The organism is uncultured Roseobacter sp. (genome assembly GCF_947488185.1).
GTDB lineage: Bacteria > Pseudomonadota > Alphaproteobacteria > Rhodobacterales > Rhodobacteraceae > Roseobacter.
The window spans coordinates 1-223,629 of sequence record NZ_CANKYM010000005.1 but is presented as its reverse complement, the minus strand read 5'-3'; the positions used below and the strand labels follow the sequence as shown (position 1 = coordinate 223,629).

The window sequence follows — 223,629 nt, the reverse complement described above, 5'->3', positions numbered from 1 at the left end:
AGATGGTTGCCGAGATGCGCATGCACGGGATTGTCGACGCACCCGGTCTCATCGGCTCGCCGGAGCAGACGGGCTCGGACCGGGTGTTTCAGGACGGGCGGACCAATTCCTATCTGGTGCATGACGGCACCGCCTCGGGTGGACCGCTGATCACCATCACCAACCGCGATATCCGCGAGATTCAGATGGCCAAGGCCGCGCTCTATTCCGGCGCGCGTCTGCTGATGGACAAATTCGGCGTCGACAAGGTGGACCGGGTGGTGCTGGCCGGGGCCTTTGGGGCGCATATCTCCACCAAACACGCCATGGTGCTGGGCATGATCCCGGATGCGCCGCTGGACAAGGTCACATCCGCGGGCAATGCAGCTGGCACCGGTGCACGGATTGCGCTGCTGAACACCGGGGCGCGGGCGGAGATCGAGGCGACGGTACGTGCGATCCACAAGGTCGAAACCGCCATCGAGCCGCGCTTTCAGGAGCATTTCGTGAATGCCTCGGCGATCCCCAATGCGGTGGAGCCCTTCCCCATTCTCAATTCCATCGTCACCCTGCCCACGGCGACTTTCAACACAGGCGGTGGATCGGATGATGCCAGTGGTGGCGGGCGGCGCAGAAGGAGACGCGGATGAGTCAAGACAACAGCGATCAGGCGGCGTTCTGGACCACGAGCGCGGGGCAGAAATGGGTCGAGCAGCAGGAGATGCTGGATGCCTTCATGCAGCCGGTGCTGGATGGGTTGTTTGAGCGCGCGCCTCTGCGTCCGGGGGACCGGGTGCTGGACATCGGCTGCGGCACGGGGGCAAGCACCCTTCAGGCCGCTGAGCGCGTTGGCGCGGACGGTTTTGTCTTTGGCGCCGACATTTCGCCCACCATGCTGGCGCATGCCTCGGCGCGGGCGGGTGCAGCCAATAACGTCACCTTCGAGGTCGCAGATGCGTCAGACTACACCTTTAACGCAGAGAGCTACGATCACCTGATTTCCCGATTTGGCGTGATGTTCTTTGCCGACCCTGTTGCGGCTTTCAGGAATATCCTCAAGGGGTTGAAGCCCGGTGCTGATGTCACTTTTGCCGCTTGGGGGCAAATTCAGCAGAACCCGTGGTTCACCATTGCCGCACAGGCGGCAAAGGAGGAATTGGGCGCGCCACCGTCGGTCGATCCCGATGCGCCCGGCCCCTTTGCCTTTCGCGACATGGCGCGGGTGACTGACATTCTGACGGATGCGGGCTTCACCGATGTTTCTGCTGACGTGGTTGCACTCCACCTGTCTCCACCGGGCCGTTTGCCCGACGTGGCCCGCATGGCGACAAGCGTCGGTCCGGCGGCGCGCACCGTCGAGTATTTCCAGGGGTCTGCCGCCGATGCAGAAGCCATTGCGGTCCGCGTTGAGAAAGCGTTTGAGGCCTTTCAGACGGATCAGGGCGTGCGTGTTCCAGCAGAGATCAATTTCTTCAAAGCGCGCCGCGCAGATCGCTGACGGCCCTTGACCGCATCAGGTGAAAACAATAGGTCACCGGCAGGGCGCGGGTATGGTGAAAAGGTATCACGCGAGCTTCCCAAGCTTAAGTTACGAGTTCGATTCTCGTTACCCGCTCCACATCAGAAACATGAAAATTCCATTTTTTTCAATTTCTTGCGTTCTGCAAGTCGCATTGCAGCGCGCGCTGTAGACGGCGACGTAAAAATGGGGTGCGCGGGAGCATGCCCATCGTGGCAATGCCCCTCTGCGATCTCGACCCAGCTTCGAGCCTGCAAGGGGTGACCATTGGCGCAAATGGTCAAATAGAATGGGTTGTTCGGCTGCAACCTCAAGAATGAGCCGTAGGACGGTGGATGTATTCACCCTGGGCTTTCCAAGCAGGCAGGCGCACCGGCCTGCCGCAATTGATCCCTGCGAAGAGTGGTTTCAGGCCGATAGGATGGTGACCACAGGGCAAGTCTTATGTACCACGCAGCCCCATGTCCCAGAATCCGGCCTCAAGTTCTGTTGCTACGGTGAACCGCGTTTGCAGCCGTGCCCAACGAGGGCTTTGCCTGTAGTCCGGTCCAAGCCTTCGGATGACGGCGGCATCCAACATCTGACCCACAGCAATCATCACCTGCTGGTAGTCGTCGTTCGCATAGGTCGCGATCCAATCGGCATAGGGTGTGTCCGGTGTGGCATTCACCGCCAGTGTCAATCCGATTTCGCCATATCCAAAGCAGCAAGGCGCGAGGGCAGCGATCAGATCGAGAAAATCTCCCTGTAGCCCGCTATCCATGACAAATCGGGTATAGGCGAGGTTCGCCACTTCCTCTTTTGCTCCAAAAATCTTTTCCTCATCAATGCCTTCGGCTGCACAGGTTTTCACGTGCAACGCCATTTCGTGGTTCACAAGTGCATTCACGGTGCTGGCGCAGATCTTCATCTCGTCAAGGGTCTCCGCCTTGACCACGCCAAGCGACCAAGCGCGGGCGAAGTGAACAAGAAACACATAATCCTGAACCAGATAGTGTAAAAATGCGGCGCGCGGCAGCGTCCCGTCACCCAAACCGGTTACAAAGGGATGCTGTGTGTAGGTGACCCATGCTGACGGGCATCCATCCTTTAACGCCGCAAAGACGTGGCCATAGCGCGATGCAGTCATGATGCAGTCACATCAATTGCGATGGCGAAGACCGGATTGATGCCAGTGATCGGATCAGCCACGCAGAAAGAGGCGCAAAACCGGATATTGCGCCCAATATCCAGCGCAATGAGGTGCAGCGAAAAAAGGGGCGCCGTGTCGATCCAGGCGCGTTCATTTGGCTTGTGAAGTTCTAGGGAGAGTGCCGCAGGATTCCGGCGGCCCACTTGCAGATGATTTTCGATAAACTGCATCGCGTCCAGAACGACCTCTTCAACGTCATCCAAAAACAAGTTGACCTTTTGACCCGCTAGATCAGCGGGCGTCCAGATCGGACCGCCGTCCAACTCCGGTAAGCCGTCGTCGAGTGTCACCTCCAGGGTTTCAACGCATTCCAAGGGCTGGCCTTCGTGGATTTGCAGACGGAGCTGAACGGGGCTGGAGATCATGATACTAGCCTGATCCGTCGCAACGATTTTGGGTGGACCAAACGGGTCAGCAGACGCGACAGCCTCCACGCCAAGATCAGTTTTCGCGGAATAGCCGGGGTCGTGAGTAATAACGAATGGCTGGTGATTGGGATCAATGAACCCGTCAAACATGGCCTTTGCCGGGTGCTCTGCCATTGCCGGAAAAGTGATTAGCGTCAAAAGGGGCGCAAGGGACGTCAGTTTCATGGGTCAGACCTCAATCGTAGAATTCGGCAAAGTGGTGGGTCGGGCCGTGGCCTTTGCCAACCGACAGGGAATCTGCGCCTGAAATGGCTGCGGAGACATAGGCTTTGGCAGCCGTCACAGCCTCACGCAAGGCCGCACCTTTACCTATGTGTGCTGCAAGAGCAGAGGACAGGGTGCACCCAGTGCCATGGGTGTTTTGCGTTAACGTACGCGATGCTTCGAACCACTGCGCACTCTCTGACGTGACCAGTACATCGGGGCTGTGGGTGCCATCGAGATGCCCTCCCTTCATCAAGACGGCCTTTGGGCCGAGTGCGCAGAGCGCCCTGCCCTGTGCCTCCATTTCCGCTCGCTTTGCGGCGGGTGCGCGACCGAGCAGATGAGCTGCCTCTGGCAGGTTTGGCGTAAGCACCGTCGCCAGTGGCAGCAGTTTCTCGCGCAGTATTGCGATTGCATCCGGCGCCAACAGGGGAGCCCGCCCCTTGGCGATCATCACGGGGTCGAGGATCACCGGCACCTCTGGGTGCGCGCTGATGGATCTTGCTACCGCGCTGGCAATCTGCGCATTCGCGATCATGCCGATTTTGATTGCGGCGACATGGATATCTGCAAAAACTGCTTCGATTTGCTCTGAAACAAACTCAGGCGGCACGAGGTGCACACCGCTGACACCTTGGGTATTCTGAGCCGTCAGAGCGGTGACAGCGGCCATCGCGAACGCGCCATTTGCTGAAATTGCCTTGATATCTGCCTGAATCCCAGCACCACCGGAAGGGTCGGACCCGGCAATTGAAAGAACATTCACGATCACTTTGCGCTCCTGTTGTCTGGGTGAAGGAAGGCGGCTGCGGCCATCTGCGGATCTGTTTTCCCGCAGATGGCAGACACAACGGACAGACCATCAACGCCTGTCGCCATCACAGCGGGCACATGGTCTGCCTTCAAACCGCCAATTGCCACTGTTGGTAGATCTGTTTCCGCAACCAATGCAGCCAGGCCGTCAAAGCCTATCGGACGCTCGTGATCCCTCTTGGTTCCGGTCGCAAAGACCGGCCCCAGACCCAGATAGTCGACGGGGGCAGTTTTCGCGGCCCGCACGGCCTGCGGTGTTTCGCAGGACAGACCTAAAATGCGGTCTGGTCCCAGCCTTGCACGTGCCTGATCGGGCGACCCATCAGCTTGTCCGATATGCGCCCCGTCAGCACCAGACACGACAGCCGCCTCCAGATCGTCGTTGACGACCAGCGGGACGCCGGTCCCTTTGAGAGCCAGCATCAAAGCGCGCGCCAAGGCAATGCGCTCGGCCGTGGTGGCAGGTTTGTCGCGCAGCTGCACCATCGTGACCCCGCCAGCGACAGCCCGTAGCACCGTGTCCACCACGCCCAGGTTCTTGCACAGCAGAGGATCGGTGACGAGGTAGAGGCGCAATGCCGCACGGTTCAATGCCATTGGATCAACGCGTCCCCGGCAAAGTTGACAGGTTTGGTTTGCGATAACGCATCGAGGAAGGCGACTTGAAAACTTCCGGGGCCATTGGCGGTCTGCGCTGCGCGCTCGCCTGCATATCCGAACATCGACAGGGCCGTCAGGGCCGCCTCGAAAGGTGGCGCGACGGCCACACAGGCCCCCATCAATGCGGTCAGGGAGCAGCCCATCGCAGTCACCTTTGGCATGAGTTCAGACCCACCAGCGACATGCGCCTTTCGGGTGCCATCGGTGACAAAATCCTCCTGACCCGTTATTGCCACGACGCACCCCTGCGCCTTTGCAAACGTCGTGGCGGCACTCTCGGCATCGGCCACACTGTCTCCGCTATCGGCCCCTTTGCCTGCGGTTGCCGTGCCGCTCAGCGCCAGAATTTCAGAGGCGTTCCCCCGCACAATCGCAGGGCCCCTTGCGATCAGATCCTGCACAACCTGGCCACGATAAGGTGTCGCAAAATGGGCCACCGGATCGAGCACCCAAGCTGTGTCCGACGCTGTGGCCGTATCTACGGCCTTTTGCATCGCCCTGACCCAGGCCGGGGACAATGTGCCGATGTTAATGGTCAGGGCACCGCTGACAGGTACAAAATCCGAAACCTCTGCCTCGGCATGAACCATGGCAGGCGACGCACCTGCCGCCAGCAAGACGTTAGCGGCGGTGTTCATGGCAACATAGTTCGTGATACAATGAACAAGTGGGGATTGCCTGTGCAAGGCTGACACTACGTCTTCTGTCTTCACGGTCTCTTCTCCGACCGGCGAAACAAGGAAGACCGCGGAGAAGCGACTTTTACCCTCCCTCCGCCAGCATTATCTGGTTCAGGTTCAAAGGGTACTTCTCAGCCATCAGGCGCCCCCGGTCGTGCCTTGGTAGTCAAGCCCTGGGAGATCTGTCAACCGTTGTAAGCGTCCGCAGGTCAGGTTTTCCGTTTCTGAGATGCAATCTTTGCAAGGCTGGCATCCAGCTGCATCGATGTTATGACCACAGTATCCGCAAAACCGGGAGTGGAGGCCCACTGGGGCGTACCGCTGGACGCTGCGCCACTCCAACAGCCTCAAACGGGTTTCACAGCTTATTGTTCACAACCTGCCTGCGAAGACGGTCAACTCCGGTTAATTTCCAATAGTTATTTTACGATCGCCTGAGAGGTTTTTTACACCACGCCCCCGTAGCGGGGGAGAAAGGCGTCAATGACGTCAAGGTCGCTGGCTAAAACAGGCTACGGGCGCGATTGCCGTCGCCCATTCCACTGTGATTTTTCGAAATCGTCGGGCCTAGTCCAACTCGAACGTGATACCGAAGGTCAGCACGCCGTCCGTTGATTGCCCGTCTGCGGGCAGCAGTTGCGTAAAGAAGTTCCGGTAGCGCGCCTGGAGACCGATGAGCGGGATCACGTCGCCAATGGAATGATCGAACCGGTCGCCTTCGCCGGGGTAGACGGCGAGGCCCGCGAAGACGCCAACCTCGAATTCCGTCGCAACCTCCACGTCATAACCGACTGAAATCATTGGCGACATGTTGGAGTAGCTGTTTTGGAAAACGCCAATGGTATAGTCGAACACCTCCCGCTCCCAAGTGAGGAACACACCGGGATTGAATTCGCGAAAATCTTCAGTGGCATTGAAGTGCTCTGACCCCAGCAGGATCGACACACGGTCTGGGCCTGCAAGCGCAGTGGTCGGCAGCGCCGCGGCAAGGATCAGGGCAGGCAACTTCATAGCGTGTCTCCGGGGACGAAAGTGTAATCACAGGTAGAAACTCTTCTAAGGCACTTTGTCGGACCTTTGGGTTAAAAGAGCCTTACGTCAGTAAGATCTTTGCAAAAGTGTCCCGCAAGTCACGTTTCAGCACCTTTCCCGTGGCATTGCGCGGCAGCGCGTCGGTGAAGACGACCTTGTCAGGGATCTGCCACTTGGCGATCTTGCCCTCGAAGAAGGCCAGCAGGTCATCCGCGTCCGGCTCCACGCCTTCCGCCTTGACCGCAACCAGCACCGGCCGTTCGTCCCATTTGGGATGGGGTGCGCCGATCACCGCGGCATCGCTGAGGTGCGGGTGGGCGATCGCGATGTTTTCAAGCTCTACCGAGCTGATCCATTCGCCCCCTGATTTGATGATGTCCTTGGACCGGTCGCGGATGGTCAGATAGCCCTCCGGGTCCAGCGTGGCGATGTCACCTGTGTTGAACCAGCCGTTCTGCAGGGTTTCGTGCGATGTCGCGCGGAAATAGGCATCGAGAATGAAATGCCCGCGCACCAGCAATTCGCCCTGCGTCTTGCCGTCATGTGGCAGAGGGTGTCCGGCCTCATCGACAATCGTCAGTTCGACGCCCCAGGGCGGTCGCCCCTGATTTTCACGCAGCCGGTGCAACGCTTGGGTCTCAAGATCCAGATGTTTGGCCAGCGGCTGATTGACAGAGCCAATGGGTGACATCTCCGTCATGCCCCAGGCGTGGATGGTCTCCACCCCGAAGGTGTCGCGGAACGCTGCGATCATCGAAGGCGGACAGGCAGAGCCGCCGACAACCGTGCGTTGCAGACTGCTCAGGGCACTGCCCGCCTTTTTTGCCTCGCCCAGCAGGCCCAGCCAGATGGTGGGCACGCCCAGAGCGATGGAGACCTTATGCGTGTCGATCAGCGCCACCAGCGACGGGCCATCGAGCCCCGGACCGGGCAGCACCATCCGCGCCCCGACCATGGCACAGGCGTAGGGCGTGCCCCAGGCGTTGACATGGAACATCGGCACAACCGGCAACACCACATCCATCGCTGAAAACCCGAGGCTGTCCTTCAGGTTGCAGGCAAGGCTGTGCAGCACGGTGGACCGGTGCGAGAAAAGCACACCCTTGGGGTTCCCGGTGGTGCCGGAGGTGTAGCAGAGGCTCGACGCGGTCAATTCGTCGAACTGCGGGTATTGATACTTCGCGTCCCCCTGGGCCAGCAGATCGTCATAGGCGATGAGGTCTGGCAGTGTTTCGGCCGCTGCACCCACGGTGTCTTCCAGCAGCACGATGTGTTTCAGCGTGGTCAGCTGGTCGCGGATGGACGCCACCAGCGGGACAAAAGTGCTGTCGATGAACAGCACCTCATCCTCAGCATGGTTGATGATATACACAAGCTGATCCGGGAAGAGGCGCGGGTTGATCGTGTGACAGACAAAGCCGCCGCCGGACACACCGAAGTATATCTCCAGATGCCGCCGGTTGTTCCAGGCGATCGTGGCGCAGCGGGTCTGAGGTTTCAGCCCGAGGCTATCCAGGGCGCTGGCCAGTTGTTTTACGTTGCGGGCCACCGCGCCCCAGCTGGTCGTCTCATGCCCACCGCCGGTGTTGACGGAGACGATTGGCGTGTCGCCGTGATAGCGCGCCGCATGATCGATGAGCGAAGAAATCAGCAAAGGGGCTGTCATCATCTGGCCAAGCATTGTGATCTCCCGTCACGCGTCGGTCTGTGTATACGGAGCGCAGGTGCAGGCCCGTCCCCTACCCTGCCTTGAGGGCCGCGCGCTGGCAAGTCTTGGCAAATTCACTCCCGGTGCGTAAGGGAGCGGTATGACCCTTCAATATCACACGCCGCTTTCCCTTGAGCGCCAATTGGCGCTTGGCATTGATCCGCCGGCGCCGCTCGCAATGGCGGACCGGGTGCGATTTTCAGAGCTGGATGTTCTCAATCACGTGAACAATGCGGTCTATATGCATTGGTTTGAAAGGCTGCGCATCAAGTACACGCAGGATTGGGGCTTGTCGCGTTACATGGGCAGTGGAGATGACCCGCGGATCGTGATCCGGTCAGGCCAAATCCACTACCGGCAGGAAATGCGCATGGATGAAGACTATGTGGTGACCTGCGGCTGCATCGCGTTCCGTACCACGTCGTTTTCACTGGCGCAGACGCTTTGGGCTGGCGGTACGCTGCGCGCTACGTTTGACTGTGTGCTGGTATTGCTGAATGCGGACGGATCAGGCCGCTATCCGATCCCCGAGGACGTGCGGCAGAAAATGATCGATATCGACGGCGCACGACCGCATCGCTGAGGTTGGCCTAAAGCCCACCCTACCTGCCAATCGAAAGCGTTTCAGCCAGCAGGTAACGTGGGCTTTAGGCCACCTTTGATCAGGATTGATGGCGTCTGATAAAGGTGACCAACTGGGCAGTTGACCCATCCTTGCCCTGCGGATCGGCGGATCCCTCGACGACAGGTTGCAGGGACGTCGCCAATTCCTTGCCCAACTCAACCCCCCATTGATCATAGGAGTTGATGCCCAGGACCACTCCCTCGACAAAAACGCGATGCTCATAAAGCGCCACGATCTGACCCAGCGTGAAGGGGTCGAGCTGCGGGTAGACCAGTGTTGTCGAGGGGCGGTTCCCCGTGAAGACGCGGTGATGTGCCTGCCGCTCAAGCTCATCCCCCGTAAAACCCGCCGCCCGCATCTTTTCACGCGCCTCATCAAGACTGCGGCCCCGCATCAGGGCTTCGGATTGGGCCAGACAATTCGCAATCAGCAGCTGATGATGATGTGCCAGTTCTGCCTCGTGCCCCTCCGCCGCGATCATGAACTCGCAGGGGATCACGCGCGTGCCCTGATGGATCAGCTGATAAAACGCGTGCTGCCCGTTTGTCCCTGCCGCGCCCCAAACCACCGGACCACTTGGGACCGAGACGGGCGTGCCATCCATCTGCACACCCTTGCCGTTCGATTCCATTTCAAGTTGCTGCAAGTAATCGGGCAGCTTCGCCAACCGCTGATCGTAGGGCAAAACCGCACGGCTGGCGTGGCCACAAACCTGCGCATGCCAAAGGCCCACCAGCGCCAGCATGACCGGCAGGTTCTCTGCCCATGCGGCGGCGCGGAAGTGCCTGTCCATGTCTTGGCCACCCCGCAGGAAAGCGTCGAATCCCTTGGGCCCAATGGCGATCATTAGTGACAGGCCAATCGGCCCCCAGACCGAATAGCGCCCGCCGACCCAATCCTCGAACCCGAAGACACGTTCCGCCGGGATGCCGAAGTCCCGGGTTTTCTCGTCGGAGGTGCTCAGAGCCGCAAACTGGGCCGAGGGATCACCACCGTGATCCTGCATCCAGGCTTTCGCCGTTCGGGCATTTGTCATCGTCTCGATCGTCGTGAACGTCTTGGAGGCCACGATCACCAGCGTCGTTTTGGCATCCAGCCCGCGCAACGTATCGGCGATATGTGCGCCGTCCACATTGGAGACAAAGTGGCAGCGCGGCCCGTCGTGATAGGGCGAGAGCGCCTCGACCGCCATCGCAGGCCCCAGATCGGATCCGCCGATGCCGATGTTCACCACATCCGTGATCTCGCTGTCCCGGACGTGATTGGCGTAGATCCGCATCCGGTCCAAAGTCGCCAGCACGTCAGGCATGACATCGAAACCGTCCACCAGAACGGGCCCGCCATCGAGATTGCGCAAGGCGGTGTGCAGGACCGCGCGCCCTTCGGTGTCGTTGATGGGCGCGCCCGTGAACATGGCCTCGCGTTTCTCTGCAACACCAGCCGCTTCAACCAGGTCGATCAGCGCCGCGCGGGTCGCCGCGTCGATGTTCGTCTTGGAATAATCAAAAAGCATATCCCCGGTCTGCGCGCTGAACCGCCCCGCCCGATCCGGCGTTTCAAAGAGAGAGAGGATCGACCGCTCTTTTGTTTCGTCAAAGCGGGCGCGCAGAGCATCCCACCGTGCGGTCATGCGGCCCAATGCACCGTTCCTTCCGTAATGACAGCAGAAATAGGCGCCTCAAGCGGCGAAAGCCGTTGCGCCCTTTCAAAAGCGGCCTTCTTGTCGTCGCCAAAGATCACCAGATGTTTGTTCATCGCCCCATCCAGAGCCTGCGCGCTGAAGGTGATGCGCTCTTCCGGCTGATCCGCAGGCGTGACGGCGCAGACAAGCGGTGCGTTGCGCGCCATTGCCGCCTCCACACCCGGAGCGCCGGGAAAAAGCGAGGCCGTATGCATATCCGCCCCCATGCCCAACAGCAGCACGGAAATAGGCATGTCCGCGGCAAAGTCTTCCGATATGCCGGGGGCGGCCTCCTGTGCTGTCATGCCCTCGCGGTAGAACGACAGAAACTTCGCCGCCGCCGCATTGCCGGTCATTAGCCGTGATTTCACCAGTCCCGCGTTCGACCGGGCATGGTCTTCAGGCACCCAACGTTCATCGGTCAGCATCACATGCACCCGGTCCCAGTCGAGATCCACCGAACTCATGGCGTCAAAGATCGGCCCCGGCGTCGTCCCGCCCGGCACCGCAAAGCTCGCAAACTCGTGGTTCAACAGGCATTTGCGCAAATCGCTGGTCACCGCATGGGCCACATTCATGATCGCCATATCGCGGTCTGCATTTTCGTTGAAGTTCATGGGGTCACCTCTCGCCATTCCCGATCGTCCCGACGCATCAGCTGAGCGGAGGCATCAGGGCCTGCGCTGTGGCTGTCGTAAGGCTTGGGCACATCCCCCCGTTTTGTCCAGCCTTCGATGATCGGATCGGTCCAGGCCCAGGCCGCTTCCACCTCGTCGCCGCGCATGAAAAGGGTCTGGTTGCCGCGGATCACATCCATGATAAGCCGTTCATAGGCATCGACATTTTCCGCCCCCTCCGGCCCCAGCGCATCGGCAAAAGTCATATCGAGCGGGACATCCATGAGCCGCATTCCGCCGGGGCCCGGTTCCTTGATGGTCACGCCCAGCTTGATGCCCTCATTGGGCTGCAGCCGGATCGACAGCACGTTGCGGTGCCGCCCCGCCTCCTCGCCGAAAATGGAATGCGGCGTGTCCTTGAAGACAATCGAGATTTCCGAGGATCGCGCGACCAGCCGCTTGCCCGTCCGCAGGTAAAACGGCGTGCCTGCCCACCGCCAGTTGGCGATATGGGTCTTCATAGCGATAAAGCTTTCGGTCTTGGATTTCGGGTTTTCAACCGCGGTGCGATAGTCGGGCAGATCCTCGGGATCGTCCGGGTCTGCGTCATACTGCCCGCGCACGATATGATGCGGCTCCACGTCCTCCAGCGCCCGGATCACCTTAAGCTTTTCGTCACGCACCGCATCAGGATCGAACCGCGCCGGCGGCTCCATCGCGATCAGGCACAAAAGCTGCATCAGGTGGTTCTGCACCATGTCGCGCATCGCGCCGGATTTATCGTAATATTCGCCTCGCCCGCCCACGCCGACGGTTTCCGCCACAGTGATCTGGATGTGATCGACGAACTGGCTGTTCCAGAGCGGCTCGAACAGCATGTTGCCAAAGCGCACAGCCATCAGGTTCTGCACCGTTTCCTTGCCCAGATAGTGATCGATGCGGTAAATCTGGCCCTCGTCGAAGAAGGCGGCGAGGTCGCGGTTGAGTTGCCGGGCGGTCTCAAGATCCCGGCCAAAGGGCTTTTCAACAACGATCCGGCTGTGCTCATCGGTGAGCCCGTGATTGTTCAGCCGCTCGGCCAGATCGCCGAAGAGGCTTGGCCCCACCGAGAAATAGAACGCCCGCACCACCTTGCGGCGCATCTGGTCCGCCAGTTCCCGCCAGCCGTTCTCCCCCTTTGCGTCGATGGCGACATAGGAGAGGTTTTCCAGAAAGGAGGTCAGCTTGCCCGCGTCAATGTCACCGGTGCCGCCGAATTCCCGGATCGCCTCGCCCACCATCTCGCGGTATCCGTCATCGTCCATTTCGGCGCGTGCGGCCCCGATGATGCGGGCCTCGGAGGGCATTTGCCCGGCACAGTAGCGCCGAAACAGCCCTGGCAGGATTTTGCGCCGGGCCAGATCGCCGGTGCCGCCAAAAATCACGAGGTCGAAAGGATCGACCGGAATGACGCGCGAAACCATGAGAAATCATCCTGAAGTACGGGGCCCTCGGGCCGCGGTTGATGTTAGCGCAAACATGCCCCGAATGAACCCCGATCACAAGAGCGTGCACGCAAATGAAAACCTGTTTTCTTGCCTTTACCTATCCCCTAGCACACATTCACGGCAAATGATGACCAAAGGCACCCTCTCCCATGAAAGATCTGGCAACCGCCAATGCAGGTAAATTCATCGATCCGACATGGACTGCAAAGGGAGAGAAACGGGCCACTGTCAGCCTGACGGCCCCCAAGACGCTGTGGTTCAACACCGGTACGCTGTGCAATATCGAATGCGTCAATTGCTATATCGAGAGCAGCCCGTCCAATGATCGGCTGGTCTATATTTCCGCCGCAGAGGTGGCTGCCTATCTCGACCAGATTGAGGATCGCAACTGGCCGGTGACCGAGATTGCCTTTACCGGCGGTGAACCCTTCATGAACCCGGAGATGATCGACCTGGCGCGCAGTGCCCTGGCGCGCGGGTATGACGTTCTGATCCTGACAAATGCGATGCGCCCGATGATGCGGCGCAAGATGCAGGAAGGTCTCAAGGAGCTGAATGATGCCTATCCGGGCAAGATGACCCTGCGTGTTTCGCTGGATCACTATGGCGCCGAGTTACATGACGCTGAGCGCGGGTTGGGTGCTTTTGCCAAGACGCTCGAAGGGATGGAATGGCTGCGCGACACCGGCATCCGGATGGCCGTGGCGGGCCGGTCGACCATGGCGCACAGCGACGCGGAAAGCCGCGCGGGATATGCGGCGTTCTATGCCAGACATGACTTTGACATCGACGCGCAAGACCCGGGAATGACAGTTCTTTTTCCTGAAATGGATGAGACGGTAGAGGTGCCGGAAATCTCCACCGGGTGCTGGGGTGTTCTGAACAAATCCCCCGATGCGCTGATGTGCGCGTCGTCGCGGATGGTGGTCAAGCGCAAGGGTACCGCGCATCCGACTGTTCTGGCCTGCACCCTGTTGCCCTACACGCCCGAGTTCGAGCTAGGCGAGACGCTTGCAGAGGCAGAGCGCGACGTGGCGCTGAACCATCCGCATTGTGCGAAGTTCTGCGTGCTGGGCGGGGCCAGCTGTTCGGCCTGACGGGACCTAGTGCAGGGTGAATTCACCCGTCACATTGCGCCACTCGCCCGGGCTGATCATCTTGCGATGGGTGAATCGGACCGAATGCAGCGGCCCTTCGATTTCAGCCTGCCAGAATTCGACAAATTCAAAGAGCCTCGGGTGGTCCGGCGCAAGGTCATATTCCTGCCAGACGAAGGTGTTCAGCACATGCGTGTAGTCGGGCATGTGATAGAAAAACTCCGCCGTGGTCAGGCCGTAGCCTTTCAGCATCAGTTCGGTTTCAGATAGGGGCATTTTTGTCCTCTTGACTGCTTCTCGACCTCAGCATGACACGAACGAATTACTTTTCAATGAAAACAGCGTGTTATCACTTTACGCCACCGGCTGCCAGTCGCAGGTGCAGTGAGGGATTGCACCTTATATGTCCCCTCTGATAAGGTTAATCCACAATATATAGACCCTGCGGCAATAACGGGCAGCCTACGTGAGCGATACACCACAACCCCCTGAAAACGATGATGAAATGATGCCGGAACGCCCTGCGTACGACGGGCCCTCTGTCAGCATTGAGCATGAGATGCGCACCTCGTACCTCGATTACGCGATGTCGGTCATCGTCAGCCGCGCAATCCCCGATCTGCGCGACGGGTTGAAGCCGGTGCACCGCCGCATCCTCTTTGCCATGCATGAAACCGGCAACACGCACGACAAGGCCTATCGCAAATCCGCCCGACCGGTCGGTGATGTGATGGGTCAGTACCACCCGCACGGCGATAGCGCGATCTACGACGCTTTGGTGCGGATGGCGCAGGATTTCTCAATGTCGCTGCCGCTGCTTGATGGTCAGGGCAACTTCGGCTCCATGGACGGCGATAATCCCGCCGCGATGCGCTATACAGAAGTGCGCATGGACAAGCCCGCTGCCTATCTGCTGGCGGATATCGACAAGGATACCGTCGACTATCAGGATAACTACGATGGCAAGCAGCAGGAGCCGACCGTGCTGCCTGCCCGCTTCCCGAACATGCTGGTCAATGGCGCAGGCGGCATTGCCGTGGGCATGGCCACGAATATCCCGCCGCATAATCTGGGCGAGGTTGTGGGTGCCACATTGGCGCTGATCGAAGAGCCGGACCTGACCTCTGAACAGCTGATCGACTATATCCCCGGCCCTGATTTCCCCACCGGTGGCATCATGCTCGGGCGGACTGGCGCGCGCAAAGCCTATCTCGAAGGGCGCGGTTCGGTGATCATCCGCGCCAAGACCCGTATAGAGGAGCTGCGCAAGGATCGGTGGGCCATCGTCGTGGACGAAATCCCCTATCAGGTCAACAAATCCACGATGATCGAAAAGATTGCCGAGCAGGTGCGCGAGAAGAAGATCGAGGGCATTGCTCATGTGCAGGACGAATCCGACCGCAATGGCGTGCGGGTTGTGGTTGAGCTAAAGCGGGATGCCACGGCGGAGGTGGTCCTGAACCAGCTCTACCGCTTCACGCCGATGCAAACCTATTTCGGCTGCAACATGCTGGCGCTGAACGGCGGTCGGCCGGAACAGCTGACCCTGCGCAAATTCCTCACCTATTTCATCGACTTCCGCGAGGATGTCGTGGCGCGCCGCACGGCGTATCTGCTGCGCAAGGCACGTGAACGCAGCCACATTCTCTGTGGTCTGGCCGTGGCCGTTACCAACATCGACGAGGTTGTGGCCACAATCCGCGCCTCTGCCGATGCCGCCGAGGCGCGCGCCAAGCTGATGACCCGGCGCTGGCCGGCGCAGGACATCCTGCCCTATATCGCGCTGATTGATGACCCGACCCATACGGCCAACGACGACGGCACCTATAACTTGTCGGAAACCCAGGCCCGCGCGATCCTTGAGCTGCGGTTGCAGCGCCTGACCCAGATCGGTGTCAAGGAAGTCACGGACGAGCTCGAAGAACTGGCCGGTAAGATCAAGGAATACCTCGAAATTCTGGGCTCGCGCGACCGGATCATGGGCATCATCGCCGACGAGCTGCGCGAGGTGCGCGAGCTTTTCGCCGTGCCGCGCCGCACAGAGATTGTCGACTGGTCCGGTGACATGGACGACGAGGATCTGATCGCGCGCGAAGACATGGTCGTGACGGTCACCTCGGGCGGCTACATCAAGCGCACGCCCCTGGCCGATTTCCGCAGCCAGCGGCGCGGCGGCAAGGGGCTGGCAGGGATGCAGACCAAGGAAGAGGATGTGGTCACGACCCTCTTCGTGGCCAATACCCATACGCAGCTGTTGTTCTTCACCACCGACGGCATGGCCTATAAGCTCAAGACCTGGCGCTTGCCGCAGGGCGGGCGGACGTCCAAGGGCAAGGCGATTGTGAATATCCTGCCGATCCCGACGGGTGTGTCCATCGCTGCGATCCTGCCGATTGACCGGGATGAGAAGGACTGGTCCGAGCTGCAGATCGTCTTTGCTACCTCGGCGGGCACCGTGCGGCGCAACGCGCTCAGCGATTTCACCAATGTGAAATCCAACGGCAAGATCGCCATGAAATTCGAGGACGAACACGCCAATACCACGCTGATCAACGCGCGCATCGCTTCGCCGGATGAAGACGTGATGCTGGTGACGGCCTCGGGCCGCGCCATTCGCTTCCCCTCGACGGATGTGCGGGTCTTCAACTCGCGCAGTTCCGTGGGCGTGCGCGGCGTCCGGCTGACCGGTCAGGACAAGGTCGTGTCCATGTCGATCATCCGCCATTTCGATGCGACCTCGGACGAGCGTGCGGCCTATCTGAAAATGCGCCGCGCGATGGCGGGCCTTGCCGATGATGCGGATGGATCGACCTCGGATGAGGAAGAGACGGATGCCAACGCCACCATCAGTCCCGAACGCTATGCAGAGATGTCGGCGGCGGAAAACCTGATCCTGACATTGACCTCCAGTGGGTCGGGCAAGCTCAGTTCCAGCCATGATTACCCTGTGCGGGGTCGTGGCGGCATGGGTGTGCAGGCGATGGATAAGGCCATGCGGGGCGGCGCGCTTGTCGCCTCCTTCCCGGTGGAAATGGACGATCAGATCATGCTCGCCACCTCCAAGGGCCAGTCGATCCGCGTGCCGGTCGATGGTATTTCCTTCCGGTCCCGCTCGGCAGGCGGTGTGAAGGTCTTTGACACCGGCAAGGGCGAGGAAGTGGTCAGCGTCGCGTGGATTGCCGATCAGGGCGAAGCCGAAGAAGAAGGCGAGACATCTTAACGTCACCTCAAGCATTTGCCTGCAAAATGAGCAGACTCAAGTGCGCGAGGTGCCCTGATGAACGTATATTGCTGCATGATCACGCTCAAGGACGATGCGAAAGCATTGCTCTTTGCCAAGGCGTTGGATGACTGGATGGGTCATCTGAAATCGGCTGGCGCCATCGGGGACTGGCGCCTGATGCGGCGCAAGCTGAACCTCGCCGCCGATTGTTACCGCGATTTCATGCTGGAGATCGAGGTGGATGGGCTGTCGCAACTGGACGATGCTTTCCGCCTGACAGGTACGCATGATGATGACGTCGCCCAGATGCACCGCGCTGTGAACGACCTGATCGCCACGGCGGAGTTTGCGCTCTACCGCCCCTACCCGGATATGGAGCGCGCCGAACGGATGGCGCTGCTCTAGGGGCTACAGCCCGTAGATGCCGGTGAATTTCTCTTTGAGATAGGCCAGCAGCGGTGCCTCGGATGGCGCTGCACCACGGGCTTTTGCAATCACGTCGCGCGGCTCATAGAGTCCGCCATGGGTTTGCACATTCTCGCGCAGCCATGCCGTCGCGCCCGAGGTATCCCCCTGGGCAAGCTGGCTGTCGAGGTCTGGCAAGGCCGCACGCATCGCCTCATGCAGGCATCCGGCGTAGACATTGCCCAGCGAATAGGTCGGGAAATAGCCAAAAAGCCCGACAGACCAATGCACGTCCTGCAAGACACCGTTGGACGCTTTGTCGACGGCAAAGCCGAAATCCGCCGCGAACCTGTCATTCCACGCGGCTTCCAGATCATCCACCTGCAGATCGCCGGACATCAGGGCGCGTTCCAGATCGAACCGCATCAGCACATGCAGATTGTACTGCAGCTCATCCGCCTCTGTCCGGATGTACCCGTCCGAGACGCGGTTCACCGTGCTATAAAACGCTTCCTCATCGGCAATGCCGAAATCGCCAAAGGCATCGCGCATCTCGCCATAGAGCCAGCCGGTAAAGGCGCGGCTGCGCCCGATCTGATTTTCATAGATGCGGCTCTGGCTTTCGTGCACGCCCATGGACACGCCCTCACCCAGCGGCGTCAGCAGGTAGTCGCGGTGGATGTTTTGCTCATAGGCGGCGTGGCCCACCTCGTGGATGGTCGAATAAAAGCAGTTGAACGGGTCGGTCGCACTGGTGCGCGTGGTGATCCGCACATCAAGGCCGGAGCCGGAACTGAAAGGGTGCACCGCCTTGTCGACCCGGCCATGGGTCATGTCATAGCCAAAGGTCTTGGCCAGCTTGCGGGTCAACTTCATCTGGGCGGCTTCGTCGAAATTGCCCGAGAGCTTTGCCGGGGCCTCCGCGTCCAGCACCGCCGCGCGCAGCGCCGCCAGTTCCGGGCGCAGGGCACCGAACATCGCCTCCAGCTCGGCGCCTGTGGTGCCGGGCTCATAATCGGCCAGCAAGGCATCATAGACATCGCCGCCGTCAGCCAGCGCCTGCCCCTCTTCACGCCGCAGGGCGATGACCTCCTGCAGGGTCGGCGCAAAGGCGGCAAAATCATCCACCCCCCGTGCCTCGGCCCAGATGCCCTGCGCCTCCGAGGTTAGTCGCGCGATTTTGGCGGCCAGCGCGGCGGGCACTTTGCTGGCCCGATCATAGCTGCGGCGGATGTGGCGCAACTGGGCCGAGGCGCGGGCGTCCAGATCTTCACCCTCCAGCGCCGCCAGCCACTCGGCCACCTGCGGGTTTACCCGGCGCGCATGCAGCACGCCTGCAATGGCGGCACATTCCTCGCCGCGCTGCGGGGCCGCCCCGCGCGGCATCATGGTTTCCTGATCCCAATCCAACCGCCCGGCGATCTGCGCCAGCGCCTGCGTTTCACGCGTGTAGGTCATCAGGGCGTCATAGGCGGTCATTTGGCATTTCCTCTCAGGGACGTTGCGATGGGATAGCCACTCAGGAACCGCGCCCGCAGGATCAGCACCCAAAGGACCACGGCAACCAATTGGTGAACAAGGGCGATATGCACGGGCGCACCATAGAGCACCGTGGCAATGCCGATGGCGATCTGCACGGCAACTGCGGCGATCACCGCGTTGAAGGCAAAGCGCGTCGCCGCATGTGATGATTTTCGCCCGCGCAACCAGACGACGACGGCAAAGGCGGCTAGCAGGTAGCCGGTGATGCGGTGGATGAACTGCACCAGCCCTGGGCTTTCAAAGAAATTCCGCCACATCGGCTCCAGTGTGAAGGCCGTGGCGGGAAAGACCTGCCCGCCCATAAGCGGCCAGTCGGTATAGCTGCGCCCGGCGTCGATGCCCGCCACCAGCGCACCGATCAGGATCTGCAGGAAGGTGAAATGCAACAGGCCGGTGGCCAGCCCCCATTGCTTGCCTTCCTTGGCGCGGCGTGCCTGCATCAGATCGCGTGCGGACCGACCCAGATGCAGCACATACCAGGTGATGAACCCAAGGATCACAAAGGCCAGCCCCAGATGCGTCGCCAGGCGGTAGCTGGCCACATCCGTCGTGCTTTCCCCCTGCGTCACGCCAGAGGCAACCATCCACCAGCCAATCGCCCCCTGCGCGCCACCAAGCGCCCCCAGCAGCAGCAGTTTCGGGGTCCAACCGGCGGGGATCTGGCGACGAATAGCAAACCAACCAAAGCCAAGTGCCCAGACGAGGCCGATCACCCGGCCAAGCTGGCGATGCCCCCATTCCCACCAGTAGATGACCTTAAAATCGTCAAGTTCCATCCATTGGTTCTGGATACGGAACTCGTCAATGGCCTGATATTTCTCGAACTCGGATTGCCAGTCGGCGGCGCTCATCGGCGGCAGCGCCCCGGCGATCGGACGCCATTCAGTGATGCTGAGCCCGCTGTCGGTCAGACGCGTCAGCCCGCCCACCGCGATCATCAGAAAGACGAGGGCAAAGAGGATCATCAGCCAGATGCGGATGGCCCCGCGGGCGCCCCCCTGCCCCTGATCGATCAGCCCGGGTTGCGCCACCGGCCGGGCATCCTCGGAACTCTGAACCTCTTCGAAGAGCTTGCGTTTGCTGCTCATCTGCACGTCCTTGTTTTACTCTTGCGCTGCATACCTAATTCCTGTGTGCAGGCGCGTCCAGCGCGTCTAATCACCGCGCATCTTCCAGCGGACCAGCTGGCGCAGCATGCCGTGCATCATCTGCACATCCGCCCGGGTCAGCGGCATCCGGCTCCACATGTTGCGCAGGTTGGTGCGCATGGACTGTGCCTTGTGTTCCGGGAAGAAGAAACCGGCCTCTTCCATGCGGTCCTGATAGTGGTTTGCCAGATGCTCGATCTCGATCGCCTCGGCCCAATCGGTGCCCGCCATCTCGGTGGTTTTGGCCGTCACGTCCCCCACGGCGCGCATCCATTCATAGCCCACTAGCAGCACACATTGCGCGAGGTTAAGCGAGGCAAAGGCCGGGTTCACCGGTACAGAGATGATTGCATTGGCGCGGGCAATGTCGTCGTTCTCCAGCCCGGCACGCTCCGGCCCAAAGAGTACCGAAACCCGTTGTCCTTGCGCGATTTTCTCGGCGGCAAGGCGCATGGCGGCTTCGGGGCTGTAGATCGGTTTGGTCAGATCCCGGGACCGCGCGGTGGTGGCAAAAACAAAGGTGCTGTCGCCGATGGCTCCGGGCAGATCGTCGGTGAGGATCGCCTCGTCCAGCAGCCGCCCCGCGCCGCTGGCCATAGCCACCGCGCTCTGGTTGGGCCAGCCGTCGCGCGGGGCCACGATGCGCATGCGGTCCAGCCCGAAATTCCACATCGCCCGTGCGGCCGCCCCGATATTTTCGCCCATCTGCGGGCGCACGAGGACAAAGGCGGGGATGCTGGGGTGTTCGACAGGTAGGCTCATACCGGCCTCATACGGGGCGATGCGCCCTGCCGCAAGCGCGGGCGTTTTTCGCGGCGTCGAAATGGCCCTTATGATGGCATAAAAGTTTTCATTCACCGTCACTTGCGCTACTGCTCGGAAAAAGACTTCCAAAGGACGGCCCATGGACACGCCCGAGCAACCGCAGCTCTACCTGATAACCCCGCCAGAGGTTGAGCTGAGCAGATTTCCCGACCTTCTTGCCTCGGTTCTGGATGCCCATCCCGTGGCCTGCGTGCGGCTCGATCTGGCCACCCGCGATGAGGACCGTCTTGCCCGCACGGCGGATGCGCTGCGCGAGGTCACCCATGCCCGCGACATTGCTCTGGTGCTGACCGATCACACGCTGCTGTCGGACCGGTTGGGGCTGGATGGCGTGCATCTGACGGATGCGGCCCGCTCCGTGCGCGATACGCGCAAGGCTCTGGGCGAGGATGCAATTGTCGGCACCTTCTGCGGAACCTCACGCCACGACGGGATGAGCGCGGGCGAGGCCGGTGCGGACTACGTCAGCTTCGGCCCGGTACAGGCCTCTGCCCTGGGGGACGGCAGCTTTGCCGAACTGGATCTCTTTCAGTGGTGGTCAGAGGTGATCGAGGTGCCCATCGTGGCCGAGGGCGCGCTGGATGCGGCGATGATCGCACAGCTTGCGCCCTATACCGATTTCTTTGGCCTCGGCGAAGAAATTTGGGCCAGCGATGACCCGGTCAAGGCGCTTGGCGCGCTTGCCTCCGCCATGGCCTAGCGGGTCAGAGGAAGACGCGCTCCACGAACCAATAGGCACCAACCGCCGCGATCACGCAGGAGGCAGGCACAGCAATCCGCGCCCGGTACCACGTCTTTTTGGCGAACCAGCCGACCAGCAAGAAGGCAATGGCGATCACCGTCAGCTGCCCGATTTCCACGCCGATGTTGAAGCCGATCAGGGCAGGCAGGAACTGCCCCGGCGGCAGGCCGAAGTCCCCCAGCACCGAGGCGAACCCAAGGCCGTGCAACAGCCCGAAGGCAAAGATCACTGCCGGGCGCCAGGGGTTCAGGCCGGAGGTAAAGACATTTTCGATGGCCACATAGGCGATGGAGGCGGCAATCAGCGGTTCCACGATCTCGCCGGGGATGTTCACCCAGCCGAGCGCGCCGAGCGCCAGCGTCACCGTATGCGCCAGCGTGAAGGCGCTGACCTGCCAGATCAGGGGGCTCAACCGGGTACTGAGGAAAAAGAGCCCCAGAACAAAGAGGATGTGATCAAGGCCCTTTGGCAGAATGTGATCGAAACCCACCGGGATATAGCTCAGAAAGGCCTGCATCGACGTTTCCGCCCCGCCCCCCGCTATGGCAATCGGCGGGCTGCTCTCGCCGCCCGTAAGGTACCCGGTATAGGGTTCCTCGACGCCCTGCTGGCGCAGGACCAGCGCCCCGGAACCCGCAGGCCAGTTCACCCTCACGTCTGCCGCCCCGTCCGGCAATGGTGCGGTCAGCGTCAGCAGGGAAATGCGGGGCAGTTCGATATCGATCCCGTCCGGCACATCCAGGCCGGTCTGGCTGAACTCCAGTGCCGCGCCGGCCTCCGCCAGCGGGGCGGCGTTCCAGAGCGCGATCAGCTGGGGCACCTGTTCCGCCAGCGCCTCCGGCGTCAGGGCCCGCAGGTTCGTGTAGACATCGCCCGCGTCGTCGTCATTGGTGTTTTCCACCGCATCGAGATCAACGCCGGAAAGAAATGCCTCCAGGTTGATGCGCAGATCCAGAACCACCCGCTCCCCCTCCTCAACCGACAGATCGGCAATTGTCGGGACAAGCTCATGTGCCGTGCCGCGCGAGGGGGCGGACCACAGGCTCACGGTTGACAAAAGCGCCAAAAGAAACAGCTTGAGCAGGGTAAGTTGAATGGATGATCTCATGGGTGTCTCACGATTTTTTTTCGTTGCGTTACTGCTAACCTCTACGTCTGCCGTTGGCCATGAGTTTTGGATTGAGCCAAAAAAATATCTGATCGACCCGGGTGCGCCGGTAGTGGCGAGCCTGCGCAATGGCGAGAATTTCAAAGGCACGTCGCTGGCGTGGTTCGACAATCGCTTCACCCGCTTCGAAATGGCAATGGGCGAAAAGGTCACGGCGGTGGCTGGCCGGATGGGCGATACGCCCGCGCTGCAGGGCACGGCCCCCGATCAGGACGGGCTGCTGGTGGTCCTGCACGAAACCGTGCCCTCGCGGCTGACCTACAAGATATGGGAGAAGTTCCTGAAATTCGCCCATCACAAGGATTTCACCACCGCCGCCAGTGATCATCTGGCCGCCGGATGGCCGCAGGAGGGGTTCCGCGAAGGCTATACACGCCACGCCAAGGCGCTGATCGCCGTGGGCAGCGGGACAGGACAAGACCGGGCGTTCGGGATGGAAACCGAATTCGTGGCCCTGACAAACCCCTATGCGCCCGGGTTCGACGGGCAGATGCGGGTGCAGGTGCTCTATCAGGACGTGCCCCGTGCAGATGCGCAGGTGGAAGTCTTTGACCGTGCCCCGGATGGCGCGGTGACTGTGACCCTGACCCGGACCAATGCAGCCGGTGAGGCAAGCCTGCCGGTGACATCGGGGCACAGCTACCTGCTGGATGCGGTCGTGCTCCGCCCCAGCCCGGACGCGGGCACCTCGGAGACGGCGCCGGTGTGGGAAACGCTCTGGGCGGCGTTGACTTTTGCCGTGCCGGAGTGAGGCACCCTTGAACCTCGCCACATTCCCGGTCAGAAGACCTTTATGACTGCAACACCCGATATCCTGTGCATTGGCTCCGTCCTCTGGGACGTGATCGGACGGTCGGCAAGCGCCATGCGGCAGGGATCGGACGTGCCCGGGCGTATTACACGGCTGCCGGGGGGCGTGGCGATGAACATCGCCATGACGCTTGTGCGCTTTGGCCTGACCCCGGCGCTGTTGACCGCCATTGGCCGCGATGCGGAGGGCGATGAGCTGGTGGCGGCCTGTGCCGCGCGCGGCATGATCACCGAGACCATCTATCGCTCCGACGACTTGCCGACCGATATCTACATGGCAGTTGAGGGCGCCAACGGGCTGATCGCCGCCATTGCCGATGCGCATTCGCTGGAGGCGGCAGGCTCCAAGATACTTGCCGCGCTGACCGACGGGCGGCTGGCCACATCCGAGGCGCCCTTTGAGGGTCTTGTGGCCCTCGACGGCAATCTGAAACTGGATCTGCTGAGCGATATCGCCCGCAGCCCGGTGCTGGCCAAGGCGGATTTGCGCGTGGCCCCGGCCTCGCCCGGCAAGGCGGAACGGCTGGCGCCTTTCGTGCAGGGCGGGCGCGGTACGCTCTATGTGAACCTCGAAGAGGCCGGCCTGCTCTGCCAGCGCAAGTTCAGCGATTCCCGCAGCGCCGCAGAAGGTTTGCTGACACGGGGTGCGGCACGCGTGTTGGTCACCGACGGCGGGTCCGATGCGACCGAAGGACGGCCGGACGGGTTGCTGACCCAGACACCCCCGCAGGTGCTGGTGACCCGCGTCACCGGTGCCGGCGATACCTTCATGGCTGCCCATATTGCGGCTGATGCCGACGACGCGACAGCCGAAGACGCCCTGCGCCGTGCCCTGCACGCCGCCGCCACCTATGTTTCCGGAGAAACTGCCCTATGACCCCCCTGCCCCTGCTCCATTCCGCCGAAGTCTCCGCCGCCCTTGCCACCGGCAAGCCCGTGGTCGCGCTGGAGAGCACGATCATCACGCACGGCATGCCCTATCCGCAAAACCTCGAGGTCGCGCGGCAGGTGGAGGACGATGTCCGCGCCGCCGGTGCTACCCCGGCCACCATCGCGGTGATCGACGGCACGCTGCACATCGGCCTCGATGTCAGCCAGCTGGAAACGCTCGCGCAGGCCAAGGGAGTCGCCAAACTGTCACGCGCCGATCTGGCCGCCTGCATGGCCAGCGGCGGTACCGGCGCAACCACCGTGGCGGCGACGATGATCGCCGCGCATCTTGCAGGGATCAAGGTCTTTGGCACCGGGGGCATTGGCGGCGTGCACCGCGGTGCGGAGGATAACTTCGACATCTCCGCCGACCTGATGGAACTGGCCCAGACCCCCGTGACCGTGGTGGCCGCCGGGGCCAAGGCCATTCTGGACGTGGACAAGACACTGGAAGTGCTGGAGACCCAGGGTGTGCCGGTGATCGTCGTGGGACAGGACAGTTTCCCGGCCTTCTGGAGCGCCTCGTCGCCCCTCAAGGCCCCGCTGCGCATGGACAGTGCCGCTGAGATTGCGCGCGCCCAGCACATGCGCGGCCTTCTCGGCTTGCCGGGTGGCCAGCTGGTGGCGAACCCGATCCCGGCAGATGATGAGATCGCGGCGGCCACCCTTGCGCCGATCATCGCACAGGCGCAGGCGGATGCGGATGCCCATGGCATCCGCGGCAAAGCAGTGACCCCTTACCTGCTGCAGCGGATTTTCGAGCTTACGGAAGGTCGATCCCTGACCGCAAACATCGCGCTGGTGCGCAACAACGCCCGGTTGGCTGCCGAGATTGCATCGGAATTGGCCACGCTTTCGCGGGATACGGGAAGTTGATGCGCGGCTGTTGCAATTTCATTGTGCAGCCCGGGTATTGCCCCTACCTACGAGGGACGTCAGTTAGAGAAGCGTTATGAATACTCCGTTTGATCCAGAGCCCCCCGCGCGCGGCAGCCTCCTGAGCCGACTGCGCGCATCGTTTCTGACAGGGCTTGTCGTGATCGCTCCGGTGGGCCTGACGATCTGGCTGATCTGGTCGGTTGTGGGGTGGATCGACGGCTTCGTCCTGCCGCTGGTGCCCGGCAACTACCAGCCTGACCGATTGCTGCAGGACTGGCTAGGGCTCGACCCGGAAATCCAGATCAACATCCGCGGCATCGGCGTCGTGATTTTCCTGATTTTCACCATCGTCGTGGGGTGGATGGCCAAAGGCCTCATCGGGCGCTCCCTCATCCGCTACGGTGAAAACCTGGTGGAGCGCACGCCGGTTGTGCGCACGATCTATTCCGGCATCAAGCAGATTTCCGAAACCGTGTTTGCGCAATCTGAGCGGTCCTTTGAAAAGGCCTGCCTGATCGAATACCCGCGCAGGGGCATCTGGGCGATCGGCTTCATCTCGACCACCACCAAGGGCGAGGTGGCCATGCGCGGTAATGATGGCGCGCCGATGCTTAGCATCTTCGTACCCACCACGCCCAACCCGACGTCGGGCTTTCTGCTGTTCTTTCCGGAGACCGACGTCATTGAGTTGGACATGACCGTGGAAGATGCCGCGAAACTGGTGATCTCCGCCGGGCTGGTCTACCCCAACGGCAAGGATCCAACAAATCCGGTGCCTGAAGTCAGCGCCTGACCTACTGAAACATATCTACCAGATCGACCGAGCTGCGCTTGTTCAGATCGTTTTTATGATGGGTGATGAAGGTTTCCGCCGCCTGTTGCCCGGCGGTCTTGAGCCGTGACAGCGTAAAGGGCGTCGGCACCAGCTTGGTCGCCACAGACAGCTCGTTCATCAGCGCGTCATCCGCCACCATATGGATCAGTACACGGCTTTTCTGCTCGGTCGACAACTCGCCGCGTTCCAGCAGCCGTTGCACGAACTCGATGGCCCGCAACTCGCGCAGCAGCGACGAGTTGAAACTGATCTCGTTGATCCGATTCTGGATCGCCTGGGCCGAGCGCGGCAGTTCCGTGCGCTCCAGCGGGTTGATGTTGATGATCAGGATGTCATCCGGCAGCGACGGGTTGAACAGCGGGAATAGCGCCGGATTGCCGGTATACCCGCCGTCCCAGAATGCTTCGATCAGCCCGGTTTCGGCGTCTTCAACGTCTACCGCCTGAAATACCGTCGGCAGACAGGCAGAGGCAAGAATGGCATCGGTGCTGATCTCACTGTCCTTGAAGACCCGCACCTTGCCATTGCGCACGCGGGTGGCGCAGATAAAGAGGCACGGCCCCTTACCGCCTTCTTCATGCACCGCGTCCAGATCGAATTTCTCGACAATCCCGCGCAGCGGATTGCGGTAAAGCGGACCGTAGGCATAGGGCGAGACCGCCCGCGACCAGGCATCGGCGGCCATCACCGGCCAGGAATACTCCAGCGCTTGGCTGAAATCGCCCAGCGAAAACGGCACCATCCAGGCCGGCAGATGCAAATCCGGTCGCGCACCGACCTCTTTCCAAAGCCAGTCCAGCCGATCCCGCGCGCCCTGACGCCCGCCCTCGATCATACCCGCCTTGAGCGCCGCGCCATTGAGCGCCCCCGCCGAGGTGCCGGAAATCGCGGATATCTCGATATCCTCTTCACACAAAAGACGGTCGAGAACCCCCCAGGTAAAGGCGCCATGCGCGCCCCCGCCCTGCAACGCCAGATTGATCCGCTTTACCGCCATCGCCCGCGTCCTTCTTTGTTTCTTCTGGCTGAAAATATCCCCGCCGGAGGCAAGAAATCTTTTAAAGCGCCGTCCAACCACCATCGACGCTGATCGTCGTGCCGGTGATCTGCGCGGCGGCATCCGAACACAGGAAGGTCGCCGTGCCCCCCATCTGCTCGACGGTGGCGAACTCCTTGGACGGCTGCCGCGTCAGCATGACATTCTCGATCACTTCTTCGCGGCTCATGTCATATTCCTTCATCGTATCGGGGATCTGTTTCTCCACGATAGGTGTCAGCACGTAGCCGGGGCAGATGGCATTGGCGGTGATCGGTTCCTTGGCGGTCTCCAGCGCGGTGGTCTTGGTCAGGCCGACAACCCCGTGTTTCGCCGCGATATAGGCGGATTTGTAAGGCGAGGCCGTCAACCCGTGGGCCGAGGCGATGTTGATCACCCGCCCCCACCCGGCCTTGCGCATCATCGGCAGGGCAATGGCCGTGGTGTGAAAGGCTGAGGACATGTTGATCGCGATGATCGCGTCCCATTTCTCCACCGGGAAGTCGGGGATCGCCGCGACGTGCTGAATACCCGCATTGTTCACCAGGATATCACATTGGCCCGCATCCTCGACCAGGCGGCGGCAGTCGTCGCCCTTGGACATGTCCGCCTGAATGTAGCGCGCAGTGACACCCGTGGCCTCCGCCATTTCCTGGGCCAGCGCATGATCTTCATCATTGTCGGTAAAGGAATTGAGCACGATGTCCGCGCCCGCCTTGGCCAATTCCCACGCGATGCCCAAACCAATGCCAGAGTTCGACCCGGTGATGACGGCGGTTTTGCCAGACAGTGAAATCTCGAATGCCATAGTGGGGACCCTTCCCTGCGAAAAAAAATGCTGCGTTGCACACATCATGCCTTGCTGCGCGTGCAAAGGAAACGTCTTTCACACCTGCAGTTGTGAGCGGCGCGGAAGCGCACAACCCAGTGCAGATCATTTCCGGAACAGGAGGGGGCAAAAAAAAACGCCTGCACAAGGCAGGCGTTAAGTTATTGAGGCAGGTTTCATACAGGCAAGAAACCTATCGAGCAGTGGTTTGTTTATAAGCAATCTGACGCCGTAGGCCAAGCTAAAAGTTTGATAAGACGGAAATACCTCGGTAGGCTCAGGTCCAACAAAACAAGGGCAGCAGGGGATTGTCTCCAAAATGAGTATTGTTTTTTTCCGCCCGGTTTCTCGGTTTCTGGCGGCTTTTGCGGCGATTCTCTGGGCCGGATCGCTCACAGCGCAACCCTCTCATGGGATATCTATGTATGGGGCCCCTGCATTGCCACCTGATTTTGTGTCCCTGCCCTACGTGCGCGCAGATGCGCCGAAAGGGGGCAGTATCACGCTGGGCAACTCTGGCGGTTTTGACAGTCTCAACCCGTTTGTGCGCAAAGGCACCGTGCCCTGGCAGCTCAGATTTTTCACCCATGAGAGCCTGATGGGCAGATCCTGGGACGAACCCTTCACGCTTTACGGTCTTCTGGCCGAATCAATCGAGGTGCCGGAGGACCGCTCCTGGGTTGCTTTCACCCTGCGCGAAGAGGCAGAATTTTCCGATGGCACGCCGGTGACCGTCGACGATGTGATCTTCAGCTATGAGATCCTGGGCAGCGAAGGCCACCCCCGCTACCTTGGGCTGGCGGGCCAGATCGACAACATCACCCGGACCGGGCCGCGCTCCCTCCGGATCTATTTCAACACTGACAATCGGGAACTTGCCCTGCTTGCTGGGCTGCGCCCGATCCTCAGCCGCGCGCAGTGGGAAGGACGCGACTTCGCCAATGCACCGCTCAGCGAAGTGCCGCTTGGTTCCGGCCCTTATAGCGTCACGGATTACGAGGCCGGACGCTTTGTGCAGCTGACCCGCAATCCGGAGTATTGGGGGGCCGACCTGCCGTTTCGCCGCGGCACCTTCAATTTCGACGACATCCGCATCGATTTCTACGGAGACACGTCCGTTCTCTTTGAAGCGCTCAAGGCAGGTGAAATCTCCGCCCTGCGGGAGTTCAATGCCGAGAAATGGCAGACGCAGTATAATTTCCCCGCTGTCCGGCAGGGCAAAATGGTCAAGTCCGAAATCCCGCATCAGAAGCCCTCCGGCATGACCGGTTTTGTCATGAACACGCGCAAACCGCCCTTTGACGACTGGCGGGTGCGCGAGGCGATGATCCAGGCATTCAACTTCGAATACATCAATGACACGCTCACCGGGGGCGTTCAGCCGCGCATCACCTCCTATTTCTCCAACTCCGAACTGGCAATGGCGCCGGGGCTTGCGGATGCCGCCGTGACGACCCTGCTCGCCCCCTATCGGGATGCGCTGCTGCCCGGCACGCTGGAGGGCTATGCCTTGCCCGTCAGCGATGGCTCCGCCCGCAACCGTCGGGGTATCCGCACAGCGATGAAACTGCTGGAGGAGGCAGGATGGACGCCACAGGATGGCGTGATGCGTAATGCGCAGGGCGCGCCGCTGCAGTTCACTATTCTCGTCGAACAGAACAATAGCGAGCACATGGCGATTGCCGATCTTTATCTGACGGCGCTGAAACGGCTTGGGCTGTACGTCAAGATCGAAACCACGGACAGCGCGCAGTTCACCGAGCGGGAGAGCGCCTTTGATTTCGAGATGACCACCTTCCGGCGGGCCGTGTCCCTGTCCCCGGGCAATGAGCAGCGGTTTTACTGGGGCTCGAAGGCCGCGACACAACCGGGCTCGCGCAACCTCATGGGTGTGGCCTCTCCGGCGGTGGACGGGATGATCGACGTGATGCTGTCGGCGCGCAGCGAAGAGGAGTTCACCGCCGCCGTACGCGCGTTGGACCGGGCGCTGACCGCGGGGCGCTATGTGATCCCGTTCTGGCAGTTCACCAAGGGCCAGATCGCGCATATCAAGGAGATGAAGTTCCCCGAAACCCTGCCGATTTACGGCGACGGGCCGGAGTACATGCCGCTGGTCTGGTGGTACGACCCGTCCTGAGCCTAGGTCAGTGAGGTGACCCAGAGGATGTTGGCATCCTCTTCGCTGACTGACACTACGTTGTGGCCCATGGTCGCGTCGTAATAGGCGCTGTCGCCGCGCCGCATCTCTACCGGCTCGTAGAACTCGGTATAGAGCCGGATCACCCCGGTCAGCACATAGAGGAATTCTTCGCCATCATGGCGCACCCAGCCTTCGAATTCTTCCATCGTCCGGGCGCGCACGCGGGCGCGATAGGGCAGCATCTGCTTTTTGGTTAGCGTATCGGCCAGCAATTCATGCTCATATGTGACCGTGGCCTGGGCTGCACCCTGCCCGCTCTTGGTCACCGCCATCCGGCCATTGACCTGCCCGGCGCGCGGTGGCGTAAAAAGCTGCGGCACCGAGATTTCCAGCCCGATGGCCAGCTTTTTCAGCGCGTCGTAGGTCGGTGACATCTGGCCGTTTTCGATCTTGCTCAGCGTCGAGCGGGCAAGCCCGGCCTGGCTGGCCGCCTGTTCCAGCGTCCAGTCGCGGGCCTTGCGCAGCTCGCGGACGCGCTGGCCCAGATCGACGGGCGTGCCGTGATCGGAGCCGCCGCTTTCGCGGGCAATCTTGATAAGTGTCTTAGGGTCAGCATTGGTCATCCAAAATCTATAGGACCTCGCGCGCAGGCTTGCAACGTGCCCGGCACCGGGCTAGCACCCGCTCATGATCTCCGTTTTCGATGAAGGGCCGCCCGCGCCCTGCCCCAAGCCTTTCAACATGGCGGCCTATGTATTGTCTGCAGCAGAGCGGGTGCCCGACAAAGACGCGCTGCTGATCCTGGGCGAGACGGGTGTTGAACGGTGGCGGTACGACGCGCTGGAACGTGCGGTGCGGGGCACGACGACCGGTCTGCTGAGGCTGGGCCTGGTCCCGGGCGACCGTGTGCTGATGCGGCTCGGCAATACCGTGGATTTCCCGCTGGCCTATCTGGGCGCATTGGCCGCAGGGCTCGTGCCGGTGCCGACCTCCGCCGCGCTGACCCGGCCGGAAACGGCGCAAATCATTGCAGACATTCAGCCAAGAGCGGTGTTGCAGGACCCGGATGTCCTCTGCGCGGATCACCCCATGAAAATAGACCTTCAAAGGCTGCGGGGGTTTCGCGATTTGCCGCCCGCGCCTTACGATCTGGGCGATCCCAACCGGCTGGGCTATATCATCTACACCTCCGGCACCTCGGGCGTGCCGCGCGCTGTCGCCCATGCCCACCGCGCGATCTGGGCGCGGCGGATGATGTTCGATGGCTGGTACGGGCTGACCCCACAGGACCGCGTCCTGCACGCCGGGGCCTTCAACTGGACCTACACGTTGGGCACCGGGTTGATGGATCCCTGGACGGTCGGCGCGACGGCGCTCATTCCGGCGGCAGGCACTGCTGCATCTGCGTTGCCAGGGCTTCTGGCGGACCACGAGGTCACGATTTTTGCCGCCGCCCCGGGGGTCTACCGACAGATGCTGAAATCGGGAGATGCCATGCGCTGCCCTGCCTTGCGCCACGGTCTCAGCGCGGGAGAAAAGCTTGCGACCCGCTTGGCGGAGAGCTGGCGCGCGGCCAGCGGGACGGAGGTGTTCGAAGCCTACGGCATGTCGGAATGCTCCACCTTCATTTCTGGCGCGCCTGACAGCCCTGCCGCTGCCGGTGCGCTTGGGCGACCACAGCCGGGACGTCGCGTGGCGCTTCTGGGTCCGGACGGTCCCGTGCCGGTGGGAGAGGAAGGCACCATTGCCGTGCACCGCGACGATCCCGGCCTGATGCTGGGATATCTCGGCGCCGAGGCCGAGACCGCCGCGCGCCTGCAAGGGGAGTGGTTCCTGACCGGGGATCAGGCGGTGATGTCTCAAGATGGTCAGATCACCTATCTGGGCCGCAACGACGATATGATGAACGCGGGCGGCTACCGCGTGTCACCCATCGAGGTAGAAACGGCGCTGGCCACCCTGCCCGGGATCACCGGCGTGGCGGTCACCGATGTGGAGGTCAAGGCGGATGCGCGTGTGATCGCGGCCTTTTACACGGCACCCGCCGCACTGGACGAAACCACCTTTGAGACATATGTGAAGGCGACGCTGGCGCGCTACAAGCAACCGCGCCTATTCATTCACGTGCCAGAGCTGCCCATGGGCGCCAATGGCAAAATTCTCCGGCGGGCCCTGCGTGCCGGATTTGAGGCCCGCAATGACTGACCCCATCAAGCTCGACATCATGTCCGATCCGATCTGCCCCTGGTGCTATATCGGTAAAACCCATCTCGACAAGGCGCTGGCCGATCATCCCGACCACCCGTTCAAGATCGAATGGCACCCGTTCCAGCTCAACCCCGACATGCCCCGCGAGGGTATGGACAGGCGCGCCTATCTCGAAGGCAAGTTCGGCGGCAAGGACGGGGCGGTGCGCGCTTATGTGCCGGTGGTCGAGCATGCCGAGGCGGCTGGCCTCAAGATCGACTTCGAAGGCATGAAACGCACGCCCAACACACTGGATGCGCATCGGCTGATCCACTGGGCGGGCATTGAGGGGCGTCAGACTGCCGCCGTTTCCGCCCTCTTCACCGCTTATTTCGTCGAGGCGCGGGACATTGGCGATCACGATGTGCTGGCCGATATTGCCGATGGCATCGACATGGATGCCGCCGTGGTGCGCAAACTGCTGCTGTCGGATGCGGATGAGGAAGACATCCGTGCGCGAGATGCGCACAGCCGCTCCATGGGCTTGAATTCCGTGCCAACGTTCATCATTGCGGGCAAACACGCGGTGCCGGGCGCACAGCCGCCCGAGCTTTGGACAAAGGTCATCGGTGAGTTGACCGCCGCCGCCTGACTTGCGCGGGCGCAGACGCGACTGTGTGAAAATGTGACGTTGTCTGCCCTACAACTGTGGGTTACACCGATTCCAGGCGCAGCTGATCCCCGTCGGGGCTGCGACTGGGGAGTGAAAAGCGTGTCGACATCAGGATCGCAACCGGCCATGGGGCGGGTTGAATTCATCGCATTGATGGCAATGATGTTTGCCACCATCGCCTTTTCCATTGATGCGATGCTGCCCGCTCTGCCCGATATCGCACGCGAGCTGACGCCCGAAGAACCCACACGCGCGCCGCTGATCATGACCTCCTTCGTGCTGGGCATGGGGATTGGGACGTTTTTCACCGGGCCGCTGTCGGACGCCTTTGGACGGCGCACGGTGATGGTCTGTGGTGCGGGGCTCTACATGGCGGCTTCCGCCGTGGCCTGGGCCAGTTCCACCTTCGAGATTGTGCTGGCCGCCCGGATCATTCAGGGGCTGGGCGCTGCCGGGCCACGCGTCGTCTCCATCGCCATCATCCGGGACCTCTATGCGGGGCGCGAGATGGCCAAAATCGTCTCCATAGTCATGATCATTTTCACGCTGGTGCCAGGGTTTGCACCGACGCTGGGCTATTTCATCATTGCCACCGAAGGGTGGCGCGGGATTTTTGCGGCCTTCATCGTGTTTTCCGCCATCTCGGTGCTCTGGCTGGGCCTGCGCCTGCCCGAAACACTGGCGCGCGAAGACAGACGGCCCTTCAGGCCGCGCCTGATGCTGGCTGCGGTGCGCGAGATGTTCGCCCATCCCATCGTGCGCCTATCGATCGTGGTGCAGACGCTGTGTATGTCGATGTTGTTCACCGTGCTGATGCTGATCCAGCCAGTTTATGAACAGATTTACGACAAGCAGGACACCTTCCATTTCTGGTTCGGGGGCATTGCACTGGTCTCTGCGGGCGCGAGTTTTCTCAACGCCATGCTGGTCATGCGGCTGGGCATGCGGCACCTGATTACCATGGCGCTGGCAGTACAGATTGTGCTGTCCATCACCGTTCTGATTCACAATGAGACCCATGGAGGCACGGCCTTTGCCATTTTCGCGCTTTGGCAGGCCTATCTGTTCTTTCAGGCCGGCCTGACAATCGGCAATCTCAACGCCATCGCGATGGAACCGATGGGGCATATCGCGGGCATGGCCGCCAGCGTGATCGGGTCCGTCTCCACGGTGCTGGCCGCCGCCATTGCCTCGCCCATCGGGCTACTCTTCGACGGCACGGTGCGGCCGCTTGTAGGGGCGGTCTTCGTAATGGCCTGCTGTGCGTTTCTGGTGATGCGCTACATGGGGCGGATCGAGGCGCGGCTACCTGCCGAGTGATCAACTTGCCTTGGCGCGTTTGGCTTTCTTTTCGGCCACGACCTTTTCCGCCAGATCACGGGCAATGGCAAAGGCCCCCTTGATCTTATCCGCATCCGCTTTCCAGTCACGGCGCACGACAATCTTGTTGTCCTTGACCTTCGCCAACCCGCGCTGATCCTGAATGAACTCGACCAGCCCCTTGGGGGAGGCGAATTTATCGTTGTGAAACTGGATCGTGGCGCCCTTGGGCCCGCCATCGAGCTTGGCAATACCGGCCCTTTTGCACATCGCCTTGATCCGCACGACGAGCATCAATGTATTGACTTCCCTCGGTAATTTCCCAAAGCGATCAATGAGTTCAGCGGCGAACCCTTCCAGCTCCACCTTTGTGGTCAAGCTGCTGAGGCGACGATAGAGCCCCAGGCGCACGTCGAGATCGGGCACATAGTCTTCGGGGATCAACACGGGCACGCCGAGGTTGATCTGCGGCGCCCATTGATCGTCGGCCTCCGACAGCCCTTCCATCTCGCCCGTGCGGATCTTGGCAATCGCCTCCTCCAGCATGGACTGGTAAAGCTCAAACCCCACGTCGCGCATCTGGCCGGATTGTTCCTCGCCCAGGAGGTTGCCTGCCCCGCGAATGTCCAGATCCTGAGACGCAAGTGTGAACCCAGCCCCCAGCGTGTCGAGGCTGGAAAGCACCCGCAACCGCTTTTCCGCGGTATCCGTCAGCTTGGTGCGCGGTTTAGTGGTGAGATAGGCATAAGCGCGGGTTTTGGAGCGCCCGACCCGGCCCCGTATTTGATAAAGCTGCGCCAGACCAAACATATCCGCCCGGTGCACCACCATGGTGTTCGCCGTGGGGATGTCGAGCCCGGATTCGACAATCGTCGTGGCAAGCAGCACATCGAATTTCCCGTCGTAAAAGGCGTTCATCCGATCATCCAACTCGCCCGCGGCCATCTGCCCATGCGCCACCACATAGGTCAGTTCGGGCAGCTGATCCTTGAGGAATTCCTCGATCTCCGGCAGGTCGGAAATGCGCGGCACCACGTAAAAGGATTGCCCGCCGCGATAGTGTTCGCGCAAGAGCGCCTCGCGCAGGGTGACCGTGTCGAATTCGCTGACATAGGTGCGGATCGCCAGCCGGTCGACCGGCGGGGTGCCGATGATGCTGAGGTCGCGCACGCCGGTCAGGCTCAGCTGCAGGGTGCGCGGAATCGGGGTCGCCGTCAGGGTCAGCACGTGGATGTCGCTGCGCAGCTGCTTCAGCCGTTCCTTGTGCGTCACGCCGAAATGCTGTTCTTCGTCAATGACCAGCAGGCCGAGGTTCTGGAACCGAATGCCCTTGGCCAGCAGCGCGTGGGTGCCGATCACGATATCGACCGTGCCGCGCGACATGCCGTCCCGAGTCGCGTTCGCCTCTTTGGCAGAGACAAACCGGCTGAGTTGGTGCACGTTTATCGGGAAACCTCTGAACCGCTCCGCAAAACTCTTGTAGTGCTGCCGGGCCAGCAACGTCGTCGGCGCGATCACCGCGACCTGCACGCCGGACATCGCCGCCACGAAAGCCGCACGCATGGCCACTTCGGTCTTGCCAAAGCCCACGTCGCCGCAGACCAGACGGTCCATCGGGTTGCCGCTGGTCAGATCATCAATCACCTCGCCGATGGCGCGCAGCTGATCATCGGTTTCCTGATAAGGAAAACGCGCGGAAAAGGCATCCCACATGCCTGGTGGCGGCTCCAGCACCGGCGCCTTGCGCAACGCACGCTCGGCGGCAATGCGGATGAGTTTATCAGCGACTTCGCGGATGCGCTCCTTGAGGCGCGCTTTCTTGGCTTGCCACGCGCCCCCGCCCAACCGGTCGAGCAGGCCCTCTTCATGACCGTATTTCGACAGCAGTTCGATGTTCTCAACCGGCAGGTACAGCTTTGATCCTTCAGCATATTCCAGCAGGATGCATTCATGCGCCGCGCCTGCGGCCGTGACCACCTCCAGCCCCTTGTAGCGACCAATCCCGTGATCGACGTGCACGATCAGATCGCCCGGGCTGAGCGATTGCGTCTCAGTCAGGAAATTTTCCGCCCGGCGTTTCTTGGCCGGGCGCCGGATCAACCGATCCCCAAGCACGTCCTGTTCGGAAATCACCGTAAGCCCCGGCGCCTCGAACCCGTGCTCCAGTGCCCAGACCGCCAGATGCAGCCCGCGTTTGCCGATGCGCGTGGCATCGGGCACCGGGATCGCCTCGGCCACACCTTCATCCTCGATCAGACCGGTCAACCGCTCGCGGGCACCCTCGGAGTAGCTGGCGATCAGAACCGGCCCTTCCGCCAATTTTGCCTTAACATGTGTCGCTAGAGCCTCGAAAAGGCTCAGCGATTCCTGTTGTCGTTCTGGCGCAAAACTGCGTCCGATGCGGGCACCGGCATCGGTGACACCGAGGCCCGTCGGCTGCGGAAGGGCGGCCAGCTGCAGCATACGCCGTGCGTTGGTCGCCTGCTCCCAGGCGGCGTCATCCAGATAGAGCGCATCCGGCGGGCTCGGCTTGTAGACGCTGTCCATCTTGGAGCGGTTCGCCATGGCAAGGCGCCGGGTCTCGTATTGATCCGCGATGCTCTCCCACCGGGCCAACCGGCTGGGCGTGACCTGATCATCCAGCGTAACGACGGCGTCTGGCAGGTAGTCGAACAGTGTTTCCAGCTTGTCGTGAAAAAACGGCAGCCAGTGCTCGGCGCCCTGATGCTTGCGCCCGGCGCTGATGGCCTCGTAGAGCGGATCGTCGGTGCCTGCTGCGCCAAATTCGATGCGGTAGTTCTGCCGGAACCGGGTGATCGCCGCTTCGTCCAGAATGACCTCCGACACCGGAGCCAGCTCCACCAGACCCAGCTTTTCAGTGGTCCGCTGCGTGGCCGCATCGAAACGGCGCGCACCATCCAGCACGTCGCCAAAGAAATCCAGCCGCACCGGCCCCAGATCACCCGGCGGATAGATGTCGATGATGCCGCCCCGAATTGCGTAGTCGCCCGGTTCGGTGACCGTGGGGCTTTGCACGAACCCCATGCGCACGAGAAATTGCCGCAATGCCGCCTCGTCCACGCGGTCCCCCACACGGGCGGTAAAGGCCGCATCCTGGAGGGTCGCGCACGCCGGCACACGTTGTGTAGCGGCGTTCAGCGTGGTCAGCAGGATGAACTGCTCCGGCATGCCGTGCACGAGCCCCGCCAGCGTCGCCATGCGCTGCGCAGAGATATCGGCGTTCGGCGACACCCGGTCATAGGGCAGACAATCCCAACCGGGAAATGTGATGACCGGCATGTCGGGCGCAAAGAATCGCAGGGCCGCCCGCATCGCCGCCAACCGCTTGTCATCGCGCGCGACGTGCAGGATCGGTGCCTTCTGCCGCTCCAGCTCGGACAGCAGGAAACGCGCGTCATACCCCTCGGGCACGCCGGAAACGGTGATATGCTTTGGATCAGCCATGGCCTGCTTCAATTGGTTTTTGACCGCGTGGTGTCAACTGCTCAATGGACCAATGGACAGGTTTTGATACATGCCCCAGAGCGCGGTGATGAAAATCGAGATCATACCAATGATCTGAACATAAAGGCGATGTCGTGTCAGACGACGGCGCAACAACTCTCCGTTGGCGCTCTCCTGGTGGATGAGCCGCGCGGTGGAGAGCGATAACAGCCCCACGATGGACATTGGCAAGCCCATTAAAAACAGCGCCTGCGCGATTTCCAATGCGTAAAAGAAGCCAAGCACCCCGAACGCCGTGAGCAGGAAACAGCCAAGCCCCAGCAGCCAAAGGCCAGAGACATTGGCGATGAACAAGAGCCGGTTGGTGTTGATGCGCACCATATCCTCCAGGTCCTGTTCTGCCTGCCCACCATAGCGGCGCGCGCGCAGGACCATATCATAGGGCACGCCAAGCACCCAGTGGCTGGCGGTGGACCACAGAACTGCCAAGGCGATCCAGAACCAAAGGTTCGAGAAGGACCGCATGTCTATCAGTTCAAAAACGTTCTGGTAGAAGCTCAAGGGGGTACGCTTTTGTTATGTATTTTGACCCTCTTAGCGATAGGGCGCGGCAATTCCTACCCTTGGCTTGCGGAAAAATACATGGCAGTCATGAAGTGTCACCCAAACTGGACATCTCCCATGCGCCCTACTCAAAGCTCCTTTCCAGCGACCCGATTGCGCCGCCTCCGGCAAACGCCAGCTATACGTGCGCTGACCCGCGAAAACAGTCTGAGCGTGGATGATTTCATCTGGCCGGTTTTTGTTCGTGCAGGCACCGGAATCGAAGAGCCGATCCCCTCCATGCCGGGTGTCTTCCGCCGCTCGGTCGATAAAGTGGTTGGCGCCGCACGCGAGGCGGCAGATCTCGGGATCCCGGCAATCTGCATCTTCCCCTACACCGGAATCGAAGAGCGGACGGAAGATTGCGCCGGAGCCTGGGATCCAGACAACCACGCCAACCGGGCCATTCGTGCAATTAAAAAAGCGGTGCCGGAGATCGCGGTGATGACGGATGTGGCACTCGACACCTATAACATCAACGGTCATGACGGATTTGTCGAAAACGGCGAGATCGTGAATGACCGCACGGTTGAGGCGCTGGTCAAGATGACGCTGGCTCAGGCGGACGCGGGCGCGGATATCATCGGGCCGTCGGATATGATGGACGGGCGGGTCGGCGCGATGCGGCAGGCGTTGGAGGCGGCGGGGCATCAGCACGTGATGATCCTGAGCTATTCGGCCAAATATGCCTCAGCCTTCTATGGTCCGTTTCGCGATGCGGTGGGCGCCTCGGGCGCGCTGACCGGCGACAAGAAAACCTATCAGATGGACCCCGGCAATTCCGATGAAGCCCTGCGCCTGATCGAGCGGGATTTACGTGAAGGGGCTGATATGGTCATGGTGAAACCGGGCATGCCCTACCTCGATATCTGCCGCCGGGTGAAAGACACCTTTGGCGCCCCCACCTACGCCTATCAGGTCTCGGGTGAGTTCAGCATGATCCAGGCCGCAGCCGAACATGGGTGGATCGACGGCGAAAAGGTCATGATGGAAAGCCTGATGGCGTTCAAACGCGCAGGCTGCGACGGCATTCTGACCTATTTTGCGCCAGCGGCGGCGCGGGTGCTGAACGGGCAGCGATAAGCTGCGCAATCACAGACGTTTTCAGTGACACCGTCCCGCAATCAGCGTATGTTCGCGCACAAGTCGGAAAAACCGGCAATCGAGCAACAAATTACAGGCGGATGACATGAATACTCCAAATTTCTCTCGCAGGGGGTTTACCCTTGGCGCGTTGGCGACCGTGTCGGTCACGGCCGCTTGCGGCAATGGGATCGGGTCGCGCGGTGCGGACACGATTGATGCGCGGGTCGATGCGACCCTGGCAGAGATGTACCGAAGCTATCCGAACACCCGAAATCTTGCGGATAAGGCGAACGGCCTGCTGGTGATGCCACTGGTGACCAAGGCAGGCTTTGGCTTTGGCGGTGCCTATGGGCGCGGCGCGCTGCGGGTCAACGATGTGACAGTGGACTATTACTCCACTACGCAACTGTCAGGCGGGTTGCAGATTGGTGCACAGCAATACGCACATGTGCTGTTTTTCCTCACCGAAGAGTCGTTGACGAGCTTCCGTCAGTCACCCGGCTGGGCCGTGGGTGGCGACGTCGAATATGTGATCTCGGATCAGGGTGATGGCGTGAAAGCGGATAGCACCACGGCGCTGGCACCAGTTCAGGCTGCAGTCTTTGGGCGCGCTGGCCTGTTGATCGGGGCGACGCTGCAAGGCACGAAATACAATCGCATTATTCCCTGAAGCATAAAGCCCCGCCAGATAGCGGGGCTTTATTACTCGGATCAGAGCGCCTGCAGACGCTTGAAGAGGCTGGAGGTATCCCAGCGTCCGCCACCCATTTTCTGCACGTCCTTGTAGAACTGATCGACCAGCGCCGTGACCGGCAGGCTGGCGCCCGTCTCATTCGCGGTAGACAGGCAAATGCCGAGGTCCTTGCGCATCCAGTCGGTGGCAAACCCGTGATCAAAATGATCATCCAGCATGGTCTCGTAGCGGTTGTCCATCTGCCAGCTGCCGGCTGCGCCCTGGCTGATCACCTCGACCACGGCACGGCCATCCAGACCGGCCTTGTCGGCAAAATGCAGCGCCTCGCTCAGCCCCTGCACCAGCCCCGCGATGGCAATCTGATTGCACATCTTGGTCATCTGGCCCGCACCGCTGTCCCCGATGCGGCGGCAGATCTTGGAATAGACCTCCATCACCGGCAGCGCCCGGTCATAGGCGCCTTCGTCGCCGCCGCACATGATCGACAGCGCCGCATTCTCGGCCCCCGCCTGCCCGCCCGAGATCGGCGCATCGACAAAGCTCACCTGTTTTTCATTGGCCGCGGCATAAAGCTCACGGGTCACGGCGGCGGACACCGTTGTGTGGTCCACAAAGACCGTCCCGGAGGTCATCCCGGCAAATGCCCCGTCGTCCCCAAGGCAAACCGAGCGCAGATCATCGTCGTTCCCAACACAGGACATCACGAAATCCGCGTCCCTGACGGCCTCGCGCGGGGTTTTCGCCATGGCACCACCATAGGTGGAAACCCAGTCGTCCGCCTTGGTTGCCGTGCGGTTGTAGACGGTCACGTCGTGGCCAGCCTTCTGCAAATGCCCGGCCATCGGCCCCCCCATGACGCCCAGTCCCAAAAATGCCAGCTTGGCCATATGATTACCCTTCCCGTATTCAATGTTGCTTTACGTTCTTCTCCTACCTAACAGTCAGGGCATGAGGGTCAACAAAACGACGCATATTCGATAGGTGATGCACAGATGGGTCTGCTCTTTACTTGGTTGATGCGATTGGCGGCGGCGTCGGTGGTGCTCGTGGTGCTGGGTGTCTGCATGGTGTACTACCTCGCCTCGCGGTCGCTGCCGGACTACGATAAGGTGCTGGAGTTGCCCTATCTGACGGCGCCGGTCGAGATCGTGCGCGACAATGCCAATGTGCCGCATATCTTTGGCGAGGCCGATCCGGATGTGTTCTATGCCCTCGGCTACGCCCATGCGCAGGACCGTCTGTGGCAGATGACGATGCTGCGCCGCACCGCGCAGGGGCGCCTGTCCGAGGTGTTTGGCACGGCAACCGTGAACATCGACAAACTGGTGCGGCGGCTGGACATCTATGCGCGTGCGGTGGCCTCGGTCGATGCGCAGGATGACCGCACGATGCTGCTGTTGCGTGCCTATGCCACTGGGGTGAATGCGCGGCTGGACGAGATCAATTCAAGCGCTCTGGGCCGGGGCGCGCCGGAGATGTTCATCTTCAACGCGCCGGTGTCTGCGTGGCGTCCAGCGGATTCGCTGGCGATTATCAAGCTGATGGGGCTGCAGCTGTCGGGGCATCTGGACAAGGAAGTGCTGCGCGCGCGCATGTCGCTTGCGCTCTCTGATGCGGACCGGCTCGCCGATATCTTGCCGGATGCGCCTGGCAGCGGTATCGCCGCTCTGCCGGAATATGCGCAGCTGGTGCCGGGTGCGTCGCGGTTCGCCGAAGCAACCGAGATGCCCACGCATCCGCTGTCACCTTTCAACCGCAGCGCCTTTGCGGGGGCGTCCAATGCCTGGGCCGCTGCCCCCACGCGCTCGGCCTCGGGCGGGACCCTGCTGGCCAATGATCCGCATCTGGGCTTCACCGCCCCGGCGATCTGGTATCTCGCGCGGCTGCAGTTGCAATCAGGCGGCATCATCGGGGCCACGATCCCCGGCATGCCGCTGGTGCTGAGCGGGCGTAGCGAGGCGCTTGGCTGGGGGCTGACCTCTGCCGGGATGGATGATCAGGATGTCTATATCGAGGCTTTGAACCCGGAGAACCCGGAAGAGTATCGCACGCCCGATGGCTACAAGCGGTTCGAAACCCGTGGGTCCATCATCAACATCAAGGACGAGACCCCGATCACCATTACGCTGCGCTGGACGGATAACGGCCCGGTGTTGCCCGGCACGCATTATAATCTGGCGAGCATCACCCCGCCGGGTCACGTCGCCTCGCTCGCCTGGACGGTGCTGAGCCCGAAGGATACCTCGATGGGTGCTGCCCTGCGTCTGATGGAGGCGCAATCGGTACAGGAGGGCATAGACGCGATCGAAGGGTTTATCGCGCCTGCGCAGAACCTGATGCTGGTGGACCGCGAGAACATCGCGATGAAGATGATTGGCGCGATGCCAAGGCGGGATGTGCAGCATCAGAGCCAGGGGCGCCTGCCCAGCCCGGGCTGGATCGAGGCGAACCGCTGGCAGGGCCGCCTGCCCTATGCGTCGAACCCCTCCTTCGTTGCGCCCAATGGCGGGATCCTGGGCAATTCGAACAACAAGATCGTGGACCGACCGTTTCCGAACCACGTCTCCTTTGACTGGGGCGACACGCAGCGGGTGCAGCGCTGGCAACGGCTGATGCAGGCGCGCGAGGTGCATACCCGCGACAGTTTCATCGAGGCACAGCTGGATACCGTCAGCTTCACCGCGCGGTCGTTGCTGCCGCTCATTGGCGCAGAACTGTGGTTCACCGGGGAAGCGGCCCCGGAAGGCACGGCCCTGCGCAAGCGGCAACGCGCCCTGACCTTGCTCGCGGGCTGGTCGGGCGAGATGAACGAACATATGCCGGAGCCGCTGATCTACATGGCGTGGCTGCGCAGCCTGCAGGCGCGCATGGTGCAGGACGAGCTGGGGCCGCTGGCCAGCGAGCTGACCCATGTAGAGCCACTGTTCATCGAGCGGGCCTTCCGCGACATCGACGGCGCGTCGGTCTGGTGTGACGTGATCCAGTCGGCGCCGGTGGAGACCTGTGCAGACATGGCGCGGCTGGCACTGGATGACGCGCTGATCTGGATCGAGGAGACTTGGGGACCGGCGCTGGAGACGCTGCGTTGGGGCGATGCGCATCAGGCGACCCATGATCACCCCGTGCTGGGAGAGGTGCCGATCCTGCGGTTCTTTGTGAACATCCGGCAATCCACCAACGGGGGCGACAATACCCTGCAGCGGGGCCTCACCAGTGGCGCGGGGCCTGACCCTTTCCACAACGTACATGGGGCGGGGTATCGCGGGGTTTATGATTTCGCCGATCCGGACAGTTCGGTTTTTGTGACCTCGACGGGTCAGTCGGGTCATTTCCTGTCGCGGCATTACGATGATCTGGCCCAGCTATGGCGGCGCGGCGAGTATATTCCGATGTCTCTGGATGAAGATCTGGCGCGGGCGGCGGCCGTGGGTGTCACTGTCCTGCAGCCGCGCCCCTGAGGCCATGGCGCGCGTTATCCTGTTTCACAAGCCCTTCGGCGTGCTGTCGCAGTTCACCGACAAGGGCACGGCAGGATCGCCGCGCCCGACGTTCTCTGCCTACATCGACGAACCCGGCTTTTACCCGGCGGGGCGGCTCGATAAGGACAGCGAAGGCCTGATGGTGCTGACCGATGACGGCAAGCTGCAGGCGCGGATTGCCAATCCCAAATTCAAGATGGCCAAGACCTATCTGGTCCAAGTCGAAGGTACGCCCGAAGCCGCGGCGCTGGAGGCGTTGCGGCGCGGGGTCACGTTGAAGGACGGCGTGACCAAACCGGCGGAGGTCGATCAGATTGAAACCCCCGACCCGCTTTGGCCCCGGGACCCGCCGGTGAGGTTTCGCAAGACCGTACCCGATGCCTGGCTGCGCATGACCATTCGCGAGGGGCGCAACCGGCAGGTGCGGCGCATGACGGCACATGTGGGGTTGCCCTGTCTGCGGTTGATCCGGGTGCAGGTCGGGATATGGCAGCTGAACGCGCTGAGCCCGGGCGCGTGGCGGTTCGCGTCCGAAGGTGGCCCATAGGCCCACCCTACCTGCTGTTTGCGCGTGTCAGAGACGCTCGAACTGGGCCTCTTGTTGCACGGTCCAGCACACGGTGATGTCAAAGCCGTCCTCGGTCTGCTGTTCCGCCTCGACCAACTCGTGATCGAAGAGCCAGGCGCGTTTTTTGCCGTCGGCGTAGCTGAGATGCAGGTCGGTCTGACGTTTGGCGCCCTGTATCTGCGTCGTGATGGCATCCAGCAACGGAGTGACACCCGCGCCCGTGAGCGCGGAGATGGCAAAGACCGCGTCGTCCCGGTCTGCGCGGGCGCGCATCGCGTCTGCGGCTTCTTCTTCGAGCAGGTCCAGCTTGTTCCAGACCTCGAAGCTGGGACGCTCCTCCTCCACGCCGAGCGAACTCAGAATGTCCTGCACGTCCCTTGCCTGCTCTTCCGTTTCCGGGTGCGAGATGTCGCGCACGTGGCAGATCACGTCCGCGGCCAGCACCTCTTCGAGCGTGGCGCGGAAGGAGGCGACGAGTTCGGTCGGCAGATCGGAGATGAACCCCACCGTGTCCGAGAGGATCACCTCCGGCCCGTCGGGTAATTGCACCCGGCGCATGGTCGGGTCGAGCGTGGCAAAGAGCATGTCCTTTGCCATCACCTCCGCCCCGGTGAGGCGGTTGAAGAGAGTGGATTTGCCAGCGTTCGTGTAGCCCACCAGGGCCACAATCGGATAAGGCACCTTAGCGCGGGCGGCGCGGTGCAGGGCGCGGGTTTTCACCACCTTGTCGAGCTGACGGCGGAGACGCACGAGCTGCTCATCGATGGCGCGCCTGTCGGCCTCGATCTGCGTTTCACCGGGACCGCCGACAAAACCCAACCCGCCCCGCTGGCGCTCCAGGTGGGTCCAGGCCCGGACCAGCCGCGTGCGCTGATAGCTCAGCGCGGCCATCTCCACCTGCAAGACACCCTCGCGGGTTGCGGCACGGTCGCTGAAAATCTCCAGGATCAGCCCGGTGCGGTCGAGGAGCTTAACGCCCCAGGCCTTTTCAAGGTTGCGCTGCTGCACGGGGCTGACCGGGCCATCCACCAGCACCAGTTCGATCTCCTGATCGTGCAGGGTTTCCTTGATGTCGTCGATCTTGCCGGATCCAAAGAGCATGCCGGCACGGACGGTCTTGAGCGGCACGACTTCGCCGCCGACCACCTCGAGCTCCGGCAGGGCGCGGGCCAGCGAAATCGCCTCGGCCAATCCATGATCGGCCAGACGACGGTTCGGATTTGATTTGATGTCGGGATGCAAAACCCAGGCGCGGGTGACCCGCGCGGCCTCGTCATTCTCGACTTGAAATGGCGCTTTGCTCAAGAAGCGTCTTCGCCCTCATACAGGCTGATCGGCTGGCTCGGCATGATGGTGGAGATCGCGTGCTTGTAGACAAGCTGGGATTGACCATCGCGACGCAGCAACACACAGAAATTGTCGAACCACGTGATGACACCTTGCAGTTTCACCCCGTTGATCAGGAAAATTGTCACAGGAACTTTTGTCTTGCGCACATGATTCAGGAACGCATCCTGAAGGTTCTGTCTGTCCGACGCCATTTTAGCACTCGCCTTTTTTCTTGCCGGAGCCCGCAGATCGAGCCCGCCCCTCTGGCGCAATTATGGAACGCCAGTCAAGGAGATTCCACCCCAAAAAACAGTCCGTTACGGACCTAAAAAATGGGACCGTTCAGGCCCGCCATAAATCAGGGGTCAAAAGGGCGACAATTGCAAGGGTTTCAAGACGGCCAAGCACCATGGCTGCGCAGAAAACCGCCTTGGCCGCGGTGCTGAGTTCCGTCAGGACGATGGGTGCGTCGGCCGCCAGTGCGGTCAGCGGGCCGGTGGTGGACAGACCCGCGATGCTGAGGACCAGTGCATTTTCAAAGGACACGCCGAGCAGCGCCAGCAGGATCGTCAGCAGGGCAAGCGTCAGGGCAAAAAGCATGAAGAAAATCCATGCGATAAAGGCCCCGTTGCGCTGTAGGCGCCGGGTGTCGCTGCCCGCACCGCTGACCGAGGAGGGGTGCACCAGACGCTCCATTTCCCGCAGCCCGTTCAGGTAGAGCGCGAAGACGCGCAGCAACTTAACGCCGCCCGCCGTTGTGGCCACCCCGCCGCCGATCAAGGCCAGCCCCATCAGGATCAGCCCCGGTGTGTCGAGCCCTGACCAGGCCTGCGTCTGTGCCCAGTGTTCGCTGGCAAATCCGGTGGTGGTCAGGAAGGACATCACGGTAAAAACCGACCCCCAGAGCGCCAGAGCGGCCTGCGACAGATCGTCTTCGGCGGCGACATCAAAGGCGCCCAGCCAATGGCGAAAGAAAAGAACCAGCGGCACACCAAGGATCAGGACAAGCCCAAGGCGGAATTCAGGATCGGTGCGCAGCCCGCCTTGCGTCGCGGTGATGGTGTCGGAGGAAAAGGTCAGCCGCGACAGGGCGAAAAACATGAAAAGCAGTGCCAGCGCTTCGCCTGTGACGCCCGAGCCGCTGAATTCCACGCCGCCCACCGGTGAAATGCCGGATGTGGCCATGACCGACATCGCATGACAGAGCGCGACGAGAGAGGCGTCACCGCTGATCATCAACAAAACCCACAGCAGCAGCGTCAGGCCGATATAGATTGGCAACAAGGCGGCGGTCACCCGCACCAGCCTTTCGCGCGGGTTGGCCCGACCGTTCAGGCTGGTGGCGGCTTCGCGTTGCCCTGGCTCGGCCTGTGCCGTGACCTCGAAGCCGCCCAGATTGAGCGGGGCGAGGATTGCCGAGGCGGCGATCCACATCACGGCACCGCCCATCCAGCCGACCTGCGCGCGCCAGAGGTGCAATGTGCCGTCCAGCCGCTCGGGGTTCTGAAAGAGGGTCGCGCCGGTTGTGGTGACAGCACTGACCATTTCCATGTAGGCGTTCATGAATGTGGTGGTGCCCAGGCCTTCGTAGAAGGGAATGGCCAGGAAGGCCGGCAGAAACACGAAAGTGGCAAACAATGACAGCAGCGTGCCAAGGGCACCGTGGCGCGGCCTGCGGCCTGCATGGGCAATGGCGATCAGCACGAAAGCGGTGATGCCGAGGATGCCACTGTAGAAAAACATCCGTGCGGTATCGAGGTTGCGCACCACGCCGCCGTGCAGCGCCGGGACCAGCATCGCGACTGCGGCAGCACCGAAGATCAGCAGGAACAACGGCAGGTCCATCAGCTGATCAAAGGCGCTGCGGCGTTTCTGGATGGACCGAATGCGTCCCACGGGTCAGAAGAAGTCGATGGAGACCTGCATCAGCCGCTCCACCTCCGGCACGTCGCCCGCCAGCGCAAAGATCGCCACAACATCGCCTTCATCGATGCGGGTCGAGCCCAGCGGGCGGATCACCTCTTTGCCCTTGCGCACCGCGCCGACAAGCACGCCCTCGGGGAAATCGATCTCGGAGATGCGCCGACCCGCCAGCGGCGAGGTCGACATCACCTCCGCCTCGATCACTTCGGCCTCGGCATCGCCGATGGAATAGACCGCGCGGACCCGGCCATGACGGATGTGACGCAGGATCGAACTGACGGTTGTGGCGCGCGGATTGATGTAGGCGTCGATCCCGAGCGGGGTCATCAGCGGCACCAGTGTTGGGTCGTTGATCAGCGCAATGGTATAGGGGCAGCCCTCGGCCTTGGCGCGCACGCAGGCCAGCATGTTGGTCTTGTCGTCATCTGTGATCGCCAGCATCGCATCGGCGCGGGAAATCCCCGCCTCGGCCAGCAGCCCCGCATCGAGACCGTCCCCGTTGAGCACGATTGTGCGTTCCAGCGCCTCGGCAGCCTTTTCCGCGCAGATGCGGTTTTTCTCGATCACCTTGGCGCGTACACGTTTCGCCCGCGCCTCCAGCGTCTGCGCCACGGCCAGCCCGACATTGCCACCGCCGACCAGAACCACGCGCTCCTGTTTGGTGACCTTCTTGCCAAAGATCTCCAGCGTGCGGGGAATGTCATCCACATGGGTGAAGACGTAGCAGTCATCCCCGACAAAGAGCTGATCCTTGGCCTCCGGCGCAAAGAGCGATCCCTCGCGGCGCACACCCACAACGGTGGCGCGCAGGGTGGAGAAAAGATCGGTCAGCTGCCGCAGGGGCGTGTTCACCACCGGGCATTCTTCCTCGATGGTGATGCCCATCAGATGCGCCTGCCCGTTCATGAACACTTCGGTGTCAAAGGCCGCGGGCGCCGAGAGCCGTTGCAGCGCCGCGGCGGCAACCTCCTTTTCCGGGCTGATCACCACGTCGATGGGCATGTGATCGCGGCGGTAGAGGTCGGAATAGATCGCGTCCAGATAGGACTTGCTGCGCAACCGGGCGATCTTGCGGTTGATGCCGAAGACCGAATGGGCCACCTGGCAGGTGACCATGTTGACCTCATCCGAATAGGTCGCGGCAATCACCATCTCCGCATCGCGGGCCCCTGCCCGCTCCAGCACATCCGGATAGCTTGCGAAGCCCGCAATACCCTGTACGTCCAGCGTATCGGTTGCCCGGCGCACCAGATCAGGGTTGTTGTCGACCACGGTGACATCATTGCGTTCGCCCGACAGGTGGCGTGCAATTTGCCAGCCTACCTGCCCCGCGCCACAGATAATCACTTTCATGCGCTCTTACGTCCTTCGAGCCATTTCGCGGTCTTCTGAATGGCAGATGCCCTCTGGGCGGTCAATTCAATTGTCCTTTCCCGCGCGGCAGGGCAAACTGGGTGCATGATCTCTTTGCGTTTTCTCTTTGTGCTTGGTGTTGGTCTGCTGGTCTGGGCCGCCTGTGCCCCCCTGTCGATCTATCATCGCGAAGGCGTGCCCGTCAGCCGCATGCAATCCGATCTGCTGGCCTGCGAAATCTCGGCCTTGGCGGATGTGCCGGTCGCCAATCAGGTGCGCCGTGAGCCGCCGCGCTACATTCCCGGTCGCCGGATCTGCAATGCGGATGGATCGTGTTACACGCGGGGCGGCTATTATGTGCCCGGCGAGGTGTATACGGTCGACGTCAATCTGGGTCTGCGTAACCGTGCAGAGCAACAATGCATGGCCAACCAGGGCTACAGCCCCGCGACCATTCCGAATTGTCCGAACGGGATATCCCGCGCCGCGCCAAAAGGCGCCACGCAGGTGCTACCGCGTTTGTCCTCGCAAAGCTGTGTGATCCGCAATGATGACGGCTCGTGGCAGATTGTGACCCAGGCGGGCTGATCACGTCGCATTTGGGCTGGAAGTCGGGGCGCGGCCTTTCTACAGCTTGGCGCATGAACATGCCGAATCTCCCGAACCTCGATCTGCAAGCCACCAAATCTGTCGTCCGCGACCACTACGCGGCGCTGTCTCAGGCGACGCCGCAGGACGTGGCAAGGGTCCTGTCGCAGAGCATGACCCCTGACTGTCATTGGTACGGGATGCACCCGTTTCACGAACAGACCGGGCCGGAGGCAATTGCCAATACGTTCTGGGTCCCGTTTCTGCAGGCTTTCTCCACCGTGCAGCGCCGCGAAGACATCTTTTTCGCCGGCCTGAACGAGATGGACGGGTTCCAGGGGCAATGGACCTGTTCCATGGGGCATCTGATGGGTCTTTTCGATGCGCCCTTCCTCAATATTCCAGCCACCTGCAAGATGGGGTTTCTGCGCTACGCGGAATTCAACAGGGTGGAAAACGGCCGGATTACGCAGAGTGCGCTGTTTGTCGATTTGCTGCATCTGATGCTGCAAGCGGGCCTGAACCCGCTGCGCGCGGCACAAACCGGGCTGCACCTGATACAACCCGGCCCGATGACCCACGACGGTTTGTTGCTCAGCCCACAGAACGCGGCGGAAACTGCGCGGACCTTGTCGCGCATCAATCACATGATCGGCTCCATTGATCACGCCAATGCGAGCCCCAATCCGCTGCCGCCGGAACAGGAACTGGCGCAGGACTGGCATGACGACATGATCTGGTGGGGGCCTGCGGGCATCGGGGCCACCTATACCATCGACCGCTATATCGAACAGCATCAGGGACCGTTTCGCCGGGGCATATCGGGGCGCGCTTTCAACGGGCATCTTTGCCGGATGGCCGAAGGCACCTATGGCGGGTTCTTTGGCTGGCCTAATCTGACGCTGACCAACACCGGCGGCTTCATGGGGGTGCCGGAAAACGACACCCGCGCCGATATGCGCGTGGTCGATGTCTACCGGCGCGACGGCGACCGGCTTGCGGAAAACTGGATTTTCATCGACATGCTGCACTTTCTGAAGATGCAGGGCGTCGATGTGCTGGCCGAGATCGCCGGGTAACCTACTCCGCCGCCGTTTCCGTTTCTTCGTCCACATGCGCCACGCGCGCCCCGGATTTGGCCGAGGTGACCACGCCCAGCGATTTCAGCTTGCGGTGCAGGGCGGACCGCTCCATGCCCACAAAATTCGCGGTGCGGGAAATGTTGCCGCCAAACCGGTTGATCTGCGTCAGCAGGTATTCGCGTTCAAAGGCTTCGCGCGCTTCGCGCAGCGCCAGTGTCGCCAGGGCCCCGGAAAGCACCACGCGGTTCTCGTCACCGCTGCCTTCATCGACACCGGGCAACTCGCGCGCCTCGATCGCATCCTGGCCATCGCCGAGGATCAGCACCCGCTCCACCAGGTTTTTCAACTGACGCACGTTGCCGGGCCAGATCATCGTCTGCATCAACGCCTGTGCATCCTCGCTGATCTCGCGCAGCGGCAGCCCCTGGGACGCGTTCATCTCGGCAATGAAATGCGCCGCCAGCGCCGGAATATCCTCGCGCCGTTCTTCCAGCGACGGCACCGGGATCGGCACCACGTTCAGCCGGTGATACAATTCCTCACGGAAGGTCCCGGCCTGGATCGCCTGCTCCAGGTTACGGTTTGTGGAGGAAATCACCCGCAAATCTACCCGCACCTTGTCATTGCCGCCGACGCGCTGGAACTGCTGGTCCACCAGCACGCGCAGGATCTTGGATTGCGTGCCCACCGGCATATCGGCCACTTCGTCGAAATAGATCACCCCGCCGTGGGCTTCCTCCAGCAGGCCGGGTTCCACACCGCGCTCCGGCGTCTCGCGCCCAAAGAGCACCTCTTCCATCCGCTCCGGCGCGACACCTGCGCAATTGACCGTGACAAAGGGTGCCGAGGCCCGGTTGGAATTGGCGTGGATATAGCGCGCAGCCACCTCCTTACCGCACCCTGCGGGACCCGTCAGCATGACACGCCCGTTCGATTTGGTGACCTTGTCCAGTTGCCCAACCAGCGCCCGGAAGGCCGCCGAGGTGCCGATCATATCCGATTTGGTCACGTCCCGGCGGCGCAGGCTCTGATTCTCGCGGCGCAGGCGCGAGGTTTCCATGGCGCGGCGGATCACCACCAGCAGCTGTTCAATGTTGAAAGGCTTTTCGATGAAATCATAGGCCCCCTGTTTGATCGCGGCGACCGCAATCTCAATGTTGCCGTGCCCGGAAATGATCACCACCGGCACATCCGGGTTATCGCGTTTGACTGTCTTAAGGATATCGATGCCGTCCATGCGGCTATCCTTGAGCCAGATGTCGAGGACGATGAGCGCGGGCGCGTCGGCGTTGATCGCGGCCATGGCATCGTCAGAGTTCCCGGCCAGCCGGGTGGCGAACCCTTCGTCCTTGAGAATATCCGAAATCAGTTCCCGGATATCGCGTTCGTCATCCACAATAAGAATATCGCTCATCGGTCAGTTTCCTCCTGCTCAGGATGTGTTTCGGCGTCTATGGGGGAGCACGGCAAGGTGATCACCGCCATGGCGCCGGCATGGGTGTGGCCGTCAAAAAGCGGCGCATCTTCGAGGGACAGGCTGCCGCCGTGCTCCTCCATGATCTTCTTCACGATGGGCAGGCCCAGGCCGGTGCCTTCGCTGCGGGTCGTGACATAAGGCTCAAACAGCCGGGCCCGATCTTCGGGCAACCCGACCCCATTGTCTGCAATGGTGATCCGGGCCCGGTTCTCATCCGACGTCAGTGAAACTTCGATCCGCGGGGAATGACCTTCCGGCGCGCCCTTATTTTGAAGGGATTCAATAGCTTCCCCGGCGTTTTTGATCAAATTGGTCAGGGCCTGACTGATCATCGTGGCGTCAAGGTCCGCCGTGATCGGCGTTTCTGGTAAGGTCATCGCAATCTTCACGCCCGGCTGTCCGGTCTGTTGCAGCAGCACCGCGTCGCGCAGCAGATCCTTGAGGTTCACCGGTTTGCGTTCCGGTTCCGGCATGCGGGCGAATTTGGAGAACTCATCCACGATCCGCCGCAAATCGGTGGTTTGGCGGACAATCACATCCGTCATCTGATCCAGCGTTTCGCTTTCCTCGCCCACTTTGGGGGAAAACTTGCGTTTGATCCGTTCGGCGGAGAGCTGGATCGGGGTCAGCGGGTTTTTGATCTCATGCGCGATGCGGCGCGCGACGTCGCCCCAGGCGGCCATGCGCTGCGCACTCACCAGATCGGTCACATCGTCAAAGGACACAACGTAGCCTTCCAGCGTGCCATCCTGCGCGCGCCGCGTCGCCATGCGGACCAGAAGGTTCTCCAGTCGCCCTTGCCGCGACACCTTGACCTCTCCCTGAGCAACCTCGTTGCGCGATTGCACGATGGTCTCGAACAGCGGGCCAAATTCCGGCACAGCAACCTTCAAAGCCAGCGACTCCTGCCCAACCCGCCAGTCCAGCAGGCGCTCCGCCGCTCGGTTCACAAAGGTCACCCGCCCGCGCGGATCAAGGCCCACCACGCCGGAGGTGACGGAACTCAACACGGAATCGAACAGGCGGCGGCGGCGTTCGATCTGCTCCGTGTTCTCCACCAGCGTTTCACGCTGTGCTTTAAGTTGCCGCGTCATCTGGTTGAAATAACGACCTAACATGGCAATTTCGTCGTCACCTTCCTCCTCGCGTACCTGCACATCCAGATCACCGGCCCCGACATGCTGCGCCGCCCCGGTCAGGCGTCCAACCGGGCCGCTCAGACGTTCGGCAAACCAGAGCCCCAGCCAGATCGCCGCCAGGATGAGAATGAGGGCAAAGGCAAGATAGAGCAGCCCGAAATCAAAGAGCAGACGGCCCCTTTCATCCTCCAGCTGCTGGTAAAACAACACGGTTTCCTTGGTTTCATCCAGCAACGAGAGGATTTCGCCATCCACGTCCCGGCTTATATAGAGGAAGCGGTCCACAAAGGCCGACAGTCGGACAAGCGCGCGGAATTCGTTATTGTCCCAATCCTCGATGACGACGACATCCTGCTCATCGGCGGCCTGCAGTTCCGCAAGGCTCGGGGGTTCATAGTCAAAGAGGTAGGAGCGATCCCCCCGCGCCCGGATTTCCCGTGTGCCATCAATCAGATAGGCTTCGCGTAGCCCGCGCTGGATCTGCCGCTGACCTTCGCCAAGCATTTCGCTGTCGGAGATGTTGATGCCGGAGCGGCGCGCCTCGTCGAGGCTTTCCGCAAGGGCCAGCGCGTCCTCGGCCAGATCGCTCCGCTGTTCCGCCTCATAGGCCTGCGCTGCCGCAAGGGAGCTGCCCACCACCTCGCGGACGCGGTCGGAAAACCACCCCTCCAATCCGACATTCACCGTAAGCCCGGCGAAAATTGCGACGGTGACCGTGGGAATAAGAGCCAGCGAGGCAAAAACCCCGGTCAGCCGCAGGTGCAGCCGGGAGCCTGCGGATTTTGCCCGCCGCGCGGCGATCAGGCGGCCGACCTGGGCCAGCACCAGCGCCGCTACCACAAGGACATAAACGAGATCGGCCAGAAGAATGAGGCGCAGCCCCAGCGTGTTGCTCGCCTGACCCAAGGGACCGAGCACCAGATAGGTCGAAAGCGCCAGAACCGGCCCCAACACCACAAGGCCGAGGGTCGCGAAATTGCGCACCTTGCGAATGCGGCGCAAACGCCCCAGCCGCAGCCATAGTGACCTTTCTACACGGGGATTCACCCGATGCCCTCACTCATGATGTGGCGCTTGACGCGCCTTACCGCCTTATCTTGTAGTCCTGATCAGGGGTGTCCCCCAATGGCCACGCTTTGTGTGGCAGTTTTACATCAATTTTCGGCGGCGTGTCACCTCTATATCGAGGTCGGTGATCTTTTTTCGCAGGGTATTTCGGTTGATTCCGAGCAAATCGGCACATTTCGCCTGATTTCCGCCGGTCGCTTCGAGGGAAATCTCGATCAAAGGCGCCTCAACCTCGCGCAGAATCCGCGTGTAGAGGCCTGCCGGTGGCAGCATGTTCCCGTGCAGGTCGAAATACCGCCGCAGATGCCGCTCCACCGAAGCGCCGAGCTTCTCGGTATTGCCCGAGGCACGCATCGGTTCCAGATCGGGCTGGGCCCCCAAGACCTGCTCCACCTCGCTGGCGCTGATTTCCGCCGCCCGGCTGGTGAGGCCCAAGCGCCGGATCGCATTTTCCAGCTGGCGTACGTTGCCGGGCCAGGAGTAATTGCGGAAGATGTCCCCGGCCTCGCGTGACAGCTCGCGCGGGGCGGCCCCGGCGGCTTCGGCCTTGGCCAGAAAATGATCCGCGAGGATCGGGATATCATCCACCCGCTCGCGCAGCGCCGGGACCGTCAGCGTGGCGCCGCTCAGCCGGTAATAGAGGTCCTTGCGCATCTGGCCCGCCTCCATGGCGGCGTTCAGATCCGACTGGCTGGTGGCCAGAAACCGTGGCGCGTACTCGCCGGGTGTGTCCATCATATGGACAAGCCGCGCCTGCAGATCGGCGGGCAGATCGGCGATCTCTTCAACCAGCAAGGACCCGCCCTTGACCCGCGCCAGCAGCCGCGCCGGCCCCTCCAGATCCTGCAAGTCTTCGGAAGACGCGGTGATGAACGGCAGATTACGCCGGTCGGAGAAATCATGAATTGCCCGTGCGATCAGCGATTTGCCCGTGCCTGATTCACCCCAGATCAGCACCGGCAGATCGGTGTTCATGACCCGCGCCACGACGCGGTAGAGCGCCTGCATCACCGCCGTGCGCCCCACCAGCGGCAGATCATCGGGCCGCGCCTCCGCCTCATCCGACAGACGCCGGTTCTGCGGGCGCGTATCCAACGCGCGGGCGGTACGCTTCATCAGGTCCGGCAGATCAAAAGGTTTGGGCAGGTAGTCATAGGCCTCTGCCTCCGCCGCCTTGATCGCGGTCATGATCGTGTTCTGCGCCGATATCACGATGACAGGCAGGCCGGGACGATCCTGCGAAATCTTGGGCAACATCTCCAGCCCGTTTCCGTCGGGCATCATCACATCCGAAATCACCACATCGCCTTTCCCCTCGGACACCCAGCGCATCAGCGTTGTCAGGCTGGAGGTCGCGTGTACCTTGCAGCCCGCACGGGTCAGCGCCTGCGTCAACACGGTGCGGATCGTCCTGTCGTCGTCGGCGACCAAAATTGTACCATCCATCTGTCGGAACTCCTTTTACTGGCTGTGCTGAGCGGCCTTGGGCGCGCGAGGCAGGGAAATGCGAAAAACCGTACGACCGGGAATGGACGTCACGGAGATCCACCCCCCGTGGTCGGAAATGATCTTGCTGACGAGGGCCAGGCCCAGACCGGTGCCATTCTCCCGCCCTGAAACAAAGGGATCAAAGACATCGCCCTTGATCGCCTCCGGAAGGCCCGGGCCATCGTCGATGATCTCGATCTGCAAGGGCAGCGATTGGCCGGTGCCATCGGCGCGCCGCAGACGAAACGAGTGTTCATAGTAGCTGTGCAGCCGGATGGTGCCCTTGCTCTCGCCCGCCGCTTCCGAGGCGTTTTTCAGCAGGTTCAACACCACCTGCAGCAGCTGGTCCGGGTCGCCATGGGCGAGCGGCAGGGAGGGGTCGTAATCCTCCACGATCTTCATATGCGCGCCGAAGCCCAGCAGCGCAGAGCGCCGCGCCCGGTCCAGCACGTCATGCACGTTCACCGGCTGAAAGTCGGGCACTGAGAGGTTGCCGAACTGCTCCACCTGCCCCAGCAGCTTGACGATACGGCGGCTTTCCTCGACGATCAAATCCGTTAATTCAAGGTCTTCCGCGCCGAGATTCATGCTAAGCAGCTGCGCGGCACCGGTGATGCCCGCCAGCGGGTTCTTGATTTCATGCGCCAGCATCTCCGCCATGCCGATGGCCGACTTGGCGGCGGATTTCACGGAATGGTTCTGTGTCATCCGCCCGGCCAGCTCGCGCGGCGAAATCATCAGGATCATGTGATCGGGATGCCCAACAAGGGGCGCGACCTGCAGATCGGACTGCATCGGCGCACGTTCGCCACTGCCCACGTCCACATCGTTGACAAAGAGCGGCGTGCCACTGGCGCGGGCCCGCTCAAAGGCTGCCTCCAGCGGGTCGTTGACCGCGATCTGGTCCCAGACCGGCACGTCCCGGACAGATTTAGCCGAGACGTTCAGAAAGCCTTCGGCGGCGGAGTTGATGTCCACGATCTGGTCGTCCGGACCGATGATCAATGTCGGCACAGGCAGGCTGGCCCAGATGGCGCGATCAGAGTTCATGCGGCCACCGAGTGATCGGAATAACTGACCTCACGGAGCAGACGCATCGTTGTGTCCACGCTGTCCGCAGTCAGGATAGCCCGACGCAAGTGGTCCGCGGTGCCACAGGTGTCCATGTACCACCCCAGATGTTTGCGGGCGACGCGCAGCCCAAGATCCTCTCCGTAAAACCGGATCATCGCGTCATAGTGCCTCTGCACCATTTGCGAAAAATCGTCGCCTTGCGGGATGACAGGGGCAGCCGTGTCAAAGAGCTCATGCGCGATCTGCGCCAGCAACCAGGGTTTGCCCCGCGCGCCCCGGCCCACCATGATGCCATCCGCGCCGGAGAGCGTCAGAGCCTCGCGCGCCGATGCGGCATCTATAACATCGCCATTTGCAATCACCGGGATCTGCACCGCATCTTTGACCTGCCGGATGGCGGCCCAATCTGCGCGACCCTTGTAGAACTGGCACCGCGTACGGCCGTGAATGGTGATCATCGCGATGCCCGCATCCGCTGCGCGTTTGGCGATCTGCGGCGCGTTCAGCATCTTGTCGTCCCAGCCCAGCCGGGTCTTGAGCGTCACCGGGATATCCACCGCATTCACCACCGCCTCGATCAGCGTGAGCGCATGATCCGGGGTGCGCATCAGCGCAGAGCCGGAGTAGCCCTGCGTGACCTTCTTGGCGGGGCAGCCCATGTTGATGTCGATGACCTGTGCGCCCTGCCCTTCGACCATGCGTGCGGCCTCGGCCATGGGGGCGGCCTCGCGCCCGGCCAGCTGCACCGCCGTGCCGACGTGACCCAGACCCAGCTCTGCTTTTTCCCGGCTTCCGGGACGCGCGTTCAGCATATCGTGGCTGGCGACCATCTCAGACACCACCAGCCCGGCGCCGAAAGATGCCACCAGCGTGCGGAACGGCAGATCGGTGATTCCGGCCATGGGCGCCAGAAGCACAGGGGGTGTCAAATCGAACGGCAGAGCAACTGAGGTCAAATGCTTAATCCTTGGGCGCTGCCAACGCGTTTATCAATTGAGCCGTATTTCCTCAATATTCCAAGGGGCTCAGGCACCGGCTGTCATGTCAGTATGCACAATTTTTAAGCAAACAGCAGGATCAATTGCCTCCGTCCTCGCAAAGGCCTAGATACGGAGCATGTGGGAGCCAACAGATACATGAAAATCGCCGCCGTGATTGTTGCCGCCGGGCGTGGTCTGCGCGCGGGCGCCGGCCAGCCCAAACAGTGGCGTCCTCTGGCCGGTCGTTCCAGCGCTTATTTCGCCATGCGCGCCTTTGCCGATCACCCGCAGATCGACCGCCTTGTGCTGGTTGTGAGCTCGGATGATTTTGCCACGGGAGATTGGCCAACCGAGCCTGCCGCCGACATTGTCGCGGGCGGTGCCTCGCGCAGCGCTTCCGTGCTCGCGGGGCTTCAGGTGCTGGAAGGTACATGCGATCAAGTGCTGATCCACGATGCTGCGCGGCCCTGCGTGTCGCGCGCCGTGATCGACGGGGTGATTGAGGCGCTACGCGACCGACCGGCAGCAGCCCCTGCGGTGCCCGTCGTTGATGCCTTGTGGCGTGGTGAGGACGGCACGGTGGCCGCCGCTGTCCCGCGTGATGGTCTCTACCGGGCGCAGACCCCGCAGGGGTTTCATCTGGCCGAGATCATCGCCGCGCATCGGGCTTGCCCCGAGGGTGCTGCGGACGATGTCGAACTGGCGCGTCGCGCCGGTTTGGCGGTTGCCATTACGCCGGGCAGCGAAGACAATCTGAAAATCACCATGGCGGAAGATTTCATCCGCGCGGAACGTATCCTGAGGGCAAGAAATGGACATCAGACTGGGTAACGGATTTGACGTGCATGCCTTTGGTTCGGGCGATCACGTCACCCTTTGCGGCGTGAAAATCCCGCACGATCAGGGGCTTGTGGGGCATTCCGATGCAGATGTGGCGCTGCATACGATCACGGATGCGATTTATGGCGCACTGGCGCAGGGCGACATTGGCCAGCATTTCCCGCCCAGTGATCCCCAGTGGAAGGGGGCCGCGAGCGACATCTTTCTACGCCACGCCGTGTCGCTTGCCACGAACATGGGGTTTGGCCTTTCCAATGTCGATTGCACGCTGATTTGCGAGGCGCCCAAGATCGGCCCCCATGCCGCCGCCATGCGAGAAAATCTAGCGCGGATCATGGCGCTGGAGGTGGATTGTATCTCGGTCAAGGCGACCACCTCGGAACGGCTGGGCTTTACCGGGCGCGGCGAGGGCATCGCCTGCCTCGCCACAGCCGCCCTGGTGAAACCATGAACCGCGCGGCGACCTTGATCGCGACCATGATGGGGGTGGGCTACATCCGCCCTGCGCCGGGCACATGGGGGTCACTGGTCGCCCTGCCCTGGGGCTGGCTGCTGCATGTTCTGGGGGGCTTTCCGCTTTTGCTGCTGGGTATTTTTGCAGGGTTCGCCAAGGGGTGGTGGGCGACGGCCATCGTGACAAAAGACAGTGCGGATCATGATCCATCCGAGATCGTCGTCGATGAGGTTGTCGGTCAGTGGATTGCGCTGCTGCCGCTGTCCTACGCCGCCTGGTCAATGGGGATAAACATCCTGGTTATGTGGCCCGGCTGGATCGCTGCGTTCCTTCTGTTCCGCCTTTTCGACATCCTGAAACCGGGGCCGGTTGGCTGGGCAGACCGGCGTGGTGATGCCTTGGGCGTCATGCTGGATGACGTGATCGCAGGGGTTTTCGCTGCAATCGGGGTGCTGATCCTCGCCGGGCTTTACCACGGCGTTCTGGCATGAGCCTCGCGCGGGACGTCCTTGAAAAGGCTATGGCGGCGCAGATGATGATCACGGCGGCCGAAAGCTGCACGGGCGGTATGGTGATGGCGGCGCTGACCGATATTCCCGGCTCTTCTTCTGTGGTGGAACGGGGCTTTGTCACCTATTCCAACGATGCCAAAACCGAAATGCTGGGCGTGAAACCTGTCACCCTCGCTACTCATGGGGCCGTCTCCGAAGAGGTGGCGGCGGAGATGGCGCGCGGTGCGCTGACAGCATCGCAGGCGCAGTTGGCCGTGTCGATCACTGGCATTGCCGGGCCCGGTGGGTCGGAGCATAAACCCGAAGGTCGGGTCTGTTTCGGGCTGGCGCGTGGTAAAGCAGTGCAAACCGAAACGGTGGAATTCGGTGCGCGCGGGCGGGAAAATGTACGCGCCGCCGCACGCGACCACGCGCTACGTCTTTTGCGCGACGGGCTTTGACGTCTGCAAAAGTGTCGTAAAGCCTGCAAGATCGCCGGACTCGACGGACTGCCAGAGCACATCGGCTTGTTTCTCGCCCAGAAATCCGCGCGCCTTTTCTCTCAGTTTTTGACGCCGGACGTCAAAGGGCATGGGCGAGGCCAGATCGTAACAACCGTTGATGACCTCTCCGGACGTCAGCGTAAGCTCGATACGACATTGCATTTCTGACAGCAGTGCATCCTCCGCGACGTCGATCTTTTGCCGCAAGGCAACCAGCGCCGGATCCTGCGCCATTGCGTCGGAGAAATTTTCGGTGCGCCCCGTGTCCATGCCTGAAAGCGCCATAGCCGCCGTGTGACGATAGCTGAATTTGGCTGCAAGCCCCGTGTTTGGATCGGACTTGTTGCAAACGCTCATCCACCTGGGGTGCGTATGAACTGTCACGCGCTCAATCTGTTCGATTTCGACATCCACCTCGCGCAGCGCCTCCAGCATGGCGTGAAGCCCGTGGCAACAGGCGTGGAACTTGTGGCAGATCGTCATGATCTGCCAAGGCGCGGTGCCCAGATGCGGCAGATGCGCCGTCGATCCGGTGGCGTGATGTGTCTCTGCAAACCCCAGCGGTCCGGCCAGACCGTCCGCCGCACCGGTCAACCCCGCCTGCGCCCAAAGTGCGGCCTCGACCCCGCTGCGTGCGGCGAGCCCGGCATTCATCGGTTTGCCGCCCGTGCCGAATTGCGCCTTCAGGCCAGAAGCCAGGGACGCGCAGAGCCCAAGCGCGTGGCGGACCTCATCAGGGGACAGGTGCAGCAAACGAGCCGCAGCCAGCGTTGCCCCGAAAGCACCCGCCGTGGCGGTCTGGTGAAACCCCACCTGGTAGTGGTCCCGGCCCAACCACAGCCCCACGTGGATCGAGGCCTCGACCCCGATCAGCGCCGCCACGAGCAGATCGTCGAAAGACGCCCCCGACCGTTCCGCAACCGCCAGCGCAGCGGGGACAACGGCAACTGACGGGTGACCGATATGTGCAAAATGAGTGTCGTCAAAGTCGAGCGCGTGGCTCAACGTGCCGTTGACGAGGGCCGCCGTGGATGCCGGTGCAGCGCCGCCGCCAAAGATCGTTGCCTCTGTCGCACCGCCGGCCTGGATCACTGCGGTACGGAACCCCGCGAACTCGGCTTCCTGCGCGCCGGCAATGCCGCATGTCGCCCAGTCAAAGAGCGACAGCCGCATCATCTCCAGCGCGTCGCGGTCGGGGTCTGCCCCGGCGAAGGCGATCAGTCTGTCGGTGATCCCCATCATTGCCGGTCCTTCGCTGAGCAGATCAAACCTGCTGCGTACCGTAGAGCGCCTGAGCGCGGGTTTCAAAGGCGCGCACGATCCGCTGCATCGCTTCATTGAAGACCACCCCGATCAGACGCTGCAAAATCATGTTGCGAAAGGCAAAATCGACAAAGAAGCTGACCTCGCAGCCCTCTGGCACATCGCGAAACGCCCAGTTGGATTTCATGTAGCGAAACGGCCCGTCGAGGTATTCGGTGTCGATCTTCTTGTCGTCCGGCATCAACACCACGCGGCTGGTGAAGCGCTCGCGGAAGACCTTGAAGCTGATCACCAGGTCGGCCTCCATCACCTGCGCGTTGTCTTGCGGCGTCACCGACTTCACCCGTGCCGCGGAACACCAGGGCAGAAACTCCGGATAACTGCCCACATCGGCCACGAGATCATACATTTGCTGGGCGCTGTAGGGGAGTGTTCGGGTTTCGGCGTGCGTGGGCATTGATTTGTCAGGTTGTGAAGGTTAGCCATCCATGTGCTTCGTCCGCTTGCCAAGATCAAGGTCTAACCCATGCCCACGCGTCCTTATGTCATAGACGAAATGATCTCGGCCAAGGCGATTGCCGCGCGGATCGAGGATTTGTGCCGCGAGATTCAGGGCGAATTCAAGGACACCGACAAGCTGGTGGTTGTCGGGCTGCTGCGCGGCAGCTTTGTCTTTATCGCCGATCTGGTGCGCGAACTGGACCTGCCGATCGAGGTCGATTTCCTCGAAGCCTCAAGCTATGGCGACGGCATGGAGAGCACGCGGGAAGTCCGCATCCTCAAGGACTTACGCGGGGCCATAGAAGGTCGCGATGTGCTGGTGGTCGAGGACATCGTCGACACCGGCCACACGCTGAACCACGTGACACACCTGCTCGACAGCCGCCTGCCCGCGCGCCTGAAATCCATTGCCCTGCTCGATAAACCCAGCCGCCGCGAAGTGGATTTCAAAGCCGATTGGACCGGCTTTGAAATACCAGATGAATTTGTCGTGGGCTATGGGATCGATTTTGCCCAGCGGAACCGAAATCTGCCGTTCATCGGCAAGGTGAGGTTCACGCAGGACTAGGCGCGCCGGAGGTCAGACTTTCGCCCGGCCCTGGCCAGTTTTCCGCACAACGGAAAGAGTATCCTGCGCGTCGCGTGCCATGATGGCAAAAATCGCGTCATCAATGTGGTGGCTTGCAACGTCATAGCGTTTTCGGTCGAGTGCGCAATTAATGTCACGCAGGGCCAGAATTGCCCAATGGATATCGGTCATCTTATCTGCCTTGGAGAGTTTACAATTACCCTCCCCGACTACACAACCATCGCGATAAATGTCACGGGAATGAAACGGGGAATTTCCCCCATTAACGCAACGTCACGTTGATCAGGCGATGCCCAGCTTGCGATTCCGGGCTGCGCGGAGTTGGGCGAAGTCGTCCCCCGCGTGATAGGATGACCGTGTCAACGGCGTGGCCGAGACCATCAGAAAGCCTTTGCCGTAGGCTGCCTTTTCATAGGTCGCGAATTCGTCCGGGTGTACGAATCGGTCCACGCGGTGGTGTTTCGGCGTGGGCTGCAGATACTGCCCGATGGTCAGGAAATCGATGTCGGCGGCACGCATGTCCTCCATCACCTGCATCACGGCCTGCTTGTCCTCGCCCAGACCCACCATGATGCCCGATTTTGTAAACATTGACGGATCCAGTTCCTTCACCCGTTGCAAGAGCCGCAGGGAATGGAAGTAGCGCGCACCCGGGCGGACCTCGGGGTAGAGGCCGGGTACCGTTTCGAGATTGTGATTAAAGACATCGGGACGCGCCTCGACAACGACCTCCAGCGCTTCCGGGCCACATTTGATGAAATCGGGTGTCAGGATTTCAATCGTGGTGTCGGGGCTACGGTGACGTATGGCGCGAATCGTCTGGGCAAAGTGATCGGCACCACCGTCTTCCACATCGTCGCGGTCCACGGAGGTGATGACCACGTGATTCAACCCCAGCTTCTCAACGGCATGGGCGACACGGCCGGGTTCAAAGGCGTCCAGCGCTTCGGGCGGTTTGCCGGTGGCGATGTTGCAGAAGGTGCAGGCGCGCGTACACACCTCGCCCATGATCATCATGGTGGCGTGACCCTGGCTCCAGCATTCGCCGACGTTGGGACATCCGGCCTCTTCACAAACGGTGACGAGATTATTGTCCCGCATGATCCGCGCGGTTTCGGCATATCCCTGCCCGCCCGGTGCCTTGACGCGAATCCAATCGGGTTTCTTGGGCTGCGGATTGTCCGGGCGCCGCGCCTTTTCAGGGTGGCGCTGTTCGGGGATTTTCAGATCGCGTGGGGCCATGAAAAATGCTCCTTCACATCCGGATGTATGAGACATCCCGGGTCGATCAAGGTGTAGACGATGTCAGGGGTGAGGTTCAACCACGAGGCAATGTCGCGGGCTGCATGGCAGATGTGCGTCAGACGCCATGCAAAACGGGGCGCGCTTTTCAACGCCCCCCGTCTCAGGTCTCGATTGCCTGCCTTGTTATTCTATCCGATGAGCGGCCCGCCGGGGCCGATGGTTTCATCATAGTGCCGTTTCAGCCGCATCAGCGCGATCCGCAGCACGATCTTGCCCGACCGCGCGGACCAGCCCAGCTTTTTCTCGGCCGTTTCAAGCCCTTCGAGGTAGCAGCAGCAGCGTAACACCACATCCGAGAGGCCCGGCCCAAGGTCGGACAGCGCATCCGCCACCCGTTTGCGCGCATTGGAGGGGCCGTCACCCACGCCGCTGTCCGGCACGAAACTGCCCCGCCCGCCTGCTGTCAGGAATCGATCCCAGTTTTGAGCCACGCGCGGGCCCATTTGCGCCAGCTCAAAGTCCTCGCGCAGGCGTTCGCCGACGGTGACCAGATCGTCGTTGAGGAAGGGCTCGCCGTTCTTATCCCGCCGCCGGGCCAGGGCCGTCAGCGGGCTTTCCGCCAGATTGTACCGCATGCGGCGCGGACGTCCGGTGTCGATATCAGGCAATATTTTTTCGCCCCAGCTGCGATGCTGGCCGGCGAAATCAGTTGGTGCCTCGGCAAATCCGCTTGCCGTGGTGCCGCCTTCCTCGTCCAGCATGTCTTCGAGCGCCGCGCGCCCGGCCGGGGTGATCGAATATCGGGTGATTTTACCCGTCGTCTGGGCCGAAATCCATTCCTTCAGCGCCATGGCTTCGGCAATCTGGCGGGACACAACCCCGGTTCGCGTCGCCTGTCCGCCGGCCCCGTCCCGCACGATCACGGCTTTCTCCATCTCGGCGGCCACGGCAAGCACTGCGCCGGTCTCACATAGGCGGCGCAGAACGCGTGCGCCTTCCGCCATCAGCACGTCTTCACTGGGCGGGTTGTCCGAAGGTGACGTCGGAGCAGATATTCTGTCTTGGAAGCTCATGCGCGGAAGATCCTTTTCGTTCACTTTGGCGGCGTTGGAACGGGGAACAAAATGCGCGGCACCCAGTGATTTGAGCGCCGCATCGACCAATGGATCGTCCCGCCTCGTTTCAACCCGCCGTATCTGGCGTAGAATGGTTGAGGCGTGGCAGCCTGCCGCCCGGGCGAGGGCCCGGATTGGCAAACCGGCTTCGGTATGAGCCAGATACACCTGTGCCGCTGCGGGTACCCAGTCGGGCAGTGTTGCCTCGAGTGTGTCGCAGCCGCGTGAGGGGGTCATCTCCAGCTCTTTCATATGATCCGATCCGGCGTCATAGCATGCCTTAGTTGTGCCACAATTCAAAACACAACCTAAAGACGAATTGGTTACCCGTTCGTTAACAGTTTCTGATTTGAGGATTATTGTCTCTAAATTATAAACAGTATTTAAACCTCCGCGCGGCGCTAAACGCGCTGCCGCAACAGGCAGGCAACCGGGCAAACTCCGCATTCTGCGGGCCGGTCGGATATTTCGATCACGCTCTAAATTCCCACCCTTCTCAGAGTGTTAACAAGTTCCTAAGCCCCCCGAGCGTGGCTCTACGTGCCTGCGCAACAGGCAGGACGCCCGTGTAATATCGCAATCGTCGGGGAGAAAATCCCCTGGGGATAGACGGTACAAAGGAATGTCCAATGCAAGACCTGCTCTCAATGCTGCACGCCATTCGTCGGCCACAACTTTTGATGCGCGCTGCGCGGATCGGCGCGGAGGACTATCGACGCACGGTACATTTGCCTCGGCTGCTGGGGTATGGTGTTTTGCCGCGTCACGGTGCTGCATTGTTTCGTTTGATCGAGATTGAAGCTGACCTGAACGCGCAGAGAACTGGCGGGGATACCAGTTACAGCCTGATCCGCCACGTGGATGTGTTGATCGCCATGCTGGGTGAGGCCCGCGTACTGCGCGCCTCGCAGGCTGCATAGATCACATGAAGCTGTCGGGCTCGGCGGCCTTCTTGCGCGCGATGTAGTCCGAAAGCGCTTCGTTGATCGATGGGTCAAGCGCTGGCTGCTTATAGTCGGCCAGCATCTTCTCAACCCGGAGGCCGGCGAGCGTTTGGGTGTCCCGCGCGCCTTCGTCCTCCCAGGTCTCGAAGGGCTTGTAGTCCAGTAGATCTGATTTCCAGAAAGCGGATTTGAAGTTGCGTTGCGTGTGATCACATCCCAGGTAATGCCCGCCGGGGCCGACCTCGCGGATCGCATCCAGGGCTTGGGCGTCCTCATCCACCGAGACGCCTTGTGCAAGATGATGCAGGGTACCCAGTTGATCCGCGTCCATGACAAACTTCTCAAAAGAGGACACCAGCCCGCCTTCCAGCCAGCCGCAGGAATGCAGCATGAAGTTCACCCCTGCCAACAGCCCCATGTTCAGGCTGTTCGCGGTCTCGTAGGCGGCCTGTGCATCCGGCAGCTTGGATCCGCAGAAGGACCCGGCGGACCGGTAGGGCAGCCCCAAACGGCGGGCAAGCTGTCCTGCACCGTATGTGATATGCGCAGCCTCCGGCGTGCCGAAGGTCGGCGCGCCCGAATTCATGTCGATGGAGGTCACGAACGCCCCCATGATCACCGGCGCACCGGGGCGGATCAGCTGGCTATAGGCGATGCCCGCAAGGCACTCGGCCAGCACCTGCGTCAGCGTACCGGCCACTGAAACCGGTGCCATCGCCCCACCCACAATAAAGGGGGAAATGATGCAGGCCTGGTTGTTCTTTGCATAAATCTCCAGAGCGCCCATCATCACATCGTCGAATGTCATCGGCGAGTTGATGTTGATGAGCGAGGTCATCACGGTGTTGTCCTGCACGAACTCCTTGCCGAAGAGGATCTCGCACATCTCCACTGAATCCTGTGCGCGGCTGGGCTCTGTCACCGAGCCCATGAAGGGCTTGTCGCTTAGCGTCATATGCGCGTGCAGCATATCCAGATGGCGTTTGTTCACCGGCACATCCGTCGGTTCGCAGACCGTGCCGCCGGAGTGGTGCAGCCACTTGGACATATAGCCCAGCTTCACGAATTTACGGAAATCCTCCATCGTGGCATAGCGCCGTCCGCCCACCGCGTCGCGGACAAAGGGCGGGCCGTAGACCGGGGCCAGCACGAGATTTTTACCGCCGACAACCACGTTCCGTTCCGGGTTTCGGGCGTGTTGCGTGTAGCTTGACGGTGCCGTCGCGCACAGCTTGCGGGCCAGGCCGCGCGGGATACGCACCCGTTCGCCATCCACATCCGCCCCGGCATCGCGCCAGCGCGCCAGCGCCGCCGGGTTTTCCACGAAATTGACTCCGATTTCTTCCAGCACCGTTTCGGCATTGGTCTCGATGATCTCCAGCGCTTCTTCGGTCAGGACCTCGAAATTGGGAATGTTGCGCTCGATGAAACGTGCGGTTTCAAAGGACACCGCGCTGCGTTCCGCGCGTCGTGCTGCTCCACCGCCGCCACGTCCCCGTCTACGCTCCGCCGCCTGTGCCATGTAGATACTCCCCGATGTCTCACTTGCGCCGGTGCTACAGTATTCCACCTGACGTCCTCATCCGTATAGCGGCCTTGCAGGGAAAAAAGCGACATGTCCCCGCCTTTCGCCCTTTATTATAAGACTATGCACAGGTGTTGGGCATTCGGCCTCTTGCCACTGCGACCGCGCGCGCCTAATCAGCACCCATGAGCACATCCGAACACGACCGCCTCCTCATCATCGATTTCGGCAGCCAGGTGACGCAGTTGATTGCGCGCCGCCTGCGAGAGCTGAACGTCTATTGCGAAATCCACCCCTTCAATATGGTCACGGACGCGTTCCTGCGTGATTTCGCGCCGAAGGCGGTGATTTTCTCCGGGGGGCCGTCGTCTGTCTTTGCCGAAGGCGCGCCGATGCCGCCCAAGAGCGTCTTTGATCTGGGCGTGCCGATTCTGGGAATCTGCTACGGCCAGCAGGTGATGATGCATTGTCTGGGCGGCAAGGTGGAACGTGGCCACGGCACGGCAGAGTTCGGACGGGCCTATGTGACGCCGGAGGCGCGCAGGCTGGCGCTGCTGGAGGGATGGTTTGCCGCAGACCGCGAACAGGTCTGGATGAGCCACGGCGATCACGTCAGTGAAATCGCGCCAGGGTTTGATGTCTATGGCACCTCCCCCAATGCGCCCTTTGCGATCACCGCCGACATCGACCGGAATTTCTATGCGGTGCAGTTCCATCCGGAAGTGCACCACACACCCAACGGCGCCAAGCTTTGCGAGAACTTCGTGCGGCTGGCCGGGTTCAAGGGTGACTGGACCATGGGCGCCTACCGTGAGGAGGCCATCCAGCGCATCCGCGACCAGGTCGGCGACGGCAAGGTGATCTGCGCCCTCTCCGGTGGCGTCGACAGTTCGGTTGCCGCCGTGCTGATCCATGAGGCCATCGGCGCGCAGCTGACCTGCGTCTATGTCGATCACGGGCTGATGCGCAAAGGCGAGAGTGCGCAGGTCGTGGGCATGTTTCGCGAACACTATAACCTGCCGCTGATCCACGCCGACGAATCCGATCTCTTTCTGGGCAAGCTCGAAGGGGTCAGCGACCCTGAAACCAAGCGCAAGATCATTGGCGGTCTCTTCATCGATGTCTTCGAGAGGCACGCGCGCGAGATGGGCGGCGCCGATTTCCTGGCGCAGGGCACGCTATATCCGGATGTGATCGAATCGGTGTCCTTTTCGGGTGGGCCTTCGGTGACGATCAAATCGCACCACAACGTCGGCGGCCTGCCTGAGCGCATGAACATGCAGCTGGTGGAACCGTTGCGCGAGCTTTTCAAGGACGAGGTGCGCGCGCTGGGGCGTGAATTGGGCCTGCCCCCGAGCTTCATCGGGCGCCACCCCTTCCCCGGTCCGGGGCTCGCCATCCGCTGCCCCGGCGAGATTACCCGCGAAAAACTCGACATCCTGCGCGAGGCCGATGCCGTCTACATCGACCAGATTCGCAAACATGGGCTCTATGATGACATCTGGCAGGCGTTTGTGGCGATTCTCCCCGTCCGCACGGTGGGTGTCATGGGCGATTATCGCACCTATGATTATGCCTGCGCGCTGCGCGCCGTGACCTCTGTGGACGGGATGACGGCGGACTACTTCCCCTTCTCCCACGAATTTCTCGGCGAAACGGCCACGCGAATCATCAACGAAGTGCCGGGGATCAATCGGGTCACCTATGACATCACGTCCAAGCCTCCGGGCACAATCGAATGGGAATGACCCGGTGATGTTCAGGCTCCCGTCACGAGGGCGACAGTCCGGGAACGTGATCTAAGCCTCCCCTCGCGACCCTCGCCCAAATCAAGGTATCCTCATGTCCCCCATTCTCAAGGCCGCGCTGTGGATGAGTGGTGCGATCGCGTCCTTCTCCACCATGGCGGTCGCGGGGCGCGAAGCCGCTGCCCAGCTCGATACCTTTGAGATCATGATGTACCGCAGCCTGATCGGTGTGGTCGTGGTGGTGGTCGTTGCCGTGATTACAGGCACATGGCGGCAGATCAACCGCGACAGTCTGGGCGCGCATCTGGTGCGCAATATGGCGCATTTCACCGGGCAGAACCTGTGGTTCTATGCGGTGACGGTGATCCCGCTGGCGCAGGTCTTTGCCCTGGAATTCACCTCGCCGCTGTGGGTGATCGTCCTGTCCCCGCTTATCCTGGGCGAGCGGCTGACTCTGGTGCGGGGGATCGCGGCCATCATGGGATTCATCGGCATCCTGATCGTGGCGCGCCCCGATATGGCGGGCATCAACGCGGGTGTGGTTACGGCGGCGGCCTCTGCCATCTTCTTTGCGCTGACGATCATGTTCACCAAACGGCTGACGCGCAGCCAGAGCATCACCTGCATTCTCTTCTACCTGACCACGATGCAGCTGGTGATGGGCCTGATTGCCGCCGGGTACGACGGCGACATCGCCCTGCCGGATGCGGCCAGTCTCCCCTTTGTGATCATGATTGGGTTTGCCGGTCTGCTGGCGCACTATTGCATGACAAACGCGCTGGCGATTGCCCCTGCGACGGTGGTGGTGCCGATCGATTTCATCCGCCTGCCCGCCATCGCGATCATCGGAATGCTGCTCTACAATGAGACCGTCGACGTCTGGGTTTTTCTGGGGGCCGGAATCATCTTTGCAGGCAACTATTTGAACATTTGGGTCGAAACCCGGCAAAAGACTTGATTTTACGTGGGGTAACAGCCGAGGCTTCCCTAGCGTCACGAATTGACCGGACCGGGGATCGTGATTTATTGCCCCTGCCTACTTGAAAACATCACGCAGAATTATAGGCGCATCTTCTGGGGAGGAGATTCATGAGAAACTACCTTAAAAGTGTAACGGCATTGTGTCTTGCTGCCGGGGGCGCGCACGCAGGTGCCCTGGACCGGACGGGACAGCCTGTTGACGTGCTCTTCGAAGATGGGCGTTACATCGAATTCAGCTTTGCCACCATATCGCCGACACTGAGCGGTACTGGAACAACCCTCACACCCGGGGTCGGGTCTGGCGATATTTCACCCGCGTACCAGCAATACGGCGCCGCATATAAGGCGGATATCAATGACCGGCTGTCCTACGCAATTATCCTTGACCAGCCGTTCGATGCCTCGGTCGATTACCCCACGGGCACCGGTTACTTTGCGGCCGGCTCTTCAGCCGAATACGATTCGATGGCACTGACCGGCCTCTTGCAATACAATGTCGGCAATGGCGCGAGCGTTTACGGGGGCCTGCGGCTGCAATCCGCAGAAGCCAATGCTACGATCCAGTTCAACACTCCTGTTCCCGCGCTGAACCTTGACTACGCCGTTGATGCCTCTCGCGATTATGGTGTGGGATATGTTTTCGGTGTCGCCTATGAGAAGCCCGAAATCGCGCTGCGTGTTTCTTTGACGTATAACTCCGAGATATCGCACGCCAACGACACCTTCGAGACGAGCGTGGCTCTGGGAACAAGATCATCCGTCACCGAGTTCGAAACACCACAGTCGCTTAATCTTGCGTTTCAAACCGGCATTGCGCCCAACACACTCTTGTTTGGTGGCATCCGCTGGGTGGACTGGTCCGACTTTGCCCTGACCCCCTCCTTGTACTTCCAGCGCACCGGCGGCGCATCTTTGCTGAGCTACGCTGAAGATGTGACCACCTATACACTCGGCGTCGGGCGGAAACTGAACGACACATGGTCCGTCGCAGCCTCCTTGGGATACGAGCAGACGCAAGGCAATCTGTTCACCAACCTCGGCCCCTCCGATGGCCAGCGCAGTGTCGGCCTTGCCGCGATCTACACGCAGGGCAAGATGAAGATCACAACCGGTATCCGCTACGTGCGGATCGGGGATACAACGACCGTTGCCGGGCCATTCTCCCCGGCAGGCACATTCGAAAACAACGATGCTGTCGCCATTGGCGTCAAGATCGGCTACACCTTCTGACGTACTAGACGACCGAACAAACCCGAGAGCCCCGTGGACGAAAATCTGCGGGGCTTTCGCGCATGATCCGGGTGGCTATTCGACCCGGCCCTGCCTAGGCTCCCGGCATGACACAGCAAATGACCCTCTCGACCAGGACCTGGGCCGCACTGATCCTGCTCGCGATGATCTGGGGCGCCTCCTTTCTGTCGATTCGCATCGCATTGGATGAAATCGGCCCGCTGACCTCTGTGGCGCACCGCACCTTCTGGGCGATGCTCGTGCTCTGGCTGGTGGTTGCGGTCATGCGGCTGCCGGTCCCGCGTGATCCTGCCGTTTGGATGGCGTTCCTGATCATGGGATTGCTCAACAACGTGATCCCCTTTGGCCTGATGGCTTGGGGGCAGCTGCACATCGAAACAGGGCTGACCTCCATCCTCAACGCCGCGACTGCCGTGTTCGGGGTCATCACGGCGGCGATCTTCTTTGCGGACGAGCGGTTGAGCCTGCGAAAAGCCATTGGCGTCACGTTTGGGTTCACCGGTGTCGCCACGGTCATCGGGCTGGAAAACCTGCGGGATTTCAATCTGCAATCGCTCGCCCAGCTTGCCGTGCTCGGCGGGACGATCTCCTACGCATTGGCCAGCGTCTGGGGCCGCAAGACCCTGTCGGGGCTTTCCCCACAGGTGGCCGCCGCCGGTATGCTGACTGGCTCGACCCTCGTCACCCTGCCCCTTGCCGTGGTAGTCGAAGGCCCGATCCAATTCGACCTCGCACCCGTGACGCTGATCGCCATTGCCTACTACGCGGTGATCGCCACCGCCGGGGCTTATCTGCTTTATTACTACGTGCTGGCGCGGGCGGGCAGCGGGAACCTGATGCTGGTCACCTTGCTGATCACCCCCTTTGCCATCCTGCTCGGCGCGCTGGTGCTGGATGAAAAGTTGAGCCCCAATGTCTACGCCGGTTTTGCGCTGCTGGCGCTGGGGCTTGCGGTACTGGACGGGCGGCTCCTGCGCAGGCGTCGAAAATCGCCGCGGGTTGTCGCAGACTGATTGACCCCTTCCATGGTCGCAGCTAGGACTGAGGGCCACTCACGCCGTCAGGACGGACCACATGCTTTATTCTTCCGCTGCCGACTGGCGCGCTGCCCCGCGTAAATCCGTGCTGGTCTACGGCATGTCCGGTCTCGGCAAGACCCATATGTCGAACCTGCTGCGCGCCAGCGGCGACTGGTTCCACTACTCCATCGACTACCGCATCGGCACCCGTTACATGGGCGAATTCATTACCGACAACGCCAAGGCCGAGGCGATGAAAGTCCCCTTCCTGCGCGAACTGCTGATGAGTGACAGCATCTACATCGGTTCCAACATCACCTTTGACAATCTGGCGCCGGTAGCCACCTATCTGGGCAAACCCGGTGACCCGTCAAAGGGCGGTTTGCCAATGGCGGAATACACACGTCGACAGGACCAGTTCCGGCAGGCGGAAATCTCCGCACTCTATGATACCGCGCATTTCGCGGAGCGGGCCGAGGCGCTTTATGGCTATCCCCATTTCATTTGTGACACCGGCGGGTCGATCTGCGAATGGGTGGACGCGGCGGATGACAGCGACGCAATGCTGGCGGATCTGGCCAAACACTGCCTGCTGATCTGGATCAAGGGAGATGAGGCACACACGCAGGAGCTGATCCGCCGATTTGATCGCGCGCCCAAACCCATGGCCTATCAGCCCGAATTTCTGACCCATGTCTGGCAGGAATATCTGAGCGAAAACAATTGTGTCGAGGTGGATGTTGATCCTGATGCTTTTGTGCGTTTCACCTATGCCCGGGCACTGGCGCATCGGCAACCGCGCTATGCGGCCATGGCGCGCTGGGGGGTGACGGTGACCGCCGATCAGGTGGCTGCCCTGAAGACCCCGGAAGACTTCGAGGATCTGATTGCCGCCTGCCTGTAAGACTGCGTCACTGACCTGTGAGACAGCCCCCCTTGAGACAGCCCCGGCAAGGGGCTATCTGACTGCTCTGACATAGCGCCGGAAAAACACCATGCCGATCAAGATACCCGCAGACCTGCCCGCTTATGACGTGCTGACGCGCGAAGGTGTCATGGTCGTCGATGAGGATCAGGCGGCGCGTCAGGATATCCGGCCGCTGCGCATTGCGTTGCTGAACCTGATGCCCAAAAAAATCCAGACTGAGAACCAGTTTGCCCGGCTGATCGGGGCAACCCCGCTGCAGATCGAACTGAACCTCATCCGCATGTCGGAGCATCAGACCAAGAACACCGCTGCTGCGCATATGGAGAGCTTCTACCGCCCGTTTCAGGAGGTGAAGGATCAAAAATTCGATGGGTTGATCATCACCGGCGCCCCCATCGAGCATCTGGCTTTCGAAGAGGTGACTTATTGGAATGAGCTGCTCGAAGTGATGGATTGGACCCAGACCAATGTTCATTCCACCTTTGGCGTCTGCTGGGGCGGAATGGCGATGATCAACCATTTCCACGGCGTGCAGAAACACATGCTGGACGGCAAGGCGTTTGGCTGTTTCCGGCACCGCAACCTTGCGCCTGCGTCGCAGTACCTGCGCGGCTTTTCCGACGACTGCGTCATCCCCGTGTCCCGCTGGACCGAGATGCGGCAGGCAGAGATCGACGCCGCCCCGGGCCTGAGAACACTGCTGGGCAGTGATGATGTCGGCCCCTGTCTGGTCGAGGATCCAGACCATCGCGCGCTCTATATCTTCAACCATTTCGAATACGACCGGGATACGCTGAAACAGGAATACGACCGGGATGTCGCCGAAGGTAGCGCCATCACCATGCCCGCGAATTATTACCCGGAGGATGATCCCACACAGATGCCGCTGAACCGGTGGCGCAGCCATGCGCATCTCCTTTATGGCAATTGGATCAACGAGATATACCAATCCGCCCCCTTCGAGATGGCACGCATTGGGACGTAACGTGCTGCTCTTTGCCCTCTTGCTGATCCTGCTGACCGTTGCGGTCGTGCACTGGCGCGCCGCGGCGCGTGAAACGCAGGCTGAAACCGCCTATCCACCCTCCGGTCAATTTATCGAGGTGGATGGCACGCGCGTTCATCTGCGCATCGAAGGGCAAGGCCCGGATCTGGTTCTGATCCACGGCGCAAACGGATCAATGCGCGATTTTACCTTCGACTTGATGGGGCGTCTGACCGACCGCTACCGCGTCATCATGGTGGACCGCCCGGGGCTGGGCTGGAGCAGTCGCGCAGGGGAGAGCTATACCGGCGTGTTGAACACCTGGGCCGAACCGCCGGCGGTGCAGGCGCGCGTGCTGCAAAAAGCGCTGGATCAGGTTGGGGTGACACGTCCGATTGTTCTGGGCCATTCCTACGGCGGTGCTGTGGCGCTGGCCTGGGCGCTGGAACGGCCGGAGGATACGGCGGCGTTGGTCCTGCTCGGGGCCGCCTCCAACCCCTGGCCCGGCAACCTCGGCCTGCTCTACCAGATCAATTCGACGCGGATTGGCAGCGCGTTGATGATCCCCCTGATTGCGGCCTTTGCCCCCGCGGCGCGCATTGAGGAGGCGGTCGCCTCCATTTTCGCGCCACAAGCGACACCTGACGGGTATCTCGATCACTTCGGGCCCGAAATGACACTGCGCCGCCCCACGCTGCGTGCGAATGCGCAACAGGTCAACAGCCTGCGCCCGCATGTCGTCGAGATGGCAACGCAGTACCCTAGCCTGAGCCTGCCCGTGGAAATCCTGCATGGCACCGAAGATACCATCGTGCCGCTGCGCGTTCACTCCGAACCTCTGGCGCAATTACTGCCCAATGCGACGCTGATCCGAATGCAAGGTGTGGGCCATATGCCACATCACGCCGACCCTGATGCCGTCGAAGCGTCCATTGACCGGGCGGCAACCCGCGCAGGTTTGCGTTAAGCCTGTTAACATCCCATATTGAAAGCAGAGCACCTGCCCCGGAGGGCCCATGAACCTGCCATTTGACGGCGCGATCAGCACCTACTTTGCCTCAGAAGCCCCCAAGGACATCCGCGCCGCCATCAAGCGGAGTGAAAAGGGCGATATCCTGTCCGATACCTACCCGCACAGCGAGCGTATGGCGCGCAAGCCCTACGAGAAGGAACTGGCAGCCCTGCAGATCGAACTGGTCAAGATGCAGGCCTGGGTCAAGGAAAGCGGTGCACGTGTCGTGATCGTCTATGAAGGTCGTGACGGTGCCGGAAAAGGCGGTACAATCAGCCGCTTCCGCGCCAATCTTAATCCGCGCGGTGCCCGTATCGTCGCCTTGCAGAAACCGACCGATACAGAGGCGGGGCAATGGTATTTCCAGCGCTATGTGGCCCATCTGCCGACGGTTGGTGAAATGGCGTTCTATGATCGCAGCTGGTACAACCGCGGCGTTGTCGAGAAGGTCTTTGATTTCTGCTCCGACACGGAACGGGAGAACTTTTTCACGCAGGTGACGCCCTTCGAGGACACGTTGGTGGAAGATGGCGTACATCTTTTCAAATTCTGGCTGAACGTCGGGCGCGCCGAGCAACTGCGGCGCCTTTTGGCGCGGGAATGCGACCCGCTGAAACAGTGGAAACTCAGCTGGATTGACGTCGAGGGTCTCAAACGCTGGGACGCCTACACGGATGCGATTGGAGAAACCCTGACGCGGACCCACAGAGAAGCGACCCCCTGGACCATCGTGAGATCAGACGACAAGCGCCGCGCGCGGCTCAACGCCATCCGCACGGTGCTGCACGGGTTGGACTACGCGCGCAAGGATGCCCGCGCGATTGGCAAGATCGACACATCGATTTGCGGTGGGCCGGACATCTGGGATGCCTAAACGCGGCTATCATCATGGCAACCTGCGTCAGGCTTTGATTGACGCGGCGCTGCAGCTGATCGAGGCACGGGGACCGATGGGCTTCACCCTGTCAGAGGCGGCCAAACAGGCGGGCGTGACCCCTGCTGCCGTCTACCGGCACTTCGAAGGGCGTGAGGACCTGATTGCCGAAGCCGCGCTGCAGGGCTACGAGATTTTTGCCGACCTGATGGAATACGCGTATGAAAAGGGCCAACCCTCTGCGCTGGCGGCCTTTTCCGCAACCGGGCGTGCCTATCTGGCCTTCGCGCGCAAATATCCCGGCCACTACATCGCGATGTTTGAAAGCGGGATTTCAGTAAATCGCACGCCCGAACTGGCCGCCGTCGCCACCCGCGCCAACAGTGTTCTGGAAAAGGCTGCCACCGATCTCAGCCAGCACATCCCCGAAGACAAACGCCCGCCTGCGTCCATGTTTTCAGCGCATATCTGGGCGTTGAGCCACGGGGTGGTTGAGCTTTTTGCGCGCAATTCACCGGGACGCGCTTCGCCCTTTCCGGCGGATGATCTGTTGGAAACGGGGATCGGTATCTACTTGCGCGGGCTTGGGCTGATTAACCCCGACGACTAGTCAGGCTGCGAGGTAGGAGCGCAATGCCGCAGCCTCGCGACCGTTCAGGGTCATCGTTGCGGTCACGCCGAAGCTTTCAAAACCACTGCCCAAAACGGGGAAAAGCGCGTCCAGTTCCGCGCGCTGTGCCGCTTCCAGGGTGCCGAGTGCGTTTTCTCCGTAAAAGAAGCTTTCGGTCAGGGCCCCGTTGGCGCGGACGATCTGGTGGCTGTCGAACATGAAATGCGTGTAGGTCACGCTCTCTCGCGGATCCAGACGCACGCCGGGCACGCCGACCAAGTGTTTGGCTGCCACCAACACTTCGGATTTGCCGAAGAGAAGGTCGGCCATGGCGTTCTTTATCCAGATGCGGTGCTGCTGAGAGACGGTCAGCGGTGCATTGTTGCCGATTGCCCCCGCGTCGAACACAACCGGTGCAAAAGCGCCCTGCCCGGTCACTGTCGTGCTGGCCACCCATTGCACCGGCAAATTGCCTTTGTCCAGGGTCCAGAGCGCCTGGCCAACCCTGATGTCCTCGACCGCAATCTCTCCGTCTGCCGTCGCGATCCGCGTACCTTCCGCAAAGCAGGTGACATAGTTATTGTAGCGCGACGTCCCGGTGTTGTTGCCCCCGATCTTGACGTATGACGTGCCGTCCTGAAGCAGTTCGCTGGTAGCAAAGCCCCAGACATCACCGAAATTGCCGTTTTGCGAGAAGACATAGACGCTGATTGTCGGGCCCGTCTGGTTCCCGTTGTCGTCCAGGGCGCGGATGCTGATGATCGATTCCGATTCAACCTGCGTGCCGTCGGCAACCAATCCATTGCCATCGGTTATGACGTGGCTGCCAGGCTGATCGTCGTTGAAACGCCCGCCACCCCCGCCGGTGTCGTTCAGGGATACTTCCGTTCCACTGCCACCGGTGTATTCGAAAACCGTGCCGTTGGGCGTCGAGGAGTTGTTGATGATCGGATTGCCGACGATGCTCCCATTGGAACTCGACTGTACGACGAGGCTTTCGCTATCGAAGGCTATGAAATTCCGTATCACCATATCACGTCCAAACGTATTGAATTACCACATTAAAGTAACGGGGAATTATGCCGTAAGTGCGACTCGGCCAAGCAAGATTAGCGAGAAATTGCCTAAAACTCGGTAGCTTTACATCAGGGATCGCCCACACCATCCAGATGCGTCCTAGACTGTGCCTTGAAACGCAAAAGGCCGCCCGGGGTGGACGGCCTTCTGACATCTGTTGGAAAAGCTTAACGCTTGGAGAACTGGAAGCTCTTGCGCGCTTTGGCCTTGCCGTATTTCTTCCGCTCGACCACGCGGCTGTCGCGGGTCAGGAAGCCGGCGGCTTTCAACGCGCCCCGCAGGGACGGATCGTAAAGCTGCAGCGCTTTTGACACGCCGTGCTTGACCGCGCCGGCCTGACCGGACAGACCGCCGCCCTTGACAGTGGCCACCACGTCAAACTGGCCTTCGGTGCCGGAAACGGTGAACGGCTGTGCCAGGATCATCTGCAGCACGGGGCGCGCAAAATATTCGTTCTGCGGCTTGCCGTTCACGGTGACCTTGCCGGAGCCAGGCTTGATCCAGACGCGGGCAATCGCGTCTTTCCGCTTGCCCGTTGCGTAGGAGCGACCCAGATCGTCACGGACCGGCTCGCGCGGCGTTTCGATCACTTCGGGGGCAGCTTCGAGACCTGCGGCCTGGCCGAGCTCTTCGAGTGTGTTGATTTCTTCAGCCATGCTCATGCACTCCGGGTGTTTTTGCTGTTCATGGATTTCACGTCCAGAACTTCGGGGCTCTGCGCCTCGTGAGGGTGTTCACCACCTGCATAGACGCGCAGGTTGGTCATTTGCTGGCGGGACAGACGGTTGCCGGGCAGCATGCGCTTGACCGCGAGGGTTACGACGCGCTCGGGGTGTGCACCGTCAAGGATTTGCGCCTTGGTACGGGATTTGATCCCGCCCGGATGGCCGGTGTGCCAGTAGTGATGCTCTTCACGCTTCTTGCCGGTCAGCTGGATCTTGTCCGCGTTGATGACAATCACGTTGTCGCCCATATCCATGTGCGGTGTGAAGGATGCTTTGTGTTTGCCGCGCAGACGTTGCGCGATGATCGAGGCAAGACGGCCCAGAACAACGCCCTCGGCGTCGATCAGGATCCATTTCTTGTCGATATCTGCGGGTGTTGCAGAAAAGGTTTTCATGGACGGTTCCCCGTTTGAGGTGAAAGACTGTGCTGTCGCATCAGTCCAAATTCGATTAGGGGGTTATACAGCAGCCAAATTGCGGGTCAAGCGGCAGAACTCAGGTAATACCTCGTAATATCAATGGTTTAAAAATAAGGTATTATTTTACCCCAGTGGCTTCATGACTTATCTAGTCGCAACCATTGCGTCGTATAAGGAGGCTCTGCGATGTGATGCGCGTACAGCAACACCTATCGTCAAATCCAGGTCACTGGATGTAGGCCGTTGGTGCAAAGCGCCAAGCCTCAATTTCTGTTTCCCAATTCTCGTTCAAATCGTCAGTGAACGATTGTAGTTGCTGTGCTGTCTCATGAGCTTTTTGCGACGAAACCCGCAAGTATGATCTGTAAATATTGTCTACATACAGCTGATCCAGCGCAGTCCTGATCATAGCCAAATGAATGTATAGGTCAGTCTTATCCATGCTGTCATCGACGCTCTGAAGCCGGTCAAACTTCGCTGTTGCATCAATGATCCACGGCATTGCAATTCCTATCATCGGCGGCCTTCGGTACTTGAATGTTTCCTGCCTCGAAGGTGACTTACGTGCCGGGAATACCGTAAGTGTGATGGTGTCGAAACTCAAACGCTGATCTGCTCCGGCGGGTTGTCCAGAAGCTGGCACAGCCGTGTTATCGCAGCCTCAAAGCTGCCGAGCGATACGCCTGCGTTGACCGCCATCCGCACCGCATGGGGCGCACGCGCGTCGCGGCAGACGAACTCCTCGGCGGATCTGATCTGAACACCCACCGCCTCGGCGGCCTGGCAGAATGCCCCTGCCCGCCAGCCCATCGGCAACCGCAACCACAAAAACGGGACATCCTCTCGCCAGCTCAGATCGTACCCGCCCAAGATATTCACGGCGCTTTGCACGTAGATGTTGAAGGCACGGCGGGTCTCCTCGGTCAGCGTATCGATCTGCGGATGCATCAGAAGCAACGCGGCCACATCGCTCATCGGGGTGGCCAAACCAAAGAAACTGTGTTCGGCGTTGCGGCGCAGGACTGACCATTTGCCTTCAGGCGCAATCGCAAAGCCAAAGCGCAGCGCGGGTGTGACCGTCTTGGCAATCGACGAGACGTACCAGCCGCGTTCCGGCGCCAGCATCCGGTACGACGGGGCGCGGTTCACGCCCATCCGGTAACAATCATCTTCCAGGATCTGCACATCGTATTTGCGGGCGATCCGGGCGATCTCTTCACGCCGGGCCAGAGGGGTGAACCCGCCCGTCGGGTTATGCACTTCCGGCGAGGTACACAGGACCTGCGCATCATGGGACCGCATCGCCTGCTCGAAGGCGTCAGGCAGGATCCCGTTAGCATCCATCGCAACCGGCACAACATCGGCCCGCAACATCTCGGCTGCGCGGCGGAACCCGGGATAGGCCAGTTCCTCGATCAGCACCGTCGGTCTGCGCCCCTCAAGGATTGATTGCAGCACCATCAGGACAGCGTTCTGTCCACCATGGCAGAGCACGATGTCCTTGTCGCCGAGCGGGCCCAGCGGCGTCCCTTCCAACCAGCGTAACACCGCACGCCGCGCCGGGCGGGCGCCGGCACGGCTGGGATAGTGCATGACGCCCGAGGGTGGGTCCTCTGCCACCTGCACCATCAACTGCCGGATCAGCTTGTCCTGACCAACGCAGGGCAGATGCGGCGAGAACAGGCTGACATTGTACTGCTCGCCATCTTCTTCTGCGTCATGCGGCACAACGTCGATCTCAATGGGTGCATCCGATACCCGCGTATGGTGCGGCGGGGCCACGAAGGTGCCGCGCCCGACCTCGGCATTCAAGATGCCTTCGTCAGTCAGGATCGTATAAGCGCGCGCCACGGTGCCTGGTGTGATGCTCAGCTTCCAGGCCAGATCGCGCACGGGGGGCAGCTTGTCTCCGGGCTTCAGATCACCCGCCTCTATCCCCTGTCGGATACTACTAACAACCGATTGATACTTTGGGCCCTGCCCGTCGATCAGCATCGGCTGCCAAATTGTACCCATTACAATGTTTTCCTAGCGCGTTTGTATCAATTATCGTATCAATATTTCATAGCTATACCGCTACATTGTGTCAATACAATTCAGGAGATTTCCCATGACACACGCACAGACACCATCGCCCCGGACCTTGGCTTTCCTCAACGAGGCCAAAGAGATGCCAACACTGGCCATCGTCGCGATTGAGTTTGCTGTCTGCGTGACGAAATGGGCCACACGCTACCGTACCAGACGCGCGCTGAAACAGTTGACGGTCTGGCAGCTGGACGATGTGGGACTGACACCAAGGCAGGCTCGTGACGAGGCGGCCAAGGTGTTCTGGCGCGCGTAACCTCCCCGGTACGCGACCAGACCTCTTCCTCAAGGCCGGGTTTTATCCCGGCCTTTTTTTAGGGTGTCTCGGAGATCTCGATACATTCGATGCTGGTCAGCTCCGGCTCGCCTCCGCGCGCACCGCTGCCAGCCGCGATCCAGAGCTTGCGGTCGTGCACGCAGCAATTCGTTCCATGGCGGGCCCGGTTGAGGCTTGGCCCCATGCGCCAGGCTTCTGTGGTCGTATCGAATATCTGCATCTCGACAAAGGCTTCCATGCGCCCGGCCTCGCCCCCCACGTAGTGGATTTTGCCATCAATCACACCCGTCCCGCCGGCGGCGGTTTCAACGGGCAAGGGTTCATCATGAACGGACCATGTGCCGGTCTTGAAATCATAGACATCGACATCGCCGATCGTGGCAAAGAACAGCGCATTATAGTCCTGTCCATTGTGGCGCCCGGTCTCCCGTCCGCCAAAGAAGTACAGTTTATCCGCCACAATTGCACAGGGCGCGTGGTCTCGCTTGTTCGGCGCATCGGGCAGCACCTGCCACTCACCTGTCTCGGGATTGATCCGGTCAAACCACGCCTGCGTGCCGGAGTGATGCCCGTCGATGATCCCGCCGACCACGTAGATCCAGCCATCCGTATGCAGCGCGCAGCCCGCCGCCCCGCGCCGCCGCTCCTTCGGGATACGCGGTCCCTCTTTCCAGGTGTCGCTATCGGGCTGATAGATATAGACGGTCTCCAGCGGCGTTTCGCGCGGGAACGCCCCCGTCATCGTGCCCAGCAGCCAGATCTCGCGCCCGACGATGACCGGTTGAAAGTGGTGGATTTCCATCGGTGGCGGGGACGCGGACGTCCAGGTTTTGGTCTTGGGATCAAAGATGTCGACCGGCTGAATGCGCCGCCCGCCAAAGAGGTAGAATTTGCCGTCAAAGGCCGCAAATCCGTTTTCGTGCCGACAATGCGGCGTGCCCGTACAGTCCAGCGTGATCCAGTCCAACATGGTTTCCCCCGTTTTCAGACCAGAGATGACCAGATCGGCGCCGGTTGAACAAGAGCCTCTTACGCGGGTGTTTTTGCCGGTGGAATGGCGTAGGTGAGGCTTGCCCGGGCAACGGGCGCATCGACGCCTTCCGAGTAGATCAACACATCGCTGACCGACAACTGCCTGCCCAGCTTCAGCAGCCGCACCTTGCCGATCAGATCGACCCCCGCCGCCGGCTTGCGCATGAAGTCGATGCTGCAATTGGTTGTCACGGCCAGCGCCTGCGGGCCGATCCGCGCGAGCGTCATGAGATAGGCCCCGACATCCGCCAGCGCAAAGAGTGTCGGACCTGAAACGGTGCCACCCGGGCGCAGATGCTTGTCACTGACATTCAGACGCACGGTCAGCGCCTCGGGCGCCACCTCCTCGACGGTGAAATCATCGGCCACCTGCTCAAACACCTGATCCAAAAAGGTATTCAACGCGGCTGCGTCCATTTTGATGTCCATGCAGATGCCCCCTTGCCCTGTCGTCACGTTGAGCGAATTCTCCCCGCAGAGCAAGCCAGCGCATGAGCTGGGAACATTTGACGCCACGTCGCACGATTGTTTCCAAATCGGCGCAGCAGAGTTTCTACCTGCGGTATTTTAATTTGGGCAGGAACGTGGCAACTATAGGGCAAGGCGGAAACGTCTTGATGATTTTGGGTCGCCGTGGGCGGAAGGTCCCTCCAAACCAGTCTCTCGCTGGTTCGACATTCCCGCAGCGGCGACCCCAAAAACTCCCCTCTCACATCACCACGCAGGAGTAGTACCGCCGTGCTTGCGGTTGCACCGCGTGGGGGCCTGCCTTACATGGCGGGCATGACAGAAGAATTGCATATCGTCGGCGGCGGCATGGCCGGATCGGAAGCAGCCTGGCAGGCGGCGCATATGGGCGTGCAGGTCGTATTGCATGAAATGCGCCCCAAGGTCGGCACATTCGCGCATCAGACCGGCCTTCTGGGCGAGATGGTCTGTTCCAACTCCTTTCGCTCTGACGACAATGAACAAAACGCCGTTGGTCTGTTGCATTGGGAAATGCGCGAGGCAGGCGGGTTGATCATGCAGATGGCCGACAAACACCGCCTGCCCGCAGGTGGCGCGCTGGCCGTGGACCGGGATCCCTTTGCACAATCGGTCACCGATGCGCTGGTCGCGCACCCGAATGTGTGTGTCGAATATGGCGAGATCACGGAGCTGCCCAGCGACGGCCAATGGATCATCGCCACCGGCCCGCTGACCTCCGGCGCGCTGGGGCAGGCCATTGCGGCGGAAACCGGGGCCGAGGCGCTGGCCTTCTTCGACGCCATTGCGCCGATTGTCTATTTCGACAGCATCGACATGTCGCGCGCCTGGATGCAATCGCGCTATGACAAGGGCGAGACGGAGGAAGAGCGCACCGCCTATCTCAACTGCCCGATGGACCGCGACCAGTATGAAGGGTTCATCGATGCGCTGATGGCCGCCGACAAGACCGAGTTCCACGAAGGCGAAACAGCCGGGTATTTCGACGGCTGCCTGCCGATTGAGGTGATGGCGGAACGCGGGCGCGAGACCCTGCGCTTTGGCCCGATGAAGCCCGTTGGCCTGACCAACCCGCATCAGCCGGACGTGAAACCCTATGCCGTGGTGCAACTGCGGCGCGACAACAAGCTCGGCACGCTTTACAACATCGTCGGCTTTCAGACCAAGATGAAATACGGCGCCCAGACAGATGTGTTCAAACGCATTCCGGGTCTGGAGAATGCCAGCTTTGCCCGGCTGGGCGGTATCCACCGCAATACTTTCCTGAATTCCCCGACGTTGCTCGACGGGCAGATGCGGCTGCGCTCACGTCCGAACATTCGCTTTGCCGGGCAGATCACCGGGGTCGAAGGTTATGTGGAATCCGCTGCCATGGGCCTGTTGGCAGGGCGTCTGGCGGCCAGTGCCATTTTGGGCAGCCCGAACGAGACACCACCTCCCAGCACGGCGACCGGTGCGCTGATCACGCATATCAGCGGCGGGGCCGAGGCCAAGACGTTCCAGCCGATGAATGTGAACTTCGGGCTCTTCCCTCCGGTTGAGGGCCTCAAGGGTGGCAGACGCGGCCGCAAGGACCGCTACAAGGCTTATACGGACCGGGCCAAGGCGGCCTGGCACGAGTGGCTTGGCACCGGCGCACTGGACGCCGCCTAGCCAAGCCGGTTACCCTTGGGCCATGACACAAAAATTTCTGGACAAGGTCTACGACGCACGCGACGCGGATGAAACCCGCACTCTCTACAACGACTGGTCTGCCAGCTATGACGCCGAAGTCGGCGGTCAGGGGTATGCAACACCCGGCAGATGTGCCGATGCTCTGGCGCGATTCATGAAGGATCAGACCCTGCCGGTGCTGGACTTCGGCTGCGGCACCGGGCTTTCCGGGCTGGCGCTGAAGCTTGCCGGGTTTGCCACCATCGACGGTGTGGATCTGTCAGAAGAGATGTTGGCCAAGGCCCGCGCCAAAAGGCTATACCGCACCCTCACGGTGATCGAGGCGGATGCGCCGCTCCCCGTCACGCCGGGCGACTACGCCGCGATTGCCGCCATCGGTGTGATCGGCGCCGGGGCGGCCCCCATTTCGGTTTTTGACGACCTGATGAACGCGCTGGCACCGGGGGGTTTTCTGGTTCTGTCGCTGAATGATCACGCCCTGCAGGACCGCGCAAACGAAGCCCGACTCTGCGAGTGGATCGACTGCGGTGCCGCGCGTCTCCTGTTTCGCGAAAGCGGCCCGCATCTGCCCGGTATCAACTTGAACTCCAACGTCTACGTGCTTGAGAAAAATTGACAACCCGCACCCGGTTTGCCCCGTCACCGACAGGGCCTCTGCATCTTGGTCATGCCTTCTCGGCGCTTGTTGCCTACGACATGGCCCATGGGGCAGAGGGTGAATTCCTGCTGCGGATCGAAGATATCGATACATCACGTGCCCGACCCGCCTGGGAGGCGCAGATCTATGAGGATCTGCAGTGGCTCGGCCTCGACTGGCCGACGCCCGTGTTGCGACAGTCGGAGAACATGGCAGCCTATGAAAGCGCCCTGGACCGGCTGTGGCAAGCTGGCCTGCTCTACCCCTGCAGCTGCAACCGCCGGGATATTCTGGAGGCGATGTCCGCCCCGCAGGAAGGTGCGAGCCTGCCGATGGGACCCGATGGGTTGATCTACCCCGGCACCTGCCGGGATACCCCCCGGGGCCCCGGTACAGAACGTCCCCGGGACAGCGCGCTGCGGCTCGATATGCGCCGCGCCGTGGCGCAGCGCCTCTTTGCCTTTACCGAAACCGGTGCGGGGCCCGGGGGTGAAACCGGCCTGATCACCGTGACGCCCGATCAATTGATACACCACGTCGGAGACGTGGTTTTGTCCCGGCGCGACATGGGCACCTCTTACCATCTCTCGGTCGTGATGGACGACGCGGCGCAGGGCATCACCCATGTCACGCGCGGCGCTGATCTCTTTGAGGCGACGGCGATTCATGTCGTGCTGCAGAACCTTCTGGACCTGCCGATACCGCTTTATCATCACCACCGGCTGATCCGGGATGAGGCTGGCAAGAGGCTGGCCAAGCGCGACGACGCGCGCGCGCTGGCCACCTACCGCGATCAGGGTCTGCAGCCCGCTGACATTCGTAGCATGCTGGGCCTGCCCTCGACGGCAGGTTCACAGGGGCTGTGACAGCTCCACCTCACCGGCTTCGGACAAGCCCGTATAAAAACAGCTGCGCCGTCCGGTGTGACAGGCCGCGCCCACCTGCCGGACCTGCATCAAAAGGCAGTCGCGGTCGCAGTCCACGCGCATGTCCACCAGCGTCTGGTGATGTCCGCTTGTCTCGCCCTTGACCCAAAAGGCCTGCCGCGACCGACTCCAATAGGTGACCTTGCCTGTCGTAAGTGTCTGCATCACACTCTCGCGGTTCATCCAGGCCATCATCAGCACCTCGCCATTGTCGGCATCCTGCGCAATTGCCGGGATCAGACCAGCTTCGTCGTAGCGCAGGCTATCGGGGTCGAAGGGAACGGGATCGTGAGACATGCGAAAAACCTTTTTGCATCTGCTGCGTCAGGACTTATGTATGAAAGTCGAAAACAACGGAAGGCCATCTGGGTCCCATGTCTGGCGAAAACGATCTGATCAAACTCTATTCCGGCCGTATTCTGGCCCTTGCGGCGGATATCCCGCATTTAGGACAGCTTGATACGCCGATGGCGCGGGTCAAGAAACGCTCGCCCCTCTGCGGTTCTGCCGTCACGGTCGATCTGAATGTCGAGAACGGACAGGTCAGCGCCTATGCGCAGGATGTAAAGGCCTGTGCGCTGGGGCAAGCGGCGGCTGCCGTCACGGGCGGTGCGATCATTGGCCGGACCCTGCCGGAGCTTGAAGCGGCGCGTGACGCATTGCGGGCCATGCTGAAAGACGCAGGCTCGGTGCCCGCCGCCCCCTTTGACGGGTTCGAGGTGTTGGAACCCGCGCGGGACTACAAGAACCGTCACGCCTCCATCCTGCTCAGCATCGAGGCGGCCTGCGAAGCAATGACACAGGCGCTTCAAGCCGACTGCGCCTGAGATCAAGACGTGTATTAGCAATTTTTAAGTAAATTCGTGACAGTAAGTTCCGCAGGCAAATCTGCGGGGCAGCATGAACATCCAACCTCAGTTTGACGACAACAGGCATGCGGATCGGTTGACGCAGGCCGCGGCAGCGCTTGGATACGAAATCGTCGATATTGCCGGGTTTCTCGATCTGGTCGAGAAACACGCAAGGGCGCAGCGCCGGGGGTTGAGCGTGCTGGATGAGCGTGCCAGCGAAATGGGCAAGGCCAATTCCGATGTGCGCGACGCGGTGCAGACCATGGCGCAGAACACCGACGAGACCGCCCGCGATGTGAAATCCTCCGCCGAACTGGTCCGGACAACGGGGGAAAAGACCCGCAGTGTTGCCGGATGGGTGCAGGATCTGTCCCAGAAAACCGAAGCGGTCGGCGACACACTTTCAGCGGTGAAAACCAACAATCAGCAGATTGCCGGCATTGCGACGCAGGTAAACACGCTGGCGATCAACGCCAAGATCGAAGCGGCCCGCGCCGGGGACGCGGGGCGGGGCTTTGCCGTGGTGGCCGATGCCATCAATGAGTTGTCGCAGAAAACCCGCGATGCGGCGGTCGGAATCTCCAACAACATCGAATCCCTGGCGGGCTGGATTTCAGAGCTTGGCAAGGAAGCGAGCGGGATCGCGACACAGGCCGCTGACGTGCTGGAAAATGCCGGTGGCACGGACACGGCGCTCAGCCGGATGGAGACCTCGATCACGTCGGCCAACCAGCAGGCGCAGCGGATCGCCGAGCAGGCAGAGCGTATGCATTCCGCGATGTCGGATTTCGAGCCCGCCCTGAAGGAGATCGACACCGCCGTGCAGTCAACCTCTTCCGGTATCGAGAAGACCCATGAACGGGTGTTGCGCCTGATCGACACCTCGGAGACGATTGTTCAATCGACTGCCCTGTTGGGCGGCAATTCCGTGGACACGCCTTTCATTCAACGGGCGCAGAGCCTTGCGCGCGAGTTGGGTGACCGCCTGGAGGACGCGGTGGAGAGCGGGGCCGCCACGATGTCGCGCCTGTTTGACCACAACTATCGCCCGATCCCGGGATCCGATCCGGAGCAGGTCATCAATGAGTGTACCGAAGTGATGGACCGTATCCTGCCGCCCTTGCAGGAACCGGTTCTGGAGATGGACAGCAAGGTCGTTTTCTGTGCAGCCGTCGATACAAACGGGTATCTGCCGACACATAACCGCAAATTCTCCCATCCGCCCAGCGACGATCCGGTGTGGAACATGGCCCATTGCCGCAATCGCCGCATTTTCGATGACCGGGTCGGGCTGAAGGCGGGGCGCAACACCGAGCCGTTCCTGCTGCAGGTTTATCGCCGGGACATGGGCGGCGGTGAGTTCAAGATGATGAAAGATCTGTCCGCGCCTATTTTTGTGCAGGGCAGGCACTGGGGCGGGTTACGGCTGGCCTACACTTTCTGACACCTCTGCGAAAAAAAACGCCGCACGCCCCGAGCAGGACGGCGGCGTCAGGTTAAGCGTCTCTCGCGGGGGAGTCCTGTACATGCGGCAGGGGGAAGACCCTGATGAGACGTGGAACAGGCAGTGTTCGTCTCAAGCACCGGATTGGGAAAAGTGCTGGCACATACGAGGCGCGAGATCGCAGGCAGAAATCAGGTAACAGACGGCAGGTGTAACCCCACCACAAGCATCACGATGAGTGCCGTTGCCCCTGCTGCATCCTGAAGCAACGTCGCGTGAGATCGCGATGCGATGTCTTTGATCTGTAGCAGTATGGACATGACAACCCTCCGTTCTGTTGCCTCTTTGTTCTCACAATTTTAATCAACTGTAAAGAACTTAATGAGAACATTCGCGAACAAAAGTGCTTTGGTTCGCCTAACCGACTGAAATCAAACGGATCGCTTCTTCCTGCCGCATCAGCCAAAGCAGCAGGCGCGCAGCCTTCCCCCGCCCGCTCTCCAGCTTGGGATCATCAGAGAGCAGACGCCGTGCATCCGTCTGCGCAACCGCCATCAACCCGGCCTGCCGTTCCAGATCAGCCACGCGAAAGCGCGGCAGTCCAGACTGCGCCGTCCCGATCAGGTCCCCCGCCCCCCGCATCTGCAAGTCGGTCTCGGCAATGACGAAACCGTCTTCGGTCTCGCGCAGCACCTCCAGCCGCTTGCGACCGTTTTCAGACAGCGGCGATTGATAGAGCAGGAGACAGGTGGAGGCCGCTTCCCCGCGCCCCACACGGCCCCGCATCTGATGCAATTGCGCCAGGCCAAAAGTCTCTGCCCGTTCGATGACCATGATCGTCGCATTGGGCACGTTCACGCCGACCTCGATCACGGTCGTCGCCACCAGCACCTTGGTTTCACCGGCAACAAATCGGGCCATGGCCGCGTCTTTCTCCGCAGCCGGCATTTGCCCGTGCACCAAGCCGACGACCCCTTCGCCCAAGGCGGCGCGCAGCTGTTTGAACCGGCCTTCTGCCGCCGTGAGATCAACAACCTCACTTTCTTCCACCAGAGGACAGACCCAATAGCATTGGCGCCCGCCCTCGATCACCGCGCGCAGACGGTCGACCACTTCCTCCATCCGGCCCGTGCTGATCAACGCGGTTTTGATGGGTTTGCGCCCGGGGGGCTTTTCATCGAGTACAGAGACATCCATGTCCCCATATTGGGCCAGCGACAGTGAACGCGGGATCGGCGTGGCCGTCATCACCAATACGTCGACCGCCTGCCCCTTGCGTCCAAGCTCCAACCGCTGCCGGACACCAAAGCGGTGCTGTTCGTCAACGACCGCGAGGCGCAGGTCAGCAAAATGAACATCCGCCTGGAACACCGCGTGGGTTCCGACGAGTATCTGGATGCCACTGCGGGCCAGCGCGTCGAGCTTGCGCCGCCGATCCGTGCCCTTATCGCGACCCGTCAAAACCTCCAGCACAACCCCGGCCTTCTCGGCAAGGGGTTGCAGGGATTCAAGGTGCTGTCGGGCCAGGATTTCAGTGGGGGCCATCAGGACCGCCTGCCCGCCCGCCTCCACCGCGCGCAACAGCGCCATGAAGGCAACAAGTGTCTTTCCCGCCCCCACGTCGCCCTGCAGCAACCGGTTCATCCGTGTCTCGGCGGCCATGTCGGCATTGATTTCGACAATCGCCCGGTCCTGCGCGCCCGTCGCCAGGTAGGGTAGCGAAGACATTACCCTGGCTTGCAAATGACCTTCACCGTGACTGGCGCGCCCGGGCTTGCGACGTTCGATCGAGCGCGCGAGCGCCAGGGTCAATTGATGTGCCAGCAACTCGTCATAGGCCAGCCTTTCCCGCGCGGGTGCCGTCGCTGCCAAATCGTCCAGCCGCGCCGGGCTGTGCGCCGCCTGTACTGCTTTGACAAAATCCGGCCAGCCAACGCGCGCCTTCTGGGTCGGATCAATCCATTCCGGCATGTCCGGTACAAGACTTGCCGCAGCACGTGTCGCCTTGAACATCAGTTTTTGCGTCACACCGGCAGTCAGTGGATAAACCGGTTCGAAATCAGGGAGTTGCGCAGAATCCGCCTCTGCGACGATATGATCGGGGTGCACCATCTGGGCGATGCCGTCAAACAATTCGACCCGCCCGGAGACCACGCGCCTGCTGCCCTCCGGCAGCGTTTTTTGCCAGTAGTCGCCGCGCGCATGAAAGAACACCAGTTGAAAGGAGGTCTCCGCATCCTGCACATGAATCCGGTAGGCCCCGCCTTTTGTTCGCGCCGGTGTGTGCGTACCGATCTCTACGGCAACTGTCAGGGTCGCAGGCAGCGCTGCGTCCTGAATGGTCGACCGCAGATGCCGATCAATCCCCGACTGCGGCAGGGTGAACAGGAGATCGCGCGGCGCTTCGACCCCAAGGGCCGCCATATGAGTGGCCGTTTTGGGCCCGACGCCCTTCAGCGTTTGCACCTCCGCAAACAGGGGGTAGAGACATTCGGGCCGTCCGCTCATGCGTCCGAAATCAAGGTCAGCCAGCCATCTTCGTCCAGCGTTTCAATGCCCAGATCGGCGGCCTTTTTGGCCTTGGACCCCGCCCCCGGCCCGGCAACCAGAATGTCGGTCTTGGCGGAGACGGAGCCCGATACCTTCGCGCCCAACCGCTCGGCCCGTGCCTTGGCTTCCGCGCGGGTCATCTTTTCCAGGGTGCCGGTAAAGACCACGATTTTTCCGGCAACCGGGCTGCCATGCGTGTCAGGTCGGGCGACCGGCTGCACATCCAACTGCGCGATCAGGCGATCAATCGATGCCCGCTCCGCCGGTTGCGCCAGCGTATGCACAAGTGACCCAGCCATGACCGCGCCGACACCATCGATGTCGATCAGATCCTGCCAGGCCGCGCCCTCCTGATCCTGCGCGGCTTGAATCGCGGCATCGAACGCATCCCATGTTCCATAGTGCAGCGCGATGAGGTTCGAGGCCGCCTCGCCCACATGCCTGATTCCAAGAGAAAAAATCAGGCGGGACAGGGAGATATTGCGTTTCTCGTCAATGGCGTCGAAGAGGTTATTCGCCGATTTTTCCCCCCACCCTTCGCGGTTCTTCAGCTGCTTCATACCGGTGCCGAAGTGCTCCTTCAGACTGAAGATATCTGCGGGTTCCTTGATCCACTTGTCGCCGTAGAATTGTTCGACCTGCTTTGCACCCAGTCCTTCGATGTCAAAGGCCGCTCGGGAGACGAAGTGCTTGAGCTTTTCCACCGCCTGAGCCGGGCAGATCAATCCGCCCGAACACCGCCGTACCGCATCCCCCGGTTCCCGCAGAGCATCGCTGTCGCATTCCGGGCAATGGGTGGGAAACGCGTAGGGTTGTGCATCATCGGGCCGTTTGCTGAGATCGACATCGGCGACCTTCGGGATCACATCCCCCGCGCGGTAGACCTGAACCCAGTCGCCGACCCGGATATCCTTGCCCCCGCGAATGTCGCCTCCCTTGTTGTCACGCCCTGCGATGTAGTCTTCGTTGTGCAGCGTCGCATTGGAAACGACGACCCCGCCGACGGTCACCGGGTGCAGGCGCGCGACGGGCGAGAGCGCACCGGTGCGCCCCACCTGAATGTCGATGGCCTCCAGACGGGTCCAGGCCAGTTCAGCCGGAAACTTATGCGCAATCGCCCAGCGGGGTGTTGTGGATCGAAAGCCCAGTCGTTCCTGCAGCGCCAGGTCGTTGACTTTGTAGACGACCCCATCGATGTCATATCCAAGCGTCGCGCGCTGCGCCTCGATTATCTCGTAATGCGCTACAAGTTCCGACGGTCCGGCGCATGTTCGGGTCAATGGGTTTGTTGCAAAGCCCATCTCAGCCAGACGCTCAATGGCCTCCATTTGAGTTGTGGCCAGAGGTTCAGACAGGGCGCCCCAGGCATAGGCAAAGAAGCGTAGGGGCCGCGCGCGGGTGATACTGGCATCGAGCTGCCGTAGGGATCCCGCAGCGGCATTGCGCGGATTGGCGAAAACCTTGCCGCCTGTCTCGGTCTGACGCACATTCAGAGCTTCAAAGTCCGGGTGGGACATGTAGACCTCTCCACGGATTTCCAGCACCTCGGGCGCCTGTGCAATTTGCGTTGGGATATCACCAATCGTGCGCGCATTGGCCGTGACATTTTCACCGATAGAGCCATCGCCCCGCGTCGCTGCCTGCACCAGTTTCCCGTTTTCAAACCGCAACGACAGTGAAAGTCCGTCGATCTTGGGTTCGGCGGTGTAGTCCAGTTGTGTCTCTTCCTGGATACCCAGATATCTGCGGACGCGGCCATCGAAGTCAGCAATGTCTTCGGCGTCAAATCCATTGGAAAGCGAGAGCATCGCAACCGCATGCTCTACCTTTGAAAAGCCCTCGGACGGGGCGGCACCAACCTGATCCGTCGGGCTGTCCGCACGTTTGAGATGAGGGAATCGCGCTTCAATGGCGATGTTGCGCTTTTTGAGCGCGTCATACTCCGCATCTGAGAGGTCCGGGGCATCGGCACCATGGTAGGCTGTATTTGCCTGCGCCAGCACTTCCGACAGCCGCGCCAGTTCTTTCTTTGCGGCGTCTTCGTTCAATTCTTCGATTTCTGCCAGAGACGCCAAGACCTGCCCCTTTCCTTGTCGCATACCCGATTAGATATGCGGAGGTCCGGGTCAGGTCCAGTTCATTTCGTTTGGAAGACTTCACTGCGTCGGGTCCGGCACAAGCCCCCTTGGCCGGACCATACAGCGAGTGATTAAGCGCCGACTGCCAGCCGTTGCGGATCATCGACCTGGTTCGGTTCAGGATCCCGCAAAACGTAGCCACGCCCCCAGACGGTTTCGATATAATTTTCGCCACCTGTCGCGGTGCTGAGTTTCTTACGCAGCTTGCAGATGAAGACGTCGATGATCTTCAACTCAGGTTCGTCCATGCCGCCGTAAAGGTGGTTCAGGAACATTTCCTTCGTCAAGGTCGTGCCTTTCCGCAGCGACAGAAGTTCCAGCATCTGGTATTCTTTGCCCGTCAAATGCACCGGTTTGTTGTCCGCACTGACGGTCTTGGCATCCAGGTTCACCGAAATCAGGCCAGTGTCGATCACGGATTGGGAATGCCCTTTCGAGCGTCGGATAATTGCATGAATGCGGGCCACCAGTTCTTCCCGGTGGAATGGCTTAGTCAGATAGTCATCCGCCCCGAAACCAAAGCCTTTGATCTTGTTTTCCGTATCATCCGCACCCGACAGGATCAAAATTGGCGTCTCGATACGTGAGAGCCGCAACTGACGCAGCACCTCGTGTCCATTCATGTCCGGCAGATCGAGATCAAGCAGAATCAGATCATAATCGTACAGTTTTGCAAGATCGATCCCTTCCTCCCCCAGATCCGTCGCATAGACGTTCAGATTGGCGTGTGTCAGCATCAGTTCGATGCTCTTCGAGGTTGTGGGGTCGTCTTCCACTAGCAGTACGCGCATGATTTTCTCCGCATCGGGTGAACGTTTACATCGGAATTAACCGTGAAGAAAAAAGGTTAATCACACGTTACCGTCTGCAAGAATCTTACGCGAACAACTTATGGTTGTCTATATTTTTGTAAGGCTGTGGCCTTCAGGGCATCTTCACCATGCTCTGAAACAGCCTTTACCCACTCGTGAAATTCATCTTCACTGATCTGATAGCGCTTCAGCGCATCGCTCTGTGTGATCAACCCATAGGCCACACCACGGACGACCGCAGCTTTGCGTGATGCCACCCAACGTTTCGTACGCGCAGGCGGCAGGTCGGCCTGTGTCATGACACTACCGTCCGCCAGTGTTACCGATCGTGGCCCATCCACTTTCTTTAGATACATCACTCATACCCGTTCTTACTCTGTTGGACAGACCTTGACGCGAGGGCCTTAAAGACCGATGAAGCGCGCTCTTGAGAGTAATTAGGATTTTCCTATATTTCCTCAGAAGTCCCGGAGAACCCTAATGCCGCTTGATCAAAAGCCCCCTTTGAATTCGCTTGGCTTTGCCAAGGCGCCCGCCGACACGCGGGTTGTCGTAGCGATGTCGGGCGGCGTCGACAGCTCTGTTGTTGCAGCTATGCTGGCCGAAGAGGGCTATGACGTCGTGGGTGTGACCCTGCAACTTTACGATCATGGTGCCGCGCTGGCCAAGAAAGGCGCCTGCTGTGCCGGGCTTGATATTCACGACGCGCGGCGGGTGGCCGAGACGATGGGTTTTCCGCATTACGTACTGGATTATGAGAACATTTTTAAAGATGCCGTAATTGACGAGTTCGCAGACAGCTATCTCGGCGGGGCAACACCGGTGCCCTGCATCCGCTGCAATGAACGTGTCAAGTTCAAGGATCTGCTGGAAACGGCCAAGGATCTGGAGGCCGATTGCATGGCGACGGGGCACTACATCCAACGCAAGACAGGCGCGCAGGGAGCGGAGCTGCACGCCGCAGCCGACAGCGTCCGCGATCAGAGCTATTTCCTGTTCTCCACCACGCCAGAGCAGCTCGAATTTCTGCGCTTCCCACTGGGTCATCTGGCCTCCAAAGGTGACACCCGCGCATTGGCGGCAAAATACGGACTGAGCGTGGCAGACAAGCCAGACAGTCAGGACATCTGCTTCGTGCCCAATGGCGATTATGCCTCGGTGATCCGCAAGCTGCGGCCGGAAGCGGCCGATCCCGGTGATATCGTGCATGCGGACGGGCGCGTGCTGGCGCGCCATGACGGTGTCATTAACTATACCATTGGTCAACGCCGCGGTCTGGGAATCGGCGGGCTGGCTGAACCACTTTATGTGGTAAAACTCGACGCGGACACGAAAACCGTGGTGGTTGGACCGAAAGACATGCTCGCCACCCGCACCGTGCCGGTCCGCGAGATCAACTGGCTGGGGGATGCCCCCTTCGAGAGCCGCGCCGAATGGCACCTCGCGGTCAAGGTGCGCTCCACCCGCCCCCCGACCGAGGCCATCATCCGCCCAATCAGCGCAACAGAAGCCACGGTTGAACTGGTGACACCCGAAGAAGGTGTCTCGCCCGGACAGGCCTGCGTTTTCTACGACCCCGACAGCAGCCGCATCTATGGCGGCGGCTGGATTCACAAGGGCTGACATCCCGATAATGTCCGCCGGTCCGGCACGCGGCAAACTGTTTGACCCGTCAGGGTCAAATGCATGGTGTCAGGCGTCAGCCTGTCCTTTTGGTAAAACCGACCCCAGACGCGCGAGAACGGCGCGGGCGGCGCGCAGGCCGGGGTCTTCCCCGTCTTCACCCAACCGCTGCATGGTCACCTCCATCGCCGCCTGCTGGGCTTCCGGGTCTTCCATCTGTTCGATCAATGCCGCGCCTATGGCCTCCGGCTCGCACGCAGGACCGAGGTATTCCGGCACCACGCGGGTGTCAGAGACCAGGTTGACCAGCGTGACCGTATCAATCAACGCCATCGCCCGGATCATCCGGAACGTCAGCCAGTTCATTTTATAGGCAATGACCATGGGCGTGCGCGCCGCCGCCAGCTCCAGTGACACCGTGCCCGAGGCCGCAAGCGCCACATCCGCTGCCCGAAAGGCCGCACGTTTCAGTGCGCCCGCAGCCTCAAGGCTCATGCCGCTTGGGTCCAGCACAATCGGCGTCACGGGCCAATCGGCAACCTCTTCACGGACCAGATCCGCCACGGGGGCTGCGGCCGGCACAACGACTTTCAAATCCGGATGGCGGGCGCGCACGGGCGCGATCGACTGACCAAAGACTGAGGCCAACCGCGAGACCTCGCCGCGCCGTGACCCGGGCAGAACCAAAAGCAAGGGTGCGTCCCCGACCCCATGGTCCGTGCGAAAGGCCTGTGCATCTTCAGAGGTTGCCCGCGGTTCCGCTACAACCGGATGCCCCACGAAATCGCAGACCATGCCATCCACGGTCATCAAAGGCGGCTCGAATGGGAACAGCGCCAGGACATGGTCAATGCACCTGGCCATCTTCTGCGCCCGCCCTGCCCGCCAAGCCCAGACAGTTGGTGCCACGTAGTGTACGGTGCGCACGGTGCTTGCGGCCTTGACCCGCCGTGCCACCCGCAGGGAAAAATCCGGACTGTCGATGGTGATCAGCACGTCCGGCGCCGTCTCTACCACGGCCGCTGCCGTCTCGTTGATCCGGGCCATCAGGGCGCGATACTTGGGCAGGATTTCGGCGATCCCCATGACGCTCAGCTCTTCCATCGGAAAGCGGCTGACCAGGCCCTGGGCCTGCATATCCGCACCGCCAATGCCATCAAACTGCACGTCCGGGCGCAGGGCCTTCAAGCCCGCCATCAGCGCACCTCCCAGCTTGTCGCCCGAGGGTTCCCCCGCGATGATAAAGATGCGCATCAGCCCGGCGCGCGGGCCCAAAGCACCAGCCCCGCCGCATCCGCAGCGGCCACGGTGGCCTCAGGCTCCAGCATCAGCACCCCACCCGCCTCGACAACCACGCCGGCCAGCCCGGCCTCCGCCAACACGCCGATGGTCTCCGGGCCAATGGTGGGCAAGTCAAAACGCCGGTCCTGTCCCTCTTTCGGCCCCTTGATCAGGATCGCACGCGCTTGGGCAGCCCCGCCCGGCAGGGTTTTCAGCATATGATCGGTGCCGCCCAGGGTTTCGATGCCCCAGACCTGCCCCTTACCCACGACACATCCCTGCCCCACGTCCAGCGGTGCCAGCGCGGCGAGCACCTCGCTGCCCCGCGCCATGTCGGAGGTCATCTGGTCATTGGGTTGTGCCAGGCTCAGCACGCCTTCGGGCACCAGAAGATCCGGGGACAGATCATGCGCGGCGCGCACCAAAAACCCCCGATCTTCAAAGATGCCGATCACACCACGCAAGGCACCATCGTCCCCTGCCGCGATGGCCTTCATGATTACCGGCACCAGCGGCAGGGTCGCCGCATCAAGTGCTGCGGGGTCGATGGGCGGGCGTTCGATCCCGCCGCAAAAGCAAACCTCGCGCACGCCGCGCGCCTCCAGATCGGCCAGCAGCGTACCCAGATGCTCCAGCCGAAAGAGGATATCCGGCACCACGCCCTCGGGTTCAAACCCCTGAAGAACGCACATCAGCGGCCTTTCGGACATCGCGTCGGCAATACGTGCAGGCAGGTTCCCGCGTCCAGACACAAGCGCCAGCATCAGCGCGGCGTCAGGAAATGGCGGTCACTGCCGGCGAGGATGAAATCGACAATCTCGCGCACGTAGTCGCTGGTTGTTTCATCCGCCAGACGGCGTGCCCGGTCGTGGAACGTGCCTTCACCCTGCGCCAGCATCTGGAACGCAGCCCTGAGTGCTGTGATATCACTGCGTGCCACCCCGCGCCGTTTGAGGCCTACAAGGTTCAGCCCGTCCAGCTCGCCGCGGGGGGCCTGCACCAACCCGTAGGGGATCACATCATTGGTCACCATGGTCACGGCACCGATGATCGCGCCACGCCCGATGCGCACGAACTGATGCACCCCGGAGAGGCCACCAACGATGACGTCATCCTCAAGGATGCAATGCCCGGCGATGGCCACGGAATTCACGATGATACAGCGATTGCCGATGACCGCGTCATGGGCAATGTGGCAGCCCGCCATGAACAGCCCGTCATCGCCGATGCGGGTCACCCCGCCGCCGCCCTCGGTGCCGGAATTCATCGTCACATGCTCGCGGATACGGTTGCGTTTGCCGATGATCAGCTGGCTGGCTTCGCCTTTGAATTTCAGGTCCTGCGGGATCTCGCCAATCACCGAAAACGGGAAAATCACCGTCTCTTCCCCGACGTCCGTGCGGCCGGTGACAACCACATGGCTCTTCAGTTCCACACCCGCAGCCAGGCGCACCTGCGCGCCCACGCAACAGAACGGCCCGACCCGGGCCCCCGGATCGATCTGCGCGCCGTCTTCGATCACCGCGCTGGGGTGAATATTGCTCATCTGCGGCTACCCCAGATCCATCATCGCGGTGAATTCGCATTCCGCGGCCATCTCGCCATCAACCGACGCCACACCGCCAAAGCGCCAGACCTTGCCACCGGGCTTGCCGCGCAGGGTCTGCAGTTGCATCTCCAGCACGTCGCCGGGCCCCACCTTGCGCCGGAACTTGGCCTTGTCAATGGCCATAAAATAGACCTTCATGTTCTTGTCCGCCATGCCCAGCGTCACGCCGACCATCACCGCCGCAGTTTGCGCCATCGCCTCGATGATCGTCACGCCGGGCATGATTGGCAGGCCGGGAAAGTGCCCCTGAAAATGCGGTTCGTTCATGGTGACGTTCTTGATGCCCGTGGCCGACGCCGTACCCTGGATATCGACAACCTTGTCGACCAGAAGAAAGGGATAGCGATGCGGGATAATGCGCTGGATGAGCTGAATATCGGCGCTGGTCACGGGACCGGCTTCGGCGCTTGTCATGTTAGGTGTCCTTTTGTCCTCAAGGGCTTGACCCCTTGCCTAGCAATTCAGCCGCAGCGGAGCAAGCACGGTGGTGTCGGCCTCCATTGTTTCGCGGTGCAGTGTCACGCCCTGCTCCGTCGGCGCGACGTCCGGCGCGGCATGTCGTTCATCCTGTGGATTACTCTGAAACGCCTTCGCCATCGCCCAGAACGGCGTTAAGCCGTTCAATCGCCGCACGGGTCACATCAATGGCGTTGGAGCTGAGAAAGACGGAGCGTTTCTCCAGGATCACAGCTGCCCCCGCCTCCCGCATCAGGCGCTCCAACACAGGGGCCGCAGCGTTGAGAAAAACGCCGCGCCGTTCCTCAAAGGCAAGATTGAGCTCGCGGGTTTTTGCATCCTGAGTGCGCCGGGTTTTCTGAACTTTTTCGTCAAACGCATCCGCGAGCAGCCGAAAAGCTGCCGCCTCCATCGTGGCGCGTTGCTCGGTGAGCTCCCGTTCCTCTGTTTCGAGGGCTTCCTCGATGCGCCGGTTTTCAGCTGCCAGTTCTGCCCCGCGCGCCTCAAATTCAGCGACCATACGCTGGCCAAAATCGCTTTCCGCAAAAAGACGATCCGCATCGATGGTCAGGATCGGGCTTTGCACCGGCCCAATCCGCTGCGCCTGCACAGGTCCCGGAAGAGCGGCGGCGGCCAGCCAGACAGTTGTGAAAACCGCCAGAATGCCCGCCAACCGCGTCATCGGACTAGAACGACGTGCTCAGCGTCAATTCGAAAGTCTGGTCGCGGTCGAAATCTTCCTTGCGGATCGCATCAGTGAAGTTGAACCGCAGCGGACCCACAGGCGTGTTCCACAGGATAGCGAAGCCGATCACGTGGCGGAAGGACCCACCCTCACCGACAATAGTGCCTCCGGAGGTATTCACGTCGCTGAGGTCCCAGAAATTACCCACGTCATAAAAGAGGCCACCCGTGATGCCATATTCTTCGGGCAGACCAAGGGGAAATTCCGCTTCGAACCGCGCTGCAACGTAGAGGTTGCCGCCCAGAGGATCCTCACCGCTGACGGAAAGATCGCGCGGGCCGATCCCGCCGGGTTCAAACCCGCGAATGATGTTGGTGTTGTTCAGGAACCGGTCCACGGCCCGGTTGGTGCCGTCGCTCCACGATAGGGCACCGCCTTCCAGTGACGCGCGCAGGGTCACCTCTTCGTTCCACACTTTGGTTTCACCAATCGCACGGGCGACTGTCTTGATGTACTGCGCATCACCTCCCAGCCCGGCAAAATCCTGCGAGAACTGCAGCAGGTACCCGGAGTTCGGATTGAGGCCGCCAATACGGGTATCATAAGTCAACTGGTAACCAACCGCGCTGCTGGACTGTGCGCCGACGGCAATCTCGTTGCCGATGACCGCGCCATTTACCGGCGTTTCGCGCGCCGTCATTTCAGACTCTTCAGCGGTATAGCGCAATTGCAGGGTCGAATTCTCGCCCACCGGGAATGTCAGTGACGGCTGGAAAATAAACCGGTCAGTATCATAAGTGGTGAAGGAACTGTCCGTCTCGGCGATGTCAAAGCGGAGGCCAAACGTCAGATCGCGTCCCAGAAAGGCAGGCTCTTCGAAGGTCACGCCATAGCGCCGCGATTCCTCTGCGGTCGCGACGCTCAGGCTGAGCCGCTGCCCACGCCCAAGGAAGTTCTGTTCCGCAAACCGGATCGCGAACCCGAGACCGTCGTTGTTCGAGAAGGACGCACCGAAACTGAAGGACCCGGTCGGCGCCTCCACCACGTCCACATCCACAACAACCTGATCCGGTGTCGACCCTTCGCGCGCGTTCACCTCCGCCGTTTCAAAATAGCCAAGGGCGCGGATCCGTTCCGCCGCCTCGCGGATTTCGCGCGGATTGAAGGGGTCACCTTCAACACTGTCGAACTGACGGCGCACCACCTGATCGAGGGTCGTGGTATTTCCTTCGACATCAATACGTTCGACAAAGACGCGCGGGCCGCGGGTCAGGACATATTCGATGTCCAGTTCAAGATTGCGGTCATCCCGCGTCACTCGCGGTTCGACACGCAGAAAATCGACACCATCCCGTATGGCTTGGCGTTCCATGCGTGCGATATCGTTTTCCAGCAGGGTCGGAGAGTAAACGACCCCGGGCTTGATCTTCACGATATCGCGGTAGACCTCGGAGTCCGCCCCGGGCACGTTACTGGTGACGTTGATTTCGCCGAACCGGAAGCGTTGACCTTCCTCTACGTTGAACACGAGGAAATAGCCGTCGCGCTCTTCGGTTAACTCAGCGTTGACGGAATTCACCCGGAAATCGATGTAGCCGCGCGACAGGTAGAAGTCGCGCAACAGCTGCCTGTCAAATTCGATACGGTCTTCGACCAGCAGGTCAGACCGCACAACTGCGCGGAAGAACCCCGCCTGCTTGGTCTCAAGAACACGGCGCAGGCGGCGGTCGGAATATTCGCGGTTGCCGACAAAGCTGAGGCGTTCAATCTCAATGGTGTCGCCTTCGAAAATCTCGAACACCAGATCGACACGGTTGTCAGAGCGGCGAATGATGGTTGGGGTCACCTTTGCGGCAAGCCGACCCTCGCCTGCATAGGCATTCGCTATGAGTTCGGCATCCCGTTCCACCTGTGCCGGGTTGAACACACGTCTTTCGTTGGAATTGATGGCGGCGGCCAGCGCTTCGTCATCAAGACGGTTGTTTCCTTCGAAACTGATACGGTTGATGGTGGGCAGTTCAACCACGGTAATCCGCAAGCCGTTGCCTTGTGGATCGAATGTCACTGTCTCGAACAGTCCGGAGTCGATCAGGCGTTGATAGGCTTCATTCAGCTGCGCCGCGCTGATGGTCTGACCGCGGGCGATTCCTGCACGGGTCAGGATGGCGGCGTCACCAATTCTGATGTTTCCGTCGATGGAAATCGAGTTGAGCGTCACCTGCTGTGCCAGAGCTGGCGTCGCCGATGCCATCCAGGCCATTGATAAAGAAAGACAAAAGCCAGTTGCTCGCAGTGTCGATGTCAGTGTTTTAGATTGCCCGAAAAAACGTGGGCCTGCGCCCAGTTTGCCCCAATTCATGACCTGCCCCGATCCTCAGTAAATTATGCTTATCTGAGTACCGAGAATGACAGGTCTTGTCAAAACCATGTGGGTAAAAATCGGCCTGCAACTACATACGCACCTGATGCAGGTTTGCAGGGGACGTCAGTGCAGGCGCACAAAGGCGCATTTTCGGGAAATTCAGCCCAGAATTGTGCTCAGCCAGGCGCCAGCGCCCAAAGCCAGCGAAACGGTGCCAATATAGAGGGCACGATCCCAATTGAGATCCATCAGCAGGCTGAGGCCACGATAGCTATTTTGAATCGCTTGCATTGCATCTCTCCACTTAGGTGGAAGCAGAGATACGCTTGGATTACGGCGCGAGTTTGGCCAATTGTGGCGTAATTATGACATTTGCACATGCCGACCCTGTGTCATGGGCAGAAAATATCGTTTCCTAGGGCAAAAATCATCAACGTCAGAACCATCGCCAGACCAATGCTCATCAAGACCCGCAACGCGCGATCGCTGGGCGGCTTACCCGTCACCGCTTCATAGGCGTAAAACACCAGGTGACCACCGTCCAAAGCGGGGACAGGAAAGAGATTCAAAAGCCCCACTGCCGTGCTCAGCACCGCGATGAACCAGATGAACGATTGCGCGCCTTGGCTCGCCATGGCGCCGGAGGTTTGTGCAATACCGATGGGACCGCTCAGATTGCAGGTGCTGATCGCCCCGGTGATCATATGGCCAAGACCGCTGAGCGAGCCTTCGATGATCCGCCCCGTTTGGCGAACGCCACTCCACAAAGCCTCGCCCACGCCAGGGGTGTCGGTTGCCGGTTCAAAGGCCAATCCACCTGCGATACCGATCCGCCACTGCGTGGCGAACCCGCCATCCGCCTGCGGCTCATCCACCCGCTTGGGCGTGAGGGTTACACTAATCTCATCTCCCGCACGCCACACGCCCAAGGCCAGAGGCGCGCCGTTGCCTCCTTCCACCGCCTGCTTCAGTTGATCGAAAGCAAAGATCGGCGTGCCATCAATGGCGATGATCACATCGTCCACCTGCAGCCCTGCTCCCATCGCCGCGCTTTGCGGGCTGACCGCCGAGACCAGCGGCGGCAACAGATAGGCACCGGACACAACAGTTTCCGAACCATCGCGGCGTATGGTGTAGTCCAGCACGGGTTCCTGCGGCAGAGTATCGATGAAATCAGAATAGGCGCCCGTATCTTCCGTGCTGGGAATCGGCACCCCGTTGATGCCCACGACTTCATCGCCGGTTTGCAACCCGCGCGCCTCGACCGGCAGGGGGCGCAATTCGCCAACCGTCAGCGGGTCCCGCGACACGCCACTGGTCACAACAACCGCTGCAAAGACAAGGATAGAGAGCGCGAAGTTGAAGATCGGGCCAGCGGCAACGGTGGCCGTGCGCGCCCAGAGCGGCGCACCATGCATGGTGCTGCGCAGGCGTTCGGGATCGGCCTCTGCTGCGGCCATGGCCTCTTCATCCTTGCCGGAGGCTGCATTGGCGTCACCAGCGAATTTCACGTAGCCGCCAAAGGGAAGCGCCGCGATCTGCCATTTGGTCCCGCGCTTGTCCATGCGCGCGTAAAGCACCGGCCCGAAGCCGAGCGAGAATACATCCGCGTGGATGCCGGACCAGCGCCCGACTATATAGTGGCCATATTCATGGATCGCCACGATCACCGAGAGCGCCACCACAAAGGCAACGATGGTCCAGATCAGCCCGCCAAACTGGGGGATCAGCGCAAAAATATCCAAACTTTAACCTGCTCTCTTGTGAATGACCCGCGTGGCCTCTTGTCGTGCCAGATGGTCCACTTTGGCGACGTTATCAAGGGACATGGTGGCATCAATATGACCGCGCGGCGCTGACATCTTCGTCAGAACGTCTTCGACAATCGCCGCCATATCGTTAAAGCCGAGTTGCCCGGCGATGAAACCATCCAGCGCGGTTTCCTTGGCCGCGTTAAACACGGCACCCGCGAGCCCGCCTGCCTGCATCACCTCGCGGGCCAATCGCAGCGCGGGCCAGCGGGTCTCGCAGGGGGCGCGAAAGCTCAGCTGCCCGATCTCTGCCAGATCCAGACGCGCCACCGGCAGATCGCGCCGCGTGGGCCAGTGCAGCGCGTAGCCGATGGCGTGGCGCATGTCGGGCGGACCCACATGTGCCATCAGCGCGCCGTCACGAAAACCGACCATCGCGTGGATCATCGATTCCGGGTGCACCAGCACCTCGATCTGCTCTGGCTCAACGCCGAAAAATTCACGCGTTTCAATCAGTTCCATCGCCTTGTTGAACATGGAGGCGGAATCGATAGTGATCCGTTGTCCCATGTCCCAGTTCGGGTGGCTGGAGGCCTGGTCGAGCGTGGCATTGGCCAGGTCTTCCATCGGCCAGTCCCGGAACGCGCCGCCGCTGGCAGTGATGATGATCCGCTCCACTGCGGCCATATCCTCGCCCACCAGCGCCTGAAAAACCGCCGAATGTTCGCTGTCCACCGGCAGCAGACGCGCGCCATGCGCCTTAGCGGTCGACAACATCAACTGCCCGGCGCAGACGAGGGATTCCTTATTGGCCAGCGCCAGGGTGCTGCCCTGCTGCAAGGCGGCCAGACCGGGGGCGAGCCCTGCGGCCCCCACGATGGCCGACATGACCCAATCGGCTGGACGCGCTGCGGCCTCTGCAATGGCCTGTGATCCGGCTGCGGCCTCGACCCCACTGCCGTCCAGGGCTGTGCGCAGGTCTTCCAGCAAGTGACTATGGGCCGTGACCGCCACATCCGCGTTCAGACGCCGCGCATCTTCGGCCAGTTGCGCGATATTTCCGGCGCCGGTCAGCGCCACCACGTCATAGGCGTCGGGGGCGCGGGCGATCAGATCAATGGTGTTCTGGCCGATGGAGCCGGTTGCCCCGAGGATGCTGACCCGCCGCATCCGCTACCTCAGCATCATCGGCGACCCGATCAGCGGTCCGCCAATGATCAGCAGGAACACGGCCGCCCCAAGCATGCCGTCGAAGCGGTCCAGCAGGCCACCATGGCCAGGGATCAGATTGGAGCTGTCCTTGACCCCGACGCGCCGCTTGATCGCGCTTTCGGCGATATCGCCCATCTGGCTGGCCATGGAAACGGCGATGGAGACGCCGATCAGCTGGGGGCCCGCGCCGGTGTTGGCCATGAAGAGCGTGCCGACAATGGCCGCCCCGACCCAGCCAAACCCGGTGCCGGCCCATGTTTTCTTGGGGCTGACGCGTGGCCAGAACTTGGGTCCGCCGATCAGACGCCCGGCGAAGTAGCCCACCACATCCGTGGCCACCACGACCAACACCATCCAGAGCATCCAGTTGAAGCCGAGATCGTCGCGCACTGCCATCATGCCGAACCCGGCCAGCAGCACCATGACCGTGAAGACCATGTAGATCGTGCGGAACTGCGTGAGCTGCCCAAAGCCCACCAGCGCAGAGGCCAGCAGGATCGGCAGGGCAAAACCGGTCGGCAAATAGATGGCCAGCAGCAAAGCGGCCCCGGTCAGCGCGCCCAGTTGCAGCGCGGCCATGCGCGGCGCGTGGATCATCACCGCCAGTTCCCAGATCATCACGCCGCAGATCATGGCAACCATCACGTGAAAGACGTGCCCACCGGCCCAGACCCCAAGCAGGCCCAGCACCACCATTGCCGCCCCGGAGCCCATCCGGGTTGCAAGATCAGACCACTTCTCCCCCACCTCGCTCATGTCTCGCTAGCCTCGCACCCCGCCATAGCGGCGATCGCGTCCTCCGAAGGCAGCGCAGAGATGCTGGAACTCATCCCGCGTGAAGTCGGGCCACAGCGTGTCGATGAATTCATATTCCGAATAGGCGGATTGCCAGAGCAGGAAATTGGAAATACGCGCCTCGCCACTGGTGCGGATCACCAGATCCGGGTCCGGCAGCACGTGCGTGTCCAGATAGCGCGGCAGGGTTTCCTCATCCACCGCATCCGGACTGAGGTTGCCGTCCGCCACGTCCTTGGCCAGACGCTTGGTGGCGCGCGCCACTTCATCGCGACCGCCGTAGTTGATCGCGATTGTCAGGTGCACCCGCGTGTTCTGCTCGGTGGCGACTTCCAGGTCATTCATCATCTGGATCAGTTTCTTGTCCAGCCGCAAACGATCGCCGATGAAGCGCACACGCACACCGGATTCGACCAGGGCACGGGTTTCCTTGATGATGTACCTGCGAAACAGGCTCATCAGGCCCGCGACCTCGACCTGCGTGCGTTTCCAGTTCTCGGTCGAGAAGGCAAAGATTGTCAGGTAATCCACACCGAATTGCGGACAGCACTCGACGATCTCGCGCACGCGTCTGGCTCCGGCATGATGCCCGTAGAGCCGCGGGCGGCCCCGTTGCGTGGCCCAGCGACCATTCCCGTCCATGATGATCGCAACATGTCGCGGACATCCGGGGATCAGGTCGCTCTGGGGCTGTGGCATACCCGCCATTTCATTCTCCTGCTCGGAACACCGCTGCCTTGGTCTGGCAGAGGGTCTCTTTGTCAGATGACACTTTCCGCTACATTAATGTGGCGCAGAGTGATCTACCTATAGCTTATTTACTGCAGCTGTTGCACCGCCTCCGTATCCTCCGATGGGCGCTACACCATCACCTGCATCACACCTGCATGATCTCGCCTTGCTTAGTCTCCAGCATGTCGTCCACGGATTTGATGTAGCGGTCGGTGATTTCCTGAACTTCGCCCTCCCAGAGCTTCTGGTCATCCTCGGACATGCCGTCGCCCTTGGCCTTCTTGATCTGATCCATGCCGTCGCGGCGGACGTTGCGCACGGAGACCCGTGCGTTTTCTGCATATTGTCCGGCAACCTTGGTCAGCTCGCGGCGACGTTCCTCATTCAGCTCAGGGATCGGCAACATGATGATGGTGCCGTTCATCTGCGGGTTGATGCCCAACCCGCTCTCACGGATGGCCTTCTCGACCTTGTTCACCAGCCCCTTGTCCCAGACGTTGATGGTGACCATGCGCGGCTCCGGCACGTTCACCGTGCCCACCTGGTTGATCGGCGTCATGGAGCCATAGGCATCCACCATCACCGGCTCCAGCATCGACGCCGAGGCGCGTCCGGTGCGCAAGGAGGCAAATTCCACCCTCAGATTGGCCATGGCCCCATCCATCCGCCGTTCAAGGTCGTCGGTGTCCAGCATAAAATCGTCTGACATATATTTATCCTGCCGCAAGTTTCTTGGCGCGCCATGCCGCGCGCTGCGATTGTGTCTGTGTATAGATCAGGAAACGATCGAAAGGCCAGAAAGAGTTGTCATGCAACGCCCTCCCTGCGGGCCGCAGCGATCTCTAGCCCTGCACCCGCGTATAGGTGCCCTCGCCCGCGAGAATGCCCCGGAACCCGCCCGGTTCATCCAGCGAGAAGACGATGATCGGCAGGTTGTTGTCCCGCGCCAGCGCGATGGCCGACGCATCCATCACGCCGAGGCGCTTGGCCAGCACATCATCGTAGCTGACCGTCTCATAGCGTTTGGCATCGTCGTGTTTGGCCGGGTCCTTGTCATAGACACCGTCCACCTTCGTCCCTTTGAAGATCGCTTCGCAGGACATCTCGTTCGCGCGCAACGTAGCGGCGGTATCGGTCGTGAAGTAGGGATTGCCGGTGCCGGCGGCAAAGATGCAGACCCGTTTCTTCTCAAGGTGGCGCACGGCGCGACGGCGAATGTAAGGCTCCGCCACCTCGTTCATGGTGATCGCCGAGATGACCCGCGTGTGGATACCTAGTCCTTCCAGCGCGGACTGCATCGCCAGCGCGTTCATCACCGTGGCCAGCATCCCCATGTAGTCCGCCGTGGTCCGCTCCATCCCCTGCGCCGAGCCCTGAAGCCCGCGAAAGATGTTACCCCCGCCGATGACCATGCAGATCTCCACCCCCAGATCGTGCACCGATTGTACTTCCTTGGCGATCCGCTCAACGGTGGGCGGATTGAGACCAAACCCCTGATCGCCCATCAGCGCCTCGCCAGAGATTTTCAGCATCACACGTTTAAAGGCGACCTGCGGCTCGGCGTCGGACATTGGGGGGCTCCTGAGGCTTGGGGTTTTGTTCGGCGGCAAAATGTCGGAAAAGCGGGCAGACTTCAATGCATCCTTATGTGGGATGACGCAGAAAGTGACAGAAGGCCCGATGAGTGGCATCCAATCCCTGATCCGCAGCCTGTCGCGGGACATGCCCGTGCTGATCGCCGGACCGACAGCCTCCGGGAAATCGGCGCTGGCGCTGGAGATTGCCGCGCAGCAAGGTGGCGTGATCGTCAACGCAGATGCCAGCCAGGTCTACGCGTGCTGGCGGATTGTCACCGCCCGCCCCTCCGCTGAGGAAGAAACTGTGGCGCCGCACCGTCTTTACGGACATGTGTCCGCGCAAACCGCCTATTCCGCCGGGCACTGGCTGCGCGAGGCCGCACCGCTGTTACGGGAGGGGGATCGACCCATCATCGTCGGCGGCACGGGGCTTTATTTCTCCGCCCTGACGCGCGGGCTTGCCGATATCCCGGCCACGCCAGCGGATATACGTGCCAAAGGGGACGCACTCTTCCTGCCAGATTTGTTGGCGGCGCTGGATGCACCGACAAAGGCGCGGATCGACACCGCAAACCGCATGCGCGTGCAGCGTGCCTGGGAGGTTTTGACAGCGACCGGGCGCAGTCTGTCCAGCTGGCAAGACGACACCGGCGCCCCGCACTTACCGGAAACACAGGCGCATTGCATTGTGTTTGATGCGCCAAAAGACTGGCTGAATGCGCGTATCGCGCGCCGGTTTGACCAGATGATCGCAGAGGGTGCCCTGGACGAGGCACGTGCGGTTCTGCCGGATTATGACCCTACCCTACCCGCCCACCGGGCCATCGGAGCACCGGAGCTGGTTGCCCATCTGCAAGGGCGGATCAGCCTTGACGACGCGCGCGAACAGGCCGTCATCGCCACGCGGCAATTCGCCAAACGGCAACGCACATGGTTTCGATCCAAGATGCGCGATTGGCAGGCATTTTCACCGCAATAGGCTGCTTATTGCCCGTGAAACCGCCTCGGGCGTGACCTCCATGTGCATTAAGATTACGGTAATTTAATTCAAATACGGTGCATCTCGAAGGGGGCGTTATGTCATCGAATAGGTTGAAAATACTAACGTTATCGCAGTGGAGCATGGGTCAGGATTGGCGCCTGTCGCTGGCCCATGACCAGCCCGAGCATCTGCTGATCTGGATCACTCGGGGTCAGGGCCGCGTGTTGATGGACGGCCAGAGACGCGGTGTGGGCACGCATAATGCCATTGTGATTCCTTCGTGCAATCTCTTCGCGCTGGAACTTGGGCGACAGGCCATGGGTCAGGTTGTGGTGATCCCCCAGGAAACCGAACTGCTGATGCCGCAAATCCCGCGGCTTCTGCGCATCCGCGATTCGATTGCCATGAACGAGCTGACGGTGCTGATCGAGGCGGCGACGCGCGAACAGGCCAGCGGCAGACCGCTCCGTACGCAATCGATGGATGCTTTTGGCGCATTGATCTCTGTTTGGATACAGCGACAGATGGCGCTGGAAGAACACGCGCCCAAAAAACACAACGCCGCTGCACGCCTTTGCAGTGCCTATTGCGCCCATATCAATGCAGGCTTTGCCGCGCCGCTGACCATGTCAGATCATGCCGCCTTTCTTGGCGTCACACCGACGCATCTGACCCGTGCCTGCAAGGCCGCAACCGGCAAGACCGCGGCAGATCTGCTGACCGAGCGCAAACTGCATGAAGCCCGCTGCCTGCTGACGGCCACCGATGTGCCTGCGCAGGACATCGCACGCCATCTGGGTTTTGGCAGCGCCGCTTACTTCACGCGATTCATGCAACACCACACGCAGACCACGCCCAGTGCGCTGCGCAAGGCGTCCCTTAGCGCGCTGAAAGCCGCCTAGGTCATTTTCACCGCCTTCATGTCGCAACTGCAGCATCAGTTTGCGACCAGAAAGATGTCGCAAATATACAATTTTGCGGCGCAAGCCTACATTGACGCGGCCCCCAGACTCATGCCTGATGGATTCACAAAAATTACAAAGAGCGCAGAACAGCGCTTGATATCCGGCGTGATCACCGCGCCATCGCCTGACAACAGGGGCACCGATGGGACTATTTATACTCAGACGGCTGGGCGTCATGGTACTGACAGCGCTCTGCCTGACCTTCGTCGTCTTCTGGCTGACGAACCTTTATCCGAATCTTGAAAAACTGGCCAAAACCCAGGGCAACTTCCGCATGTCCGACGAGGCGGTGGCGAGCTATCTGGGCAAGAACGGTTACCTGCAACCGATGCCGGTCAAGTTCGGCCAATGGCTGGGTGTCTTGCCCGGCTGGACGCTCGAAGATGAGGGTGTCGTCACTGGCAAATGCTTCGGCGCGGACACGCCGGAAGAGGATCGGCGCAGTTTCTGCGGTGTGATCCAGGGGGATTGGGGCTTTTCGACGGTGTTCAAGGATGAAGTGGGGTCGATTGTGCTCACCCGATTGGGGCTGACCGGCAAGCTGATGTTCTTTGTGATGCTGGTGATGGTCCCCATGGCGCTCATCATCGGAGTACTCGCCGGGATGCGTGAGGGCTCCAAACTGGACCGCTCGCTGTCGACCTTCTCCATCGCCTCGACCGCCACCCCCGAATATGTTTCGGGGGTGATTTTCATTGCGGTCTTTGCCTCCTCCGCCTTCGGGCTGAAATGGTTCAAGGGCTCGGCGACAAGCGCGATGGACAGCGTCACCTTTGAAAACTTCACCCTGCCGGTGGTCACCATCGCGCTCTACGGGATGGGCTATATCGCGCGGATGACCCGCGCCTCGATGACCGAGGTGATGACCGCGCAATACATCCGCACGGCGCGGCTGAAGGGGGTAAAATTCTCCGACATCGTGCTGAAACACGCGCTCAGGAACGCGCTGATCGCCCCCTTTACGGTGATCATGCTGCAATTTCCCTGGTTGTTGAATGGCGTGGTGATCGTCGAGACGCTCTTCAACTACAAGGGGTTTGGCTGGCTGCTGGTGCAGGCGGCCTCGAACAATGACATCGAACTGCTGCTGGCGGTCTCGGTTGTCTCGGTGATCGTGGTGCTGGTGACGCAGCTGATATCGGATATCGGCTACGTCTACCTCAATCCACGTATCCGGATCGCGTAAGGGAGGGCTGGTCATGGAAGAATTATCCTGGGGCGGCATCCTCGCCCGCATGTTCATCCAGCTGGGTCCGGTGTGGATTTCGCTGATCGTTCTCTTCACCGTGTCGATGACCTACAAACGGCGTCTGGGGCTGTACGGCAAGCTCTTTGATAGCACCATCGGGATGATCGGGTTTGCGCTGGTGATGTTCTGGGTGTTTGTCGGTGTCTACGGTGGTCCGCTCGACATGCTGGTCACGCACGACCCGCTGAGCCAGGTATCGGGGATGAAAAACAAGATCCCCGGCACGCCGATGCGCGGCGCGGAAGAAGGCGAATACGCTTACTTCCTGCTGGGCGGTGACAACCTCGCGCGTGACGTCTTTTCCCGTCTGATCAAGGGCGCATGGGTGGTGGTGCAGATCGCGCCGGTCGCCACGCTCTTTGCCTTCATGGTGGGCATCACGCTGGGGTTGCCTGCGGGGTACTACGGTGGGCGTCTCGACACGCTGCTGTCATTTCTCGCCAACCTCATCCTCGCCTTCCCGGTGATCCTGCTCTTTTACCTGCTGGTGACACCCGAGATCGTGCTGACGGGCATCCCCAACTACATGGCGCTGTTCCTCTTTGTCTTCCCGCTGATCTTTGTCTGTATCCTGCTGAATTCTCGCTACTACACGCAGCCTTCGGTCCGGACGCCGCTGCTCATCGGCGTGCTTGGTGGGCTTGGGTGGCTTTACCTGTCACTGGTGTCCTCGGACGGATCAGTGGTAGCGACACCCACCTATTCGATCCCCGGCCTGCCTGCTTTCCTTGATCTTTTCGACATTGATCCGGGCATTTTGGTGGTCTTTGTCTCCGTGGTCTTCGTGAATTCGCCCACGGTTTTCCGGATTGTCCGGGGCCTTGCGATGGACATCAAGACACGCGACTACGTGGCCGCCGCCCAGACTCGCGGTGAGGGCCCGTGGTACATCATGCTGTGGGAAATCCTGCCCAATGCGCGCGGGCCGCTGATCGTCGATTTTTGCCTGCGGATTGGCTATACCACCATCCTTCTGGGCACCCTGGGCTTCTTTGGCCTCGGCCTGGAATCGGAAAGCCCGGACTGGGGCAGCACGATCAACGCGGGCCGTCGCCTGCTGGCGCTTTATCCGCATGCGGCTATTGCACCCGCTCTGGCGCTGCTGACGCTGGTGCTGGGGCTGAACCTGCTGGCCGATGGGCTGCGTGAGGAGAGCCTGCGCGATTGATGAGCGGGCGGACCGGGGGCTGTCTGCCCCCGGACCCCCGAAGATATTTCTGGCCAAAAGAAGCGAGACGCGACTGATCGGCCCTCCTGAAAGGAGAACACAGATGCCAAAGACCGATTATGAAGGTCCCATCCTTGAAATCGACAAGCTGTCGATATCGTTCTTTACGCGGCTGCGCGAAATTCCGGCGGTTATGGATTTTTCGGTACATGTGCGCCCCGGGGAGGCCGTGGGGCTGGTCGGGGAATCAGGATGTGGCAAGTCAACCGTGGCCCTTGGGGTCATGCAGGATCTGGGCAAGAACGGGCGCGTCGTTGGTGGGTCGATCAAGTTCAAGGGCCGCGATCTGGCGGAGATGAGCGCGGAGGAGTTGCGCGACATTCGCGGTTCCGAGATCGCGATGATCTATCAGGAGCCGATGGCCTCACTGAACCCGGCGATGAAGATCGGCAAGCAGCTGATGGAAGTCCCGATGATCCATCAGGGGATGAATGAGAATGACGCCTATGCGCGGGCCCTGCAGGTGGTCACCGATGTGAAACTGCCCGACCCCAAGCGTATTCTGGGGTCTTACCCGCATCAGCTGTCGGGGGGGCAACAGCAGCGTATCGTGATCGCCATGGCGCTGATGTCGGAGCCTTCGCTGCTGATCCTTGATGAGCCCACCACCGCGCTGGATGTGACGGTTGAGGCGGCTGTGGTCGAGCTGGTGAAAGACCTCGGCAAGAAGTACGGCACCTCGATGCTCTTTATCTCGCACAATCTCGGGCTGGTGCTGGAGACTTGCGACCGCATCTGCGTGATGTATTCCGGCGAGGCGGTCGAGCGCGGCTCCATTGAGGATGTCTTTGACAAGATGCAGCATCCTTATACGCAGGCGCTTTTTCGCTCCATCCCTCTGCCCGGAGCCGACAAAAACGCGCGCCCGCTGGTGGCAATCCCCGGCAATTTCCCCCTGCCCCATGAGCGACCCAAGGGATGCAACTTCGGGCCGCGCTGCGACTACTTTGAAGAAGGCCGCTGCGATCAGGGGTTCATTCCGATGCAACAGGTTGATGAAGGCGCGCGCCACGAGACCCGCTGCCTGAAATTCCAGGAGATCGACTGGGCCGCACCGCTGCAACTGGCCGATACAAAAACCAAGGGTGAGGTTGGCGATGTGGTCCTGAAAATGGACAACCTCAAGAAATACTACGAGGTCACGGCCAACGCGATCTTTGGCGGCGGCAACAAAAAGGTCGTCAAGGCCAATGAGACCCTCAGTTTCGAGGCCCGTGAAAGCGAGACACTTGCTATCGTGGGCGAATCCGGCTGTGGAAAGTCTACCTTTGCCAAGGTGCTCATGGGCCTGGAAACCGCGACCGAGGGAGAAATTCTGCTCGGCAATAAGCCCATTCAGGACATCCCCATCGAGGAACGCGATACCAAGACCGTGTCCGAGGTCCAGATGGTTTTTCAGAACCCCTTTGACACGCTGAACCCTTCGATGACTGTGGGGCGCCAGATCATCCGGGCGCTGGAGATCTTTGGCATCGGTGAGAATGACCGCGAGCGCACGCAGCGCATGCTGAAACTGCTTGATCTGGTGAAACTGCCCCGCGAATTTGCCGACCGCATGCCGCGGCAGCTCTCTGGTGGTCAGAAGCAACGCGTCGGCATCGCCCGTGCCTTTGCCGGGGACGCGCGGATCGTGGTGGCCGATGAGCCGGTCTCGGCACTGGATGTCTCGGTGCAGGCGGCGGTCACGGACCTGCTCATGGAAATTCAGCGGGAACACAAGACCACGCTTCTGTTCATCTCGCATGACCTCAGCATTGTGCGCTATCTCAGCGACCGGGTGATGGTGATGTACCTGGGGCATGTCGTGGAACTGGGCACGACCGACCAGGTTTTCTCCCCCCCCTATCACCCCTACACAGAGGCGTTGCTCTCGGCGGTGCCGATTGCCGACACCTCCGTGAAAAAGAAACATATCGTGTTGGAAGGCGATATTCCGTCGGCGATGAACCCGCCTTCCGGCTGTCCGTTCCAGACGCGTTGCCGGTGGAAGTCAGAGGTTGCGGGAGGGCTGTGCGATAAAGAGGTGCCCCCGGTCCGCACGTTGGCGGGCAATCACCAGATCAAATGCCACCTCAGCGATGAGAAGCTTTCCGAAATGGAACCAGTGATTGAGGTGGGAGTCGCCGCAGAATAAAAACGGCGCAGGCTCACGGGGGAAGAGGCCTGCGCCGTTACCACTCTGTGCCACGGGACGGTGACACTGTTGGTTTGCAAGGGATTCGGCGAAATTATCTCTGAACCAAAGGGGTTAGCTGCCAGATTTAATGTCTTCTTCAGGCAACATTTCGATAACGCGATCCGCAAAGGCCGTCAGCAGCGCATCGTAGAAGTCCGCATCACTGGGCGCGATGGAAACATAGCCGGCAGGCACGGCGCTCTCATCCGTGTGCGCGGAGAGACGGATCGTGTCGACCACTTCGCGGCTGCCGCCCTGAAAGCTGATGTAGCCTTCAAGCTCGTTGAATTCAGCTGAATCCGGCAGGATCGTGTCGCCGTCGAGGCTCACGCGTTTGATCTTCACGGTCAGGGTCGGGTCCGCCGGGTCGTTGCTCAAGGCAGTGATGCGGTCGATCAGCGCGCGCTCCAGATCGGCTTCGATCGTCGGATAGAGATCCAGGGCATTACTGCCCTGCGGCGCCTCAATCTGCGCCTGCACGTCGATGTCGCTGACACCCGCAGCTGCAATTGCACCAGAGGCAATCAGTGTGGTCAAGCTCACGGTCGCGACAGCAGTTGTTTTTTTCACAAAGTTGAACATCAGAAATGCTCCTTTCAGTTCCGTTTCACACCCACCACCTCATCGGCGCGGCGGGGATACAGCGAGAACAGGCATCCCTGGGAAATGGTTCCAAAATTGCTTGGAACCGATTGGGGTCCCGTCTTGGAAAGGCCACTCAAAAACAGCTAAAGATCGCGGTTTTTCGTTTATTCACAATGGATAGAGGAACGGAAAACGGGCCGGCAACTACTTGCCGACCCGCCAAATTGCTTTCAGGGATATGTCGCTCAGATCAGCATCGTAATCACCAAGCCCGAGAGATAGCTCAGCGAGAAAAGCGCGAACCCGGGGCGTTTGCTGGCCAGAAAAAGCGAGGCCAGCATCAGAATAGGTGCCAGAGCCAAGCCTGCCAAGGCGGGCAGAAACAGCATCTCGTTCAGGTCCGTGCCCGGCCCCCACGGGGAGTTCTCCGAAGTCAATCCGGTCAGTACCACGGCTGCGATGCAACCGAGCACCGACCCCATCGCCATTGGCTGGATATGCTCAAGTATTGGAAAGCGTCTGCGCCCGGTTCGGCGGGCGGACATCGGAACGGGCTGAGACCGCAGCGCACGGATAGGTGCGTTCTTGCGGGCAGGCGCAAGACCTTTGTGGGCGCGATTGATGCGCTCGATGCGTGCTTGGAAATTGGCGGTTGCCATCGTCGATCCCCATCGTTGTTTGCCGCAACTTTGCGTGGAAATCAGGCGGCACTGTGGCCGTGGCAGGGAGCCTTTGTGAAAACCGTGGCCAGAATTTGACCCGATATATAACATACTAAAATTTAACGTAAATTCGTAACTTTGAGAGCAACTTGACGCTACTGCCCCCCGATGACTTTCACGTAGTTCCGGGTCTCCCGAAAAGGCGGCACGCCACCATATTTCTTCACGGCGCCGGGACCCGCGTTATACGCGGCCAGAGCAAGCCGCCATGTTCCAAAAGCGCGATACTGCTCCTTGAGATAACGGGCACCGCCATCAAGGTTCTCTTTTGGATCAAGCGGATCGACCCTTAGGCTGCGTGCCGTCGCCGGCATAAGCTGTGCCAGCCCAAGCGCCCCCTTGTGCGACTTGGCCTTGGGATTCCAATTGGATTCCTGCTGCACAAGCCGCAAGAACAGGTCTTCCGGCACCCCATGACGTCTGGCCGCATCGCGCGCCATTTCCAGATACTGCCCCCGGTACCGGCCATCATACTGAGGCATCGCCCATTTGGAGGGCGTGTGCACGGTTGGCGGCTTTAGCCGTACCGAATTGTTGTACTGGCTCGCGGCGCGGGTATCGAGAATCTTCTTCTGCGATGCGAAAAGCTTGCTGCGGCTCTTGGTGGAAATAGTCTGTGCCGCCACTGGCATGCTGACGGCAACAAAGGCAGCCGCCAGAACGCTAAGGCCGGTCACCCGTACAAATGATCTAAATCTCGCACCCATCAAAAGCGAAATATACTGAAAGCGCACGCTGATCCAGCCTTTTGCGCAGGGTGGATTCAACTTCAACTCAAGGTTTAGGCCGTGGAAACCTTCCTGCTGTCGGTATAGGTTTAGTCAAATTATCCAGATCGAGATTCGCAAACCACGGGTCACGATATCAGAACACTCAGACAGGGGGGCGCAATGGCCGGCTCAGTGAACAAGGTAATTCTCATCGGCAATCTGGGGCGTGACCCGGAAGTGCGCAGCTTTCAGAACGGCGGCAAGGTGTGCAACCTGCGCATTGCGACTTCCGAGACCTGGAAGGACCGCAACACCGGCGAGCGCAAGGAGCGCACCGAATGGCATTCCGTCGCGATTTTCCAAGAAGGCCTAGTGCGCATTGCCGAGCAATACCTGCGCAAGGGCTCTAAGGTTTACATCGAAGGCCAGTTGCAGACCCGCAAGTGGCAGGATCAGTCGGGTCAGGATCGCTATTCTACAGAAGTGGTTCTGCAAGGTTTCGGCGGCACGCTGACCATGCTCGATGGCCGTGACGGTGGCAGCGGCGGCGGGAACTTCGGCAGCGGCGGTGGCGGCTCGATGGAATATGATGATCGCGGTGGCGATAGCCATGGTGGCGGTGGCGGGTCCAGCAGCCCGGCCCCGTCACGCGATCTGGATGATGAAATCCCCTTCTGAGGTCCTTGCCGTCCGGCCGTTGACGCAGCAGGACGCAGAGGCGCTCATCCTTCTTTACAATGACCTCACGTTCGGGCCGAAAACGGCGCGGATGCACGACGTATTGGCCGTTATGGCGCACCCCGGCACCACCATCTACGGTGCGATGGCGGAGGGCGTGGTGCTTGGCATGGCCACGCTGCACATCCTGCCGAACGTCACCTGGGACGGCCGTCCCTACGCGCTGATCGAGAACGTCGCCACGACGGAAAGCCAGCGTAACCGTGGGATCGGGCGGCAGGTGATGCAGGCCGCAATTGACCGGGCATGGCATCAGAATGCCTATAAGATCATGCTGATGACCGGGCAAAAGCGCGGCGCACGCGGCTTTTACGAAGCGCTTGGCTTTGACTGCGAGGACAAGTTTGGCATGGTGCTCCGCCGCCCCTAGGCCGGCACGCGCAGCCCGTCCTGCAGCACACCACGCACCATTTCTCCCGGCACATCCGAGGTGATGAAGGCCTGGCCGATCCCGCGCGTCAGGATGAAGCGCAGTGTGCCCTGCACCACCTTCTTGTCCTGCGCCATGAGCTGCACAAGCGCATCGGCATCAGGTAGATCACCGGGGATATCCGCCAGATCGGTTTTCATGCCCATCTCCTTGAGATGCGCGCGCACGCGGCTTGGATCTTCCTGACTGCACAGCCCCATGCGGGCGGAAAGCTCGAAAGCCAGCGCGCAGCCGATAGCCACACCCTCGCCATGCAGCAACCGGTCGGAATAGCCCGTTGCCGCCTCCAGCGCATGGCCGAAGGTATGGCCGAGGTTGAGCAGCGCGCGGTCCCCCTGCTCTGTTTCGTCGCGCGTGACGATGTCGGCCTTCATCTGCACCGACCAGCGTACGGCTTCTACGCGGGCTGCCATGTCGCCCGCGGCCAGTGCCGGGCCCTGCGCCTCGAGCCAGGCGAAGAAGGCGGCATCGCCTAGCAGCCCGTATTTCACCACCTCGCCATAACCCGCGAGGAAATCGCGCAGCGTCAGCGTGCCCAGCACGTCGGTATCCGCCAGCACCAGAGAGGGTTGGTGGAAGGCGCCGATGAGGTTCTTGCCCTGTGCGGCGTTGATGCCTGTCTTGCCGCCCACCGAGCTGTCGACCTGCGCCAGCAGCGATGTCGGGATTTGCACGAACCGCACGCCCCGGCGCAGGATCGCGGCAGCAAAGCCCGCCAGATCCCCGATCACACCGCCGCCAAAGGCCACAACCACATCGCCGCGTTCGACCTGCTGATCCAGCAGCCAGCTGACACTTTGCTCTAAAGGCCCCCAGGACTTGGTGGCCTCTCCTGCGGGCAATGCCAGTGCCGTTGATGCAATTCCTTCGGCGGCCAACCCGGCGGTCAGCGCGTCCAGATGCAGGGCTGCAACCGTTTCATCGGTCAGGATAGCAACCTTGGGCCGCGACAGCAGCGGCGCGATCTCGGCCCCGGCCTGCGCAATCAGACCCGGACCGATCCGCACGTCATAGGCGCGGCCGGGCAAATTCACCGTCACGGTTTCACGCATGCGTCTTCTCCAGCACATCCGGTCGGGTCAGCAGCACGTCGGCCACCCGTTTCGCCATGTTTTCAACCGACACCGGCGGCGCGCAGGACACCCGCAAATCGGCCTTGCTGTATTCCGGTACCCGTTCTGCGTAGAGGCTGGCCAACGTGGCCTTGGGATCAGCGGTGCGCAACAGCGGTCGGGTATCGCGGTGGCGCACCCGCGTCCAGAGCAGCTCCAGATCAGCGTCGAGCCAGACCGCCACACCCCGCTGTGAGATGTTTTCGCGGTTCTCCGGGGCCAAAAACGCACCGCCGCCCGTGGACAGAATACACGCCTGCCCCTGTAACAGCCGAGAAATCACCTGCGTTTCGCGCGCGCGGAAGAAGGGTTCACCGTCCCGCGCAAAGATTTCCGGCACAGTCATATTCGCGGCTGCTTCGATTTCCTGATCCGAATCAAGAAAGGAGACATCCAGATACTGAGCCAGCGCCCGACCGACCGCCGTCTTTCCAGCGCCCATCATGCCGACCATTACGACGGTTTTTTTCAGCGCGAAGGGCCTGGCTTTGGCATCTTCGGCCACGGATTGCTGAAAATCGCTCATAATTCCCTGAATGACGTGATATTGCTCAAAAGGCCATATATAAGTTTCTAAAAACAGGCAGGCAAACAAGGCAGTAAATCAATGTCGCGCATCTTCAAACTTCTACTTTTTCTCATTTTTGTCGGGGCCATCGGCCTCATCGGCTATGCCTACGTTGGTCCGTTTTTCGGTGCCGATTTCTCTGCACCGCAGGATGAGGTGCGCGTGCCTGTGACGTTGGATGCCAACTAAGATTACCTCATATCTGCAAGCAGCGGTGATCTGTGGCCTCGGGGCTCAGGGTGTTTCGGCACAGGACGCACCGCTGTCCGTGATCGACTGGGTGCAGCAGAACCCGGATCAACCGGCGATGACTTCCGTGGCGATGCCTGCGGGGGAACCGCCGGTGACATCGTCGGGTATTGCGCCTGTGGTACAGGTCAAACCACTGGAGGAAGAGGCAGTTCGCGTTATCGGGCTGGTTCCGACCGCCGTGACCGGTCTGCCGCAGGATTTGTGGCGCAAGAGCGATCCCACAAGGCTGAGCGCACGGCTGAACAGCTTGCCCGATTTCCGTCTGCCCGCAGCACAGGCACTGCTCTTTACCGCATTGCTGACCGAAGCGCGCGGGCCCGGTCAGGATGCAGAAGAAGAGGACATCTTTACCCTCGCCCGTGTCCAGGCGCTGCGACGCTACGGCGCCCTTGATCCGGCCCTTGCCCTAATCGAACAGGCGGACGTGACGCGCGACAGGGCCCATTTCACTACTTACATGGACCTAGCCCTGCTGACGGGTCAGGAATGGCTGGCCTGCAATATCCTGACCGCACAGCTGCATCTTTCCCCCGGGCTGGCGCATCAGGTCTTTTGTGCGGCCCGTCAGGGGGATTGGGCCACGGCGGCGCTTTTGTTCGACACGGCGCGTGTATTGAAAACGATGTCGCCTGCGGAAATCGCCGTGCTCGACCGGTTCCTGCACCCGGAAGTCTTTGAGGGGCTGCCGCCGCTGCGCCCGCCACGGGCGATCACACCGCTGCTGTTCCGCCTGCATGAAACCATTGGTGAACCCCTGCCAACGCGGCTGTTGCCGCGCGCCTATGCGGTGGCCGATCTGCGGGATCTGGCGGGGTGGAAAGCGCAACTGGAGGCCGCCGAACGGCTGGCCGAAACCGGGGCCTTACCGGACAACCGGTTGCTGGGGCTCTATACGGAACGGCTGCCGGCGGCCTCCGGCGGGGTCTGGGACCGGGTCGAAGCGATCCAGCAATTCGATACAGCGCTGGGGACGCGTTCGGCAGACGCTGTAGCCAAGACCCTGCCTGCAGCCTGGACCGCAATGCAGGAGGCGGGCCTTGAAACCGCCTTTGCGGCAATCTTTGCGGATCGGCTCAGCGGTCTTCCCCTGTCGGGGCGTGCTGCGGCGCTTGCCGAAACGCTGATGCTATTGTCCAACGGATACAAGGAAACCGCGGCTCAATCCGACGATGACCTTCTGCGCGCCGTCGCTGCGGGTGATCCTTCGGGGCTGAGGTCCAATGAGGCGACCACCCAGGCGGTGATTGATGCCTTCGCCTCCGGTGCCGCGCGCAGCGATCTGTTGGCGGATGCACAGCGCGGTGCCTTGGGCGACGTGATCCTGCGCACCCTGGTGCTGCTGGAAGAGGGCGCTGCGGGCAATCCGCAGGCGATCACGCAGGCGCTCGGCACATTGCGCGCCCTGGGGTTCGAGGACACCATGCGCCGCGCCAGCCTGCAAATTCTCTTGCTGGAAAGGTTCGGCTGATGGCCCGCACGCATTGGATCTCTGCCTTTCTCGAAGCACAGGCGGCCGAGCTTGGGGCCGCGCGCAACACGCTTTTGGCCTATGGGCGAGACCTGCAGGATTTTGAGGGCTGGCTTGCCCACCGCGACACCGGGTTCGACAAGGTCAGCAAGGCAGATGTGGAAACCTACCTGGTCGCATGCGACGCGCAGGGGCTGTCACGCGCCACCCGGGCACGGCGGCTGTCGGCGATCAAGCAACTTTATCGCTTTGCCTTCGAGGAAGGCTGGCGCAGCGACAATCCGGCGATCCAGATCGCGGGTCCGGGGCGGGACAAGCGCCTGCCCAAGACCCTCTCCGAGGCCGAAGTAGACCGCCTGTTGGAAGCCGCCCGCGCCTCGGGACGGTCCAAACGCGACCGTTCGCGCAACACCTGCCTGATGGAGCTGCTTTATGCGACCGGTATGCGTGTGTCCGAATTGGTCAGCCTGCCGGTGAGTGCCGCACGCGGGGACCCCCGCATGTTGCTCATCCGGGGCAAGGGCGGCAAGGAACGCATGGTGCCGCTCTCGCCCCCTGCCCGCGAGGCGCTGGCCGACTGGCTGCAGTTGCGCGACGGTATGGAAGACACACGTCGTGCCGATGGCAAGCCACCGTCCAAGTATCTCTTTGTCTCGCACAGTGCGGCGGGACATCTGACGCGGCACCGGTTTTACCTGCTGATCAAGGAATTTGCCGTGGCGGCGGGTGTCTCGCCCGGAAAGGTGACACCGCACACGCTGCGGCATGCCTTTGCCACCCATCTTCTGGCTAATGGCGCCGACCTGCGCTCGATCCAGACGCTGCTGGGCCATGCGGATGTGGCCACCACGGAGATCTATACCCATGTGCTGGAGGCTCGGTTGTCAGAGCTGGTGCTGACCCATCACCCGCTGGCCAAGGATGGCCCGCGCAACCCCTCGGGCAAAATCTCCTCCGACGGCCAGTAGCCGCTCAGCAGCGCTGTCTCGTAGCCCTGCGTCAGCCCGGCGCGGCGCATCTCTGTGGCCGCCGCCTCGGCATCATAGGTCAACCGGTGTATCCGCACCTCACCGCCGTCCAGCAGACCAAACCGCGTTTGCTGGCGCCCGTCGTTTGGAGGCATGCCAATGACGCCTGGGTTGATCCACCGCCCCCGCGCTGTTTCCCGGATGAAGGCCAGCCCGCAATGCCCGGCGATGATGTGATCGACCGGGCCAATCGCCGCCTCAACCGCCCGCCATTCTTCTTCAAAGACCGCCGCGTCGCTGCTGGGCCAGACAAAGCGTGCGACGTCCGTCAGGCCACCATGCAGCACCGCATATCGCGCGCCCTGATGGCGAAAGCTGATGACATCCGGGCAGGCGCGCATCCACGCCCGCGCCGCTGCGTCCACATGGGCCAAGGCATGGGCATACCAGCCCCGGCTCAACTGGTCACAGGTGCTGCCCGCTGCAAATCCACAGCCGCAGTCCGACGCGCCTGCGCCCAGCTGCTTTTCGCAATTGCCCGCTACCACCGCCGCGCCACTGCGCCGGATCAGTTCCACCGTGATCTGCGGCGCGGCGCCATGGGCCACCATATCCCCGGTGCAGATCATGTCACCGCCGGAAATCCCGCGCACCTTGGCCTCTGCAAAGAGCGCCCGCGTGGCCTGCGCATTGGAATAAGGCCCGCCAAAGAGCAACACCGGGCCGTTGATCACCCCCAGATCACGCAGCATCTGACGCTCTTGACTTGAATGCGCTTCGTCTCATGCCCATAACCATTGCAACCTCATCTTAGGATAACATTCCAAATGGAAACGGCGACTGCAACGCTTGATGGCGCATTCTGGCTCACCTCTGGCGTCATCCTCTTTCTTCTCGTGCTCTCTGGCTTCTTCTCGGGCTCCGAGACGGCGCTGACTGCGGCCTCCCGCGGTAAACTGCGCGCGCAGGCGGACAAGGGCTCCAAAGGGGCGCAACGTGCACTGCGGATCACCGAGGACAACGAGCGCCTGATCGGTTCGGTGCTTCTGGGCAACAACCTCGTGAACATCCTCGCTGCCTCGCTGGCCACGGTGATTTTTACCCGCGCCTTTGGGGAAAGCGGCGTGGCGCTGGCCACGCTGGTGATGACCCTGCTGGTGCTGATCTTTGCGGAAGTCCTGCCCAAGACCTATGCGATCACGAATTCGGAAACGGCGGCCTCCATGGTCTCCGGGCCGATTTCGATCGTGGTCAAGGTGTTTTCGCCCATCGTCGCCGTCGTGCGGCTGCTGGTGCGTGGCGTGCTGCGCGTCTTCGGCGTGAAAATCGACCCTGACAGCAACATCCTCGCCGTGCGCGAGGAGATCGCGGGTGCCCTGCATCTGGGCCACTCCGAAGGCGTGGTGGAAAAGGAAGACCGGGACCGTATCCTTGGCGCGCTGGACCTCAATGACCGCGCCGTCGAAGAGATCATGCTGCACCGCTCAGGCATCGAGATGATCAACGTCGCGGACGAGCCGCAGGCCATTCTGGAACAGTGTCTGACCTCCAACCACACTCGCCTGCCCGTTTACCAGGACGATCCGGAAAACATCATCGGTGTGATCCACGCCAAGGACCTGCTGCGCGCCATGTACAAGATCATCGGCGGACCGGAAGGCGATGCCGCCAAACTACGGGATTTCAAGATCACGGATGTGGCGATGAAACCCTACTTCGTGCCGGAAACCTCGACGCTGGACGAGCAGATGCGCCAGTTCCTGCGCCGCCACACGCATTTTGCGCTGGTGGTGGATGAATATGGCTCGTTGCAGGGGCTGATAACTCTGGAGGATATCCTCGAGGAGATCGTGGGCGAGATCACGGATGAATTCGACCCCGACGCGGAGCAGACCGTGACCAGCGGGGATGACGGGCAGTTCGTGGTCGATGGCGCGATGACGATCCGCGACCTGAACCGCGCCACCGACTGGAACCTGCCGGATGAAGAGGCCAATACCGTGGCCGGTCTGGTGATCCACGAAGCGCAGATGATCCCGACCAGTGGTCAGGTCTTCTCCTTCCACGGCTTCCGCTTTGAGGTTGTCGCACGCGACGGCAACCGGATCACCGAGCTGAAGATCAGACCTCTATAGGCGAAGCCTGACGTATAGGAACAGAAGCAAAGAAGGCCCCGTACCGGGTTAGCAGCGGGTACGGGGCCACCGGTCAATCGAGGCGTCAGGCCATATCGAACCAGAGGCTCATCCCGATTTCTCCCGGATCCGGTTCAGGCAGCGCAAACTCAAAGGCATCCTGCCCTGTCATCGCACCCTCATCGGTCTGCGCCGCACTCAATGTCGCAACAATGAGATCAGGCAGCTCGTCACTATCGTCATTATCATCGTGGACAATGATATCGGGCAATCCGCCCTCGTTACCTGTATCTCCATGACTATCGGTAGGATCATCGACAATATCGTCTGGATCTCTTGTGAGAATGTCATCAGGTTTCTCGGAGGTGCCGGTCATGTCTTCCATGATCATATCCAGCAGATCGTCGTCTCGCCCATGGTGCGTGGCGGCGACATTACCCCCAGCCAGGTCCCAGGCAATGTCGTCCGGGATATCCACGTCATCATCATCTGACGGCGCGGCGTCGTCGTCCGCCGGAGCAGTGGTTAGATCAAGCGCATTGGAACTCAAAACCACCGTTTTGAGTGGTGCCATATCGTAAACAACGGCTGGTGCTGGTTCAGGATGGTCCGGATCAATACTGTTCGGAGTGCCATCGTCGGCCCGCGCCTCCGTTACGTTACCGCCATCAATATCCCAGATGATGATGTCAGGCAGATCATCGTCATCGTCGGCCGGCGCCTCCTTCACGCTACCGCCATCAGGGTACCAGATGATGATGTCAGGCAGATCAACGTCATCATCATCCCCAGCGGTATTTGGTGACTCATCCAGTAATTCGAGATCGTTCATTATTCCTGTTTTTTCTTCAAAGGTCATAAGTCTTTCCTACATGCGTTGCGTTCGCGCCAGCGTCTTTCTCCCCCCGCGCCGACTGAAACATCCTCGCTTCATCGGCTGAGGTCGTTTCTGTCCGTCAGCCCATGTATTGAGATTGGCCAGGAAGAGAGCGTTCCATGCACTGGCTACCGGGGTCGAGTTCTGCCTGACATCCCAGCGCTACCGCACGAGAGTAAAACGCACCAACAAAAAGAATTTTCTTCGAAATAGGAACAGCTTATAGATTAAAGTTAACGCAATTTTGTTAACTAAACCGAAACCATTTCAACGGCGCAGTCGATGAAATCTCCGCGCTCATTTCATCCATTGTGAATCTCTCAGGCGCGCAGCCGTGTCCCTTTGGGGTCGAACGGCGGCTCGTGCAGGATGACCGCCTTGTGCGGCTGGCCCAGCACCATGACTTCGACCTGATCGCCCGGCTCCGCATCCTTCACATATCCCAGCGCAAGGCTCATGCCGACCGTGTAGCCATAAGCGCCGGAGGTCACCCGCCCGATGCCCTGCCCGTCCTTGAAGATCGGCTCGCCACCGGTGGCATCGGCGTTGGAGCCATCCGTCTGCTCAGCGTCCAGCGCCAGCAGCACCAGCCTCTCGCGCGGCGGCTTGGCCAGCGTCTCGGACACGGCGTCCTTGTTGAGGAAATCCTTGTCCATCTTGCAGAGCCGGTCGAGGCCCACTTCCTGCGGCCAGTATTCAGGCGAATACTCGCGGGACCAGCTGCCATAGCCTTTCTCCACGCGCAGCGACATCAGCGCGCGCGACCCGACCGGCCCCGCGCCGACCTGCTCGCCCTCGGCCAAAAGCGCATCCCACAACGCTTCCTGATCGCCCGCGTCGCAATGCAGCTCCCAGCCCAGATCGCCGGTAAAACTCACCCGTAGCGCCAGCACCCGGATGCCGCCCAGCTCGATCCATCGGCTCGCCATGAAAGGAAAATCCTCCGTGGCGAGCGATGCGTTGGTCAGCCGCTGCAACATATCGCGGGACTTCGGCCCCGCCACGTTGAAGCCGCACATGGCCTCCGTCCGGCTCTTGAACGTTGTGCCCTTGGGCAGCGGCACCTCATTGAAAAAGCGACGGTGGTAGCGCTCCGCCATGCCCGAACCGATCACCCAGAACTCCTCCTCCCCCAGACGTGTCACGGTGAAATCCCCGGCAATCCCGCCACGCTTGCCAATGAGCGGCGTCAGGCAGGACCGCCCCGCAGCTTTCGGCATCCGGTTGGCAAAAACCGCGTTCAACCAAGCCTCTGCGCCCGTCCCCGTGCACAGATACTTCGCGAAGTTCGAGATATCGATGATCCCGGCCTGTTCTCGCAACCGCCTGCATTCGTCGCCCACAGGCCCCCACCAGTTTTGGCGGGTGAACCCATCGGTATCTTGCGCGCCCGGCTCGGTCCCATACCACAGCGGATGTTCCCAGCCATAGTTCAGCCCAAAGACCGCGCCCATGGCCTTTTGTGCCTCATAAACCGGACGTGACCGTACGGGGCGCCCCGCCGCCCGTTCCTCGTTCGGGAAATGGATCTTGAATCGGTTTGCATATTGATCGCCTACGCGCGCCTTGGTGAATGCCGCGTCCGCCCAGTCGCCGAACCGTGCCACGTCCCAAGCGAACATGTCGTAGCGCGTCTCCCCGGTGACGATCCAATCCGCCGCCAACAGCCCCATACCGCCCGACTGCGAGAACCCGGGAATTATCCCGTTGCAGCAAAAGTAATTCGACAGTTCCGGCACCGGCCCAAAGAGCACATTGCTGTCCGGCGACCAGATCATCGGCCCGTTGATCACCCGCTTGATGCCCGCTTCGCCCACCGCCGGCACCCGCTCGATCGCGCGCATCATGTTTTCTTCGATCCGCTCCAGATCATCGGCAAAAAGCTCATGCCCGAAGCCCTGCGGCGTGCCGTCTTCCGCCCAGAACCGCAGGTTTTTCTCATAGGCGCCCACCAGCAGCCCCTTGCCCTCCTGCCGCAAATAATACTCGCCATCCCGGTCCGCGACTGAGGGCAAGCGCCGGTCCAGCGCGTCGATCTCGGCAATGGTCTCGGTCACGAAATACTGGTGTTCGGTCGGCTGCAGCGGCAGCGTCACCCCCGCCAGCGCCGCGACCTCGCGCCCCCAGAGCCCCGCCGCATTCACCACCCATTCGGTCCGGATATCCCCCTTGGGCGTCCGCACGATCCACGTGCCATCGGGCTGCAGCTCGGTGCCCGTCACCGGACAGAACCGCACAATCTCCGCCCCCGCCGCCCGCGCGCCCGCCGCATAGGCATTTGTGACGCCCGAGGGGTCTACATTGCCGCCATCAGGCTCCCACATGATGCAGCGAATGCCGTCGTAATTGACCAGCGGATGCAGCCGCTCCGCCTCGTCGCGGCTCACCTCGTGGAAGTTCATGCCGTAAAGCTTGGCCTTCGCTGCCTGCAGCCGCAGCTGATGCTCCCGTTCCTCGGTCTGCGCGAGGTAAAGCGAGCCCGGCTGGAACACGCCGCAGCTCTGCCCGGTCTCCGCTTCCAGCCCGTTGTACAGGTTCATCGTATAGTGCTGAATGCGGCTGATGTTGGTGCTGTCATGCAGCCCATGAATATTTGCCGCCGCATGCCACGTCGACCCGGACGTCAGCTCATCGCGCTCCAGCAGAACAACGTCGGTCCAGCCCAGTTTTGTCAGATGATACAGGATCGAGCAGCCAATGACGCCACCTCCGATCACGACGGCCTGGGCATGGGTGCGCATTGGGGTGAGTCCTTCCTGAGGTGTCCTGCGCCCCAACCTGCCGCAGCCCGTTACCCCCGGGTTGCGCAGTCGCGACATATTCCGTCGCAGGCGGACAAAGCCCGACACGTCTTGAGGCTTTGGCCAAACAACGGCATTCGGCCCGAACCCTGCGTCGCGATATCAAGGCAAAGGTCCAATCCATCTGTGCAAATGCTCAGTGCCGCACGCTCCCCGGCACCCAACGCCCGGTTATTTCTATCCACAATCAGATAAATACGTTTCGAAATAGCTTCGCGCAGTTCGGGCGGCCACTTGCCATTCGGCCAGATGTGTTTTTGGCAGAGTGATCTGAGTTTCCCAACCGTTGAGCAACAGGCCTGTCATGTGACAGTTGACACTCCACAGATCACGCCCGCATCGTATGGAAACACCATCCAGCGTTTCGAAATTCTCGCTGGGCTCAAACCACTTCTTGTGCGTGTCTCGGCTCTCGCGGACCGAACAGTTTGGAAGGTTCTCCCCCGTTAACAGCGAAAGACCGTTGTCTTGCGGGACGCGATTGCAGCCCATTCGGCCTCGGTGCTTGTCTGCCTCTCTGGTCGAATAGGTTGCGTTCGGCGTATAGGAGACGATCAATCCGGTGTCATCCGGTCCAGCGGATTTACGAGGCAGGGGCAGGTCTGATGATGCCCGAAAGTCTGAAATACCTCTCGGTCGATCCGGGATCGGGTAAAACTCCAAGTCTTCACCGGAGTGTCTTAGGCACCAACCATCAATCCGGAACTCTCGTGCTGACATATTGCCTGCGCTCAGCACCCAAGCAGCAAACACCGCGATGACGTTCGCATATAGCACCCGGTTTCTGGTCTTTGGCATATTGCCCCCTGTCGGCTTTGGCTGAACGGATGCTGCCGAGAGACGTTGAAGCATTCGCACAGCTTGATTGCGCATTGCGGTAATTGCCCAAGGCAAAGAACCCGGAACGGGCGACGAGACCCATGACCATTTGATGTAAGCGCGAAATCTGACCGAAATTGGACCAGTACACGCCTCACATACTGGCCAGTTGACTCCTTTCAATTCACGGATAAATATCATCCACGATTCGATGGAGATCCCCGGATGAAACTCAGCGACGGTATTGAACAGGCCCTGCATTGCGCCACGCTGCTGGCATCCCTGCCGAACGGCGGGCTGCTCTCTGCGAAAGCCATGGCCGATTTCCACGGTGTCTCTCCCAGTTACCTGCTGAAACATCTGCAGGCCCTGTCAAAAGCAGACCTTCTGCACACCGAACCCGGCCCGCGCGGCGGCTACCGGCTTGCGCGCGCGCCGGATCAGATCACCCTGCTGGACGTGGTGCTGGCCGTCGAAGGGCCCGAGCCTGCTTTTCGGTGTAAGGAAATTCGCCAGAACGGGCCAAACCCCCTGCCCGCGTCGCACTTCAAGGCGCCCTGCCAGATCAATGCGGCGATGCTGCGCGCAGAACGGGCTTACCGGACAGAGCTGTGCGCCGTGACACTGGCGGACCTGCTGGCCGATCTGGCCGCTGCGGACGATGGCTCCATCGCCGCGCGCGGCTGTGCGTTTTTCGACGAGCACATGCGCCGGTCAAAACCCGATCCCACCCCCACCACCTGAAAGGACAATACGATGACTCTCCGCCTTGATTCCATGACCGCCGCCCCCGATGCCGTAAAGGCCGTTTATGGGCTGGAAACCTATGTCGCCAGCCAGTCGGGACTGGACCATCGGCTCATTCACCTGCTGAAACTGCGCGCCTCGATCATCAACGGTTGCGCCTATTGTGTGGACATGCATACCAAGGAAGCGCGCAAGGACGGGCTGTCCGAGCAGTGGATTGCACTGGTCAGTGTCTGGCACGAAGCGAGTATTTTCGACGCCCGCGAACGCGCGCTTCTGGGGTGGACCGACGCCCTGACCAACCTCGCCCAGACGGGTGCGCCGGACGAGGCCTATGAGGCCATGCAGGCGGCGTTTTCAGAAGCGGAGATCACCAAACTGACGGTCGCGATCGGCACAATCAACATCTGGAACCGCATGGCTGTCGGTTTCCGCATGCAGCATGCGTTGGACGAAGCGGCCTGACGTATCGCGTTCCGGAGCCTTGCCAACGGGCAGGCTTCGGGGCGCGTTACCTTCGCGCCGCGCGGACTAATCCGGACTTGGCCCGGCTTTGGGATCACGCATCGCACCTCGCGATGATGGGCGCGGGATATTGGCGAGCATGACCGACGCGACAGACCGCGCCCTACACGTCCAGCTTAAGCGTCACATTCTGTCGTTTTTGAACCAGCCCTGTCGGTTACCCCCGTCTTAGCTGCACTCAACAGACAGTCGGAGGCTTTCATGCAAACCACCACCCGTGTTGCTATTATCGGAGGCGGCGTCGTTGGCGCTTCGGTGCTCTATCACCTGACGAAGCTTGGGTGGTCGGATGTGATGCTGCTGGAACGCTCCGAGTTGACCAGCGGCTCCACCTGGCACGCGGCAGGTGGATTTCACACGCTCAACGGCGACACAAATATGGCCGCACTGCAGGGCTATACCATCAATCTTTACAAGGAGTTAGAGGAAATCACCGGTCTCTCTTGCGGGCTGCATCACGTGGGTGGCGTGACCCTTGCGGACAATCAGGACCGCTTTGACATGCTGCTGGCGGAGCGCGCCAAGCACCGCTTCATGGGGCTGGAAACCGAAATCGTCGGTCCCGAGGAGGTCCGGAAAATTGCGCCTGTGACCAACACCGACGGCATCCTCGGCGCGCTCTACGACCCGCTGGACGGCCACCTCGACCCCTCCGGCACCACCCACGCCTACGCCAAGGCCGCGCGCATGGGCGGTGCCACCATCGAGACCCACTGCATGGTGCGTGAGACCAACCAGCGCCCGGACGGCACCTGGGACGTGGTGACCGACAAGGGCACGATTCACGCCGAACACGTTGTGAACGCGGGCGGGTTATGGGCCCGTGAGGTCGGCGCCATGGCCGGGATCTACTTACCCCTGCATCCGATGGAGCACCAGTATCTGGTCACCGAAGAGGTGCCGCTGATTGCCAAGATGATAGCCGACGGCAAGGAGCACCCCCACGTGATGGACCCGGCGGGCGAAAGCTATCTGCGCCAGGAAGGCCGGGGCCTCTGCATCGGGTTCTACGAGCAGCCCTGCCGCCCCTGGGCTGTCGAGGGCACCTCTTGGGAGTTTGGACAGGATCTGCTGCCCAACGACTTTGACAAGATCGAGCAAAGCATTGATTTCGCTTATAAACGTTTTCCCGACCTGGAACGCGCGGGCGTCAGATCGGTCATCCACGGCCCCTTCACCTTTGCGCCCGATGGCAACCCGCTGGTGGGGCCCGTGCCGGGGGTGCGCAACTACTGGTCGGCCTGCGGGGTGATGGCGGGCTTTTCCCAAGGCGGCGGCGTGGGTCTCATGCTCGCGCAGTGGATGATCGAGGGCGAAACCGAACGGGATACCATGGCGATGGACGTCGCCCGGTTTGGCGACTGGATCACCCCCGGCTATACGCTGCCGAAAGTCATTGAAAACTATCAGAAACGTTTCTCCGTCGCCTACCCCAATGAAGAATTGCCTGCTGCCCGACCAAATCGCACGACGCCAATGTATGATATCTTCTCGCAGATGGGTGCGGTCTGGGGCCAGCAATACGGGCTGGAGGTGGCGAATTACTTCGCGCAAGGTGATGAGCCTGGCTACGAAACCCCGTCCTTCCGCCGCTCCGACGCCTTTGATGCCACAGCGCGCGAGGTTAAGGCCGTGCGCAAAAGCGTGGGCATCAACGAAGTGCAGAACTTCGGCAAATACCGCGTCACAGGCTCTCGTGCGCGTGCATGGCTGAACCGCATCATGGCAGGCCGTGTGCCCGCACCGGGCCGTCTCAGCCTGACGCCCATGCTCTCCCCCAAGGGGCGCCTGATTGGCGATTTCACCATCTCCTGCCTGGCAGACGACCACTTCCAGCTGACCGCGTCCTACGGGGCACAAGCCTTCCATTGGCGTTGGTTTCTGCACCATCAGGAAGACGACGTAACCCTCGAGAATATAAGTGATCGGAGGACCGGTTTTCAGATCGCGGGGCCGCAGGCCCGCGCGGTACTCGCTGCCTCAACCCGCAGCGATATCTCGGAGATGAAGTTCCTCGATGTGCGGCGCCTCACCGTTGGTATGGCCGATTGCATCGTGCAGCGCGTCAGCTACACCGGCGATCTGGGATATGAGATTTACTGCGACCCGATGAGCCAGCGCGCGCTCTGGTCCACACTCTGGGCAGCGGGTCAGCCGCACGGCATGACCCCTTTCGGGATGCGGGCGATGATGTCCTTGCGGCTCGACAAGTTCTTTGGCAGCTGGATGGCGGAGTTTTCCCCGGATTACACCGCTGCGGAAACCGGGCTGGATCGCTTCATCTCCTTCAGGAAAAATGATGATTTCATAGGACGCGCAGCCGCAGAAGCGGACCGCGACAACGGCCCTGCCCGCAAGCTCGTCGCCTTCGAGGTGGATGCCGAAGACGCCGATGTGCAGGGATACGAACCCATTTGGCAGGACGGCGCCGTCGTCGGTTTCTGCACCTCGGGCGGCTATTCGCACCACGCGGGTAAATCCATTGCCCTTGGCTTCCTGCCCAGCAACCGCGCGGCCGAACGACCGGATGTAAAGATTGAAATATTGGGACAGATGCGCCGCGCGAAAGTGATCACCGAACCGCTTTTTGACCCGAACGGGACACGCATGCGCGGCTGAGCACCGCTTTCGTTTTCGCGGGCCTTGCTGTAAGACTTTGGTATGACCCGGCAGGACAAATGCGACCTTCCCGTGATCCTGCTTGCCGCCGGGCAATCCCGACGTATGCGTGGCGCGGACAAGCTGCTGGAGGAAATCGAAGGCGTACCCCTGTTGCGCCGACAGGCGGAAATCGCCTGTGCCGTTACAAATGCGCCGGTCTTGGTTGCGTTGCCACCTTCGCCACATCCACGGTATCAATGCCTTGATGCCTTGGCGGTAAATCGGGTTCCTGTTCCGGATGCGGATGAGGGAATGAACGCCAGCCTGCGTACTGCCTTTGCGGCCTTACCCGGTGCGCCAGCCGCGGCCATGTTATTGCTGGCCGATCTGCCGGAACTGACCATTCAGGACTTGAGCTCTGTTTTTCAGGCCATTGATTTAAAATCAAAAACACTGATCTGGCGGGGAGCAACAGAGGATGGCAAGCCGGGGCATCCAATCGTTTTCTCGGCAGATCTCTTTCCGGCGTTCAAATCGCTCAAAGGGGACGGCGGCGGACGTGAAGTTGTCGCGAAGGCGGACGGGCGCGTAACCCTTGTCCCGTTGCCGGGGAACCGGGCACGACGTGATCTCGACACACCCGAAGACTGGGTGACATGGCGGGCAGAACAAACCGGTTGATGAGAGCACAAGGCTGACGTGCGCCCCGCAATGCTCCCTTTTTACCGCGTCAACAACCTTGCCTCATGGCGCTTGAGCGATCGGCGCGCTGCCTGGTAAGAGGCCACCCCAACCGGCGTTTTCAACTCGGGAAACAGATGTTCAAGCTCAGTGCGCTGCGCGTTACCAATGCCCGCCAGACTGTAGTCCCCGGGTTGGAAGCTTTCCGTCCAGGTTCCATTTGACAGCACAACCTCGTGCTGCGCGAACATGATGTGAATATAGGTGGTCCAGGGCACCTCGGCGGTCTTGATACCGGGCATGCCCGTCAGGTGTTTTGCGGCGACCAATACCTCACGTTCCTCAAAGTACAGCGCCGTCTTGTCACTGCACACCAGGACGCGGTGGTTGGGACTGAGAAGCATGTCGCGTTCCGGCAAACCGCCTCCCAACGCGCCCTTGCTGATCCGGATCGGCTTTAGGTGGGAATGCCGTGTCAGCTCCACACCTGTTAGTCCACGGGTTCCTTTCCAGCTGATGTCCTGGATACCATTGTCGCGCGTGATCACCTTGTCCCCCGGACGCAGGTCCTCGATCAGACGTTCGCCCTGCGGTGTCGCGATCAAGGTGCCAGGCGTGAAGCAGATAGGGGTCGGCCCGCCCACGATGTTTTCGATGTCCTCGAAAACCAACTCCCCGGTAGGGTTCCCATCGGCTTCGAAATACGACACCACCCCGTCTTCAAGGTCATCCGATGTGTACCGCAGCGTGAAACTGCCGTCGCCCTGCGATCCGGTCAGGTCAAGAGTGTCGAAATCATCGCCACCATCGCCACCATCGATCTGATCACCTGCGCCCACATCCACGAATGTGTCGCGATCATCTCCGCCCGAGAGCGTATCGCGGCCACCCTCCTCGCCCCCGCTGAGCAGATCATCCCCCGCGTCGCCACTGATCTCATCATCTCCGGCCCCGCCGGACAGTGTATCGTTGTCGTCCCCCCCGGAGAGTGTGTCATCCCCAGCTTCGCCAAAGATCGTGTCCTCACCGTCCCCACCGGACAGGTCGTCATCGTCAAGGACAACCGCCGCATCGAAATAGACATCGGTGATGTTGATCCCGGTATCGCCCGCGCCGTCTTGCGTGTGATCGATGACGATCCGTGTGATCGGGCCCGCGATGCCGACCAGCGCGGAATAGAGCGCGTTGGTATCTGATAGATATCCGCCGTTGCTATCGGCAGTATCAACGCCCAAGGCCCCCCCGGTATCGAGCAGGGTAATGCGCGCCCCGGCACTCATGGTAATTGGGACTTCGGTCCCATCCGCACCGAAGGCAGTCACCCTGACGACGCCATCGCCGTCGATGTCATTGATGCGGAAATCGACGTTCGTCACTGGCGCATCAAATGCGATTTCGTAGGTGACGGAACGATCCTGCCCTCGTAGCACACTGGACAGCGAGCTGTTGGCATCCGCAGGATCACCATCGGTCTCGACCCCGGTGACGAGCTGCGCGTTATCCGCAAACTGGGTCTTACCGTCGTCGTCACCCAAAACCGCAAAACTGACGTTAACCGATCCTGTGTTTTGCTGAAATCCAGCGCCCAGAGGATCATTATCCTCTACCGGGTCCTCTCCGTCGGGATCGGGTGCCAGATCCCATTGCAGCACTTCGCGCAAAACACCGGTCTCGGGCCCGTCCGGTGCGTCCCCCGCCAGCGTTCGATCTCCGTAGATCAGATCATTTCCTGCGCCACCGTCAACCACATCCGATCCGGACCCGGCATAAACGTCATCATTGCCGGAGCCGGCCTCAACCGTGTCATTGCCGACACCTGCATCGACGATATCATCCTGCGGTCCTTCGCCCGGCAGCACAGCATCGGAGGCATCGATCCGGTCACCTTCGGGATCACCGGTGTAATCCAGATCGATCAGATCTGCATCGATGGAGCCGGATACGATGCCGTCGGCAGTTACCGGGTTGTTGATGATGTCTCGGTTGTAAACAGCAACGGAGTCGATGCTTCCTTCAAAATACTTGCCGTAGTTATCCTCACGGGTTTCGCGCGCCCCAAAGGTAAAATTCTCACCATCGTCGTCATCGGTAACAAGGGTCAGGCCAATGGTATCGAAATCGATGCTGTCCCGTACGTCAGTGGTCAGATTTTCAACCAGAAGTGTTCCGCCTTCCTCAGCAGACCACGCATAGGTCACCCGGACATCATCACCTTCGGAAAACAGACAATTATGCGTTTTCAGCGTCAGCCGCGCATCCTGGGAAAAATGCGTGACGGTGACCCGGCCATTCCCTGTCACACCCAAGGCAAAGTAGCCGTCGTGCATCCGGTCATTGAATTCGCCGCGATTGACCAGCACATCCGTGGAGCTATTCGGCTGATCCCCTTGCGTAAACCGCACGGCGATCGTGCCTTCCGTCAGATCGAAGGGGGCATCTTCCCCCACGGTCGAAAAATAGTCGCGACGCCCATCAAGTTCCAGCGCCCCGTCCTCGGCCTCGGCATCACCGAAGGCCTGGCCGTCCTGTGCAATCCCGTCCGCGAGACCGGTATCTGCATTCTCTTGTCCTTCGAGGAAATCCCAAAAGCCAACAAGATGGGCCGCGTTCGGGTCGGTCGTGCTGTCAGACATTCTTTTCCCTTAAACCTGCCCGCAGAGCTGGGGACTCTGCGGGCCATAATCGTTCTCGTACTCACTCCACGGCACGGGGGCCGGGCACACAAACACACATCTCTCGAAAGCACGGGGAAATATGATCAGATCAAATGATCCGACCGAATGCATGCTTCTCCGCGCCCGGAGCGTCAGCACAAACAGCGCTCCCAGAAAGCATAGAAATTTTTGTACCGAACGAAGGCGTACGCACAAAGGGGAATTTGTCAAAAAAAGTCCCAAAATAAGGCGCTTGCGCCCCCTATGGATTTCAATTCACAGTTGATAATCGGGAAAAATCGAAAGATTGTTTCGACGGCGCAGGTCAGAGAAATTTGATCAAATCCGAATGATTTAAACCCACTAGTTCTCTTCAGCATCTTTTCCGCGAGGCCGCTGACGGCCTTTGCGTTTCCATTTGGGAAACAATATGTCCCGCTATGCGGGAACGTTTTTGTAACCTATTTTTCGCCACATTCTTGCCGCAAACTCAACAGTATCGAGGAATCAAATCTACTTATGCACACGCATGCACAGTTGCGCTGTATCGCGAATCATTTTGGACTGTGCCGATCCCTTATTGTCGAAAGGAAAAATCCCGCCCGGCGGGAAAAGTTGCCAATGTGGTACCCAAGGCCGGACTCGAACCGGCACGCCCGAAGGCGGGGGATTTTGAATCCCCTGCGTCTACCATTCCGCCACTTGGGCAACGACAGCGGCTTACCGCGTGGCCGTGCTGCGGGCAAGAGGATTTTGCACTCAATCATTGGCCCGCCGCTTGACCCCACATCCTGCCCATGCTCTTGCACACCTCGGACAAAGGAAAATGGCGACCATGTTGCGCAAATTCTACGACTGGACATTGAGCAAGGTCGACCACCCTCAGGCCCTTTGGGTTCTGGCATTTGTCAGCTTCATCGAAAGCTCCGTCTTCCCGATCCCTCCCGATGTGCTGATGATTCCGATGATCATAGCGCGGCCCTCGCGCGCATGGCTGATCGCCGGCGTGGCGCTGGTGGCCTCTGTTCTCGGCGGCATGCTCGGCTATGCCATCGGCGCCTTTGCCTTTGACGCCGTCGGACGCCCGATTCTGGAGACACTGGGGAAGGCCGAGGCCATGGAAGCGTTCAACACCCGCTTCAACGATCTGGGCTTCTGGGCCGTGCTCACTGCGGGTGTAACCCCCTTCCCTTATAAGGTCATCACCATCATGTCCGGCTGGACATCGATGCCGCTGGGCACTTTCATCGCGACCTCCATCCTGGCCCGCGGATTACGGTTTTTCCTCGTCGCCTTCCTGTTGTGGAAGTTCGGCGCGCCGATCCGCGACTTCATTGAAAAACGCCTCGGCCTGATGTTCACTCTGTTCATTGTCCTTCTGGTGGGCGGTTTCTTTGCGCTGAAGTTTCTATGACCCGATCCTATGCCATTGCTCTTGCGGCTGCAGGTTCCGCCACGTTGCTGATTGCGGCGTTCGCGTTTCAGCATCTCGGCGGCCTACCCCCCTGCAAACTCTGCATCTGGCAGCGCTATCCGCATGCCATCGCCATCGTCATCGGCCTGATCGCACTGCGGGTCCAGAGCGGGGTTCTGATCGCATTGGGGGCCTTGGCCGCCTTGCTCACGGCAGGGATCGGCGCCTTCCATGTTGGGGTCGAACAGGGGTGGTGGGAAGGCCCAACGACCTGCACGTCCGGCCCGGTCGGCGGGCTCAGCGCGGATGCCTTGCTGGATCAGATCATGACCGCACCGCTGGTCCGCTGCGACGACATCGCCTGGGAACTGCTGGGCATCAGCATGGCGGGATGGAATGCCCTTCTGTCGCTGGGGCTGGTGGCGCTCTGGCTGATAGCGCTGCGCCGCGCCTAGCTTGCCTTGCGGGTGCTGAGCAGGAGGCTCGTCTCACTCGCCGTCACCCCTTCCAGCCGCCGCACCTGAAACAGGATCTGGTCGAAACGTTCCAACGTCTCTGTCCCGATTTCAACGATCACGTCCCAGCGGCCATTGGTGGAATGCACCCGGCGCACTTCCGGCATGCCGGAGAGATGACGCAGAATGCGGTCCGTGCCCCGTCCCTCAATGGCGATCATCATCAACCCGCGCACGGGATCAGTGAGATGATCCTCTTTCATCACCACCGAAAATCCGAGGATGTCCCCGCGTTCCTGCAATTTCGCCAGACGGCTGCGCACCGTTGCGCGCGTCAGCCCAAGCACACCGGCAAGGTCTGACAATGAGGCGCGTGCGTCATGGCGCAGCGCGCTGACAAGACGTTTATCCGTTTCGTCCATTTCAGATTTCCATTCTGGTCAATTGAATTTCGATACGCTCAAATTGTACTCTTGTCTACCGTCCGTATCGATCAGTATCGTGGCGAAAATCCATAGACTGGAGCCTCTCATGACCCATCAGACCTGTATTCTCTATGGCGCACCTGTCGACAGTGGCAAACGCCGTCGTGGCTGCCTGATGGGGCCGGATGCCTACCGCACCGCCGGTCTGGCGGAGGCGCTGGAGGGGCTTGGCCACCGCGTCGAGGATCGCGGCAATGTCGCGCCGGCGGATTTTACGGCAACGCCTCACGACCGCCTGCACGCGCTGGAGGAGACCGTCGGCTGGACAACCGCCCTCGCGGAGGCGGCGGAGGCCGGATTGCAGGACGGTCTCCCTATTTTTCTGGGCGGGGATCACTCACTGGCGCTGGGTACCGTGCTGGGCGCGATGCGCCACGCCGAGACCGTCAAGCGGCCTCTCTTCGTACTCTGGCTTGATGCCCATAGCGATTTTCACACTCTGGCGACCACGGACAGCGGCAATCTGCATGGCACACCTCTGGGCTACGTAACCGGGCGGCCCGATTTCGAGGGCTTTCCACCGCTGGGCACGCCCCTGCCGCAGGAAAACATCGCCATCATCGGGCTGCGCTCCGTGGATGACGCTGAACGCGCGGCCTTGCAGGACACGGCGATCCACCGGGTCGATATGCGCGACATCGATGAATCCGGCATCGCCAAACCCCTCGCCAGTTTTCTGCAGCGAGTGGCAGCGGCAAACGGCATGCTGCATGTCTCGCTCGACGTAGATTTCCTCGACCCCAGCGTCGCTCCCGCAGTCGGCACCACGGTGCCCGGTGGCGCCACGATCCGCGAAGGTCACCTGGTCATGGAGATGCTGCACGACAGCGGGCTGATGACCTCGCTTGATCTTGTTGAGCTGAACCCCTTCCTCGACGAGCGCGGGCGCACGGCGCAGGTGATGGTCGATTTGGCCGCCTCCGCTTTGGGTCGCCGGGTCTTTGACCGACCCACACGGGCGTTTTGAGTATGCAGGTGCAAGTCCCCTCTGCCGTGGTCATGATCCGCCCGCATCACTTTCGCTCCAACCCTGAAACGCAAGGTGACAATGCCTTTCAGACGCCGGATCTGGGTGACGTTGCCCCCCGTGCCCGCATGGAATTCGACCATGTGGTGGACAGCCTGCGCGCCGCAGGCGTGACCGTGCATGATTTTGACGACACCGGCACGGACACACCGGATTCCGTGTTCCCCAACAACTGGTTTTCCACCCACGCAGGCGGGCATATCGCCGTCTACCCGATGTATGCCGCCAACCGACGCCGCGAGCGCCGATGGGACGTGATCGACAGCCTGAAGGCCAGCTACCGCGTGCAGGATGTGATCGATTATTCGGGTCTCGAACAGGACGGGCTCGCGCTGGAGGGTACCGGGGCGATGGTTCTGGATCACATTGCGCGGGTGGCCTACGTGGCCAAATCCCATCGCGCCGATCCGGTCATCCTCGAACGCTTCTGCACGCATTTCAACTTTGAACCCATCGCTTTCGACGCCGCAGACGCGCAGGGGCAACCCGTCTATCACACCAATGTTCTGATGGCGATTGGCACCCATATGGCCCTTGTCGGGCTGGATATGATCACCGATCCCGCCCGCCGTGCCATGGTCGCCGACCGTCTTGCCGAAACCGGGCGGGATGTCATCGCGCTCACACCGCATCAGATCGGCGCGTTCGCTGGCAATGCGATCGAGCTTTGCGGGCGTGACGGCACCCTGCTGGCTCTTTCCGCCCGCGCCCTCGATGCGCTGACCCCCGAGCAAATCACCCGGATCGAAGCCCATGCGCGGCTCCTGCCGCTGAACATCCCCACTCTTGAGACCGCAGGCGGTTCCGTTCGCTGCATGATTGCCGGTCTTCACCTGTCGCGCCGCACATAGAAAGGCCCCGCCATGACCACGCTTACCCCCTCCGACAAGGCCCTCGTCCCCTTCGTCTCCGTCGATCACATGATGCAGCTCATCCACCATATCGGGGTTGAGGATATGCTGCGCGGCCTGGCCGACTACATCGAGGCCGATTTCAAGCGCTGGCAGCTTTTTGACAAGACACCCCGCGTGGCCAGCCATTCCGCCGAAGGGGTGATCGAACTGATGCCGACCTCCGATGGCGAGGTTTACGGGTTCAAATACGTGAACGGTCACCCCAAGAACACAGCCGAAGGGCTGCAGACCGTCACCGCTTTTGGCCTGCTGGCGGATGTGGGCAACGGCTATCCTGTCCTGCTCAGCGAAATGACCCTGCTGACGGCGCTGCGCACAGCCGCCACCTCGGCCCTTGTCGCCCGCACGCTGGCCCCCAAGGACAGCAAGGTCATGGCGATGATCGGCAATGGCGCCCAATCGGAATTCCAGACCCTGGCGATGAAGGCGATCTGCGGGATCGAGGAAGTGCGGCTTTACGATACGGATGCGGCTGCAACCGAGAAATGCGCAGCGAATCTTGCCGGTCTCGGTTTGACGGTCACACCCTGCACCACCGCCGAAGACGCCATTCTCGGCGCGCAGATCATCACCACCTGCACCGCCGACAAGCAATATGCCACCATCCTGACGGACAACATGATCGGTGCGGGCGTGCATATCAACGCCATCGGCGGCGACTGCCCGGGCAAGACGGAACTGGCGCCGGCGATCCTGCACCGCTCGGATATCTTCGTGGAATATCCCGAACAGACCCGGATCGAAGGCGAAATCCAGCAACTGCCGGAAACCCACCCTGTCACCGAAATCTGGCAGGTGCTGACAGGTCAGGCAGAGGGCCGCCGCAATCCCGAACAGATCACACTCTTTGATTCCGTCGGGTTTGCCATCGAGGATTTCAGCGCCCTGCGTTACGTGCGCGACCAGATCGAAGAAACGCAGCTGTTCCACCCGCTTGACCTGCTGGCCGACCCGGACGATCCCCGCGATCTCTTCGGCATGCTGCAGCGGTCGCGTCCGGCGTAAGACCGCCGCACAGCGCCGTTTTGGGCTGGCCCAAAACCGAAAGCATGGCGTGCGCGGCAACGCCGCGCGCCTTCGGATTACGTCTTTGTCACATCGTACCCGTAGAGCCAGTTAAACTGTCGCATCATCAGCCCCGGCGCCAGACGGCTGCCTAGCGAGAGCCCCAGATGCGCCAGTTGTCGCACCGGCCCGTTTTTCAAATGATATTTCCGGGCATTACCACTGGCGGCGTCGATCACCCGCGTGGCCCGTGGCCTGCGCATCTCCTGATACTGATCCGCGCGCCCGTCCATCAGGCAGGTTGCAAGCACCCAGGCATCTTCCAGCGCCAGATTGGCCCCCTGCGCCAGAAACGGCAGGGTCGGATGCGCCGCGTCCCCCAGCAAAGCCACATTCCCCGCCCTCCAGGTCGCAGCCACCGGGTGCCGGAACAACCCCCACAGGGACACCGCCTCGACACGCCGCAAAAGATCGCCTGCAGAGCCGCCGAAATCCGCGAACGCGGTCTGCAGGTTTGCGGGATCATCGGCGTGATGCCACCCCTCCTCCGCCCAGGCGTCACGTTCCTGCACGGCAACAATGTTCATCAGCGCTCCGGCCTTTAGCGGGTAGCGCACCAAATGACGGCCCGGTCCCATGGTCACCCGCGCTTCCGGCGCCGAATCTTGTGCAGGCACAGTTGCTCGCCACGCCACCTGACCAGTGAAGGCTGCTGTGGACCCTGGCGAGACAACACCCCGACCAACGGAATGAATGCCGTCTGCGCAGATCACCGCTTCCGCCCGCACCGTCTGGCCCGTGCCCAACTGTACCTCCGGCAGGGCACCGGGCTCGATCCCGGTCACCTCTTGCCCCAGTTCCAGCGTCACGCCTGCCTGCTTTGCAGCCTTCGCCAGCAGGGTGATCAGATCGTGGCGATGCACAAACAGATATTTCTGCTCCTGCAACCGCGTCAGATCCAGCCGCGCGACCTCCGCCCCCGCCTTGTAGTCCTCCAGAACGACCGATGTGGCACGGACCGCCCCGGCGCGCTCCAGTGCCTCCTCAATCCCCAGCGCCTGCAGCACCGCCAGACCGTTGGGGCTGATCTGCAAACCGGCCCCCACTTCGGCGATCCGCGGCGCTTTCTCGTAGAGTGTGACGGCTACCCCTTGGCGTGCGAGGGCCGTGGCCACGGCCAACCCGCCAATCCCGGCGCCCACCACAATGACATTCCTGATCATCGAAGACCCTTCAAACAAAAACGCCGAAGCCCTGGCTCCGACGCTTTTACGCTCATTCCGATCTGATCGCCTGGGATCAATCGTCGCGGTGCACCTTCTCGCGGCGCTCATGGCGCTCCTGCGCCTCAAGGCTCATCGTGGCAATCGGGCGCGCGTCGAGACGTTTCAGCGAAATCGGTTCGCCCGTCACCGAGCAGTAGCCAAATTCACCCTCGTCGATCCGGCGCAGCGCGCCATCGATCTTGCTGACCAGCTTGCGCTGACGGTCCCGGGTGCGCAGCTCCAGCGCGCGGTCGGTTTCCTCGGAGGCACGGTCGGCCACGTCGGGAATATTGCGGGTGCCATCCTGCAGCCCCTCGATGGTGTCCTTGGACCCCGCCAGAAGCTCGGCGCGCCAATTCAACAGCTTGCGGCGGAAATACTCAACCTGGCGTTCGTTCATGAACGGCTCATCTTCGGCCGGACGATAATCATCCGGCAGAAACAGTTCCTGTTTCATTTGCTTCCCCTCAACGTGGCTAACGTCATTCATACGCGACTTGTCCTCAGGCCAAGTGCCCCCATGCGCCACGATCTACCCCACGTCCTTTCGATTGTCACTACACAATCCGGAAGAATTCTGGCTAAAAGCATCACAACACCGCGCGCCACAAAGGGTTGACGATACATGAAATTCCAAGGCACCGCCGACTACATCGCGACCGACGACCTGACAATCGCCGTAAACGCTGCCGTTACGCTGGAACGGCCGCTTCTGGTGAAGGGTGAGCCGGGTACTGGCAAGACCGAACTGGCACGGCAGGTCAGCGCCGCGCTGGATCTGCCGATGATCGAATGGAACATCAAATCCACCACCCGGGCACAGCAGGGCCTTTATGAATATGACGCCGTCAGCCGCCTGCGCGACAGCCAGCTGGGCGAGGAACGTGTGCACGATGTCAGGAACTACATCCGCAAGGGTAAGCTCTGGGAGGCCTTCGAGGCCGATCAGAAAGTGGTGTTATTGATCGATGAGATCGACAAGGCGGATATCGAATTTCCCAACGATCTGCTGCAGGAACTCGATAAGATGGAGTTCTTTGTCTATGAGACCGGCGAGACCATCCGCGCGCGGCACCGGCCCATCGTGATCATCACCTCCAACAATGAAAAGGAACTGCCCGACGCCTTCCTGCGGCGCTGTTTCTTCCACTACATCCGCTTTCCAAAGATGGAGACCCTGCGCCAGATCGTCGAGGTGCACTTCCCCGGCATAAAGGAGGCGCTGCTGACCACGGCGCTGACGCAGTTCTACGAGATTCGCGACCAGGCGGGTCTCAAGAAAAAACCCTCGACCTCCGAAGTGCTGGACTGGCTGAAGCTGCTTCTGGCCGAAGATCTCAGCGCCGAAGACCTCAAAAATTCCGGTGCCAATGCCCTGCCGAAACTGCACGGGGCCCTGCTGAAAAACGAACAGGACGTGCATCTTTTCGAGCGGCTCGCCTTTCTGGCGCGCAGCGGGCGGTGATCCCATCGTCTGATCGCATTTGACAGAACCCTGCCTTAGCTGCACAGTGGTCGCACAATGACCCGCGGCGTCAAGATCGCGGGCAGAGGCTATAGGCAGGCTGAAGATATGACGGACACCTCGCGTGTCTCCGTGCGTCCGTTGCGCGCGGACGACAAATCCCAATGGGCACCTCTTTGGACAGCCTATCTGGCGTTCTACGAGACAACGCGCCCGCAATCGATCTTTGATCTCTATTTCGACCGGCTGCTGGGCGATGACCCACAGGATTTCAACGGCCTGGTGGCCGAGCTGGACGGTCAGCTTGTGGGGCTGACCCATTACCTGTTTCACCGCCATGGCCAATTCGAGAAGAACGTCTGCTACCTGCAGGATCTCTATGCGGACCCGGAGGTGCGCGGCCAGGGTATCGGACGCGCGCTGATGGAGGCGGTCTATGCCGCCGCCGATAAGGCCGACGCGGCAAATGTCTATTGGCTGACGCAGGATTTCAACGCCACCGCGCGCCAGCTTTATGACCGCATCGGTGTGAAAACGCCGTTCATCAAGTATGCCCGCGCATGAAGCGTCGGCTGATCCTGCCCCTGATCATGGTGCTCAACGCCTGCGTGCCGGTCACGCAGGGTGGCACCGCCTCGCGCGCGGTGATTGCCGACAGCACCCTGCCCCCGATGAAAACCTTCGGGCGGGCGCAGATCAGCCGCCCTGCAATTGCCAATGCCGAATTGGTGCGCGACTTTCTCGACCTGTCCTTCCAGATGGAAAGTGGCCGGGAACTGCCTGTCCTGACCCGGTTCGAAGGGCCCATTACCCTGCGCCTGACCGGTGCGCCCCCGCCCACGCTGGCCGCCGATCTCGGCGCGCTGCTGGGCCGTCTGCGTGACGAAGCCGGGATAGAGATCACGAGCGTGGCCGAGACCGAGGCCAATATCACCATCCAGGCCGTCTCGCGTGCCGAAATCCGGCGTATCCTGCCGCAAGCAGCCTGTTTCGTCGCCCCCAATGTCGGGTCTCTAAGCGAATTCCGCAAGGCACGGCGCAGCCCGCGCACCAATTGGGCCCTGCTCGAAACCCGCACCCGGCTGGCGATTTTCGTGCCCAAGGACGCCAGCCCGCAGGAAGCGCGCGATTGCCTGCACGAGGAACTGGCCCAGGCGTTGGGGCCGCTCAATGACCTCTACCGTCTGCCAAATTCGGTTTTCAACGACGACAATGTGCATACGGTCTTGACGAATTTCGACATGCTGATCCTGCGCGCGACCTATGATCCGGCATTGCGGTCCGGCATGACACGCGCCCAGGTATTGCGTCGCCTGCCCGCGATTTTTGCGCGCCTGAACCCAGCGGGACAGACCGGCCCCCGTCCACGTCCGACAGCAACGCCGCAGGAGTGGAGCAAGGCAATCCAGACCGCCTTGGGCCCGGGTGCCGGGTCTGCGGCGCGCCGTGCGGCTGCCGCCAAGGCGGTTTCAATCGCGACGCGGCTGGGATGGCAGGACAACCGGCGCGCCTTTGCCCATTATGCGATGGGTCGCGTTTTGCAGGGATCAGACCCAATTGCCGCACAGCGCCAGTACATTGCAGCGGACCGCTTCTACGCCAGATCGCCCGGCACTAAATTGCACCGCGCCTATGTTGCCTCGCAGCTGGCCGCCTATGAAATCGTCAAGGGCGATGGACCGCGCGCTCTGCGCCTGATCGACCCACATATCGATATCGCACGCAGGTCTCAGAACGCGGCACTGCTGGCGACCCTGCAGTTGCTCCGCGCCGAGGCTCTAAGCTTGGAGGGGCGCGTCGAAGAGGCACGCAGCGTTCGGCTGGACAGTCTGGGGTGGGCGCGCTACGGGTTCGGCGCAGATTGGGCCGTGCGCGCGAAACAACGCGAGATCTCGGCGCTCAATCCCGGAAATCCACCGGCCTGATCTTTGCTTCTTTGAGAGCGGGGCGCGTGAAGAAGAACGAGGGACCGCATGATCGTAATCGCAGCTGCCATTCTGGGCGCCATCATCGGCGGCATCACCGCTGCGCGCCGTAAGGGCAACCGCAAGGATATCGCGCAATACGCAGCCGGTTATGCGATGGCCTTCATGATTGTCGGCATGGTCCTGACGGTGGTGGTTGACCGCCTGCTGGTATAACCTCGTTCCATGTTCCTGCCCTTCTTCGATGCCCTGCGCAAGAATGCCGTTCCCGTCTCACTGCGGGAATATCTGTCCTTTCTCGAAGCCATGCAGGCCGGGCTGGCAACCTATGATATCGAGGCGTTTTACTATCTGGCCCGCGTCACACTGGTGAAGGACGAACGCAACATCGACAAGTTCGATCGCGCCTTTGCAGCGGCCTTCTCCGGGTTGGAAAACATCTCGGTGCAGGAGGTGATGGAGGCCATGGACATCCCCGCCGACTGGCTTAAAAAAATGGCTGAAAAGCACCTGACAGCGGAGGAAAAGGCCGAGATTGACGCTCTGGGCGGTTTCGACAAGCTCATGGAAACGCTGAAAAAACGCCTCGAAGAACAGCAAGGGCGGCACCAGGGCGGCAACAAATGGATCGGCACTGCCGGCACCTCGCCCTTCGGCGCCTATGGCTACAACCCCGAAGGCGTGCGCATCGGCCAGGACCGCTCCCGTCATCAGCGCGCCACCAAGGTCTGGGACAAACGCGAATTCAAGAACCTCGACGACACGGTCGAACTGGGCACCCGCAACATCAAGGTCGCGCTGAAACGGCTGCGCCGCTGGGCCCGTGACGGCGCAAACGAAGAGCTTGATCTGGGGGGCACCATCCGCGCCACGGCGGAACACGGCTATCTCGATGTGAAAACCCGACCCGAGCGGCGCAATGCGGTCAAGGTGCTGCTGTTTCTCGACGTAGGCGGCTCCATGGACGCCCACGTGAAAGTGGTGGAAGAACTGTTCTCCGCCGCCCGCGTCGAATTCAAACACATGGAACACTACTACTTCCACAATTGCGTCTATGAAGGGCTCTGGCGCGACAACCGCCGCCGCTGGGACGCGCAAATCCCCACGCATGAGGTGCTGCGCACTTTCGGACCGGACTACAAATGCATCTTCGTGGGCGATGCCTCCATGTCACCCTATGAAATCGCCTACCCCGGTGGCGCATCCGAGCATTGGAACGAAGAGAGCGGTGCCACCTGGCTGACCCGCTTTCGCGACCAATGGCCCGCGACCCTCTGGATCAACCCGGTCCCCGAGAAATACTGGCGCTATACCCAGTCCATCGCCATGATCCAGGACTTGCTGGGGCCAGATGCCATGGTCCCCATGACCCTCTCCGGCATCGAACGCGGCATGAAACTGCTGGGCCGCTGATCGACAACACCCGCTTCTTCTGGCCTAAAATATCCCCGCCGGAGGCTCCCGAACTTGCCGCCGGCGCTCCCCGGCCCCATATTCCCCCCATGATCAAATTCATGCCCATCCTGCTCGCCATTCTCTATGGCCTTGCGATGTACCATTTTTCCGCGTGGCGCACGGCCAAGCAGTTGGACGCACGCTCCACCGAACTGGCGGACGCCAAACTCAAGGCCCTGATGGACCGGATGGCCGCTGCACTGGACCTGCCGCGCATCCGCGTGCACATCTACGAGATCGACCCGGTCAACGGGCTGGCCGCACCAGATGGGCGCATTTTCATCACCCGCGGCTTTTACAACAAATTCCGCACCGGCGAGGTCAGCGACACGGAAATCGCCAGCGTGATCGCCCATGAAATGGGCCATGTTGCCCTGGGCCATTCGCGGCGGCGGATGATCGATTTCTCCGGCCAGAATGCCCTGCGCACGGCCCTCGCCATTGTCTTGGGCCGGTTCATCCCGGGGATCGGGGTCTGGCTGGCGGGCATGCTGACCACCCTGCTGGCCGCACGGCTGTCCCGCTCGGATGAATATGAGGCCGATGCCTACGCAGCGGCACTGCTGACCAAGGCAGGTATCGGCCTGGCCCCGCAGATCAGCCTGTTTGAAAAACTGGACAAGCTGACACAACAGAACGGCGGCGCCGTGCCCGCCTGGCTGATGAGTCATCCCAAAACCCAGGATCGGGTGGCCGCCCTGAAAGCGCTCGAAGCGAAATGGGCCGTGACGGAGTAGGCCTCAGCCGGACTGCGTCAAAGCTTTTGCGACACGCGGCAACCGGGCCTTTTTCAGGAGCGCACGCATCTCCCAGGGCTGACCGGAAAGACGTCGCGCCTCGCCTAAAACCCTGTCCGCCACTGCACGCACGGCATCCGGTCTCTGGCACAACTGCGCGTATAGGAACTCATCCGGTGCCAGCCGCGACAGGCCTTCTTCCGCCAGCGCGCCCTTTGGAAAATCCTCTGCATTCAGTGTCATGATTGCATCACTTGATGTTGAAACCGCTGTGGCGAGCACGTGGATATCGTTTTCATCCGGCAACCACAGACGGTTCTCGATCTGCGGCACGGCAGGTGCTTCGGCATCCGACCAGGCCGACCGCAACAGCGCGATTTCACTGCGCGCCTGCGTCTCTCCCAGCGGGCCAAGCTTGATCGCGGCGCGCGCCCATTCCTCCAGAATGCGGGGTGACCACACGGGCTCAAACGCGCCGGTCGCGGCAACGCCCAGCACCATCTCCCGCATCACCGTGGGATAGAGAACGCAGGCGTCGATGGTGATTTTCATGGATTACAACCGAAAGAACAGGGACTTGAGATAGCCGCTTTCCGCCAGCTGCGGCAGTTGCGGATGATCCGGCCCTGCGAACCCGGTGTGGATCAGCGCAGCACGCCGCCCTGCCCGACCAATACCGCGCACGCTGGCCCCGCGAAAGGCAGCAAGATCGGCCGCATGGGAGCAGGAACAGAGGCCCAAAATACCGTTTTCAGCCACCAAACCAGCCGCCAGCCGCGCAACACGCTCATAGGCGCGCAACCCGGCGTCCAACGCCGGGCGCGCAGGCGCAAAGGCAGGCGGGTCACAAATCACCACATCAAATTCCGCGCCCTCCTCGCGCAGGGCGCTCAATACCTCGAACGCATCGCCGCGCCGCGTGGCAAATCGGTTTTCAACCCCCATCGCCTCCGCACCGGCCTGCGCCAGATCCAGCGCGGGTTGCGCGCCGTCCACGGCCAAGGCCCGCTCCGCCCCACTTGCCAATGCAGCAAGGGAAAACCCGCCCACATGGCTAAAGACATCCAGCACCCGCGCGCCACGCGCCAATGACGCGGCAAAAGCGTGGTTGGGCCGTTGATCGTAGAACAACCCGGTCTTCTGCCCGCCGGTCAGGTCGGCCATATAGGTCGCGCCATTCATCGGCACCGGTACTGGCGCATCCGGCGCGGTACCTGCGAGAACGGCGCTTGCATCATCCAGCCCCTCCAGCCCCCGCGTCCGGCCAGAGGCGTTTTTCAGCACGGTCTGCACGCCGGTCACCGATTGCAGGGCCGCGACCAGGGGCGTCAAGAGAGCCTCCGCCCAGGCGGCATTGGGCTGCACGACACAGGTGTCGCCAAACCGGTCGATGATCACCCCCGGCAGGCCGTCCGCCTCGGCATGCACCAGCCGGTAGAACGGTGCCTCAAAAAGGCGCGTCCGCAGAGCCAGCGCACGCGCCAGCCGCGCCTCGAACCAGCTCTGGTCAATCTGCGCGCCCGGGTCCCGGTCCAGCACCCGCGCGATGATCTTGGAGGCCGGATTGACCCCGACGATCCCCATGGGATTGCGCGCATCATCCTGCAATTGGGCCAGTGTGCCGGACGCCAAGGCTTTGGTGCGGCGGTCGGTCACCAACTCATTGGCATAGACCCACGGAAAGCCATGGCGGATCGCCCGGGCATTGGCCTTGGGCCGCAGCCGGACGACGGGTAAATCGGTAACGGGTGCATCGGATGCAGAAAAGGGCGCTGTCATAGCGCCCTCCTCTAATCCCTTCCACGGTCGGGTGAAAGATCAGAATGTGTTGTTGATCGCCTGAACCAGACCCAGCCGCTGATTGGTGTAGCCCTCGGCACTGGCAAGCTCGGCCTGGATAACCTTGGCAAGGTGATCGGTGATCCGCACCTTCTGGGTCAGCCCCTGACGCTCTGCGTCAATGGCTTGCTGGCCACCGAACCCTTTCAGGTCAGCTTTGACCACACGGCGTTCCCCAAGGAGTGCGCCTGTTTCTGCATCGCGCAGGCTCACGCCGAAGGTAATCGAATGCACGCCACCAATAGTATAACGGGTCTTTTCGGTCAGGGCGTGAAAGCGGAACACCTGCACATCGAGAATAACAGATTGCCCCTTGTCCATGTCATCGGTGCCCCGCGCCATGGCGTTCTCAAAGATGGCTTTGACCTGTGCATGGCGATCCCCGGCGGGATCACCGCGCCATACGATGTCGCCGGATGGGTAGTAGCTGTTGGCCTCCGAGACCACCAGTGTCTCCGGCACGATCACGTTCACGCGCTGGATATTCCAAGAGGGTTCTGCAACCTCAAAAACGCCTGTATCCACAAGGGCTTGCGTCGTAGGTGCATTCGTTGCGCCCGGCGTGTTGAACGGGGCGTTCCGGCTGGCGGTATCTGTCGTCGCGCAGCCCGCTATCAGCGCGGCAAAGCCCAGTGCTGTAATCAGTTTCATCGGTTTCATATCGTGTCTCCACTAAGGGCGACATTCTGCACGCCTGTGTACTTCGAAGGCGTAGATACCCACCGACTGAGGCTGAATTGTGACGAATTTTAGCTAAAACTGTTCCGAATTCGCTGAAAACGGTTAGTTTCTCGGGCGCGATCGCCAGCCGCCACGTCTTTTCGGGGTGGCCATGCCCGACAGACCTTCGGTCATGACACCGGTCATCGGATGGTCGGCATGCAGCGCCCCGTATTGCGTGACCAGCAATTGAAGCGCCTGTGCCGTTTCGCGCTCCGGCGGCAGGCTGAGCGCCCAGTCGAGGAAAATGGTCCGGCACTCGGCATCGGTAATCCCCTCGATGCGGTAGGCCTCAAAGATCAGCCCTTTGGGATCGTTCTCGTCGCCCTTCATGGTGCCGCCGCCACATCGGGCGCGCAGAGCGCGGCATCAAGGAGAGCGGCGGAGCGGGCGTAGCTCTCGACAAGCCGGTCCTGCAGGTCAGTCATCGTATCCTCCTCCAAGGCGCGCAACAAAAACGCCTGCCCCGCCGGGCCCAACGTCTCCGCATCCAGCGGCTGATCCGACAGCAGGCGCGTGACCTGATACACACGGGAATAAAAGGCGTAGAGCGCGGAGAGGTCCCGCCCCGAAGCGTCATCCAACACCCCCGAAGCGACAGCGGCCTGCAGGCCCGCCTCAGTCTGACCGCTCACATCGCCCTGCAGCAAGGCGCCGGTCTGTGCAATCAATTCGATTTCCTGCACCCGGCCCGGGCCGATCTTGGCGTCCCACAGGCTGGCCGGGCTTTTGGCCGCGCGGATGCGGTCGCGCATCTCGGCCACCTCCGCGAGCGTCTCGGTGGCGTCGCGCGGGGCCTGCAGCAATTGCTGGCGAAACTGCTCCACATCTTCGGCCAGATCATCCGGCCCCGCCACCACCCGGGCGCGGGTCAGCGCCAGATGCTCCCAGACCCAGGCCTGCTCCTGCTGATAGCTCTGAAAGGAGGCCCAGCTGGTGGCCACCGGCCCCTGATTACCCGAGGGCCGCAGGCGCATGTCCACCTCGAAGAGCCGCCCCTGCGCCATCGGTGCCGTCAGCGCGGTGATCAATGCCTGCGTCAGACGCGCGTAATAGGGTCTGGTCGACAGCGGCTTCTGCCCGTCGGACATATCGCTGCCCAGCGGGTCATAGATCACGATCAGGTCCAGATCGGACCCGGCGTTGAGCCGCCCGGCGCCTAGCGACCCCATGCCCAGCACCACGGCCCCGCGACCGGGCGGTGGCCCGTGCCGTTTGGCAAACTGCGCGATCACCAGCGGCCACAGGACCGCCAGAACCGCCCGCGCCAGATCGGCATATTGACGGCCCGCCACATCCGCATCGATCAGCCCGCGCAACAGATGCACACCGATCCGGAAATGCCATTCCTTGCGCCAGCGCCGGGTGGCATCCAGTTGCGCCTCGTAATCCGCCTCGACGCTCAGGCGCTGAAGCAGCAGCGGTTCCAAGCCCGCCTGACCCGGCCAGTCGATAAAGAAATCCCCCCCAATGACCGCATCGAAGACACCCGCATTCTGCGACAGGTATTGTGCCAGTTCGGGCGAGGTGCCGGTGATGTCGATCAGAAGATCAGTGAGCTGCGGGTTCGCTTCGAGCAAGGAAAAGAGCTGTACCCCGGCAGGCAACCCGGCAAGGAAGCCGTCAAAGGCCCGCAGCGCCTCCTCGGGCCGAGAGGATTGCGCCAGTCGCGTCAGCAGATCCGGGCGCAAGCGCTGAAAGATTGCGCGGCTGCGCTCGCTGCGCAGGGCCGGATAGCCGAGCCAGCGCGACAGCATGTCATCGTCCAGAATGCCCGGCGCGGCGGTGTCGGGTTTCGCCGGGGCAAAAAACCCTTCGGTCATCTCGTGTACCGCTTCCAGCCGTTCCGCCAGCTCCGTCTGCAGCGCGGTGCTGTCGCGGTCCATCAGGCAGGCCAGGCGCTCAAAGCCGTCTCCGTTCTGCGGCAGGCTGTGGGTCTGCGCGTCCTGCACCATCTGCAGCCGATGCTCCACGGTGCGGTGCGCAATGTAGTTATCCGCAAGTGTTTGCGCCATATCGGCGGGCACCCAGTCCTTTTCCGCAAGGGCAGCAAGGCTTTCGACCGTGCCGCGCAGGCGGAGTTCGGGGTCCCGCCCGCCCGCAATCAGCTGACGGGTTTGGGTAAAAAACTCGATTTCTCGAATGCCGCCCCGGCCAAGCTTCATATTATGCCCCGGCAGGGTGATCGGACCGCCCAAGCCCTTGTGTTCCCGAATGGCGAGACGCATGTCATGGGCGTCCTGGATGGCGGCAAAATCGAGATGTCTGCGCCACACGAAGGGCGACAGCTCTTGAAGGAACCGCCCGCCGGCCACCTGATCGCCCGCGGCGACGCGCGCCTTGATATAGGCTGCGCGCTCCCACGTGCGCCCGAGGCTTTCGTAGTAGCGTTCGGCCGCCTCCATCGCCATGCAGACAGGCGTCACGGCAGGATCAGGGCGCAGGCGCAGATCGGTGCGGAACACATAGCCCTGCGCGGTCATCTCGCTCAGCGTGGCGGTCATAGCGCGGGTGGCACGTACGAAACTGGCGCGGGCATCGTGAAACTCCGATGGCGCGAACCGTGTCTCGTCAAAGAGGCAGATCAAATCGATGTCGGAAGAGTAGTTGAGCTCCCCTGCCCCCATCTTACCCATGGCCAGAACGCACATGCCTGCGGCGTCCTGCAAATCGTCCTCGGTCTTGCCCGGCAGCTTGCCACGTTTGATCTGCACCGCAAGGCCCGCACGCAACGCGGATTGGCAGGCGGCGTCTGCAAAATCCGTCAACGCACCCGTCACCCGGTGTAAAGGCCAGGCGCCGCTCAAATCCGCCAATGCCGTCAGCAGCGCGACCCGTCGCTTGCCCTGCCGCAAGGCATCCGCCAACCCATCCGCGCCCGCGTCCTGTGCGATTGTGATTTCGGTCCGTAACGTATCGTCCGGGGCGGCAAGTGCCCCCGGCAACCACGCCGCTTCCTTCCCGATCAGGCTGGCCAGATAGGGGCTTGATCCGGCGGTCCCCGTAATGAGGTCCCGCAGATCAGGTGGAATATCCGCGACGGCGTCAAGCGCCTCGCGCCCCCGGTCCGGGTCAAAAGCGCGAGGGCAACGTGTCATAAGGCGGGCAAGGCTCATGTGCCAGCTTTTGCCACAGATGGCGGGGAGGTCAATGGCCCTTTGCGCGGGAGTTTTCACGTCTAAAAAGGCCCGTGGGTTGTCCATTTTGGGGTATCATCGGCAAATAAATGTCGCGCAATTACCTGAATCTACAACATTAAAGTAAAAAATGTAAAAAACATTCACATAGAGACTTGTAAGCGCGATCCCACATGCCAATCTATGTAATGTGAAAGACATTCACATCTCCAAAGACACGGGGATCCGATAACTCGAATAGAAAGGCACTTTGATGACCACCGCGACACAAATGACACCCCTGCCCAGCCAGCCCGGTTGGTTCACCCGCGCCGAAAACTGGCTCGATTCCAAAGGTAAGGGCGCATGGATTGCCGCCATGGTCCTTGGATTTGTCTTCCTTTGGCCCGTGGGTCTCGCCCTTCTCTTTTACATGATCTGGAGCAAACGCATGTTCACATCCTGCAGCCGTAAGTCCACCTCGATGCGCCATGGCATGCGCGCCATGCGGCCCAGCGGCAATTCGGCCTTCGACGCCTACAAGGCGGACACGCTGCGCCGTCTGGAAGATGAACAACAGCAATTCGAGGCTTTCCTTGAGCGTCTGCGCGATGCAAAAGACAAGGCAGAATTCGACCAGTTCATGAACGACCGCGCCGACAAGAATGACGAAGGCACGGCAAACGCCTAACCGATGATGTGCCGGGGCAAATCCCGGCACTTCCCTCTTCCTGACAAGGTTTTTCTCGATGGCCACGCCCGACCCGCAAACCCAACCGGACTTTTACAAGGACGTTCCGCTTAAACGCTTCATGGCCTGGGGCGTCGATGCGGTTCTGACCTTTCTGGCCTGCCTTGTGATCCTGCCCTTCACAGCCTTCACGGGGCTGTTCTTTTTCCCGTTGCTGTTTCTGGTGGTGGGCTTCATCTACCGCATGATCACGATCGCCAATAGCTCTGCCACCTGGGGCATGCGCCTCTTCGCGATTGAACTGCGCACATCACGTGGCACGCAACTTGATATGGGCGGCGCCTTTGCCCATACGCTGGGGTATACCATCAGCTGGGGTCTGGCGCCCTTGCAGCTGATCTCCATGGTGCTCATGGCCACGACGGAACGGGGTCAGGGCCTGAGCGATCACGCCTTGGGGACGGTCATGATCAACCGCCGCGCTGCCCACCGCTAGGGTTGTAAACTTCGGGTTGGCGGCTGGCGCGCGTCTTGCTATTCTGGCGCGGACAACCTCTGGAATCCCATGCGCCACACACTGCCCATCGCTCCGCAGTTCTACGTAACTGCCCCACAACCGTGCCCCTATCTGGAGGGGCGCATGGAGCGTAAGCTGTTCACGGCGCTACAGGGCGAAAACGCCAGCAAGCTGAACGACAGCCTGTCACAGCAGGGTTTTCGCCGTTCGCAGAACGTCCTCTATCGCCCCTCCTGTGCGGAGTGTTCCGCCTGTCTGAGCGCGCGCATTGATGTCTCCGCCTTCACCGCATCGCGCAGCCAGCGCCGAACCATCAACCGCAACGCCGACCTGGACCGGCAAGCCACCTCGCCTTGGGCGTCGGAGGAGCAATACGAGCTCTTTCGAACCTATCTGGACAGTCGCCACGCCGAGGGCGGCATGGCGGATATGGATGTCTTTGAGTTCGCGGCGATGATCGAGGAAACACCAATCCGCAGCCGGGTGGTGGAATATACCGACAAGGACGGCGGCGGATTGATCGGTGTCAGCCTGACGGATGTACTCTCGGACGGGCTGAGCATGGTCTATTCCTTTTACGAGCCCGGTCATCCGAAACGCTCGCTTGGCACTTACATGATCCTAGATCACATCAAGATCGCCGAAGAGGCCGGGCTGCCCTATGTCTATCTGGGCTACTGGGTGCCGGGCAGTCAGAAGATGGGCTACAAATCCAAGTTTTCAGGGCTTGAGGTCTACATCGGCGGTAGTTGGCAGAAGATGAAAGATCCCTCCGCCTTCACTGCGGATACGCATCCCCTGTCCACCGATCCGATTGCCGAACAGGTTGCTAACATTCATCTGCCGGACACGCGCCCGACGCGGTAAGCGACCGGCCTCACTCCCGAACAATCATCTGCCCCGCCCGGCGACACCAATCATCGGTCCGTGGCCATCAACATGCTGCCACCCAACAGGAACGACCCGCCTGCATACCCCATTGCCCTGCGCGCCCGCAGGCTGCGCATCTGGCGTCTGGCCTGCGCCGCCACCAGCGCATACGCCATGAGCACGAAGAAAACGACGACGCCGGAGGTGATCAAAAGGATCAGGAATTGTGGCGTCATTGGGAGGTCCGGGTTCATGAACTGGGCCAGAAAGACGACATAGAAAAGGATGGCCTTGGGGTTCAGCACGCCCGTCAGAAACCCTGCCCTGAAACTGGCTGCCTGTTGAGCCCCGGTCGTCTTGTGTGTCACTGCCACATCGCTCAGCCGCTTGGCCGAGACGATTTGCGTCACACCCAGCCATGCCATATAGGCCACGCCTGCCCACTTCAGCAGCAGGAATGCGTTGCTCGACGCTGCGAGGATCAACCCCAACCCCACGTAAGACGCGGTCATCACGATCACGCCGCCCAGCATGTCGCCAAGAATGCAGAACATCGCTGCGCCTAACCCGCGTGACAGGGATTGCCCGATCACCATGAACACGCTGGGTCCCGGAATGAGGGACAGCACCGCGTAGGCGGCCACATACGCCAGCCAGGTTTCAAAGGTCATGAAATCCCCATCTCTCTTTTGGACGCGTGATGCGTCATTCCGCACTCCCGGGTCGTCCCTGCGGCGGCAGCGTCAGGAGCCCTGCCGCGAAGATAACAGCTATGCCGGTCAACGCCATCGCACTGGGAAGCTCGCCAAGGAACAGCGCGCCCCACATCACGCTGAACGCCAGGTAGCCGTAGTCAAACACCGCGACGGTGGCGGGGGGACCCTGCTGATAGGCAATCGCCGCCCCGACGCTGCCGATGAGAATGAGCACGGCAAGTGCTGCAACGATTGCCAGCCGGTGCAGGGACAATGGCTGCCACGTCCCAAGGATGAAAGAGGCCTCTGCACCGGCGAACAGCCCCAGACCCGCGCCGCCAACGATGAAAACGACATTCAGTGCCAGCGCAAGGACAAGGGGGTTATCGTCACGGCATTTGATCGAGGTCAGCACCATTGCGCAGGCATAGAGGACTGCGGCGGCGACAGGGAGGAGCGTACCGATCTGAAAGCCGGATGTATCAGGCCGGATTACAAGGATCACGCCAACGAAACCGCAGAGGATCGCGAGGAGCGCCCGGTTGGCCGGCCAGCGCCGCGCCAGAACCGCCGCAAGGGCCACGATGAACAGCGGCCCCGTGTAATAGGCGGCCGCCGCAAGCGATAGCGGCATCAGGGGCAACGCGGCATAGTAGCTCAGCCACATGACGAAGAGCAGCAGGCTGCGCAGTAGTACCCAACCGGGCGCGTGCAGCCGAATACGCCCAGACCGCCGCGCCAACGCCCAGAGAACGGGCACCGTCAACGCGGACCGCAGGATATACATTTGCCACAGCGGCAAGGACAGGCTCGTGGCTTTGATCAGTGCATCACCGAGAGACAGGGCAAAGACAGACGCCACGATCGCGCTGACCGCCCGTGTTTTGTGATGGTGTGCTGTTGTATCTGCCATATGAGGTGCTTTTCTGCAAAGGTCGCAAAACCTCAGAAATCATGTATCACTCCAATTGAAAAAGGAGTTTTCCGGATTTTTGCATGAGCCAGAGTTATGAAAAGTGAATTGCACGCCCTGCCCCCGCTATCGCGACTGAAGCCCTTCGAAGCTGCCGCCCGGCATGAGAACTTCTCTGTGGCGGCAGCGGAGCTTGGCATGACACAGACCGCCGTCAGCAAGCAGATCGCCTTGTTGGAAGAAGAGATGGGAGTGCCTCTTTTCGAGCGTCGGAACCGGGCCGTTTTCTTGACAGACGCCGGGCGGAGACTGGGACGGGTGGTCAGCGCGTCGCTGTCAGAGATCGCAGCCGAAGTCGCGGTCCTCCGGGGGAGCAGACGCTCAAGTGAGCTGGTTCTGCATTGCCAGCTGTGCGAGGCGTTTTACTGGATGATGCCGCGTCTTGCGCGCTTTCACGAACGCCATCCGGGGACGGCGCTGCGCATTGTGACGTCAGTCAATCCTTTGACGGACTCTCCGGAGACCTTTGACGTTGCGATCCAGACCTCCGGCAGAGCCTCCGGCACCGCACGGCTCGCATTCACGGCCTCCGACGATGTCTTCCCTGTCTGCGCGCCCTCGCTTCTGCCAGTGGGGAAATACCCCTTGTCCCCCGGCGCTCTGCTGGCGTTTCCCCTGCTGTCGCATCTGGTGATCCCGCAGGACTGGATGGAATGGGCGGAGTGGTTCGAAAACGTTGGTACGCCGACGCCAAAGCGCCCGCGCCTGATCCCCTTTGACAGCTATCCGCTGGCGCTGCAGGCCGCCGTAGCCGGTCAGGGCATCGCGCTAGGATGGCGACGCACCACCGAGAGCCTGATTGAAGAGGGCAAACTGATCCGGCCCTGCGCGGAATTCGTATCGCGCCCGACCGAGATTTCGGTGTTTCGAGGAATAATGCGGAACCCGCATCCGGAGACGGACAAGCTGCTATCCTGGCTGACAGAAGAGTTTGCGACCTAGCTGCCCAAACGCATGGAACCGCGGCCGACCTCGCTTTCAAAACCGAAGAAGAAAGAGGGGCACGCGGCCCCTCTCCTGTTCACGTGGCCGTGCCCTTGATCAGTTCGGAATGAGATCCGGTACGATGGTCACGATGCCGGGGAAGGTCCAGAGCAGTGCCAACCCGACCACCTGGATCAACACGAAGGGGATGATCCCGCGATAGATATGGCCCGTGGTCACCTCTTTCGGCGCCACCCCGCGCAGGTAGAAGAGCGCAAAGCCGAAAGGCGGTGTCAGGAAGGAGGTCTGCAGGTTCACCGCGATCATGATTGTCACCCATTTGGGATCAAAACTGCCGCCGTAGATCACCGGGCCGACGATGGGGATCACGATGTAGATGATCTCGAGGAAGTCGAGCACGAAGCCCAGCACGAAGAGCACGACCATCACGATCAGGAAAACCTTGAACTCGTCATCGAAGCTTTTCAGGAACTGCTGGATGTAGTGTTCGCCACCAAAGGAGATCACCACAAGGTTCAGCAGCTGAGAGCCGATGAGGATGGTGAAGACCATGCTGGTGACCTTCGCGGTCTCACGCACCACCGGGCTCAACACGCCGGAAGTGTAGAGGACCCAGCAAGAGAACAGCAGACCAAAGAGCGCATAGAGGTAGGCGGCATAGGCCACGAAGAAAGCGAACCAGCTTTCAAAACCCACGGTGCCGTTGTTGATGCGCAAATCGAAATTAATGCCGACGAGGATGCAGACGATGATTGCCAGCGTGGACCAGATGATCACCTTGGGGGTGCGGTCCTGATCTTTCAGCTTGCGATAGGCCGCCAACATGATCGCGCCACCCGCCCCCAACGCCGCCGCCGGTGTCGGGTTGGTGATCCCGCCGAGGATCGAGCCCAGAACGGCGACGATCAGCACAAGCGGCGGAAAGACCACGCGAATGAGCTCATTTGTCGCACAGATCTTCGTGGCGTAGACCACCCCGTACATCAGCGCGGCAAAGGGCAACGCCATGAAGGCGATCATCGTGCCCGGGGACGTCGCCGGGCCGACCATCGTGATATCCACGAGGATGATCAGGACTGCCCCGACGGCCCCGATCAGAATCGGCTGGGCGGAGCTGGAGGGCGACACGCCCCGCGCGGTCGTCAGAAACAGCGAGGTCAGCACCAGAATGATCGCAATGCCGGTGCCGATGGGGGCCGCGTTTGCAATCTTGGCCGCCTGGGCTGCGGCCAGTTCCTCTTCGGTCAGTTGTTGCGATGCTTGTACGCCGCCCGCCTCGTTGATCGCCGCCTGCTCTGCCACGGCTGTGTCCCAGGCAAACTGCCCGTGCAGTTCGATCATCGCGGCCTGACAATCGGGGCTGACATTTGTCCGGAGCGACGCCCCTTCGCCGATGTCGGAGAAGCGGGAAACATTGGTGGACTGGTCACCAATGATGCCGAGGTTACCCAGCAGAATGGTGCCGACGACGATCGCGATCGGTGCGCCGAGGAACCAGGTGAAGGCTTCACCGCGGGTCACAGGTTCGGCGTTGGTGCTGCCCATCTCGACAGCGGGCGCCTTGTCGGGGTTCAGCAGCGCGTAGCCAAAGGCATAAAGCGCATAGAGCAGCGCCAGCATGATCCCCGGGAGGAGGGCTGCCTGGAAGAGCGTGCCAACAGAGAGCACCGCAGGCTCGCCCAGATAGGTCAAAGCGTCGGTACACCCGGCGGTGGTCGCGCGGCGTTCCTGTGCTGCGGAATAGAGATCCCCCGCCAGCGTGCCCAGCAGAACGATCACGATAGAGGGTGGAATGATCTGCCCCAGCGTGCCTGAGGCGGCGATGACGCCCGTCGACAGTTCAGGCGAATACCCGTTGCGCAACATGGTCGGCAGCGCCAGCAGCCCCATGGTCACCACGGTGGCACCGACGATCCCGGTGGAGGCGGCAAGGAAGGCACCCACAACCACGATGGAGACGGCCAGACCGCCGGGCAGCGGGCCAAAGACACGCGCCATGGTTGTCAGCAGGTCGTTGGCGATCTTGGAGCGTTCCAGCGTGATGCCCATGAGCACGAACATCAGCACGGCCAAAAGTGTCTCGATGGACTGGCCCGCCAGTACGCGTTCGTTCATCCGGTTGACGACAAAGGAGACGTTGCGGTCGAGCGCCACTTCCCAGCCCTTGGGGAACACCGGCTCTTCGATCCGCGGCAAATCGGGGTATCGGAAGACGGATATCGTATCCGCCTTGACCCCGGAATTCACCAGATCTCGGTAGACCTGACTGCCGGTATCAATGGCCTGGTGGATCAGCAGCCCCGCGCTGTCGAGGGCGGCGATGATGCCAAAGGAGATCACCCCGGCCCCGGCGATGGCGAAAGCCACCGGAAAGCCCGAGAGGATACCGCCAAAGAGGCAGATGAAAACGATGATCAGGCCAACTTCGACGCCGTCTAGACCGAAAAACATGTCCTATAGTCCCTTGCTGCGCTGCGTGGATCGCGGCGTCTCGTTAGATTAGTGTGCGCCTTCGTAGGCTTCTTCGCCGTCGCCCAGGCTGTCGCGGTCGAGGTATTTGCCCTCGCTCTCCGGGCCCTCCTTCCACTCCAGGTAGGAGCGGAAGAACATCGCCACCGCCTGCAGGAACAGCATCGCCGTAAAGGCGCAGAGCAGAACCTTGAAGAGGAAATAGCCGTTGAAGCCGTTGGGGCTGAAGCCGATGGTCTCCACGTTCCAGCGCAGCGCGCGGGATTTCAGCAGCAACCGGTCCAGCGTATCCGAGGCCGAGGGGTTGGGCACGATCAGGTGACGCCAAAGGAAGAACCAGCCATAAAGCCAGATCAGCACCGCCACCGGAATCATGAAGAAGATCGCACCGAACATGTCGATGACCTTCTTGGTGCGGAATTTTACCGCTGAATAGACGAGGTCGACGCGCACGTGGCCGCCCTGCACGAAGGTGTAGGCCATGCAGAGGCACACGACCATCGCATTGTAGAGCTTGAGCTCCTCGGCAAACCAGCTGATGTCGAACTGCAGCGGGATGCCGAAGCCGATGGAGATGTCGGGTCGGGTGAAAATCCGCTGCATGAAGACGATGATGATCTGCTGGATCACCATCAAGAGCCCCGCCCAGGCAAAAAAGCGCCCGACCGTGTTGGCAAAGCCTTCGAGCACACGGACACAGCCCCACATGAAGCTGTTCTTCCACAAGCCGACGGCGAAAAAGATCAGGAAGGCCGTAAAGATGACAAAGAAGAACTCAACCGATCCGCCATAGTAGACGAAGCGCATGATTGCTTCCTTGCTGGACCAGTCCAGCCAGAGCGCGGGATGCGTGATCGCGTAGAAGAAATTATACACGGCCAGGCCGATATTGGTGAAGAACCAGAGCACCCCGTCAAAGATGACAGAGAGTGAGCCGCCTGCTTCGCTCGCGTCGTTTTCCATATGTCCCCTCACCCGTTGCGCTGCTGTCAGCGCCTTCCGTGGTCCCGCAGTGGTGCGGAACTGGATTGCGATAGGGGGCCACTATAGCACAAGTGGCCCCCCATATTTGATTGGCTAAGACTTAGCCGTTCGCCAGAACGCGGTTCCGCTGTGCCACGTAGAAGCCGTCCGACTTCAGCAGCCAGTCAGAGCTTTGCGCCAGCGATTCCTCGAAGGAGCCGCGGATCTTCGCAAAGAGCTCGTCACCCATGTTCTCGTCCATGACTTTCTTGGACGCGGCACCGAAGGCATCCCAGACATCATCCGGGAATTGCAGCGTTTTCACGCCCTGTGCCTGCAGGCGCGCCAGCGCCGCACCGTTGTTGGCCAGCGTTTCGGCCAGCTGAACATGTGTGGTCGCCATGGCGGCATTGGTGATGATCGCCTGATGCGCTGGTGACAGGTCATTATAGACGTCGAGGTTCATACCGCAGGCCAGAGCAGAGCCCGGCTCGTGGAAACCGGCGGTGTAGTAGACCTTCGCCACTTCCTGGAAGCCCGCGCGTTCGTCCGCGAAGGGACCGACCCACTCCAGACCGTCGAGGGCACCGGAGGACAGCGCCTGGTAGAGCTCGCCACCGGGGATGTTCTGCACCGACGCGCCAAGTTCGCCCAGCACCTTGCCACCAAGACCCGGCATGCGGAACTTCAGACCGTTGAAGTCACCGGCAGAGTTGATTTCATTGCGGAACCAGCCACCGGACTGCGAGCCGGAGTTGCCCGCGATGAAGGATTTCAGGTTGAAGATTTCACCCAGCTCGTTGTGCAGCTCGTGGCCGCCGCCGTGGTGGTACCAGTTGGTCACTTCCTGCGCCGTACCGCCGAAGGGAACCGCCGTGAAGTAGGCATAGCCCGGGTGCTGGCCGATGAAGTAGTAGTCGGCGGAGTGATAGAGGTCTGCCTGACCGGACGAGACCGCGTCAAACACCTCGAAGGCGCCAACCAGCTCGCCGGGGGCTTTCTTGTCGATGGTCAGCGTGCCATCGGACATCGCGCCAACCATTTCCTCAAAGTAGGTGGCCGCGTCATCCAGAACCGCAAAACCGCGGGGCCAGGACGTAACCATTGTCAGGACGCGGTTGCCTTGGGCAATCGCGGGTGCGGCCAGCGTTGTGGCCGCTGCGGCGGAACCGCCAAGTGCAGATGTCTTCAGAAATGAACGACGATCCATGTGGATACTCCTCCCAAATATGACGCCCGCAGCGCAAGAACACGCCCAGGTCGTTTCGAGTGTGGCCACACTAGCGACGCGTGATCCAAATGAAATACCTACTACTGCGTAGAAAACCGGCATTTAATTCGTTTTGGTCAGATTTTTAGGCCAGTTTTGGCAGGGTGTTACCGCAGATTGGCACAATCGGCGCATACCATAATCCGGATCAGACTTTGATTCGCCGGTGATTCCACGTAACCAGTCTGCCATGAAACGAATTGGCGCTCTTTTCCGGCCAAGCTACGCGCAGAAACTGTCGCTTGTGGCGACGGTACCGCTGATTGCAGCGGTGGCGGCAATTGCCGTGCTGGTGGCCTTCCAGTCGCGCACGCTGGCCGAGCGGGAAATCAAGGCGCTGGAGACGCAGCTGCTGGAGGCCAAGAAGGCCGAACTGGCCAATTACGTGACGCAGGCCCGCAACGGTTTCTACTTTATATACGGCAACGCCGCCCCCGATGATCAGGAGGCGCGCGATCAGGTAGCACAAATCCTCTCGGCGATGATCTACGGCACCGACGGGTTTTTCTTTGTCTATGATTATGACGGGACCAACCTCGTCAGCCCGCGCCAGACCGGCATGATCAACCGCAACTGGTCCGGGCTGGAGGACAGCGACGGCACCCCCATCGTGGACGAGATCATCCGCATCGCGCGCTCTGGTGCGGGATATCACAGCTATCTCTGGCCTAAGCCCTCGACCGGGGAAGAGGCGCGCATGATCACCTATGTCACCAGCTTTCCCAGCTGGCGATGGGCGGTGGGGACCGGTGTTTTCATCGATGACGTTTTGGCCACGGTCGCCTCGGCCCGCGCGGATGTGGAAGCGCGGGTGCAGCAGACGTTCTTCTATATTGGCATGATCACCCTCGCCGCCCTGCTCGCCGTTTTCCTGACCGGCATGGGGCTCAACATTCGCGAACGGCGGTTGGCGGATGCCAAGCTGAAGAAGCTGACCCAACGGGTGCTGGACGCGCAGGAAGAGGAACGGGGCCGTGTCGCGCGCGAATTGCACGACGGGATCAGCCAGCTGCTGGTCGGGGTGCGCTATGCGCTCGATACCGCGCGGCGCAAACTGGATCGTGGGGACCGCACCGCCAATGAACCCCTCAGCAAGGGGATCGAGACCCTGGGCGTGGCCATTTCGGAGGTGCGCCGCATCAGCCGCGATCTGCGCCCTGGCGTGCTGGACGATCTCGGCCTTGGCCCGGCGATCAAGGCACTGGCCGAAGATTTCAGCGAGCGGACCGGCGTGCGGGTAGACTTTCAGACGGTCGTCTTTCGCAACCGGCTGGACGGGGAGGCCAAGATTGCGATGTACCGTATCGCCCAAGAAGCGCTGACAAATGTCGAACGCCATGCGCTGGCAAGCCACGTGCGCATCGATCTGCGCGGCCACAAGAAAGGTGCGACCCTGCGCATCGAAGACAACGGGCGCGGCCTGCCCGATGACAGCATCAACCCCACCGGCGGCCTGGGATTGCGCAACATGCAGGAACGCGTCGAACAGCTCGAAGGGACGTTGCGCATCGCCAGACCCCGCGGCGGTAACGGTACGATCATCGAGGTCTCCGTCCCGCTGTCGCATCTCTTGCCACCTGAACCTGAAACCCCGACCAGACCCAAAGTACCCGCATGAGTAATACACCCTGCATCAAAACCCTGATCATTGACGATCACCCCATGGTTGCCGATGGCATTCAGTCCATTCTGGAAAGCTACGATGACATCAAGGTCGTCGGCACCTGCAACTCTGCACGCGATGCCATCGACCAGTTGAACACGCTCGACCCGGATGTGATCCTGATGGATCTGAACATGCCGGACATGGGCGGGCTGACCGCCACCGAGGTAATCCTGGAACAGCGTCCGGGTACGCGCATCCTCGTGTTGTCGATGCATGACAGTCCTGAATACATCTCGTCCGCGCTCAACCACGGGGCCATGGGCTATGTGCTGAAAGACGTGCCAACCGACGAGATCAAAAAGGCCATCGACGTGGTGATGTCGGGGGAGCGCTATCTGTGTACCGGGGCACGCGGGTCGCTGGAGCCCAAAGGGGATAACGCGCGCGAAGCACTGACCGGGCGGGAACAAACGATCCTGCTACAGCTGGCACAGGGTAAGTCCAACAAGGAAGTCGCGATCACGCTCGATATCTCCGTGCGCACGGTCGAGACGCACCGCAAGAACATCAAGCGCAAGCTTGGGATTTCCAGCACCGCGGGGCTGACACGCTACGCGCTGGAGCATGGCGTGCTGCAGGGCACGGGCGCACGGTTCTGACGGGCGGTGCGAAGTTACGAAAATGACGTGAGGGCGTCCGCGTTCAGCCTTTGTTAAGCACGACACACTTACACCGGGCTCATGAATATCCAGAACCAGGTCGCCCTGCCCGACGCCGCAACCATAGGCACCCTTCCCTATCGTGACGCCATTGACCGGGTGGCAACGCTGCGCGCGCTGGTCATGCGGCTGGCCCTTGGCGTCAGCCAGATGTCATGCGACCGGTCGGACAGCCAGATAGAAAAACTGCGTGAGAACCTGCAGGCGCAGGTGAAAACCTTGCATCACACGCTGGCGGTGCTGCGCGGACAGGCCGAGTTTTCAACCCTGCCCGAAACCTTGAGCCTTTGGTTGGCGGGCATTGCCGCCACACAGGAGGTACATCTTCAGGTCATCGCGCGCATGGCGGCCATGACCGACCGTTTGTCCGAAAGCGCCCTTACAGAAGACGGTGCGCCATCAGACACTCTCGACGCGTACGTCGCGTTCGGACAGGGCGAATTCTTCGAAGCGGTCAGCGCGCTGACCGAAGAATTCTGGGCCCGGATCGAAAATGGCCGCGCGACACAGCTGGATCGGGCGATGCAATCGGCAGCACGGCTCGGCGAAGGGTTGACCCGGTTGGAACGCATCGGCAAATATGTACGCTCCATGTCTATCAACGCCTCTGTCGAGGCCTCTCGTGCCGGCGAGGCGGGCAAAGGCCTTGCCATCATCGCGCAGGAATTCAAGGTGCTGGCGGAAGAAGTGCAGCAGCTCACCCTCTCCGCGCGTGAGGATATCGAGAGCATTGAGGCCTCGTGAAACGCCATTCACAGGCGTGATTCCCACATGATTTTTGCAAAGTGTCGCAGAACAACCCTCCAGCGCAAGGAAGTGGCGCAATTTCCTTGTCTGGGGACATATTTTTTGCCCATAAGGTCCTTGACGCCCCCGATCCGCACTCCTAATGTCTCGCCAGCATTCAGGAGCACCCATCCATGACTACTCTAGTCGTCATTGTAGGACACACGCACATGGGCCGGTAACGGTAGACCATTCTCTGACCCATGTGCCCCCGCCAAAAACGGGGGCTTTTTTATGCGCAACGGTAGCAAGAGGCCCAAAAGCGGCCACCACGGAGTGAAAACTATGACACGGCAAATGTCCGGAGCAAAAATGATTGTCCAAGCCTTGATCGATCAGGGTGTGGACACCGTCTTTGGCTATCCCGGAGGCGCCGTCCTACCGATTTACGATGAAATTCATCAGCAAAACGCCATTCGGCACATTCTTGTGCGTCACGAACAGGGTGCGGTGCATGCCGCCGAGGGCTACGCGCGCTCCACCGGAAAGCCTGGCGTGGTGATCGTGACTTCCGGGCCCGGGGCGACAAATGCGGTGACCGGTCTGACCGATGCGCTGATGGATTCGATCCCGATCATCGTGCTGACCGGCCAGGTGCCGACCTTCATGATCGGCTCCGACGCGTTTCAGGAAGCGGACACGGTGGGCATCACCCGCCCCTGCACCAAACATAACTGGCTGGTGAAGGAAACCGACGCGCTGTCGGGCGTGCTGCACGAAGCCTTCCATGTCGCCACGCAGGGCCGCCCCGGCCCCGTGCTGGTCGATATTCCCAAGGACGTGCAGTTTGCCACCGGAATGTATAATGCGCCCAAGCCTTCGGTGTCGCACTACCAGCCCAAGGTCAAGGGCGACATGGAAGAGATCACCGAACTGGTGGCCGCGATGGAGAAGGCGAAAAAGCCGATCTTCTATACCGGCGGCGGCGTGATCAATTCCGGTCCTGCCGCCAGCCAGCTTCTGCGCGAATTGGTCAAGGCCACGGGCTTTCCGATCACGTCAACACTCATGGGGCTGGGTTGCTACCCGGCGTCGGGTGAAAACTGGCTCGGCATGTTGGGCATGCACGGTCTTTATCAGGCCAATATGGCGATGCACGACTGCGATCTGCTGATCAACATCGGCGCGCGTTTTGACGACCGGATCACCGGGCGCATCGATGCCTTCAGCCCGAAATCCACCAAGGCGCATATCGATATCGACCCCTCTTCGATCAACAAGGTGATCAAGACCGATATCCCGATTGTGGGTGACGTGGGCCATGTGCTCGAAGATATCCTCAAGGTTTGGAAGTCCCGCGGGCGCAAGACCAATTCCGAAGCACTGGCCAAGTGGTGGGCACAGATCGAAGAATGGAAAGCCATCGATTGCCTGAAGTTCAAGCAGACCGGCAAGACCATTAAACCGCAACACGCGCTGGTGCGGCTGGAAGAGCTGACCCGGAAGCATGATCGTTACATTTGCACCGAGGTGGGTCAGCACCAGATGTGGGCCGCGCAATACCTCGGCTTCGAGGACCCCAATCGCTGGATGACCTCGGGTGGTCTGGGCACGATGGGCTATGGTTTCCCGGCCTCGATTGGTGTTCAGATGGCGCACCCGGATGCCTTGGTGATTAACGTGGCCGGCGAAGCTTCCTGGCTGATGAACATGCAGGAGATGGGCACGGCGGTGCAGTACCGCCTGCCGGTAAAGCAATTCATCCTCAATAACGAACGCCTCGGCATGGTGCGCCAGTGGCAGGAGCTGCTGCACGGCGAGCGCTATTCCCAAAGCTGGTCCGAGGCCCTGCCCGACTTCGTGAAGCTGGCCGAGGCCTTCGGGGCGAAAGGAATCATCTGTTCCGACCCAGCAGATCTTGATGATGCAATCATGGAGATGATCAATCATGACGGTCCAGTTATCTTCGACTGTCTCGTCGAGAAGCATGAAAACTGCTTCCCGATGATACCGTCGGGCAAGGCGCATAACGAAATGCTCCTGGGTGAAGCGCAGACGCAGGGCGTGATCGACAGCAAGGGCTCGGTACTCGTCTGACCGCTCCGAAACCAAAAAGCGGGCGCGCGACGCCCTGCCGGAATACCTGACCTAGAAGGCTCACAACTGATGTCCGCACTTAAAATCAAAAAAGGCGCTACCAGCCATTCCGCATACAACCTACGGCCCACGTTCTCGGATATGGTCGAACGGCACACCCTTGCGGTGCTGGTCGAAAACGAACCGGGCGTTCTGGCGCGAGTCATCGGTCTTTTCTCCGGGCGCGGCTACAACATCGACAGCCTCACTGTCGCGGAAGTAGATCACACCGGGCACCTCAGCCGCATCACCATCGTGACCTCCGGCACGCCGCAGGTGATCGAGCAGATCAAGGCGCAGTTGGGGCGGATCGTTTCGGTGCATGATGTGCACGACCTGACGGTCGAAGGTGCAAGCGTCGAGCGGGAGCTGGCGATGTTCAAGGTCACCGGCACCGGTGACAAACGGGTCGAAGCGCTAAGGTTGGCAGATATCTTTCGCGCCAGCGTTGTAGACAGCACGCTCGAAAGCTTTGTTTTCGAGATCACCGGCGCGCCGGACAAGATCGATGCCTTCGCAGATTTGATGCGGCCGCTTGGATTGACGGACGTAGCGCGGACCGGCGTTGCAGCGCTGTCACGCGGCGAGTAACAGGAAAATTAGGCTTCTGACGCTTGCGGGTAGTGCAGCTGCACGTCTGCGTCGCGCGGCTCAAACGGGATAATCTTGGCTGTTGCCCGAGGTTGCACGTCACGTGACGCGCTTTGACGCAAAGCGTCGGGCAAACCGGCACCAGCCTGTTCCAGAACCAGACGCGGATTATGTGCCCGGCGCATCGACGCCTGCACTTCCATGTCGAATTGAACCACATCACCGGCGTCAAAAAACCCGTCGGACTGAAACAAGTCGTCAGTCGAGTTCAAAAATGCCAAATCGCCTTGATCTTCGCACCAAATAACCGCTTTGCGGTCCGATGCGTCGCTCCAGAGAACAACGCCAATCATATCCCAATCCAATCCTTCTGCCTGCCCTATATTGGTACCAAGAAGTTAACGGTACCGCACATGATAAAATCAGCACCGTACGCTTGGAATTTGTGTCGCCCTGCTCTAAGGTTGACACAATTACGATCTGCAAATGACGCGAATTAGCGTCAGAACGGCATTTCAACCTGTAAATGAATGGCGCGGCCGGTCTGGAGGACTAGGTTGCGTAGCAGCGACGAGGCTGAGGGACGAAGATGTCTTTGACCGCCAGAACACCAGCGCAGCTGCGCAGCATGTTTGGGTCCAACCTGCGCACGCTTGCCTCTGACTACCCGTCGATCTCCGCTCTGGCGCGCGACCTTGGGATCAACCGGACACAGTTCAACCGGTATCTCAGTGGAGAGAGCTTCCCACGGCCGGACGTTCTGGCCCGGATTTGTGCGTTTTTCTCGGTCGATGCGCGGGTCCTTCTCGAACCCGTCGATAAAATCAATCCGGCCGCCGGGCTGATCTCGAGCGAATATCTGCGCGACTTCATGGGACCGAGCATTCAGCCGGTCTCCGAGGAGAGCCTGCCCAGTGGGTTCTATCAATTCGCCCGGCGCAGTTTCGTACAGGGAGATCAATATGTTAGGGGGCTGGTGCTGATCAAGCGTGAAGGCAGCAACACCTTCATCCGCGGTTATGAGCCCAAGATCGCCATGGCCATGCAGGGCATTCCGGCAGACGCCCGGGCGCGCGAATATCGAGGTTTTGTGATGCAGATCGAAGACGGGTTCGCCGCCACCGTTGCACGGCGCAACGCCATGACCGCTTCGTTCAACTACCTGAGCCGTGTCACGTCGTTCCAGAACAATTTCTGGGTCGGCTACGTTGCGCGTACTGTGCGGGAGAGCTCCTCCAGCATGAGGATGACCCGCTTAGTCTATGAATACTTGGGAGAAAATACTGAAAGGATTCTCTCCTGTGCGCGCGACGCCGGCTTTTGCAGGTTGGACGAATTGATCCCCTTCCACCAACGGCTGCTTCAGCCCGAAGATCCATTCAGATAGGTATCCCGGTGCCTCTAGGCCATGTCGCCTGCGGGAAACTCGGGTCGCTTTGAGCGCGGCGACAGATGGCTGTTGGCGTATGCTTTTGGCCACGACCGCAAGGAGAGTTGCCATGGATCGCCTGCCCACCGACCTGTCGAACGTGCGTCGCCCGATTGCCGAGGCAAACGGCCTGCCAAACGCGCATTACACCGATGCCACCGTCTTCGAAGAAGAAAAACACGCCTTGCTCTATGACGGCTGGGCGGGTCTGGCCGTGGCCGCAGATGTGCCGGAGATCGGTGACGCCGTCCCTTTCAGTTTTCTGGGCATGCCTCTTTTGCTGGTGCGGGACCGCCAGAACAATGTTCGCGTCTTTCAAAACATCTGCCGCCATCGCGGCATGATCCTCGTGGCGGAACCGCGCAAGATCGAAGGCGCCATTCGCTGCCCTTATCACAGCTGGTGTTACTCCACGAACGGCAAGCTGGTCAGCACGCCCCATGTGGGCGGGCCGGGCCAGAACAGACACGAGGGGATCGACCGCGACCTTCTGGGGCTGGTCGAAGTGCGCAGTCATATCTGGATGGGCGTGGTCTGGATCAATATCTCCGGCACGGCGCCCGATTTCGAGACCGCAAATGCAGCGTTACTCGACCGCTGGGCGGAGTTCGACCGGCCTCTCTATCACGGCGGTGCGGACAGCGCCTTTGCGCTCGAGGTCAATTGCAACTGGAAGCTGGCAGTAGAAAACTACTGCGAAAGCTACCACCTGCCCTGGGTCCACCCAGGCCTGAACAGCTATTCCCGGCTGGAAGATCATTATCACATTGAAGAAGAAGGGTTTTTCTCTGGCCAGGGTACATTGGTTTACCGCCAGATTAAAGGCAATAACGAGCAGGTTTTCCCAGACTTCGAGGACTTGAGCGATAAATGGGACACCGCAGCGGAGTACATCACCGCCTTTCCCAACGTCCTGCTGGGCGTGCACCGGGACCACACTTTTGCAATCATCCTTGAACCGCAGGGTCCCGAAAAAACCCGTGAGCACGTGCACCTGTTTTATGCCACGCCCACGACGGATGACGCGCTCCGCGCCCGCAATGCCAAGCAGTGGAAAGACGTCTTTGTCGAGGATATCTTTGTCGTCGAGGGCATGCAGCGCGGGCGTCATGCGGTCTCTTTTGATGGCGGGCGGTTTTCGCCCGCGATGGACGGGCCGACACATCTTTTCCACGCTTGGGTTGCCGGGCGGGTGCAACAGCGGCGGATGGCAGCTCAGGCGGCGGAATGAACGAACTTGAGGCGCGTCTTTTACTGGCAAATGCCGATGACGACCGTGCAGCCCTCGTGACGCTTTACACAGAAGCCGCAGATCAGAGCGAAGATGAAGACGCGGCGGCCTTTTACCTTACCCACGCCTATATCTATGCGCTGGAACTTGGTGCCCCGCAGTCCGGGGCGCTACGGCGTCGGCTGATTGAGATGGAGCGGGAAACGCCCTCTTCAGGCGGTCTCTGATAGCAGCCGGTAAAGATGCCAGGAGGCGTGGCCCAACCACGGCAGGACAATCCATAGACCGAGGAACCCGGGTAGCATGGCCGCAAAGCTGAGCCCGGCAATCAGCGCTGCCCAAGCCAACATCACCGCCGGGGCCTGCCGGACCACGCCAATGCTGGTGATCATCGCGGTGATGAAATCAATCTCCCGGTCCAGCAAAAGGGGCAGACCGATGACCGTGATGCTGTAGATCAGCAGCGCAAAGAGGCCGCCGATCAGCGTGCCAAAAGCCAGCATGGTCAGCCCGTTTAAGGTGAGAAATACTTCGTAAGAGGTTGATATATTTGTCATCGTTGTCAGGCCAAGGAAGAGCGCAAAGATCATGTGGCCAAGGAAAAACCAAAAGAGGAAAATCACTACCATCATGGTGCAAAGCGACGGCAACTGGCGCAGGCGCTGTTGCCAGATCACCCCGAACACAGCGCCGGGTGGCACCGGCGTGCCGCGTTCCACGCGCCGAGACACCTCGTAAAGCCCGACGGCGGCAAATGGCCCCAGCAGAGGAAACCCGATCGCCGCCAGCACAAGCCAGAAACTATGGCCGGTGACGGCTGTGACGCCAATCATCGCCCAGCCGGCGAGGATGTAAAAACTGGCGAAGGTCAGCCCGTAGAACGGATGGCGGCGAAAGTCCTGCGCGCCGCGACGGAGCGCTTCCTTGAGATCTTCAAAACGGGGCTGACGCAGGCTTGGTGCGCCCATTCCCATGTCGGCGGTTGCTGATGCGGCCATGACGATTCCTCCCCTGTCGGAAGAAGTATAACATGACAGATGGATGTTCTGACCAGAGCCAGATCACCCAAATTGACGCCAAATAGCATCCACTTGGAGTTAGCTGCCCTGCGCCTCGGCGCGGGTCTTGCCGGAGACGTCCAACGCCAGCGTGGCCGCCATCAGACCATCGAGATCACCGTCCAGCACACCCTTGGTGTCGGAGGTTTCAAAGTTCGTGCGCAGATCCTTGACCATCTGGTAGGGCTGCAGCACGTAAGAGCGGATCTGGTTGCCCCAACCCGCATCACCCTTGTTCTCATGCGCCTCGTTGATGGCCGCGTTGCGCCGGTCCAGCTCCAGTTGGTAGAGCCGTGATTTCAACGCCTTCATCGCGATATCCCGGTTCTGGTGCTGTGATTTCTCGGAACTTGTCACGACGATGCCGGTCGGGTGGTGGGTGATCCGCACGGCGGAATCAGTCGTGTTCACGTGCTGACCACCTGCCCCGGAGGAGCGGTAGGTGTCGATGCGGATATCCGCAGGGTTCACCTCGATATCGATGTTGTCATCAACAACCGGGTAAACCCAGACGGAGGTAAAGGACGTATGCCGCTTGGCAGCGGAATCAAACGGAGAAATCCGCACCAAACGGTGCACACCGCTTTCGGATTTCAACCAGCCATAGGCGTTCACACCGCTGATCTTGTAGGTGGCGGATTTGATCCCCGCCTCTTCCCCGGCGCTTTCCGCCTGCAGTTCGACCTTGTAGCCCTTCTTTTCCGCCCAACGGACGTACATACGCGCCAGCATGGACGCCCAGTCACAGCTTTCGGTGCCCCCTGCCCCGGCATTTACCTCCAGGAAGGTGTCATTGCCATCCGCTTCTCCGTCCAGCAGCGCCTCAAGCTCTTTTTGTGCCGCTTTTTCTTCGAGCGATTTCAGCGCGGCCTCGGCCTCGCTGACGACCTCTTCGTCTTCTTCCATTTCGCCAAGCTCGATCAGCTCGACGTTGTCGGTCAGGTCCTGCTTGATGCTCTCATAGGTCCCAAGTGCATCGACGAGCATCTGCCGATCCCGCATCAGCTTTTGCGCCGCGTCCGGATCATCCCAGAGGTTCGGGTCCTCGACACGCGCGTTGAATTCCTCAAGCCGAAACGGCGCGGTTTCGACGTCCAGCCGTTGCGCCAGCAGGTCCAGCGATTTTTCGATCTTTTCGACGGTATTTTGTGCGTCAGCACGCATGGTCAAAGCCCTTGGCGTTAAGTCTGAAAGCGGTGATAAACCAGCGCCCTGCCAGCGGCAAGGGAGCCACGCCTCTCCATCGCTAATAAAGACCGCCCGAACTCAATGTCCCGAAATCCGCTTTAGGGCCAACTGTCGCGGTGTCACCCGTCGATGTGGTTACCTGCTGGGTCTGGCGCGTACCCACCTCCTTGAACAGCGGCAGGTTCTGCCCCATCGCAAATCCACCATCATAGGTGATGCCGAAGATCGGTTGCTCCCCCTCGCGGAAGTATTCTGCCACCACCGAAGCCCCGGTGGCGCTGTCATCCAGGCGCGCGCCGGTGAAGCGGTCGATCTTGATGAACCGACCACCAGGCGGCACCTCGAAGGGTCCGCCGCCGTATTTCTTGGTCGCCTCCTCCATGAACTCCTGGAACACCGGCCCGCACATGGTGCCGCCATAGGCGCTGCGCCCCAGACTGCGGGGTTGGTCATACCCGATGTAGCAGCCCGCCACGATATTGCTGGTGAACCCGACAAACCAGACATCCTTGGCGTCATTTGTCGTGCCCGTCTTTCCCGCCGTCGGCACGGGCAGTTTCACATGGGCCGCTGCTGTGCCGCGATCCACAACACCGCGCATCATCGAGGTCAGCTGGTAGGCGGTGATCGGGTCCATCACCTGTTCGCGGTTGGAGATGACCTTGGGCGGCAGTCCGGGCTCAAGGCTGGGCTGCGCGCAATCGTAACACAGCCGCTCGTCGTGGCGATAAATCGTCTTGCCATAGCGGTCCTGCACCCGGTCCACCAGTGTAGGTTGAACCCGTTCGCCGCCATTGGCGAACATCGCATAGGCTGCAACCATCTGATAAAGCGTGGTTTCCTCGGAGCCCAGTGAGTTTGCAAGGAAGGTACCCATGTTGTCATAGACGCCAAACCGTTCGGCGTAGTCGGCCACCACATCCATGCCGATCTCTTGTGCCAGCCGGATGGTCATCAGGTTACGGGATCGTTCAATTCCGGTGCGCAGCGGGGTCGGGCCATAGAATTCGCGCGAGGAATTGCGGGGCCGCCAGAGACCCTGCGGTGTATTGATCTCGATGGGCGCATCCACGACGATGGTGGCCGGGGAATAGCCACTGTCGAGTGCTGCGGCATAGACAAATGGTTTAAAGCTGGAGCCCGGCTGCCGCTTGGCCTGGGTGGCGCGATTGAACACGCTGGACTGGTAAGAGAACCCACCCTGCATCGAAATCACACGGCCGGTGTTCACGTCCATCGCCACGAAACCGCCCTGCACCTCCGGGACCTGCCGCAAGGTCCAGCGCACAAAGGTGCCGTCCTCATCCGAGGTCATGGCGCGTACATGCACCACGTCACCAACCTCCAGCAGGTCGCCTGCGACCTTCGCCTTACTGTTCAATTGACCGCCTTCGGTCCGTTTGCGGGCCCAGGTCGCATCCCGGGCGGTGATGAAATGCCCGTCTTCGTCCTCTTCAACACCTTCGATGCCGATCCGCGCATCGTTGCTGCCGACGGAAAGGACAACAGCCGGGTACCAGGGGCCGTCCAGCTCGATATCGCGCGCCATCTTGGTTTCCGACAGCGCCGCGCGCCAGCTTTCCTCGTCCTCCAATTGTGCGGGGTCGATCTTGATCTTGGCCTCGCGCCAGACGCCCTGCTTGCGGTCATAATCCTCGAGCGCGCGGCGCAACGAGGTCGCGGCAAGCGGCTGCAACTCCTGATCAATCGTTGCGCGCACGGTCAGACCGCCGGTGAAAAACTCACCTTCACCAAAATCCTCGGTCAACTGACGCCGGATTTCATCGGTAAAATAGTCGCGCGGCGGCAGTTCCGCCTTGAAGCTTTCGAAATCGCCGTTCTGCACCGACCGCAGGGGTTCGTTCAGCTCTGACAGCAGCACCTCCTGAGAGATATAGCCGTTCTCCATCATTTCCTTCAGCACGAAATTGCGCCGCGCCAGCAGGCGTTCTTTCTGGCGCACCGGGTGATAGTCACTGGGCGCCTTCGGCAAGGACGCCAGGAAAGCCGCCTCGTGCGGGGCCAGATCGCTGAGCGGTTTGTTGAAATAGGTCTGGCTCGCCGCTGCGACGCCATAAGAGTTCTGGCCGAGGAAAATCTCATTCATGTAGAGCTCGAGGATCTGCTCCTTGCTCAGTGTTTCCTCGAGCCGGGCGGCGAGGATGATTTCCTTGATCTTGCGCTCTGCCCGGCGGTCGCCGGAGAGAAGGAAGTTCTTCATGACCTGCTGCGTGATGGTGGAGGCGCCGCGCACGTCCTGCCCGCGCGACCGGATCGCATCGACAGCCGCAGCCCCGATGCCACGCAAATCATAGCCGTCGTGGGTGTAGAAATTCTTGTCTTCCGCCGAGATGAACGCCTGTTTGACCAGATCCGGGATCGTCTCCGCCGGGGCGAAAAGTCTGCGCTCCTTGGCAAATTCGTCGATGATCTGGCCCTGCCCGGAATAAATCCGGCTGATGGTGGGTGGCGAATACTGCGCCAGCGACTCGTGGCTGGGCAGGTCCCGCCCGTACATCCAGAAGATCGCGCCAACGGTCAGCGCAACCATGCCGATGGCCATGGTGATCGTGGTGAAGATGCCCCCGAAAAAGGACAGGATGAAACGGAACACTGGCAAAATGCCTTTCTACGCTGGACTGGGTTTACATATAGGCATTGCGGCAAGGCAGGTCAAAACACGATCCGGTGGCAGAGCAGCCGGATTACGCCGGTTTTCCGGCTTTGCGCCCTATTGCCGGACCAAAGGGCGTTTCGCCGCATCCGCGTCACGCCACGTCAGGATCGATTGCACCATACCACCCACGATCCCCGCGCGCCAAACCGGGTCACGCAGGTTGTCCAGATCACGCTTGCTGGACAGAAAACCGACCTCGACCAGAACCGATGGGATGTCGGCGGATTTCAGCACCGAAAACCCGGCTCTGCGCAGGGGTCGGCGGTTCATCGGCCCCCCGGCCTCGGTCATGCCGTTCACCAGCGCCTGCGCCAGCGCATTGGAGCGGGGTTCGGTCTCCTGCCGGGCAAGATCCAGCAGCACGCTGGCCACCTGATCGTCGGACCCCGTCAGATCGGTGCCCGCAATAATATCGGCGCGGTTGTGACGGGCGGCCAGATGCGCGGTGGCGGTGTCGCTGGCCTCGTCCGACAGGACATAGACCGTTGCCCCCTGCGCGCCGCCCTGGCTCAGCGCATCCGCGTGCAGGGACAAAAACACATCCGCCCCGGCGCGATGCGCAATCGCCACGCGCCCCTCCAGCGAGACAAAGACATCCTCTTCCCGCGTCAGAACCACATCGACGTCACCTGCGCGCAACAAGGCCTCGCGCAGCTCCTGCGCAATCTGCAGCATCAGCTCTTTTTCGTTGATATCTTCCCGTTCCGCGCCGGGATCGACCCCGCCATGTCCGGGATCAATTGCCACCACAAAGCGGTCATCGATCAGAGGTGCCACCACGGGTTGGGCAGCGGGTTCCGGCCAGAGGGCGTTTTTCGGGGCCCCTGACTGGGCCGCAAATTCAGTGTCCGACGCCGGTGTCAGATCGACCCGCAGTACCGCCTGACCGGAGCTTTGATCGACAGTCATGCCGATCTCATCGGGCACCATTGGCTCAGTCATGCCCGCGACAAGCCGCGACCATCCGGGTTGAAAGTTGCCGAACCGTACATCCGTGAGAGCACTGTCCGTGGGCAGCAGATCAGTGGCGCGCACGCCGGACCAATCCACTTCGCGAAAGTCGATCACCAGCCGAGGCGGCCCATCCAGGGTGAACACCCGGAAGGGCACCCCTTGGCTGAGGTGCAATGTGATTTCGGATCGGCCAAACCACCCCGTCTCGATCCGGCTCTTGTCCGGATCGACGCGCGCGATGGCACTGAGCTCTTGCGCCGGGGCCGAACCGACGCACAGCGTCGCGAGGACCGCCCAAAGGGATATCTGCCGGATCATCTACTGCTCTGCCGGTTGTTGTTGTGCCCACCCTAGCAAAGCTGCGGCACTGGGGGAATCCCCGATCAGCGGCGCTGCATGAAATCCTTGAGCCTGCCCAGACCCTCGACGATGTCGGCTGTGCTGCGGGCGTAGGAAAACCGCAACGTCGTATGCCCCCGTTCGGGGTCGAAATCGAGACCCGGCGTGACCGACACCCCCGCTTGCTCCAGGATTTCGGCGGCAAAGGCACGGCTGTCCTGCGTGAGGTCAGACACGTCGGCATAGACGTAAAACGCGCCATCCGGTGGGGCGATCTTGGTGAACCCGGCCTCCGGCAACCCCGACAGCATCAAATCGCGGTTTGCACGGTAGACGGCCATGTTCGCTTGCAACTCATCCTCGGCGTCCATTGCGGCAAGGGCTGCGATCTGGCTGGCATGCGGGGCGCAGATGAACATGTTCTGGGCAATGCGCTCGACGATGCGCACGTGATCATCGGGAACAACCATCCAGCCTACGCGCCAGCCGGTCATCGAAAAATACTTGGAAAACGAATTGATCACATAGGCATCGTCGGTGATCTGCAGAGCGGTAACGGCCTTGGCGTCGTATTCGATGCCGTGATAAATCTCATCCGAGATGAACGAGGCCTCCTGCGCTTGCGCCGCCTCAATCAGGGCGCGCATGGCGGGCTTATCAAGCATCGTCCCGGTAGGGTTCGCCGGTGATGCCACCATCAGCCCGGCCAGATCCATGCCTGCGAAATCCTGAGGTACCGGCTGATAGCGGTTTCCCAGCGCCGTGGGCAGGTCGACCGGCGTCAAATCCAGCGCCCGCAGGATCTGCCGGTAGCTGGGATACCCCGGGGCGCCGATCCCCACCCGGTCTCCGGTGTCGAAAAGCGCCGTGAAACTCAGCAGAAATCCACCAGAGGAGCCGGGCGTGATCACCACCCGGTTCGGATCAAGATCGACGTCGTACCAATCGCCATACATACGGGCAATGCGCGCGCGCAACGCGGGCAGCCCTAGGGCGACGGTATAGCCAAGCGGGCCCGCCGCCATCGCCCGGCTCAACGCTTCTGCCGCAACCGTGGGCGCACCGGTGCCGGGCTGACCGACCTCCATGTGAATGATGTGACGACCGGCATCCTCCAGACGGCGCGCCGCCTCCATCACATCCATCACAATGAAGGGATCGACCAAGGACCGCCTTGAACTCCGCATGAAATCACTCCAATCTTTTCCTCATGGTCTTTCACCTTGTCTTCCGACTGACGTCAATCCCGGCGCTGCTGGTCTGGCTTCTGGTGGCGCCGTTGCAGGCCCAGGGCCTCCTGCGGGATGCCGATCTGGAATACGGGCTCAAGCAGCTGGCTGCCCCGATTTTGGGCGCGGCAGGCCTCAGCCCCTCACGTGTCAAGGTGTTGGTGGTGAACGACAATTCGCTCAACGCCTTTGTCGTGAGCAATGACGCGATTTTTGTGAACTACGGGCTAATCAACCGGATGCAATCCGCCCCCATGTTGCAGGCCGTGCTGGCCCATGAGGCCGCCCATATTGTCAATGGTCATATTACCCGGCGCATGACCAACATGGCCAGCGCCCGCACTGCCGCAGGCTTTGGCCTTGCGCTGGCAGCGGTTGCGGCGGCGGCGGGTGCTGGCGACGCCGCAGGGGGCATCGCCCTGGGCACACAAAGCTCGGCGCGGGCTCGGTTCTTTAAACATACCCGTGCCGAAGAGGCCTCCGCCGATCAGTCCGGCATCCGGTTCATGAAGTCCAGTGGCGTCGATCCGCAGGGCATGGCGGACGTGCTGGATTTGTTTCGTGGTCAGGAAGTGCTCGCTGAAACCCGTCAGGATCCTTACCTGCGCAGCCACCCCCTGTCGCGGGATCGTTTTCGCGCAGTCGAGGGTTTTGTCGCAGCCTATGGGCGGCAGGGAGCTGAAAACCCCGACGCGGCCTATTGGTTCGAGCGGGTGAAGGGCAAGCTCAGCGCCTATACGCGCTCGCCGAAATGGACATTGCGCAGGCTGAATGACAGCCCCTACACTGACGTCCGCCTGCTGCGCGAGGCCATTGCGGAACACCGGCAATCCCGCACAAAACAGGCTTTGAGCGCCATCGACAAAGCCATCGCACAGCGCCCGAACGACCCCTTCCTGCACGACCAACGTGGGCAGATCCTTCTGGAGACGCGGAACTTTCAAGCCGCCGTTGCGGCCTACGGGCGTGCGGCACAACTTGCGCCCAACGACGCGCTGATCCTGTCCGGCTATGGGGGAGCCTTGCTTGCCACCGGCGACGTCAAGCGCGCACGCCAGTTTCTGGAGAAGGCACGCACCATCGATTTTCGCGACGGCTCCATGCTGCGCGACCTGTCCGTGGCCTATGCGAAATCCGGGCAGACCGGCATGGCGTCCCTTGTCACCGCAGAACGCTATGCCCTGTCTGGCAGAATGGAAGACGCCGGCATTCATGCCAAACGCGCCGTGGGCCTGCTGTCGGCGGGCACTGGCCCTTGGCAACGCGCCCAGGATGTGTTGAGTGCATCCGAACGCGCCGAAAAACAACGGAGATAACCCAATGCTCAACCGCCTGATCCTACCCGCCGTACTGGCCGCCTGGGCGCTTCCTGCGACAGCGCTCGACCTCAAAACAATGGATGCCGAGGAGCGCGCGCTCTTTCGTGCTGAAGTGCGCGCCTATTTGATGGAAAACCCCGAAGTGATCATGGAAGCGGTGCAGGCGCTGGAAAATCGGCAGGCCGAAGCACAGGCGCAGGCGGATTTGACGCTGGTGTCGGACCACGCTGATGCGATTTTCAACGACGGTTTTTCCTATGTCGGCGGGAATCCTGAGGGGGATATTACGCTGGTGGAGTTCATGGATTACCGCTGTGGGTTTTGCAAACGCGCCTATGGTGAGGTGGAAAAACTCTTGGAGTCAGACGGAAACATCCGTTTCATCGTGAAGGAATTTCCGATCCTGGGGGAGCAGTCCCTGCTGGCGTCACGCTTTGTGATCGCCGCGAAACAGCTTGACGGTGATGAGGCTTACAGATCCCTGCATGACGCGTTGATGGTGTTCAATGGTGACATTACATTGCCAGCGTTGCGTCGCCTGTCAGAGACCTACGGGCTTGATGCCGACGCCATTGAGGCGCGCATGGATGACGATTCCGTCACGGATGAGATCGCCCAGACCCGTGCCCTGGCGCAAGAATTGCGCATCACCGGCACGCCGACGTTCGTCATGCATGACGAGATGCTGCGGGGCTTTCTGCCGTATGATCAGATGCGCGCCATCGTGGAAGAGAAACGCGACCTATGAACCGCCACGTAACCGCTCGCCTCTAAGGGGCTGAATTCACTCAGCAGCGCTCGGGATTGCCGCCTCCGCGTCGAGCGCGGCAGCCTTTGCCTCTACCTGCTCCACGATGTGGTCGATCATCTCGTCGTTATTGAGCTTGTGGCTTTGCTTGCCCGCCAGATAGACCATGCCGGAGCCCGCGCCGCCGCCGGTAAATCCGACATCGGTCATCAGGGCCTCACCCGGACCGTTGACGACACAGCCGATGATACTCAGGCTCATCGGCGTCTTGATGTGTTCCAGCCGTTTTTCCAGTTTCTCCACGGTCTTAATGACGTCAAATCCCTGGCGCGCGCAGCTGGGACAACTGATGATGTTCACGCCACGATGGCGCAGCCCCAGTGATTTCAGGATTTCATACCCCACCTTGACCTCTTCCACGGGATCGGCAGAGAGGCTGACGCGGATGGTGTCACCGATCCCCATCCAGAGCAGATTTCCCAGACCAATTGCAGATTTGATCGTACCCGACGTCAGCCCGCCCGCTTCGGTGATCCCCAGGTGGATTGGTGCATCTGTCGCCTCGGCCAGCTGCTGATACGCGGCTGCGGCCATGAAGACATCGGAGGCCTTGCAGGAGATTTTGAATTCGTGGAAGTCGTTGTCCTGCAGGATCTTGATGTGATCAAGCCCGGATTCCACCATCGCATCCGGACAGGGTTCGCCGTATTTGTCAAGCAGATGCTTTTCCAGGCTGCCCGCGTTGACGCCAATCCGGATGGAGCAATTGTGGTCACGGGCGGCCTTAATCACCTCCTTGACGCGTTTTTCATCGCCGATATTTCCCGGGTTGATCCGCAGGCAGGCCGCTCCGGCTTCCGCGGCCTCAATGCCGCGTTTGTAGTGAAAATGAATATCGGCCACGATCGGCACGGAAACTTCCGGCACAATCTCTCGCAGCGCCTTTGAGGATGCCTCATCCGGAACCGAGATACGCACGATGTCCGCGCCAGCATCAGCGGCGGTCTGCACCTGTGCAATTGTCGCTTTCACATCCGTGGTAAGCGTATTTGTCATGGTCTGGACGGTGATGGGCGCGTCGCCCCCGACCGGCACATTGCCCACCATGATCTGACGTGATGTACGACGGTAGATGTTGCGCCAAGGGCGCACATGGTTCAACGACATCAGCCTGTCCTTTGCCAAGAGCTCTTGGCAGGTAAAATAGACAGTCGGGGCGAAGCCCGCAATGGCAGGTTTTCGAAAGCTTTGGGTGTTAGTCCGTCGCCGGGACTAAAGGCGTCTGCAACTCAACAACCGTTGTGGCCAGCGCTTCATCCGCGGCTAGGTCTGCCACGGTGTAGCGCGCTTTCAACGCGTCCACCTCTAGCGGCAATTTGGAAGTTACTGTTCCCGTCTCGCCAACTGGGCCGTAGTATTCGCCACTGAGCGCAAAATAGATCGCACCGCTCTCACCCGTGCGCAGGGTCGGGGGAATTTCCGAAGCCGGCGCATCCCACGTATCGCCCGGCTCCATAATTGTCTCGAAGATAACTGTACCATCCGCTGCGCTCACACGTACCCACGATGGGCGCACGGCAACCATTCGGAGCGCGGGACCAGGCGCCTGGACAACCTGCGGTACCGGCGTTGGCTCGATCAAAGCGGCGGATACAACAGCATCGATAGCACCTGCAAAGCTCTGAGTCTCAGGCACCACATCATTTTCAACGCTGGCGAAATTACCAATGGAACGTGGATCAATGGTTGAAATGGGTGCATCCCGCGCCACGAGCACCGGTACATCCAATGCCTGCGGGCGATAAAGGCGATCTAAGGCTTCAGCATCAGCACGCGGTTGATCCGTACCCCCCGGCGTCGGTATCGCACCCGTCGTGTCCGGCGCGGCTGCCAGAACGCCGTCCAAGGGATCGAGATCGGAAAGGACAATCGGCGTCTGCTCAACCGGCGCCACCTGAACACGCTGCACCTCTTGGAGTACAGAGTAGCCGCCAAAGCCGATCGCGCCGATCAGCGCAAGCAGCACCAGAGACGAGCCAATTGCGCTTGGTTCAATACCAGAAAAGAAGCCATCCCGCGTGGGGACAAAAGGTGTCCCTGGACGGTTAAAGATATCGCCGTCCATCGGTCGGTTGATCGCATCATCACGGTTGGATTTCTTGATCACGGATGCCCTTGAGGACATACCGTGCGCGACGGAAAAGCCACTTTCCTCACAGAAGGTCTCAAACGCCTCGTCCGGGTTCATCCCAAGATAACGGGCATAGGAGCGCACATAACCCGCGATAAAGCCTGGCGTATCAAAGGCATCAGGGTCGCAGTTTTCAATTGCTGCAATGTAGGCTGCTTTGATCCGCAACTCACGCTGTACATCAAGAAGGGATTTGCCCATCGTGGCACGTTCGCCACGCATCACGTCACCGAGTCGCAGATCGAAATCATCGAACGCCTTGCGTTCGACTTTCTCCTCAACACTCTCTGAGTGCTTGCGCCCAATCATACTACGTCCTGCCCCGTCTTCCCGTGCCTGCCTAACGCCTCAGTCAGACTTAGAATCGTCCCCACGATTCGTACCTGACCTCTTGTTTATGTTAGGTTAACACAAGACAACTCCAATTTCATCCAGGGTAGTGTTAACCTACATCTTCGGCACGATTTAGCGCACAATGTGACCAAAGTCCGTCCATTGCGTGAACCAGAGCGTCCATCTCATCCGGCCCGTGCACAGGCGATGGTGTGAAGCGAAGACGTTCCGTGCCTCGGGGCACGGTCGGGAAATTGATGGGTTGAACGTAGATCCCGTGGTCGTCCAGCAGCATGTCGCTGAGCAGTTTCGTATGCACGGGATTGCCCACGATCACCGGGACGATGTGGCTGCCGTAGTCGATGATTGGCAATCCCAATCCCTTCAGACGCAGCTTGAGAATGCGGGCCTGGGTCTGGTGTTGTTCACGCAACTCCGGCGCACGTTTCAGGAAGGCAACCGAGGCCGCAGCCCCCGCAGCAATGGCCGGTGGCAGCGAGGTCGTAAAGATGAACCCCGGCGCGTAAGACCTTATTGCATCACACATTTTCTCGGACGCGGCAATGTATCCGCCCATCACGCCAAATGCTTTGGCCAACGTACCGTTGATGATGTCGAGGCGATGCATCAGACGGTCCCGCTCTGCCACACCGGCACCGCGCGCGCCGTACATGCCAACCGCGTGCACCTCATCGATATAGGTCAGCGCCCCGAATTCATCAGCAAGATCGCAGATTTCCTTGATCGGGCCGAAATCGCCATCCATTGAATAAATCGATTCAAAAGCGATGATCTTAGGCGCCGCCGGGTCATCCGCTTCGAGCAATTCGCGCAAATGTGCGACATCATTGTGGCGGAAGATACGTTTCGCGCCGCCATTCCGGCGCACACCTTCGATCATCGAGGCGTGGTTCAAAGCGTCGGAATAAATGATCAGGCCTGGAAAAAGTTTCGGCAATGTCGAGAGCGTCGCGTCGTTGGCGATGTAGGCAGAAGTAAACAGCAGGGCCGCTTCCTTGCCGTGAAGGTCGGCCAGTTCTGCCTCCAGCCGCTTGTGATAGACCGTTGTGCCGGAGATATTGCGCGTGCCACCAGAGCCCGCGCCCGTGGCATCGAGCGCCTCATGCATCGCGTCGAGCACGACCGGATGCTGCCCCATGCCGAGATAGTCGTTCCCGCACCAAACGGTCACAGGCTGGGTTGTGCCATCGGGCCGGGTGCGCGTGGCGTGTGGGAAATGGCCGTTGTGGCGTTCGATATCGATGAAGGTCCTGTAGCGTCCCTCTTCGTGCAGACGCGCAATGGCCTGATCCAGCTTGTCGTTGTAGCTCACCCGGTGTCTCCTTCGTACGATCCCGGGCCGTCCGTGCCTTTGGAATCTTTCTAACTAAAGCAATATAGTTCCCTTGCTTAAGGTTCAATCATCTTAAGGTGCACACCATGTCGCAGCCTTGACATGCATCAAGTGAAGACTTTGTCACATCTGCGTGCGGGTGGTTACGAATTCTGCCCGGTGACCGCTGGACACCGCCCGGCGCGCTGATACGGTTTGCCGTGAAGCAAAGGAGCCCTCTGATGTCACTCGACCCCGTCCTATCCCGTATCGATTCCGATCTGCCCGCCGCGATGGAGCGCCTCAAGGAGCTGTTGCGGATCCCCTCTATTTCCACCGATCCCGCCTACAAGACCGATTGCGACAAGGCCGCGGACTGGTTGGTTGCCGATCTGAACAGCCTCGGGATCAAGACCGAGAAGCGCGCAACCCCCGGCCATCCGATGGTTGTGGGCCATCTTGACGGTCCCGGCCCGCATCTGTTGTTTTACGGACATTATGATGTGCAACCAGTTGATCCCATTGAGCTTTGGGACAATGACCCCTTTGATCCGCAGATTGAGGACACCGCCAAGGGCAAGGTCATTCGCGGGCGTGGGACGTCCGATGACAAGGGCCAACTGATGACCTTCATCGAAGCCTGCCGCGCATGGAAGGCAGAGCATGGCAGCCTGCCCTGTAAACTGACGTTCTTTCTGGAGGGTGAGGAAGAGAGCGGCTCCCCCTCCCTCGTGCCTTTCATGCAGGAGAACGCGGAGGAGTTAAAATCCGACATCGCACTGATCTGTGACACTGGACTTTTCGAGAGCAAAACCCCCGCCATCGTCACGATGCTACGTGGTCTGCTGGGTGAGGAGATCACCATCACCGGCCCGGACATCGACCTGCATTCGGGCATGTATGGGGGCGTGGCGATCAACCCGGTGCGGGTGCTGTCCCGGATCATCGCCGCCCTGCACGACGATGAAGGGCGGATCACCGTGCCGGGGTTTTATGATGGTGTGCCGGAGCTGCCTGACGAGATTGAGGCGCAGTGGCAGAGGCTGGCCTTTGATCACGCAGCGTTTCTGGGAGATGTCGGCCTGTCCAAACCTGCAGGTGAACAGGATCGCACGCCGCTCGAGATGATCTGGTCGCGGCCGACCTGCGAAGTGAACGGCATCTGGGGCGGCTACACCGGGGATGGGTTCAAGACCGTCCTGCCCTCGAAAGCCCATGCCAAGATCAGTTTCCGGCTGGTCGGGGATCAGGATCCGCTGGTGATCCGCGAAAGCTTCCGCGCCATGGTGCACGATATGCTGCCCGAGGATTGTGAAGTCAGCTTCAACGACCATGGGGTCGGCAAGGCCTCGATGACGGAAACCGACGATCCGAGCTTTGAGGCGGCGCGCAAGGCGCTCACCGAGGAATGGCAGGTGCCTGCGGCCTATGTCGGCTGTGGCGGGTCGATCCCGATTGCGGGGCATTTCCAGAAAATCCTCGGGACCACGCCGATGCTGATCGGCTTTGGCAAGGATGATGACGCGCTGCATTCGCCCAATGAGAAGTACGACGTGGAAAGCTTTCACAAGGGCATCCGCAGCTGGGCGCGGATCCTGGCGGCACTGGCACAGTGATCCGGTCCGCAAGGTGGCCTGAAGCCCACCCTACCGCATGCTGGAGAGGGATGGTATGATGACTGGGGTAGAGACCCCCTGCTTTGCGCAGGTGAATGGGCAGGACATCTGCTACGCAATCCAGGGCAGCGGGCCGCCCGTTCTGCTTCTGCACGGCTTTCCGCAAACCCATGTGATGTGGCGCCCGGTGGCGGACATGCTGGCCGCGCAGTTCACTGTGATCAGCCCGGACCTGCGCGGTTATGGCCACAGCAGCAAGCCGCGGGGCACGGAAAACTACAGCTTTCGGCACATGGCACAGGATCAGATCGCGCTGATGGAACACTTGGGCTTCGACAGTTTTCACCTTGTCGGCCATGATCGTGGCGGGCGCGTTTCGCACCGGTTGACGCTGGACGCCCCGGACCGGGTCCGCAGCCTGACGGTCATGGATATCGTACCGACGCATCTGCTGCTCGACAAGCTCACGCAACAGGTGGCAAAGGCCTATTATCATTGGTTTTTCCTCGCTCAACCCCATCCCTTTCCGGAAACCATGATCGGGCATGATCCTGACAGCTACTTCGAGAGCTGCCTGCTGGGCTGGGGGGCTGCGAAACTGTCGGATTTCGAGCCCGAGGCACTGGCGGCCTATCGAACCGCATGGCGGGACCCGGAGGCGATCCGGGGCATGTGTGCCGACTACCGGGCCGCGCTTGGGTATGATTTCGAGCTGGATGCACAGGATCTGCGGAAGCAGGTCACCTGCCCCGCCCTCGTGCTTTTCGGCGGACAAGGTGCAATGGCGAAAGCCTATGATGTCCCCGCCACCTGGCAAGACCGGCTGAGCAACATGCAGGCCAAAGCAATCCCCGGCGGACATTTCTTTGTGGATCAGTCACCGCGGGAAACAGCGGATGCCCTGATGCGGTTTCTGACGGATATCTGAGAAAGTGGCGCGGTTGACGGGGCTCGAACCCGCGACCCCCGGCGTGACAGGCCGGTACTCTAACCAACTGAGCTACAACCGCGCGATGCGCTGCGGAATAGGCCATGTCTACCGGCCCGTCAATAGGACAGAGAGCGGACTCTCAGATCCCCCGACAACAGAAAATCTTCCCCTACGTCAATTCGAAATGCTAGCCTGCGGGAACGCCACAAAGGCGAGACCTTGGGAGGGGATAGAATGTTTGCACGCGTAACACATTACAGGATGAAGCCGGAGTCCGTGGAGGCGGCCATTGCCATGCTGGACACCATGAAGCCGCAAATCATGGCTCTGCCGGGCATGCACCAGTTCATCAACACGATGAACGATACCGGGGAGGGTTGCGTGATTTCGCTGGTGGAGAGCCGGGAGATTTCAGACGCCAACGCTGGTGCGGTACAGGCGCTCTGGTCGCAGTTTCAGGAGCATCTCGCAGCACCGCCTTCCGCCGAAGGGTTTGATGTGATTGCGGATTGGCGGTAGCGAACCCAAGAAGGCAAAAAGGGACCCGAGGGTCCCTTTTCAAGCAGCGGTGGCGCGGTTGACGGGGCTCGAACCCGCGACCCCCGGCGTGACAGGCCGGTACTCTAACCAACTGAGCTACAACCGCCCACTGCACACACGAGGCGTTGCCCGCGCGTTGGGACGTCTTAGGCGGCGGCATGAGGCACGTCAAGCGAGATACTTGCGCCGACGCATATTTTTTTACCCGCAGCGTTGCATTCGATATCGGACGACCGAATTCGGCCCATCAGAGAGGATGGGATTGCAGGTCTTCATGAATGAACTGCGCAGCAAAATGCCCCCAATGGCGGTAAATCTCGGGGCCGGGGTGGAACCCATCGGAGGCCATGCCTGTCGTGTCTGCCCCCCAATCGGGGTGCAGCAATCGCACATCCGGAGCGGCCTGAGCCACCCCCTCCAGGGCCTCCGATAGCTTTTGGGCATGGCGCCCGAGCACGGTACTCAGAGGACGCGGCAGGGCGGGAAACTGGTCGAGGGGTGGCACGGTCGTGGCGTATATCCGGCGCACCGCATAGCGGCTGCGCAGCGTATGGTGCAGTGCCTGAGTCTGGCGCGTCCAGCGCGAGGGATGTGTCAGCCGGGTGACGTCGTTGACCCCCAGCGCGGTAAGGGCAATGTCAAACGACCCCTCGCCGACAGAGGACAACAGCGCCGGGACCGAGGCCGTGGTGATGCCGGTGCGCGCCACCAATTGCCACGTCACAGTAGCCCGCGACCCAAGGGCCTGCACAAGCTGACCGCTCAAAGCCGCGCGCTGCGTCGGGGCACCGACACCGGCGGCGGAAGAATCGCCCAGGATCAGCACACGCAAACGCGGCCCCTGCCCCTCTTGGCCCGCACGCGGTCCCGATGCTTCGGGCAGACGCGGCGTGCGACGGATCACCTGCACAGCCTGAACTGCCAGCACAGGGGCGAGCGCCAACTGCTGCGCGCGGGTGAGAATCATGGAGCCCCCGCAGCCCCCTATTTATCGGGCAAGGGGATGAATTCGCTGTCGTCGCCCGGCGGCAGTTGAAACCGGCCATGCGCCCAGTCTCCGGCGCGCCAGGCTTCCTTGGCCGCATCAATGCGATCCTTTGATGATGCCACGAAATTCCACCAGATGTGGCGCGGGCCGTTCAAGGTGGCCCCACCCAATAACATCAACCGCGCCCCGGCCTCTCCGGCCTGCAGGGAGATCTTGTCACCGGGCCGAAACACCATCATCCGGCCCGCCTCAAAGCGGTCTCCGGCCACGGTAATCTCACCCGAGATCACGTAAACGCCACGGTCCTCGTGGTCATCCGGCAAGGGAATGCGCGCGCCGGGCTCGAGCAGCGCATCCGCGTAAAACGTCTCTGAATAGACCTGTACCGGCGCTTCCTCACCATAGGCCGTGCCGAGGATCAGGCGGACCGTCTTGCCCTCCCCCTCCAACACCGGCAGACTGGCCTTGGGCGCGTGTTCGAACGCCGCCGCGTTGTCTTCCGCCTCTTCCGGCAGGGCCACCCAGGTCTGAATGCCAAAAAGATCATGCGGACGCTCGCGAATCTCTCCGTCAGTCCGCTCGGAATGGGTGATCCCATGGCCCGCAACCATCCAGTTTACGGCCCCCGGTTCGATCCATTGATCCGTGCCAAGACTGTCCCGGTGATGGATCTTGCCCTTGTAGAGATAGGTGACCGTCGCCAGACCGATGTGCGGGTGCGGGCGCACGTCGATCCCCTTGCCGGTCACAAATTCCGCCGGGCCCATCTGATCAAAGAAAATGAAGGGGCCCACCATCTGCCGCTTGGGGGCTGGCAAAGCGCGCCGGACTTCAAACCCGCCCAGATCCCGCGCGCGCGGCACGATCACCGTCTCGATCGCATCCACCGCATCCCCGATCGGGCAATCGGGATCCAACGCCGGGTTCCAACTCATCGCGCGCCCTCCTTTCAGCAAGTTTCATTGGAAGAATAGCCCCGTGCGCGGGAGAGACAATTACCGATCAGTCAAATCTTGCGCAGATCGTGACCAGATCGCGTCGGTAGGGTATTCTCGTCAATCCGCCGTGCGGCCTGATCGAGCCGGGCAGCCATATGGATTATTTCAGACACATCCCCCGCGCTCTGCTCCAGCGCCATTTCGAATGCTGCATATTCAAGGAACTGCGCGGCGATTTGCATTGCGATGCGAACGCGCTCTTGATTTGGCAAGCCATCTAGCGCGGCGAAAGCCGTCGACAGGTCCACAACCTCTGAAGGAATGTCATCCGTGGGCACGGTCATGTCGTGTCCGCTTTCAGTTGTTTCCGACGCGTTACTGCCACAACATCGCGTCGAACGTTCACCTCTCTCAAATGACCCGAAAGATCAAAATATAGGCCGATCCATCAGTCCGGGATTTCACGCACAGCTCCTCGGCGCACCCCTGTCATTTTTCCTGCAACAACGTCTGGACATCACTGTCTCTTATCGAGCAGCCTGCTGTCAACCCAAGGTAGTTTGCAACTCAGGTTTTTAAACCAATTGGTATGCAAAAACTGCCTTTATACCTACTGCATCCGTCGGAACGTCTGAGGAATCGTGTCAGGCATGGCGGTTTGGACATCTGATGACGCATGATCGACGCGCGCCGCGCAATTGATCAGATCGGCCACATCGTCTGCGGAATAGGTACCCGCCATCTCGAAGGCGGCAAATTCAATGAGCCGGGACGCCAGACCAAGTGCACAGCCGGACCGCTCAGATACAGGCAGTTCGTTCAGCAAACACATCAGCCTGTCTGCGGTCTCAGTCACCGATTGATCTGCCATGGCATACATCCGCACACCACTTGCCTTCCTCACGCACATTTGCGTGCCCCTTTCTCATTCTCTCATCGCCATTCTGGCCCCCCATCATCCGGTGAATCACAGAGCGGCAACCTTGGCAAGGCACAGTTTGTGCCAGCCTCTGCACGGCCCTGTATCGGCACCATTGCGCCGGAATTCTTGATTTTCACTACCTATGAGGGTGCGGTGTGCAAAGTGGTGGGTCGTGAGAGGCTCGAACTCCCGACATCTTCGGTGTAAACGAAGCGCTCTACCAACTGAGCTAACGACCCGATTTGGGCGGTTTAGCCAAAGTCTCTGTCCGCTTCAAGCCCCTATCGTCAGTTGCTGCATTTGTCCGTTTTCTAGGTAGTAAATCACGCCCTGTCCGCCGGGCAGCATACCAATTTCGCTTACGTCCTTGTCCAATACGATCAGCCGCAACATGCGCGATGTGATCCCGTGGGTCACAAGCACAGCGGGCTCGCTCAGGTCACCCAGAAACGACCGGCAGCGGTCGTGCAGAGCGGAGAAGCCTTCCCCGCCGGGCGCACGCTCATAGAGGTCCAGCGCACTCTCCTCGCTTTCGTCTATAGCGCGGTCAATGATCAACTCATCACGGCGCAAACCTTCCCAGTCGCCAACGCCAATTTCCGTCAGCCTTGGATCGGTATCAATACGCCCAAACAAACCCTCAAGGGCGATGGCCGCGGTTTGAAAGCAGCGGCCTTGTGGGCTGCACAAGGCGCGGAAGTCCGTCAAATCACGCGTCTGCAAAATGCGACCCTGAGCTGCCGCCTGTGCCCGTCCAAGTTCAGACAAGGGAGAATCAAGGCTGCCCTGTATGCGATGTTGCGCGTTCCACTCGGTCTGTCCGTGGCGCAGGATGTAGAGAGGTGGAATCAAAGCGGTCAGCTCCTCGGCGCGCTCCGGCCCCCGCAGCCCGACAGGTCATATCACCCGGGATCGTGCAGTCGAGTGCCAAGAAAGGGAAATGGTGGGTGATAAGAGATTTGAACTCCTGACATCTTCGATGTGAACGAAGCGCTCTACCACTGAGCTAATCACCCGTGGCAACCGGCCTACCGAAATGCGATCTCGCATGCAAGAGGTCGGCGGTAACTTTCAATCCTTGGCACCATCGCTTGAAGGTTCGAGCGTTGCTTTCAGGGGGGGATTGGTCTGGCGAATTTTTGCAACGATGACCCGTCCATTGCTCAGCTTCTTTTCGCGATTGATGCGTACACGTCCCAAGGGTGGCAAAACCAGACTGCGACCTTCCGCAAGCGTCTCGCCAAGCTCGGCCAGCAAGGCTTCGACAACCGGCTTGGCGTCGCGCTTCTTCACGCCCGTCCGCGCGACCACTTTTTCCACCAACTCTTTCTTGCGCAGGGCATCTGGGAAATCAGCTGCCTTTGCTGCGTTTTGGGACGCCGCTGTCTTCTCTGACGCTTTCCTGGCGGGGGCAGCGGATTTTGCCGCGGATTTCTGCGCCACAGGTTTTGCGCGCGTACCGGTTTTGCGGGGTGTGGTTTTCGATGTGCTCATGTCGCCTCTCCAACCGCTTCTGCGGCCTTTTGTCATGCGGTAGCGCCTGGACGCTGTTTCGCGATTGGAAACAGTCTAGAGCGAAGCGGGAAAAAAATCCAGTTCGCCGCCCCTTGCTACTACCGCCCGCGCGACACCAGCATAACGCGATGCCCGCAAAGCAAGAAACCGCTGCCTTTGGGGCCGCGGTTTCCACTTGTAAAGTTGGGCTGCGCCTTAGTGTGCGGTTGCAGCGTCACTGGCCTCAGATGACCCGGCCAAGGCAGCAGCGGCTGCCGCGTCCTCAGCGGCCTGGTCCCATTCGATCGCTTCGGGCTGCCGGACCAATGCATGTTTCAGCACTTCAGACACATGGGAGACTGGGATGATGTCCAGTCCCGCCTTTACGTTGTCGGGGATTTCCGGCAAGTCCTTGGCATTTTCCTCCGGGATCAGCACCGTTGTGACGCCTCCACGCAGGGCTGCGAGCAGTTTCTCTTTCAATCCACCAATAGGCATAGCGTTCCCACGCAGTGAAACCTCGCCCGTCATCGCGATATCCTTGCGTACCGGGATTTGTGTCAGCACCGAAACGATGGATGTCACCATCGCCAGACCCGCGCTGGGTCCGTCCTTGGGCGTCGCGCCGTCCGGTACGTGCACGTGGATGTCGATCTTGTCGAATTGCGGTGGTTTGACACCGATGCGCGGGCTGATCGACCGAACGTAGGACGACGCGGCATCAATGGATTCCTTCATCACATCGCCCAGCTTGCCGGTGGTCTTCATCCGCCCTTTGCCCGGCAGGCGCAAGGCCTCGATGCTCAGAAGCTCCCCGCCCACGGAAGTATAGGCCAACCCTGTCACAACGCCGATCTGATCTTCCTTCTCGGCCAGACCGTAGCGGAACTTTTTTACGCCCAGGAAATCATCGATATTTTCATCCGTGACGGTCACCGCCTCGGCTTCCTTCTTGATGATCTTGGTCAGCGATTTGCGCGCAACCTTGGCAATTTCACGCTCCAGGTTCCGCACGCCCGCCTCGCGGGTATAGGTGCGGATCATCTCGGTGATCGCCGATTCCTGCAAATCGAATTCCTTAGCTTTCAGGCCGTGGTTCTTGATCTGCTTGGGCACCAGATGCTGTTTCGCGATCTCGCGCTTTTCATCCTCGGTGTAGCCGGCCAGCGGAATGATCTCCATCCGATCGAGCAGCGGCCCGGGCATGTTGTAGCTGTTCGATGTGGTCAGGAACATCACATTCGAGAGGTCATATTCCACCTCCAGGTAGTGATCCACGAAGGTGGAATTCTGTTCCGGATCAAGCACTTCCAGCATGGCGCTCGCCGGGTCTCCCCGGAAGTCCTGACCCATCTTGTCGATCTCGTCGAGCAGGATCAGCGGGTTCGTCGTCTTCGCCTTTTTCAGCGCCTGAATGATCTTGCCAGGCATGGAGCCGATGTAGGTGCGCCGGTGACCCCGGATCTCACTCTCATCGCGTACGCCGCCGAGCGAGATGCGGATGAATTCACGCCCCGTCGCCTTTGCCACGGATTTGCCGAGGCTGGTTTTACCCACACCCGGCGGGCCGACAAGGCACATGATCGGGCCTTTCAGCTTGGATGAGCGTTGCTGCACCGCGAGATACTCGACAATCCGCTCCTTGACCTTCTCAAGGCCATAGTGGTCGTCGTCCAACACCTTCTGGGCGCGGCCGAGGTCCTTTTTCACACGAGATTTCACACCCCACGGGATCGAGAGCATCCAGTCGAGGTAATTGCGAACGACCGTGGCTTCGGCGGACATCGGGCTCATGTTCTTGAGCTTTTTGATTTCCGCATCGGCCTTTTCACGCGCTTCCTTGCTCAACTTGGTGTCCGCAATCTTGGCTTCCAGCTCGGCAACTTCGTTTTTGCCGTCCTCGCCATCGCCCAGCTCCTGCTGGATCGCCTTCATCTGTTCGTTCAAGTAGTACTCGCGCTGGGTGCGCTCCATCTGGGATTTCACGCGAGTTTTGATCTTTTTCTCGACCTGCAGCACCGACATTTCACCTTGCATCAGGCCGTAAACCTTCTCCAGCCGCTCGCTCACGCTCAGCGTTTCAAGAAGATCCTGTTTCTGGTGCACTTCGATGCCCAGATGCCCCGCCACAAGGTCCGCCAGGCGCGCAGGCTCGGTGGATTCGCCCACAGCAGACAGCGCCTCTTCGGGCACATTCTTCTTGACCTTGGCATAGCGCTCGAACTCGTCCGATACGGTACGCAACAGCGCCTCGGTTGTGGCGAGATCGCCGGGCATCTCGGTCAGATACTCCGCGCGCGCCTCGAAAAAGCTATCGTTTTCAAGGTATTCCACGATGCGCACCCGCGCCTGCCCTTCGACCAGCACCTTCACGGTGCCATCGGGCAGTTTCAGCAGTTGCAGCACATTGGCAAGCACACCGGCCTTGTAGATACCGTCACTTTCAGGATCGTCGACACCTGGGTCGATCTGGCTGGACAGCAAAATCTGCTTGTCGTCCGCCATCACCTCCTCCAGCGCGCGTACCGACTTGTCGCGCCCGACAAAAAGCGGAACAATCATATGGGGGAAAACCACGATATCGCGCAGCGGCAATACCGGATAGGAGGCGTTGAGAGGCTCTTGCATGCTCTTTCCTTATTCTTGGCAAGATAGTTCCGGCCCCGCATTCGCAGCAACACTCGACCATCTCCGGGTTCGGACGACTAAAGTGGGGCGCAGCCCACCCGAAATCAACCTTACCGCCTGTTAAGCTTACTCCAGCATGGCCAGAGAAGCCGGGAATCACAAGCCTTCAAATCACGCCAGCTGCAGGCCCAAAAGCCCCTAATTCAGCTTTTCACGGTCCGTCAGCGAAACAGACAAAGACGAGACACGGGCGGAGAGCGTCTTCACTTCATCCGCAATCACGGTAAACCCCTTGCCAAGGTCTCCGACCCGCGCGGCCTCAATCGACGCATTGGTGGCCACCATGTTGATCACGCGCCCGATCTTGCCAATTTCCATGGCGATGGAACTGGTATGATCCGTGACATCCGCGCGGCCCTTGTCGTTAAGCTCCAGAAAGAAATTGCCCAGATCAGCACTGAAGGCACTGACACCTTTTGCGACGCGCGTGCAGCACAGGTCGTACATGTTGCCAACTGGCCGAAACCCGCGCACTTCACCCTCCGAAACGCTGCACCGGCTGATGATCCTGTCCAACTCATCCAGCGCTTCCGTCATCGCGGATAGCTGCTTGGAAAGATCCTCTGGCAGGGTTACGTCATGCGGGGCCAGGTAATCGGTTTCCAGGCCATGGGCCGCAGCAAGCCCTCCCTGGATTTTCTGCACCGCGTCTGTGAATTCCTCCGCCGTCACATTCTGCTCACCCTCGGCTTCGGTCTCCATATGATGGATCAGCACTTGCAGAGCGGCCACGCGCACAGGCGCGATCTTGGACAGAATGAGATGCAGGGTGCGTTCCAGCGTCGCTTGATTTTCAGAATTGGCATTCTTGGGCTTCGACGACATCTGGAGAACTCCGTTACGCTACGGTTCTCATCTAGCCAGCCACCGGTTAAGCTTGCGTTAAGCCGCGCGCGCCGGACTGTTAAAACAAACGGAAAATGCCGCTCTAAAGTGGCTCGATGTCGCCCTCGGCCCGGCCAGCGTGAAAGGCGGCCTCCCACTGTGCGAAACGCGTCTCGGCTATGGCGTCACGCATTTCCTGCATAAGATCCTGATAGTACGTCAGATTATGCCATGTCAGCAGCATGGAGGAGATGATCTCCTGACTGCGAAAAACATGGTGCAGATAGGCGCGGGAGTAGTTGGCGCAGGCCGGACAGCGGCACGCTTCGTCCAACGGGCGTGGGTCATCGGCGTGCCGCGCGTTCTTGATGTTGACCACCCCGCGCCGGGTGAACACCTGCCCGGTGCGCCCCGACCGGCTCGGCAACACGCAATCCATCATGTCGATGCCACGTTTCACGGCGCCTACGATATCATCGGGCTTGCCGACCCCCATCAGGTACCGCGGCTTGTCCTCGGGCAGCTGGTCTGCGGCAAAATCCAGGCAGCCAAACATCGCCTCCTGCCCTTCCCCGACGGCCAGCCCCCCGACGGCATAGCCGTCAAACCCGATCTCGGTCAGCGCTGCCGCACTTTCGGCCCGGAAGTCCTCTTCCAGCCCGCCCTGCTGGATGCCAAAGAGCGCATGGCCCGGGCGATCTCCGAAAGCTTCTCGCGAGCGCTGCGCCCACCGCATTGAGAGCCGCATCGACTCTGCGATCACGCCACGCTCCGCCGGCAGCGCCGGACATTCATCGAAACACATCACGATGTCCGAGCCCAGCAGCCGCTGGATCTCCATCGAGCGCTCCGGCGTGATCTCGTGTTTGGACCCGTCGATGTGGCTCTTGAAGGTCACGCCGCGCTCGGTGAGCTTGCGCAGCGCGGCCAGGCTCATCACCTGAAAGCCCCCGGAATCAGTCAGGATCGGTCGTTCCCAGTTCATGAACTTGTGCAACCCGCCCAGGCGGTCGATCCGTTCCGCCGTCGGGCGCAGCATCAGGTGATAGGTATTGCCCAGCAGGATATCCGCGCCGGTTTCGCGCACCGATGCTGGCATCATCGCCTTGACCGTCGCCGCAGTGCCCACCGGCATGAAGGCCGGCGTGCGGATCTCGCCCCGCGGGGTGGAGATGACACCAACCCGCGCCTTCCCGTCGCTGCCCTCTTTTGCAAAGCTGAACCGCTGCATCGCATCATCCTTTTTCGCCTGCTCAGCGCGATACCGCCCCACGCCTGAACTTGCAATCTGCCGCATGACGCGTCACCTATGACAACAAGGAAATTATCAAAGAAAGTGCCCGCCTTGGATATTGAAACCCTGATCATCTCGCTGATCGAAAGCTCGCTGGTCTTCCTGCTGCTGGCCGCGCTCTTCATCGTTCTGATCGTCAAGGCGGTCAAGATCGTGCCGCAGTCGGAAAAATACGTGATCGAGCGTTTTGGTCGGCTGCGCGCGGTGCTTGGACCAGGGATCAACCTGATCGTGCCCTTCATCGACCGCGTGGCCCATGAAATCTCGATCCTCGAGCGGCAGCTGCCCAACGCCAGCCAGGACGCGATCACCAAGGACAACGTGCTGGTGCAGGTCGAAACCTCGGTCTTCTACCGCATCACCGAACCCGAACGCACCGTCTACCGCATCCGCGATGTGGACGCGGCCATCGCAACCACCGTCGCCGGAATCGTGCGAGCGGAAATCGGCAAGATGGATCTGGATGATGTGCAGGCCAACCGCGCGCAGCTGATCACCACGATCAAGGCGCTGGTCGAGGACGCGGTGGACGATTGGGGCATTGAAGTGACCCGCGCCGAAATCCTCGACGTGAACCTCGACCAGGCCACCCGCGATGCGATGCTGCAGCAGCTCAACGCCGAGCGCGCCCGTCGCGCACAGGTCACCGAGGCCGAAGGCTCCAAACGCGCCGTGGAACTGGCTGCCGATGCGGAGCTATATGCCTCCGAGCAGACCGCCAAGGCCCGTCGCATTCTCGCCGATGCCGAAGCCTATGCGACCCAAGTGGTGGCCCAGGCCATCAACGAAAACGGGCTCGAAGCGGCGCAATACCAGATCGCGCTGAAACAGGTGGAATCGCTCAACGCGCTTGGCGCAGGCGACGGCAAGCAGACCATCGTGGTGCCGACACAGGCCATCGAGGCCTTCGGCGACGCCTTCAAGATGCTCAAAGGCCGCGGCACATGAGCGAGCTTCTGAACCTCTGGTGGGTCTGGACCGCCGCCGCCCTTGCGCTGGCGGTGATTGAAGTGCTGGTCCCCGGGTTCATCTTCCTCGGCTTTGCGATTGGCGCTCTGGCGATGGTGGGGGTCATTTTTGCAGCCCCCGGTCTCAGCGCCCCGGCCCTGCTGGCAATCTTTGGCGGCCTGTCGCTGGTGGCGTGGATCGGCCTGCGCATGGCCTTCCGCAAACAGTCCTCCGGCGCCAAAATCGTACATCAGGACATTAACGACAACTGAGGGTTTCATGGGGCGCTGCCCCATACCCCGGGATATTTGAGGCCAGAAGACGCCAGCCTGTCTTCTCTTGGCTGCAAATATCCCCGCCGGAGGCATATTTCTTTTTGCCAAAGCCCTCCGGTTGAGATCAGCCTGGTCACCTGCTACCCCGGCTGACAACGAAAAAGGGGGATGTCTGATGGAAAAGCTCACGTTTGGTTGGGAAGAATGGGTGTCGCTGCCCGACCTTGGCTTGCCTGCGGTCAAGGCCAAGGTGGACACCGGCGCGCGCACTTCGGCGCTGCACGCCCACGACATCGAGGTCTTCGGTCCCGCCAAACACCCCAAGGTGCGTTTCAATGTGCACCCCATCGCGGGGCGCGCAGATATGGCCATCACCTGTTCCGCCCCGCTCGTGGATCGGCGTGAGGTGACCTCTTCGAATGGCGAGGCCGAGCAACGCTTCGTAATTGCCTCCACTCTCAGTGTGGCGGATCAAAGCTGGCCCATTGAGATCACCCTGACCAACCGCGCCAGCATGTCCTCGCGCATGTTGCTGGGCCGTCAGGCGCTGAGCGATCACATCTCGATCTCGCCCACCGAAAAGCACCTGCAGCCCGAGCTGAGCTATGATGACTACCACACCGCCGCGCTGAAACGCCGTGCGCCCAAACGCGCCCTGCGCATCGCTGTACTGAGCCGCGAGGACAATTACTCCACCCGCCGTCTGGTTGAGGTGGGTGAGGCACGCGGCCACACGGTCGAGGTGATCAACACCACCCGCTGCTACATGGCGATCAACGCAATGGCGCCTGAAGTGCACTATGACGGCAAGCGCCTGCCCCGCTACGACGCGGTAATCCCGCGCATCGGCGCATCCGTCACCTCCTACGGCACCGCGATCATCCGCCAGTTCGAGACCATTGGCACCTATTGCGTGAACGGCTCGGCGGGCATCACTGCCAGCCGTGACAAGCTACATGCGCATCAAATCCTTGCGTCGAAGAAGATCGGCATGCCCACCACCGCCTTCGCTGCCTCGCCCAAGGATACCTCGAACCTCATGGGGCTCGTGGGGACCGCGCCCCTGATCGTGAAACTGCTGGAATCGACGCAAGGCAAGGGTGTGGTGCTCGCGGAAACCAAGAAAGCCGCTGAGAGCGTCATTGACGCTTTCCGCGGGCTCAAGGCGAACTTCCTCGTGCAGGATTTTGTCAAGGAAGCTGCAGGCGAAGACATCCGCTGCCTCGTGATCGCGGGAAAGGTCGTGGCGGCAATGAAACGCACCGGGGCCGAGGGGGATTTCCGCTCCAATCTGCATCGGGGCGGGTCGGCTAAGGTGGTGCGGATCACCAAGGCAGAACGCGACACCGCCGTGCGCGCCGCGCGCGCCTTCGGCCTCGGCAAGGCGGGCGTAGACCTGCTGCGCTCAGAGAGCGGGCCCAAGGTGCTGGAGGTCAACTCTTCCCCCGGTTTCGAAGGTATCGAAACGGCGACCGGCAAGGACATCGTCGGCAAACTCTATGACGAGATTGAAGCCCGCGTGAAACCGCAACCCGTGCGCAAACGCGCACGAAGCTAACTTTAAAGTCACGCCACAACCGTCGGGCCATAAGGTCTTTTGGGCCTGCACGGTTTCACGTTTTCCGACATTGGGGTTTAGAACGGTCGATGTTCACAAGGAAACAGGCCGCACGGGCGGTCCGATGTGATGACCGATGTGCGCCCTGCCCGCAATCCGCGACCAAACCGAACCGATAGAGTGCGCCTGCATCTTGTGCCGCGCCAGAAGGTTCCTAGATGAAAGGCATGCCGAAAAAGGGGCACGGGGGAGCGTCGGGATCATGAAAAGCATTGTTGTTGCAAGTGACCTGTCAGACCGGTCACGACAGGCGTTGAGCCGCGCCGTCAATCTGGCTGCTGACACGAAAGCCGAGCTGACCGTGCTGCATGTGGTAGACGACGCCATCCCCGCCAACCTGTCAAACCAGGTGCAGGTGGGGGCCAGGACGCTGCTGGCCGAACAAGTGGCGGCAGATGCGAAAGATCGGGACATTACGGTCACCGTCACAGTTGACGTCGGCGATACCATCGAGATCATCGGCGCGGTGACTGAGAGCACCAAGGCTGACCTACTGGTTGTCGGTCTTCATCGCCGACGGAAGTTTCTGGACCAGATTCGGGAAACGACCATGGAGCATCTGATCAGGTCGAGCGACATACCTGTGCTTCTCGTCGCCGGACCGGCGGATCACGACTACAGCCATGTTCTAAGCGGCGTCGCCCTATCCAAGGTCTGCGCCACAGCGTTGCGGAAAATTCCGATGCTCGCCCCACAGGCCGACCTCACGATTTTCAATGCGCATGAAGTGTCGTTCCGCAAGGAAACCGAGCAGGAGTACGAGACGTGGAAAGCCATGAACCCGCTGCCCGAGGGGCTGCCCGACCCGGTCTTTGTTGAGGCCAGCGCCGCCGATGCGTTGGAGACTATCATGAAAGACGGCGGCTACGATCTGCTGGCGATTGGCGGACATACGCGCTCCAGCGCCGGCAGATACATCCTGGGTGGGTTCACGGCGGGACTGATCCGCAATCCGCCCTGTGATCTTCTGATCGCAAAATAGAACGGGCTGTACCCGATGACATTGCCTGCCTTTGGAAACGCAGCCTGACGCTGCGTCTTGGCGGTCGGTTGAAGACTGACGCGACACAGAGCATCGTGTCAGCCCTCACGTTCATAAGCATCTTACTATCAATCGATCCCGTGTCCGGATAACGACAGCCCCGCCTTTACCCTGCACGGGGCTCACCGCCCGTTGTGATATACGTCCTGCAACCCATGGACGGGGGTGTCGATACCCTCCATCCGGGCCTTGATCTGCAGCGACAGGAACTGCGAGTAATGTCGCGACTGATGCAGGTTGCCGCCATGCATCCACAGGTTCTCGACCTGTGTCGGCTTCCACATATTGCGCTGTTCACCTTCCCAGGGCCCCGGGTCCTTGGGCGTGTCCGAACCCAGCCCCCAGACCTTGCCAACCCTGTCTGCGGTCTCCTGGTCAATAAGGTCCGCAACCCAGCCGTTCATCGAGCCATAGCCGGTTGCATAGACGATCACATCCGCCTCCAGCTTGGTGCCATCGTCGAGCACCACACCGTCCTCGACCACCTCGGTGACCTGCCCGGCCTTGAGCTTGATCTTCCCGTCGATGATCAGCTGGCTGGCACCTACATCAATGTAATAGCCTGACCCCCGTCGCAGGTACTTCATGAACAGCCCGGACTCGTCCGCGCCCCAATCCAGCTGAAAGCCCGCCTTCTCAAGTCCCGCATAAAATGCTGCATCCACCTCCTTGATCTTGTCGTAAACCGGAATCTGGAATTCGTGCAGGATTTTGTAGGGCAGCGAGGCAAAGATCAGGTCCGCCTTATGGTGCGTGACCCCAGCCTCCACCGCGCGTTCGGAATAAAGATCCCCCAGACCGATCTCCATCAAGGGTTCCGAGCGTACGATATGGGTGGACGACCGCTGCACCATGGTCACATCCACATCCGCCTCCCAAAGGGCGGCGCAGATGTCATGAGCGGAATTGTTCGACCCGATGACCACCGCCTTCTTGCCTTTGTAAGCGTCCGGGCCGGGGTGCTTGCTGGAATGATGCTGGTCCCCCTTGAACGTCTCCATGCCCGGGAAGGTTGGCACATTCGCCTTGCCCGACATGCCAGTGGCAAAGACCAGCTGCTTGGGCCGCAACGTGACCTCTTCACCGTCGCGGTTGACCTTCACGACCCACTCTTTGGCGCCGTCATCCCATTCGGCCTTTTGAACCTCAGAGCGCGTCCAATAGTTCAGCTCCATGATCTTGGTGTACATCTCCAACCAGTCGCCGATCTTGTCTTTCGGCGCAAACACCGGCCAGTTCGGCGGGAACGGCAGATAGGGCAGATGGTCGTACCAGACCGGATCATGCAAGCAGAGCGATTTATAACGGTTGCGCCAGGAATCTCCGGGCTTGTCATTCTTCTCCACGATGATCGTGGGCACGCCAAGCTGCCGCAGCCGCGCGCCAAGTGCGATGCCGCCCTGCCCGCCACCAATGATCACCGTATAGGGCTGTGTCTTGTAGCCAAGCTCTGTCCGCTCTTTCTCGATCTCTTCGGCCCATGTGAGCCGGTGTTTTCCAGCACCGTGCTTGGCCCCCAAAGGTCGTTCATAGCCCAGCGGCTCTTCGTAGCCCTTCAGCTCGACCATCGTTGTCAGCAGCGTCCAGATCAGACCATCCTTGAGCCGTACCAACCCATACCCTCGCGCGACACCAGTCTCGAAACTGATCCAAGCGGTGATGATGCCCCCCTCCTCTGTGGGCAATTCACCATCGGCAATTTTCCAGGCCGATGGCTTGGTGGCACCAAGCTGCGCGCTCAACATATCGCGCACCTGATCCTGCCCTTCCATCGTCTTGATGTTCCACGTAAAGCTGACCAGATCGCGCCAAAAGCAATCGGTCTGGAACATCGCGACCGCAGCATCAATCTCTTCGGCCGCCAGGGCCGATCCAAATCTGTCAAGAAAGTCAGTCACTTGGTCATTAATCGTCGTGTCAAGCATGCATCCACCTCCCGTTAGACTGGTCCGAGTTTGGCAGAATTGATGCGTACAGGCGACATATTCCTGTGAGTGAGCGCCGTTTCGGCGGCTCCGGCCAAGCGCCATCGTGAGACAGCAGCGCGTTGCAGTATCCGGAAGAAGGCTGACAAAGCCGCACACAGGGGCGCGGCGACTGGAAAACGCTTCTCCCGGACACCCAGCTTGGGCCAGCCGCGGACAGAATGCTGTTTGATGATCGACTGCCTGTGTCCGGTTCCATCAGCACTGCAGGGGCATGGGTGCCTGTTGTCCGAGACGAAAGACTGCGCGCAGCCTCCGGTCGAGCGATCTGCTTTACTTTGTTTTGATCTCGACGTTCCACCACTTTGGGCGACCACCCCGGTAGGAATGTCCTGTCGGCGCGAGATCCTTGCGTCCTGGTTTGTCGAAGCTTCCCAATAAGGGAGCTATCATAGGAGCATCGTCGATTGCTCCTGTCGTGCTGCCACATCTATCCCAAAAGGTCCGACCGGAACTATCCGACGCGCGGCAACATATGCTATGGATATGGAGAGGCGAGTGTCGAACGCAAAAACCTCCGATCCGTTTGCGTGCGGACATTTGGGCGCGCTTATCCCTTTGACACCGACGCATTGCCGGGAGCCCGATTGAACGTTTTGCCGCACGATGGCGACGATCGGTCCAACTCCAAAACCCTGGTAACGATTGATGCCCATTGGTGTCCCACGGCATCCCCGGCGGCGTTCTGGGCGCGAAACGGCAAGTAGAGCGCCAGGAGATCGCGCGCTTTCCCGTCATTGGACACGGGTCGGAACCATGCCAATAATCATGGCCTCCCGCGAGACATGGCTTCCCGTTGGCTGGCGAGCCGGACGCGCCGCAAGGGCGGGAACTGTGTTGATCTAACCGAAAGCATTGCAAGCAGCTTTAGCCTGCTTGGACAAAACTATTTGCAGCAAATATCCGTCTCATTCCCCGAAAAACTCCGTGTCCCGCGCCATCCACCCCAGATGTCGCCGCACAATCACTGACCGCCCCCTTTACGCTCGCGTCGTGATTCCTATATAAAACACTAAGGAATAAGAGAGGCCCTCGATGAACAATTCCCCCGAACCGCTGGAAGGTGCGCCCCTGATCGCGCCCTCATCGACCGATCACCCGCTCTATGAGCAGGTCGTCGAAGCCTGCCGCACTGTCTATGATCCGGAAATTCCGGTGAATATCTATGAACTGGGCCTGATCTACACCATTGATATCAGTGGCGAAAATGAAGTGGCGATCAAGATGTCGCTGACCGCACCCGGCTGTCCCGTCGCGGGTGAAATGCCGGGCTGGGTGGCCGATGCGGTAGAACCTCTGCCCGGTGTGAAGCAGGTTGATGTTGAGCTTGTCTGGGAGCCGCCCTGGGGCATGGATATGATGTCGGACGAGGCGCGGCTTGAACTCGGGTTCATGTAAGCGACCCGCATGACAACCGAAAAAGAGAAGATGATCGCGGGCGAGCTCTACCGGGCTGGCGATGCCGAACTGGTGCGGGAACGCGCCACCAGCCAGGCCTTGCAGCGACGCTACAACAACACGATTGTCTCGGACGCAGATGAACGCAAAGATTTTCTGGATCAATGGCTTGGGTCGCGCGGTTCAAGTTGTTCCATCCGCACACCTTTTTATGTCGATTACGGGTACAACATCCACCTGGGCGCTGATGTCTTCTTCAACTACGGTTGTGTGCTGCTGGAGTTCTGCCCGATCCGTATCGGGGATATGACGCAAGTGGGGCCGATGGTGCAAATCCTGACCGCCGATCACCCGCGTGATGCAGCAAGCCGTGATGCCGGGCTTGAGTTCGGCCAACCCATTGAAATTGGGCGCAATGTCTGGATCGGCGGCGGGGCCCTGATCCTGCCCGGTATCGCCATCGGCGATGATGCCGTGATCGGCGCCGGTGCCGTGGTCACGCGAGATGTGCCGTCCGGTGTCACAGTTGCCGGAAATCCCGCGAGACCGCTTGTCCCGCGCGGCCCGACTGCCTAGATTAGGTCCAAAGGAGCACAGCGATGTTTGGCATTCCCGGCAAGCAGGCCGTTACGCTTACACCGAAGGCCGCCGCACAGGTGGCGAAACTCATGACCTCCGCGGGTCATGCGGGGTTGCGTATTGGCGTCAAGAAAGGCGGCTGTGCGGGCATGGAATACACCATGGAATATGTCGAGGCGACCGATCCCAACGACGAGATTGTCGAACAGGACGGCGCGCGTGTGATGATCGCCCCCATGGCGCAGATGTTCCTTTTCGGAACCGAGATCGACTATGAGACCTCACTGCTCGAAAGCGGCTTCAAGTTCCGCAACCCGAATGTGACGGAAGCCTGCGGCTGCGGGGAATCAATCAAGTTCGGCTGATTGTTCCTGATCCTGCAGATGCACGTAGGTCTCTGAAAACCGCTTCGTCAGATGTTCCCCTGCCTTGATCACCTCACCTGACTCCATCGGCGCCACATTGGTGTCGTAGGACGGGTTGAAGAACAGCGGTACAGAGATGCGTTCGTGATCGCTGCCAATCACCCGGTGCGGTGTCGCGCGGACACGTCCAGCGGTCCACATCTCCATCATTTCACCAAAGTTGATGACGAACTCCCCTGGTGGTGCAGAAACGGGAATCCAGCCGCCGCCCCTCTTGCGCACCTCAAGCCCCGGTGAGCCATCAGTCGCCAACAGGGTGAGGCAGCCATAATCCGTATGGGTCGCAATCCCAAAATCCCGCGCTGTGGCCCAGGCGGGACGCTCGGGATAGAAGTTGCCGCGCAGCAGGGCCATGGGCGTGTCGAACGCCCCGTCGAAATACGTGTCCGCCGCGCCGATGGCACGCGCGATCGCGCGCAGGATATCCATCGCCACCGTACAGGCCTCCCGATAATAGCTTTCGATCTCATCCCGGAAATCGACCGGTGTATCGGGCCACCTGTTCGGCGCATAGACGGCCAGGTCACTGCGCGGATCGCCCGCCGGCAAGGCAAAACCGCTGTCGAAAAACTGCTTGTAGTCGGGGTTTGCATCAGGATCGACCTGCTCGGAACCCGCCGCCCCCCAGCCCCGATTGGCCCCGGTCCTGGCCATGTCGATCCGGGATTTTTCCACCTCTGGCAGGCGAAAGAATGCACGGTAGCAGGCCAGGACGACCTGCATTCGCTCTGCACTAATCGCGGTGTTGTGCACGGTGAAAAACCCGGTGCCGGTGGCCGCCTCCTGCAGCTGCGCCATCGTTTCGGGATCGCCCGCCGCCATCAACGCCGCATCTAGTCTCGGGATCATCGGAAGACCTCCATCTGCCTGCCCCGCGGCCCTGCCACAGACACATGCGGCGCGCAAGTGGCGCAGGGCCAATTGCCGCCGACCGGTCGCCCTGCTACCAAGGCTGTGACAACCTTCAGGAGAGACACATGCGGCGTAAACTGGCAGCAGGCAATTGGAAAATGAACGGCTCGATCCCGGGTCTCGACATGATCGGCAAGCTCAAGCTGAAGCATCCCGAATGCCCCTGTGACGTGCTGATCTGCCCGCCTGCCCCGCTGCTTGCCCCCGCGCTGAACAACACCTCCGGCAGCCCCGTCCAGATCGGCGCCCAGAACTGCCACGCCGAGGAAAAGGGCGCCTATACCGGCGAACAGTCCGCCGCGATGATTGCCGAGATCGGCGCGACTTATGTCATTGTGGGTCACTCGGAGCGGCGGGAGGCCTATGGCGAGACGGATGCCCAGGTGGCGGCCAAGGCGCAGGCCGCCCAAGCCGCCGGGCTCACCGCGATTGTCTGCATCGGCGAAAGCCTGGAGCAGCGGGAGGCCGGCGAGGCGCTCGATGTGATCAAGACACAGCTCAAGGGCTCGGTTCCGGAAGACAGTGCGGGCAAGACACTTGTGGTGGCCTATGAACCCATCTGGGCCATCGGCACTGGCAAAATTCCCAGCATGGACCAGATCGCCGACGTGCACGCCCTGATGCGCAACGAACTGCGCGCGCGGTTCGGCGAGGATGCTGACACCATGCGCCTGCTCTACGGCGGGTCGGTCAAGCCGGGCAACGCTGCGGAAATCTTTGCCCTCGACAATGTCGATGGTGCCCTCGTCGGCGGCGCGAGCCTGAGTGCAGAGGATTTCTCCCCGATCATCGAGGCGCTCGCCGACAGCTGATGCCTTTTGCAGGCATCAAATATCCCGGGGGAGCGCGCAGCGCGGGGGCAGCGCCCCCACCCGCCTATTGAATGATGATCTCCGGTCCCATCACCAGCGTCGGCAACCACGTACTGATGATCGGAATATAGGTCACCATGATCAGGAACACAAAGAGCACCGCCGTGAAGGGCAGCGCCGCCTTGACCACGGCCCACATCGGCATGTTGGCCACGCCGGAGGTGACAAAGAGGTTCAGACCCACCGGCGGCGTGATCATCCCGATCTCCATGTTCACCACCATGATAATCCCGAGGTGAATGGGGTCGATCCCCAACTCGATGGCAATCGGAAAGACCAGCGGCGCCACGATCACCAACAGACCCGACGGTTCCATGAACTGCCCGCCGATCAGCAGGATCACATTCACGATCACCAGGAACACCACCGGCCCAAAGCCCGCGTCCAGCATGGCACTGGCGATCTGCTGCGGGATCTGTTCATCCGTCAGCACGTGTTTCAGGATCAGTGCATTGGCGATGATGAACATCAGCGTGACGGTCAGCTTGCCCGCTTCAAAAAGCGTGTTCTTGGTATCGCGGTGGATAAAGGCGGTGACCAGCGCCAGCGGCTTCTGCAATAGCGTCAGGTTACGCGTGTCCTCGCCGTCGACATGTAGCGGCCCCATATCCCGGTACACGAAACTGGCAATGAAGAACGCGTAGACCGCCGCCACCGCTGCCGCCTCTGTCGGCGTGAAAATACCGCCATAGATGCCGCCCAGGATGATCACGATCAGGAACAGTCCCCAGCCCGCTTCCAACCCGCTGTCGATGACCTCGCCCCAGCCGCGCCATTCGCCTTTCGGCAGGTCGCGCAACTTGGCGATGATGTAAATGGTCACCATCAGCATGGTGCCCGCCATCAGGCCCGGGATCACACCGGCCAGAAACATCCGCCCGACGGAAACATCCGTTGCCGAGGCGTAGACAACCATAACAATCGAAGGCGGGATCAGGATGCCGAGCGTCCCCGCATTGGCGATGACCCCCGCCGCGAAATCCTTGGTGTAGCCGACCTGCCGCATGCCCGCGATCACGATGGAGCCGATGGCCACAACCGTGGCCGGCGACGACCCGGAGAGCGCCGCAAAGAGCATACAGGCAAAGACGCCGGCAATCGCCAGCCCGCCCGGGAAATGCCCCACGAGGGCGATGGAAAAGCGGATGATCCGCCGTGCCACACCGCCCGTCGACATGAAGGACGACGCAAGAATGAAGAACGGAATGGCCAGCAGGGTGTAGTGCCCCGCCATCGCCTGGAACAAGGTCTGCGCAATCGAGGCCAGCGAGGTGTCGCTGAGCGCCAGCAGAAAGACGATGGAGGACATGCCAAGGCTCACGGCAATCGGCACACCGATCAGCATCAGGCCCACCACCATGGTGAAAAGAATTGCAACTTCCATGGTTTAGCGCTCCGCGTTCAGGTGCTTGACGTCTTCGATGGCGTCTTCGGCTTCGTGGCTGACGATCAGGCTGGTCTGGGTGCCCCGCATCAGGCGAACCGTGGCCTGAACGAAGCGAAAAAGCAGCAGCGCCATGCCAAAGGGCAGCATTGCATAAGGGATGAAGCGCGGGATTTTCTCGTATTCCTCACCTTGGTTGAAAATCGGCTCGATCCAGCGCAACCACTCCGGCATCGGCATGTCGACGACCTCGTACCACGCCTGATCCCGGCTGTTTTCAAAGCCCGTCGGGAACCAGCGCCCGGAGGTGGCATCGAACCCGGCAAAAGGTGCCCAGTAGTCCCATGCCCCTTTGAACACGAGGAAGGCGTAGCTGATGCAGACGGCGGCGGCGATCAGGGACAGCGTACGCCTGACAGATGGGGAAAAGAGGTTGATCAGCGCATCAACGCCCAGATGCGCGGTGACCTTGACCGCATAGCTCACCCCGAAAAGCACCAGCCAGGCAAAGAGGAAGGTCACCGCCTCCAGCCCCCAGATGATGCCCGTGTTGAACCCATACCGGAGCACCACATTTATGAAGGTCAGGATGGTCATCAGCCCGAGGATCAGCGCAATCGCGGTCTCCTCGATTTCATTCACGATCCGGCCCAGTGTTGTCTGTGCCTCATAGGAATGCGCCATGCGTCCCTCCCCCCTTTAAAAAGCCGCCCGGCCCCCACCATCGGGGGCCGGGCGGTCTGTCATGTCACGTTCAGAAACCGGCGTTGATGGACTGTGCCGCGTCGATGTTTTCCTGACCGACGTCATCCTTGAACTGGTCCCAGACGGGCTTCATCGTGGCGACCCATTCTTCGCGGGCGGCCGCGTCCAGCTCGCGCACCACGCCGCCGGCCTCGATGATCGCCGCTTTGGCCTGAGCGTTCACGGCGGTGGATTCAGCGTTACGGACTTCGGTCACCTCGGTCACGATGGTCGCCAGCTGGTCCCGCACATCCGCATCCAGACTGTCCCACCAATCGGTGGAGGTCACGACCATATAGTCGATGATGCCGTGGTTGGTTTCGGTGATACCGTCCTGCACTTCAAAGAACTTCTGGCCGTAGATATTCGACCATGTGTTCTCCTGCCCGTCGACAACACCGGTCTGCAGCGCGCCGTAGACTTCCGAGAAGGCCATCGGCTGGGGCGAGCCGCCAAGGGCCGCCATCTGCGCCTTGAGCACGTCGGAATTCTGCACGCGGAACTTCAGGCCATTGGCGTCGGTCGGGCTGTTGAGCGGCACGTTTGCCGACATCTGCTTCATGCCGTTATGCCAGAACGCAAGGCCGATCAGACCGCGGCGGGTCATCGATTCCTTCATCGCCTGACCGGTGTCGGAGTTCTGGAACGCGTCAACCGCATCAATGTTCTTGAACATGAACGGCAGGTCGAAGATGCGGAACACCTTGGTGAACTGCTCGAACTTGGACAGCGACGGCGCGGCCATCTGCACATCGCCCTGCAGCAGCGCCTCCAGCACCTGGTCATCGTTGTAGAGCGTGGAGTTCGGGAAGACCTCCATACAGGCCTTGCCGTTCATTTCCTCATTCACCCGTTCCTGCAGCAGGGATGCGGCAATGCCTTTGGGGTGACGGTCGGTATTGGTCACGTGGCTGAACTTGATGACGATCTCGCCGTCATCACAGGCAGCAGCGACAGCAGAGGCGCTCACCGACAGGGTCAGCGCCGTCAGGGCAGCGGTTACTATTCTCATGTGGTTTCCTCCCAGAAACGTTTTGATTTTTCTTCCTTGGATCGGGCACCGCAGAACGATGCGCTGGTGAATATCAAACCGGTTCGGGCGCCTAAGAGCAAGCACTATACGGAAGGGCGCAAAATCTGCCTGTTTATTACTTTATTTCAGAGTGTTGTTGTTGATAGCTCATGTCGATTTCAAGAAGCCACCAAAGGTCCGAGTGCGGCAAGCCGCACAAGAGTAATACAGTTTGTGCGAAATTCCGCACACTAAGGGACGCGGTAATCCTCCGTCCGAATCCCATAGCGCGTAAGCTTGTCATAGAAGGTCTTGCGCGGCAGTTTCAGCGCTTCCGCCGCCAGAACCGCGCGCCCTTCGGCCCGACGCAGGGCCTGTTCCAGCAGGCTCTGTTCCACCTGTGCCATCTGTTCGGACAGCCCGAGGGAAGCGTCGCTGCGGGCCTCTTCACTCAACCCCAGCGCAAACCGCATCGCTTCCGACATCAGCGCCCGGGCGTTGCCGGGCCAGTCCTGGGCCATGAGGTTTGCCACCACCTGTGGCGTAATCTCCGGCGCGTTCAGGCCCGCCTGCTCACTGGCCTGCGCCACATAGTGCTGGAACAGGACCGGAATATCCTCGGGCCGCTCGGAGAGGGACGGGATGCGCACCGGCGTGACCTCCAGCCGGTAATAGAGTTCGGAATTCAACTGCCCTGCCGCGACGCTGGCGGCCAGATCGCGGTTCGATCCGGCAATGATCCGTGTCTGCGGGCCAGTCTCCAGCGCTTCGAGCAGGGTCAGCTGCGCCTGCGCGGGCATCTGGGTAATTTCGTCAATGAAAAGGCTGCCGGTGCGCGCCTTCTCAAGCGCCTCGGTCAGCAGGTTCGCGTCCAACCCCGCAGCGGCCCGCTTCACGAAAGGCGCCTTGGAGCGGGCCGAACAGAGGTGGATCACCTCCGCCACCTTGGAAATCCCGGTACCGGGCGCGCCGGTTACCAGCACCTCGGTCTCGGCGACCGCCACGCGCCGCACACGCTTGCGCAGCCCATCGGCCAGATGCGAGGTGCCAAACAGCATGCGCGCCGCCGGGTCCCCCGTGGCGATCAGGGCGCGCAGGCGGCGGTTGTCCAGCACAAGGCCTCGCGTCTTCAACGCGCGTTCCAACACCGCCAGCAGATCAGTGGGCGCGCAGGGTTTTTCCAGAAAGTCGAAAGCCCCCTGCCCGACCGCCTTCATCGCCGTGGGAATATCGCCCTCCCCGGTCAGCAGGATCACCGGCAAATCCGCATCCTGCGCCCGCGCGTAGGCCAGCAGGTGAAAGCCGTCGCGCCCCGGCATACGCAGATCCGACAGGATGACGCCATCGAATTCCGGCGTGATCAGGTCCTTTGCCGCAACAAAGGAACTCGCGGTCACCGGGTACAGATCGGCCAGTTCCAGCGTCTGGGCCAGCGCATCCCGCACGGCGGCATCGTCATCGACCAGCAAGACGCGCCGACTCATGCGGCCACCTGCTCTGTCCAGGGCTGCAGCTCGACGCTGAAGACGGCACCTTGCTCAGTATTGCGCACTCTGATCTCTCCGCCGAAACTCTGCATGATCCCGTAAGAGATCGACAGGCCCAACCCCATGCCTTCCGAGGCACCGACTTCCTTGGTCGAATAAAAGGGATCAAAGACCTTTTCAGGGGCCTCAACGCCCGGGCCGCTGTCGCGTATCTCTATGCGCATGGGCGCGCCTTGGATGATTGAAACCCCCAACCTGCGCTTCTCACTCTCGGTCATCGCATCCAGCGCGTTGGTCATCAGGTTCACGAAGACCTGCCCGAGGCGCACCTCGCCGCCCTTGACCCAGATTGGTGCTGAGCCCGGCGCGTAATCGATCGCAACCCCCATGGCCTCTGCCCTGCCGCTCACCATCTCCACCGCCGCATCCAGCACGGCAATCAGGTCCACCCGCGTCATCGGTTCTGTCTGTTGGGTGGAAAAGGCGCGCAGGTTCTTGATGATGCGCCCCATGCGACGGGCCATGTCGGAAATCCGCCCGAGGTTTTCCTGCGCACGCTCCGGTTTGCCGCGCTCCAGAAACAGCCCGGCGTTTTCTGCAAAGGAGCGGATGGCCATCAGCGGCTGGTTCAGCTCGTGGCTGATGCCCGCGCTCATCTTGCCAAGCGCGCTGAGCTTGCTGGCCTGCACCAGATCGGCCTGGGCGCGGGCCAGTGCCGTCTCCGCCTCCTTGCGCTCGGACACCTCCAGCCGCAGGGCCGTGTTGATTTCCGACAGCGCCGAGGTGCGCCGCGCCACCCGGTCTTCCAGCTGTGCATTGGCCCGCGCCAGCGTCCGGCGCCTCTCCGTCGCCAGAAACAGAAGCGCCCCGAACGCCAGACAAAGTGCGGCCACCACGGTCGCCTGCAGCTTGGCCAATTGCCGCGCGGGCGCCACGTCGATCAGCACCTCACCCGTCAGGCCGATCACCGGCAGATGCTTCACCAGATGCAGCGCATTCTGCGGCAGATAAGGCCCCCAGCCCAACCGCCAGATTTCATGCCCGCCGGTCTCGTAGCTGTCAAACGGCGGGGCGGTGCCGTCAGGTGGCGCCAACCCCGGCCCGCCCGCCGCGCGCTGCCAGAGCACCAGCTCGGAGCGGTTGGTTATAAAGACCTGACCGTAGACATCCGTGAAGAACACCGCGCGCAGCCCACCGCGCCAGGCGTCTTCGATCCCATCCATACCGGCGGCGACCACGATTGCGCCCTGCACCTTGCCATCCGGGCCAAATGACGGGGACGCATAATAAAATGCGCGCCCGTCCAGGGGTTTGGCCACCCCATGCCCCCACCCCAGCGCGCCCTGCAGCGCCCGCTGAACATAGCCCGTCGCGCCCAGGTCACTCCCGGCGGGGCCGCGTGCCGCTGCCTGTACCCGCCCCGCGCCATCGACAAACATCACGTCCAGCGCATCGGTCTTGTCCGCCACATCCAGAAACAAGGCACGGGATTCTTCCACCCCCAGACCGCCCGCAAGCGCTTCGCTCAGGGGATGATCCGCCAGGAACACCGCCAACTCGCGGAACCGCTGCAATTGCCCCTGGAGCCGGTCACTGGCCAGCGCCAGATCGCTCTCGCCCTGCCGCGCCAGCTGGTCCAGCGCCTGCAGATACGCATAGCGCCACACACCCGCAGAAGCCGCCGCCACCGCGCTCAAAAACACACAGATAATCACCGCACGGTGCACAAAAGCCCTGGACATAGGCCAAGCTTACAAACAGCCCCTTGCCTTGACCAGTGGCGCGGGCATTAAAGGGCGTCATGAAGGTGCTGATTCAATCCCCGCTTGAGCCTGATTTCGTGCAGGACCCCTACGCGCTCTATGCCCGTGTTCTGGCCGAAGATCCCGTGCAGTATTGGGAAGACTACGGCATGATGGCCGTCTTTGACGCGGCAACGGTGCATGCGCTGCTGCGAGATCGCCGGTTGGGGCGGGCCGTGCCCGAGGACCAGCGCACGCCGGCGCCTGACCACCTGCACCGCTTTGACGCGGTTGAACGCCATTCGATGCTGGATCTGGAGCCGCCGACGCACACACGGCTGCGCGGGCTTGTGCTGCGCGCCTTCACCTCGCGGCGGGTAAAGGCACTGGCCCCCGATATCGACGAGATTTGCACCGATCTGCTGAACGGCTTTCCGGACACGCCTTTCGATCTCATCCCGGCTTTTTGCACCGCCCTGCCCGTCCGGGTCATTGCGCGCCTGCTGGGCGTGCCGGAGGAGATGTCGGATCAACTCCTGCGATGGTCGAACACGATGGTGGCGATGTATCAGGCCAGCCGCACCCATCAGACCGAAGTGGCGGCGGATCACGCCGCAGCCGAATTCTCGGCGTTTCTCTCCACCTATATCGAAGAGCGCCGGGCCAAGCCGCGCGACGATCTGATCACTCACCTGATCGCCGCCGAGGAAGATGGCGAAAAACTCTCCCTCCCGGAAATGATCGGGACCTGTATCCTGCTGCTGAATGCCGGGCATGAGGCCACGGTCCATACGTTGGGCAACGCAGTCAAAGCCCTTTTGGAAAATGAAACCCCCGCCAGCGCCCTCGCCCCGAATGCCATTGCCGCCACGGTCGAGGAAGCCCTGCGCTTTGACCCGCCGCTGCACATGTTCACGCGCTATGCCTACGAAGAAATCGAAGTCGGCGGGCATCTCCTCGAAAAGGGCAAGCAAGTGGCGCTGATGCTGGGGGCCGCAGGGCGCGATCCTGCGCGTTTCAAGACCCCCGATCTGTTCGACCCCTTCCGACAGCCCGCCCCGCACGCAGCCTTTGGCGGCGGCCTGCATTTCTGCGTCGGCGCGCCCCTGGCCCGGCTTGAACTGCAGATGGGCCTGCAACGTCTCTTCGCCCATGCACCACACTTGAAACTGGCGGAAACGCCCACCTATTCAAACACCTACCACTTCCATGGGCTAACCCATCTGCAGGTGACGGCCTGAGCCGCGACAGGCTCACACCCGCAGCAAGCGCCCTTCATAAAAATGCGGCGCCAGCCGCGCCGTTGGATCACGCCTAGAGCGGCAGCATCGTAGTCGATTTGATCTCTTCCATCGACAGCAGCGCCGTCACATTATGCACCCGCACCTCCGAGATCAGCGCCTGGTAAAAGGCATCATAGGCGCGCGCATTCTTCACCCGCACTTTAAGAATATAGTCGATATCTCCCGCCAGCCGGTGCGCCTCCTGCACCTCGGGCCGGTCGCGCAGGGCCTGCAGAAACGCCGCCTGCCACTCCGCTTCATGCTCGGACGTGCGGATCAGGACAAAGAAACATGCCTCGAACCCCAACGCATCCGCATCCAGAACAACCGTCTGCTGACCGATCACACCCGCATCCCGCATTTTTCGAATCCGGTTCCACACCGGTGTCTTGGAAGAGCCCACCTGGGCGGCGATTTCATCTAATGACTGGCTGGCATCGCGTTGCAGCTCGCCAAGGATTTTCCTGTCTGTGTCGTCTATGCGGACGCTCATCCTGCCTTTTCCCTCTCACATGGTCACTTGTTCTCTTTCTCAAGTAAATCAGAACAAGCGTCCTTATCAACAGCAGAACCTAGCGAATATCCGGGAAAATTTCCTATATTGGACTCAAGAAAATTCGAAAGGCCGAGCCTCATGGACCATTTTCCGATCTTCCTGCGCGTCGAAGGCCGCCGCATCGTCCTGTCGGGCGGTGGCGAGGCCGCGCTGGCCAAGCTGCGTCTGCTGATGAAGACGGCAGGTCACATCACGGTTTTCAGCGCCGACCCGGACCCTGAGATTGCCGCATGGGCGGAAAACGGAAAACTGCGCCTCGTGCGCCGCGCCATGGCCCCCGGCGACACCCTTTGCGCGGCACTTTTCTATGCCGCGGATGAGGATGACGCCGAGGATGCCCGCACCGCTGCCATTGCCCGTGCAGATGGCGCCCTGGTGAATGTGGTGGACAACCTCGAAGACAGCCAGTTCATCACCCCGGCCATCGTGGATCGTGACCCGGTGACCATCGCCATCGGCACCGAGGGGGCCGCCCCGGTGCTGGCCCGCGCCATCAAGGCGGACCTCGAAGAACGCCTGCCCGTCGCTCTCGGCCCGCTTGCCCGCATCGGCAAGACCTTCCGCAAAGCCGCCGAGGCCCTGCCTTTTGGCCGCGCCCGGCGGGATTTCTGGCGCGACTATTACTTCAACGCCGGCCCTTCTGCGATCACCGGCGGCGAAACGGCTGTTCAGGGCGCACTGGACGAGCTGCTCACCGACCATCTTGCGCGCAAGGCTCGCCCCGGCCATGTGCATTTCGTGGGCGGCGGCCCCGGCGATCCGGACCTGCTGACAATGAAAGCGCGCCGCCTTTTGGATGAGGCCGATGTGGTGATCTATGACCGGCTGATCAGCGCGCCTATTCTCGAACTCGCGCGCCGTGAAGCGGTGATGATCGACGTGGGCAAGGAGGCATTCGGCCCCTCCACCCCGCAGGAAACCATCAACGATCTGATCGTCGAGCACGCGCAAAAGGGCGCGCAGGTGGTGCGGTTGAAATCCGGCGATGCCACCGTCTTTGGCCGCCTCGACGAAGAGATCGACGCGCTGGACGCCCAGCAGATCGCCTGGAGCATCGTACCGGGCATCACTTCTGCCTCTGCCGCCGTGGCGGAAATCGGTCAGAGTCTCACAAAACGCGGGCGCAACTCTTCGGTGCGCTTCCTCACCGGGCACGACATGAAAGGCTTTGCCGATCATGACTGGGCCACGCTTGCACGCCCCGGCGAGGTCGCCGCGATCTACATGGGCAAGAAATCCGCGCGCTTCATCCAGGGTCGCCTGATCATGCACGGCGCGGACCGTCACACGCCCGTGACCGTGATCGAGAACGCCTCCCGTCCGGAGCAGCGCATTCTGGACACCACGCTGGACGCGCTGCCCACGGCGCTGGCGGCTGCAGAGATGTCCGGCCCAGCGTTGACCTTCTATGGTTTGGCCCCGCGCGACGCGGTTCCGGCGCAGACCGACAACCCCTATTCCACTCCCATCCAAGCACAGGAGGCGCTCTGATGCCCCGCGCATTTACCCCAAAAGTTGTGACCGCAAACGCTCTGCTCGAAGGCGACGTCATCTATCAGACGGCGACCGGTTGGAGCCGTGATCTGGCCGAGGCAGAGGTGCTGACCGATGAGGCCGACGCCGATCTGCGCTTGATCGATGCCGCCCAGCAGATCGACACCGTTGTGGGCGCTTACCTGGCGGATGTGGACGCCAGCGGCGACACGCCCAAGCCCACACATTTCCGCGAAGATTTCCGGGCCAAGGGTCCGTCCAACTATGCCCACGGCAAGCAAGAGGCAGCCAGCCATGTATAACTATACCGACTTCGACACCGCCTTCATCAAGGAACGCAACGCGCAGTTCCGTTCGCAGGTCGAGCGCCGCATCGACGGCTCCCTGACCGAGGATGAATTCAAACCGCTGCGCCTGATGAACGGGCTCTACCTGCAGCTGCACGCCTATATGCTGCGCGTGGCCATTCCCTATGGCACGTTGAATTCCCGCCAAATGCATGTGCTGGCCGACATCGCGGACAAGTGGGACAAGGGGTATGGCCATTTCACCACGCGGCAGAACATCCAGTACAACTGGCCGCAGCTGCGTGACGTGCCCGACATGCTCGATGCGCTGGGAGATGTGCAGATGCACGCGATCCAGACCTCCGGCAACACCATCCGCAACGTGACCGCCGACCATTTCGCAGGTGCCGCCGCGGACGAGCTGGCTGATCCGCGCCCGGTGGCCGAACTCATCCGCCAGTGGTCCACCGACCACCCGGAATTCCAGTTCCTGCCGCGCAAGTTCAAGGTGGCTGTGACTGGCTCGCCCAATGACCGCGCCGTGACGAAGGCGCATGACATCGGCCTGCGCATGGTCGAACGGGATGGCGAGATCGGGTTTGAGGTGATTGTAGGCGGGGGCCTTGGCCGCACGCCGATGATCGGCAAGGTGCTGCGCGACTTCCTGCCGCGCGAAGACCTGCTGCCTTATCTGGAAGCCATCGTGAGCGTCTACAACCTGTTGGGCCGCCGCGACAACAAGTACAAGGCGCGGATCAAGATCACCGTGCATGAAAACGGGCTGGATGACTTCAAAACCCGCGTGGAAGAGCGCTACTCCCTGATCCGCCCACAGTTCACCGGCGTAGATCAGCAGCTGCTGGCCGGAATCGAAGCCGATTTCGCAGCGCCCGAATTCAAGAGCGCGCCTGAGACCGAGTATCATGACGCGCGCCAGCACTACCCGGCGTTCCGCGCGTGGTCCGATACCAACCTGACCGAACACCGCGTGCCCGGCTATGCCATCGTGACCATCAGCCTCAAGGCCCATGGCGCCACGCCCGGCGATGCGACCTCGGCCCAGATGCGCCTTATGGCCGATCTCGCGAAACGCTACGGCCATGACGAGCTGCGGATCAGCCACGAGCAGAACGTGATCCTGCCGCATGTGCATAAATCCGACCTGCCGTCGATCTACTCCGCACTCAAGGCGGAAGGTCTCGGCACCGCGAACGTCGGCCTGATCTCCGACATCATCGCCTGCCCCGGCATGGACTACTGCGCGCTGGCCACGGCCCGCTCGATCCCGATCGCGCAGGAGATCGCCACCCGTTTTGACGAGCTGAAGCTGGAGCATGACGTTGGCCCGCTGAAGATCAAGATCTCGGGCTGCATCAACGCCTGTGGGCACCACCACGTGGGCCACATCGGCATTCTCGGCCTCGACCGGGCGGGTGTGGAGAACTACCAGATCACGCTGGGCGGGGACGGCACCGAAGACGCCAGCATTGGCGAGCGGGCGGGTCCAGGCTTCTCTGCTGAGGAGATTATCCCGGCCATCGAACGTCTGGTCCTGGCCTATCTCGACCTGCGCGAAGAGCCTGCAGAGACCTTCCTGCAGACCTATCGCCGCCTTGGGCTGGCCCCGTTCAAAGCCGCCCTCTACCCCGAGGCACAGGCCAATGCCGCTTGATCACCCTGCTCCCCAGGACGATCTCATCCTGCGCACTAAGGTGGACCGGCTGAATGACCGGCTGCGCCACCATAGTGCGACGGATGTACTGCGCGCAGCACGTGACGACGTGCCCGATCTCGCACTGGTATCCAGCTTTGGCGCGGAATCCGTGGCCTTGCTGCACCTGACTGCCATGGTGGATCGGGATATCCCGGTGCTGTTCATCGACACCGAGATGCTTTTCACCGAGACGCTGGTCTACCAGCAGGAGGTGGCGGAGCGCCTTGGTCTGCGGAACCTGCGGATCATCCGCAGCGGCGATGTGCGGCGCGAGGACCCCGATGGCACCCTGCACCAGCGTGACACCGATGCCTGCTGTGCCCTGCGCAAGACGCGGCCCCTGAACGCCGCCCTTGCACAGCACGGCGGCTGGATCACCGGGCGCAAGCGGTTCCAGTCAGGCCAGCGCGCTGAACTGGACTTCTTTGAGGTCGAAGCAGGCACGGGCCGCATCAAGGTCAACCCGCTGGCCTATTGGCAACCGGGCGATGTGGCCGATTACATCGCCGAAAACCGCCTGCCGCGCCATCCGTTGGTGGCCCAAGGCTACCCGTCCATCGGATGTGCGCCCTGCACCTCCCCGGTCGCTGCAGGCGAAGACCCCCGCGCGGGCCGCTGGCGTGACACCGACAAAGACGAATGTGGCATCCACTTCGTCAACGGCAAAGCGATCCGCTTGGGATCGACGACAAAATGATCCGCACAGGAGCCCCTTTATGAGCACGCTTGTTACAGACACCGGTTTCTCCAGCGACGACTGGCAGGAACCCTTCATCACCCTGGACGCGGCCAATGACGCCAGCGCGCTGGACGTGCCATCGGATGCCGATCCGGCCGCCATCCCGCTCTGCGGTGGGTTGCAGATGATCCGCGTGGATTTCCCGTCTTCCGCGGATGGGCGTGGCTTTACCATCGCGCGGCAACTGCGCCTGCGCGGCTTCACCGGTCGGTTGCGCGCCAAGGGGCATGTGCTGGCCGACCAATACGCCATGGCGCGCCGGGCAGGCTTTGACGAAGTGGAAATCTCCGACGACCTCGCCGCGCGGCAACCCGAAGACCAATGGCAGTTCCGCGCCAACTGGCAGGACAACAATTATCAGGCACGGCTGCGTGGCACCGGTGCACCGGTGGCGTAACGCGGCTGATTGACGCCTTTCCCCTCTCCATTCTTCTTTCTAAAAGGGACGCGCAGGTGTAAGCCTGCGTTGACATATTATGACCGAGCAAACACCCGTGACCGAAGCATCCGCCGTCAAGATCCCCACGCTGCCCGACGCGCAGACCGTGACCTCTGTTCAGCATTGGACGGATCGCCTGTTTTCCTTCCGCGTGACGCGGCCCGCAAGCTTGCGGTTCCGGTCGGGCGAGTTCGTGATGATCGGCCTGATGGGAGACCCGCACCCCGAGACCGGCAAGCAGAAACCGCTGCTGCGCGCCTATTCGATCGCCTCCCCCTCCTGGGATGAAGAACTAGAGTTCTACTCGATCAAAGTGCAGGACGGCCCGCTGACCTCCAAGCTGCAGCACATCCAGCCGGGGGATGAGATCATCCTGCGCCCCAAGCCCGTGGGCACGCTGGTGCATGACGCGCTGCTGCCGGGCAAACGGCTGTGGTTCTTTGCCACCGGCACCGGCTTTGCGCCCTTCGCCTCGCTGCTGCGCGATCCGCAGACCTATGAGGATTACGATCAGGTCATCGTCACGCACACCTGCCGTGATGTGGCCGAATTGGAATATGGCCGCCAGCTGATCGACAACCTGCGCACGGACGAGATAATGCTGGAGCTGCTGGGCGCAGAAAACCTCGCCAAGCTGACCTACTACCCGACCACCACGCGGGAAGAGAGCCCCAAGATGGGCCGCATCACAACGCTGCTGAAAGACGGGACTGTCTTTGCCGATCTGGGCATCGAGGGCATTTCCGCCGAGATGGACCGCGCCATGGTCTGTGGTTCCATGGGATTAAACACCGATCTCAAGGAAATCCTGGAAGGATTTGGCCTCGAAGAAGGCGCCAACTCCGATCCCAAGCATTACGTGGTGGAAAAAGCCTTCGTCGGCTGACCCGATCCGCAGATCCAATAGAAAACGCCCGGGCCCTCAGACCCGGGCGTTTTTATTGTGAAGAGCGGTTACTGAACGCCCAGAGCGGTGCGCAACTGGGTCAGCGCGGCTTGCAACAGCTCAGGATTGTCCTGCGCCTGCCGCACGGTGTTGGTCAGCACCAGCTTTTGCGACGTGCCCAGATCGGAGTTTTCGATCATCTCCGTCACCTTGGCGAAATCGAATCCGTCAACTGTCAGCGCATCCTCGGCCTTCACGTCATCTACGGCAGCAACTGTGTCTGTTGCCTCATCCGTGGCGGCAGTGGCTGTTTCCGTGCCGTCTTGCGCCGCCTCTGCCGCATTATCCACAGCGTCATTGGTTGTCGCGGTTTCTGTCGCGCCGTCAACCGCGTCGCTGGCCGCGTCCGCTGCATTCTCTGCTGCCTGTTGCGTGGTATCAACTGCGTCACTTGCCGCTTCGGTCGTCGCCTGCGCTGCGGTGCTGGCGCCGTCCTCCACTGCATCGGCAGTCGCTGTGGCAGTTTCTGCCGCAGCATCCGCAACACTCTCTGCCGCTTGTTCGGTCGTGTCGACCGCTTCGCCGGCAGCTTCAGACGTCGCGGTTGTCGCATCTTCCACCAGATTTGCCACACCCTCTGCGGCATCGCTCGCAGCTTCCGTTGTGGCGTCCACCGCATCTCCCGCGGCCTCTGCGACCGAGCTTGCCGCCTCGCTCACCGCATCAGCGGCATCACCAAGCGCTTCTTCCGCCGTTTCGAGCGGCGCGACTTCTTCTACGGTCTCCGCCGTATCCTGGACGACCTCGGCAGGGTTTTGACCGGAATAAAGCAGATATCCACCGCCGATGATCACGGCGGCCAGTAGTATCCAGACGAGATTTTTCATGTTGTTCTTCCCTCTCTAGCGCTCCGGGACCCGTCATCGGGCCTTGTTGAGCGTTGTAATGTCAGTTGCGCATCAGGGATAAAACCATCAAAGGGGAAAACCGTTCCAATCGGCCCATTCCGGCCTATTTTGCGGCTTGAAGAAGACCCGCACCGCGGGTAACTTGCGGTTTCAGATTTATCAACAATTCAAGGACGACCATCATCGCTCGCAGACCCCATAACGCACCGCCGCAAAGAGACACCGGCCCGCGCGTCAACGACAAGATCCGAAGCCCAGAGATCCGCCTGATCGGTGCCGATGGCGAAAATGTCGGTGTCGTATCCCCGGACCGCGCCATGGATATGGCGGATGAAGCCGGTCTGGACCTCGTCGAAATTTCGCCCAATGCGAACCCACCGGTCTGCAAGATCATGGACTTCGGCAAGTTCAAATACGAGACGCAGAAACGCGAGGCCGAGGCGCGCAAGAAGCAGAAGATCATCGAGATCAAAGAAGTCAAGTTCCGCCCGAACACCGACACCAATGACTACGATGTGAAGATGCGTAACGTCTTCAAGTTCCTGGAAAACGGCGACAAGGTGAAGATCACCCTGCGGTTTCGCGGGCGCGAGATGGCGCACCAGAATTTGGGCCGCGAATTGCTGGAGCGGGTTGCCGAGGATACCAAGGACGCAGGCCGGGTGGAGAACTTCCCCAAGATGGAAGGCCGCCAGATGGTCATGCTGATCGGGCCCTTGCCCAAGTAACCCCTGAAAAGGCTTACCCGGAACGCCCTGTCTTGCCGACGGGGCGTTTTTGTTTTTGATGTGCCTTTCGGTGTCGGCGCCCCGCTTTTGAACTGTTTGACCAAGCTCGGGATTGTCGGGCGGACCACACACCGCAGAAAGGCTTTCCGAATCTCCCGAAGGCCGTCAAGAAGTGGGCGACAGGCACGACCCCCGTGCCCTAACCAGCGGAGCGCCCGGATGCCCCTTGAAACTGACATTGCCACTTTCGCCGCAGGGCAGAACGCAAATCCCCCCGCGCGGCTTGGACAACGCTACAGCGCAACCGCGTTTCTCCCCGAGGCCGGAAACACGGTGGTGTGCCATCTGGACCGGACTGCTCCTGCGCACCAGGCCGTGCTGGACGCACGCACGCGGATGCAGGCCCTGCCCGGTGCTGAAAACTTCCTCTACACGCCCGCCGAAAGCCTGCATATGACCGTCTTTGAAGGGGTGATTGAAACGCGACGAACAGCCGATGCCTGGCCCGCAGGCATAGACCGCGATGCCCCTGTGACAGAGGTGACAGAGGCTCTGATGACACGGTTTGAGCCTTTCTCACCGCCCCTTGCCTTTTCGGTGCGGGTGAAAGATGTGGTGCCAACCGGCCTCATGCTGACCGGCGCGACAGCAGAAGATGATCGCATCCTGCAGGACTGGCGCGATGCCTTGACCGGGCCCTTCGGGTACCGGCACAAAGACCATGACGCCTATCGTTTTCACATGACGTTTGCCTACCCTACCGGTTGGATTCCGGATGATCTGGTGCCCGTCTGGGCACAGGAATTGAATATAATTCTGGAGGATCTTTCGCGGGCAGCGCCTGTCATTCCCCTGAGAGCGCCCGCGTTCTGCCGGTTCGCCGACATGGAAGAATTTGAGGAATTGCGCGTCCTCAGGTAGCCGTTTGGCAATGATATTCAGCCCTGCCGTTTTGTGGCAGGGCTTTTTGTGTCGCGGGCCTTTTACCCTGCGTTTTGCGTTGCGCGTTTTGTC

General features: G+C 61.0%; 216 protein-coding genes, 6 tRNA genes and 1 riboswitch (1 of these 223 only partly in view). Of the genes, 104 read left to right on the top strand and 118 right to left on the bottom strand.

The window, feature by feature from the left end:
- The 3 genes from Q1A52_RS19195 to Q1A52_RS19185 form a co-directional block, all read left to right on the top strand.
- Nucleotides 1-629, top strand: partial view of an ASKHA domain-containing protein gene (locus tag Q1A52_RS19195; protein WP_300019096.1) — the 3' portion only. 1,420 nt of this gene lie to the left of the window's left edge; 629 of the gene's 2,049 nt are visible here — the last part of the coding sequence; its start codon lies beyond the left edge, outside the window; its stop codon occupies nt 627-629.
- A complete protein-coding gene (locus Q1A52_RS19190; RefSeq protein ID WP_300019094.1) occupies nt 626-1,477 on the top strand; it encodes a class I SAM-dependent methyltransferase in 852 nt (283 codons plus the stop codon). Before Q1A52_RS19195 ends, Q1A52_RS19190 begins: the two co-directional genes overlap by 4 nt.
- Nucleotides 1,478-1,523: 46 nt before the next feature.
- A tRNA-Gly gene (locus Q1A52_RS19185) sits at nt 1,524-1,597 on the top strand.
- A gap of 343 nt (nt 1,598-1,940) precedes the next feature.
- Here the strand turns inward: Q1A52_RS19185 and tenA are convergent.
- The 7 genes from tenA to Q1A52_RS19150 all read right to left on the bottom strand — a co-directional run bounded on the left by tenA (nt 1,941) and on the right by Q1A52_RS19150 (nt 8,188).
- On the bottom strand, nt 1,941-2,627 hold the full coding sequence (gene tenA, locus Q1A52_RS19180; protein ID WP_300019092.1) for a thiaminase II: 687 nt from the start codon (nt 2,625-2,627) through the stop codon (nt 1,941-1,943).
- On the bottom strand, nt 2,624-3,283 hold the full coding sequence (locus tag Q1A52_RS19175; RefSeq protein WP_300019090.1) for an ABC transporter substrate-binding protein: 660 nt from the start codon (nt 3,281-3,283) through the stop codon (nt 2,624-2,626). The genes tenA and Q1A52_RS19175 overlap by 4 nt, the downstream gene beginning before the upstream one ends.
- A gap of 10 nt (nt 3,284-3,293) precedes the next feature.
- On the bottom strand, nt 3,294-4,094 hold the full coding sequence (gene thiD / locus Q1A52_RS19170; RefSeq protein ID WP_300019087.1) for a bifunctional hydroxymethylpyrimidine kinase/phosphomethylpyrimidine kinase: 801 nt from the start codon (nt 4,092-4,094) through the stop codon (nt 3,294-3,296).
- Nucleotides 4,091-4,732, bottom strand: a complete 642-nt coding sequence (gene thiE, locus Q1A52_RS19165) for a thiamine phosphate synthase (protein WP_300019085.1) — start codon at nt 4,730-4,732, stop codon at nt 4,091-4,093. Before thiE ends, thiD begins: the two co-directional genes overlap by 4 nt.
- Complete coding sequence (thiM, locus tag Q1A52_RS19160; protein WP_300019083.1) at nt 4,723-5,508, bottom strand: hydroxyethylthiazole kinase; 786 nt, start codon at nt 5,506-5,508, stop codon at nt 4,723-4,725. Before thiM ends, thiE begins: the two co-directional genes overlap by 10 nt.
- Nucleotides 5,509-5,545: 37 nt before the next feature.
- Nucleotides 5,546-5,635, bottom strand: a riboswitch (TPP riboswitch).
- 407 nt (nt 5,636-6,042) lie between these two features.
- A complete protein-coding gene (locus tag Q1A52_RS19155) occupies nt 6,043-6,486 on the bottom strand; it encodes a hypothetical protein (protein WP_300019081.1) in 444 nt (147 codons plus the stop codon).
- Nucleotides 6,487-6,568: 82 nt separating this feature from the next.
- Nucleotides 6,569-8,188, bottom strand: a complete 1,620-nt coding sequence (locus Q1A52_RS19150) for a long-chain-fatty-acid--CoA ligase (RefSeq protein WP_300019079.1) — start codon at nt 8,186-8,188, stop codon at nt 6,569-6,571.
- A 127-nt stretch (nt 8,189-8,315) separates the two neighbouring features.
- On the opposite strand from Q1A52_RS19150, the gene Q1A52_RS19145 reads away from it, so the two are divergent.
- The gene (locus Q1A52_RS19145; protein ID WP_300019077.1) at nt 8,316-8,798 is read left to right on the top strand and encodes a thioesterase family protein; all 483 of its coding nucleotides are present in this window, start codon (nt 8,316-8,318) and stop codon (nt 8,796-8,798) included.
- Nucleotides 8,799-8,877: 79 nt separating this feature from the next.
- Here Q1A52_RS19145 and pgi read toward each other — a convergent pair whose 3' ends face one another.
- From pgi to zwf, 3 genes are read right to left on the bottom strand one after another with little or no spacing between them, the layout of a single operon-like run.
- Nucleotides 8,878-10,470 (bottom strand): glucose-6-phosphate isomerase, encoded by a 1,593-nt coding sequence (gene pgi, locus Q1A52_RS19140; protein ID WP_300019075.1) that lies wholly within the window; start codon nt 10,468-10,470, stop codon nt 8,878-8,880.
- Nucleotides 10,467-11,138, bottom strand: a complete 672-nt coding sequence (gene pgl, locus Q1A52_RS19135) for a 6-phosphogluconolactonase (RefSeq protein WP_300019073.1) — start codon at nt 11,136-11,138, stop codon at nt 10,467-10,469. The genes pgi and pgl overlap by 4 nt, the downstream gene beginning before the upstream one ends.
- Entirely contained in the window at nt 11,135-12,601 is a 1,467-nt protein-coding gene (zwf, locus tag Q1A52_RS19130) for a glucose-6-phosphate dehydrogenase (RefSeq protein WP_300019071.1), read from the bottom strand. The genes pgl and zwf overlap by 4 nt, the downstream gene beginning before the upstream one ends.
- A gap of 173 nt (nt 12,602-12,774) precedes the next feature.
- Between zwf and Q1A52_RS19125 the strand changes: the two genes are divergently transcribed.
- The gene (locus Q1A52_RS19125; RefSeq protein WP_300019069.1) at nt 12,775-13,722 is read left to right on the top strand and encodes a radical SAM protein; all 948 of its coding nucleotides are present in this window, start codon (nt 12,775-12,777) and stop codon (nt 13,720-13,722) included.
- A gap of 6 nt (nt 13,723-13,728) precedes the next feature.
- On the opposite strand, the gene Q1A52_RS19120 is transcribed toward Q1A52_RS19125, so the two are convergent.
- Entirely contained in the window at nt 13,729-13,998 is a 270-nt protein-coding gene (locus tag Q1A52_RS19120; protein WP_299783360.1) for an usg protein, read from the bottom strand.
- Between the two features lie 229 nt (nt 13,999-14,227).
- Here Q1A52_RS19120 and gyrA point away from each other — a divergent pair, with 229 nt between their 5' ends.
- Nucleotides 14,228-16,942 (top strand): DNA gyrase subunit A, encoded by a 2,715-nt coding sequence (gene gyrA / locus Q1A52_RS19115; RefSeq protein WP_300019530.1) that lies wholly within the window; start codon nt 14,228-14,230, stop codon nt 16,940-16,942.
- A 57-nt stretch (nt 16,943-16,999) separates the two neighbouring features.
- On the top strand, nt 17,000-17,350 hold the full coding sequence (locus Q1A52_RS19110) for a DUF6614 family protein (RefSeq protein WP_299783361.1): 351 nt from the start codon (nt 17,000-17,002) through the stop codon (nt 17,348-17,350).
- 3 nt (nt 17,351-17,353) lie between these two features.
- Here Q1A52_RS19110 and Q1A52_RS19105 read toward each other — a convergent pair whose 3' ends face one another.
- The 3 genes from Q1A52_RS19105 to Q1A52_RS19095 all read right to left on the bottom strand — a co-directional run bounded on the left by Q1A52_RS19105 (nt 17,354) and on the right by Q1A52_RS19095 (nt 20,802).
- The gene (locus Q1A52_RS19105; RefSeq protein WP_300019067.1) at nt 17,354-18,829 is read right to left on the bottom strand and encodes a carboxypeptidase M32; all 1,476 of its coding nucleotides are present in this window, start codon (nt 18,827-18,829) and stop codon (nt 17,354-17,356) included.
- Nucleotides 18,826-19,980 carry a heme A synthase gene (gene ctaA, locus Q1A52_RS19100; protein WP_300019065.1) on the bottom strand — a complete coding sequence of 385 codons (1,155 nt, stop codon included), beginning with the start codon at nt 19,978-19,980 and terminating at the stop codon, nt 18,826-18,828. Before ctaA ends, Q1A52_RS19105 begins: the two co-directional genes overlap by 4 nt.
- A gap of 66 nt (nt 19,981-20,046) precedes the next feature.
- Nucleotides 20,047-20,802: an RNA methyltransferase gene (locus Q1A52_RS19095; protein WP_300019063.1), complete on the bottom strand. Its 756-nt coding sequence runs from the start codon at nt 20,800-20,802 to the stop codon at nt 20,047-20,049.
- Nucleotides 20,803-20,944: 142 nt separating this feature from the next.
- Between Q1A52_RS19095 and Q1A52_RS19090 the strand changes: the two genes are divergently transcribed.
- Nucleotides 20,945-21,565, top strand: coding sequence for a thiamine phosphate synthase (locus tag Q1A52_RS19090; RefSeq protein ID WP_300019061.1), 621 nt, complete (start codon nt 20,945-20,947; stop codon nt 21,563-21,565).
- 4 nt (nt 21,566-21,569) lie between these two features.
- On the opposite strand, the gene Q1A52_RS19085 is transcribed toward Q1A52_RS19090, so the two are convergent.
- Nucleotides 21,570-22,715: a HupE/UreJ family protein gene (locus Q1A52_RS19085; RefSeq protein ID WP_300019059.1), complete on the bottom strand. Its 1,146-nt coding sequence runs from the start codon at nt 22,713-22,715 to the stop codon at nt 21,570-21,572.
- Here Q1A52_RS19085 and Q1A52_RS19080 point away from each other — a divergent pair.
- The 4 genes from Q1A52_RS19080 (at nt 22,702) to Q1A52_RS19065 (ending at nt 26,187) form a co-directional block, all read left to right on the top strand.
- Nucleotides 22,702-23,526 (top strand): DUF4198 domain-containing protein, encoded by an 825-nt coding sequence (locus tag Q1A52_RS19080; RefSeq protein ID WP_300019057.1) that lies wholly within the window; start codon nt 22,702-22,704, stop codon nt 23,524-23,526. The two genes, Q1A52_RS19085 and Q1A52_RS19080, sit on opposite strands and share 14 nt — an antisense overlap.
- 42 nt (nt 23,527-23,568) lie before the next feature.
- Nucleotides 23,569-24,462 carry a PfkB family carbohydrate kinase gene (locus tag Q1A52_RS19075; RefSeq protein WP_300019055.1) on the top strand — a complete coding sequence of 298 codons (894 nt, stop codon included), beginning with the start codon at nt 23,569-23,571 and terminating at the stop codon, nt 24,460-24,462.
- Nucleotides 24,459-25,391, top strand: coding sequence for a pseudouridine-5'-phosphate glycosidase (locus Q1A52_RS19070; protein WP_300019053.1), 933 nt, complete (start codon nt 24,459-24,461; stop codon nt 25,389-25,391). The genes Q1A52_RS19075 and Q1A52_RS19070 overlap by 4 nt, the downstream gene beginning before the upstream one ends.
- Nucleotides 25,392-25,467: 76 nt before the next feature.
- The gene (locus tag Q1A52_RS19065; protein ID WP_300019051.1) at nt 25,468-26,187 is read left to right on the top strand and encodes a DUF502 domain-containing protein; all 720 of its coding nucleotides are present in this window, start codon (nt 25,468-25,470) and stop codon (nt 26,185-26,187) included.
- Between the two features lies 1 nt (nt 26,188).
- On the opposite strand, the gene Q1A52_RS19060 is transcribed toward Q1A52_RS19065, so the two are convergent.
- Entirely contained in the window at nt 26,189-27,226 is a 1,038-nt protein-coding gene (locus Q1A52_RS19060) for a patatin-like phospholipase family protein (RefSeq protein ID WP_300019049.1), read from the bottom strand.
- Between the two features lie 61 nt (nt 27,227-27,287).
- Nucleotides 27,288-28,073 (bottom strand): 3-hydroxybutyrate dehydrogenase, encoded by a 786-nt coding sequence (locus Q1A52_RS19055; RefSeq protein WP_300019047.1) that lies wholly within the window; start codon nt 28,071-28,073, stop codon nt 27,288-27,290.
- 442 nt (nt 28,074-28,515) lie between these two features.
- Here Q1A52_RS19055 and Q1A52_RS19050 point away from each other — a divergent pair, with 442 nt between their 5' ends.
- Complete coding sequence (locus Q1A52_RS19050) at nt 28,516-30,231, top strand: extracellular solute-binding protein (RefSeq protein WP_300019528.1); 1,716 nt, start codon at nt 28,516-28,518, stop codon at nt 30,229-30,231.
- A gap of 2 nt (nt 30,232-30,233) precedes the next feature.
- Here the strand turns inward: Q1A52_RS19050 and Q1A52_RS19045 are convergent, their stop codons facing one another.
- Nucleotides 30,234-30,857, bottom strand: a complete 624-nt coding sequence (locus Q1A52_RS19045) for a helix-turn-helix domain-containing protein (RefSeq protein ID WP_300019045.1) — start codon at nt 30,855-30,857, stop codon at nt 30,234-30,236.
- A 64-nt stretch (nt 30,858-30,921) separates the two neighbouring features.
- Between Q1A52_RS19045 and Q1A52_RS19040 the strand changes: the two genes are divergently transcribed.
- From Q1A52_RS19040 to Q1A52_RS19030, 3 genes are all read left to right on the top strand, one after another.
- Nucleotides 30,922-32,439: a class I adenylate-forming enzyme family protein gene (locus tag Q1A52_RS19040; protein WP_300019043.1), complete on the top strand. Its 1,518-nt coding sequence runs from the start codon at nt 30,922-30,924 to the stop codon at nt 32,437-32,439.
- A complete protein-coding gene (locus Q1A52_RS19035) occupies nt 32,432-33,073 on the top strand; it encodes a DsbA family oxidoreductase (protein WP_300019041.1) in 642 nt (213 codons plus the stop codon). The genes Q1A52_RS19040 and Q1A52_RS19035 overlap by 8 nt, the downstream gene beginning before the upstream one ends.
- Nucleotides 33,074-33,220: 147 nt before the next feature.
- Nucleotides 33,221-34,414, top strand: a complete 1,194-nt coding sequence (locus Q1A52_RS19030; protein WP_300019526.1) for a multidrug effflux MFS transporter — start codon at nt 33,221-33,223, stop codon at nt 34,412-34,414.
- Here the strand turns inward: Q1A52_RS19030 and mfd are convergent, their stop codons facing one another.
- Both mfd and Q1A52_RS19020 read right to left on the bottom strand, forming a co-directional pair.
- Nucleotides 34,415-37,879: a transcription-repair coupling factor gene (mfd, locus tag Q1A52_RS19025; protein WP_300019039.1), complete on the bottom strand. Its 3,465-nt coding sequence runs from the start codon at nt 37,877-37,879 to the stop codon at nt 34,415-34,417.
- Between the two features lie 33 nt (nt 37,880-37,912).
- Nucleotides 37,913-38,440, bottom strand: coding sequence for a component of SufBCD complex (locus Q1A52_RS19020; RefSeq protein ID WP_300019037.1), 528 nt, complete (start codon nt 38,438-38,440; stop codon nt 37,913-37,915).
- Between the two features lie 120 nt (nt 38,441-38,560).
- Between Q1A52_RS19020 and hemB the strand changes: the two genes are divergently transcribed.
- Together hemB and Q1A52_RS19010 are read left to right on the top strand one after the other, a co-directional pair.
- Complete coding sequence (hemB, locus tag Q1A52_RS19015; protein ID WP_300019524.1) at nt 38,561-39,565, top strand: porphobilinogen synthase; 1,005 nt, start codon at nt 38,561-38,563, stop codon at nt 39,563-39,565.
- A gap of 106 nt (nt 39,566-39,671) precedes the next feature.
- Entirely contained in the window at nt 39,672-40,238 is a 567-nt protein-coding gene (locus tag Q1A52_RS19010; RefSeq protein ID WP_300019035.1) for a YSC84-related protein, read from the top strand.
- Nucleotides 40,239-40,279: 41 nt separating this feature from the next.
- Here Q1A52_RS19010 and Q1A52_RS19005 read toward each other — a convergent pair whose 3' ends face one another.
- Nucleotides 40,280-41,149 carry an NAD(P)-dependent oxidoreductase gene (locus tag Q1A52_RS19005; RefSeq protein WP_300019033.1) on the bottom strand — a complete coding sequence of 290 codons (870 nt, stop codon included), beginning with the start codon at nt 41,147-41,149 and terminating at the stop codon, nt 40,280-40,282.
- Between the two features lie 105 nt (nt 41,150-41,254).
- Here Q1A52_RS19005 and Q1A52_RS19000 point away from each other — a divergent pair, with 105 nt between their 5' ends.
- A complete protein-coding gene (locus tag Q1A52_RS19000; protein ID WP_300019031.1) occupies nt 41,255-43,720 on the top strand; it encodes a penicillin acylase family protein in 2,466 nt (821 codons plus the stop codon).
- Between the two features lie 4 nt (nt 43,721-43,724).
- The gene (locus Q1A52_RS18995; protein ID WP_300019029.1) at nt 43,725-44,288 is read left to right on the top strand and encodes a pseudouridine synthase; all 564 of its coding nucleotides are present in this window, start codon (nt 43,725-43,727) and stop codon (nt 44,286-44,288) included.
- Between the two features lie 27 nt (nt 44,289-44,315).
- Here the strand turns inward: Q1A52_RS18995 and hflX are convergent, their stop codons facing one another.
- The 4 genes from hflX to trkA form a co-directional block, all read right to left on the bottom strand.
- Nucleotides 44,316-45,614: a GTPase HflX gene (gene hflX, locus Q1A52_RS18990; RefSeq protein WP_300019027.1), complete on the bottom strand. Its 1,299-nt coding sequence runs from the start codon at nt 45,612-45,614 to the stop codon at nt 44,316-44,318.
- Nucleotides 45,611-45,850: an RNA chaperone Hfq gene (gene hfq, locus Q1A52_RS18985; protein WP_007119530.1), complete on the bottom strand. Its 240-nt coding sequence runs from the start codon at nt 45,848-45,850 to the stop codon at nt 45,611-45,613. The genes hflX and hfq overlap by 4 nt, the downstream gene beginning before the upstream one ends.
- A 130-nt stretch (nt 45,851-45,980) precedes the next feature.
- The gene (locus tag Q1A52_RS18980) at nt 45,981-47,483 is read right to left on the bottom strand and encodes a TrkH family potassium uptake protein (RefSeq protein ID WP_299783567.1); all 1,503 of its coding nucleotides are present in this window, start codon (nt 47,481-47,483) and stop codon (nt 45,981-45,983) included.
- A gap of 54 nt (nt 47,484-47,537) precedes the next feature.
- Nucleotides 47,538-48,914: a Trk system potassium transporter TrkA gene (gene trkA, locus Q1A52_RS18975; protein ID WP_195821980.1), complete on the bottom strand. Its 1,377-nt coding sequence runs from the start codon at nt 48,912-48,914 to the stop codon at nt 47,538-47,540.
- A 105-nt stretch (nt 48,915-49,019) separates the two neighbouring features.
- Between trkA and Q1A52_RS18970 the strand changes: the two genes are divergently transcribed.
- Nucleotides 49,020-49,502: a hypothetical protein gene (locus tag Q1A52_RS18970; protein WP_300019025.1), complete on the top strand. Its 483-nt coding sequence runs from the start codon at nt 49,020-49,022 to the stop codon at nt 49,500-49,502.
- A gap of 53 nt (nt 49,503-49,555) precedes the next feature.
- Nucleotides 49,556-50,581 (top strand): nuclear transport factor 2 family protein, encoded by a 1,026-nt coding sequence (locus tag Q1A52_RS18965; protein WP_300019022.1) that lies wholly within the window; start codon nt 49,556-49,558, stop codon nt 50,579-50,581.
- A gap of 1 nt (nt 50,582) precedes the next feature.
- Here the strand turns inward: Q1A52_RS18965 and Q1A52_RS18960 are convergent, their stop codons facing one another.
- The 5 genes from Q1A52_RS18960 to dusB all read right to left on the bottom strand — a co-directional run bounded on the left by Q1A52_RS18960 (nt 50,583) and on the right by dusB (nt 57,732).
- Entirely contained in the window at nt 50,583-51,998 is a 1,416-nt protein-coding gene (locus Q1A52_RS18960; RefSeq protein WP_300019019.1) for a sigma-54 dependent transcriptional regulator, read from the bottom strand.
- The gene (locus Q1A52_RS18955; protein ID WP_300019016.1) at nt 51,995-54,247 is read right to left on the bottom strand and encodes a PAS domain-containing sensor histidine kinase; all 2,253 of its coding nucleotides are present in this window, start codon (nt 54,245-54,247) and stop codon (nt 51,995-51,997) included. Before Q1A52_RS18955 ends, Q1A52_RS18960 begins: the two co-directional genes overlap by 4 nt.
- A gap of 102 nt (nt 54,248-54,349) precedes the next feature.
- Nucleotides 54,350-55,714, bottom strand: a complete 1,365-nt coding sequence (locus Q1A52_RS18950) for a response regulator (RefSeq protein WP_300019013.1) — start codon at nt 55,712-55,714, stop codon at nt 54,350-54,352.
- A gap of 15 nt (nt 55,715-55,729) precedes the next feature.
- Entirely contained in the window at nt 55,730-56,806 is a 1,077-nt protein-coding gene (locus tag Q1A52_RS18945) for an ATP-binding protein (protein ID WP_300019010.1), read from the bottom strand.
- The gene (dusB, locus tag Q1A52_RS18940) at nt 56,803-57,732 is read right to left on the bottom strand and encodes a tRNA dihydrouridine synthase DusB (protein ID WP_300019007.1); all 930 of its coding nucleotides are present in this window, start codon (nt 57,730-57,732) and stop codon (nt 56,803-56,805) included. Before dusB ends, Q1A52_RS18945 begins: the two co-directional genes overlap by 4 nt.
- A 234-nt stretch (nt 57,733-57,966) precedes the next feature.
- Here dusB and ispD point away from each other — a divergent pair, with 234 nt between their 5' ends.
- Genes ispD through Q1A52_RS18920 form a run of 4 tightly spaced genes read left to right on the top strand, consistent with a single transcriptional unit; the run spans nt 57,967 to nt 60,056 of the window.
- The gene (gene ispD, locus Q1A52_RS18935; RefSeq protein ID WP_300019004.1) at nt 57,967-58,641 is read left to right on the top strand and encodes a 2-C-methyl-D-erythritol 4-phosphate cytidylyltransferase; all 675 of its coding nucleotides are present in this window, start codon (nt 57,967-57,969) and stop codon (nt 58,639-58,641) included.
- Complete coding sequence (ispF, locus tag Q1A52_RS18930) at nt 58,622-59,101, top strand: 2-C-methyl-D-erythritol 2,4-cyclodiphosphate synthase (protein ID WP_300019001.1); 480 nt, start codon at nt 58,622-58,624, stop codon at nt 59,099-59,101. Before ispD ends, ispF begins: the two co-directional genes overlap by 20 nt.
- The gene (locus tag Q1A52_RS18925; protein WP_299864331.1) at nt 59,098-59,595 is read left to right on the top strand and encodes a phosphatidylglycerophosphatase A; all 498 of its coding nucleotides are present in this window, start codon (nt 59,098-59,100) and stop codon (nt 59,593-59,595) included. The genes ispF and Q1A52_RS18925 overlap by 4 nt, the downstream gene beginning before the upstream one ends.
- Nucleotides 59,592-60,056, top strand: a complete 465-nt coding sequence (locus tag Q1A52_RS18920; protein ID WP_300018999.1) for a CinA family protein — start codon at nt 59,592-59,594, stop codon at nt 60,054-60,056. The genes Q1A52_RS18925 and Q1A52_RS18920 overlap by 4 nt, the downstream gene beginning before the upstream one ends.
- Here Q1A52_RS18920 and Q1A52_RS18915 read toward each other — a convergent pair.
- Nucleotides 60,030-61,337: an MmgE/PrpD family protein gene (locus Q1A52_RS18915; protein ID WP_300018996.1), complete on the bottom strand. Its 1,308-nt coding sequence runs from the start codon at nt 61,335-61,337 to the stop codon at nt 60,030-60,032. The two genes, Q1A52_RS18920 and Q1A52_RS18915, sit on opposite strands and share 27 nt — an antisense overlap.
- A gap of 25 nt (nt 61,338-61,362) precedes the next feature.
- Nucleotides 61,363-61,818 carry a type II toxin-antitoxin system RatA family toxin gene (locus Q1A52_RS18910; RefSeq protein ID WP_300018993.1) on the bottom strand — a complete coding sequence of 152 codons (456 nt, stop codon included), beginning with the start codon at nt 61,816-61,818 and terminating at the stop codon, nt 61,363-61,365.
- Between the two features lie 69 nt (nt 61,819-61,887).
- On the opposite strand from Q1A52_RS18910, the gene hpt reads away from it, so the two are divergent.
- On the top strand, nt 61,888-62,430 hold the full coding sequence (hpt, locus tag Q1A52_RS18905; protein ID WP_195821968.1) for a hypoxanthine phosphoribosyltransferase: 543 nt from the start codon (nt 61,888-61,890) through the stop codon (nt 62,428-62,430).
- A gap of 12 nt (nt 62,431-62,442) precedes the next feature.
- Here hpt and Q1A52_RS18900 read toward each other — a convergent pair whose 3' ends face one another.
- From Q1A52_RS18900 to Q1A52_RS18890, 3 genes are all read right to left on the bottom strand, one after another.
- Nucleotides 62,443-62,622 carry a hypothetical protein gene (locus Q1A52_RS18900; protein WP_299783396.1) on the bottom strand — a complete coding sequence of 60 codons (180 nt, stop codon included), beginning with the start codon at nt 62,620-62,622 and terminating at the stop codon, nt 62,443-62,445.
- Nucleotides 62,623-62,733: 111 nt separating this feature from the next.
- Nucleotides 62,734-63,693 carry a lipoyl synthase gene (gene lipA, locus Q1A52_RS18895; protein ID WP_195821966.1) on the bottom strand — a complete coding sequence of 320 codons (960 nt, stop codon included), beginning with the start codon at nt 63,691-63,693 and terminating at the stop codon, nt 62,734-62,736.
- Nucleotides 63,694-63,884: 191 nt separating this feature from the next.
- Nucleotides 63,885-65,063 (bottom strand): DUF6456 domain-containing protein, encoded by a 1,179-nt coding sequence (locus tag Q1A52_RS18890; RefSeq protein ID WP_300018990.1) that lies wholly within the window; start codon nt 65,061-65,063, stop codon nt 63,885-63,887.
- 377 nt (nt 65,064-65,440) lie between these two features.
- Between Q1A52_RS18890 and Q1A52_RS18885 the strand changes: the two genes are divergently transcribed.
- Nucleotides 65,441-65,731 carry a DUF6477 family protein gene (locus tag Q1A52_RS18885; RefSeq protein ID WP_299783398.1) on the top strand — a complete coding sequence of 97 codons (291 nt, stop codon included), beginning with the start codon at nt 65,441-65,443 and terminating at the stop codon, nt 65,729-65,731.
- 1 nt (nt 65,732) lies between these two features.
- Here the strand turns inward: Q1A52_RS18885 and Q1A52_RS18880 are convergent, their stop codons facing one another.
- The gene (locus Q1A52_RS18880; RefSeq protein ID WP_300018986.1) at nt 65,733-67,277 is read right to left on the bottom strand and encodes a trimethylamine methyltransferase family protein; all 1,545 of its coding nucleotides are present in this window, start codon (nt 67,275-67,277) and stop codon (nt 65,733-65,735) included.
- 188 nt (nt 67,278-67,465) lie between these two features.
- On the opposite strand from Q1A52_RS18880, the gene guaA reads away from it, so the two are divergent.
- The 9 genes from guaA (at nt 67,466) to Q1A52_RS18835 (ending at nt 76,688) form a co-directional block, all read left to right on the top strand.
- Nucleotides 67,466-69,028: a glutamine-hydrolyzing GMP synthase gene (gene guaA, locus Q1A52_RS18875; RefSeq protein ID WP_300018983.1), complete on the top strand. Its 1,563-nt coding sequence runs from the start codon at nt 67,466-67,468 to the stop codon at nt 69,026-69,028.
- A 94-nt stretch (nt 69,029-69,122) separates the two neighbouring features.
- Nucleotides 69,123-69,986 (top strand): DMT family transporter, encoded by an 864-nt coding sequence (locus tag Q1A52_RS18870; protein ID WP_300018980.1) that lies wholly within the window; start codon nt 69,123-69,125, stop codon nt 69,984-69,986.
- Nucleotides 69,987-70,117: 131 nt separating this feature from the next.
- On the top strand, nt 70,118-71,239 hold the full coding sequence (locus Q1A52_RS18865; protein WP_300018977.1) for an OmpP1/FadL family transporter: 1,122 nt from the start codon (nt 70,118-70,120) through the stop codon (nt 71,237-71,239).
- Nucleotides 71,240-71,346: 107 nt separating this feature from the next.
- Entirely contained in the window at nt 71,347-72,273 is a 927-nt protein-coding gene (locus tag Q1A52_RS18860; protein ID WP_300018975.1) for a DMT family transporter, read from the top strand.
- A 61-nt stretch (nt 72,274-72,334) separates the two neighbouring features.
- Nucleotides 72,335-73,183, top strand: a complete 849-nt coding sequence (locus tag Q1A52_RS18855; protein ID WP_300018972.1) for an ATPase — start codon at nt 72,335-72,337, stop codon at nt 73,181-73,183.
- Between the two features lie 91 nt (nt 73,184-73,274).
- Nucleotides 73,275-74,192 (top strand): homoserine O-succinyltransferase, encoded by a 918-nt coding sequence (gene metA, locus Q1A52_RS18850; protein WP_300018969.1) that lies wholly within the window; start codon nt 73,275-73,277, stop codon nt 74,190-74,192.
- 1 nt (nt 74,193) lies between these two features.
- Nucleotides 74,194-75,159: an alpha/beta hydrolase gene (locus tag Q1A52_RS18845; RefSeq protein ID WP_300018966.1), complete on the top strand. Its 966-nt coding sequence runs from the start codon at nt 74,194-74,196 to the stop codon at nt 75,157-75,159.
- Nucleotides 75,160-75,208: 49 nt separating this feature from the next.
- Nucleotides 75,209-76,078 carry a polyphosphate kinase 2 gene (ppk2, locus tag Q1A52_RS18840; protein WP_300018964.1) on the top strand — a complete coding sequence of 290 codons (870 nt, stop codon included), beginning with the start codon at nt 75,209-75,211 and terminating at the stop codon, nt 76,076-76,078.
- On the top strand, nt 76,071-76,688 hold the full coding sequence (locus Q1A52_RS18835; RefSeq protein ID WP_195821954.1) for a TetR/AcrR family transcriptional regulator: 618 nt from the start codon (nt 76,071-76,073) through the stop codon (nt 76,686-76,688). Before ppk2 ends, Q1A52_RS18835 begins: the two co-directional genes overlap by 8 nt.
- On the opposite strand, the gene Q1A52_RS18830 is transcribed toward Q1A52_RS18835, so the two are convergent.
- From Q1A52_RS18830 to Q1A52_RS18810, 5 genes are all read right to left on the bottom strand, one after another.
- On the bottom strand, nt 76,689-77,720 hold the full coding sequence (locus Q1A52_RS18830) for a Hint domain-containing protein (RefSeq protein WP_299783408.1): 1,032 nt from the start codon (nt 77,718-77,720) through the stop codon (nt 76,689-76,691).
- 212 nt (nt 77,721-77,932) lie between these two features.
- Nucleotides 77,933-78,421, bottom strand: coding sequence for a 30S ribosomal protein S9 (rpsI, locus tag Q1A52_RS18825; RefSeq protein WP_299783409.1), 489 nt, complete (start codon nt 78,419-78,421; stop codon nt 77,933-77,935).
- Between the two features lie 2 nt (nt 78,422-78,423).
- Entirely contained in the window at nt 78,424-78,885 is a 462-nt protein-coding gene (rplM, locus tag Q1A52_RS18820) for a 50S ribosomal protein L13 (RefSeq protein ID WP_299827371.1), read from the bottom strand.
- 250 nt (nt 78,886-79,135) lie between these two features.
- Nucleotides 79,136-79,411 carry a hypothetical protein gene (locus Q1A52_RS18815; RefSeq protein ID WP_300018961.1) on the bottom strand — a complete coding sequence of 92 codons (276 nt, stop codon included), beginning with the start codon at nt 79,409-79,411 and terminating at the stop codon, nt 79,136-79,138.
- Between the two features lie 98 nt (nt 79,412-79,509).
- Nucleotides 79,510-80,925 (bottom strand): PLP-dependent aminotransferase family protein, encoded by a 1,416-nt coding sequence (locus Q1A52_RS18810; RefSeq protein ID WP_300018958.1) that lies wholly within the window; start codon nt 80,923-80,925, stop codon nt 79,510-79,512.
- Between the two features lie 94 nt (nt 80,926-81,019).
- On the opposite strand from Q1A52_RS18810, the gene Q1A52_RS18805 reads away from it, so the two are divergent.
- Nucleotides 81,020-81,253: a DUF1127 domain-containing protein gene (locus tag Q1A52_RS18805; RefSeq protein WP_299783413.1), complete on the top strand. Its 234-nt coding sequence runs from the start codon at nt 81,020-81,022 to the stop codon at nt 81,251-81,253.
- A gap of 58 nt (nt 81,254-81,311) precedes the next feature.
- Here Q1A52_RS18805 and Q1A52_RS18800 read toward each other — a convergent pair whose 3' ends face one another.
- On the bottom strand, nt 81,312-82,244 hold the full coding sequence (locus tag Q1A52_RS18800) for a kelch motif-containing protein (protein WP_300018955.1): 933 nt from the start codon (nt 82,242-82,244) through the stop codon (nt 81,312-81,314).
- Between the two features lie 59 nt (nt 82,245-82,303).
- The gene (locus Q1A52_RS18795) at nt 82,304-82,735 is read right to left on the bottom strand and encodes a PaaI family thioesterase (RefSeq protein WP_300018952.1); all 432 of its coding nucleotides are present in this window, start codon (nt 82,733-82,735) and stop codon (nt 82,304-82,306) included.
- A gap of 354 nt (nt 82,736-83,089) precedes the next feature.
- Here Q1A52_RS18795 and trmFO point away from each other — a divergent pair, with 354 nt between their 5' ends.
- From trmFO to gluQRS, 3 genes are read left to right on the top strand one after another with little or no spacing between them, the layout of a single operon-like run.
- Entirely contained in the window at nt 83,090-84,445 is a 1,356-nt protein-coding gene (trmFO, locus tag Q1A52_RS18790; RefSeq protein WP_300018949.1) for a methylenetetrahydrofolate--tRNA-(uracil(54)-C(5))-methyltransferase (FADH(2)-oxidizing) TrmFO, read from the top strand.
- A 22-nt stretch (nt 84,446-84,467) separates the two neighbouring features.
- Nucleotides 84,468-85,082: a class I SAM-dependent methyltransferase gene (locus Q1A52_RS18785; protein WP_300018946.1), complete on the top strand. Its 615-nt coding sequence runs from the start codon at nt 84,468-84,470 to the stop codon at nt 85,080-85,082.
- Entirely contained in the window at nt 85,079-85,969 is an 891-nt protein-coding gene (gluQRS, locus tag Q1A52_RS18780; RefSeq protein ID WP_300018943.1) for a tRNA glutamyl-Q(34) synthetase GluQRS, read from the top strand. Before Q1A52_RS18785 ends, gluQRS begins: the two co-directional genes overlap by 4 nt.
- Here gluQRS and hisI read toward each other — a convergent pair.
- A complete protein-coding gene (gene hisI, locus Q1A52_RS18775; RefSeq protein ID WP_300018940.1) occupies nt 85,955-86,326 on the bottom strand; it encodes a phosphoribosyl-AMP cyclohydrolase in 372 nt (123 codons plus the stop codon). The genes gluQRS and hisI overlap by 15 nt on opposite strands.
- Nucleotides 86,327-86,403: 77 nt before the next feature.
- On the opposite strand from hisI, the gene Q1A52_RS18770 reads away from it, so the two are divergent.
- Together Q1A52_RS18770 and Q1A52_RS18765 are read left to right on the top strand one after the other, a co-directional pair.
- Complete coding sequence (locus Q1A52_RS18770; RefSeq protein WP_300018937.1) at nt 86,404-86,856, top strand: iron-sulfur cluster assembly scaffold protein; 453 nt, start codon at nt 86,404-86,406, stop codon at nt 86,854-86,856.
- A 73-nt stretch (nt 86,857-86,929) separates the two neighbouring features.
- Nucleotides 86,930-88,324: a methyl-accepting chemotaxis protein gene (locus Q1A52_RS18765; protein WP_300018934.1), complete on the top strand. Its 1,395-nt coding sequence runs from the start codon at nt 86,930-86,932 to the stop codon at nt 88,322-88,324.
- 191 nt (nt 88,325-88,515) lie between these two features.
- Here the strand turns inward: Q1A52_RS18765 and Q1A52_RS18760 are convergent, their stop codons facing one another.
- The 5 genes from Q1A52_RS18760 to Q1A52_RS18740 form a co-directional block, all read right to left on the bottom strand.
- Nucleotides 88,516-88,644: a hypothetical protein gene (locus tag Q1A52_RS18760; RefSeq protein ID WP_300019537.1), complete on the bottom strand. Its 129-nt coding sequence runs from the start codon at nt 88,642-88,644 to the stop codon at nt 88,516-88,518.
- Between the two features lie 97 nt (nt 88,645-88,741).
- Nucleotides 88,742-90,832: an ATP-dependent DNA helicase RecG gene (gene recG / locus Q1A52_RS18755; protein WP_300018931.1), complete on the bottom strand. Its 2,091-nt coding sequence runs from the start codon at nt 90,830-90,832 to the stop codon at nt 88,742-88,744.
- Nucleotides 90,829-92,973 carry an NAD-dependent DNA ligase LigA gene (gene ligA / locus Q1A52_RS18750; RefSeq protein ID WP_300018928.1) on the bottom strand — a complete coding sequence of 715 codons (2,145 nt, stop codon included), beginning with the start codon at nt 92,971-92,973 and terminating at the stop codon, nt 90,829-90,831. Before ligA ends, recG begins: the two co-directional genes overlap by 4 nt.
- Nucleotides 92,974-93,083: 110 nt before the next feature.
- Nucleotides 93,084-93,803, bottom strand: a complete 720-nt coding sequence (gene ctrA, locus Q1A52_RS18745) for a response regulator transcription factor CtrA (protein WP_195821941.1) — start codon at nt 93,801-93,803, stop codon at nt 93,084-93,086.
- A 98-nt stretch (nt 93,804-93,901) separates the two neighbouring features.
- Entirely contained in the window at nt 93,902-94,180 is a 279-nt protein-coding gene (locus Q1A52_RS18740) for a DUF1153 domain-containing protein (protein WP_195821940.1), read from the bottom strand.
- Nucleotides 94,181-94,304: 124 nt separating this feature from the next.
- Between Q1A52_RS18740 and mnmA the strand changes: the two genes are divergently transcribed.
- Nucleotides 94,305-95,447, top strand: coding sequence for a tRNA 2-thiouridine(34) synthase MnmA (mnmA, locus tag Q1A52_RS18735; protein WP_300018925.1), 1,143 nt, complete (start codon nt 94,305-94,307; stop codon nt 95,445-95,447).
- Nucleotides 95,448-95,516: 69 nt separating this feature from the next.
- Here the strand turns inward: mnmA and lpxB are convergent, their stop codons facing one another.
- From lpxB to pyrH, 14 genes are all read right to left on the bottom strand, one after another.
- Nucleotides 95,517-96,701, bottom strand: coding sequence for a lipid-A-disaccharide synthase (gene lpxB, locus Q1A52_RS18730; protein ID WP_300018922.1), 1,185 nt, complete (start codon nt 96,699-96,701; stop codon nt 95,517-95,519).
- Entirely contained in the window at nt 96,701-97,492 is a 792-nt protein-coding gene (locus Q1A52_RS18725) for an LpxI family protein (RefSeq protein ID WP_300018919.1), read from the bottom strand. The genes lpxB and Q1A52_RS18725 overlap by 1 nt, the downstream gene beginning before the upstream one ends.
- The gene (lpxA, locus tag Q1A52_RS18720) at nt 97,492-98,274 is read right to left on the bottom strand and encodes an acyl-ACP--UDP-N-acetylglucosamine O-acyltransferase (RefSeq protein WP_300018916.1); all 783 of its coding nucleotides are present in this window, start codon (nt 98,272-98,274) and stop codon (nt 97,492-97,494) included. Before lpxA ends, Q1A52_RS18725 begins: the two co-directional genes overlap by 1 nt.
- Nucleotides 98,275-98,280: 6 nt before the next feature.
- Complete coding sequence (gene fabZ, locus Q1A52_RS18715; protein WP_300018913.1) at nt 98,281-98,751, bottom strand: 3-hydroxyacyl-ACP dehydratase FabZ; 471 nt, start codon at nt 98,749-98,751, stop codon at nt 98,281-98,283.
- 39 nt (nt 98,752-98,790) lie between these two features.
- A complete protein-coding gene (locus Q1A52_RS18710) occupies nt 98,791-98,934 on the bottom strand; it encodes a hypothetical protein (RefSeq protein WP_300018911.1) in 144 nt (47 codons plus the stop codon).
- A complete protein-coding gene (locus Q1A52_RS18705) occupies nt 98,912-99,475 on the bottom strand; it encodes an OmpH family outer membrane protein (protein WP_300018908.1) in 564 nt (187 codons plus the stop codon). The genes Q1A52_RS18710 and Q1A52_RS18705 overlap by 23 nt, the downstream gene beginning before the upstream one ends.
- Nucleotides 99,476-99,479: 4 nt before the next feature.
- Nucleotides 99,480-101,738, bottom strand: coding sequence for an outer membrane protein assembly factor BamA (gene bamA / locus Q1A52_RS18700; protein WP_300018905.1), 2,259 nt, complete (start codon nt 101,736-101,738; stop codon nt 99,480-99,482).
- 261 nt (nt 101,739-101,999) lie between these two features.
- Complete coding sequence (locus Q1A52_RS18695) at nt 102,000-102,131, bottom strand: hypothetical protein (protein WP_299783429.1); 132 nt, start codon at nt 102,129-102,131, stop codon at nt 102,000-102,002.
- 101 nt (nt 102,132-102,232) lie between these two features.
- Nucleotides 102,233-103,585: an RIP metalloprotease RseP gene (gene rseP / locus Q1A52_RS18690; protein WP_300018902.1), complete on the bottom strand. Its 1,353-nt coding sequence runs from the start codon at nt 103,583-103,585 to the stop codon at nt 102,233-102,235.
- A gap of 3 nt (nt 103,586-103,588) precedes the next feature.
- Nucleotides 103,589-104,761 carry a 1-deoxy-D-xylulose-5-phosphate reductoisomerase gene (gene dxr / locus Q1A52_RS18685; RefSeq protein ID WP_300018899.1) on the bottom strand — a complete coding sequence of 391 codons (1,173 nt, stop codon included), beginning with the start codon at nt 104,759-104,761 and terminating at the stop codon, nt 103,589-103,591.
- A 3-nt stretch (nt 104,762-104,764) separates the two neighbouring features.
- Complete coding sequence (locus Q1A52_RS18680; RefSeq protein ID WP_300018896.1) at nt 104,765-105,559, bottom strand: phosphatidate cytidylyltransferase; 795 nt, start codon at nt 105,557-105,559, stop codon at nt 104,765-104,767.
- Nucleotides 105,560-105,565: 6 nt separating this feature from the next.
- Entirely contained in the window at nt 105,566-106,306 is a 741-nt protein-coding gene (gene uppS / locus Q1A52_RS18675; RefSeq protein WP_300018893.1) for a polyprenyl diphosphate synthase, read from the bottom strand.
- Nucleotides 106,307-106,475: 169 nt separating this feature from the next.
- Nucleotides 106,476-107,039 (bottom strand): ribosome recycling factor, encoded by a 564-nt coding sequence (gene frr, locus Q1A52_RS18670; RefSeq protein WP_300018890.1) that lies wholly within the window; start codon nt 107,037-107,039, stop codon nt 106,476-106,478.
- 133 nt (nt 107,040-107,172) lie between these two features.
- Nucleotides 107,173-107,901 (bottom strand): UMP kinase, encoded by a 729-nt coding sequence (gene pyrH, locus Q1A52_RS18665; RefSeq protein WP_300018887.1) that lies wholly within the window; start codon nt 107,899-107,901, stop codon nt 107,173-107,175.
- Between the two features lie 109 nt (nt 107,902-108,010).
- Here pyrH and miaA point away from each other — a divergent pair, with 109 nt between their 5' ends.
- From miaA to Q1A52_RS18640, 5 genes are all read left to right on the top strand, one after another.
- Entirely contained in the window at nt 108,011-108,886 is an 876-nt protein-coding gene (gene miaA, locus Q1A52_RS18660; RefSeq protein WP_300019522.1) for a tRNA (adenosine(37)-N6)-dimethylallyltransferase MiaA, read from the top strand.
- 143 nt (nt 108,887-109,029) lie between these two features.
- Nucleotides 109,030-109,791, top strand: a complete 762-nt coding sequence (locus tag Q1A52_RS18655) for an AraC family transcriptional regulator (protein WP_299783436.1) — start codon at nt 109,030-109,032, stop codon at nt 109,789-109,791.
- Between the two features lie 205 nt (nt 109,792-109,996).
- Nucleotides 109,997-111,040, top strand: coding sequence for an ABC transporter permease (locus Q1A52_RS18650; RefSeq protein WP_300018884.1), 1,044 nt, complete (start codon nt 109,997-109,999; stop codon nt 111,038-111,040).
- 13 nt (nt 111,041-111,053) lie between these two features.
- Nucleotides 111,054-112,271, top strand: a complete 1,218-nt coding sequence (locus tag Q1A52_RS18645; RefSeq protein WP_299783438.1) for an ABC transporter permease — start codon at nt 111,054-111,056, stop codon at nt 112,269-112,271.
- A gap of 103 nt (nt 112,272-112,374) precedes the next feature.
- Nucleotides 112,375-114,465 (top strand): ABC transporter ATP-binding protein, encoded by a 2,091-nt coding sequence (locus tag Q1A52_RS18640; protein ID WP_300018881.1) that lies wholly within the window; start codon nt 112,375-112,377, stop codon nt 114,463-114,465.
- 114 nt (nt 114,466-114,579) lie between these two features.
- Here Q1A52_RS18640 and Q1A52_RS18635 read toward each other — a convergent pair whose 3' ends face one another.
- From Q1A52_RS18635 to Q1A52_RS18625, 3 genes are all read right to left on the bottom strand, one after another.
- Nucleotides 114,580-115,050 (bottom strand): hypothetical protein, encoded by a 471-nt coding sequence (locus Q1A52_RS18635; RefSeq protein ID WP_300018878.1) that lies wholly within the window; start codon nt 115,048-115,050, stop codon nt 114,580-114,582.
- Nucleotides 115,051-115,337: 287 nt separating this feature from the next.
- Nucleotides 115,338-115,751, bottom strand: a complete 414-nt coding sequence (locus Q1A52_RS18630) for a hypothetical protein (protein WP_300018875.1) — start codon at nt 115,749-115,751, stop codon at nt 115,338-115,340.
- 158 nt (nt 115,752-115,909) lie between these two features.
- On the bottom strand, nt 115,910-116,446 hold the full coding sequence (locus Q1A52_RS18625; RefSeq protein WP_300019520.1) for a lytic transglycosylase domain-containing protein: 537 nt from the start codon (nt 116,444-116,446) through the stop codon (nt 115,910-115,912).
- A 258-nt stretch (nt 116,447-116,704) separates the two neighbouring features.
- Between Q1A52_RS18625 and ssb the strand changes: the two genes are divergently transcribed.
- Together ssb and Q1A52_RS18615 are read left to right on the top strand one after the other, a co-directional pair.
- On the top strand, nt 116,705-117,202 hold the full coding sequence (gene ssb, locus Q1A52_RS18620) for a single-stranded DNA-binding protein (protein ID WP_300018872.1): 498 nt from the start codon (nt 116,705-116,707) through the stop codon (nt 117,200-117,202).
- Complete coding sequence (locus Q1A52_RS18615; RefSeq protein ID WP_300018869.1) at nt 117,186-117,632, top strand: GNAT family N-acetyltransferase; 447 nt, start codon at nt 117,186-117,188, stop codon at nt 117,630-117,632. The genes ssb and Q1A52_RS18615 overlap by 17 nt, the downstream gene beginning before the upstream one ends.
- Here Q1A52_RS18615 and aroB read toward each other — a convergent pair.
- Both aroB and Q1A52_RS18605 read right to left on the bottom strand, forming a co-directional pair.
- The gene (gene aroB / locus Q1A52_RS18610) at nt 117,629-118,744 is read right to left on the bottom strand and encodes a 3-dehydroquinate synthase (protein WP_300018866.1); all 1,116 of its coding nucleotides are present in this window, start codon (nt 118,742-118,744) and stop codon (nt 117,629-117,631) included. The genes Q1A52_RS18615 and aroB overlap by 4 nt on opposite strands.
- A complete protein-coding gene (locus Q1A52_RS18605; protein ID WP_300018863.1) occupies nt 118,737-119,330 on the bottom strand; it encodes a shikimate kinase in 594 nt (197 codons plus the stop codon). Before Q1A52_RS18605 ends, aroB begins: the two co-directional genes overlap by 8 nt.
- An 81-nt stretch (nt 119,331-119,411) precedes the next feature.
- Here Q1A52_RS18605 and Q1A52_RS18600 point away from each other — a divergent pair, with 81 nt between their 5' ends.
- The 3 genes from Q1A52_RS18600 to Q1A52_RS18590 are packed head-to-tail and all read left to right on the top strand — an operon-like array spanning nt 119,412 to nt 122,060.
- Entirely contained in the window at nt 119,412-119,561 is a 150-nt protein-coding gene (locus Q1A52_RS18600; protein ID WP_300018860.1) for a hypothetical protein, read from the top strand.
- The gene (locus Q1A52_RS18595; RefSeq protein WP_300018858.1) at nt 119,551-121,092 is read left to right on the top strand and encodes a hypothetical protein; all 1,542 of its coding nucleotides are present in this window, start codon (nt 119,551-119,553) and stop codon (nt 121,090-121,092) included. The genes Q1A52_RS18600 and Q1A52_RS18595 overlap by 11 nt, the downstream gene beginning before the upstream one ends.
- Entirely contained in the window at nt 121,092-122,060 is a 969-nt protein-coding gene (locus tag Q1A52_RS18590; protein WP_300018855.1) for a site-specific tyrosine recombinase XerD, read from the top strand. Before Q1A52_RS18595 ends, Q1A52_RS18590 begins: the two co-directional genes overlap by 1 nt.
- Here the strand turns inward: Q1A52_RS18590 and Q1A52_RS18585 are convergent.
- Nucleotides 121,997-122,812 (bottom strand): metallophosphoesterase family protein, encoded by an 816-nt coding sequence (locus Q1A52_RS18585; protein ID WP_300018850.1) that lies wholly within the window; start codon nt 122,810-122,812, stop codon nt 121,997-121,999. The two genes, Q1A52_RS18590 and Q1A52_RS18585, sit on opposite strands and share 64 nt — an antisense overlap.
- A gap of 75 nt (nt 122,813-122,887) precedes the next feature.
- Here Q1A52_RS18585 and Q1A52_RS18580 point away from each other — a divergent pair, with 75 nt between their 5' ends.
- Nucleotides 122,888-124,195, top strand: coding sequence for an HlyC/CorC family transporter (locus Q1A52_RS18580; protein ID WP_299827310.1), 1,308 nt, complete (start codon nt 122,888-122,890; stop codon nt 124,193-124,195).
- Nucleotides 124,196-124,280: 85 nt separating this feature from the next.
- Here Q1A52_RS18580 and Q1A52_RS18575 read toward each other — a convergent pair whose 3' ends face one another.
- The 3 genes from Q1A52_RS18575 to Q1A52_RS18565 form a co-directional block, all read right to left on the bottom strand.
- The gene (locus tag Q1A52_RS18575) at nt 124,281-125,054 is read right to left on the bottom strand and encodes a hypothetical protein (RefSeq protein WP_300018847.1); all 774 of its coding nucleotides are present in this window, start codon (nt 125,052-125,054) and stop codon (nt 124,281-124,283) included.
- A 338-nt stretch (nt 125,055-125,392) separates the two neighbouring features.
- The gene (locus Q1A52_RS18570; RefSeq protein WP_300018844.1) at nt 125,393-127,813 is read right to left on the bottom strand and encodes an FAD-dependent oxidoreductase; all 2,421 of its coding nucleotides are present in this window, start codon (nt 127,811-127,813) and stop codon (nt 125,393-125,395) included.
- Between the two features lie 237 nt (nt 127,814-128,050).
- Complete coding sequence (locus Q1A52_RS18565) at nt 128,051-128,671, bottom strand: hypothetical protein (RefSeq protein WP_300018841.1); 621 nt, start codon at nt 128,669-128,671, stop codon at nt 128,051-128,053.
- Nucleotides 128,672-128,917: 246 nt separating this feature from the next.
- On the opposite strand from Q1A52_RS18565, the gene Q1A52_RS18560 reads away from it, so the two are divergent.
- The 4 genes from Q1A52_RS18560 (at nt 128,918) to Q1A52_RS18545 (ending at nt 133,246) form a co-directional block, all read left to right on the top strand.
- Nucleotides 128,918-129,436: an Rrf2 family transcriptional regulator gene (locus tag Q1A52_RS18560; RefSeq protein WP_300018838.1), complete on the top strand. Its 519-nt coding sequence runs from the start codon at nt 128,918-128,920 to the stop codon at nt 129,434-129,436.
- Between the two features lie 12 nt (nt 129,437-129,448).
- Nucleotides 129,449-129,904, top strand: a complete 456-nt coding sequence (locus Q1A52_RS18555; RefSeq protein ID WP_300018835.1) for a carboxymuconolactone decarboxylase family protein — start codon at nt 129,449-129,451, stop codon at nt 129,902-129,904.
- Nucleotides 129,905-130,165: 261 nt separating this feature from the next.
- Complete coding sequence (locus tag Q1A52_RS18550; RefSeq protein ID WP_300018832.1) at nt 130,166-132,583, top strand: FAD-dependent oxidoreductase; 2,418 nt, start codon at nt 130,166-130,168, stop codon at nt 132,581-132,583.
- A 42-nt stretch (nt 132,584-132,625) separates the two neighbouring features.
- The gene (locus Q1A52_RS18545) at nt 132,626-133,246 is read left to right on the top strand and encodes an NTP transferase domain-containing protein (protein ID WP_300018829.1); all 621 of its coding nucleotides are present in this window, start codon (nt 132,626-132,628) and stop codon (nt 133,244-133,246) included.
- A gap of 41 nt (nt 133,247-133,287) precedes the next feature.
- Here the strand turns inward: Q1A52_RS18545 and Q1A52_RS18540 are convergent, their stop codons facing one another.
- Both Q1A52_RS18540 and Q1A52_RS18535 read right to left on the bottom strand, forming a co-directional pair.
- Entirely contained in the window at nt 133,288-135,879 is a 2,592-nt protein-coding gene (locus Q1A52_RS18540; protein ID WP_300018826.1) for a Hint domain-containing protein, read from the bottom strand.
- A gap of 645 nt (nt 135,880-136,524) precedes the next feature.
- Nucleotides 136,525-136,608: transfer RNA gene (locus Q1A52_RS18535), tRNA-Leu, on the bottom strand.
- Between the two features lie 127 nt (nt 136,609-136,735).
- On the opposite strand from Q1A52_RS18535, the gene Q1A52_RS18530 reads away from it, so the two are divergent.
- Both Q1A52_RS18530 and Q1A52_RS18525 read left to right on the top strand, forming a co-directional pair.
- Nucleotides 136,736-137,314, top strand: a complete 579-nt coding sequence (locus Q1A52_RS18530; protein ID WP_300019518.1) for a YqaA family protein — start codon at nt 136,736-136,738, stop codon at nt 137,312-137,314.
- Complete coding sequence (locus Q1A52_RS18525) at nt 137,311-137,769, top strand: disulfide bond formation protein B (protein WP_300018823.1); 459 nt, start codon at nt 137,311-137,313, stop codon at nt 137,767-137,769. The genes Q1A52_RS18530 and Q1A52_RS18525 overlap by 4 nt, the downstream gene beginning before the upstream one ends.
- Here Q1A52_RS18525 and Q1A52_RS18520 read toward each other — a convergent pair.
- On the bottom strand, nt 137,766-138,191 hold the full coding sequence (locus tag Q1A52_RS18520) for an Lrp/AsnC family transcriptional regulator (RefSeq protein ID WP_300018820.1): 426 nt from the start codon (nt 138,189-138,191) through the stop codon (nt 137,766-137,768). The genes Q1A52_RS18525 and Q1A52_RS18520 overlap by 4 nt on opposite strands.
- 109 nt (nt 138,192-138,300) lie before the next feature.
- Between Q1A52_RS18520 and rocF the strand changes: the two genes are divergently transcribed.
- From rocF to Q1A52_RS18505, 3 genes are read left to right on the top strand one after another with little or no spacing between them, the layout of a single operon-like run.
- Nucleotides 138,301-139,221, top strand: a complete 921-nt coding sequence (gene rocF, locus Q1A52_RS18515) for an arginase (RefSeq protein ID WP_300018817.1) — start codon at nt 138,301-138,303, stop codon at nt 139,219-139,221.
- 2 nt (nt 139,222-139,223) lie between these two features.
- Nucleotides 139,224-140,132, top strand: coding sequence for a citrulline utilization hydrolase CtlX (gene ctlX / locus Q1A52_RS18510; RefSeq protein WP_300018814.1), 909 nt, complete (start codon nt 139,224-139,226; stop codon nt 140,130-140,132).
- Between the two features lie 12 nt (nt 140,133-140,144).
- Nucleotides 140,145-141,200 carry an ornithine cyclodeaminase gene (locus Q1A52_RS18505; protein ID WP_300018811.1) on the top strand — a complete coding sequence of 352 codons (1,056 nt, stop codon included), beginning with the start codon at nt 140,145-140,147 and terminating at the stop codon, nt 141,198-141,200.
- 77 nt (nt 141,201-141,277) lie between these two features.
- Here the strand turns inward: Q1A52_RS18505 and Q1A52_RS18500 are convergent, their stop codons facing one another.
- Entirely contained in the window at nt 141,278-142,423 is a 1,146-nt protein-coding gene (locus tag Q1A52_RS18500; RefSeq protein WP_300018808.1) for an FAD-dependent monooxygenase, read from the bottom strand.
- Between the two features lie 76 nt (nt 142,424-142,499).
- The gene (gene dksA, locus Q1A52_RS18495; RefSeq protein WP_195821899.1) at nt 142,500-142,922 is read right to left on the bottom strand and encodes an RNA polymerase-binding protein DksA; all 423 of its coding nucleotides are present in this window, start codon (nt 142,920-142,922) and stop codon (nt 142,500-142,502) included.
- A 168-nt stretch (nt 142,923-143,090) separates the two neighbouring features.
- Between dksA and Q1A52_RS18490 the strand changes: the two genes are divergently transcribed.
- The 6 genes from Q1A52_RS18490 (at nt 143,091) to Q1A52_RS18465 (ending at nt 148,047) form a co-directional block, all read left to right on the top strand.
- Entirely contained in the window at nt 143,091-143,930 is an 840-nt protein-coding gene (locus Q1A52_RS18490) for a MoxR family ATPase (RefSeq protein ID WP_300018805.1), read from the top strand.
- 108 nt (nt 143,931-144,038) lie between these two features.
- Nucleotides 144,039-144,494, top strand: coding sequence for a GNAT family N-acetyltransferase (locus Q1A52_RS18485; RefSeq protein WP_300019516.1), 456 nt, complete (start codon nt 144,039-144,041; stop codon nt 144,492-144,494).
- The gene (locus Q1A52_RS18480) at nt 144,491-145,855 is read left to right on the top strand and encodes a DUF2927 domain-containing protein (RefSeq protein ID WP_300018802.1); all 1,365 of its coding nucleotides are present in this window, start codon (nt 144,491-144,493) and stop codon (nt 145,853-145,855) included. The genes Q1A52_RS18485 and Q1A52_RS18480 overlap by 4 nt, the downstream gene beginning before the upstream one ends.
- A gap of 48 nt (nt 145,856-145,903) precedes the next feature.
- Nucleotides 145,904-146,071 carry an apolipoprotein acyltransferase gene (locus Q1A52_RS18475; protein ID WP_300018799.1) on the top strand — a complete coding sequence of 56 codons (168 nt, stop codon included), beginning with the start codon at nt 145,904-145,906 and terminating at the stop codon, nt 146,069-146,071.
- 9 nt (nt 146,072-146,080) lie between these two features.
- On the top strand, nt 146,081-147,268 hold the full coding sequence (locus Q1A52_RS18470; protein ID WP_300018797.1) for a VWA domain-containing protein: 1,188 nt from the start codon (nt 146,081-146,083) through the stop codon (nt 147,266-147,268).
- A gap of 89 nt (nt 147,269-147,357) precedes the next feature.
- Nucleotides 147,358-148,047, top strand: coding sequence for a M48 family metallopeptidase (locus Q1A52_RS18465; RefSeq protein WP_300018794.1), 690 nt, complete (start codon nt 147,358-147,360; stop codon nt 148,045-148,047).
- A gap of 3 nt (nt 148,048-148,050) precedes the next feature.
- Here Q1A52_RS18465 and Q1A52_RS18460 read toward each other — a convergent pair whose 3' ends face one another.
- The 5 genes from Q1A52_RS18460 to Q1A52_RS18440 all read right to left on the bottom strand — a co-directional run bounded on the left by Q1A52_RS18460 (nt 148,051) and on the right by Q1A52_RS18440 (nt 153,722).
- Entirely contained in the window at nt 148,051-148,599 is a 549-nt protein-coding gene (locus Q1A52_RS18460) for an RSP_2648 family PIN domain-containing protein (RefSeq protein WP_300018791.1), read from the bottom strand.
- A 3-nt stretch (nt 148,600-148,602) separates the two neighbouring features.
- The gene (locus Q1A52_RS18455) at nt 148,603-149,826 is read right to left on the bottom strand and encodes an RSP_2647 family RNA methyltransferase (RefSeq protein WP_300018788.1); all 1,224 of its coding nucleotides are present in this window, start codon (nt 149,824-149,826) and stop codon (nt 148,603-148,605) included.
- 39 nt (nt 149,827-149,865) lie between these two features.
- Nucleotides 149,866-150,546, bottom strand: coding sequence for a DUF6778 family protein (locus tag Q1A52_RS18450; RefSeq protein ID WP_300018785.1), 681 nt, complete (start codon nt 150,544-150,546; stop codon nt 149,866-149,868).
- Between the two features lie 123 nt (nt 150,547-150,669).
- Nucleotides 150,670-150,939 carry a hypothetical protein gene (locus Q1A52_RS18445; protein WP_299864563.1) on the bottom strand — a complete coding sequence of 90 codons (270 nt, stop codon included), beginning with the start codon at nt 150,937-150,939 and terminating at the stop codon, nt 150,670-150,672.
- On the bottom strand, nt 150,936-153,722 hold the full coding sequence (locus Q1A52_RS18440; RefSeq protein WP_300018782.1) for a glutamine-synthetase adenylyltransferase: 2,787 nt from the start codon (nt 153,720-153,722) through the stop codon (nt 150,936-150,938). The genes Q1A52_RS18445 and Q1A52_RS18440 overlap by 4 nt, the downstream gene beginning before the upstream one ends.
- A gap of 274 nt (nt 153,723-153,996) precedes the next feature.
- Here Q1A52_RS18440 and Q1A52_RS18435 point away from each other — a divergent pair, with 274 nt between their 5' ends.
- The 3 genes from Q1A52_RS18435 to Q1A52_RS18425 all read left to right on the top strand — a co-directional run bounded on the left by Q1A52_RS18435 (nt 153,997) and on the right by Q1A52_RS18425 (nt 155,797).
- A complete protein-coding gene (locus tag Q1A52_RS18435) occupies nt 153,997-154,413 on the top strand; it encodes a DUF2852 domain-containing protein (RefSeq protein ID WP_300018779.1) in 417 nt (138 codons plus the stop codon).
- Nucleotides 154,414-154,471: 58 nt separating this feature from the next.
- The gene (locus Q1A52_RS18430) at nt 154,472-154,909 is read left to right on the top strand and encodes an RDD family protein (protein WP_300018776.1); all 438 of its coding nucleotides are present in this window, start codon (nt 154,472-154,474) and stop codon (nt 154,907-154,909) included.
- A gap of 69 nt (nt 154,910-154,978) precedes the next feature.
- Complete coding sequence (locus tag Q1A52_RS18425; RefSeq protein WP_299783479.1) at nt 154,979-155,797, top strand: arginyltransferase; 819 nt, start codon at nt 154,979-154,981, stop codon at nt 155,795-155,797.
- Between the two features lie 50 nt (nt 155,798-155,847).
- Here the strand turns inward: Q1A52_RS18425 and Q1A52_RS18420 are convergent, their stop codons facing one another.
- Both Q1A52_RS18420 and Q1A52_RS18415 read right to left on the bottom strand, forming a co-directional pair.
- Nucleotides 155,848-156,471: a LysE family translocator gene (locus Q1A52_RS18420; protein ID WP_300018773.1), complete on the bottom strand. Its 624-nt coding sequence runs from the start codon at nt 156,469-156,471 to the stop codon at nt 155,848-155,850.
- Between the two features lie 34 nt (nt 156,472-156,505).
- Nucleotides 156,506-157,408, bottom strand: coding sequence for a DMT family transporter (locus Q1A52_RS18415; protein WP_300018769.1), 903 nt, complete (start codon nt 157,406-157,408; stop codon nt 156,506-156,508).
- Nucleotides 157,409-157,504: 96 nt separating this feature from the next.
- Between Q1A52_RS18415 and Q1A52_RS18410 the strand changes: the two genes are divergently transcribed.
- Nucleotides 157,505-158,410 carry a LysR family transcriptional regulator gene (locus Q1A52_RS18410; protein WP_300018766.1) on the top strand — a complete coding sequence of 302 codons (906 nt, stop codon included), beginning with the start codon at nt 157,505-157,507 and terminating at the stop codon, nt 158,408-158,410.
- Between the two features lie 99 nt (nt 158,411-158,509).
- On the opposite strand, the gene Q1A52_RS18405 is transcribed toward Q1A52_RS18410, so the two are convergent.
- The 3 genes from Q1A52_RS18405 to Q1A52_RS18395 form a co-directional block, all read right to left on the bottom strand.
- Nucleotides 158,510-160,864 carry a TRAP transporter large permease subunit gene (locus Q1A52_RS18405; RefSeq protein WP_300018763.1) on the bottom strand — a complete coding sequence of 785 codons (2,355 nt, stop codon included), beginning with the start codon at nt 160,862-160,864 and terminating at the stop codon, nt 158,510-158,512.
- A gap of 48 nt (nt 160,865-160,912) precedes the next feature.
- Nucleotides 160,913-161,845, bottom strand: coding sequence for a TRAP transporter small permease subunit (locus Q1A52_RS18400; RefSeq protein WP_300018760.1), 933 nt, complete (start codon nt 161,843-161,845; stop codon nt 160,913-160,915).
- A gap of 121 nt (nt 161,846-161,966) precedes the next feature.
- A complete protein-coding gene (locus Q1A52_RS18395) occupies nt 161,967-163,055 on the bottom strand; it encodes a TRAP transporter substrate-binding protein (protein WP_300018757.1) in 1,089 nt (362 codons plus the stop codon).
- Nucleotides 163,056-163,305: 250 nt separating this feature from the next.
- On the opposite strand from Q1A52_RS18395, the gene Q1A52_RS18390 reads away from it, so the two are divergent.
- From Q1A52_RS18390 to ilvN, 5 genes are all read left to right on the top strand, one after another.
- Nucleotides 163,306-164,733 carry a cache domain-containing protein gene (locus tag Q1A52_RS18390; RefSeq protein WP_300018754.1) on the top strand — a complete coding sequence of 476 codons (1,428 nt, stop codon included), beginning with the start codon at nt 163,306-163,308 and terminating at the stop codon, nt 164,731-164,733.
- Nucleotides 164,730-165,380 (top strand): response regulator transcription factor, encoded by a 651-nt coding sequence (locus Q1A52_RS18385; protein ID WP_300018751.1) that lies wholly within the window; start codon nt 164,730-164,732, stop codon nt 165,378-165,380. Before Q1A52_RS18390 ends, Q1A52_RS18385 begins: the two co-directional genes overlap by 4 nt.
- A gap of 81 nt (nt 165,381-165,461) precedes the next feature.
- Nucleotides 165,462-166,184 carry a methyl-accepting chemotaxis protein gene (locus Q1A52_RS18380; RefSeq protein WP_300018748.1) on the top strand — a complete coding sequence of 241 codons (723 nt, stop codon included), beginning with the start codon at nt 165,462-165,464 and terminating at the stop codon, nt 166,182-166,184.
- Between the two features lie 327 nt (nt 166,185-166,511).
- A complete protein-coding gene (locus Q1A52_RS18375) occupies nt 166,512-168,263 on the top strand; it encodes an acetolactate synthase 3 large subunit (RefSeq protein WP_300018745.1) in 1,752 nt (583 codons plus the stop codon).
- A 69-nt stretch (nt 168,264-168,332) separates the two neighbouring features.
- A complete protein-coding gene (gene ilvN, locus Q1A52_RS18370) occupies nt 168,333-168,893 on the top strand; it encodes an acetolactate synthase small subunit (protein WP_300018742.1) in 561 nt (186 codons plus the stop codon).
- A gap of 8 nt (nt 168,894-168,901) precedes the next feature.
- Here the strand turns inward: ilvN and Q1A52_RS18365 are convergent, their stop codons facing one another.
- Nucleotides 168,902-169,165 carry a hypothetical protein gene (locus Q1A52_RS18365; RefSeq protein WP_300018739.1) on the bottom strand — a complete coding sequence of 88 codons (264 nt, stop codon included), beginning with the start codon at nt 169,163-169,165 and terminating at the stop codon, nt 168,902-168,904.
- A 317-nt stretch (nt 169,166-169,482) separates the two neighbouring features.
- Here Q1A52_RS18365 and Q1A52_RS18360 point away from each other — a divergent pair, with 317 nt between their 5' ends.
- The 3 genes from Q1A52_RS18360 (at nt 169,483) to Q1A52_RS18350 (ending at nt 171,780) form a co-directional block, all read left to right on the top strand.
- Entirely contained in the window at nt 169,483-170,280 is a 798-nt protein-coding gene (locus Q1A52_RS18360) for a helix-turn-helix domain-containing protein (RefSeq protein WP_300018736.1), read from the top strand.
- 112 nt (nt 170,281-170,392) lie between these two features.
- Nucleotides 170,393-171,553 (top strand): aromatic ring-hydroxylating dioxygenase subunit alpha, encoded by a 1,161-nt coding sequence (locus Q1A52_RS18355; RefSeq protein ID WP_300018733.1) that lies wholly within the window; start codon nt 170,393-170,395, stop codon nt 171,551-171,553.
- Nucleotides 171,550-171,780: a hypothetical protein gene (locus Q1A52_RS18350; protein WP_300018730.1), complete on the top strand. Its 231-nt coding sequence runs from the start codon at nt 171,550-171,552 to the stop codon at nt 171,778-171,780. Before Q1A52_RS18355 ends, Q1A52_RS18350 begins: the two co-directional genes overlap by 4 nt.
- On the opposite strand, the gene Q1A52_RS18345 is transcribed toward Q1A52_RS18350, so the two are convergent.
- The 5 genes from Q1A52_RS18345 to Q1A52_RS18325 form a co-directional block, all read right to left on the bottom strand.
- The gene (locus Q1A52_RS18345) at nt 171,766-172,527 is read right to left on the bottom strand and encodes a DUF2189 domain-containing protein (RefSeq protein WP_300019514.1); all 762 of its coding nucleotides are present in this window, start codon (nt 172,525-172,527) and stop codon (nt 171,766-171,768) included. The two genes, Q1A52_RS18350 and Q1A52_RS18345, sit on opposite strands and share 15 nt — an antisense overlap.
- A gap of 123 nt (nt 172,528-172,650) precedes the next feature.
- Complete coding sequence (gene prfB / locus Q1A52_RS18340; protein ID WP_299783494.1) at nt 172,651-173,775, bottom strand: peptide chain release factor 2; 1,125 nt, start codon at nt 173,773-173,775, stop codon at nt 172,651-172,653.
- A gap of 82 nt (nt 173,776-173,857) precedes the next feature.
- On the bottom strand, nt 173,858-176,413 hold the full coding sequence (locus Q1A52_RS18335; protein ID WP_300018727.1) for a penicillin-binding protein 1A: 2,556 nt from the start codon (nt 176,411-176,413) through the stop codon (nt 173,858-173,860).
- Between the two features lie 117 nt (nt 176,414-176,530).
- A complete protein-coding gene (locus Q1A52_RS18330; RefSeq protein ID WP_300018724.1) occupies nt 176,531-177,748 on the bottom strand; it encodes an N-acetylmuramoyl-L-alanine amidase in 1,218 nt (405 codons plus the stop codon).
- A gap of 65 nt (nt 177,749-177,813) precedes the next feature.
- On the bottom strand, nt 177,814-178,956 hold the full coding sequence (locus Q1A52_RS18325; protein ID WP_300018721.1) for an aminotransferase class I/II-fold pyridoxal phosphate-dependent enzyme: 1,143 nt from the start codon (nt 178,954-178,956) through the stop codon (nt 177,814-177,816).
- A 23-nt stretch (nt 178,957-178,979) separates the two neighbouring features.
- Here Q1A52_RS18325 and Q1A52_RS18320 point away from each other — a divergent pair, with 23 nt between their 5' ends.
- The gene (locus tag Q1A52_RS18320; RefSeq protein WP_299783498.1) at nt 178,980-180,314 is read left to right on the top strand and encodes a M48 family metalloprotease; all 1,335 of its coding nucleotides are present in this window, start codon (nt 178,980-178,982) and stop codon (nt 180,312-180,314) included.
- Nucleotides 180,315-180,318: 4 nt separating this feature from the next.
- Nucleotides 180,319-181,065: a DsbA family protein gene (locus tag Q1A52_RS18315; RefSeq protein WP_300018718.1), complete on the top strand. Its 747-nt coding sequence runs from the start codon at nt 180,319-180,321 to the stop codon at nt 181,063-181,065.
- A 36-nt stretch (nt 181,066-181,101) separates the two neighbouring features.
- Here Q1A52_RS18315 and ispG read toward each other — a convergent pair whose 3' ends face one another.
- The 3 genes from ispG to hemA form a co-directional block, all read right to left on the bottom strand.
- Nucleotides 181,102-182,232, bottom strand: coding sequence for a flavodoxin-dependent (E)-4-hydroxy-3-methylbut-2-enyl-diphosphate synthase (gene ispG, locus Q1A52_RS18310; RefSeq protein ID WP_300018715.1), 1,131 nt, complete (start codon nt 182,230-182,232; stop codon nt 181,102-181,104).
- Between the two features lie 88 nt (nt 182,233-182,320).
- A complete protein-coding gene (locus Q1A52_RS18305) occupies nt 182,321-183,565 on the bottom strand; it encodes a helix-turn-helix domain-containing protein (protein ID WP_300018712.1) in 1,245 nt (414 codons plus the stop codon).
- Nucleotides 183,566-183,698: 133 nt separating this feature from the next.
- Nucleotides 183,699-184,922, bottom strand: a complete 1,224-nt coding sequence (gene hemA / locus Q1A52_RS18300; RefSeq protein ID WP_300018709.1) for a 5-aminolevulinate synthase — start codon at nt 184,920-184,922, stop codon at nt 183,699-183,701.
- 242 nt (nt 184,923-185,164) lie between these two features.
- Here hemA and Q1A52_RS18295 point away from each other — a divergent pair, with 242 nt between their 5' ends.
- Entirely contained in the window at nt 185,165-186,538 is a 1,374-nt protein-coding gene (locus tag Q1A52_RS18295; protein ID WP_300018706.1) for a M20/M25/M40 family metallo-hydrolase, read from the top strand.
- A gap of 55 nt (nt 186,539-186,593) precedes the next feature.
- Nucleotides 186,594-187,466, top strand: a complete 873-nt coding sequence (locus tag Q1A52_RS18290; RefSeq protein WP_300018703.1) for an alpha/beta fold hydrolase — start codon at nt 186,594-186,596, stop codon at nt 187,464-187,466.
- 5 nt (nt 187,467-187,471) lie between these two features.
- On the opposite strand, the gene Q1A52_RS18285 is transcribed toward Q1A52_RS18290, so the two are convergent.
- A tRNA-Asp gene (locus Q1A52_RS18285) sits at nt 187,472-187,548 on the bottom strand.
- A 155-nt stretch (nt 187,549-187,703) separates the two neighbouring features.
- On the opposite strand from Q1A52_RS18285, the gene Q1A52_RS18280 reads away from it, so the two are divergent.
- Nucleotides 187,704-187,988, top strand: a complete 285-nt coding sequence (locus tag Q1A52_RS18280) for a hypothetical protein (protein WP_300018700.1) — start codon at nt 187,704-187,706, stop codon at nt 187,986-187,988.
- 50 nt (nt 187,989-188,038) lie between these two features.
- Here the strand turns inward: Q1A52_RS18280 and Q1A52_RS18275 are convergent.
- From Q1A52_RS18275 to tgt, 12 genes are all read right to left on the bottom strand, one after another.
- Nucleotides 188,039-188,115 (bottom strand) — tRNA-Asp (locus tag Q1A52_RS18275).
- 141 nt (nt 188,116-188,256) lie between these two features.
- Complete coding sequence (locus Q1A52_RS18270; RefSeq protein WP_300018697.1) at nt 188,257-188,976, bottom strand: SGNH/GDSL hydrolase family protein; 720 nt, start codon at nt 188,974-188,976, stop codon at nt 188,257-188,259.
- Between the two features lie 17 nt (nt 188,977-188,993).
- A complete protein-coding gene (locus Q1A52_RS18265) occupies nt 188,994-189,932 on the bottom strand; it encodes a pirin family protein (protein ID WP_300018694.1) in 939 nt (312 codons plus the stop codon).
- A gap of 71 nt (nt 189,933-190,003) precedes the next feature.
- Nucleotides 190,004-190,279, bottom strand: coding sequence for a hypothetical protein (locus Q1A52_RS18260; protein WP_299783508.1), 276 nt, complete (start codon nt 190,277-190,279; stop codon nt 190,004-190,006).
- 266 nt (nt 190,280-190,545) lie between these two features.
- Nucleotides 190,546-190,806, bottom strand: a complete 261-nt coding sequence (locus Q1A52_RS18255; protein WP_299783509.1) for a hypothetical protein — start codon at nt 190,804-190,806, stop codon at nt 190,546-190,548.
- Between the two features lie 214 nt (nt 190,807-191,020).
- Nucleotides 191,021-191,096, bottom strand: a tRNA-Val gene (locus Q1A52_RS18250).
- Nucleotides 191,097-191,130: 34 nt separating this feature from the next.
- A complete protein-coding gene (locus Q1A52_RS18245; RefSeq protein ID WP_299783510.1) occupies nt 191,131-191,709 on the bottom strand; it encodes a histidine phosphatase family protein in 579 nt (192 codons plus the stop codon).
- Between the two features lie 89 nt (nt 191,710-191,798).
- Nucleotides 191,799-191,873, bottom strand: a tRNA-Val gene (locus Q1A52_RS18240).
- Nucleotides 191,874-191,928: 55 nt separating this feature from the next.
- Nucleotides 191,929-192,351: an HU family DNA-binding protein gene (locus tag Q1A52_RS18235; RefSeq protein WP_300018691.1), complete on the bottom strand. Its 423-nt coding sequence runs from the start codon at nt 192,349-192,351 to the stop codon at nt 191,929-191,931.
- 216 nt (nt 192,352-192,567) lie between these two features.
- Nucleotides 192,568-194,979, bottom strand: coding sequence for an endopeptidase La (lon, locus tag Q1A52_RS18230; RefSeq protein ID WP_300018688.1), 2,412 nt, complete (start codon nt 194,977-194,979; stop codon nt 192,568-192,570).
- A gap of 198 nt (nt 194,980-195,177) precedes the next feature.
- Nucleotides 195,178-195,864 carry a methyl-accepting chemotaxis protein gene (locus tag Q1A52_RS18225; RefSeq protein WP_300018685.1) on the bottom strand — a complete coding sequence of 229 codons (687 nt, stop codon included), beginning with the start codon at nt 195,862-195,864 and terminating at the stop codon, nt 195,178-195,180.
- A 103-nt stretch (nt 195,865-195,967) separates the two neighbouring features.
- Entirely contained in the window at nt 195,968-197,095 is a 1,128-nt protein-coding gene (gene tgt, locus Q1A52_RS18220; RefSeq protein ID WP_300019512.1) for a tRNA guanosine(34) transglycosylase Tgt, read from the bottom strand.
- Between the two features lie 114 nt (nt 197,096-197,209).
- On the opposite strand from tgt, the gene Q1A52_RS18215 reads away from it, so the two are divergent.
- From Q1A52_RS18215 to Q1A52_RS18200, 4 genes are all read left to right on the top strand, one after another.
- Entirely contained in the window at nt 197,210-198,106 is an 897-nt protein-coding gene (locus Q1A52_RS18215; protein WP_300018682.1) for an SPFH domain-containing protein, read from the top strand.
- Nucleotides 198,103-198,378 (top strand): hypothetical protein, encoded by a 276-nt coding sequence (locus tag Q1A52_RS18210; protein WP_300018679.1) that lies wholly within the window; start codon nt 198,103-198,105, stop codon nt 198,376-198,378. Before Q1A52_RS18215 ends, Q1A52_RS18210 begins: the two co-directional genes overlap by 4 nt.
- Before the next feature lie 178 nt (nt 198,379-198,556).
- Nucleotides 198,557-199,939 (top strand): 30S ribosomal protein S6--L-glutamate ligase, encoded by a 1,383-nt coding sequence (gene rimK / locus Q1A52_RS18205; RefSeq protein WP_299783516.1) that lies wholly within the window; start codon nt 198,557-198,559, stop codon nt 199,937-199,939.
- A gap of 262 nt (nt 199,940-200,201) precedes the next feature.
- Nucleotides 200,202-200,981, top strand: coding sequence for a universal stress protein (locus Q1A52_RS18200; protein ID WP_300018675.1), 780 nt, complete (start codon nt 200,202-200,204; stop codon nt 200,979-200,981).
- A gap of 182 nt (nt 200,982-201,163) precedes the next feature.
- Here Q1A52_RS18200 and Q1A52_RS18195 read toward each other — a convergent pair whose 3' ends face one another.
- Nucleotides 201,164-202,966, bottom strand: coding sequence for an NAD(P)/FAD-dependent oxidoreductase (locus Q1A52_RS18195; RefSeq protein WP_300018672.1), 1,803 nt, complete (start codon nt 202,964-202,966; stop codon nt 201,164-201,166).
- A 1,095-nt stretch (nt 202,967-204,061) separates the two neighbouring features.
- On the opposite strand from Q1A52_RS18195, the gene Q1A52_RS18190 reads away from it, so the two are divergent.
- From Q1A52_RS18190 to Q1A52_RS18180, 3 genes are read left to right on the top strand one after another with little or no spacing between them, the layout of a single operon-like run.
- The gene (locus Q1A52_RS18190; RefSeq protein WP_299783519.1) at nt 204,062-204,424 is read left to right on the top strand and encodes an SUF system Fe-S cluster assembly protein; all 363 of its coding nucleotides are present in this window, start codon (nt 204,062-204,064) and stop codon (nt 204,422-204,424) included.
- 9 nt (nt 204,425-204,433) lie between these two features.
- Nucleotides 204,434-205,000 (top strand): sugar O-acetyltransferase, encoded by a 567-nt coding sequence (locus tag Q1A52_RS18185; protein WP_300018669.1) that lies wholly within the window; start codon nt 204,434-204,436, stop codon nt 204,998-205,000.
- Between the two features lie 23 nt (nt 205,001-205,023).
- Nucleotides 205,024-205,368 (top strand): iron-sulfur cluster assembly accessory protein, encoded by a 345-nt coding sequence (locus Q1A52_RS18180; protein WP_195821841.1) that lies wholly within the window; start codon nt 205,024-205,026, stop codon nt 205,366-205,368.
- On the opposite strand, the gene Q1A52_RS18175 is transcribed toward Q1A52_RS18180, so the two are convergent.
- Nucleotides 205,351-206,277 carry a 2-oxoglutarate and iron-dependent oxygenase domain-containing protein gene (locus Q1A52_RS18175; protein ID WP_300018666.1) on the bottom strand — a complete coding sequence of 309 codons (927 nt, stop codon included), beginning with the start codon at nt 206,275-206,277 and terminating at the stop codon, nt 205,351-205,353. The genes Q1A52_RS18180 and Q1A52_RS18175 overlap by 18 nt on opposite strands.
- Nucleotides 206,278-206,405: 128 nt before the next feature.
- Between Q1A52_RS18175 and tpiA the strand changes: the two genes are divergently transcribed.
- Nucleotides 206,406-207,152: a triose-phosphate isomerase gene (gene tpiA / locus Q1A52_RS18170; protein ID WP_300018663.1), complete on the top strand. Its 747-nt coding sequence runs from the start codon at nt 206,406-206,408 to the stop codon at nt 207,150-207,152.
- 64 nt (nt 207,153-207,216) lie between these two features.
- On the opposite strand, the gene Q1A52_RS18165 is transcribed toward tpiA, so the two are convergent.
- The 5 genes from Q1A52_RS18165 to Q1A52_RS18145 form a co-directional block, all read right to left on the bottom strand.
- Nucleotides 207,217-208,596, bottom strand: a complete 1,380-nt coding sequence (locus Q1A52_RS18165; RefSeq protein ID WP_195821838.1) for a TRAP transporter large permease — start codon at nt 208,594-208,596, stop codon at nt 207,217-207,219.
- 3 nt (nt 208,597-208,599) lie between these two features.
- The gene (locus Q1A52_RS18160; protein WP_195821837.1) at nt 208,600-209,280 is read right to left on the bottom strand and encodes a TRAP transporter small permease; all 681 of its coding nucleotides are present in this window, start codon (nt 209,278-209,280) and stop codon (nt 208,600-208,602) included.
- A gap of 70 nt (nt 209,281-209,350) precedes the next feature.
- Nucleotides 209,351-210,352, bottom strand: a complete 1,002-nt coding sequence (locus Q1A52_RS18155; RefSeq protein WP_300018659.1) for a DctP family TRAP transporter solute-binding subunit — start codon at nt 210,350-210,352, stop codon at nt 209,351-209,353.
- Between the two features lie 251 nt (nt 210,353-210,603).
- Nucleotides 210,604-211,836: a sigma-54 dependent transcriptional regulator gene (locus tag Q1A52_RS18150; protein ID WP_300018656.1), complete on the bottom strand. Its 1,233-nt coding sequence runs from the start codon at nt 211,834-211,836 to the stop codon at nt 210,604-210,606.
- Complete coding sequence (locus Q1A52_RS18145) at nt 211,833-213,581, bottom strand: ATP-binding protein (protein ID WP_300018653.1); 1,749 nt, start codon at nt 213,579-213,581, stop codon at nt 211,833-211,835. Before Q1A52_RS18145 ends, Q1A52_RS18150 begins: the two co-directional genes overlap by 4 nt.
- A 59-nt stretch (nt 213,582-213,640) precedes the next feature.
- Between Q1A52_RS18145 and Q1A52_RS18140 the strand changes: the two genes are divergently transcribed.
- The gene (locus tag Q1A52_RS18140) at nt 213,641-214,822 is read left to right on the top strand and encodes a cytochrome P450 (protein ID WP_300018650.1); all 1,182 of its coding nucleotides are present in this window, start codon (nt 213,641-213,643) and stop codon (nt 214,820-214,822) included.
- A 73-nt stretch (nt 214,823-214,895) separates the two neighbouring features.
- Here the strand turns inward: Q1A52_RS18140 and Q1A52_RS18135 are convergent, their stop codons facing one another.
- Nucleotides 214,896-215,357, bottom strand: coding sequence for an Lrp/AsnC family transcriptional regulator (locus tag Q1A52_RS18135; protein ID WP_299827170.1), 462 nt, complete (start codon nt 215,355-215,357; stop codon nt 214,896-214,898).
- Between the two features lie 141 nt (nt 215,358-215,498).
- Here Q1A52_RS18135 and cysG point away from each other — a divergent pair, with 141 nt between their 5' ends.
- The 6 genes from cysG (at nt 215,499) to Q1A52_RS18105 (ending at nt 220,979) form a co-directional block, all read left to right on the top strand.
- A complete protein-coding gene (gene cysG / locus Q1A52_RS18130; RefSeq protein ID WP_300018647.1) occupies nt 215,499-216,911 on the top strand; it encodes a siroheme synthase CysG in 1,413 nt (470 codons plus the stop codon).
- Complete coding sequence (locus tag Q1A52_RS18125) at nt 216,911-217,216, top strand: DUF2849 domain-containing protein (RefSeq protein WP_300018644.1); 306 nt, start codon at nt 216,911-216,913, stop codon at nt 217,214-217,216. Before cysG ends, Q1A52_RS18125 begins: the two co-directional genes overlap by 1 nt.
- Nucleotides 217,209-218,873, top strand: a complete 1,665-nt coding sequence (locus Q1A52_RS18120; protein WP_300018641.1) for a nitrite/sulfite reductase — start codon at nt 217,209-217,211, stop codon at nt 218,871-218,873. Before Q1A52_RS18125 ends, Q1A52_RS18120 begins: the two co-directional genes overlap by 8 nt.
- The gene (locus tag Q1A52_RS18115) at nt 218,863-219,612 is read left to right on the top strand and encodes a phosphoadenylyl-sulfate reductase (RefSeq protein ID WP_300018638.1); all 750 of its coding nucleotides are present in this window, start codon (nt 218,863-218,865) and stop codon (nt 219,610-219,612) included. The genes Q1A52_RS18120 and Q1A52_RS18115 overlap by 11 nt, the downstream gene beginning before the upstream one ends.
- Nucleotides 219,613-219,631: 19 nt before the next feature.
- Complete coding sequence (locus Q1A52_RS18110) at nt 219,632-220,051, top strand: DUF934 domain-containing protein (protein WP_300018635.1); 420 nt, start codon at nt 219,632-219,634, stop codon at nt 220,049-220,051.
- 79 nt (nt 220,052-220,130) lie between these two features.
- Nucleotides 220,131-220,979: a ferredoxin--NADP reductase gene (locus Q1A52_RS18105; RefSeq protein WP_300018632.1), complete on the top strand. Its 849-nt coding sequence runs from the start codon at nt 220,131-220,133 to the stop codon at nt 220,977-220,979.
- A 68-nt stretch (nt 220,980-221,047) separates the two neighbouring features.
- Here the strand turns inward: Q1A52_RS18105 and Q1A52_RS18100 are convergent, their stop codons facing one another.
- Nucleotides 221,048-221,866, bottom strand: coding sequence for a translation initiation factor 3 (locus Q1A52_RS18100; RefSeq protein WP_300018629.1), 819 nt, complete (start codon nt 221,864-221,866; stop codon nt 221,048-221,050).
- 203 nt (nt 221,867-222,069) lie between these two features.
- Between Q1A52_RS18100 and infC the strand changes: the two genes are divergently transcribed.
- Entirely contained in the window at nt 222,070-222,615 is a 546-nt protein-coding gene (gene infC, locus Q1A52_RS18095) for a translation initiation factor IF-3 (RefSeq protein ID WP_366523705.1), read from the top strand.
- 219 nt (nt 222,616-222,834) lie between these two features.
- Nucleotides 222,835-223,536, top strand: a complete 702-nt coding sequence (locus tag Q1A52_RS18090) for a DUF1868 domain-containing protein (RefSeq protein ID WP_300018626.1) — start codon at nt 222,835-222,837, stop codon at nt 223,534-223,536.
- Nucleotides 223,537-223,629: the final 93 nt, after the last annotated feature.

What these genes read in the sequence shown, in the direction of transcription:
- Q1A52_RS19190 (WP_300019094.1), top strand. Translation starts at nt 626, where the DNA reads ATGAGTCAAGACAACAGCGATCAGGCGGCGTTCTGGACCACGAGCGCG.
- tenA (WP_300019092.1), bottom strand. Translation starts at nt 2,627, where the DNA reads ATGACTGCATCGCGCTATGGCCACGTCTTTGCGGCGTTAAAGGATGGA.
- Q1A52_RS19175 (WP_300019090.1), bottom strand. Translation starts at nt 3,283, where the DNA reads ATGAAACTGACGTCCCTTGCGCCCCTTTTGACGCTAATCACTTTTCCG.
- thiE (WP_300019085.1), bottom strand. Translation starts at nt 4,732, where the DNA reads ATGGCATTGAACCGTGCGGCATTGCGCCTCTACCTCGTCACCGATCCT.
- Q1A52_RS19155 (WP_300019081.1), bottom strand. Translation starts at nt 6,486, where the DNA reads ATGAAGTTGCCTGCCCTGATCCTTGCCGCGGCGCTGCCGACCACTGCG.
- Q1A52_RS19150 (WP_300019079.1), bottom strand. Translation starts at nt 8,188, where the DNA reads ATGCTTGGCCAGATGATGACAGCCCCTTTGCTGATTTCTTCGCTCATC.
- Q1A52_RS19145 (WP_300019077.1), top strand. Translation starts at nt 8,316, where the DNA reads ATGACCCTTCAATATCACACGCCGCTTTCCCTTGAGCGCCAATTGGCG.
- pgi (WP_300019075.1), bottom strand. Translation starts at nt 10,470, where the DNA reads ATGACCGCACGGTGGGATGCTCTGCGCGCCCGCTTTGACGAAACAAAA.
- pgl (WP_300019073.1), bottom strand. Translation starts at nt 11,138, where the DNA reads ATGAACTTCAACGAAAATGCAGACCGCGATATGGCGATCATGAATGTG.
- zwf (WP_300019071.1), bottom strand. Translation starts at nt 12,601, where the DNA reads ATGGTTTCGCGCGTCATTCCGGTCGATCCTTTCGACCTCGTGATTTTT.
- Q1A52_RS19125 (WP_300019069.1), top strand. Translation starts at nt 12,775, where the DNA reads ATGAAAGATCTGGCAACCGCCAATGCAGGTAAATTCATCGATCCGACA.
- Q1A52_RS19120 (WP_299783360.1), bottom strand. Translation starts at nt 13,998, where the DNA reads ATGCCCCTATCTGAAACCGAACTGATGCTGAAAGGCTACGGCCTGACC.
- gyrA (WP_300019530.1), top strand. Translation starts at nt 14,228, where the DNA reads ATGATGCCGGAACGCCCTGCGTACGACGGGCCCTCTGTCAGCATTGAG.
- Q1A52_RS19110 (WP_299783361.1), top strand. Translation starts at nt 17,000, where the DNA reads ATGAACGTATATTGCTGCATGATCACGCTCAAGGACGATGCGAAAGCA.
- Q1A52_RS19105 (WP_300019067.1), bottom strand. Translation starts at nt 18,829, where the DNA reads ATGACCGCCTATGACGCCCTGATGACCTACACGCGTGAAACGCAGGCG.
- ctaA (WP_300019065.1), bottom strand. Translation starts at nt 19,980, where the DNA reads ATGAGCAGCAAACGCAAGCTCTTCGAAGAGGTTCAGAGTTCCGAGGAT.
- Q1A52_RS19095 (WP_300019063.1), bottom strand. Translation starts at nt 20,802, where the DNA reads ATGAGCCTACCTGTCGAACACCCCAGCATCCCCGCCTTTGTCCTCGTG.
- Q1A52_RS19090 (WP_300019061.1), top strand. Translation starts at nt 20,945, where the DNA reads ATGGACACGCCCGAGCAACCGCAGCTCTACCTGATAACCCCGCCAGAG.
- Q1A52_RS19080 (WP_300019057.1), top strand. Translation starts at nt 22,702, where the DNA reads ATGGATGATCTCATGGGTGTCTCACGATTTTTTTTCGTTGCGTTACTG.
- Q1A52_RS19085 (WP_300019059.1), bottom strand. Translation starts at nt 22,715, where the DNA reads ATGAGATCATCCATTCAACTTACCCTGCTCAAGCTGTTTCTTTTGGCG.
- Q1A52_RS19075 (WP_300019055.1), top strand. Translation starts at nt 23,569, where the DNA reads ATGACTGCAACACCCGATATCCTGTGCATTGGCTCCGTCCTCTGGGAC.
- Q1A52_RS19070 (WP_300019053.1), top strand. Translation starts at nt 24,459, where the DNA reads ATGACCCCCCTGCCCCTGCTCCATTCCGCCGAAGTCTCCGCCGCCCTT.
- Q1A52_RS19065 (WP_300019051.1), top strand. Translation starts at nt 25,468, where the DNA reads ATGAATACTCCGTTTGATCCAGAGCCCCCCGCGCGCGGCAGCCTCCTG.
- Q1A52_RS19060 (WP_300019049.1), bottom strand. Translation starts at nt 27,226, where the DNA reads ATGGCGGTAAAGCGGATCAATCTGGCGTTGCAGGGCGGGGGCGCGCAT.
- Q1A52_RS19055 (WP_300019047.1), bottom strand. Translation starts at nt 28,073, where the DNA reads ATGGCATTCGAGATTTCACTGTCTGGCAAAACCGCCGTCATCACCGGG.
- Q1A52_RS19050 (WP_300019528.1), top strand. Translation starts at nt 28,516, where the DNA reads ATGTATGGGGCCCCTGCATTGCCACCTGATTTTGTGTCCCTGCCCTAC.
- Q1A52_RS19045 (WP_300019045.1), bottom strand. Translation starts at nt 30,857, where the DNA reads ATGACCAATGCTGACCCTAAGACACTTATCAAGATTGCCCGCGAAAGC.
- Q1A52_RS19040 (WP_300019043.1), top strand. Translation starts at nt 30,922, where the DNA reads ATGATCTCCGTTTTCGATGAAGGGCCGCCCGCGCCCTGCCCCAAGCCT.
- Q1A52_RS19035 (WP_300019041.1), top strand. Translation starts at nt 32,432, where the DNA reads ATGACTGACCCCATCAAGCTCGACATCATGTCCGATCCGATCTGCCCC.
- Q1A52_RS19030 (WP_300019526.1), top strand. Translation starts at nt 33,221, where the DNA reads ATGGGGCGGGTTGAATTCATCGCATTGATGGCAATGATGTTTGCCACC.
- mfd (WP_300019039.1), bottom strand. Translation starts at nt 37,879, where the DNA reads ATGGCTGATCCAAAGCATATCACCGTTTCCGGCGTGCCCGAGGGGTAT.
- hemB (WP_300019524.1), top strand. Translation starts at nt 38,561, where the DNA reads ATGCGCCCTACTCAAAGCTCCTTTCCAGCGACCCGATTGCGCCGCCTC.
- Q1A52_RS19010 (WP_300019035.1), top strand. Translation starts at nt 39,672, where the DNA reads ATGAATACTCCAAATTTCTCTCGCAGGGGGTTTACCCTTGGCGCGTTG.
- Q1A52_RS19005 (WP_300019033.1), bottom strand. Translation starts at nt 41,149, where the DNA reads ATGGCCAAGCTGGCATTTTTGGGACTGGGCGTCATGGGGGGGCCGATG.
- Q1A52_RS19000 (WP_300019031.1), top strand. Translation starts at nt 41,255, where the DNA reads ATGGGTCTGCTCTTTACTTGGTTGATGCGATTGGCGGCGGCGTCGGTG.
- Q1A52_RS18995 (WP_300019029.1), top strand. Translation starts at nt 43,725, where the DNA reads ATGGCGCGCGTTATCCTGTTTCACAAGCCCTTCGGCGTGCTGTCGCAG.
- hfq (WP_007119530.1), bottom strand. Translation starts at nt 45,850, where the DNA reads ATGGCGTCGGACAGACAGAACCTTCAGGATGCGTTCCTGAATCATGTG.
- Q1A52_RS18980 (WP_299783567.1), bottom strand. Translation starts at nt 47,483, where the DNA reads ATGGACCTGCCGTTGTTCCTGCTGATCTTCGGTGCTGCCGCAGTCGCG.
- trkA (WP_195821980.1), bottom strand. Translation starts at nt 48,914, where the DNA reads ATGAAAGTGATTATCTGTGGCGCGGGGCAGGTAGGCTGGCAAATTGCA.
- Q1A52_RS18970 (WP_300019025.1), top strand. Translation starts at nt 49,020, where the DNA reads ATGATCTCTTTGCGTTTTCTCTTTGTGCTTGGTGTTGGTCTGCTGGTC.
- Q1A52_RS18965 (WP_300019022.1), top strand. Translation starts at nt 49,556, where the DNA reads ATGAACATGCCGAATCTCCCGAACCTCGATCTGCAAGCCACCAAATCT.
- Q1A52_RS18960 (WP_300019019.1), bottom strand. Translation starts at nt 51,998, where the DNA reads ATGAGCGATATTCTTATTGTGGATGACGAACGCGATATCCGGGAACTG.
- Q1A52_RS18950 (WP_300019013.1), bottom strand. Translation starts at nt 55,714, where the DNA reads ATGGATGGTACAATTTTGGTCGCCGACGACGACAGGACGATCCGCACC.
- Q1A52_RS18945 (WP_300019010.1), bottom strand. Translation starts at nt 56,806, where the DNA reads ATGAACTCTGATCGCGCCATCTGGGCCAGCCTGCCTGTGCCGACATTG.
- dusB (WP_300019007.1), bottom strand. Translation starts at nt 57,732, where the DNA reads ATGGCCGGAATCACCGATCTGCCGTTCCGCACGCTGGTGGCATCTTTC.
- ispD (WP_300019004.1), top strand. Translation starts at nt 57,967, where the DNA reads ATGAAAATCGCCGCCGTGATTGTTGCCGCCGGGCGTGGTCTGCGCGCG.
- ispF (WP_300019001.1), top strand. Translation starts at nt 58,622, where the DNA reads ATGGACATCAGACTGGGTAACGGATTTGACGTGCATGCCTTTGGTTCG.
- Q1A52_RS18925 (WP_299864331.1), top strand. Translation starts at nt 59,098, where the DNA reads ATGAACCGCGCGGCGACCTTGATCGCGACCATGATGGGGGTGGGCTAC.
- Q1A52_RS18920 (WP_300018999.1), top strand. Translation starts at nt 59,592, where the DNA reads ATGAGCCTCGCGCGGGACGTCCTTGAAAAGGCTATGGCGGCGCAGATG.
- Q1A52_RS18915 (WP_300018996.1), bottom strand. Translation starts at nt 61,337, where the DNA reads ATGGGGATCACCGACAGACTGATCGCCTTCGCCGGGGCAGACCCCGAC.
- Q1A52_RS18910 (WP_300018993.1), bottom strand. Translation starts at nt 61,818, where the DNA reads ATGCCCACGCACGCCGAAACCCGAACACTCCCCTACAGCGCCCAGCAA.
- hpt (WP_195821968.1), top strand. Translation starts at nt 61,888, where the DNA reads ATGCCCACGCGTCCTTATGTCATAGACGAAATGATCTCGGCCAAGGCG.
- Q1A52_RS18900 (WP_299783396.1), bottom strand. Translation starts at nt 62,622, where the DNA reads ATGACCGATATCCATTGGGCAATTCTGGCCCTGCGTGACATTAATTGC.
- lipA (WP_195821966.1), bottom strand. Translation starts at nt 63,693, where the DNA reads ATGGCCCCACGCGATCTGAAAATCCCCGAACAGCGCCACCCTGAAAAG.
- Q1A52_RS18890 (WP_300018990.1), bottom strand. Translation starts at nt 65,063, where the DNA reads ATGAAAGAGCTGGAGATGACCCCCTCACGCGGCTGCGACACACTCGAG.
- Q1A52_RS18885 (WP_299783398.1), top strand. Translation starts at nt 65,441, where the DNA reads ATGCAAGACCTGCTCTCAATGCTGCACGCCATTCGTCGGCCACAACTT.
- Q1A52_RS18880 (WP_300018986.1), bottom strand. Translation starts at nt 67,277, where the DNA reads ATGGCACAGGCGGCGGAGCGTAGACGGGGACGTGGCGGCGGTGGAGCA.
- guaA (WP_300018983.1), top strand. Translation starts at nt 67,466, where the DNA reads ATGAGCACATCCGAACACGACCGCCTCCTCATCATCGATTTCGGCAGC.
- Q1A52_RS18870 (WP_300018980.1), top strand. Translation starts at nt 69,123, where the DNA reads ATGTCCCCCATTCTCAAGGCCGCGCTGTGGATGAGTGGTGCGATCGCG.
- Q1A52_RS18865 (WP_300018977.1), top strand. Translation starts at nt 70,118, where the DNA reads ATGAGAAACTACCTTAAAAGTGTAACGGCATTGTGTCTTGCTGCCGGG.
- Q1A52_RS18860 (WP_300018975.1), top strand. Translation starts at nt 71,347, where the DNA reads ATGACACAGCAAATGACCCTCTCGACCAGGACCTGGGCCGCACTGATC.
- Q1A52_RS18855 (WP_300018972.1), top strand. Translation starts at nt 72,335, where the DNA reads ATGCTTTATTCTTCCGCTGCCGACTGGCGCGCTGCCCCGCGTAAATCC.
- metA (WP_300018969.1), top strand. Translation starts at nt 73,275, where the DNA reads ATGCCGATCAAGATACCCGCAGACCTGCCCGCTTATGACGTGCTGACG.
- ppk2 (WP_300018964.1), top strand. Translation starts at nt 75,209, where the DNA reads ATGAACCTGCCATTTGACGGCGCGATCAGCACCTACTTTGCCTCAGAA.
- Q1A52_RS18835 (WP_195821954.1), top strand. Translation starts at nt 76,071, where the DNA reads ATGCCTAAACGCGGCTATCATCATGGCAACCTGCGTCAGGCTTTGATT.
- Q1A52_RS18830 (WP_299783408.1), bottom strand. Translation starts at nt 77,720, where the DNA reads ATGGTGATACGGAATTTCATAGCCTTCGATAGCGAAAGCCTCGTCGTA.
- rpsI (WP_299783409.1), bottom strand. Translation starts at nt 78,421, where the DNA reads ATGGCTGAAGAAATCAACACACTCGAAGAGCTCGGCCAGGCCGCAGGT.
- rplM (WP_299827371.1), bottom strand. Translation starts at nt 78,885, where the DNA reads ATGAAAACCTTTTCTGCAACACCCGCAGATATCGACAAGAAATGGATC.
- Q1A52_RS18815 (WP_300018961.1), bottom strand. Translation starts at nt 79,411, where the DNA reads ATGCCGTGGATCATTGATGCAACAGCGAAGTTTGACCGGCTTCAGAGC.
- Q1A52_RS18810 (WP_300018958.1), bottom strand. Translation starts at nt 80,925, where the DNA reads ATGGGTACAATTTGGCAGCCGATGCTGATCGACGGGCAGGGCCCAAAG.
- Q1A52_RS18805 (WP_299783413.1), top strand. Translation starts at nt 81,020, where the DNA reads ATGACACACGCACAGACACCATCGCCCCGGACCTTGGCTTTCCTCAAC.
- Q1A52_RS18800 (WP_300018955.1), bottom strand. Translation starts at nt 82,244, where the DNA reads ATGTTGGACTGGATCACGCTGGACTGTACGGGCACGCCGCATTGTCGG.
- Q1A52_RS18795 (WP_300018952.1), bottom strand. Translation starts at nt 82,735, where the DNA reads ATGGACATCAAAATGGACGCAGCCGCGTTGAATACCTTTTTGGATCAG.
- trmFO (WP_300018949.1), top strand. Translation starts at nt 83,090, where the DNA reads ATGACAGAAGAATTGCATATCGTCGGCGGCGGCATGGCCGGATCGGAA.
- Q1A52_RS18785 (WP_300018946.1), top strand. Translation starts at nt 84,468, where the DNA reads ATGACACAAAAATTTCTGGACAAGGTCTACGACGCACGCGACGCGGAT.
- hisI (WP_300018940.1), bottom strand. Translation starts at nt 86,326, where the DNA reads ATGTCTCACGATCCCGTTCCCTTCGACCCCGATAGCCTGCGCTACGAC.
- Q1A52_RS18770 (WP_300018937.1), top strand. Translation starts at nt 86,404, where the DNA reads ATGTCTGGCGAAAACGATCTGATCAAACTCTATTCCGGCCGTATTCTG.
- Q1A52_RS18765 (WP_300018934.1), top strand. Translation starts at nt 86,930, where the DNA reads ATGAACATCCAACCTCAGTTTGACGACAACAGGCATGCGGATCGGTTG.
- Q1A52_RS18760 (WP_300019537.1), bottom strand. Translation starts at nt 88,644, where the DNA reads ATGTCCATACTGCTACAGATCAAAGACATCGCATCGCGATCTCACGCG.
- recG (WP_300018931.1), bottom strand. Translation starts at nt 90,832, where the DNA reads ATGAGCGGACGGCCCGAATGTCTCTACCCCCTGTTTGCGGAGGTGCAA.
- ligA (WP_300018928.1), bottom strand. Translation starts at nt 92,973, where the DNA reads ATGCGACAAGGAAAGGGGCAGGTCTTGGCGTCTCTGGCAGAAATCGAA.
- ctrA (WP_195821941.1), bottom strand. Translation starts at nt 93,803, where the DNA reads ATGCGCGTACTGCTAGTGGAAGACGACCCCACAACCTCGAAGAGCATC.
- Q1A52_RS18740 (WP_195821940.1), bottom strand. Translation starts at nt 94,180, where the DNA reads ATGTATCTAAAGAAAGTGGATGGGCCACGATCGGTAACACTGGCGGAC.
- mnmA (WP_300018925.1), top strand. Translation starts at nt 94,305, where the DNA reads ATGCCGCTTGATCAAAAGCCCCCTTTGAATTCGCTTGGCTTTGCCAAG.
- lpxB (WP_300018922.1), bottom strand. Translation starts at nt 96,701, where the DNA reads ATGCGCATCTTTATCATCGCGGGGGAACCCTCGGGCGACAAGCTGGGA.
- Q1A52_RS18725 (WP_300018919.1), bottom strand. Translation starts at nt 97,492, where the DNA reads ATGCTGGCGCTTGTGTCTGGACGCGGGAACCTGCCTGCACGTATTGCC.
- lpxA (WP_300018916.1), bottom strand. Translation starts at nt 98,274, where the DNA reads ATGAGCAATATTCACCCCAGCGCGGTGATCGAAGACGGCGCGCAGATC.
- fabZ (WP_300018913.1), bottom strand. Translation starts at nt 98,751, where the DNA reads ATGACAAGCGCCGAAGCCGGTCCCGTGACCAGCGCCGATATTCAGCTC.
- Q1A52_RS18710 (WP_300018911.1), bottom strand. Translation starts at nt 98,934, where the DNA reads ATGGCGAAGGCGTTTCAGAGTAATCCACAGGATGAACGACATGCCGCG.
- Q1A52_RS18705 (WP_300018908.1), bottom strand. Translation starts at nt 99,475, where the DNA reads ATGACGCGGTTGGCGGGCATTCTGGCGGTTTTCACAACTGTCTGGCTG.
- bamA (WP_300018905.1), bottom strand. Translation starts at nt 101,738, where the DNA reads ATGGCCTGGATGGCATCGGCGACGCCAGCTCTGGCACAGCAGGTGACG.
- Q1A52_RS18695 (WP_299783429.1), bottom strand. Translation starts at nt 102,131, where the DNA reads ATGCAAGCGATTCAAAATAGCTATCGTGGCCTCAGCCTGCTGATGGAT.
- dxr (WP_300018899.1), bottom strand. Translation starts at nt 104,761, where the DNA reads ATGCGGCGGGTCAGCATCCTCGGGGCAACCGGCTCCATCGGCCAGAAC.
- Q1A52_RS18680 (WP_300018896.1), bottom strand. Translation starts at nt 105,559, where the DNA reads ATGAGCGAGGTGGGGGAGAAGTGGTCTGATCTTGCAACCCGGATGGGC.
- uppS (WP_300018893.1), bottom strand. Translation starts at nt 106,306, where the DNA reads ATGGCGGGTATGCCACAGCCCCAGAGCGACCTGATCCCCGGATGTCCG.
- frr (WP_300018890.1), bottom strand. Translation starts at nt 107,039, where the DNA reads ATGTCAGACGATTTTATGCTGGACACCGACGACCTTGAACGGCGGATG.
- pyrH (WP_300018887.1), bottom strand. Translation starts at nt 107,901, where the DNA reads ATGTCCGACGCCGAGCCGCAGGTCGCCTTTAAACGTGTGATGCTGAAA.
- miaA (WP_300019522.1), top strand. Translation starts at nt 108,011, where the DNA reads ATGAGTGGCATCCAATCCCTGATCCGCAGCCTGTCGCGGGACATGCCC.
- Q1A52_RS18655 (WP_299783436.1), top strand. Translation starts at nt 109,030, where the DNA reads ATGGGTCAGGATTGGCGCCTGTCGCTGGCCCATGACCAGCCCGAGCAT.
- Q1A52_RS18650 (WP_300018884.1), top strand. Translation starts at nt 109,997, where the DNA reads ATGGGACTATTTATACTCAGACGGCTGGGCGTCATGGTACTGACAGCG.
- Q1A52_RS18645 (WP_299783438.1), top strand. Translation starts at nt 111,054, where the DNA reads ATGGAAGAATTATCCTGGGGCGGCATCCTCGCCCGCATGTTCATCCAG.
- Q1A52_RS18640 (WP_300018881.1), top strand. Translation starts at nt 112,375, where the DNA reads ATGCCAAAGACCGATTATGAAGGTCCCATCCTTGAAATCGACAAGCTG.
- Q1A52_RS18630 (WP_300018875.1), bottom strand. Translation starts at nt 115,751, where the DNA reads ATGGCAACCGCCAATTTCCAAGCACGCATCGAGCGCATCAATCGCGCC.
- Q1A52_RS18625 (WP_300019520.1), bottom strand. Translation starts at nt 116,446, where the DNA reads ATGCCAGTGGCGGCACAGACTATTTCCACCAAGAGCCGCAGCAAGCTT.
- ssb (WP_300018872.1), top strand. Translation starts at nt 116,705, where the DNA reads ATGGCCGGCTCAGTGAACAAGGTAATTCTCATCGGCAATCTGGGGCGT.
- Q1A52_RS18615 (WP_300018869.1), top strand. Translation starts at nt 117,186, where the DNA reads ATGAAATCCCCTTCTGAGGTCCTTGCCGTCCGGCCGTTGACGCAGCAG.
- aroB (WP_300018866.1), bottom strand. Translation starts at nt 118,744, where the DNA reads ATGCGTGAAACCGTGACGGTGAATTTGCCCGGCCGCGCCTATGACGTG.
- Q1A52_RS18605 (WP_300018863.1), bottom strand. Translation starts at nt 119,330, where the DNA reads ATGAGCGATTTTCAGCAATCCGTGGCCGAAGATGCCAAAGCCAGGCCC.
- Q1A52_RS18600 (WP_300018860.1), top strand. Translation starts at nt 119,412, where the DNA reads ATGTCGCGCATCTTCAAACTTCTACTTTTTCTCATTTTTGTCGGGGCC.
- Q1A52_RS18595 (WP_300018858.1), top strand. Translation starts at nt 119,551, where the DNA reads ATGCCAACTAAGATTACCTCATATCTGCAAGCAGCGGTGATCTGTGGC.
- Q1A52_RS18590 (WP_300018855.1), top strand. Translation starts at nt 121,092, where the DNA reads ATGGCCCGCACGCATTGGATCTCTGCCTTTCTCGAAGCACAGGCGGCC.
- Q1A52_RS18585 (WP_300018850.1), bottom strand. Translation starts at nt 122,812, where the DNA reads ATGCTGCGTGATCTGGGGGTGATCAACGGCCCGGTGTTGCTCTTTGGC.
- Q1A52_RS18580 (WP_299827310.1), top strand. Translation starts at nt 122,888, where the DNA reads ATGGAAACGGCGACTGCAACGCTTGATGGCGCATTCTGGCTCACCTCT.
- Q1A52_RS18575 (WP_300018847.1), bottom strand. Translation starts at nt 125,054, where the DNA reads ATGACCTTTGAAGAAAAAACAGGAATAATGAACGATCTCGAATTACTG.
- Q1A52_RS18570 (WP_300018844.1), bottom strand. Translation starts at nt 127,813, where the DNA reads ATGCGCACCCATGCCCAGGCCGTCGTGATCGGAGGTGGCGTCATTGGC.
- Q1A52_RS18565 (WP_300018841.1), bottom strand. Translation starts at nt 128,671, where the DNA reads ATGCCAAAGACCAGAAACCGGGTGCTATATGCGAACGTCATCGCGGTG.
- Q1A52_RS18560 (WP_300018838.1), top strand. Translation starts at nt 128,918, where the DNA reads ATGAAACTCAGCGACGGTATTGAACAGGCCCTGCATTGCGCCACGCTG.
- Q1A52_RS18555 (WP_300018835.1), top strand. Translation starts at nt 129,449, where the DNA reads ATGACTCTCCGCCTTGATTCCATGACCGCCGCCCCCGATGCCGTAAAG.
- Q1A52_RS18550 (WP_300018832.1), top strand. Translation starts at nt 130,166, where the DNA reads ATGCAAACCACCACCCGTGTTGCTATTATCGGAGGCGGCGTCGTTGGC.
- Q1A52_RS18545 (WP_300018829.1), top strand. Translation starts at nt 132,626, where the DNA reads ATGACCCGGCAGGACAAATGCGACCTTCCCGTGATCCTGCTTGCCGCC.
- Q1A52_RS18540 (WP_300018826.1), bottom strand. Translation starts at nt 135,879, where the DNA reads ATGTCTGACAGCACGACCGACCCGAACGCGGCCCATCTTGTTGGCTTT.
- Q1A52_RS18530 (WP_300019518.1), top strand. Translation starts at nt 136,736, where the DNA reads ATGTTGCGCAAATTCTACGACTGGACATTGAGCAAGGTCGACCACCCT.
- Q1A52_RS18525 (WP_300018823.1), top strand. Translation starts at nt 137,311, where the DNA reads ATGACCCGATCCTATGCCATTGCTCTTGCGGCTGCAGGTTCCGCCACG.
- Q1A52_RS18520 (WP_300018820.1), bottom strand. Translation starts at nt 138,191, where the DNA reads ATGGACGAAACGGATAAACGTCTTGTCAGCGCGCTGCGCCATGACGCA.
- rocF (WP_300018817.1), top strand. Translation starts at nt 138,301, where the DNA reads ATGACCCATCAGACCTGTATTCTCTATGGCGCACCTGTCGACAGTGGC.
- ctlX (WP_300018814.1), top strand. Translation starts at nt 139,224, where the DNA reads ATGCAGGTGCAAGTCCCCTCTGCCGTGGTCATGATCCGCCCGCATCAC.
- Q1A52_RS18505 (WP_300018811.1), top strand. Translation starts at nt 140,145, where the DNA reads ATGACCACGCTTACCCCCTCCGACAAGGCCCTCGTCCCCTTCGTCTCC.
- Q1A52_RS18500 (WP_300018808.1), bottom strand. Translation starts at nt 142,423, where the DNA reads ATGATCAGGAATGTCATTGTGGTGGGCGCCGGGATTGGCGGGTTGGCC.
- dksA (WP_195821899.1), bottom strand. Translation starts at nt 142,922, where the DNA reads ATGAAACAGGAACTGTTTCTGCCGGATGATTATCGTCCGGCCGAAGAT.
- Q1A52_RS18490 (WP_300018805.1), top strand. Translation starts at nt 143,091, where the DNA reads ATGAAATTCCAAGGCACCGCCGACTACATCGCGACCGACGACCTGACA.
- Q1A52_RS18485 (WP_300019516.1), top strand. Translation starts at nt 144,039, where the DNA reads ATGACGGACACCTCGCGTGTCTCCGTGCGTCCGTTGCGCGCGGACGAC.
- Q1A52_RS18480 (WP_300018802.1), top strand. Translation starts at nt 144,491, where the DNA reads ATGAAGCGTCGGCTGATCCTGCCCCTGATCATGGTGCTCAACGCCTGC.
- Q1A52_RS18475 (WP_300018799.1), top strand. Translation starts at nt 145,904, where the DNA reads ATGATCGTAATCGCAGCTGCCATTCTGGGCGCCATCATCGGCGGCATC.
- Q1A52_RS18470 (WP_300018797.1), top strand. Translation starts at nt 146,081, where the DNA reads ATGTTCCTGCCCTTCTTCGATGCCCTGCGCAAGAATGCCGTTCCCGTC.
- Q1A52_RS18465 (WP_300018794.1), top strand. Translation starts at nt 147,358, where the DNA reads ATGATCAAATTCATGCCCATCCTGCTCGCCATTCTCTATGGCCTTGCG.
- Q1A52_RS18460 (WP_300018791.1), bottom strand. Translation starts at nt 148,599, where the DNA reads ATGAAAATCACCATCGACGCCTGCGTTCTCTATCCCACGGTGATGCGG.
- Q1A52_RS18455 (WP_300018788.1), bottom strand. Translation starts at nt 149,826, where the DNA reads ATGACAGCGCCCTTTTCTGCATCCGATGCACCCGTTACCGATTTACCC.
- Q1A52_RS18450 (WP_300018785.1), bottom strand. Translation starts at nt 150,546, where the DNA reads ATGAAACCGATGAAACTGATTACAGCACTGGGCTTTGCCGCGCTGATA.
- Q1A52_RS18445 (WP_299864563.1), bottom strand. Translation starts at nt 150,939, where the DNA reads ATGAAGGGCGACGAGAACGATCCCAAAGGGCTGATCTTTGAGGCCTAC.
- Q1A52_RS18440 (WP_300018782.1), bottom strand. Translation starts at nt 153,722, where the DNA reads ATGAGCCTTGCCCGCCTTATGACACGTTGCCCTCGCGCTTTTGACCCG.
- Q1A52_RS18435 (WP_300018779.1), top strand. Translation starts at nt 153,997, where the DNA reads ATGACCACCGCGACACAAATGACACCCCTGCCCAGCCAGCCCGGTTGG.
- Q1A52_RS18430 (WP_300018776.1), top strand. Translation starts at nt 154,472, where the DNA reads ATGGCCACGCCCGACCCGCAAACCCAACCGGACTTTTACAAGGACGTT.
- Q1A52_RS18425 (WP_299783479.1), top strand. Translation starts at nt 154,979, where the DNA reads ATGCGCCACACACTGCCCATCGCTCCGCAGTTCTACGTAACTGCCCCA.
- Q1A52_RS18420 (WP_300018773.1), bottom strand. Translation starts at nt 156,471, where the DNA reads ATGACCTTTGAAACCTGGCTGGCGTATGTGGCCGCCTACGCGGTGCTG.
- Q1A52_RS18415 (WP_300018769.1), bottom strand. Translation starts at nt 157,408, where the DNA reads ATGGCAGATACAACAGCACACCATCACAAAACACGGGCGGTCAGCGCG.
- Q1A52_RS18410 (WP_300018766.1), top strand. Translation starts at nt 157,505, where the DNA reads ATGAAAAGTGAATTGCACGCCCTGCCCCCGCTATCGCGACTGAAGCCC.
- Q1A52_RS18405 (WP_300018763.1), bottom strand. Translation starts at nt 160,864, where the DNA reads ATGTTTTTCGGTCTAGACGGCGTCGAAGTTGGCCTGATCATCGTTTTC.
- Q1A52_RS18400 (WP_300018760.1), bottom strand. Translation starts at nt 161,845, where the DNA reads ATGGAAAACGACGCGAGCGAAGCAGGCGGCTCACTCTCTGTCATCTTT.
- Q1A52_RS18395 (WP_300018757.1), bottom strand. Translation starts at nt 163,055, where the DNA reads ATGGATCGTCGTTCATTTCTGAAGACATCTGCACTTGGCGGTTCCGCC.
- Q1A52_RS18390 (WP_300018754.1), top strand. Translation starts at nt 163,306, where the DNA reads ATGAAACGAATTGGCGCTCTTTTCCGGCCAAGCTACGCGCAGAAACTG.
- Q1A52_RS18385 (WP_300018751.1), top strand. Translation starts at nt 164,730, where the DNA reads ATGAGTAATACACCCTGCATCAAAACCCTGATCATTGACGATCACCCC.
- Q1A52_RS18380 (WP_300018748.1), top strand. Translation starts at nt 165,462, where the DNA reads ATGAATATCCAGAACCAGGTCGCCCTGCCCGACGCCGCAACCATAGGC.
- Q1A52_RS18375 (WP_300018745.1), top strand. Translation starts at nt 166,512, where the DNA reads ATGACACGGCAAATGTCCGGAGCAAAAATGATTGTCCAAGCCTTGATC.
- ilvN (WP_300018742.1), top strand. Translation starts at nt 168,333, where the DNA reads ATGTCCGCACTTAAAATCAAAAAAGGCGCTACCAGCCATTCCGCATAC.
- Q1A52_RS18360 (WP_300018736.1), top strand. Translation starts at nt 169,483, where the DNA reads ATGTCTTTGACCGCCAGAACACCAGCGCAGCTGCGCAGCATGTTTGGG.
- Q1A52_RS18355 (WP_300018733.1), top strand. Translation starts at nt 170,393, where the DNA reads ATGGATCGCCTGCCCACCGACCTGTCGAACGTGCGTCGCCCGATTGCC.
- Q1A52_RS18350 (WP_300018730.1), top strand. Translation starts at nt 171,550, where the DNA reads ATGAACGAACTTGAGGCGCGTCTTTTACTGGCAAATGCCGATGACGAC.
- Q1A52_RS18345 (WP_300019514.1), bottom strand. Translation starts at nt 172,527, where the DNA reads ATGGGAATGGGCGCACCAAGCCTGCGTCAGCCCCGTTTTGAAGATCTC.
- prfB (WP_299783494.1), bottom strand. Translation starts at nt 173,775, where the DNA reads ATGCGTGCTGACGCACAAAATACCGTCGAAAAGATCGAAAAATCGCTG.
- Q1A52_RS18330 (WP_300018724.1), bottom strand. Translation starts at nt 177,748, where the DNA reads ATGATCCGGCAGATATCCCTTTGGGCGGTCCTCGCGACGCTGTGCGTC.
- Q1A52_RS18325 (WP_300018721.1), bottom strand. Translation starts at nt 178,956, where the DNA reads ATGCGGAGTTCAAGGCGGTCCTTGGTCGATCCCTTCATTGTGATGGAT.
- Q1A52_RS18320 (WP_299783498.1), top strand. Translation starts at nt 178,980, where the DNA reads ATGGTCTTTCACCTTGTCTTCCGACTGACGTCAATCCCGGCGCTGCTG.
- Q1A52_RS18315 (WP_300018718.1), top strand. Translation starts at nt 180,319, where the DNA reads ATGCTCAACCGCCTGATCCTACCCGCCGTACTGGCCGCCTGGGCGCTT.
- ispG (WP_300018715.1), bottom strand. Translation starts at nt 182,232, where the DNA reads ATGTCGTTGAACCATGTGCGCCCTTGGCGCAACATCTACCGTCGTACA.
- Q1A52_RS18305 (WP_300018712.1), bottom strand. Translation starts at nt 183,565, where the DNA reads ATGATTGGGCGCAAGCACTCAGAGAGTGTTGAGGAGAAAGTCGAACGC.
- Q1A52_RS18295 (WP_300018706.1), top strand. Translation starts at nt 185,165, where the DNA reads ATGTCACTCGACCCCGTCCTATCCCGTATCGATTCCGATCTGCCCGCC.
- Q1A52_RS18290 (WP_300018703.1), top strand. Translation starts at nt 186,594, where the DNA reads ATGATGACTGGGGTAGAGACCCCCTGCTTTGCGCAGGTGAATGGGCAG.
- Q1A52_RS18280 (WP_300018700.1), top strand. Translation starts at nt 187,704, where the DNA reads ATGTTTGCACGCGTAACACATTACAGGATGAAGCCGGAGTCCGTGGAG.
- Q1A52_RS18270 (WP_300018697.1), bottom strand. Translation starts at nt 188,976, where the DNA reads ATGATTCTCACCCGCGCGCAGCAGTTGGCGCTCGCCCCTGTGCTGGCA.
- Q1A52_RS18265 (WP_300018694.1), bottom strand. Translation starts at nt 189,932, where the DNA reads ATGAGTTGGAACCCGGCGTTGGATCCCGATTGCCCGATCGGGGATGCG.
- Q1A52_RS18260 (WP_299783508.1), bottom strand. Translation starts at nt 190,279, where the DNA reads ATGACCGTGCCCACGGATGACATTCCTTCAGAGGTTGTGGACCTGTCG.
- Q1A52_RS18255 (WP_299783509.1), bottom strand. Translation starts at nt 190,806, where the DNA reads ATGGCAGATCAATCGGTGACTGAGACCGCAGACAGGCTGATGTGTTTG.
- Q1A52_RS18235 (WP_300018691.1), bottom strand. Translation starts at nt 192,351, where the DNA reads ATGAGCACATCGAAAACCACACCCCGCAAAACCGGTACGCGCGCAAAA.
- lon (WP_300018688.1), bottom strand. Translation starts at nt 194,979, where the DNA reads ATGCAAGAGCCTCTCAACGCCTCCTATCCGGTATTGCCGCTGCGCGAT.
- Q1A52_RS18225 (WP_300018685.1), bottom strand. Translation starts at nt 195,864, where the DNA reads ATGTCGTCGAAGCCCAAGAATGCCAATTCTGAAAATCAAGCGACGCTG.
- tgt (WP_300019512.1), bottom strand. Translation starts at nt 197,095, where the DNA reads ATGCAGCGGTTCAGCTTTGCAAAAGAGGGCAGCGACGGGAAGGCGCGG.
- Q1A52_RS18210 (WP_300018679.1), top strand. Translation starts at nt 198,103, where the DNA reads ATGAGCGAGCTTCTGAACCTCTGGTGGGTCTGGACCGCCGCCGCCCTT.
- rimK (WP_299783516.1), top strand. Translation starts at nt 198,557, where the DNA reads ATGGAAAAGCTCACGTTTGGTTGGGAAGAATGGGTGTCGCTGCCCGAC.
- Q1A52_RS18200 (WP_300018675.1), top strand. Translation starts at nt 200,202, where the DNA reads ATGAAAAGCATTGTTGTTGCAAGTGACCTGTCAGACCGGTCACGACAG.
- Q1A52_RS18195 (WP_300018672.1), bottom strand. Translation starts at nt 202,966, where the DNA reads ATGCTTGACACGACGATTAATGACCAAGTGACTGACTTTCTTGACAGA.
- Q1A52_RS18190 (WP_299783519.1), top strand. Translation starts at nt 204,062, where the DNA reads ATGAACAATTCCCCCGAACCGCTGGAAGGTGCGCCCCTGATCGCGCCC.
- Q1A52_RS18185 (WP_300018669.1), top strand. Translation starts at nt 204,434, where the DNA reads ATGACAACCGAAAAAGAGAAGATGATCGCGGGCGAGCTCTACCGGGCT.
- Q1A52_RS18180 (WP_195821841.1), top strand. Translation starts at nt 205,024, where the DNA reads ATGTTTGGCATTCCCGGCAAGCAGGCCGTTACGCTTACACCGAAGGCC.
- Q1A52_RS18175 (WP_300018666.1), bottom strand. Translation starts at nt 206,277, where the DNA reads ATGATCCCGAGACTAGATGCGGCGTTGATGGCGGCGGGCGATCCCGAA.
- tpiA (WP_300018663.1), top strand. Translation starts at nt 206,406, where the DNA reads ATGCGGCGTAAACTGGCAGCAGGCAATTGGAAAATGAACGGCTCGATC.
- Q1A52_RS18165 (WP_195821838.1), bottom strand. Translation starts at nt 208,596, where the DNA reads ATGGAAGTTGCAATTCTTTTCACCATGGTGGTGGGCCTGATGCTGATC.
- Q1A52_RS18160 (WP_195821837.1), bottom strand. Translation starts at nt 209,280, where the DNA reads ATGGCGCATTCCTATGAGGCACAGACAACACTGGGCCGGATCGTGAAT.
- Q1A52_RS18155 (WP_300018659.1), bottom strand. Translation starts at nt 210,352, where the DNA reads ATGAGAATAGTAACCGCTGCCCTGACGGCGCTGACCCTGTCGGTGAGC.
- Q1A52_RS18150 (WP_300018656.1), bottom strand. Translation starts at nt 211,836, where the DNA reads ATGAGTCGGCGCGTCTTGCTGGTCGATGACGATGCCGCCGTGCGGGAT.
- Q1A52_RS18145 (WP_300018653.1), bottom strand. Translation starts at nt 213,581, where the DNA reads ATGTCCAGGGCTTTTGTGCACCGTGCGGTGATTATCTGTGTGTTTTTG.
- Q1A52_RS18140 (WP_300018650.1), top strand. Translation starts at nt 213,641, where the DNA reads ATGAAGGTGCTGATTCAATCCCCGCTTGAGCCTGATTTCGTGCAGGAC.
- Q1A52_RS18135 (WP_299827170.1), bottom strand. Translation starts at nt 215,357, where the DNA reads ATGAGCGTCCGCATAGACGACACAGACAGGAAAATCCTTGGCGAGCTG.
- cysG (WP_300018647.1), top strand. Translation starts at nt 215,499, where the DNA reads ATGGACCATTTTCCGATCTTCCTGCGCGTCGAAGGCCGCCGCATCGTC.
- Q1A52_RS18125 (WP_300018644.1), top strand. Translation starts at nt 216,911, where the DNA reads ATGCCCCGCGCATTTACCCCAAAAGTTGTGACCGCAAACGCTCTGCTC.
- Q1A52_RS18120 (WP_300018641.1), top strand. Translation starts at nt 217,209, where the DNA reads ATGTATAACTATACCGACTTCGACACCGCCTTCATCAAGGAACGCAAC.
- Q1A52_RS18115 (WP_300018638.1), top strand. Translation starts at nt 218,863, where the DNA reads ATGCCGCTTGATCACCCTGCTCCCCAGGACGATCTCATCCTGCGCACT.
- Q1A52_RS18110 (WP_300018635.1), top strand. Translation starts at nt 219,632, where the DNA reads ATGAGCACGCTTGTTACAGACACCGGTTTCTCCAGCGACGACTGGCAG.
- Q1A52_RS18105 (WP_300018632.1), top strand. Translation starts at nt 220,131, where the DNA reads ATGACCGAGCAAACACCCGTGACCGAAGCATCCGCCGTCAAGATCCCC.
- Q1A52_RS18100 (WP_300018629.1), bottom strand. Translation starts at nt 221,866, where the DNA reads ATGAAAAATCTCGTCTGGATACTACTGGCCGCCGTGATCATCGGCGGT.
- Q1A52_RS18090 (WP_300018626.1), top strand. Translation starts at nt 222,835, where the DNA reads ATGCCCCTTGAAACTGACATTGCCACTTTCGCCGCAGGGCAGAACGCA.